This is a genomic window from Blastococcus sp. OS1-29 (assembly GCF_057628075.1).
Window position 1 is genome coordinate 1 of record NZ_JBXXJK010000001.1, and the last position, 228,786, is coordinate 228,786.

The 228,786-nt window shown below is 72.6% G+C and carries 213 protein-coding genes, 3 tRNA genes, 1 rRNA gene and 1 pseudogene (1 of these 218 only partly in view); 137 read left to right on the forward strand and 81 right to left on the reverse strand.

Features of this window, described 5'->3' with window-relative positions; translation table 11 throughout:
• Positions 1-114 (forward strand): 5S ribosomal RNA (rrf, locus tag AC2H4J_RS00005); the annotation flags it as partial.
• 122 nt (positions 115-236) lie between these two features.
• Here the strand turns inward: rrf and AC2H4J_RS00010 are convergent.
• Genes AC2H4J_RS00010 through AC2H4J_RS00020 form a run of 3 tightly spaced genes read right to left on the reverse strand, consistent with a single transcriptional unit; the run spans position 237 to position 2,199 of the window.
• Entirely contained in the window at positions 237-932 is a 696-nt protein-coding gene (locus AC2H4J_RS00010; protein WP_487462768.1) for a hypothetical protein, read from the reverse strand.
• A complete protein-coding gene (locus AC2H4J_RS00015; protein WP_487462769.1) occupies positions 929-1,840 on the reverse strand; it encodes an ATP-binding cassette domain-containing protein in 912 nt (303 codons plus the stop codon). The genes AC2H4J_RS00010 and AC2H4J_RS00015 overlap by 4 nt, the downstream gene beginning before the upstream one ends.
• Positions 1,837-2,199 carry a GntR family transcriptional regulator gene (locus AC2H4J_RS00020; protein ID WP_487462770.1) on the reverse strand — a complete coding sequence of 121 codons (363 nt, stop codon included), beginning with the start codon at positions 2,197-2,199 and terminating at the stop codon, positions 1,837-1,839. The genes AC2H4J_RS00015 and AC2H4J_RS00020 overlap by 4 nt, the downstream gene beginning before the upstream one ends.
• Before the next feature lie 50 nt (positions 2,200-2,249).
• Between AC2H4J_RS00020 and allB the strand changes: the two are divergent.
• Positions 2,250-3,557 (forward strand): annotated as a pseudogene (gene allB / locus AC2H4J_RS00025) (allantoinase AllB); the annotation flags it as partial.
• Positions 3,558-3,681: 124 nt separating this feature from the next.
• On the opposite strand, the gene AC2H4J_RS00030 reads toward allB, so the two are convergent.
• Entirely contained in the window at positions 3,682-3,852 is a 171-nt protein-coding gene (locus AC2H4J_RS00030; protein ID WP_487462771.1) for a hypothetical protein, read from the reverse strand.
• An 84-nt stretch (positions 3,853-3,936) separates the two neighbouring features.
• Between AC2H4J_RS00030 and alc the strand changes: the two genes are divergently transcribed.
• The 3 genes from alc (at position 3,937) to AC2H4J_RS00045 (ending at position 6,855) form a co-directional block, all read left to right on the forward strand.
• On the forward strand, positions 3,937-5,058 hold the full coding sequence (alc, locus tag AC2H4J_RS00035) for an allantoicase (protein WP_487462772.1): 1,122 nt from the start codon (positions 3,937-3,939) through the stop codon (positions 5,056-5,058).
• Between the two features lie 74 nt (positions 5,059-5,132).
• Positions 5,133-5,444, forward strand: a complete 312-nt coding sequence (locus AC2H4J_RS00040) for a DUF4333 domain-containing protein (RefSeq protein ID WP_487463684.1) — start codon at positions 5,133-5,135, stop codon at positions 5,442-5,444.
• A 22-nt stretch (positions 5,445-5,466) separates the two neighbouring features.
• Positions 5,467-6,855 (forward strand): 8-oxoguanine deaminase, encoded by a 1,389-nt coding sequence (locus tag AC2H4J_RS00045; RefSeq protein WP_487462773.1) that lies wholly within the window; start codon positions 5,467-5,469, stop codon positions 6,853-6,855.
• A 15-nt stretch (positions 6,856-6,870) separates the two neighbouring features.
• On the opposite strand, the gene egtE is transcribed toward AC2H4J_RS00045, so the two are convergent.
• Positions 6,871-7,983 carry an ergothioneine biosynthesis PLP-dependent enzyme EgtE gene (gene egtE / locus AC2H4J_RS00050; RefSeq protein ID WP_487462774.1) on the reverse strand — a complete coding sequence of 371 codons (1,113 nt, stop codon included), beginning with the start codon at positions 7,981-7,983 and terminating at the stop codon, positions 6,871-6,873.
• 32 nt (positions 7,984-8,015) lie between these two features.
• Between egtE and AC2H4J_RS00055 the strand changes: the two genes are divergently transcribed.
• From AC2H4J_RS00055 to AC2H4J_RS00075, 5 genes are all read left to right on the forward strand, one after another.
• Positions 8,016-8,501: a DUF309 domain-containing protein gene (locus tag AC2H4J_RS00055; RefSeq protein WP_487462775.1), complete on the forward strand. Its 486-nt coding sequence runs from the start codon at positions 8,016-8,018 to the stop codon at positions 8,499-8,501.
• Positions 8,498-8,938 carry an SRPBCC domain-containing protein gene (locus tag AC2H4J_RS00060; RefSeq protein ID WP_487462776.1) on the forward strand — a complete coding sequence of 147 codons (441 nt, stop codon included), beginning with the start codon at positions 8,498-8,500 and terminating at the stop codon, positions 8,936-8,938. Before AC2H4J_RS00055 ends, AC2H4J_RS00060 begins: the two co-directional genes overlap by 4 nt.
• Positions 8,939-8,961: 23 nt before the next feature.
• Positions 8,962-10,461 (forward strand): NAD-dependent malic enzyme, encoded by a 1,500-nt coding sequence (locus AC2H4J_RS00065; protein ID WP_487462777.1) that lies wholly within the window; start codon positions 8,962-8,964, stop codon positions 10,459-10,461.
• A 70-nt stretch (positions 10,462-10,531) separates the two neighbouring features.
• Positions 10,532-11,386, forward strand: coding sequence for an Fpg/Nei family DNA glycosylase (locus tag AC2H4J_RS00070; RefSeq protein WP_487462778.1), 855 nt, complete (start codon positions 10,532-10,534; stop codon positions 11,384-11,386).
• Entirely contained in the window at positions 11,383-12,042 is a 660-nt protein-coding gene (locus AC2H4J_RS00075) for an HAD family hydrolase (protein ID WP_487462779.1), read from the forward strand. Before AC2H4J_RS00070 ends, AC2H4J_RS00075 begins: the two co-directional genes overlap by 4 nt.
• Here the strand turns inward: AC2H4J_RS00075 and AC2H4J_RS00080 are convergent.
• Both AC2H4J_RS00080 and AC2H4J_RS00085 read right to left on the reverse strand, forming a co-directional pair.
• Positions 12,027-12,161: a hypothetical protein gene (locus AC2H4J_RS00080; RefSeq protein ID WP_487462780.1), complete on the reverse strand. Its 135-nt coding sequence runs from the start codon at positions 12,159-12,161 to the stop codon at positions 12,027-12,029. The genes AC2H4J_RS00075 and AC2H4J_RS00080 overlap by 16 nt on opposite strands.
• 121 nt (positions 12,162-12,282) lie before the next feature.
• Positions 12,283-13,488, reverse strand: a complete 1,206-nt coding sequence (locus tag AC2H4J_RS00085; RefSeq protein WP_487462781.1) for an MBL fold metallo-hydrolase — start codon at positions 13,486-13,488, stop codon at positions 12,283-12,285.
• Positions 13,489-13,659: 171 nt separating this feature from the next.
• Between AC2H4J_RS00085 and AC2H4J_RS00090 the strand changes: the two genes are divergently transcribed.
• Genes AC2H4J_RS00090 through AC2H4J_RS00100 form a run of 3 tightly spaced genes read left to right on the forward strand, consistent with a single transcriptional unit; the run spans position 13,660 to position 16,185 of the window.
• Positions 13,660-13,809, forward strand: coding sequence for a hypothetical protein (locus AC2H4J_RS00090; RefSeq protein WP_487462782.1), 150 nt, complete (start codon positions 13,660-13,662; stop codon positions 13,807-13,809).
• A gap of 46 nt (positions 13,810-13,855) precedes the next feature.
• A complete protein-coding gene (locus tag AC2H4J_RS00095; RefSeq protein WP_487462783.1) occupies positions 13,856-14,956 on the forward strand; it encodes a saccharopine dehydrogenase family protein in 1,101 nt (366 codons plus the stop codon).
• Entirely contained in the window at positions 14,953-16,185 is a 1,233-nt protein-coding gene (locus AC2H4J_RS00100) for a glutamate mutase L (protein WP_487462784.1), read from the forward strand. Before AC2H4J_RS00095 ends, AC2H4J_RS00100 begins: the two co-directional genes overlap by 4 nt.
• Here AC2H4J_RS00100 and AC2H4J_RS00105 read toward each other — a convergent pair.
• Together AC2H4J_RS00105 and AC2H4J_RS00110 are read right to left on the reverse strand one after the other, a co-directional pair.
• Positions 16,166-17,605: a PH domain-containing protein gene (locus tag AC2H4J_RS00105; protein ID WP_487462785.1), complete on the reverse strand. Its 1,440-nt coding sequence runs from the start codon at positions 17,603-17,605 to the stop codon at positions 16,166-16,168. The two genes, AC2H4J_RS00100 and AC2H4J_RS00105, sit on opposite strands and share 20 nt — an antisense overlap.
• The gene (locus tag AC2H4J_RS00110) at positions 17,602-18,114 is read right to left on the reverse strand and encodes a PH domain-containing protein (RefSeq protein WP_487462786.1); all 513 of its coding nucleotides are present in this window, start codon (positions 18,112-18,114) and stop codon (positions 17,602-17,604) included. The genes AC2H4J_RS00105 and AC2H4J_RS00110 overlap by 4 nt, the downstream gene beginning before the upstream one ends.
• 36 nt (positions 18,115-18,150) lie before the next feature.
• Between AC2H4J_RS00110 and AC2H4J_RS00115 the strand changes: the two genes are divergently transcribed.
• From AC2H4J_RS00115 to AC2H4J_RS00130, 4 genes are all read left to right on the forward strand, one after another.
• Positions 18,151-18,480, forward strand: a complete 330-nt coding sequence (locus tag AC2H4J_RS00115) for a rhodanese-like domain-containing protein (protein ID WP_487462787.1) — start codon at positions 18,151-18,153, stop codon at positions 18,478-18,480.
• A gap of 299 nt (positions 18,481-18,779) precedes the next feature.
• On the forward strand, positions 18,780-20,486 hold the full coding sequence (locus tag AC2H4J_RS00120) for a DUF4331 domain-containing protein (protein WP_487462788.1): 1,707 nt from the start codon (positions 18,780-18,782) through the stop codon (positions 20,484-20,486).
• 62 nt (positions 20,487-20,548) lie between these two features.
• Positions 20,549-21,910, forward strand: a complete 1,362-nt coding sequence (locus AC2H4J_RS00125) for a tetratricopeptide repeat protein (RefSeq protein ID WP_487462789.1) — start codon at positions 20,549-20,551, stop codon at positions 21,908-21,910.
• On the forward strand, positions 21,907-23,475 hold the full coding sequence (locus tag AC2H4J_RS00130) for a hypothetical protein (protein ID WP_487462790.1): 1,569 nt from the start codon (positions 21,907-21,909) through the stop codon (positions 23,473-23,475). Before AC2H4J_RS00125 ends, AC2H4J_RS00130 begins: the two co-directional genes overlap by 4 nt.
• A gap of 39 nt (positions 23,476-23,514) precedes the next feature.
• On the opposite strand, the gene AC2H4J_RS00135 is transcribed toward AC2H4J_RS00130, so the two are convergent.
• The 4 genes from AC2H4J_RS00135 to AC2H4J_RS00150 form a co-directional block, all read right to left on the reverse strand.
• A complete protein-coding gene (locus AC2H4J_RS00135; protein ID WP_487462791.1) occupies positions 23,515-25,131 on the reverse strand; it encodes a long-chain fatty acid--CoA ligase in 1,617 nt (538 codons plus the stop codon).
• Between the two features lie 52 nt (positions 25,132-25,183).
• A complete protein-coding gene (locus AC2H4J_RS00140) occupies positions 25,184-26,020 on the reverse strand; it encodes a hypothetical protein (protein ID WP_487462792.1) in 837 nt (278 codons plus the stop codon).
• Between the two features lie 78 nt (positions 26,021-26,098).
• Positions 26,099-26,539 carry a VOC family protein gene (locus AC2H4J_RS00145; RefSeq protein ID WP_487462793.1) on the reverse strand — a complete coding sequence of 147 codons (441 nt, stop codon included), beginning with the start codon at positions 26,537-26,539 and terminating at the stop codon, positions 26,099-26,101.
• A 238-nt stretch (positions 26,540-26,777) separates the two neighbouring features.
• The gene (locus tag AC2H4J_RS00150) at positions 26,778-27,971 is read right to left on the reverse strand and encodes a cytochrome P450 (RefSeq protein WP_487462794.1); all 1,194 of its coding nucleotides are present in this window, start codon (positions 27,969-27,971) and stop codon (positions 26,778-26,780) included.
• Positions 27,972-28,119: 148 nt separating this feature from the next.
• On the opposite strand from AC2H4J_RS00150, the gene AC2H4J_RS00155 reads away from it, so the two are divergent.
• The 8 genes from AC2H4J_RS00155 to araA all read left to right on the forward strand — a co-directional run bounded on the left by AC2H4J_RS00155 (position 28,120) and on the right by araA (position 38,298).
• Positions 28,120-29,049 (forward strand): DUF5926 family protein, encoded by a 930-nt coding sequence (locus tag AC2H4J_RS00155; protein WP_487462795.1) that lies wholly within the window; start codon positions 28,120-28,122, stop codon positions 29,047-29,049.
• A 177-nt stretch (positions 29,050-29,226) separates the two neighbouring features.
• Positions 29,227-30,384: a multiple monosaccharide ABC transporter substrate-binding protein gene (gene chvE, locus AC2H4J_RS00160; protein WP_487462796.1), complete on the forward strand. Its 1,158-nt coding sequence runs from the start codon at positions 29,227-29,229 to the stop codon at positions 30,382-30,384.
• Positions 30,385-30,548: 164 nt separating this feature from the next.
• Positions 30,549-32,072 (forward strand): multiple monosaccharide ABC transporter ATP-binding protein, encoded by a 1,524-nt coding sequence (gene mmsA, locus AC2H4J_RS00165; RefSeq protein WP_487463685.1) that lies wholly within the window; start codon positions 30,549-30,551, stop codon positions 32,070-32,072.
• Positions 32,069-33,319 (forward strand): multiple monosaccharide ABC transporter permease, encoded by a 1,251-nt coding sequence (gene mmsB, locus AC2H4J_RS00170; protein ID WP_487462797.1) that lies wholly within the window; start codon positions 32,069-32,071, stop codon positions 33,317-33,319. Before mmsA ends, mmsB begins: the two co-directional genes overlap by 4 nt.
• Positions 33,320-33,372: 53 nt before the next feature.
• A complete protein-coding gene (locus tag AC2H4J_RS00175; protein WP_487462798.1) occupies positions 33,373-34,374 on the forward strand; it encodes a LacI family DNA-binding transcriptional regulator in 1,002 nt (333 codons plus the stop codon).
• An 89-nt stretch (positions 34,375-34,463) separates the two neighbouring features.
• Positions 34,464-36,101, forward strand: a complete 1,638-nt coding sequence (locus tag AC2H4J_RS00180) for a xylulokinase (RefSeq protein WP_487462799.1) — start codon at positions 34,464-34,466, stop codon at positions 36,099-36,101.
• On the forward strand, positions 36,098-36,775 hold the full coding sequence (locus AC2H4J_RS00185; RefSeq protein ID WP_487462800.1) for an L-ribulose-5-phosphate 4-epimerase: 678 nt from the start codon (positions 36,098-36,100) through the stop codon (positions 36,773-36,775). Before AC2H4J_RS00180 ends, AC2H4J_RS00185 begins: the two co-directional genes overlap by 4 nt.
• Before the next feature lie 14 nt (positions 36,776-36,789).
• The gene (araA, locus tag AC2H4J_RS00190) at positions 36,790-38,298 is read left to right on the forward strand and encodes an L-arabinose isomerase (protein WP_487462801.1); all 1,509 of its coding nucleotides are present in this window, start codon (positions 36,790-36,792) and stop codon (positions 38,296-38,298) included.
• A 58-nt stretch (positions 38,299-38,356) separates the two neighbouring features.
• On the opposite strand, the gene AC2H4J_RS00195 is transcribed toward araA, so the two are convergent.
• Both AC2H4J_RS00195 and AC2H4J_RS00200 read right to left on the reverse strand, forming a co-directional pair.
• Entirely contained in the window at positions 38,357-39,361 is a 1,005-nt protein-coding gene (locus AC2H4J_RS00195) for an excalibur calcium-binding domain-containing protein (RefSeq protein ID WP_487462802.1), read from the reverse strand.
• A gap of 139 nt (positions 39,362-39,500) precedes the next feature.
• Positions 39,501-40,739 (reverse strand): arginine deiminase, encoded by a 1,239-nt coding sequence (locus AC2H4J_RS00200; protein WP_487462803.1) that lies wholly within the window; start codon positions 40,737-40,739, stop codon positions 39,501-39,503.
• A gap of 135 nt (positions 40,740-40,874) precedes the next feature.
• Between AC2H4J_RS00200 and AC2H4J_RS00205 the strand changes: the two genes are divergently transcribed.
• Positions 40,875-41,642 carry an SDR family oxidoreductase gene (locus tag AC2H4J_RS00205; RefSeq protein WP_487462804.1) on the forward strand — a complete coding sequence of 256 codons (768 nt, stop codon included), beginning with the start codon at positions 40,875-40,877 and terminating at the stop codon, positions 41,640-41,642.
• A gap of 239 nt (positions 41,643-41,881) precedes the next feature.
• Complete coding sequence (locus AC2H4J_RS00210) at positions 41,882-43,321, forward strand: FAD-binding oxidoreductase (protein WP_487462805.1); 1,440 nt, start codon at positions 41,882-41,884, stop codon at positions 43,319-43,321.
• Positions 43,322-43,424: 103 nt separating this feature from the next.
• On the opposite strand, the gene AC2H4J_RS00215 is transcribed toward AC2H4J_RS00210, so the two are convergent.
• A complete protein-coding gene (locus tag AC2H4J_RS00215) occupies positions 43,425-45,086 on the reverse strand; it encodes an FAD-binding oxidoreductase (protein WP_487462806.1) in 1,662 nt (553 codons plus the stop codon).
• A gap of 15 nt (positions 45,087-45,101) precedes the next feature.
• Here AC2H4J_RS00215 and AC2H4J_RS00220 point away from each other — a divergent pair, with 15 nt between their 5' ends.
• On the forward strand, positions 45,102-46,613 hold the full coding sequence (locus AC2H4J_RS00220; protein WP_487462807.1) for a glycerol-3-phosphate dehydrogenase/oxidase: 1,512 nt from the start codon (positions 45,102-45,104) through the stop codon (positions 46,611-46,613).
• On the opposite strand, the gene AC2H4J_RS00225 is transcribed toward AC2H4J_RS00220, so the two are convergent.
• Positions 46,610-47,425 (reverse strand): T3SS effector HopA1 family protein, encoded by an 816-nt coding sequence (locus AC2H4J_RS00225; protein ID WP_487462808.1) that lies wholly within the window; start codon positions 47,423-47,425, stop codon positions 46,610-46,612. The two genes, AC2H4J_RS00220 and AC2H4J_RS00225, sit on opposite strands and share 4 nt — an antisense overlap.
• A gap of 332 nt (positions 47,426-47,757) precedes the next feature.
• On the opposite strand from AC2H4J_RS00225, the gene AC2H4J_RS00230 reads away from it, so the two are divergent.
• On the forward strand, positions 47,758-48,411 hold the full coding sequence (locus tag AC2H4J_RS00230; protein ID WP_487462809.1) for a DUF2127 domain-containing protein: 654 nt from the start codon (positions 47,758-47,760) through the stop codon (positions 48,409-48,411).
• Between the two features lie 56 nt (positions 48,412-48,467).
• Complete coding sequence (locus AC2H4J_RS00235; protein ID WP_487462810.1) at positions 48,468-49,265, forward strand: methyltransferase domain-containing protein; 798 nt, start codon at positions 48,468-48,470, stop codon at positions 49,263-49,265.
• A gap of 55 nt (positions 49,266-49,320) precedes the next feature.
• Here AC2H4J_RS00235 and AC2H4J_RS00240 read toward each other — a convergent pair whose 3' ends face one another.
• Positions 49,321-50,073 (reverse strand): MerR family transcriptional regulator, encoded by a 753-nt coding sequence (locus AC2H4J_RS00240; RefSeq protein WP_487462811.1) that lies wholly within the window; start codon positions 50,071-50,073, stop codon positions 49,321-49,323.
• Positions 50,074-50,158: 85 nt separating this feature from the next.
• Between AC2H4J_RS00240 and AC2H4J_RS00245 the strand changes: the two genes are divergently transcribed.
• Complete coding sequence (locus AC2H4J_RS00245; protein ID WP_487462812.1) at positions 50,159-50,701, forward strand: hypothetical protein; 543 nt, start codon at positions 50,159-50,161, stop codon at positions 50,699-50,701.
• Position 50,702: 1 nt separating this feature from the next.
• On the opposite strand, the gene AC2H4J_RS00250 is transcribed toward AC2H4J_RS00245, so the two are convergent.
• Positions 50,703-51,302 (reverse strand): TMEM165/GDT1 family protein, encoded by a 600-nt coding sequence (locus AC2H4J_RS00250; protein ID WP_487462813.1) that lies wholly within the window; start codon positions 51,300-51,302, stop codon positions 50,703-50,705.
• A gap of 252 nt (positions 51,303-51,554) precedes the next feature.
• Between AC2H4J_RS00250 and AC2H4J_RS00255 the strand changes: the two genes are divergently transcribed.
• Together AC2H4J_RS00255 and AC2H4J_RS00260 are read left to right on the forward strand one after the other, a co-directional pair.
• Positions 51,555-52,142, forward strand: coding sequence for a TMEM165/GDT1 family protein (locus tag AC2H4J_RS00255; protein ID WP_487462814.1), 588 nt, complete (start codon positions 51,555-51,557; stop codon positions 52,140-52,142).
• A 110-nt stretch (positions 52,143-52,252) separates the two neighbouring features.
• The gene (locus tag AC2H4J_RS00260) at positions 52,253-53,353 is read left to right on the forward strand and encodes an MFS transporter (protein ID WP_487462815.1); all 1,101 of its coding nucleotides are present in this window, start codon (positions 52,253-52,255) and stop codon (positions 53,351-53,353) included.
• Here the strand turns inward: AC2H4J_RS00260 and larC are convergent.
• The 3 genes from larC to AC2H4J_RS00275 are packed head-to-tail and all read right to left on the reverse strand — an operon-like array spanning position 53,335 to position 58,956.
• A complete protein-coding gene (gene larC, locus AC2H4J_RS00265; RefSeq protein ID WP_487462816.1) occupies positions 53,335-54,513 on the reverse strand; it encodes a nickel pincer cofactor biosynthesis protein LarC in 1,179 nt (392 codons plus the stop codon). The two genes, AC2H4J_RS00260 and larC, sit on opposite strands and share 19 nt — an antisense overlap.
• A 31-nt stretch (positions 54,514-54,544) precedes the next feature.
• Positions 54,545-57,283, reverse strand: a complete 2,739-nt coding sequence (locus AC2H4J_RS00270; RefSeq protein ID WP_487462817.1) for a diguanylate cyclase domain-containing protein — start codon at positions 57,281-57,283, stop codon at positions 54,545-54,547.
• A complete protein-coding gene (locus AC2H4J_RS00275) occupies positions 57,280-58,956 on the reverse strand; it encodes a GGDEF domain-containing protein (RefSeq protein WP_487462818.1) in 1,677 nt (558 codons plus the stop codon). Before AC2H4J_RS00275 ends, AC2H4J_RS00270 begins: the two co-directional genes overlap by 4 nt.
• Positions 58,957-59,069: 113 nt before the next feature.
• Between AC2H4J_RS00275 and pheA the strand changes: the two genes are divergently transcribed.
• Positions 59,070-60,017 (forward strand): prephenate dehydratase, encoded by a 948-nt coding sequence (gene pheA, locus AC2H4J_RS00280; protein WP_487462819.1) that lies wholly within the window; start codon positions 59,070-59,072, stop codon positions 60,015-60,017.
• A 33-nt stretch (positions 60,018-60,050) separates the two neighbouring features.
• On the opposite strand, the gene AC2H4J_RS00285 is transcribed toward pheA, so the two are convergent.
• On the reverse strand, positions 60,051-62,174 hold the full coding sequence (locus tag AC2H4J_RS00285; RefSeq protein WP_487462820.1) for an MMPL family transporter: 2,124 nt from the start codon (positions 62,172-62,174) through the stop codon (positions 60,051-60,053).
• A 66-nt stretch (positions 62,175-62,240) separates the two neighbouring features.
• Here AC2H4J_RS00285 and AC2H4J_RS00290 point away from each other — a divergent pair, with 66 nt between their 5' ends.
• Positions 62,241-62,705: a MarR family winged helix-turn-helix transcriptional regulator gene (locus AC2H4J_RS00290; RefSeq protein ID WP_487462821.1), complete on the forward strand. Its 465-nt coding sequence runs from the start codon at positions 62,241-62,243 to the stop codon at positions 62,703-62,705.
• A 22-nt stretch (positions 62,706-62,727) separates the two neighbouring features.
• Here AC2H4J_RS00290 and AC2H4J_RS00295 read toward each other — a convergent pair whose 3' ends face one another.
• From AC2H4J_RS00295 to AC2H4J_RS00320, 6 genes are all read right to left on the reverse strand, one after another.
• Entirely contained in the window at positions 62,728-63,072 is a 345-nt protein-coding gene (locus AC2H4J_RS00295; protein WP_487462822.1) for a GroES family chaperonin, read from the reverse strand.
• 77 nt (positions 63,073-63,149) lie between these two features.
• Positions 63,150-63,647 (reverse strand): quercetin 2,3-dioxygenase, encoded by a 498-nt coding sequence (locus AC2H4J_RS00300; protein WP_487462823.1) that lies wholly within the window; start codon positions 63,645-63,647, stop codon positions 63,150-63,152.
• A 63-nt stretch (positions 63,648-63,710) separates the two neighbouring features.
• Entirely contained in the window at positions 63,711-64,058 is a 348-nt protein-coding gene (locus AC2H4J_RS00305) for a metallopeptidase family protein (RefSeq protein WP_487462824.1), read from the reverse strand.
• Positions 64,055-65,485, reverse strand: a complete 1,431-nt coding sequence (locus AC2H4J_RS00310) for a GuaB1 family IMP dehydrogenase-related protein (protein ID WP_487462825.1) — start codon at positions 65,483-65,485, stop codon at positions 64,055-64,057. Before AC2H4J_RS00310 ends, AC2H4J_RS00305 begins: the two co-directional genes overlap by 4 nt.
• A gap of 17 nt (positions 65,486-65,502) precedes the next feature.
• Positions 65,503-66,246 carry a maleylpyruvate isomerase family mycothiol-dependent enzyme gene (locus AC2H4J_RS00315; protein ID WP_487462826.1) on the reverse strand — a complete coding sequence of 248 codons (744 nt, stop codon included), beginning with the start codon at positions 66,244-66,246 and terminating at the stop codon, positions 65,503-65,505.
• Entirely contained in the window at positions 66,243-66,755 is a 513-nt protein-coding gene (locus tag AC2H4J_RS00320) for a cupin domain-containing protein (protein ID WP_487462827.1), read from the reverse strand. Before AC2H4J_RS00320 ends, AC2H4J_RS00315 begins: the two co-directional genes overlap by 4 nt.
• A gap of 99 nt (positions 66,756-66,854) precedes the next feature.
• Between AC2H4J_RS00320 and AC2H4J_RS00325 the strand changes: the two genes are divergently transcribed.
• The 5 genes from AC2H4J_RS00325 (at position 66,855) to AC2H4J_RS00345 (ending at position 72,261) form a co-directional block, all read left to right on the forward strand.
• Positions 66,855-67,481, forward strand: coding sequence for a TetR/AcrR family transcriptional regulator (locus tag AC2H4J_RS00325; RefSeq protein ID WP_487462828.1), 627 nt, complete (start codon positions 66,855-66,857; stop codon positions 67,479-67,481).
• Between the two features lie 22 nt (positions 67,482-67,503).
• Entirely contained in the window at positions 67,504-68,799 is a 1,296-nt protein-coding gene (serS, locus tag AC2H4J_RS00330) for a serine--tRNA ligase (protein WP_487462829.1), read from the forward strand.
• Complete coding sequence (locus AC2H4J_RS00335) at positions 68,796-69,719, forward strand: HAD family hydrolase (protein WP_487462830.1); 924 nt, start codon at positions 68,796-68,798, stop codon at positions 69,717-69,719. The genes serS and AC2H4J_RS00335 overlap by 4 nt, the downstream gene beginning before the upstream one ends.
• Entirely contained in the window at positions 69,712-70,515 is an 804-nt protein-coding gene (locus AC2H4J_RS00340) for an HAD family hydrolase (RefSeq protein WP_487462831.1), read from the forward strand. The genes AC2H4J_RS00335 and AC2H4J_RS00340 overlap by 8 nt, the downstream gene beginning before the upstream one ends.
• A gap of 99 nt (positions 70,516-70,614) precedes the next feature.
• Positions 70,615-72,261: a methyl-accepting chemotaxis protein gene (locus AC2H4J_RS00345; protein WP_487462832.1), complete on the forward strand. Its 1,647-nt coding sequence runs from the start codon at positions 70,615-70,617 to the stop codon at positions 72,259-72,261.
• Between the two features lie 113 nt (positions 72,262-72,374).
• Here the strand turns inward: AC2H4J_RS00345 and AC2H4J_RS00350 are convergent, their stop codons facing one another.
• Positions 72,375-72,911 carry a bacterial proteasome activator family protein gene (locus AC2H4J_RS00350; protein ID WP_487462833.1) on the reverse strand — a complete coding sequence of 179 codons (537 nt, stop codon included), beginning with the start codon at positions 72,909-72,911 and terminating at the stop codon, positions 72,375-72,377.
• 114 nt (positions 72,912-73,025) lie between these two features.
• On the opposite strand from AC2H4J_RS00350, the gene AC2H4J_RS00355 reads away from it, so the two are divergent.
• From AC2H4J_RS00355 to AC2H4J_RS00365, 3 genes are read left to right on the forward strand one after another with little or no spacing between them, the layout of a single operon-like run.
• The gene (locus AC2H4J_RS00355) at positions 73,026-73,562 is read left to right on the forward strand and encodes a COG4315 family predicted lipoprotein (protein WP_487462834.1); all 537 of its coding nucleotides are present in this window, start codon (positions 73,026-73,028) and stop codon (positions 73,560-73,562) included.
• Positions 73,562-74,092, forward strand: coding sequence for a sigma-70 family RNA polymerase sigma factor (locus AC2H4J_RS00360; protein ID WP_487462835.1), 531 nt, complete (start codon positions 73,562-73,564; stop codon positions 74,090-74,092). Before AC2H4J_RS00355 ends, AC2H4J_RS00360 begins: the two co-directional genes overlap by 1 nt.
• Positions 74,089-74,709 carry an anti-sigma factor family protein gene (locus tag AC2H4J_RS00365; protein ID WP_487462836.1) on the forward strand — a complete coding sequence of 207 codons (621 nt, stop codon included), beginning with the start codon at positions 74,089-74,091 and terminating at the stop codon, positions 74,707-74,709. Before AC2H4J_RS00360 ends, AC2H4J_RS00365 begins: the two co-directional genes overlap by 4 nt.
• Here the strand turns inward: AC2H4J_RS00365 and AC2H4J_RS00370 are convergent.
• The 5 genes from AC2H4J_RS00370 to folP all read right to left on the reverse strand — a co-directional run bounded on the left by AC2H4J_RS00370 (position 74,706) and on the right by folP (position 79,219).
• Complete coding sequence (locus AC2H4J_RS00370) at positions 74,706-75,698, reverse strand: NAD(P)H-quinone oxidoreductase (protein ID WP_487462837.1); 993 nt, start codon at positions 75,696-75,698, stop codon at positions 74,706-74,708. The two genes, AC2H4J_RS00365 and AC2H4J_RS00370, sit on opposite strands and share 4 nt — an antisense overlap.
• Before the next feature lie 10 nt (positions 75,699-75,708).
• Complete coding sequence (locus AC2H4J_RS00375; protein ID WP_487462838.1) at positions 75,709-77,307, reverse strand: 4-coumarate--CoA ligase family protein; 1,599 nt, start codon at positions 77,305-77,307, stop codon at positions 75,709-75,711.
• Positions 77,308-77,388: 81 nt separating this feature from the next.
• Positions 77,389-77,814 (reverse strand): PaaI family thioesterase, encoded by a 426-nt coding sequence (locus tag AC2H4J_RS00380; protein WP_487462839.1) that lies wholly within the window; start codon positions 77,812-77,814, stop codon positions 77,389-77,391.
• A 57-nt stretch (positions 77,815-77,871) separates the two neighbouring features.
• Complete coding sequence (locus AC2H4J_RS00385) at positions 77,872-78,258, reverse strand: VOC family protein (protein WP_487462840.1); 387 nt, start codon at positions 78,256-78,258, stop codon at positions 77,872-77,874.
• 100 nt (positions 78,259-78,358) lie between these two features.
• Positions 78,359-79,219: a dihydropteroate synthase gene (gene folP, locus AC2H4J_RS00390; protein WP_487462841.1), complete on the reverse strand. Its 861-nt coding sequence runs from the start codon at positions 79,217-79,219 to the stop codon at positions 78,359-78,361.
• Between the two features lie 68 nt (positions 79,220-79,287).
• Here folP and AC2H4J_RS00395 point away from each other — a divergent pair, with 68 nt between their 5' ends.
• On the forward strand, positions 79,288-79,749 hold the full coding sequence (locus tag AC2H4J_RS00395; protein ID WP_487462842.1) for a MaoC family dehydratase: 462 nt from the start codon (positions 79,288-79,290) through the stop codon (positions 79,747-79,749).
• A 60-nt stretch (positions 79,750-79,809) separates the two neighbouring features.
• Here AC2H4J_RS00395 and AC2H4J_RS00400 read toward each other — a convergent pair whose 3' ends face one another.
• Together AC2H4J_RS00400 and AC2H4J_RS00405 are read right to left on the reverse strand one after the other, a co-directional pair.
• Entirely contained in the window at positions 79,810-81,066 is a 1,257-nt protein-coding gene (locus AC2H4J_RS00400; protein ID WP_487462843.1) for a serine hydrolase domain-containing protein, read from the reverse strand.
• Positions 81,067-81,241: 175 nt separating this feature from the next.
• Positions 81,242-81,526, reverse strand: coding sequence for an HU family DNA-binding protein (locus AC2H4J_RS00405; RefSeq protein WP_487462844.1), 285 nt, complete (start codon positions 81,524-81,526; stop codon positions 81,242-81,244).
• A 295-nt stretch (positions 81,527-81,821) separates the two neighbouring features.
• Here AC2H4J_RS00405 and AC2H4J_RS00410 point away from each other — a divergent pair, with 295 nt between their 5' ends.
• On the forward strand, positions 81,822-82,751 hold the full coding sequence (locus tag AC2H4J_RS00410) for an aldo/keto reductase (protein ID WP_487462845.1): 930 nt from the start codon (positions 81,822-81,824) through the stop codon (positions 82,749-82,751).
• 42 nt (positions 82,752-82,793) lie between these two features.
• Here AC2H4J_RS00410 and AC2H4J_RS00415 read toward each other — a convergent pair whose 3' ends face one another.
• Together AC2H4J_RS00415 and AC2H4J_RS00420 are read right to left on the reverse strand one after the other, a co-directional pair.
• Positions 82,794-82,967, reverse strand: a complete 174-nt coding sequence (locus AC2H4J_RS00415; RefSeq protein ID WP_487462846.1) for a DUF1059 domain-containing protein — start codon at positions 82,965-82,967, stop codon at positions 82,794-82,796.
• 59 nt (positions 82,968-83,026) lie between these two features.
• Positions 83,027-84,124, reverse strand: coding sequence for an EAL domain-containing protein (locus tag AC2H4J_RS00420; protein WP_487462847.1), 1,098 nt, complete (start codon positions 84,122-84,124; stop codon positions 83,027-83,029).
• Between the two features lie 180 nt (positions 84,125-84,304).
• Between AC2H4J_RS00420 and AC2H4J_RS00425 the strand changes: the two genes are divergently transcribed.
• Positions 84,305-87,139, forward strand: a complete 2,835-nt coding sequence (locus tag AC2H4J_RS00425; protein ID WP_487462848.1) for a SpoIIE family protein phosphatase — start codon at positions 84,305-84,307, stop codon at positions 87,137-87,139.
• Between the two features lie 2 nt (positions 87,140-87,141).
• On the opposite strand, the gene AC2H4J_RS00430 is transcribed toward AC2H4J_RS00425, so the two are convergent.
• From AC2H4J_RS00430 to AC2H4J_RS00440, 3 genes are all read right to left on the reverse strand, one after another.
• Positions 87,142-87,834, reverse strand: coding sequence for a trimeric intracellular cation channel family protein (locus AC2H4J_RS00430; protein WP_487462849.1), 693 nt, complete (start codon positions 87,832-87,834; stop codon positions 87,142-87,144).
• Positions 87,835-87,936: 102 nt separating this feature from the next.
• The gene (locus tag AC2H4J_RS00435; RefSeq protein ID WP_487462850.1) at positions 87,937-89,976 is read right to left on the reverse strand and encodes an acyl-CoA dehydrogenase family protein; all 2,040 of its coding nucleotides are present in this window, start codon (positions 89,974-89,976) and stop codon (positions 87,937-87,939) included.
• Complete coding sequence (locus AC2H4J_RS00440; protein WP_487462851.1) at positions 89,973-90,662, reverse strand: TetR family transcriptional regulator; 690 nt, start codon at positions 90,660-90,662, stop codon at positions 89,973-89,975. Before AC2H4J_RS00440 ends, AC2H4J_RS00435 begins: the two co-directional genes overlap by 4 nt.
• A gap of 68 nt (positions 90,663-90,730) precedes the next feature.
• Between AC2H4J_RS00440 and AC2H4J_RS00445 the strand changes: the two genes are divergently transcribed.
• The 45 genes from AC2H4J_RS00445 to AC2H4J_RS00665 all read left to right on the forward strand — a co-directional run bounded on the left by AC2H4J_RS00445 (position 90,731) and on the right by AC2H4J_RS00665 (position 139,043).
• Positions 90,731-92,014 (forward strand): acetyl-CoA C-acetyltransferase, encoded by a 1,284-nt coding sequence (locus tag AC2H4J_RS00445; protein WP_487462852.1) that lies wholly within the window; start codon positions 90,731-90,733, stop codon positions 92,012-92,014.
• A gap of 56 nt (positions 92,015-92,070) precedes the next feature.
• Complete coding sequence (locus AC2H4J_RS00450; protein ID WP_487462853.1) at positions 92,071-93,426, forward strand: 3-oxoacyl-ACP reductase; 1,356 nt, start codon at positions 92,071-92,073, stop codon at positions 93,424-93,426.
• The gene (locus AC2H4J_RS00455) at positions 93,426-94,280 is read left to right on the forward strand and encodes a MaoC family dehydratase (RefSeq protein ID WP_487462854.1); all 855 of its coding nucleotides are present in this window, start codon (positions 93,426-93,428) and stop codon (positions 94,278-94,280) included. The genes AC2H4J_RS00450 and AC2H4J_RS00455 overlap by 1 nt, the downstream gene beginning before the upstream one ends.
• Before the next feature lie 235 nt (positions 94,281-94,515).
• Positions 94,516-95,709: a hypothetical protein gene (locus AC2H4J_RS00460; RefSeq protein ID WP_487462855.1), complete on the forward strand. Its 1,194-nt coding sequence runs from the start codon at positions 94,516-94,518 to the stop codon at positions 95,707-95,709.
• A 185-nt stretch (positions 95,710-95,894) separates the two neighbouring features.
• Complete coding sequence (locus tag AC2H4J_RS00465) at positions 95,895-96,656, forward strand: class E sortase (protein WP_487462856.1); 762 nt, start codon at positions 95,895-95,897, stop codon at positions 96,654-96,656.
• Positions 96,656-96,814, forward strand: coding sequence for a hypothetical protein (locus tag AC2H4J_RS00470; protein WP_487462857.1), 159 nt, complete (start codon positions 96,656-96,658; stop codon positions 96,812-96,814). Before AC2H4J_RS00465 ends, AC2H4J_RS00470 begins: the two co-directional genes overlap by 1 nt.
• Positions 96,815-96,986: 172 nt before the next feature.
• Entirely contained in the window at positions 96,987-97,820 is an 834-nt protein-coding gene (locus tag AC2H4J_RS00475) for a VOC family protein (RefSeq protein ID WP_487462858.1), read from the forward strand.
• A 216-nt stretch (positions 97,821-98,036) separates the two neighbouring features.
• Positions 98,037-99,602, forward strand: a complete 1,566-nt coding sequence (locus AC2H4J_RS00480) for a purine-cytosine permease family protein (protein ID WP_487462859.1) — start codon at positions 98,037-98,039, stop codon at positions 99,600-99,602.
• A gap of 129 nt (positions 99,603-99,731) precedes the next feature.
• Entirely contained in the window at positions 99,732-100,277 is a 546-nt protein-coding gene (locus AC2H4J_RS00485; RefSeq protein ID WP_487462860.1) for an aromatic-ring-hydroxylating dioxygenase subunit beta, read from the forward strand.
• 34 nt (positions 100,278-100,311) lie between these two features.
• Complete coding sequence (locus AC2H4J_RS00490) at positions 100,312-101,718, forward strand: aromatic ring-hydroxylating oxygenase subunit alpha (RefSeq protein ID WP_487462861.1); 1,407 nt, start codon at positions 100,312-100,314, stop codon at positions 101,716-101,718.
• A gap of 49 nt (positions 101,719-101,767) precedes the next feature.
• Positions 101,768-102,430, forward strand: a complete 663-nt coding sequence (locus AC2H4J_RS00495; RefSeq protein ID WP_487462862.1) for an isochorismatase family protein — start codon at positions 101,768-101,770, stop codon at positions 102,428-102,430.
• On the forward strand, positions 102,427-103,695 hold the full coding sequence (locus AC2H4J_RS00500) for an NADH-ubiquinone oxidoreductase-F iron-sulfur binding region domain-containing protein (protein WP_487462863.1): 1,269 nt from the start codon (positions 102,427-102,429) through the stop codon (positions 103,693-103,695). Before AC2H4J_RS00495 ends, AC2H4J_RS00500 begins: the two co-directional genes overlap by 4 nt.
• Positions 103,692-103,892 carry a ferredoxin gene (locus tag AC2H4J_RS00505; RefSeq protein WP_487462864.1) on the forward strand — a complete coding sequence of 67 codons (201 nt, stop codon included), beginning with the start codon at positions 103,692-103,694 and terminating at the stop codon, positions 103,890-103,892. The genes AC2H4J_RS00500 and AC2H4J_RS00505 overlap by 4 nt, the downstream gene beginning before the upstream one ends.
• Before the next feature lie 27 nt (positions 103,893-103,919).
• A complete protein-coding gene (locus AC2H4J_RS00510; RefSeq protein ID WP_487462865.1) occupies positions 103,920-104,693 on the forward strand; it encodes an SDR family oxidoreductase in 774 nt (257 codons plus the stop codon).
• 31 nt (positions 104,694-104,724) lie between these two features.
• Positions 104,725-105,738, forward strand: a complete 1,014-nt coding sequence (locus AC2H4J_RS00515) for a 2,5-dihydroxypyridine 5,6-dioxygenase NicX family protein (protein WP_487462866.1) — start codon at positions 104,725-104,727, stop codon at positions 105,736-105,738.
• 1 nt (position 105,739) lies between these two features.
• Entirely contained in the window at positions 105,740-106,882 is a 1,143-nt protein-coding gene (locus AC2H4J_RS00520; RefSeq protein WP_487462867.1) for a DODA-type extradiol aromatic ring-opening family dioxygenase, read from the forward strand.
• Between the two features lie 2 nt (positions 106,883-106,884).
• A complete protein-coding gene (locus tag AC2H4J_RS00525) occupies positions 106,885-107,766 on the forward strand; it encodes a carbon-nitrogen hydrolase family protein (RefSeq protein WP_487462868.1) in 882 nt (293 codons plus the stop codon).
• Complete coding sequence (locus AC2H4J_RS00530) at positions 107,763-108,074, forward strand: hypothetical protein (RefSeq protein WP_487462869.1); 312 nt, start codon at positions 107,763-107,765, stop codon at positions 108,072-108,074. Before AC2H4J_RS00525 ends, AC2H4J_RS00530 begins: the two co-directional genes overlap by 4 nt.
• On the forward strand, positions 108,071-108,880 hold the full coding sequence (locus tag AC2H4J_RS00535; RefSeq protein WP_487462870.1) for a GntR family transcriptional regulator: 810 nt from the start codon (positions 108,071-108,073) through the stop codon (positions 108,878-108,880). The genes AC2H4J_RS00530 and AC2H4J_RS00535 overlap by 4 nt, the downstream gene beginning before the upstream one ends.
• A gap of 110 nt (positions 108,881-108,990) precedes the next feature.
• Positions 108,991-109,743: a maleate cis-trans isomerase family protein gene (locus AC2H4J_RS00540; RefSeq protein ID WP_487462871.1), complete on the forward strand. Its 753-nt coding sequence runs from the start codon at positions 108,991-108,993 to the stop codon at positions 109,741-109,743.
• A 22-nt stretch (positions 109,744-109,765) separates the two neighbouring features.
• Complete coding sequence (locus AC2H4J_RS00545) at positions 109,766-110,554, forward strand: SDR family oxidoreductase (protein ID WP_487462872.1); 789 nt, start codon at positions 109,766-109,768, stop codon at positions 110,552-110,554.
• 1 nt (position 110,555) lies between these two features.
• On the forward strand, positions 110,556-111,308 hold the full coding sequence (locus AC2H4J_RS00550) for an SDR family NAD(P)-dependent oxidoreductase (protein WP_487462873.1): 753 nt from the start codon (positions 110,556-110,558) through the stop codon (positions 111,306-111,308).
• Positions 111,305-112,192, forward strand: a complete 888-nt coding sequence (locus AC2H4J_RS00555) for an SDR family oxidoreductase (protein WP_487462874.1) — start codon at positions 111,305-111,307, stop codon at positions 112,190-112,192. The genes AC2H4J_RS00550 and AC2H4J_RS00555 overlap by 4 nt, the downstream gene beginning before the upstream one ends.
• Positions 112,193-112,221: 29 nt before the next feature.
• A complete protein-coding gene (locus tag AC2H4J_RS00560; RefSeq protein ID WP_487462875.1) occupies positions 112,222-114,195 on the forward strand; it encodes an oxidoreductase in 1,974 nt (657 codons plus the stop codon).
• A 30-nt stretch (positions 114,196-114,225) separates the two neighbouring features.
• The gene (locus AC2H4J_RS00565) at positions 114,226-114,627 is read left to right on the forward strand and encodes a hypothetical protein (protein WP_487462876.1); all 402 of its coding nucleotides are present in this window, start codon (positions 114,226-114,228) and stop codon (positions 114,625-114,627) included.
• Between the two features lie 63 nt (positions 114,628-114,690).
• Positions 114,691-115,548 carry an FAD binding domain-containing protein gene (locus AC2H4J_RS00570; protein ID WP_487462877.1) on the forward strand — a complete coding sequence of 286 codons (858 nt, stop codon included), beginning with the start codon at positions 114,691-114,693 and terminating at the stop codon, positions 115,546-115,548.
• Complete coding sequence (locus AC2H4J_RS00575; RefSeq protein WP_487462878.1) at positions 115,545-116,021, forward strand: (2Fe-2S)-binding protein; 477 nt, start codon at positions 115,545-115,547, stop codon at positions 116,019-116,021. The genes AC2H4J_RS00570 and AC2H4J_RS00575 overlap by 4 nt, the downstream gene beginning before the upstream one ends.
• Positions 116,018-118,375, forward strand: coding sequence for a xanthine dehydrogenase family protein molybdopterin-binding subunit (locus AC2H4J_RS00580; RefSeq protein ID WP_487462879.1), 2,358 nt, complete (start codon positions 116,018-116,020; stop codon positions 118,373-118,375). The genes AC2H4J_RS00575 and AC2H4J_RS00580 overlap by 4 nt, the downstream gene beginning before the upstream one ends.
• 28 nt (positions 118,376-118,403) lie before the next feature.
• Positions 118,404-119,027 carry an SRPBCC family protein gene (locus AC2H4J_RS00585; protein WP_487462880.1) on the forward strand — a complete coding sequence of 208 codons (624 nt, stop codon included), beginning with the start codon at positions 118,404-118,406 and terminating at the stop codon, positions 119,025-119,027.
• Between the two features lie 281 nt (positions 119,028-119,308).
• Positions 119,309-119,395, forward strand: a tRNA-Ser gene (locus AC2H4J_RS00590).
• A 57-nt stretch (positions 119,396-119,452) separates the two neighbouring features.
• Positions 119,453-119,593 carry a hypothetical protein gene (locus tag AC2H4J_RS00595; RefSeq protein WP_487462881.1) on the forward strand — a complete coding sequence of 47 codons (141 nt, stop codon included), beginning with the start codon at positions 119,453-119,455 and terminating at the stop codon, positions 119,591-119,593.
• A gap of 70 nt (positions 119,594-119,663) precedes the next feature.
• Positions 119,664-119,903, forward strand: coding sequence for a hypothetical protein (locus tag AC2H4J_RS00600; protein ID WP_487462882.1), 240 nt, complete (start codon positions 119,664-119,666; stop codon positions 119,901-119,903).
• A gap of 233 nt (positions 119,904-120,136) precedes the next feature.
• Positions 120,137-120,952: a hypothetical protein gene (locus AC2H4J_RS00605; RefSeq protein WP_487463686.1), complete on the forward strand. Its 816-nt coding sequence runs from the start codon at positions 120,137-120,139 to the stop codon at positions 120,950-120,952.
• Positions 120,953-121,026: 74 nt separating this feature from the next.
• Positions 121,027-122,214 (forward strand): zinc-dependent alcohol dehydrogenase, encoded by a 1,188-nt coding sequence (locus tag AC2H4J_RS00610; RefSeq protein WP_487462883.1) that lies wholly within the window; start codon positions 121,027-121,029, stop codon positions 122,212-122,214.
• Positions 122,215-123,869: 1,655 nt separating this feature from the next.
• Entirely contained in the window at positions 123,870-124,724 is an 855-nt protein-coding gene (locus AC2H4J_RS00615; RefSeq protein ID WP_487462884.1) for a glycosyltransferase, read from the forward strand.
• Entirely contained in the window at positions 124,724-126,181 is a 1,458-nt protein-coding gene (locus tag AC2H4J_RS00620; RefSeq protein ID WP_487462885.1) for a glycosyltransferase family 4 protein, read from the forward strand. The genes AC2H4J_RS00615 and AC2H4J_RS00620 overlap by 1 nt, the downstream gene beginning before the upstream one ends.
• Positions 126,178-127,752 carry a phospholipid carrier-dependent glycosyltransferase gene (locus AC2H4J_RS00625; protein ID WP_487462886.1) on the forward strand — a complete coding sequence of 525 codons (1,575 nt, stop codon included), beginning with the start codon at positions 126,178-126,180 and terminating at the stop codon, positions 127,750-127,752. Before AC2H4J_RS00620 ends, AC2H4J_RS00625 begins: the two co-directional genes overlap by 4 nt.
• 65 nt (positions 127,753-127,817) lie before the next feature.
• The gene (locus AC2H4J_RS00630) at positions 127,818-129,230 is read left to right on the forward strand and encodes a hypothetical protein (RefSeq protein WP_487462887.1); all 1,413 of its coding nucleotides are present in this window, start codon (positions 127,818-127,820) and stop codon (positions 129,228-129,230) included.
• Positions 129,227-130,456, forward strand: a complete 1,230-nt coding sequence (locus AC2H4J_RS00635) for a glycosyltransferase family 4 protein (protein ID WP_487462888.1) — start codon at positions 129,227-129,229, stop codon at positions 130,454-130,456. The genes AC2H4J_RS00630 and AC2H4J_RS00635 overlap by 4 nt, the downstream gene beginning before the upstream one ends.
• Positions 130,453-131,532 carry a GNAT family N-acetyltransferase gene (locus AC2H4J_RS00640; RefSeq protein ID WP_487462889.1) on the forward strand — a complete coding sequence of 360 codons (1,080 nt, stop codon included), beginning with the start codon at positions 130,453-130,455 and terminating at the stop codon, positions 131,530-131,532. The genes AC2H4J_RS00635 and AC2H4J_RS00640 overlap by 4 nt, the downstream gene beginning before the upstream one ends.
• Entirely contained in the window at positions 131,529-132,950 is a 1,422-nt protein-coding gene (locus tag AC2H4J_RS00645) for a lipopolysaccharide biosynthesis protein (protein WP_487462890.1), read from the forward strand. Before AC2H4J_RS00640 ends, AC2H4J_RS00645 begins: the two co-directional genes overlap by 4 nt.
• Positions 132,947-133,756 carry a PIG-L deacetylase family protein gene (locus AC2H4J_RS00650; RefSeq protein ID WP_487462891.1) on the forward strand — a complete coding sequence of 270 codons (810 nt, stop codon included), beginning with the start codon at positions 132,947-132,949 and terminating at the stop codon, positions 133,754-133,756. The genes AC2H4J_RS00645 and AC2H4J_RS00650 overlap by 4 nt, the downstream gene beginning before the upstream one ends.
• A gap of 29 nt (positions 133,757-133,785) precedes the next feature.
• Positions 133,786-134,730 (forward strand): hypothetical protein, encoded by a 945-nt coding sequence (locus AC2H4J_RS00655; RefSeq protein WP_487462892.1) that lies wholly within the window; start codon positions 133,786-133,788, stop codon positions 134,728-134,730.
• The gene (locus tag AC2H4J_RS00660; protein ID WP_487462893.1) at positions 134,727-136,532 is read left to right on the forward strand and encodes a glycosyltransferase family 4 protein; all 1,806 of its coding nucleotides are present in this window, start codon (positions 134,727-134,729) and stop codon (positions 136,530-136,532) included. Before AC2H4J_RS00655 ends, AC2H4J_RS00660 begins: the two co-directional genes overlap by 4 nt.
• Before the next feature lie 129 nt (positions 136,533-136,661).
• Complete coding sequence (locus AC2H4J_RS00665) at positions 136,662-139,043, forward strand: lysylphosphatidylglycerol synthase domain-containing protein (RefSeq protein ID WP_487462894.1); 2,382 nt, start codon at positions 136,662-136,664, stop codon at positions 139,041-139,043.
• A 93-nt stretch (positions 139,044-139,136) separates the two neighbouring features.
• Here the strand turns inward: AC2H4J_RS00665 and AC2H4J_RS00670 are convergent, their stop codons facing one another.
• From AC2H4J_RS00670 to AC2H4J_RS00695, 6 genes are all read right to left on the reverse strand, one after another.
• Positions 139,137-140,021, reverse strand: coding sequence for an SHOCT domain-containing protein (locus AC2H4J_RS00670; protein ID WP_487462895.1), 885 nt, complete (start codon positions 140,019-140,021; stop codon positions 139,137-139,139).
• A gap of 81 nt (positions 140,022-140,102) precedes the next feature.
• Entirely contained in the window at positions 140,103-140,555 is a 453-nt protein-coding gene (locus tag AC2H4J_RS00675; protein ID WP_487462896.1) for a hypothetical protein, read from the reverse strand.
• A 70-nt stretch (positions 140,556-140,625) separates the two neighbouring features.
• Positions 140,626-142,461, reverse strand: a complete 1,836-nt coding sequence (locus AC2H4J_RS00680) for a helicase-related protein (RefSeq protein WP_487462897.1) — start codon at positions 142,459-142,461, stop codon at positions 140,626-140,628.
• A gap of 132 nt (positions 142,462-142,593) precedes the next feature.
• Positions 142,594-143,709, reverse strand: a complete 1,116-nt coding sequence (locus AC2H4J_RS00685) for an NAD(P)/FAD-dependent oxidoreductase (protein ID WP_487462898.1) — start codon at positions 143,707-143,709, stop codon at positions 142,594-142,596.
• A 17-nt stretch (positions 143,710-143,726) separates the two neighbouring features.
• Positions 143,727-144,653: an alpha/beta fold hydrolase gene (locus tag AC2H4J_RS00690; RefSeq protein WP_487462899.1), complete on the reverse strand. Its 927-nt coding sequence runs from the start codon at positions 144,651-144,653 to the stop codon at positions 143,727-143,729.
• Between the two features lie 55 nt (positions 144,654-144,708).
• On the reverse strand, positions 144,709-145,293 hold the full coding sequence (locus AC2H4J_RS00695) for an LOG family protein (protein WP_487462900.1): 585 nt from the start codon (positions 145,291-145,293) through the stop codon (positions 144,709-144,711).
• A 154-nt stretch (positions 145,294-145,447) separates the two neighbouring features.
• Between AC2H4J_RS00695 and AC2H4J_RS00700 the strand changes: the two genes are divergently transcribed.
• From AC2H4J_RS00700 to AC2H4J_RS00720, 5 genes are all read left to right on the forward strand, one after another.
• Positions 145,448-145,924, forward strand: a complete 477-nt coding sequence (locus AC2H4J_RS00700; protein WP_487462901.1) for an NUDIX domain-containing protein — start codon at positions 145,448-145,450, stop codon at positions 145,922-145,924.
• 75 nt (positions 145,925-145,999) lie between these two features.
• Positions 146,000-146,722 carry a hypothetical protein gene (locus AC2H4J_RS00705; protein ID WP_487462902.1) on the forward strand — a complete coding sequence of 241 codons (723 nt, stop codon included), beginning with the start codon at positions 146,000-146,002 and terminating at the stop codon, positions 146,720-146,722.
• 30 nt (positions 146,723-146,752) lie between these two features.
• On the forward strand, positions 146,753-147,640 hold the full coding sequence (locus AC2H4J_RS00710) for a 1,4-dihydroxy-2-naphthoyl-CoA synthase (protein ID WP_487462903.1): 888 nt from the start codon (positions 146,753-146,755) through the stop codon (positions 147,638-147,640).
• A 24-nt stretch (positions 147,641-147,664) separates the two neighbouring features.
• A complete protein-coding gene (locus AC2H4J_RS00715; protein ID WP_487462904.1) occupies positions 147,665-147,997 on the forward strand; it encodes a hypothetical protein in 333 nt (110 codons plus the stop codon).
• A gap of 163 nt (positions 147,998-148,160) precedes the next feature.
• Entirely contained in the window at positions 148,161-148,745 is a 585-nt protein-coding gene (locus AC2H4J_RS00720; protein ID WP_487462905.1) for a TetR-like C-terminal domain-containing protein, read from the forward strand.
• A gap of 5 nt (positions 148,746-148,750) precedes the next feature.
• On the opposite strand, the gene AC2H4J_RS00725 is transcribed toward AC2H4J_RS00720, so the two are convergent.
• Together AC2H4J_RS00725 and AC2H4J_RS00730 are read right to left on the reverse strand one after the other, a co-directional pair.
• Positions 148,751-149,461: a TetR/AcrR family transcriptional regulator gene (locus AC2H4J_RS00725; protein ID WP_487462906.1), complete on the reverse strand. Its 711-nt coding sequence runs from the start codon at positions 149,459-149,461 to the stop codon at positions 148,751-148,753.
• Between the two features lie 57 nt (positions 149,462-149,518).
• Positions 149,519-149,944 carry a DUF5946 family protein gene (locus AC2H4J_RS00730; RefSeq protein ID WP_487462907.1) on the reverse strand — a complete coding sequence of 142 codons (426 nt, stop codon included), beginning with the start codon at positions 149,942-149,944 and terminating at the stop codon, positions 149,519-149,521.
• Between the two features lie 92 nt (positions 149,945-150,036).
• Here AC2H4J_RS00730 and AC2H4J_RS00735 point away from each other — a divergent pair, with 92 nt between their 5' ends.
• On the forward strand, positions 150,037-150,702 hold the full coding sequence (locus tag AC2H4J_RS00735; RefSeq protein WP_487462908.1) for an HAD family hydrolase: 666 nt from the start codon (positions 150,037-150,039) through the stop codon (positions 150,700-150,702).
• A 15-nt stretch (positions 150,703-150,717) separates the two neighbouring features.
• On the opposite strand, the gene AC2H4J_RS00740 is transcribed toward AC2H4J_RS00735, so the two are convergent.
• A complete protein-coding gene (locus AC2H4J_RS00740) occupies positions 150,718-151,563 on the reverse strand; it encodes a glycerophosphodiester phosphodiesterase (RefSeq protein WP_487462909.1) in 846 nt (281 codons plus the stop codon).
• Between the two features lie 116 nt (positions 151,564-151,679).
• On the reverse strand, positions 151,680-152,651 hold the full coding sequence (locus AC2H4J_RS00745) for a glucosyl-3-phosphoglycerate synthase (RefSeq protein ID WP_487462910.1): 972 nt from the start codon (positions 152,649-152,651) through the stop codon (positions 151,680-151,682).
• Between the two features lie 196 nt (positions 152,652-152,847).
• Here AC2H4J_RS00745 and AC2H4J_RS00750 point away from each other — a divergent pair, with 196 nt between their 5' ends.
• Positions 152,848-153,042: a hypothetical protein gene (locus tag AC2H4J_RS00750; protein ID WP_487462911.1), complete on the forward strand. Its 195-nt coding sequence runs from the start codon at positions 152,848-152,850 to the stop codon at positions 153,040-153,042.
• An 85-nt stretch (positions 153,043-153,127) separates the two neighbouring features.
• On the opposite strand, the gene AC2H4J_RS00755 is transcribed toward AC2H4J_RS00750, so the two are convergent.
• The 5 genes from AC2H4J_RS00755 to AC2H4J_RS00775 form a co-directional block, all read right to left on the reverse strand.
• Positions 153,128-155,278 carry a phage holin family protein gene (locus tag AC2H4J_RS00755; protein WP_487462912.1) on the reverse strand — a complete coding sequence of 717 codons (2,151 nt, stop codon included), beginning with the start codon at positions 155,276-155,278 and terminating at the stop codon, positions 153,128-153,130.
• Positions 155,275-155,901 carry a DedA family protein gene (locus tag AC2H4J_RS00760; protein WP_487462913.1) on the reverse strand — a complete coding sequence of 209 codons (627 nt, stop codon included), beginning with the start codon at positions 155,899-155,901 and terminating at the stop codon, positions 155,275-155,277. Before AC2H4J_RS00760 ends, AC2H4J_RS00755 begins: the two co-directional genes overlap by 4 nt.
• Entirely contained in the window at positions 155,898-156,692 is a 795-nt protein-coding gene (locus AC2H4J_RS00765) for an MBL fold metallo-hydrolase (RefSeq protein WP_487462914.1), read from the reverse strand. Before AC2H4J_RS00765 ends, AC2H4J_RS00760 begins: the two co-directional genes overlap by 4 nt.
• 104 nt (positions 156,693-156,796) lie before the next feature.
• Positions 156,797-159,397 carry a diguanylate cyclase domain-containing protein gene (locus AC2H4J_RS00770; protein ID WP_487462915.1) on the reverse strand — a complete coding sequence of 867 codons (2,601 nt, stop codon included), beginning with the start codon at positions 159,395-159,397 and terminating at the stop codon, positions 156,797-156,799.
• On the reverse strand, positions 159,394-161,343 hold the full coding sequence (locus AC2H4J_RS00775) for a putative bifunctional diguanylate cyclase/phosphodiesterase (RefSeq protein ID WP_487462916.1): 1,950 nt from the start codon (positions 161,341-161,343) through the stop codon (positions 159,394-159,396). Before AC2H4J_RS00775 ends, AC2H4J_RS00770 begins: the two co-directional genes overlap by 4 nt.
• Positions 161,344-161,492: 149 nt before the next feature.
• Between AC2H4J_RS00775 and AC2H4J_RS00780 the strand changes: the two genes are divergently transcribed.
• From AC2H4J_RS00780 to nrfD, 7 genes are all read left to right on the forward strand, one after another.
• Positions 161,493-161,747, forward strand: a complete 255-nt coding sequence (locus AC2H4J_RS00780) for a hypothetical protein (protein WP_487462917.1) — start codon at positions 161,493-161,495, stop codon at positions 161,745-161,747.
• Between the two features lie 32 nt (positions 161,748-161,779).
• A complete protein-coding gene (locus AC2H4J_RS00785) occupies positions 161,780-161,965 on the forward strand; it encodes a hypothetical protein (RefSeq protein ID WP_487462918.1) in 186 nt (61 codons plus the stop codon).
• Positions 161,966-162,153: 188 nt separating this feature from the next.
• Positions 162,154-162,363 (forward strand): hypothetical protein, encoded by a 210-nt coding sequence (locus tag AC2H4J_RS00790; RefSeq protein WP_487462919.1) that lies wholly within the window; start codon positions 162,154-162,156, stop codon positions 162,361-162,363.
• A 63-nt stretch (positions 162,364-162,426) separates the two neighbouring features.
• Positions 162,427-162,990: a hypothetical protein gene (locus AC2H4J_RS00795; protein WP_487462920.1), complete on the forward strand. Its 564-nt coding sequence runs from the start codon at positions 162,427-162,429 to the stop codon at positions 162,988-162,990.
• A 12-nt stretch (positions 162,991-163,002) separates the two neighbouring features.
• On the forward strand, positions 163,003-165,750 hold the full coding sequence (fdh, locus tag AC2H4J_RS00800) for a formate dehydrogenase (RefSeq protein WP_487462921.1): 2,748 nt from the start codon (positions 163,003-163,005) through the stop codon (positions 165,748-165,750).
• Positions 165,747-166,805 (forward strand): 4Fe-4S dicluster domain-containing protein, encoded by a 1,059-nt coding sequence (locus tag AC2H4J_RS00805; RefSeq protein WP_487462922.1) that lies wholly within the window; start codon positions 165,747-165,749, stop codon positions 166,803-166,805. Before fdh ends, AC2H4J_RS00805 begins: the two co-directional genes overlap by 4 nt.
• Complete coding sequence (nrfD, locus tag AC2H4J_RS00810) at positions 166,805-167,887, forward strand: NrfD/PsrC family molybdoenzyme membrane anchor subunit (protein WP_487462923.1); 1,083 nt, start codon at positions 166,805-166,807, stop codon at positions 167,885-167,887. Before AC2H4J_RS00805 ends, nrfD begins: the two co-directional genes overlap by 1 nt.
• Positions 167,888-167,921: 34 nt before the next feature.
• Here the strand turns inward: nrfD and AC2H4J_RS00815 are convergent, their stop codons facing one another.
• Positions 167,922-168,569, reverse strand: a complete 648-nt coding sequence (locus tag AC2H4J_RS00815) for a class I SAM-dependent methyltransferase (protein ID WP_487462924.1) — start codon at positions 168,567-168,569, stop codon at positions 167,922-167,924.
• 208 nt (positions 168,570-168,777) lie between these two features.
• On the opposite strand from AC2H4J_RS00815, the gene AC2H4J_RS00820 reads away from it, so the two are divergent.
• On the forward strand, positions 168,778-169,914 hold the full coding sequence (locus tag AC2H4J_RS00820) for a glycosyltransferase (protein WP_487462925.1): 1,137 nt from the start codon (positions 168,778-168,780) through the stop codon (positions 169,912-169,914).
• A gap of 31 nt (positions 169,915-169,945) precedes the next feature.
• Here the strand turns inward: AC2H4J_RS00820 and AC2H4J_RS00825 are convergent, their stop codons facing one another.
• Positions 169,946-170,677 (reverse strand): class I SAM-dependent methyltransferase, encoded by a 732-nt coding sequence (locus AC2H4J_RS00825; RefSeq protein ID WP_487462926.1) that lies wholly within the window; start codon positions 170,675-170,677, stop codon positions 169,946-169,948.
• Between the two features lie 237 nt (positions 170,678-170,914).
• Between AC2H4J_RS00825 and AC2H4J_RS00830 the strand changes: the two genes are divergently transcribed.
• The 10 genes from AC2H4J_RS00830 (at position 170,915) to AC2H4J_RS00875 (ending at position 181,745) form a co-directional block, all read left to right on the forward strand.
• Entirely contained in the window at positions 170,915-172,021 is a 1,107-nt protein-coding gene (locus AC2H4J_RS00830; RefSeq protein WP_487462927.1) for a glycosyltransferase, read from the forward strand.
• Positions 172,018-173,463: a hypothetical protein gene (locus AC2H4J_RS00835; RefSeq protein WP_487462928.1), complete on the forward strand. Its 1,446-nt coding sequence runs from the start codon at positions 172,018-172,020 to the stop codon at positions 173,461-173,463. The genes AC2H4J_RS00830 and AC2H4J_RS00835 overlap by 4 nt, the downstream gene beginning before the upstream one ends.
• A complete protein-coding gene (locus tag AC2H4J_RS00840; RefSeq protein ID WP_487462929.1) occupies positions 173,460-174,374 on the forward strand; it encodes a glycosyltransferase family 2 protein in 915 nt (304 codons plus the stop codon). Before AC2H4J_RS00835 ends, AC2H4J_RS00840 begins: the two co-directional genes overlap by 4 nt.
• On the forward strand, positions 174,374-175,672 hold the full coding sequence (locus AC2H4J_RS00845; protein ID WP_487462930.1) for an MATE family efflux transporter: 1,299 nt from the start codon (positions 174,374-174,376) through the stop codon (positions 175,670-175,672). Before AC2H4J_RS00840 ends, AC2H4J_RS00845 begins: the two co-directional genes overlap by 1 nt.
• Positions 175,673-175,699: 27 nt before the next feature.
• Positions 175,700-177,085, forward strand: coding sequence for a tyrosine-protein kinase domain-containing protein (locus tag AC2H4J_RS00850; RefSeq protein WP_487462931.1), 1,386 nt, complete (start codon positions 175,700-175,702; stop codon positions 177,083-177,085).
• Between the two features lie 14 nt (positions 177,086-177,099).
• Positions 177,100-178,398: a glycosyltransferase family 4 protein gene (locus tag AC2H4J_RS00855; protein WP_487462932.1), complete on the forward strand. Its 1,299-nt coding sequence runs from the start codon at positions 177,100-177,102 to the stop codon at positions 178,396-178,398.
• 9 nt (positions 178,399-178,407) lie between these two features.
• Positions 178,408-178,956, forward strand: coding sequence for an LbetaH domain-containing protein (locus tag AC2H4J_RS00860; RefSeq protein ID WP_487462933.1), 549 nt, complete (start codon positions 178,408-178,410; stop codon positions 178,954-178,956).
• Positions 178,957-179,083: 127 nt separating this feature from the next.
• A complete protein-coding gene (locus AC2H4J_RS00865; protein WP_487462934.1) occupies positions 179,084-180,037 on the forward strand; it encodes an NAD-dependent epimerase/dehydratase family protein in 954 nt (317 codons plus the stop codon).
• 195 nt (positions 180,038-180,232) lie between these two features.
• A complete protein-coding gene (locus tag AC2H4J_RS00870) occupies positions 180,233-181,126 on the forward strand; it encodes a sugar transferase (protein WP_487463687.1) in 894 nt (297 codons plus the stop codon).
• A gap of 16 nt (positions 181,127-181,142) precedes the next feature.
• On the forward strand, positions 181,143-181,745 hold the full coding sequence (locus tag AC2H4J_RS00875; RefSeq protein ID WP_487462935.1) for an arsenate reductase/protein-tyrosine-phosphatase family protein: 603 nt from the start codon (positions 181,143-181,145) through the stop codon (positions 181,743-181,745).
• A 2-nt stretch (positions 181,746-181,747) separates the two neighbouring features.
• Here the strand turns inward: AC2H4J_RS00875 and AC2H4J_RS00880 are convergent, their stop codons facing one another.
• From AC2H4J_RS00880 to AC2H4J_RS00890, 3 genes are all read right to left on the reverse strand, one after another.
• Positions 181,748-182,830, reverse strand: coding sequence for an LCP family protein (locus tag AC2H4J_RS00880; protein WP_487462936.1), 1,083 nt, complete (start codon positions 182,828-182,830; stop codon positions 181,748-181,750).
• Between the two features lie 88 nt (positions 182,831-182,918).
• Positions 182,919-183,092: a hypothetical protein gene (locus AC2H4J_RS00885; protein WP_487462937.1), complete on the reverse strand. Its 174-nt coding sequence runs from the start codon at positions 183,090-183,092 to the stop codon at positions 182,919-182,921.
• 274 nt (positions 183,093-183,366) lie between these two features.
• On the reverse strand, positions 183,367-184,191 hold the full coding sequence (locus AC2H4J_RS00890; RefSeq protein WP_487462938.1) for a hypothetical protein: 825 nt from the start codon (positions 184,189-184,191) through the stop codon (positions 183,367-183,369).
• A 227-nt stretch (positions 184,192-184,418) separates the two neighbouring features.
• On the opposite strand from AC2H4J_RS00890, the gene rfbB reads away from it, so the two are divergent.
• The 5 genes from rfbB to AC2H4J_RS00915 all read left to right on the forward strand — a co-directional run bounded on the left by rfbB (position 184,419) and on the right by AC2H4J_RS00915 (position 188,636).
• The gene (gene rfbB, locus AC2H4J_RS00895; RefSeq protein WP_487462939.1) at positions 184,419-185,414 is read left to right on the forward strand and encodes a dTDP-glucose 4,6-dehydratase; all 996 of its coding nucleotides are present in this window, start codon (positions 184,419-184,421) and stop codon (positions 185,412-185,414) included.
• Entirely contained in the window at positions 185,411-186,250 is an 840-nt protein-coding gene (locus tag AC2H4J_RS00900) for an SDR family oxidoreductase (RefSeq protein WP_487462940.1), read from the forward strand. The genes rfbB and AC2H4J_RS00900 overlap by 4 nt, the downstream gene beginning before the upstream one ends.
• A 277-nt stretch (positions 186,251-186,527) precedes the next feature.
• Positions 186,528-186,731 carry a hypothetical protein gene (locus AC2H4J_RS00905; protein WP_487462941.1) on the forward strand — a complete coding sequence of 68 codons (204 nt, stop codon included), beginning with the start codon at positions 186,528-186,530 and terminating at the stop codon, positions 186,729-186,731.
• Between the two features lie 453 nt (positions 186,732-187,184).
• A complete protein-coding gene (locus AC2H4J_RS00910) occupies positions 187,185-188,048 on the forward strand; it encodes a hypothetical protein (RefSeq protein ID WP_487462942.1) in 864 nt (287 codons plus the stop codon).
• 345 nt (positions 188,049-188,393) lie between these two features.
• A complete protein-coding gene (locus AC2H4J_RS00915; protein WP_487462943.1) occupies positions 188,394-188,636 on the forward strand; it encodes a hypothetical protein in 243 nt (80 codons plus the stop codon).
• Positions 188,637-188,643: 7 nt separating this feature from the next.
• Here AC2H4J_RS00915 and cysN read toward each other — a convergent pair whose 3' ends face one another.
• From cysN to AC2H4J_RS00935, 4 genes are read right to left on the reverse strand one after another with little or no spacing between them, the layout of a single operon-like run.
• On the reverse strand, positions 188,644-190,545 hold the full coding sequence (gene cysN / locus AC2H4J_RS00920; protein WP_487462944.1) for a sulfate adenylyltransferase subunit CysN: 1,902 nt from the start codon (positions 190,543-190,545) through the stop codon (positions 188,644-188,646).
• On the reverse strand, positions 190,545-191,450 hold the full coding sequence (cysD, locus tag AC2H4J_RS00925; RefSeq protein WP_487462945.1) for a sulfate adenylyltransferase subunit CysD: 906 nt from the start codon (positions 191,448-191,450) through the stop codon (positions 190,545-190,547). The genes cysN and cysD overlap by 1 nt, the downstream gene beginning before the upstream one ends.
• Positions 191,447-192,256, reverse strand: coding sequence for a 3'(2'),5'-bisphosphate nucleotidase CysQ (locus AC2H4J_RS00930; protein ID WP_487462946.1), 810 nt, complete (start codon positions 192,254-192,256; stop codon positions 191,447-191,449). Before AC2H4J_RS00930 ends, cysD begins: the two co-directional genes overlap by 4 nt.
• Positions 192,257-192,298: 42 nt before the next feature.
• A complete protein-coding gene (locus tag AC2H4J_RS00935) occupies positions 192,299-193,297 on the reverse strand; it encodes a sulfite exporter TauE/SafE family protein (RefSeq protein WP_487462947.1) in 999 nt (332 codons plus the stop codon).
• 324 nt (positions 193,298-193,621) lie between these two features.
• On the opposite strand from AC2H4J_RS00935, the gene AC2H4J_RS00940 reads away from it, so the two are divergent.
• From AC2H4J_RS00940 to AC2H4J_RS00970, 7 genes are all read left to right on the forward strand, one after another.
• Complete coding sequence (locus AC2H4J_RS00940; RefSeq protein WP_487462948.1) at positions 193,622-194,293, forward strand: sensor histidine kinase; 672 nt, start codon at positions 193,622-193,624, stop codon at positions 194,291-194,293.
• A gap of 22 nt (positions 194,294-194,315) precedes the next feature.
• On the forward strand, positions 194,316-194,945 hold the full coding sequence (locus AC2H4J_RS00945) for a response regulator (RefSeq protein WP_487462949.1): 630 nt from the start codon (positions 194,316-194,318) through the stop codon (positions 194,943-194,945).
• Between the two features lie 58 nt (positions 194,946-195,003).
• Positions 195,004-195,648 (forward strand): LuxR C-terminal-related transcriptional regulator, encoded by a 645-nt coding sequence (locus tag AC2H4J_RS00950; protein ID WP_487462950.1) that lies wholly within the window; start codon positions 195,004-195,006, stop codon positions 195,646-195,648.
• Positions 195,649-195,983: 335 nt separating this feature from the next.
• Positions 195,984-197,411, forward strand: a complete 1,428-nt coding sequence (locus AC2H4J_RS00955; protein ID WP_487462951.1) for a sugar transferase — start codon at positions 195,984-195,986, stop codon at positions 197,409-197,411.
• A 286-nt stretch (positions 197,412-197,697) separates the two neighbouring features.
• Positions 197,698-199,179, forward strand: coding sequence for a tyrosine-protein kinase domain-containing protein (locus AC2H4J_RS00960; RefSeq protein WP_487462952.1), 1,482 nt, complete (start codon positions 197,698-197,700; stop codon positions 199,177-199,179).
• A 124-nt stretch (positions 199,180-199,303) separates the two neighbouring features.
• A complete protein-coding gene (locus AC2H4J_RS00965) occupies positions 199,304-200,701 on the forward strand; it encodes a hypothetical protein (protein ID WP_487462953.1) in 1,398 nt (465 codons plus the stop codon).
• 317 nt (positions 200,702-201,018) lie between these two features.
• Entirely contained in the window at positions 201,019-202,299 is a 1,281-nt protein-coding gene (locus tag AC2H4J_RS00970) for an O-antigen ligase family protein (RefSeq protein WP_487462954.1), read from the forward strand.
• 49 nt (positions 202,300-202,348) lie between these two features.
• On the opposite strand, the gene AC2H4J_RS00975 is transcribed toward AC2H4J_RS00970, so the two are convergent.
• The gene (locus tag AC2H4J_RS00975; RefSeq protein ID WP_487462955.1) at positions 202,349-203,254 is read right to left on the reverse strand and encodes a sulfotransferase family protein; all 906 of its coding nucleotides are present in this window, start codon (positions 203,252-203,254) and stop codon (positions 202,349-202,351) included.
• Positions 203,255-203,401: 147 nt separating this feature from the next.
• On the opposite strand from AC2H4J_RS00975, the gene AC2H4J_RS00980 reads away from it, so the two are divergent.
• Together AC2H4J_RS00980 and AC2H4J_RS00985 are read left to right on the forward strand one after the other, a co-directional pair.
• Positions 203,402-204,310 (forward strand): hypothetical protein, encoded by a 909-nt coding sequence (locus tag AC2H4J_RS00980; RefSeq protein ID WP_487462956.1) that lies wholly within the window; start codon positions 203,402-203,404, stop codon positions 204,308-204,310.
• A 190-nt stretch (positions 204,311-204,500) separates the two neighbouring features.
• Complete coding sequence (locus tag AC2H4J_RS00985) at positions 204,501-206,348, forward strand: hypothetical protein (RefSeq protein WP_487462957.1); 1,848 nt, start codon at positions 204,501-204,503, stop codon at positions 206,346-206,348.
• Positions 206,349-206,365: 17 nt separating this feature from the next.
• Here AC2H4J_RS00985 and AC2H4J_RS00990 read toward each other — a convergent pair whose 3' ends face one another.
• Genes AC2H4J_RS00990 through AC2H4J_RS01000 form a run of 3 tightly spaced genes read right to left on the reverse strand, consistent with a single transcriptional unit; the run spans position 206,366 to position 209,393 of the window.
• Positions 206,366-207,034: a hypothetical protein gene (locus AC2H4J_RS00990; RefSeq protein ID WP_487462958.1), complete on the reverse strand. Its 669-nt coding sequence runs from the start codon at positions 207,032-207,034 to the stop codon at positions 206,366-206,368.
• Positions 207,031-208,077 (reverse strand): phosphotransferase, encoded by a 1,047-nt coding sequence (locus AC2H4J_RS00995; protein WP_487462959.1) that lies wholly within the window; start codon positions 208,075-208,077, stop codon positions 207,031-207,033. Before AC2H4J_RS00995 ends, AC2H4J_RS00990 begins: the two co-directional genes overlap by 4 nt.
• Positions 208,074-209,393, reverse strand: coding sequence for a nucleoside/nucleotide kinase family protein (locus AC2H4J_RS01000; protein WP_487462960.1), 1,320 nt, complete (start codon positions 209,391-209,393; stop codon positions 208,074-208,076). The genes AC2H4J_RS00995 and AC2H4J_RS01000 overlap by 4 nt, the downstream gene beginning before the upstream one ends.
• A gap of 262 nt (positions 209,394-209,655) precedes the next feature.
• Between AC2H4J_RS01000 and AC2H4J_RS01005 the strand changes: the two genes are divergently transcribed.
• The 3 genes from AC2H4J_RS01005 (at position 209,656) to AC2H4J_RS01015 (ending at position 215,658) form a co-directional block, all read left to right on the forward strand.
• Positions 209,656-211,470: an ABC transporter ATP-binding protein gene (locus tag AC2H4J_RS01005; protein ID WP_487462961.1), complete on the forward strand. Its 1,815-nt coding sequence runs from the start codon at positions 209,656-209,658 to the stop codon at positions 211,468-211,470.
• A 268-nt stretch (positions 211,471-211,738) separates the two neighbouring features.
• Entirely contained in the window at positions 211,739-214,102 is a 2,364-nt protein-coding gene (locus tag AC2H4J_RS01010) for an Ig-like domain-containing protein (RefSeq protein ID WP_487462962.1), read from the forward strand.
• Positions 214,103-214,236: 134 nt separating this feature from the next.
• Positions 214,237-215,658 carry an SDR family NAD(P)-dependent oxidoreductase gene (locus AC2H4J_RS01015; protein WP_487462963.1) on the forward strand — a complete coding sequence of 474 codons (1,422 nt, stop codon included), beginning with the start codon at positions 214,237-214,239 and terminating at the stop codon, positions 215,656-215,658.
• A gap of 13 nt (positions 215,659-215,671) precedes the next feature.
• Here AC2H4J_RS01015 and AC2H4J_RS01020 read toward each other — a convergent pair whose 3' ends face one another.
• The 9 genes from AC2H4J_RS01020 to AC2H4J_RS01060 all read right to left on the reverse strand — a co-directional run bounded on the left by AC2H4J_RS01020 (position 215,672) and on the right by AC2H4J_RS01060 (position 225,472).
• Positions 215,672-216,865, reverse strand: a complete 1,194-nt coding sequence (locus tag AC2H4J_RS01020; RefSeq protein ID WP_487462964.1) for a CDP-glycerol glycerophosphotransferase family protein — start codon at positions 216,863-216,865, stop codon at positions 215,672-215,674.
• Entirely contained in the window at positions 216,862-218,100 is a 1,239-nt protein-coding gene (locus AC2H4J_RS01025) for a glycosyltransferase family 4 protein (protein ID WP_487462965.1), read from the reverse strand. The genes AC2H4J_RS01020 and AC2H4J_RS01025 overlap by 4 nt, the downstream gene beginning before the upstream one ends.
• Positions 218,097-219,017 (reverse strand): sulfotransferase, encoded by a 921-nt coding sequence (locus tag AC2H4J_RS01030; protein ID WP_487462966.1) that lies wholly within the window; start codon positions 219,015-219,017, stop codon positions 218,097-218,099. The genes AC2H4J_RS01025 and AC2H4J_RS01030 overlap by 4 nt, the downstream gene beginning before the upstream one ends.
• The gene (locus AC2H4J_RS01035; protein ID WP_487462967.1) at positions 219,014-220,183 is read right to left on the reverse strand and encodes a glycosyltransferase; all 1,170 of its coding nucleotides are present in this window, start codon (positions 220,181-220,183) and stop codon (positions 219,014-219,016) included. The genes AC2H4J_RS01030 and AC2H4J_RS01035 overlap by 4 nt, the downstream gene beginning before the upstream one ends.
• 246 nt (positions 220,184-220,429) lie before the next feature.
• Entirely contained in the window at positions 220,430-221,515 is a 1,086-nt protein-coding gene (locus AC2H4J_RS01040; protein WP_487463688.1) for a PHP domain-containing protein, read from the reverse strand.
• Complete coding sequence (locus tag AC2H4J_RS01045) at positions 221,512-222,051, reverse strand: DoxX family protein (RefSeq protein ID WP_487462968.1); 540 nt, start codon at positions 222,049-222,051, stop codon at positions 221,512-221,514. Before AC2H4J_RS01045 ends, AC2H4J_RS01040 begins: the two co-directional genes overlap by 4 nt.
• A 162-nt stretch (positions 222,052-222,213) precedes the next feature.
• Entirely contained in the window at positions 222,214-223,257 is a 1,044-nt protein-coding gene (locus AC2H4J_RS01050; RefSeq protein WP_487462969.1) for an acyltransferase family protein, read from the reverse strand.
• A 119-nt stretch (positions 223,258-223,376) separates the two neighbouring features.
• Entirely contained in the window at positions 223,377-224,813 is a 1,437-nt protein-coding gene (locus tag AC2H4J_RS01055) for a bifunctional phosphatase PAP2/diacylglycerol kinase family protein (protein WP_487462970.1), read from the reverse strand.
• Between the two features lie 128 nt (positions 224,814-224,941).
• Positions 224,942-225,472: a CGNR zinc finger domain-containing protein gene (locus AC2H4J_RS01060; protein WP_487462971.1), complete on the reverse strand. Its 531-nt coding sequence runs from the start codon at positions 225,470-225,472 to the stop codon at positions 224,942-224,944.
• Positions 225,473-225,575: 103 nt separating this feature from the next.
• On the opposite strand from AC2H4J_RS01060, the gene AC2H4J_RS01065 reads away from it, so the two are divergent.
• The 3 genes from AC2H4J_RS01065 (at position 225,576) to AC2H4J_RS01075 (ending at position 227,063) form a co-directional block, all read left to right on the forward strand.
• On the forward strand, positions 225,576-226,784 hold the full coding sequence (locus tag AC2H4J_RS01065) for an MFS transporter (protein ID WP_487462972.1): 1,209 nt from the start codon (positions 225,576-225,578) through the stop codon (positions 226,782-226,784).
• A gap of 97 nt (positions 226,785-226,881) precedes the next feature.
• A tRNA-Ser gene (locus AC2H4J_RS01070) sits at positions 226,882-226,970 on the forward strand.
• A 20-nt stretch (positions 226,971-226,990) separates the two neighbouring features.
• Positions 226,991-227,063: transfer RNA gene (locus AC2H4J_RS01075), tRNA-Arg, on the forward strand.
• An 83-nt stretch (positions 227,064-227,146) separates the two neighbouring features.
• On the opposite strand, the gene AC2H4J_RS01080 is transcribed toward AC2H4J_RS01075, so the two are convergent.
• Positions 227,147-227,611, reverse strand: a complete 465-nt coding sequence (locus AC2H4J_RS01080; protein WP_487462973.1) for a universal stress protein — start codon at positions 227,609-227,611, stop codon at positions 227,147-227,149.
• Between the two features lie 78 nt (positions 227,612-227,689).
• Entirely contained in the window at positions 227,690-228,328 is a 639-nt protein-coding gene (locus AC2H4J_RS01085) for a TetR/AcrR family transcriptional regulator C-terminal domain-containing protein (protein WP_487462974.1), read from the reverse strand.
• A gap of 140 nt (positions 228,329-228,468) precedes the next feature.
• Between AC2H4J_RS01085 and AC2H4J_RS01090 the strand changes: the two genes are divergently transcribed.
• A protein-coding gene (locus tag AC2H4J_RS01090; RefSeq protein ID WP_487462975.1) for an ABC transporter ATP-binding protein crosses the window boundary here: on the forward strand, positions 228,469-228,786 show its 5' end (the start). It continues 456 nt past the right edge of the window; the window shows 318 of its 774 coding nt (coding positions 1-318); the start codon lies at positions 228,469-228,471; the stop codon falls past the right edge of the window.

Below are 228,786 nucleotides of genomic sequence, written 5' to 3' on the forward strand. Positions count from 1 at the left end.
GGCGGCCATGGCGAGAGGGAAACGCCCGGTCTCATTCCGAACCCGGAAGCTAAGCCTCTCAGCGCCGATGGTACTGCCCTGGAGACGGGGTGGGAGAGTAGGACGCCGCCGGACAACCATTCCCGAAGGGGCCCCAGCCGACAGGCTGGGGCCCCTTCGTCGTCCCCGGAAACAACGGCGGACGGCGGTTTGTGCACTAACCGTCGCGGCGGTTAGTGCACAAGCCGCCGCCGCGGTCAGGGGACGACTCGGCGGATACCGCGGAATGTGGCCGCGGCGAGGACGAGGGCCAGGGCTACCGGTAAGCCGACGGCGAGCGTGGCGAGCGACTGGCCGGTCAGCCACGTCCCGATGCTGCCCCAGGCCCGCAGCCAGGTGATGAGCGAGACCAGCCCGCCCAGCGCCAGCATGGCCACGATGATGAAGCCCCACACGCCGGAGGGGCCCCAGCGCTTGGACACCACGCCGAAGCCGATACCGGCGAAGATGCAGGCCAGCATCGGGGCGCCGGACACCAGGACCTGCAACAAGACGTTGTCCGCCCGGATGGCAGGCGGCGTCCAGAAGTCCAGGCCCACACCCCATCCGCCGGTCGCCCTCTCCAGCCTGCTGAGGATCGTGAGGGCCACGCCGTATGCGAGCGCCGAGCCGACTCCGACCAGCGAGATGCTCAACCAGTAGGTACGGCGGCTCAGGCTCATCGCCATCGCGAACGGCAGCAACTGGGTGACCGCCTGGACGAACACCACGGCCACCGTGACGTAGAGCGAGGCCACCCCGCCGGTGAAGGCATCGGGTTGATCGCCGAGGCCGGCGAGCGACCAGACGCCCCAGTTGATGACGAAACTGGACGCCGCGATCGCCCACGGGATGCCGAGGATGGCGGCCGGATGGATCAGCTGCAGGCGCGCCGCAGCGAGCACGCGGTTCATCGGGGCATCTCCTCGAGGTCGTGAGCCCGGTGGTCGGACCGGGTGCGGTCGATGTGCAGGCTCATCGCCACGACGAGCTGCTGCAGGGTGGTGGGCTCGGTGTGCAGCCCGGCTTCGGCGACGCCGTCCACCGGTCCGAGCAGGCGGACGACCGCCCGGCTGTGGCCACCGAGTGTCTCGGTGTGCAACAGCTCGTGCCGGCCGGCGAAGACGGCCACGGCGTCGCGCGGCCCGGTCACCGTCAGGGCACTTCCGCGCAGCGCCTCCGCGTCGGTGTCGAGCAGCACCCGGCCCCGTTCGATGAGCAGGACGCGCTCCAGCAGGCCGGAGATCTCCTCGATCAGGTGGGTCGAGAGGACGACGGTGCGGGGGTCCTCCGCGTAGGCGGCCAGCAGCCGGTCGTAGAACAGCTGCCGCGCCACGGCGTCCAGGCCGAGATACGGCTCGTCGAAGAGGGTGACCGGTGCGCGCGACGCGAGCCCGATGACGATGCCGACCGCGGACGTCATGCCGCGCGACAGCTTCTTGATCGGACGCCCCAGCGGCAGGTCGAAGTCGCGCACCAGCGACCGTGCCAGGGCGCCGTCCCAGGCGGGGAACATGAGCGCCGCACTGTCCAGGGCGTCGCGGACCCGGAAGTGGTCGGGATAGCGCTGCCCCTCCTTGATGAAGCAGATGCGCCCCAGGACGGCATCGTTCTCGAACGGCCGGCCGCCGAACACCTCGACGCGGCCGCTGGTCGGCACCCGATGGCCCGCCAGCAGCTGCATCAGCGTGGTCTTCCCGGCGCCGTTGCGTCCGAGGAGCCCGGTGATCGCGTCCTGCTCGATGACGGTGCTCACGCGATCGAGGGCCGTGTGCTCGCGGAAGCGCATGGTGACGTCGTCCAGGGTGGCGGCGGCGGTCATCGGGGGTCCTCCCAGCGGTCGATCATGGTGGCGAGCTCCCGGGTGGAGATGCCGAGCTTGGTCGCCTCCGTCATCAGGGGGCGCAGGTACTGGTCGGCGAACTCGCTGCGCCGCCGCTTGAGCAGCTGCTCGCGAGCGCCGGTTGCCACGAACATCCCGACTCCTCGTCTCTTGTAGAGCACCCCGTCGGTGACCAGCTGGTTCAGGCCCTTCGCCGCGGTGGCGGGGTTGATGCGGTGGAAGGCGGCCAGCTCGTTCGACGACGGCGCCTGGCTCTCCTCGGCCAGGGATCCGTCGACGATCGCGTTCTCGATCTCTGCCGCCACCTGGCGGAAGATCGGTCCGGCGTCCTCGTTCATCGCCGGCTCCAGCCAGGGCGCGCATGGTCCCTGGGTTCGTTACTCATGTAATGAACCATAGAAGCGCGAGGGGTCCGGCGCAAGAGGCGCGTCGGTTGCCACCGGCGCCCCGACTGGCCTATGCATCCACCGTGGAGAACGAGGTCAGCGGCCGGCTCGTCGTCCGAGGCGGGCGTGTCGTGCTGCCGGACGGCGTCCGGCCGGCTGCGGTGCACACGGCAGGCGGCCGGATCATCGCCGTCACGGCGTACGACGACGCGCCCGCCCACGCCGTCACCCTGGCCGACGACGAGGCGCTGCTGCCCGGCCTGGTCGACAGCCATGTGCACGTCAACGAGCCCGGGCGCACCGCCTGGGAGGGCTTCGCCTCCGCGACCCGCGCCGCGATCGCCGGTGGCGTCACGACGATCGTCGACATGCCCCTGAACTCGATCCCCGCGACGACCTCCGTCGAGGCGTTGCACGTGAAACGGGACGCGGCGAAGGGCCAGGTCGCGGCCGACGTGGCCTTCTGGGGCGGCGCCGTACCCGGGAACGTCGACCAGCTGCGGCCACTCCTGGCCGCCGGCGTCGTCGGGTTCAAGTGCTTCCTGCTCGACTCCGGAGTGCCGGAGTTCCCCCCGCTGGACGACGCCGGACTGCGCGCGGCGCTCGCCGAGCTGGCCGCGGTCGAGGGGTTGCTCATCGCGCACGCCGAGGACGCCGCCGTCATCGAGGCCGCACCGGAACCCGAGGGCGCCAGCTATGCCGCCTTCCTCGCTTCACGGCCCGGTGCGGCCGAGGAGACGGCGATCGGCGGGCTGGTGGCGGCCGCCCGCGACACCGGGGCGCGCGTGCACGTCGTCCACCTCGCGGACGGCGACGCCCTGCCGCTGCTGCGGCAGGCCCGGGCGGACGGGGTGCGGATCAGCGTGGAGACCTGCCCCCACTACCTGACGTTCGCCGCCGAGGAGGTGCCCGACGGGGCGACGTCCTTCAAGTGTTGCCCGCCGATCCGCGAGCGGACCCACCGCGACGCGCTCTGGGCCGCCCTCGAAGACGGCGACATCGACCTGGTGGTCAGCGACCACTCCCCCTGCACCCCGGACCTCAAGCGGCTCGACGAGGGCGACTTCGGTGCCGCCTGGGGCGGGATCGCCTCGCTCCAGGTCGCCCTGCCGGTCGTGTGGACCGGCGCCCAGGCACGGGGAATCGGGCTCGACGCCGTCGCCGGCTGGATGGCCACGGCGCCGGCCCGGCTCGCCGGACTGTCCGGAAAGGGCGCGATCGCCGTCGGCAAGGACGCCGACCTGGTGGCCTTCGCTCCCGAGGAACGGTGGACGGTCGGCGATCTCGAGCACCGCAACCCGGTCACGCCCTACACCGGCCGGCCCCTGACGGGCGCCGTCCGCCGGACGTGGCTGCGGGGGCGGGCGGCCGCCGGGGGGGGCTGGGGGGGCGGCCGCCCGACGGGTCACCGATCGGCCGGCTGCTCGAGCGGGGCTAGGCCTCGCTGCCCTTCGTGCCGCTCTCGTCGAACTTCTTCGGGTCGGCGTCGCTGCCGCCCTCGGGGTCGGGGTTTCCGAGCGCGGTCTCCGCCGGCAGGTCTTCGACGTACTCCTTGGCGCGGGCTTCGAGGTCTGCTTTGGAGTCAGGGCGATCGGGCGTGGTCATGGCTGCTCCGGAAGAGTCGCAAGTGGGTGGGCCCCGCACGTGCCACAGTGATCCGCGCCGATCCCGACCGCAACAGGGAGTCCGATGACCGACTTCGCCCGTCTGCCCGACCTGGCGAGCCGCGCGCTGGGCGGGGCGGTGGTTGCCGCCAACGACGAGTTCTTCGCGGCCAAGGAGAACCTCGTGCTGCCCGAGCCACCCGCCGAACGGACGGCGTTCGGTCACAAGGGCAAGGAGTACGACGGGTGGGAGACCCGGCGCCGTCGCACACCCGGGCACGACTGGGCGATCGTCCGGCTCGGGGCGCCCGGCGTCGTGGCCGGGGTCGTCGTCGACACCGCGTTCTTCAGTGGCAACTACCCGTCGCGCGCCTCCGTCGACGGGGCCGCGATCGAAGGGCACTGCTCGGTCGACGAGCTGCTCCGGGCCGACTGGCAGCCGCTGCTGCCGCTGACCGACCTCGCCGGCAACAAGTCCAACTACTTCCCGGTCTACTCCGACCGCCGCATCACCCACGTGCGGCTCAACATCCATCCGGACGGCGGGGTCGCCCGGCTGCGGGTGCACGGCACGGTGCTGCCCGACCCGCGCCTGGTCGACACCGGCCCGTTCGACCTCGCCGCGCTCGAGAACGGCGGCCGGATCACGGCAGTCAGCAACGAGTTCTACGGCCGGCCCGCGCAGCTGATCGCCCGGGGGCTGGCCCGCTCGATGGGCGAGGGCTGGGAGACCGCCCGCCGTCGGGACTCGGGCAACGACTGGGTCGAGGTGGCGCTGGCGTGCGAGGGCGTCGTCACCCTCGCCGAACTGGACACCTCCTACTTCCTCGGCAACGCCCCGGGTACCGCCGCGCTGACCGGGCTCGGTTCCCACGGCGAGGTGCAGCTGCTGCCCCGCACCCGGCTGCAGCCCGACACCCGGCACCGGTTCGTCGTCGAGGGCGCGCCGGGCGTCACCCGGGTGCGACTCGATGTGTATCCGGACGGCGGCATGGCGCGGCTTCGGCTGTGGGGCCGTCCCACCCCGGCCGGACGCGCGGCACTCGGACGGCGGTGGTTCGACGCGCTGCCCGACGTCCAGGCGCTCGAGGTGCTCGGTGCCGTCGGACTGCCCCCGCAGGAGGCCGGCCGGCTGATCCGCTCGCGTCCGGTGTCCGGGGAGCTGCCCCCGGCGGTGGCGAGGCTGCTCGACGGGCCGGCCGGCTGAGCCCGCGCGGGAAACGGTGGGCGGCCACGGGTGCCGCGGCTAGGGTCGCGCACCACCGCCTCCGAGGAGCCGCCGTGCCCCGCCGCCTTCCCCTGATGGCCGCCGTCCCCGTCCTGCTCGCCGGCCTGTCGGCCTGCGGGGACACCGCCGTGCTGACCGCCGACGAGGTCGCCACCAAGGCGGAGGACGCGCTCGAGCACCAGATCGGCGTCCGGCCCTCCATCAGCTGCCCGGACGACGTCAAGGCCGAGGTCGGTGCGACGACCCGGTGCACGCTCACCGCCCCCGACGACCCGACCGAGTACGGCGTCTCGGTCAAGGTGAACGAGGTGAAGGGCACCAGCGCCACGTTCGACATCCACGTCGACGACCAGCCGTCCGGGTGAGAGGGACGGGCAGGATGCCCCCGTGGACACCCCGGAGCGCGCGGACCTGCTGATCACCGACGCCGAGCTCGTCGCGACCGTCGACGACGCCGGAACCGAGATCCCCGGCGGGTGGGTCGCGGTCACGGGCGGAGCGATCAGCGGGCTGGGCGGACCGGGTGACCCGCCGCCGGACGCCGTCCGCACGATCGACGCGCGCGGCTGCCTGGTGACGCCGGGCCTGGTCAACACCCACCACCACCTGTACCAGAACCTGACCCGGGCGTTCGCGCCGGCGCTGACCGGTGGCCTGTTCGACTGGCTCGTCACGCTCTACCCGCTCTGGTCGCGGCTGGACGAGGAGGCCGCGTACGTCTCGGCGTACGTCGGGCTGACCGAGCTGGCGCTCGGCGGCTGCACCACGTCCACCGACCACCTGTACGTGCACCCCCGCGGCGCCGGCGACCTGATCGCGGCCGAGATCGCGGCCGCCCGCGACCTGGGCATCCGGTTCTCCCCGACCCGCGGGTCGATGTCCCTGTCGGTCAAGGACGGCGGGCTGCCGCCGGACAGCGTCGTGCAGGACGACGACGAGATCCTGGCCGAGTCGCAGCGGCTGGTCGAGGCGCACCACGACCGTGACCCGCTCGCGATGACCCGGATCGCGCTCGCCCCCTGCTCGCCGTTCACCGTCTCGACGTCGCTGATGGTCCGGACGGCGGAGCTGGCCGAGCAGCTCGACGTCCGGCTGCACACCCACCTGTGCGAGACGCAGGACGAGGACGAGTTCTGCCTCGCCCGGTTCGGTCGCCGTCCGGTCGACTACCTGTCCGACGTCGGCTGGCTGAGCGACCGGGTGTGGCTGGCGCACGTGGTCTGGCCGAACCCCGAAGAGGTCACCCGGCTGGGCGCCGCGCGGGTCGGCGCGGCGCACTGCCCGTCGTCCAACATGATCCTGGGCAGCGGCCTGTCGCCGGTGGGCGAGCTGCGGGCCGCGGGCGCGCCGGTCGGCCTCGGGGTCGACGGCTCGGCGTCCGCGGACTCCGCCTCGCTCTGGCTCGAGGCCCGGACGGCGATGCTGCAGGGCAAGCTGCGCCTGGGGGCGGGGTCGATGTCGGCGCGCGATGCGCTCGAGATCGCCACCCGCGGCGGCGCGGCCTGCCTCGGGCGGTCCGGGGAGATCGGGCAGCTGTCGGTCGGGGCGTGCGGTGACCTAGTCGTCTGGGCCCTGGACGGCGCGCAGTTCGCCGGTGCGCTGTCGGACCCGGTCGAGGCGTGGCTGCGCTGCGGGCCGGTCGCGGCCCGGCACACGGTCGTCGGGGGGCGGCTCGTCGTCGAGGACGGCGTCCCGGTGCACGGCGGGCTCGAGGAGCAGCTCGCCGTGCACCGCCGCGTCTCCGAGCGCATCCAGGCGGCCGTCGGCGACGGTTAGTGCACTGACCGTCGTTCAGAGGGCGGCGGCGAGGGCCTCCAGGTCGTCGATCGTGGCGTCGAGGTGCGGGGAGACGCGCAGCACCGGGCCGGTCATCTCCCCCGGCGCCCGCTCCGGGCCGATCGCGCTGGTGACGATGCCGTGCTCGGTGAGCAGCCGGGTGCGGGCGCCGACGACGTCGACGCCGTCGGGCGGGATGAGCGTCGTGGTCGCCGTCGGCTCGTCGAACGGCTCGATGACCCGCCAGCCGTCGACGCCGTCGAGCACCTCGCGCGTCACGCGGCCGATCGCGCCCAGCCGCTCGCGCACCCGGTCGGGGATCCCGGCCAGGTGCTCGCCGACGGCGACCACCAGGCCCACGCGTCCGGCCACGTGTGCCTCCCCGGACTCGAACGCCCGCATCACCGGCACCCCCTCCGGCTCGGGCAGCACTGGGGTGAGCTGCGCGGCGAGCGCCGGGCGCACGCAGAGGACGCCGACCCCGCGCGGACCGGCCAGCCACTTGCGGGAGGTGCTGTAGACGACGTCCGCGCCGAGGTCGGTGTCGGCGTGGCCGAGCGACTGGGCCGCGTCGAGCACCAGGGGCACGCCGGCCGTGCGGCAGAGGGCGGCGACCTCGGCGGCCGGCTGGAGCAGACCGCGGTGACTCGGGATGTGGGTCAGGTGCACGAAGGACGGCGGGTCGTCGGCCAGCAGCCGCTCGACCCCGTCGAGGTCCGCCCGGCCGATGCCGTCGGCGGGCAGAGGCACCGGGCGCAGGCCGTGTGCGCGCAGTTGGGCGATGTTGGGGGCGTACTCGCCGGGCAGGCAGGCGACCCGCGACCCCGCCGGCAGCCGCCAGCCGGAGAGCAGCGCGACGAAGGCGGCCTGGGCCGACTCGACGAACGCGACGTCTGCGGCGGCCATCCCCGCCAGGCCGCCGATCACCGAGCGCCCCTGCTGGAGCAGGTCGTCGGACGCCGCCTCGGCCACGTAGCCGCCCAGCTCCGCCTCGTGCCGCGCGTGGTGCGCGGCGGCCTCGAGCGCGCGGTGGCTCTGCCGGCTGCAGGCGGCGCTGTCCAGATGCCGGCCGGCCGGGCGGGGGCGGGCCTTGCGCCAGGCGGCGCCGAGGTCCTCGTGGGGAAGCACGGCCTCACGGTAGTTGGGGGAGGATCGACCCCATGACCAGTGGCCGGGACCGGGACGCCCAGGGCCGCGCGCGCAACGCTCGACCGCGGGACGCCCTCGGCCGGCCCCTGCCCTACGGTGTCGAAGGAGAGGAGCGCGCCCCGGAGGGCGTCGTCCGCCCGCCCGACCAGGCGCTGGTCGAGGCGCAGGCCCTGCTCGACGCGGGCCGGCCCTTCCACGCGCACGAGGTGCTCGAGGATGCGTGGAAGTCCGCCCCGGAGGAGGAGCGCGAGCTGTGGCGCGGGCTCGCCCAGCTCGCCGTCGGGCTGACCCACGCGCTGCGCGGCAACCCGACCGGCGCGGCGACCCTGCTCGAGCGCGGCGCCGGCAACATCGCCGGCTACGCCGCGTCGCCGCCGCACGGGGTCGACGTCGAGGGGCTGATCCGCTGGGCCCGCTCCGGGGGCGCCGTTCCGCCGCGGCTCCGGCTCGGCATCCCTGGCCGGGGGCTCCCGGGCGGAGGAGACTCCCCGGCGTGAGGAGCTACGAGGCGGTCACCCGCATCGACGCGAGCCCCACGGACGTCTGGGCCCTGCTGACCGACGTCCGCGGCTGGCGGGACTGGGACTCCGGGGTCGACCGCGTGGAGGGCCGGGTCGCGCTCGGGGAGACGCTGACCATCGTCGCGACGATGATCCGCAGCAAGCCGTTCCAGGTCACCGTCACCGAGATCCGCCCGGAGGAGGCGATGCGCTGGCGGGCGGGGCTGCCGTTCGGGACGGCCACCATCGAGCGCACCTACGCCCTCGACGCGCAGGAGGACGGCGGCACGGTGCTCTCCGTCCGCGAGGACCACACCGGCCCGCTCGCCGTCCTGCTCGACCGCCGGACGCCGGACCTCAACCCGTCCTTCCGCCAGTTCTGCGCGGGCCTCAAGGCGCAGGCTGAGGGGAAGATCTCCCGTCCCGCGGGCTGAGCCGGGCGGTTCGCGGTGAGACGATGGCTGCTGTCATGAGCCACGACATCGCGCCCTCCGCCCTGCCCACCGCCGCCAGCACCCCCCGCGGCCCGGTCACCTCGGCCTCCTACTCGATCACCGTCCGGCTGACCGCCGACGGCGACCCGGCCAGCATCGGCCGCATCGCCACCGCCGTGGGGTCCGCCGGTGGCGCGGTCACCGCCATCGACGTAGTAGACAGCCGCTCGGACGGGCTCACCGTCGACGTCACCTGTTCCGCCGCCGACGCCGCCCACTCCGAGGAGATGGTCGAGGCGCTGCGCAACGTGCCCGGTGTCAAGGTCCGCAAGGTCAGCGACCGCACCTTCCTGCTGCACCTCGGCGGGAAGATCGAGGTCAACTCCCGGGTGCCGTTGAAGACCCGCGACGACCTGTCGATGGCCTACACGCCCGGTGTGGCGCGGGTCTGCCTGGCGCTGGCCGATCACCCGGAGGACGTCCGCCGCCTGACGATCAAGGGCAACACCGTCGCCGTCGTCACCGACGGGTCCGCCGTCCTCGGGCTGGGCAACATCGGGCCCGGCGCGGCGATGCCGGTGATGGAGGGCAAGGCGGCGCTGTTCAAGCGGTTCGGCGACATCGACGCGTGGCCGATCTGCCTGGACACCCAGGACGTCGACGAGATCGTGCGCACCGTGGAGCTGATCGCCCCCGGATTCGGCGGCATCAACCTCGAGGACATCGCCGCGCCGCGGTGCTTCGAGATCGAGGCCCGGCTGCGCGAGAAGCTCGACATCCCGGTGTTCCACGACGACCAGCACGGGACGGCGATCGTCGCGCTCGCGGCGCTGAAGAACGCCCTGCGCGTCGTGGACAAGCGCCTCGACGAGGTGAAGATCGTCGTCGCCGGCGGCGGTGCCGCCGGCTCGGCGATCGTGCACCTGCTGCTGGAGGCCGGCGCCGGCCAGGTGCGCGTGTGGGACCGCGAGGGCATCCTCGCCCCGGATGACGCCCGGCTGAACCCGGCGAAGAAGGACCTCGCGCAGCAGACCAACCCGGAGTGCGAGCACGGCGAGCTGCCCGACGCCCTGGCCGGCGCGGACGTCTTCATCGGGGTCAGCGCCGGCAACGTGCTCGCCGTCGAGGACCTCGCCCGCATGGCGCCGAAGGCGATCGTGTTCCCGATGGCCAACCCGACGCCGGAGGTCGACCCGGTGCGCGCCCGTGAGTACGCCACGATCGTCGCGTCCGGCCGGTCGGACCTGCCGAACCAGATCAACAACGTGCTCGCGTTCCCCGGGGTGTTCCGCGGACTGCTGGACGCCCGGGCCACCGAGATCAGCGACGGGATGCTGCTCGCCGCGGCCGACGCCCTGGCCGCCGTGGTCCGGGACGACCAGCTCAACGCGAACTACATCATCCCGAGCGTCTTCGACCCCGAGGTGACGGCCGCGGTGGCCCACGCCGTCGCCGAGCAGGCCCGGCAGGAGCCCGGCGCCACCGTTCACCTCCGCGCCGAGGACGACGCCACCTCCGCATGAGCGGCGGTTAGTGCACTAACCGCCGGATCGGGGGACGGCGGTCGGTGCCGGAACCGGGGATGATCGGCCCGTGCCCGAATTGCCCGAGGTGGAGGCGCTGGCCGCGTTCCTCCGCGAGAACGCCGTCGGCCATGTCCTCGCGCGCGCCGACCTGGCGTCGGTGCAGGCCATCAAGACCTTCGACCCGCCGCTGTCGGCGCTCGGCGGCCTGGAGATCACGGGCGCGGGCCGGCATGGCAAGTTCCTCGACCTCGACGTCTCGGGGCTGCACCTGATCGTCCACCTCGCGCGCGCGGGCTGGCTGCACTGGCGCACCGGGCTGCTGACGGCCCCGCCGAAGCCGGGCAAGGGCCCGCTGGCGCTGCGCGTGCACCTGGACGACGGCAACGGCTTCGACCTCACCGAGCAGGGCACGCGCAAGGGGCTGGCGGTGTACGTCGTCCGCTCGCCGTCCGAGGTCCCGGGCATCGCCCGCCTCGGCCCGGACGCCCTGGCCGTCGACCGCGAGCAGTTCGCCGCGCTGATGGCGAGCCGCAGCGGCCAGCTGAAGGGCGCCCTCACCGACCAGACGCTGCTCGCCGGCATCGGCAACGCCTACTCCGACGAGATCCTGCACGCCGCGAAGATCTCGCCGTTCAAGATGGCGAACAAGCTCGACGACGACGAACTGGTCCGTCTCTTCGACGCCGTGCAGGGCACGCTGCGCGACGCGCTCGCCCGCCAGCAGGGCCAGAAGGCGGCGACGATGAAGGGCGAGAAGCGGTCCGGGCTGATGGTGCACGCCCGCACGGGCCTGCCGTGCCCGGTCTGCGGCGACACCGTGCGCGAGGTGAGTTTCGCCGACACGTCGCTGCAGTACTGCCCGACGTGCCAGACCGGCGGCAAGCCCCTGGCCGACCGGCGGATGTCGAAGCTCCTGCGGTGAACCGGCTGGTCACGTTCGACCTGTTCAGCGCGCTGATCGACTCGCGCACGGGCGCCTCGCGCGTCCTCGGCGAGATTGCGGCGGCGCGGGGCTGGCACATCGACGGCGAGCGGCTCTACGAGGAGTGGGACCGCCGCAACAAGGCCTCGCAGCGCGACGAACCGCGGTGGATCCCGTTCGCCGAGCACTGCACGCGCGCGCTGGCCGCGACCTACGAGGATCTCGGGGTGGCCGGGAACCCGGAGGCGGACGCCGCCACTCTGCTGGGGTCGGTCGGCGACTGGCCGCTGTGGCCGGACGTGGCGGCGGGTCTGCCGTCCCTGGCGGAGCGGTACCGGATCGGCGTCCTGTCCAACGTCGACGACGACGTCTTCGCCCGCACCCGGGTCGCCGGGCTCGTGGCGGATGACGACGTCCTCACCTCCGAAAGGCTGCGGGCCTACAAGCCGCACCCGGACATCTACCGGCGGGCCCGGGGGCGGGCCGGCGGCGGGCTGCTGCACGTGGCGACGTCGGCGCGCGACGTCCGTGGTGCGATCGAGGCGGGCATCGACGTGGTGCGCCTGCGCCGGCCCGGCCACCGGTTGGACCCGAGCGGCCCGGCGCCGGCGCGCGAGGCGGCGGACCTGGGCGAGCTGGGTCAGCTCTTGCCGTAACCCCGGATCAGCCGCCCGGTGGAGAAGTCCTGGTCGCGGGTGTCGGCCAGCCAGTGGTGCCGCCGCGGCCGGTGGATCCAGCGAGAGGTCTTCGGGGTGCGGCTCGGCTCGGCGGTCATGGCGTCCTCCCTGGAGGAACTCGGTCGGCGGCGTCGGTGCCGCTGCACCCATGGTCGTCCGGGATGCGCCTCCGCACGAGTGGCAGGGATGACAGCGATGGCGTCATTCCTGCCATCGCGGTCAGTCCGGGAGCAGCGCGAGCAGGCGGGAGAGCGTGCGGGCCAGGACGGCGCTGCCGAGGCCGGCATCGCCGTGCGCTTCGGGTCCGGCCGAGCCGACCGCCGTCCACCAGTCCTCGGTCGGGGGCGGGTCGAGCAGGTCGATCCGCTGGCCGGGCATCGGGACGACGATCTGCGCGCCCACGCGGTCGGCGGCCGCCACCACCCGCTGCGCGGGCTCGGCCCAGCGGTGGAACGCGAGGTTGAACGTGGCCCAGTGGATGGGCAGGAAGACCTGGCCGCCGAGGTCGCCGTGCGCGCGCATGGCCTCCTCGGGGTCCATGTGGATCGCGTGCCACGCGTCGTTGTAGGCGCCGACCGGCAACAGGGTGAGGTCGAAGGGGCCCAGCCGCGCACCGATCTCGGCGAAGGCCGGCGTGTACCCGGTGTCGCCGCCGAAGAAGACCCGGTGCCGAGGGCCGGCGATCGACCACGAGGCCCACAGCGTCGTGTCGCGGTAGAAGTACCGCCCCGAGAAGTGCCGCGCCTCGGTGCAGGTCAGCGTCAGCTCGCCGACGGTCGTGGTGCCGTCCCAGTCGAGCTCCACGATGCGCTCGTCCGGCACGCCCCACTTGCGCAGGTGCGCACCGATCCCCAGCGGGACGACGAACGGCGCGGACTGGGTGGCCAGCAGCGCGCGGACGGTCGGCAGGTCGAGGTGGTCGTAGTGGTCGTGCGAGATGAGGACGGCGTCGACCTGCGGCAGTTGCCCCAGCGGGATCGGCGGTTCGTGCAGGCGGGTGGGGCCGAAGACCGGGGACGGTGACACCCGGAAGCCCCAGACCGGGTCGACCAGCACGCGGTGCCCGTCGACCTCCAGGAGGGCGCTGGCGTGGCCGAACCAGGTGACGGCGAGGTCGGCGGCGTCGGCCGGGAGCTCGGCGGACGCGAGCGGGATCGGGCCGCCGGGCAGACCGACGTGCCGCTCCTCGTGCCACTGCCGCAGCAGGCCGTCCCGGGTGTTCGCCGGGGGCAGCGCGGGGGTCTCCAGGGTGTTGTGGAACTTGCCCTCGGACCAGTGCGGTGAGCCGGCGACCAGGGGGCGGAGCCGGTGGCGGTGCGCACCGAGCGCGGTCGGCAGGCCCCAGGCGGCGCGGGTGACCCAGCCGACGGGGAAGGCGAGCGCTGCGGCGGTCAGCGCGGTGCTGCGGAGAGCGGAGCGGGACACGCGCCCAGTGTCCCAGCCGGAGCTGGACAACCGCTGCGCCCTGGGCGAGGGTCACACCCCCAGGGGGAGAGTGCGGGGAGGCGACATCGGGGGGCACGGGTGGCAGCACCGGGCCCTCGCGTCCATCGAGTGGCCAGCCCAGCGACTGCCCGTGAGTGGGAAGCTGGAGCCATGACCGAGTCCCGACAGGTACCGCCCGACGAGGAGGGCGGTGACCCCGCGTGCTGGATCCGGCGGGTCTGCCCGGCGTGCGGGCGGCTGGCCGACGAGGACCCGCCGACCCGCTGCCCGGCCTGCGGCGCCGAACTGCCCGACGACTGAGGGACGCCGGTGATCATGGCCGGCGGCCGTCGATAGGGTCGGCGGGGTGACCGCCCGCATCGTCCTGTTCGGCGCGACCGGCTACACCGGCGCGCGCACCGCCGAGGCGCTCGTCGCCCGGGGCGCCCGCCCCGTGCTCGCCGGCCGCGACCCCGCACGCCTCGAGCGCCTGGCCGCCCGCCTGGGTGGCGTCGAGACGGTGCGCGCCGACGTGACCGATCCCCGCTCCGTGCGCGGTCTGCTCGGGCACGGCGACGTGCTGGTCACGACCGTCGGACCCTTCCTGCAGCTCGGCCAGGCCGCGGTCGACGCCGCCGTCGCCGAGGGCGCCATCTACCTCGACTCGACCGGTGAGCCGCCGTTCGTCCGGCGGCTGTTCGAGCGGGACGCCGTCCGCGCGGCCGCCACCGGCGCGGCCCTCGTGCCGGCGTTCGGGCTGGACTACGTGCCGGGCAACCTCGCCGCGGCACTCGCGCTCGCCGAGGCCGGGAAGCTCGCCCACCGCCTCGACGTCGGCTATGCCATGGACGGCGCCTCCGGGCAGGCATTCTCCCGCGGCACGCTCGTCTCGCTGATGGGCGTCCTCTTCGAGCCGGGGTTCGCCTTCACCGGCGGCCGTCTGGGAACCGAGACGGCCGGACGGCGCATGTGGCGGTTCGAGGCCAACGGCCGACCTCGCCGCGGCCTGTCCGTCGGCGGCTCGGAGCACCTCACGATGCCCGGCCTGGCGCCGACGCTCCGGGAGGTCGGCGTCCACCTCGACTGGTTCGGGCCGCTCACCCCGTGGGCGCACCGCCTGGCCCCGCTGTCCGGGCTGACCGGCCGGCTGCCCGGCGCGGAGCGCGCCGCGCGGCGGCTGGCCGGCTTCATCGGCGGCCGGGTCGGCGAGGCGCCGTCGCAGGCCACCCTCGACCGGGCGCGGACCTACACCGTGGCCGAGGTGCGCAGCGGGTCCGGCGAGCTGGTCAGCCGGGTGGAGCTCAGCGGCCCGGAGGCCTACGGGTTCACCGCGCAGATGCTCGCCTGGGGCGCGACGACGGCGGCCGACACCGGGGTGCGCGGCACCGGCACGCTGGGCCCCGTGCAGGCGTTCGGACTCGACGAGCTCACCGCCGGCGCGGCCGAGGCCGGCCTCGGCCGCTCGTGACCGTCGTCTGCGTCGACATCGGCTCCACGTACACGAAGGCCGCCTCCGTCGACCTCGCCACCGGCGCGCTGATCGCCACCGCGCAGGCGCCGACCACCCCGGACGTCGTGGACGGCGTGCTGAGCGCCACGGCGGGCTTCGACGGCGAGATCGTGGCGTGCTCCTCCGCCGGCGGGGGACTGCGGCTGGCCGTCGTCGGCTACGAGGAACTGATCAGCGCCGAGGCGGGCCACCGCGCGGCGCTGTCCGCCGGCGCCCGGGTCGTGCACGTCGCCGCCGGACGGCTGGACGACGCCGCGCTCGCCACCCTGCGGGCCGTCGCCCCGGACGTGGTCCTGCTGGTCGGCGGCACGGACGGCGGCGAGGCCTCCGTGCTGCGGCACAACGCGGCCGCCCTGGCCCAGGCGGGCCGGCCGGTGCCGGTCGTGCTGGCCGGCAACTCCGCCGTCCGCGACGAGGTGGCCGGCGTCCTGAGGGACGGCGGGCTGCCGGTGCGCGAGGCCGCCAACGTGCTCCCCGACATCGGGTTGCTCGCCCCGGAGTCGGCCCGGACGGCGATCCGCGAGGTGTTCCTCGAGCACGTGATCGGCGGCGAGCGGCTGTCGTCGGATCCGCGGCTGAAGCAGTGGGTGCGGGCGGTGACGCCGGACGCCGTCCTGGAGGGGGTCTCGGTGCTGGCCGGCCTGCGCGCCGCGGCGGACGTGCCGGGCGTCGTCGTCCTCGACGTCGGCGGCGCCACGACCGACGTCTACTGCGTGCCAGATCCGGATGCCGAGCAGGCGACGCTGGGCCGGGAGGCCGTGGGCGTGCCCGCGCGGCGGCGGACGGTGGAGGGCGACCTCGGTGTGTCCAAGAGCGTCGACGACCTGCGGGCGGCCGCCGCGGCCGAGGGGCTCGCGGTGGGGGACGATCCGCTGTCGCTCGGCGAGGCGGCGGCGACCGTCGCGCTGCGGCGGCACCTGCGGGCGGAGGCCGCCTACGGCCCGGGGGGCGCGGGGGCCCGCGGAGTCGGCCTCGTCGTCCTCTCCGGGGGCGTGTTCCGCCACGCCGACCCCGCCGCGACCGACGGCGTGGTCGCCCGCCTGGCGGCCGACCGCGGCGGGGCGGGGAGCGTGCTGACCGGAACTCCGGTCGTCGTCGACCGGCGGTACGTGCTGGCCGCGGCCGGGCTGCTGGGCACCGAGCACCCGCAGGCCGCGGCCGGGCTGCTCACGGAGCTGGCCGGCTGAACGTCGCGGCCCACGGCTCCGACGCGGCCAGCGCGAACCCGGCGACGCCGTCCGCGGCCATGTCGACCGCCGCGTAGCCACCGCGCCCGGCGCCGACGCAGGCCACGACGGTGGCCAGCCCCGCGCGGCGCTGGAAGAACGACTGCCGCACCCGCCAGCCGACGACGGCCCGACGCTGCAGGATCGCGTGCTCGCGCGAGAACCAGCCACTGCGGACGCTGAACGAGCGCGGGCCCGCCGCGTGACCGAGCGAGGAGTACCGGCCCAGCCCGACCGGGACGCCGGCGACGACCAGCACGAGCCCGACGACGAGCAGCCACCAGGCGCCGGCGACAACCGTCGCGACCAGGCCGATGGCGGTGACCAGCAGTCCGGGGAGGACCGCGCGCACCACCCGCCGGCGGCGGGCGGCGGAGGGGTGGGCGACCAGGGGGCCGGGCTCCTCGACGATCCGGTGCGCCAGCAGCCACGCCGCGGAGCGCGGGCCGAGCGGCAGCAGCTGGCCGCGGCGGGCGGCGTCCCCCAGCCCGGTGACCAGGGCGTTCACCCGGGCCGCCCCGACCAGCCGCATGCCGGCGCCCTCGACGATCGTGGCGCCGCGGATCCGGTCGATCTCCAGCTCCGTGTGCCGGCGGGTGATCAGCCCGCGCACCGCGACGAGCGACCCGCCGCGGCGCACCAGGCGGAAGCCCCAGTTGACGACGGCCGCGCCCACGACGGACCCGACCACCAGGAGCAGCAGCGCGCCGACCGCCGTCAGCGCGATCGCCCGCATGGTCACCCGAGCCGCGTCGTCCAGGTGCGGCCGCAGGTCGTCGGGCAGTTCCTGGGCCAGGCGGAAGAGCGCGCCGAGCGCGGCCAGCGGGAGGGCGAGGTAGCTGCCCACCAGCGGTGCGTAGAGCAGCCACCGGTTGTCGAAGCGGCCGAACTCCTCCTCGGGGGGAGCGTCCGGCGCCACCACGGGCGCCTGGCGGTGGGTGAGGACGGCGGTGCGCAGCCGGTCGCCCTCGGCGCGGGAGACACCGTCGACGACCAGCTCCTCGTCCTTGTCCGTCGCCCCGGCCGCGGCGTCGATGCGCACCCGCACCAGCCCGAACACGCGGTGCAGCGGCGGCGTCTCCACCTCCACGCCACGGATCCGGTCGTTGGGCACGGTGCGGACCGAGCGCGACAGCAGCCCCTTCGTGACGATCACCGAGCCCGGGCCGTCGGCGTAGGTGAACCTCCACCACGTCAGGGCCGCGGTGCCCAGCGACAGCAGGGTCACGGCGACGACCAGCGCGACGACCGTCGTCCGCCCGCCGTTCAGGCCGGTCGCCGCGACGACCGGGATGACGGCCGGGACGAAGTTCCGCGCCTGCCGGAAGGTGACCGTGTGGACGGCCACGATCAACGGCGAGGTGTGCCGAGCACCGGTCATGTGGCGATGTCGCGGACCTGCTCGGCGCGGTGGGCCAGGTCGTCGGCGACCCGCTGGGCGACGTCGGCCTCCAGGTGCCAGACGCGGACGGTGCCCTGCGACGAGGCGGTCAGCACCGCGACGGTGGACAGCCCGAACAGCTGCTGGACGACGCCGCGGGTGACGTCGACGGTCTGGATGCGGGAGATCGGCACCAGCGTCCAGGTGCGGGTGAGCCAGCCGGTGAGCGTGTAGACCGCGTCGGGGGTGACCTCCCAGCGGTGCACGCGGAAGCGGAACCACGGCCGGACGCCGATGGTCGCCACGGCCCACACCACCGCGGCGACCGGCACCAGCCACCGCAGCAGCGGGAGCGGTCCACCGGCGTCGTCCGGCACGAAGACGGCGAACAGGGCCGCCGCGATGCCGATGCCGAGCGACGAGAGGACGCCCTCGGTCACCCAGAGGCCGATCGCGGACCGCGACAGCGACCAGGCCGGTTCGCGGACGGGGGTCGGGTAGGCGGACATCGGCTCCATCCTGGCAGTGCGACGATGGAGGACGTGATGCCGCAGCAGGTTCCCACCGTTCCCGCGTCCGAGCTCCCGGAGGACGCCGTCGTCCTCGACGTCCGTGAGGACGACGAATGGGCGCACGGCCACATCGACGGCGCGACCCACATCCCGATGGGCGACGTGCCGGCCCGGCTCGGCGACCTCCCCGAGGGCGACCCGGTCTACGTCACGTGCCGCGGCGGCGGCCGTTCGGCGCGGGTGACCGCCTGGCTCAACCAGAACGGCTACGACGCGGTGAACGTCGGCGGCGGGATGGGTGAGTGGGAGGCCGCCGGCCGGCCCATGGTGAGCGAGACCGGCGAGCCCCCCTTCGTCCGCTGAGGGACTGCCGCGCCAGCGGGCGGGTGCGCGGCGTGCCAGGCCGCGCGGTCCGGCGCCGCCGCGTCCCCGAGGTGTGACGCATCGCACGCGACAGACCGGCGAGCTGAACGGCCGCTGGCAAGACGCTGGGAGCTGCCCGACAGCGCCGCTACCTTCGCGGGGTCGCGGGAGAACACGTCTCGGCGAGCGCGCCACCGCTGCGAGCGGCAGATCTGCTCGGTGACCCCTTCTCACCGGATGACCGCGATGTCACGCCGGTGGTCGCCCACGCGCGTGGGCGCCGGGGGAAAGGGACGCAGATGCTCACTTCCGACCGCCTTCTCCGTCGCCGCGACAGGACGGCGACCGCTCTGCTCGCGGCGGGGGGATTGCTCGCGGGATCGGCCGTCATCGGTCTCCTGCCGACGATCGCAGGAGCCTCCAGTCACCGGGAGGCGCCCCTCATCGCCGCCGACCCCGCGGTCGACAACACCGACGTCTACGCGTTCTCCAGCCCGGAGAACAGCGACGACGTGGTGCTCGTCGCCAACTGGATCCCGTTCGAGGAACCCAACGGCGGGCCGAACTTCTACCCGTGGGCCGACGACGCCGAATACCTGATCAACATCGACAACAACGGCGACGCCCTGGCCGACATCATCTACCGGTGGCGGTTCACCACCGACGACCAGCGCGACTCGGAGACCTTCCTGTACAACACCGGACCGGTCGACTCGCTCACCGACCCGGATCTGAAGTTCCACCAGTCATTCACCCTGGACGTCAGCACCGACGGAGGCGCCAGCTATGGCGACCCGATCGCGACCGGTCCTGTCGTGCCGTCGTACACCGGTCAGGCGAGCATGGGCAGCGCCCAGGACTACGTCGACAACCTGCGCACCCCGGCGATCACCGACACCGTCGGTGGGGGCAGGACTCTGGCCACCCAGGCCGACGACTCCTTCTTCCTGGACCTGCGGGTCTTCGACCTGCTCTACGGCGGGAACCTCTCCGAGACCGGACACGACACCCTGGCCGGCTACAACGTCAACAGCATCGTGCTCGAGGTGCCCAAGGCCGAGGTGGCCGTCGGCCACGACCCGGCGGCGAACCCCGTGATCGGCGTCTGGAGCACGACGACGCGGCCCACGCTCCGCAACGCCGACGGCTCCTCCGCGGACTCCGGGTTCACGCAGGTCTCGCGACTCGGTCAGCCCCTGATCAACGAGGTCGTCGTCCCGACGGGGCTCAAGGACGCATTCAACGCGATCAGCCCCGACCAGGACGCCACTGCCGCAGGTGGCGCCGTGGTCGACAGGGTCCTCGACCCCGAGGTGGCGCGCCTGCTCAACAGCATCTACGGCATCCCGGTGCCCGCCCCGCCGCGGTACGACATCTTCGAGGTGTTCCTCACCGGCATCGTCTCCAATGCGAAGGTCGACGTGGACGGGGACCCGGCGACGGACAACCCGATCAACGTCGACCTGAACTCCCAGGCGCTGAATGCCGGTGCCGCGACGTTCCAGCCGTCGGAGATGCTGCGGCTCAACATGTCCCTCACCGGTCCGACCGGCCTGGACATGCAGCCGTTGCACAAGGCCAGCCGGCTCGGCGTCATCGGCGGAGACATCCAGGGCTTCCCGAACGGTCGCCGGCTGGGTGACGACGTCGTCGACATCGAACTGCTCGCCCTGGCCGGCGCCTACGACGCCAACAACCTCGGGACGGCGGCGCCGTTGGCGAACGGCGACGGCGTGGCGAGGAACGACCACGAGTTCAGCGACGAGTTCCCCTACCTGGCCGGTCCGAACACCAAGGCCGTGAACCAGGGTGGCGGGAGTGACGATGCCGCCGAGCACGGTGCCGCGATCGTCCCGGGCGGTTCGGGCAGTTCCGGTGGCGTGCCGGGGGCTCTCGTCCCGGCCCTCACCGGGGGAGCTGCACTCCTGCTCCTCGCGGCCGGCGCCGCCTCACTGGTCAGGTCGCGGTCGGGAACGCGTCGCGTGAACGCCGCTCCGGAGACATGACGGCGCGGGGTGCGGCGGCGTGCCGCCGCACCCCGGTAGTGGTGGCAGGAGAAGGAGGGCGCGTGGGCCAGACGCCCCCGGCGGATCTCTCCGCCGGACGACCGGCGGCGCGGGGTGGCGTTCGGCGCCGGACCGCGGTCTCCTCTCTGGCGGTCGGAGTTCTCCTGCTCGCCGCCTCCGCCGCCGGCTTCTACACGGTGGGATTCGACCGGCGCGCCGTCAGCGCGCAGGAGGACGTCGCCCACGCCAAGGTCGCGCCGCTCGACCAGGCGATCCGCACGGCGCAGGAGCGGCTGAAGCAGGTGCCGGGTGACTACGCGATCTGGGCGCAGCTCGGGTCCGCCTATGTCGAACAGGCACGCGTCACCGCGGACCCGAGCTACTACCAGAAGGCCGACGGGGCGCTGCAGCAGTCGCTGACCCTGCACCCGGACGGCAACGACGCGGCGCTGGCCGGGCAGGGCGCGCTGGCCAACGCCCGGCACGACTTCGCCGGAGGAGCCGACGCCGCCACCCGGTCGCTGGCCGTGAACCCGTACAGCGCAACGGCGTGGGGCGTGCTCACCGATGCCCGGACGCAACTCGGCGACTACGCCGGGGCGACCGAGGCGTTGCACCGGATGCTCGAGCTGAAGCCGGGCATCGCGTCCTTCACGCGCGCCTCCTACGACGCCGAACTGCACGGGGACGTCGCGACCGCCCGTTCCGCTCTCCTGCAGGCGCTGGCCCTCGCCGACGGAGCCGAGGCCTACTGCCGCACCTACCTCGGCGCGCTCGCGTTCTCCGTCGGCGACCTGGACGAGGCCGAAGCGCAGTACGCCGCCGGCCTGAAGAGCGCGCCCGACGATCCGACACTGGGGCTCGGCCAGGCGCGGGTCCTCGCCGCGCGGGGGGACGTCGACGCGGCGGTCGAGCGCTACCAGGCCGTCGTCGACGCGCGGCCACTCGTCGAGAACTTCGTGGAGTACGGGGAGTACCTGGAGTCGCTCGGCCGGGCGGCCGCCGCCGAACGGCAGTACGCGCTCGTGCAGACGGTGCGGCAGCTCTTCGTCGCCAACGGCGTGAACGATGACCTGTCGACCGCCCTGTTCGCGGCCGACCACGCCGACCCGGCGACCGCCGTGGCTGCCGCCCAGGCGGAGTTCGGGCGGCGACAGAACGTCGACGCGCAGGACGCCCTGGCCTGGGCGCTGCACAGCGCCGGCCGGGATGCGGAGGCGCTCCCCCTGGCCCGGCAGGCGACGTCGCTCGGTGGCCGCAACGCGTTGTTCCTCTACCACCGCGGCGCCATCGAGGCCGCGCTGGGGATGACGGAGCAGGCCCGGCAGACGTTGACCGACGCGCTGGACACCAACCCCTGGTTCTCGCCCCTCCTCGCACCCCGCGCCTCCGCGCTGCTCACCTCCCTCGGCGGCCCGCCGTGAACGGCCGGCGAGTGGCCACCGCCGCCCTCGGTGCGGCGGCGCTCTGGGCGGGCGCGCCCGGCACGGCGCAGGCCCACCCTCTCGGCAACTTCACGATCAACCACTATGACCACGTCCAGTTGCTGCCCGATCGCGTCGAGGTGACGTCGGTCCTCGACCGGGCCGAGATCCCCACCGCGCAACGGCTGCAGTCGGTCGCCCTCGACGGGTCCCCGACGGCTGACCAGCTCGCAGCAGCAGCCGCGAAGGATTGCGCGGACGTGGCCGCCGCGGTCCGGGTCACCGTCGACGGCCGGGCGCTGACGTGGACCGTGCAGGACACCGCGATGGAGACGGTGCCGGGCGCGGGCGGTCTGCCGACGCTCCGGCTGACGTGCCGGCTCGAGGCCGCCGCCCGTCTCGACGCGCCGGCGCAGGTCACGGCCAGCGACTCGCTGCTCGCCGACCGGGTCGGCTGGCGGGAGATGACGGCGGACGGCGACGGCGTCCGGCTGGTCGGCTCACCGGTGCCGACTGCGAGCGTGTCGGACGAACTCCGCCGATACCCGGTGGACCTCCTGGCCTCCCCCGTCGACGTCCGGTCCTTCACTGTGGCGACCGAGCCCGGCCCCAACATCGAATCCGGGGCGTCGGTCAGGCCCGGCTCGGGCGACCCGTTCACCACTGTCGTCGCCGGACTGGACCGACGGCTGGCCGATGTGATCGGAGATCGGGAACTGACGCCGCTGGTGGGCGCGTTCGCCGTACTGCTCGCGGTTCTGCTCGGCTGTGGACACGCCTTGCTCCCCGGGCACGGGAAGACCGTGATGGCGGCCTACCTCGCCGCTCGTCGCGGTCGGCGGAGGGACGCGGTCGTCGTCGGCGTGACGGTGACGGCCACCCACACGCTGGGTGTCCTGCTGCTCGGGCTGGCCCTCTCGCTGTCGAGCACGCTCGCGGGGGACCAGGTGCTCCGGTGGTCGGGGGTCGTCAGCGGGCTCCTCGTCGCGGGCATCGGCGCCTTCATGGTGCGCGCCGCGCTCTCCGCAACTCGGACGACCGGAAGGCCGGCCCCCGGACTGCCCCAGCCCGTGTTGACTGGAGCCGGCGTGGCCGTCGGCGGGGGCGACGCCGTGCACGCTGCGTCGGGTGTCCCTCACGAGCACATGCACCATGACCACGACCGCCACGTGCATTCGCCCGACCACACCCATGACCGCTGGTCGGGGGTCGGCCGCAGCCATGGTCCCGGTGCCGGCCGGGGCGGACTGATCGGCATGGGCGTGGCGGGCGGCCTCGTGCCGAGCCCGTCGGCACTGATCGTGCTGCTCGCGTCGGTCGGGCTGGGGCGCACGGCCTACGGGGTCGGCCTGGTCTTCGCCTACGGGTTGGGCATGGCGGCAACCCTCACCGCTGCGGGATTCCTGCTGGTCAGGCTTCAGGGTCGGCTGGAACGTCGGGCGTCGGGCAGGCGCGGTCGCCCCTGGCTCGCCCGCCTCGTGGACTGCGCCCCCGTGCTGACGGCGACCCTCGTGCTGCTCGTCGGCGTGGCGCTCGTCGTCCGAGGCCTCGTCCTGACCGCGTGACCGCGACCCGGCGCAGGTGCGAAACCTCGATGTCGGTTGTCAGCTCGGGAGCTCGTACTCGGCGAACTTCGAGCGCAGGTCCTTCTTCGAGAACTTGCCGACGCTCGTCTTGGGCACCTCGTCGATGAACTCGACGGCGTCGGGCAGCCACCACTTGGCGACCAGCGGCTTGAGGTGGTCGAGGATCTCCTGCTCGGTCGCGCTCTCGCCCTCCTTGAGGACGACGCAGGCCAGCGGGCGCTCGTCCCACTTCGGGTGCGGGATGCCGACGACCGCGGCCTCCTTCACCTTCGGGTGGCTCATGATCGCGTTCTCCAGGTCGACCGAGCTGATCCACTCGCCGCCGGACTTGATCAGGTCCTTGGTGCGGTCGGCGATCCGGATGGAGCCGAACTCGTCCATCGCCGCGACGTCGCCGGTCTTCATCCAGCCGTCCTCGGTCGTGAGCTGCACGCCCGCGTCGGGGTTGTAGTAGTCCTGCGCGCACCACGGGCCGCGCACCTGGAGCTCACCGGTGGCCGTGTCGTCCCACGGCTGCGGCTCGAGGGTGTCGGCGTCGACGATGCGGGCCTCGACGCCGAGGAACGGCAGACCGGCGCGGGCCCGCTGGGTGGCCTTCGTCTCGTCGTCGGCGTCCTGGTAGCGCTTGGGCAGGACGCCGGACGACGCGACCGGGTGGGTCTCGGTCATGCCCCAGGCCTGCAGGATCGGCAGCCCCACCTGTTCGCGGTAGGCCTCCGACAGTGCCTTGGGGACGGCCGAGCCGCCGCAGCCGATGTCGCGCAGCTTGTGCTCCCGTCCCTTGAGGTGGGGCAGCACGGCCTGCCAGATGGTCGGGACGCCGGCGGTGAACGTGACGCCCTCGTCCACGATGATGTCGGCCAGCGACTTCCCGTCCATCATCGAGCCGGGCATGACCAGCGAGGCGCCCGCCGCCGGGGCGGCCTGCGCGATGCCCCAGGCGTTGGCGTGGAACATCGGGACCACCGGCATCGCGACGTCCTGGATGCCCAGCCCGAACGCGTTCGGCGCCATCACGCCCATCGTGTGCAGGAACGTCGAGCGGTGCGAGTAGACGACGCCCTTCGGGTTGCCGGTGGTGCCGCTCGTGTAGCACATCGAGGCGGCGGAGTACTCGTCGCTGACGTGGAAGTCCTGCGGCTCCGCGGCGGCCAGCAGGGCCTCGTAGTCGGCCACCCGCGGGTCGTCGGGGATCTCGTTGTCGCCACCGTCGTCCATGACCACCACGTGCTTGACGGTCTTCATCGTGTCGATCAGCGGCCACAGCAGGGGCAGGACCGTCCGGTCGACGAAGATGACCTCGTCCTCGGCGTGGTTGGCGATGTAGGTCAGCTGCTCGGGGAACAGCCGGATGTTCAGCGTGTGCAGCACCCGCCCGGTCGACGGCGCCGCGAAGTACAGCTCCAGGTGGCGGGCGGTGTTCCACGCGAACGTGCCGACCCGGCCGTCGCCGCTGATGCCCAGGGTGTCGAGGACGCCGGCCAGCTTCCGGGTCCGCACCGCCCACTCGGCATAGGTCATCCGGGTGGGGCCGGTCGGGGTGTTGGTGACGATCGTGCCGTCGCCGTAGTGCTGCTCGACGTGCCGGAAGATCGCATCGACGGTGAGGGGGTAGTCCTGCATCAGCCCGCGCATGACCGGAGTTTGCCAGTGACCGGGCTCACCTTCCACAGCTGCCTGGTCACGCTCAGCTGAAGGCGGCGACCGCGCCCTGGATCAGCACCGGGAAGATCTGCGAGGCCGGAACCGCCGCCCGGTCCTTCACGTTCACGACCAGCGTCCAGACGCCGCCGGGCAGTCGGGTGTCCGGCAGCGCGAGCGTGTACTCGGTGGAGGCGCCGGCGTAGCACCGCACCATGACGGCGTCGTGTGCCGCCTCCGGCACCTCCCGCCACGGACACGGACCGGCCGTGGTCGCCGACTTCCCGGCAAGTCCCGACGGGGTCGTCCCGTCGGCGACGAATCCCACGCTGATCACGTAGTCGTAGTCCGGGGAGTCGTAGACCAGGGGCACCGGAGCCCAGGTGCAGCCGTACGGGCCGCCCGGCAGCGTGCCGCTCCAGTAGCTCACCTTCGTGCCGAGGACCCGCCCGAGACGGTCGGACAGCCGCGGGCAGGTGGACATCTCCTCTTCCGTGCTCGTGCCCGGGAACGGCTTGCCCTCGGGCAGCCACTGGTCCCAGCTCGCCGGTGACGTGAGTCCGAGCGGGGCCGACACCGTGGCGGCGATCGCGTCGAGGTCGGTTCGCGCGGCCGGGTCGGCGCCCAGCGTCGGCGTCGTCGGGGGTGCCGGCTGCTTCAGGCCGATCGCGGACGGCGTCGAGGACGCTGCTGCCGACGACATGGACGCCGCGGTGGGAGCCGGGGCGGCCGAGCGGTCCGGGGCATCCGTTCCGGTGGTGAGCGCGAGCGTGGCGGCGATCGCGACCGCCAGCGCCGCGGCGCCCATCCCGAGGCCGAGGCCGAGCCGCCGCCGTCGTCCGTCGAGGGGCTCGTCGAGCCGTCCGTCGTCCTCGTGGCTCATGCCGCCTCCGCCCAGCCGATCGTCGGCCGAGTCCTCGGCAGACGGAGACGGATTGTTGACCGCCCGGTCCCGTAACGGTCAGCCCAGTTCCTCGGCGAGCGCCACGATGATCCCGGCGGGGCCGCGCACGTAGCAGAGCCGGTAGACGTCCTGGTAGTTCTCGACCTGCCCGATGAGCTCCCCTCCGTGGGCGCGGAGGTCGGTGAGGGTGGCGTCGACGTCGTCGACCGCGAACATCACGCTCCGCAGGCCCAGCGTGTTGCCGAGCGCGTTCCGTGGCTCCGGCTCGACCACTGCCGGGGAGTGGAACCGGGTCAGTTCGAGGCGGCCGTGACCGTCGGGCGTCCGCATCATCGCGATGTCGATCCGCACGCCGTCCAGGGCGTTGACCCGGTCGACCCACGCCCCCTCGACCGGCGCCTCGCCCTCCAGCTCCATGCCCAGGGCGACGAAGAACTCCTTGGCCGCGTCGAGGTCGTCGACCACGACACTCACGTGGTCCATGCGCCTGATCGTCACGGGCTCCTCCTTCGTTCGCGGGCCTGTCGCGGCCACTCCTGCCGTGGAGCGGAGCCAGGACGACATTCTCGACATCGCCGGGATGCGGCGGCGAGGGTCAGCCGTTCGTCTGGAGTTCGGTGCCGACGGCGGCGCCGATCCGGTCGTCCCGCTCGCTCATGCACGCCTCTTCCCGGCCCGCCGTGTCCGAGTCCTCGGCAGCGCGCAGCGGCTTGCTGACCAGGTGGTCCAGTAACCCTCAGCGCAGGACGACGGGCAGTTCGGCGAGGCCCCGGATCACGAACTCCGGACGACGCCGCGGCTCCCCGCCGAGCTCGACCGACGCCGTCCGCTCGAGCAGGGCGCTGAACGACGCCTGCAGTTCCACCCGGGCCAGGGGCGCCCCGATGCAGAAGTGGATGCCCGCACCGAAGGTGATGTGCGGGTTGTCGCTGCGGCCGACGTCGAGGGTGTCGGCGTCGGCGAAGACCGCCGGGTCGCGGTTGGCCGACCCGAGCAGCGCGGCGATCTTCTGCCCACGGGGCACCGTGACGCCGCCGATCTCCACGTCCTCGGTCGCGGTGCGCTCGAACAGCTGGAGGGGCGAGTCGAAGCGCATGAGCTCCTCGATCGCCGTCGGCAGCAGGGACGGGTCGTCGCGCAGCCGTTGCAGCTGGTCCGGGTTCCGGAGCAGGGCCAGCAGACCGTTGCCGCTGACGTTCACCGTCGCCTCGTGGCCGGCGTTGAGCAGCAGGACGCAGGTCGTGACAAGCTCGTCCTCGGTGAGCTTGTCGCCGTCGGCGTCACGCACGCCGACCAGGTGGCTGAGCAGGTCGTCGCCCGGGTGCTGGCGGCGCTCGACGGCCAGCTCGCGCAGGTAGGCGACGAACTCCTCGGCAGCGCGCTCGGCAGCGGATTCGACGTCCGTCGTCCGCCCGTACTCGTACATCTTCACGATCGCGTTGGACCACGGCCGGAGCAGCGGCCGGTCGGCCTCGGGCACCCCGAGCAGTTCGGCGATGACGGCGACCGGCAGCTGATCGGCCATCCCCTGGAGGAAGTCGACCGGCTGGCTGCCGCCGGAGCGCTCCACCAGCCCGTCGACCAGCGTGGTCGCCAGCTCCTGCACCCACGGGCGCAGCCGCTCCACGTGACCGCGGGCGAAGGCGGCGCTGATCAGCCGGCGCAGCCGGGTGTGGTCCGGCGGCTCCATCTCCAGGATCGCGTTGCGGTGGATCAGGTTGAAGCTCTCGAACCGCTCGGCCGGCTCCTTGTCCCGCCAGATCCGGCCGAGCCGGCGGTCGCGGAGGACGGCGTTGGCCTCGGCGTGGGTGAACGCGAGCCACAGCCCCAGGCCCTCGTGCCACTGCACCGGCGCCTGCGCACGGGCCCGCGAGAACGACGGGTACGGGTCGGCTACGACGGCGGGGTCGGCGAGGTCCAGCGGGGTCACCGGAGCAGCCTAGGGGCGGTCCCGGATGCGGCTGCCGCCGAGTGCGACGTAGTGGTGGCCATCCGAAGCTGATGGCCCCCACTTCGTCGCACTCGACAGTTCGCGGGAGCATCCGGGCCGGCCTGATCGCCGTCCGTAGGCTCAGGGCATGGCCTCCCGCAAGCGCTCCTCTGCCCCCGCCGCCGCACCCGAGGGCATCAACCCGAAGGCGCCGTGCCCCTGCGGCTCGGGGCGCCGGTACAAGCACTGCCACGGCTCGGGCTACGCGCCGCCGGTCGCCCGGCCCTTCGAGGGCCTGCCGGGCGAGACCGACTGGGTCGCCATGCGCGAGCTCGTGCCCGCGGCCACGGCCACGCTGCGGACGACGGACGGCCGCGACGTCACCCTCGCCAGCGTGCTGCCCGGCGGCACCCCCGCACTGGTCCGCGCCAACGGCGAGATCGTGCTCGGCGTGCAGATGCAGACCTCGTCGGACGACGTCAGCCGCGACATCGGGACGGCGCTGGCGGCAGCCCTCGAGTCACCGGCGGGCACGCCCGTCGACCCGGGCCCGATCGGCGCCGCAGGCTCGGCGGGGCCGCGGCTGCAGGACCTGCTCGACCTCAGCGCGCCGTTCGAGGTCGTCGTCCACGACGACTTCGGCTTCTGGCTGGAGGGCACCGACCCGGGTGCGGCCGCGCTCGCGGGGCTCGAGCACGCGAACGAGGCGATCCTCCCCACGGTGCGGTTGGAGGGTCTCGAGGCCGCCTACTGGGTGCGGCCGGGCAACGAGCGCGCCCACCTGCGCTGGGTGCGGCCGGAGCCCGAGGAGAAGCTGCTCGACGCGCTGGCCCGCCTCTCGGCGTCCGAGCAGATCCTCCTCGGCGAGGGCACCCGGTACGCCGGCGCCTTCCGGGCCCTCGGCCTCGTCGTCCCGGTGTGGGACCTGCCGGCCGACACCCCGGCGGAGGACTGGATCGAGCCCGCCCGCTCCTTCCAGGACCGACTGGCGCAGGCACTCACCGTGACCGACCCGCTGACCTCCGACGAGCGGCGAGCCCGTGCCGGGCTGCTGTCCCGGCAGATCACCCTGCGCTGACCAGCCCGCGCGCTCGCGCGGATGTCGCCGCGGTTACGCGATCGTGACAACGAGCGGGCGACCAGGGGTTGACGGCGACGGTTGTTAACGCTCACATTGACTCCGCTCGCAGTTGCGCGAGCCTGCGCCGGGTCGACCGGGTCGAGTGGCGGCAGACATCTCGAAGAGGAGATCAACGTGAGCAGGAAGCTCGGCTTGACCGCCGCGAGCGCCGTTCTGGCGCTGTCGCTGGCGGCCTGTGGCGGCGGCGGCGCCGGAGGCAACTCGTCGTCCGGCGCATCGGAGGCGAAGCCCAGTGACACGACGATCGGCGTATCCATGCCGACCAAGGAGTCCGAGCGCTGGATCGCTGACGGCAACAACGTCAAGAAGCAGCTCGAGGACAAGGGCTACAAGGTCGACCTCCAGTACGCGAACAACGACATCCCGACCCAGCAGCAGCAGCTGGACCAGATGATCACCAAGGGCGACAAGCTCCTGGTCATCGCCGCCATCGACGGCACCGCGCTCTCCAGCCAGCTCCAGTCCGCAGCCGACGCGGGCACCAAGGTCATCTCCTACGACCGGCTGATCCGCGACTCGAAGAACGTCGACTTCTACGTCAGCTTCGACAACTACAAGGTCGGCGTCGCGCAGGCGACGGCCTTGCTCGCCGGCCTCGGCGTCACCGACAAGGACGGCAAGGCGACCGGCACCAAGGGCCCGTTCAACATCGAGGTCTTCGCCGGCTCGCTCGACGACAACAACGCCCACTTCTTCTTCAACGGGGCCATGGACACCCTGAAGAAGTACATCGACGACGGCACGCTGGTCGTCAAGTCGGGCCAGACCAAGATCGAGCAGGTCGCCATCCTGCGCTGGGACCAGGAGACGGCCCAGAAGCGCATGGAGGACCTGCTGACCTCCACCTACAACGGTGGTGACAAGGTCCAGGGCGTCCTGTCGCCCTACGACGGTCTCTCGCGCGGCATCATCACGGCCCTGCAGAACGCCGGCTACGGCCCGACCACCACGTCGCAGCCGACCCCGATGCCGATCGTGACCGGCCAGGACGCCGAGATCGCCTCGGTGAAGTTCATCGCCGACGGTGTCCAGAGCTCCACGATCTTCAAGGACACCCGTCTGCTGGCCGAGCAGGCCGTCAAGGCGTCGGTCGCGTTCCTCAAGGGCGACACCCCGAAGGCGAACGACACCAAGACCTACGACAACGGTCAGAAGGTCGTCCCCTCGTACCTGCTGCCCGTCGTGACGGTCTACAAGGACAACATCCAGAAGGAGCTCGTCGACTCCGGGTACTACACCGCCGACGAGGTCGCCAAGGGCCAGGCCAGCTGACCCTCGCTCGACCCGGCCGGGCCCGGTGGCGACGAACGTCGCCGGGCCCGGCCGCACCACCCGCCTCCGACCTGACCGAACGGTCGTCGAGGCCGCACACTCTCAGCACCCATCGCGGCATCAGCGAGCAGACGAGGACGACGTAGTCCATGGCCGAGAACCTCCTGGAGATGCGCTCCATCACCAAGACCTTCCCCGGCGTGAAGGCGCTGGCGGATGTGTCCCTCGCCGTCCGCCGCGGCGAGATCCACGCGATCTGCGGGGAGAACGGGGCGGGCAAGTCGACGCTGATGAAGGTGCTCTCCGGCGTCTATCCCACCGGTAGCTACGACGGCGAGATCGTGTTCGACGGCCGGCCGGTCCAGTTCTCCGGCATCCGCGACAGCGAGCACGTCGGCATCGTGATCATCCACCAGGAACTCGCGCTCGTGCCGTATCTCTCCATCGCCGAGAACCTGTTCCTGGGCAACGAGCGCCGCGGCCGCAGCAGGCTCATCGACTGGAACAAGGCCAACGCCGACGCGGCCAAGCTGCTCGCCGACGTGGGTCTCGACGAGAACCCCGTGACGCCGGTGGGTCAGCTCGGCGTCGGCAAGCAGCAGCTGGTCGAGATCGCCAAGGCGCTGTCCAAGGACGTCAAGCTGCTCATCCTGGACGAGCCGACGGCTGCGCTGAACGACAACGACTCCGCACACCTGCTCAACCTGCTGCGCCAGCTCAGGGACCGCGGGATCACCTCGATCATGATCTCGCACAAGCTCAACGAGATCACCGCGATCTCCGACAGCGTGACCGTCATCCGCGACGGCCGGACGGTCGAGACGCTCAGCCTGCACGCCGGCGAGGTGACGCAGGAGCGGATCATCCGCGGGATGGTCGGCCGCGACCTCGAGAGCTTCTACCCTCCCCGGGAGTCCCACCCCGGTGCGGAGGTCCTCCGGGTGGAGGACTGGACCGTGTGGCACCCCACCCAGGACCGCAAGGTGGTCGACGGCGCGAGCTTCAACGTCCGCGCCGGCGAGGTGGTCGGCATCGCCGGCCTGATGGGCGCCGGGCGCACCGAGCTGGCGATGAGCATCTTCGGCCGCTCGTACGGCCGGAACATCACCGGCCGGATCTTCGTGCACGGCAACGAGGTCAAGGCCCGCAGCGTCGCCGAGGCCATCGACCGGGGCATCGCCTACGCCACGGAGGACCGCAAGAAGTACGGCCTCAACCTCATCGAGGACATCCGGCGCAACATCTCCTCCGCCGCGCTGGGCAAGCTCTCCCGCAGCGGCTTCGTCAACGGCAACGAGGAGATCAAGGTCGCCGAGGACAGTCGCAGGAGCATGAACATCAAGGCGCCGAGCGTCATGTCCGTCGTCGGGAAGCTGTCGGGGGGCAACCAGCAGAAGGTCGTCCTGTCGAAGTGGCTTTTCACCGACCCGGACGTGCTCATCCTCGACGAGCCGACCCGGGGGATCGACGTCGGAGCGAAGTACGAGATCTACACGATCGTGAACCGCCTGGTGGCTGCGGGGAAGGCCGTCGTCATCATCTCGTCGGAGCTGCCCGAGCTGCTGGGCACCTGCGACCGCATCTACACGCTGTCCGCGGGTCGGATCACCGGTGAGCTGCCGGTCGAGAAGGCCACCCAGGAGAACCTGATGGCGCTCATGACCAAGGAGAAGGAGCTGGCCGCATGACCACCGCGCCCCCGAAGCTGGACCAGGGTCCGCCGGCCGACGAGGCCGCGACGACCGTCGCTCTCCACACCGGGACGAGCGACCTGCGGTCCTTGGTGAGCCGCAACCTGCGGCAGAGCGGCATCTACGTCGCGTTCGTCGTGATCGTCGCGCTCGTCGCGATCCTCACCGACGGGCTCTCGCTGAACCCGACGAACGTCACCAACATCGTCTTGCAGTACTCCTACATCCTGATCCTCGCGATCGGCATGGTCATCGTGATCATCGCCGGGCACATCGACCTGTCGGTCGGCTCGGTGGTCGCGCTGACCGGCGCCGTCTCCGCGACCCTGGTGATCAAGAACGGCGCGCCGTGGTGGGCCGGCATCCTCGCGGCGCTCGCCGTGGGCCTGCTGATCGGCGCCTGGCAGGGCTTCTGGGTGGCCTACGTCGGCATTCCGGCGTTCATCGTCACGCTCGCCGGCATGCTGCTGTTCCGCGGGCTCGCGCAGGAGGTGCTGCACAGCGTCTCGCTGTCGCCGTTCCCGCCCCAGTACGGCAAGGTCGCGACCGGCTTCCTCAACGGCCTCATCGGCGGGAACGGCTACGACGCGTTCACGCTGCTGATCTTCGCCCTCGCGGTCGCCGGGTACGCGGTCAGCCAGTACCGCACGCGCGTCGCCCGGGTCCGCTACCAGCAGCCGGTCGAGTCCTTCCCGCTGTTCGTCCTGCGGGTCGTCGTCGTCGCCGCCGTCGTCATGTGGTTCGCCTGGCAGCTGGCGCACGCCCGCGGCCTGCCCATCGTCCTGATCATCCTGGCCGTGCTGATCCTGGCCTACGGGGTCCTCACCAAGCGGACCGTGTTCGGTCGCCAGGTCTACGCGATCGGCGGCAACCTGGCCGCGGCGACGCTGTCCGGCGTCAAGGTGCGGGCCGTCAACTTCTGGATCTTCGTCAACATGGGCTTCCTGGCCGCGGTCGCGGGGGTCATCTTCTCGTCGCGCTCCAACGGAGCCCAGCCCGGCGCCGGCAACATGTTCGAGCTCGACGCCATCGCGGCCTGCTTCATCGGGGGCGCGGCCGTCACCGGTGGCGTCGGCACGGTCGTCGGTGCGGTGGTCGGTGGTCTGCTGGTCGCGGTGATGAGCAACGGCATGCAGCTCCTGGGCGTCGACCAGTCCATCCAGTCGGTGGTCAAGGGCCTCGTCCTGCTGCTGGCCGTCGCCTTCGACGTCTACAACAAGCGCCGCGCCGGCGCGTCCCGCTGACGCTGCGGCCGGCCCGCGCCATGGAACCGGAGGCGGCGCCACGACCACTGGTCATGGCCGACGTCGCGGCGCGGGCGGGGGTCTCCCACCAGACGGTGTCCCGGGTGATCAACGGGCATCCGAGCGTGGCGCCGCGGACGCGGGCGCGGGTGCAGCAGGTGATCGCCGATCTCGGCTACCGGCCGAACCTGGCGGCCCGGGCGCTCGTCACCGGGTCGACCCGCACGATCGGCCTGGTGACGGTCAAGATCAACCAGTACGGGCCCGCGCAGACGATGATCGGGCTCGAGCAGGCCGCCCGCGCGGCCGGCTACTCGGTGAGCGTCTCGATCCTGGACGACGCCACCGCCGACGCGATGCGGGAGGCCGTGGACCGGTTCGTCGCCCAGTCGGTCGACGCGATCGTCGCGCTGGCCACCTACGACGATGCCGCCGAGGCCATGCACTCCATCGACCCGCCGGTGCCGCTGGTCGCGGTGCAGGTGGGCGGGGCCGAGGACCACCCGGCCGTCGGCGTGGACCAGGAGAGCGGCGCCCGGCTGGCCACCCGCCACCTGCTCGATCTCGGCCACCGCACGGTGCACCACGTCGCCGGACCGGCCGACTCGCAGGAGGCTCGCGGCCGCATGGAGGGCTGGCGGTCGGAGCTGGTGGCCGCCGGTGCGCCGGTTCCGGAGATCGTGCGCGGGGACTGGACGCCGTCGTCCGGGCATGCCGCCGGCCGCACCCTGGCCGGACGCATCCGGGCGGGGGAGGACATCACCGCGGTGTTCCTCGCCAACGACCAGATGGCGCTGGGACTGCTGGCTGCCCTGCACGAGGAAGGGCTCGAGATCCCCGACGACCTCAGCGTCGTGGGGTTCGACGACCTCCCGGAGGCGCCCTACTTCACGCCGCCGCTGACCACGATCCGCCAGGACTTCGCCGAGCTGGGCCGTCGGGGCGTCCAGTTGGTGCTGGCCCGCCTGGCGGGGGAGTCGCCGCACGCCGACCCGGTGCCGGCGCCGCTGGTGGTGCGAGCGAGCACGGGCCCCGCCCGGCCGGTGCGGAACTGAGCCTTGACCCGGCCGATGTTAACGCTAACATCGGCGAGAAACCGAGGGTCGTGACAGAGCCGTCACCCCCGCCTGGACGAGGAGGATCCATGTCGGAGACCACCCTGGGCGAGGCGATCGCGGGTGGTCGCACGGCGCTGGGGATCGAACTCGGGTCGACCAGGATCAAGGCGGTGCTGATCGGTCCGGACTCCGCGCCACTGGCCGTCGGCACCTCCGACTGGGAGAACCAGTTCGTGGACCGCGTCTGGACCTACTCGCTGGAGGCCGTCTGGGCCGGGGTGCAGCAGGCCTACGCAGCCCTGGCCGACGACGTGCGGCGGCAGCACGGGGTCGAGCTGGACTCGATCGGCGCCCTCGGCGTCTCGGCGATGATGCACGGCTACCTGCCCTTCGACGCGGACGGCGAACTGCTCACGCCTTTCCGCACCTGGCGCAACACGCACACCGGGCGGGCCACCGAGCGGCTCAGCGCGGAGTTCGGGGTCAACATCCCGCACCGGTGGAGCGTCGCGCACCTCTACCAGGCGATCCTCGACGGCGAGGACCATGTCGGGCGGATCGACTTCCTCACCACGCTGGCCGGCTACGTGCACTGGCGGCTCACCGGCGAGAAGGTGCTGGGCATCGGCGACGCCAGCGGCATGTTCCCGATCGACTGCTCGACCGTCGACAGGGCCACCCGCGGCTACGACACCGCGATGCTGGCCCGGTTCGACCAGTTGGCGGCCGAGGCGGGAGTCGACCTGGCCCTCGCCGACCTGCTGCCCGCCATCGCGCTCGCCGGCCGTCGGGCCGGAACGCTAACCGCCGCGGGTGCCGCGCTGCTCGACCCGACCGGGCGGCTGCGGCCCGGCGCCCCGCTCTGCCCCCCGGAGGGCGACGCCGGCACGGGGATGGTCGCGACCAACTCGGTCGCGCCGCGCACCGGCAACGTCTCGGCCGGCACCTCGATCTTCGCGATGGTCGTGCTCGAGCAGGAGCTCGCCGGCGCGCACCGCGAACTGGACCTGGTCACGACGCCGGCCGGCGACCCGGTCGCCATGGTGCACTGCAACAACGGCGCCAGTGAGCTGGACGCCTGGGCCGCGATGTTCGCCGAGTTCGCCCGTGCGCTGGGCGTCGACGTCGAACCCTCGAAGGTCTTCGAGACGCTGTTCACCGCCGCGCTGGGCGGCGCGAGCGACGGTGGGGGCCTGCTCGCCTACAACTACCTCTCCGGCGAGCCGATCACCGGCCTCGAGGAGGGCCGCCCGCTCTTCGTGCGGTCCCCGGACAGCCGGCTGAGCTTGAGCACCTTCATGCGGACGCAGCTGTTCGCCTCCCTGGCCACCCTGCGGATCGGTACGGACGTGCTGCAGAAGGCCGAGGGCGTGCGGCTGGACCGGATGTTCGCCCACGGCGGCATGTTCAAGACCGCGGGCGTGGCCCAGCGCTTCCTGGCCGCCGCGATCGACACCCCGGTCTCGGTCGGCGAGGTCGCGGCGGAGGGGGGCGCCTGGGGCATCGCCGTCCTGGCCGCCTTCGCCGTCGACGGCTCGGGCCGCAGCCTGGCGGACTACCTGGACACCGCCGTCTTCCGTGCCACCGAGCTGGAGACCGTGGAGCCCGACCCGGACGACGTCGCCGGCTTCGACGCCTTCATGCAGCGGTACGTCGCCGGGCTCGCCGTCGAGCGGGCCGCGGCCGAGCACGTGAGCCCCGTCCAGCGAGGAGAGAGCGCATGACCGCCACCCTGACCGAGCGGGGCACGCACCGGGCGCAGCGCGAGCACGTCGCCGCTCTGCACGGCGAGCTCACCCGCTACCGGCTGGTCACCTGGACCGCCGGCAACGTGTCGGAGCGGGTGCCCGGCGAGGATCTGTTCGTCATCAAGGGCAGCGGCGTTTCCTACGACGAGCTGACCTGGGAGGGCATCACCGTCTGCACGCTCGACGGGACGGTCGTCGACGGGGTGAAGGCGCCGTCGTCGGACACCGCCGCGCACGCCTACGTCTACCGGAACCTGCCCGAGGTCAACGGCCAGGTGCACACGCACAGCCCCTACGCCGCGGCCTGGGCCGCGCGCGCGGAGGAGATCCCGTGCGTGCTGACGGCGATGGCCGACGAGTTCGGGGGTCCGATCCCGGTGGGGCCGTTCGCGCTGATCGGCGACGACTCGATCGGGCAGGGCATCGTCGCGACGTTGTCCGGTCACCGGTCTCCCGCCGTCCTCATGCAGAACCACGGCGTGTTCACGATCGGCCCGTCCGCGACGGCCGCCGTCAAGGCGGCCGTCATGACCGAGGACGTCGCCCGCACCGTGCACCTGTCGCGGCAGCTCGGGGAGCCCGTCCCCATCGCGCAGGCGGACATCGACTCGCTGTACGCGCGCTACCAGAACGTCTACGGCCAGAGATGAGTGAGGACACTTCCGTGACAGAGCCCTTCGCCGGATCCGAGGTCTGGTTCCTGACCGGCAGTCAGAACCTGTACGGCGAGGAGACCCTCCAGCAGGTCGCGTCGCAGTCGCAGCGGGTCGCCGCCGCCCTGGACGACGCCGGCGAGGTGCCGGTGCGCGTGGTCTGGAAGCCGGTGCTCAAGGACGCCGCCGCGATCCGCCGGGCGATGGGCGAGGCGAACGAGGACGCCGCCTGCATCGGCGTCATCACCTGGATGCACACCTTCTCGCCGGCGAAGATGTGGATCGCCGGCCTCGACGCGCTGCGCAAGCCGCTGCTGCACCTGCACACCCAGGCCGACGCCGACCTGCCCTGGTCCACGATCGACATGGACTTCATGAACCTCAACCAGGCCGCCCACGGCGACCGGGAGTACGGGTTCCTGCTCACCCGCCTGCGGGTGCCCCGGACGACGGTCTCCGGCCACGTGTCCAACCCCGCGGTGCGCGCCCGCGTCGGGTCCTGGGCCCGCGCGGCGGCCGGCGCCGCGGCCGCGCGCGGTCTGAAGCTCGCCCGGTTCGGCGACAACATGCGGAATGTCGCGGTGACCGAGGGCGACAAGGTCGAGGCCGAGATCCGCTTCGGGATGTCGGTGAACACGTGGGGGGTCAACGACCTGGTCGCCGTGGTGGACGCCGTCGAGGACAAGGCCCTCGACGCGCTGGTCGCGGAGTACGCCGACCTCTACGAGATGTCCGCCGACGTCCTGCCCGGCGGCGCCGAGCACGACGCGGTGCGGTACCAGGCGCGGATCGAGATCGCGCTGCGATCCTTCCTCGTCGACGGCGGCTTCGGCGCGTTCACCACGAACTTCGAGGACCTCGGCGGGCTGCGCCAGCTCCCCGGCCTCGCCGTCCAGCGGCTCATGGCCGACGGCTACGGGTTCGGCGGCGAGGGCGACTGGAAGACCTCCGCCCTGCTGCGCGTGCTCAAGGTCGCCGGCGCCGGACTGCCCGGCGGCACCTCGTTCATGGAGGACTACACCTACGACCTGGTGCCCGGGGACGAGCGGATCCTCGGCGCCCACATGCTCGAGGTGTGTCCCACGATCTCGGGCGAGCAGCCCTCGCTCGAGGTGCACCCGCTGGGCATCGGCGGCCGCGAGGACCCGGCCCGGCTGGTGTTCACCGCGGCCCCGGCGCCCGGCGTCGTCATCGGCTGGTCCGACCTCGGCGACCGCTTCCGCTGGGTCGCCAACGAGATCGACGTCGTCGAGCCCTCCGAGGCGCTGCCCAACCTGCCCGTGGCCCGTGCGGTCTGGCAGCCGCGGCCCGACTTCGCGACGGCGACCGAGGGCTGGCTCACCGCCGGCGGTCCGCACCACACGGTGCTCACCACCCAGCTCGGCGCCGACGAGCTCACCGACCTGGCCGAGGTGTTCTCGACCGAGCTGGTGCTGATCGACGCCGACACCACGCGGCGGTCGCTGGCGAAGGAGCTGCGCTGGAGCGCCGCTTACCACCGCCTGGCCCAGCGCCTCTAGGCCCCGTTCAGGGTTCCCGCCCTGAGCTTGCGAAGGGTGGGGGGAACGGGGTCCTTCCTCAGGCGCGGCGGCGGCCCAGGATCAGCAGGCCGGCGCCGAGCACCAGCAGGGTCCAGGTCACCTTCAGCTGCGGTGCGATGTCCGTGCCGGTGTATGCCAGCCGCCCGGTGGGCTGCTGCACGGCGGCCACGGGCTGGGCGTCGACCTCGCAGCCGATGCCGTCGTGGTCGCTGTCCAGCTCGGGCCGGTAGCCCGGGTCGGTGGAGTGGACCGGCGCCTTGCCCTGGGCCCGGGCGTCGTCGCAGTTCGCGTAGTAGGGCGCTTGTGGTTGCTGCGCCGCCGGCTGGGTCGGTGGCAGGTAGGTGCCCTTGCCCGGAGTCGTCGGGACCGGCTTCGCCGGGCATTCGTCGATCCCGATGGTCGTGAGTCCGTCGAAGAGCGGTTGCAGACCGGCCCTGGCCTGGGCGGGGAGCTGGGACGTGTCCATGCAGGGGATCTGGGAGCAGTTGCCGACGCCGAGCAGCTTCGCGAAGTCGTCGCAGTTCGTCGGCGGCTGCGGGCAGCCCTGCAGGTGGAACAGCTCGGCGAGGGCTGCGCAGCTCGGGGGACCGGCCGGGCAGGTGATGTGGAGCAGGTCGGCGAGGTCCTGGCAGGTGAGGCTGCTCGGGCATCCGCCGGTCTGGCCGAGCAGTTGCGCGAGGCCGTCACAGGTCAGGGGCACGGTGGGCGGATTCTCCCCCGCGCAGACCGGGGCCTGGGGGAACGTGGTGCAGAGGTCGGGCGGATCCGTGACCGCGTCGAGCCCGACGACGGGCCCCGCGGGGGCGGGGAGCTGGACGGAGGGGATGACCAGGCCGCCGGTGTCGCCCCCCGGCTGGTCCTGCTGACCCGTCGTCCCAGCGGGGTTCTCCTGCCCGGCCGCCGTCCCGCTGTCCGGCTGGGTGCACGCGGCCGGCAGGGGGTCCGTCGTGCAGTCCGGAGTGCCCCAGGCGATCCCGGGGAGGAAGAACAACGCGGCGAGTACCGCGAGCAGGGTCAGCGGCACCCGCAGAAGCTTGGACATGGATCCCCCGTTGCTCACAGCCGTCGTCCGATCGGCGTGTGAGCTGTACCATAAGTCACAGGAAACAGGGGAACCGGTCCGTCACGGAACCGCGTGCCGCGACAGACGGTAGGGACTGTCTGTACCGAAAGTTCCCAGGTCAGGGGAGGGGGTCGCGGGCGATCGGGCAGGACATGCACCGCGGGCCGCCGCGCCCGCTGCCCAGCTCCGACCCGGCGATGCGGATGACCTCGATGCCGGCGGCCTCGAGCGCCTCGTTGGTGACGGTGTTCCGCTCGTAGGCCACCGCCAGCCGCGGCGCCAGGGCGAGGGTGTTGTTGCCGTCGTCCCACTGCTCGCGTTCGGCCGTCACCGGGTCCAGCCCGGTGTCGATGACGCGCAGCCGGTCGATGCCCATGGCGGCGGCCGCCGCGACGACGAACGGCTGCGGTCCCGTGACACTGAGCTCGACGGGGTCGTCGTCGTCCTCCACCCCCTGCGGCGAGGTCACCGTCCAGGCCGTCAGCGAGTCGGCGACGGCCGGGTACATGACCATCGCGTCGACGTCGACCATGGTCGCGATCGTGTCCAGGTGCATGGTCGCCCGCTGCTGCGCGATGGGGACGACGAGCACCGTGTGGGCCAGCTCGCGGGCGAACACCCGCCGGGCCAGCCGCTCCGCGCCGCCGGGCGTCGTCCGTTCGCCGACCCCGACCGCCACCACCCCTTCGGCGAGCAGCAGGACGTCGCCGCCCTCGAGGTGCTCCAGCCGCGAGCTGTAGAGCTGCTCGACGCCGGCGAACCGCGGGTGGTGGGTGTAGACGGCGGCGGTGATCGTGCTCTCGCGGTGCCGGGCGGGCATCGCGAGCGAGGTCACGGCGACCTCGTCGCCGACCCAGACGGAGGAGTCGCGCGTGAACAGCAGGTTGGGCAGCGGCGGGACGACGAAGTCGCCGCGCCGCATCACCTCGTAGGCCAGGCCCTTGCCGCCCCGCAGCTCGTCGTGGGCGAGGCCGGCGATGAGCGTGGCGGCGAGGTCCTCGGGCGAGAGCCACGCGAGGTGCGACGTCGCCGCCCGTTGCAGGCTGGCGCCCAGGCGCGGGTCGTCGACCGCCGCGCCGATCAGCTCCGCGCGCGCGGACGGGAAGGAGAGGATCTCGGTGAGCAGCCGGTCGACGTAGAGCACCTCGACGTCGCGGGCGGCCAGCGCCTCGGCGAACGCGTCGTGCTCCTCCTGTGCCCGCGCCACCCAGGGGACGCCGTCGAAGAGCAACTGGTCGTTGTTGCGCGGCGTCAGGCGGCGCAGTTCGGGTCCGGGGCGATGCAGCAGGACCGTGCGCAGGCGGCCGACCTCGCTGGTGGCGCCCATGATCGGGGCGTCGGACTCGGACGGGATCATGCCCAGAGGCTGGCACAGTCGGTGCCGGCGGTGGCTGTCAGGTGGTCCCGGCCGTGCCGATGTCTGCCCGGCCGCGCCGCTAGGGTGCCGACGGCGGCGCGCGACGAGGCGGGCCGACGTCGCGGAGGTGTGCTCGTGGACCTGTTCGACCTCTCCGGCAAGGTGGCCGTGGTCACCGGTGGCACCCGCGGCATCGGGCTCATGGTGGCCCGCGGCCTGCTGCAGGCCGGCGTCCGCGTCTACGTCAGCTCGCGCAAGCCCGAGGCGGGCGTGGCGGCCGTCGCCGAGCTGTCGACCTTCGGCAAGGTCGTCTCCATCCCCGCCGACCTCTCCACCGAGGCCGAGTGCGTCCGGCTGGCCGCCGAGGTCGGTGCGCGCGAGGACGCGCTGCACATCCTGGTCAACAACGCCGGCGCCACCTGGGGCGAGCCGCTGGAGACCTTCCCCGAGTCCGCCTGGGACAAGGTGCTCGACCTCAACCTCAAGTCGCCGTTCTTCCTGACCCGGGCGTTCCTGCCGCTGCTGGAGGAGGCCGGTACCCACGACGACCCCGCGCGGGTCATCAACATCGGCAGCATCGACGGGCTGCACGTGCCGCCGATGAACACCTACTCGTACTCGTCGAGCAAGGCGGGGCTGCACCACCTGACGCGCGTGCTGGCCCGCGAGCTCGGCCCGCGGCACGTCACCGTGAACGCGGTGGCCCCCGGCCCGTTCGAGTCGAAGATGATGGCCGCCACCCTCGACGCGTTCGGCAAGGAGATCGCCGCGCGCTCGCCGCTGGGCCGGATCGGGCGCCCCGACGACATGGCCGGCGTCGCCGTCTTCCTGTCCAGCCGGGCCGGCTCCTACGTGACCGGGTCGGTCATCGCCGTGGACGGCGGTATCGCGACCACGCGGTAGCCCGCCCTCACGACCTGTCCGCCGGCCTCACGTTGTAGCGCGGGGTCGGCGGACATCCGGCGAGGTCGGCGGGCCGCGCCGCGCGCAAACGGGTGCCGCTCGGTCGGCCGAGCTGTCAGAGTCCGGCGTCGTCCGCCGGTCCTGACGCAGCTGTGTATCCGCGACGGGGCGCAGGCGACTCCTCAGCCTGACCGACCCACTCCGCGGCAGCGTTGCCGCGGCCGCTCAGAGGACCGTGCATGAGTCTCGCCGACGACGCCGACTTCAGCTCCATCGCCCTGGAGGACGACGTCCTCGACTCCCTGGCCCCCGGCTTCCCGGCGGCCGACGTCGACGACCTGCGCAGCCGCGTCCGCGGTCCGGTGTTCGCCGCCGGGGACGACGGGCTCGCCGCCGAGGTGGCCGCGTGGAACCTCGCGGTGCAGCACACCCCGGCGGTCGCGGTCGGCGCCACCTGCGCGGCCGACGTCGTGGCGGCCGTGTCCTGGGCGGTCGCCCACGACCTGCGGGTCGCCGTCCAGTCGACCGGCCACGGTCCGGTCCGCAACGCGTGCGGCTCGCTGATGGTCACCACCCGGCGGATGCAGGGCGTGCACATCGACCCCGAGCGCCGGGTCGCGCGGGTGCAGGCGGGCGTGCGGTGGGCCGCGGTGATGGCGGCCGCCGCCGAGCACGGGCTGGCGGGGCTCTGTGGGTCGTCGTCCGACGTCGGTGTCGTCGGCTACACCCTCGGCGGTGGCATGGGCCCCCTCGGCCGGCTGCACGGCTTCGCCGCCGACCACGTGACCGCCGTCGAGCTCGTCACCGCCGACGGCCGCCTGCGCCGGGTGACCGCGGACGAGGAGCCCGAGCTGTTCTGGGCCGTGCGCGGGGGCAAGGGCAACTTCGGCATCGTGACGGCGGTCGAGTTCGAGCTGGTGCCGGTGCCCTCGCTGTTCGGCGGTGGCATCTTCTTCTCCGGGGACGACGCCGCGACCCTCCTGCACCGGTTCCGCGAGTGGGCGCCGACGCTGCCGGAGGAGGTCGGCACCTCGATCGCGATCATGCGCCTGCCCGACCTCGAGGAACTGCCGCCGCCGCTGCGTGGGCAGACCGCCGTCCACCTGCGGTTCGCCTACGCCGGAACCGACCACGCGCTCGCCGAGCGGCTGCTGTCGCCGATGGAGGTCGCCGGCACGATCCTGCTCGGCTACGTCGGCCCGATGCGCACCGACGAGATGGACGCGATCCACATGGATCCGAAGGACCCGTTGCCCGGCTGGGAGAAGGGCATCGTGCTGCGCGAGCTGACCGCCGGGGCCGTCGACGCGCTGCTGGCCACGGCCGGGCCGCAGGTCCACATCCCGCTGATCATGGCCGAGCTCCGCCTGATGGGCGGTGCCCTCGGCCGCCCGGCCGCAGTGCCGGACGCGGTTCCCGGGCGCAGCGGGGCGTTCTCGCTGTTCGTCCTCGGGCCCGCGGTGCCCGAGCTGGCCCAGGTGGTGCCGGCCGTGGGTCGGGGCGTGCTCCAGGCGATGGCGCCCTGGCGGGCCGAGGAGTCGATGATCAACTTCCTGGGCGACGTCAGCGGTCCCGGGGAGGTGCTGGCGGCCTATCCGGAGGAGTACCGCGAACGGCTGGTGGCGGTGAAGCGCGCCGTCGACCCCACCGGCGTCTTCACCTTCGGCCACGCCATCTGAGGGGCTCCCTGTTGATCAGGGAACCTGATCATTTGGGGTCCTCCCTCACGGTCGACGGTGGGGGAGGACCCAGAACGATCAGGTCACCTGATCAACATGGCGGTTATTCGGGGAGCAGGACGCCGGGGTTGCAGATGCCCTGGGGGTCCAGCCGCTCCTTCACCGCGCGCAGCACCTCGACGCCCAGCGGACCGACCTCGCGCTCCATCCACGGGCGGTGGTCGGCGCCGACGGCGTGGTGGTGGGTGAGCGTGCCCCCGGCGGCCAGCAGCGCGTCGGTCGCCGCCCGCTTGGCGGTCAGCCACTGCTGGATCGGCAGGTCGTCGTCGCGGTCGGCCAGCACGGTGACGTACAGCGAGGCGCCGGTCGCGTAGCCGTGTGAGACGTGGCTCATGATCAGCGGCCGCCGTCCGTCCCGGGTCAGCGACTCCCGCAGCGCCCGGCGGACGGCGTCGTAGACCGTGGGCAGCGTCGACCAGGTGGCTGCGGTCTCCAGCGTCTCGACGAGCAGGCCGGCGTTCATCAGCTTGTCGCGCAGGTAGGGGCCGGAGAACCGGTGGCTCTTCCACGACTCGCCGACCCGGCGTCCCAGCCGGATGGCGCCGCCGTCGCGCAGCACCGAGGCGGCGGCCTTCGTGCGGGCGCGCACGAGCGTCGGCAGGCCCTCCCAGCCGAGCACGAGCAGGCACGCGTCGCCGTGCCCGCGGGTCTTCAGGCTGCCGCGCAGGGCCTTGGCGCCGGTTCCGGAGGCCATGAGCAGGTTGGCGCGCGTCTCGTCGGTGTCGGACAGCCGCACGATGTCGGGCAGCAACTCGTGCCGGGCCAGTTGCTGCAACGCGGCCAGACCGGCCGCCCACGAGCGGAACGACCAGCCCTCGTAGGAGCAGCTCGCCGGCTTGGGACGTACCCGCAGGGTCAGCTCGGTGATGACGCCGAGGGTGCCCTCCGAGCCGAGCGCGACGCCCAGCAGGTCGGGGCCGGCTGCGGTGGCCGGCGGATGGCCCACCTCCAGGACGCCGGACGGCGTCGCGAGGGTCAGCCCGGTCACCAGCTCGTCGAACCGGCCGACGCCGGTGGAGTTCTGCCCGGCCGAGCGGGTCGCGGCGTAGCCGCCGAGGGTGGCGAACTCCCAGCTCTGCGGCAGGTGCCCGAAGGTGAGCCCCTCGCGGGCCAGCTCCTCCTCCAGTGCCGGGCCGCGCATGCCGGGGCCGACGGTCACCAGGGACGACGGCAGGTCGAGCGAGTGCACCGAGGCCATCCGGCCCAGGTCGACCGCCACCGACGGCCGGTCGTCCGGGTCCACGCCGGCCAGCCCACCGACGACGCTGGTCCCGCCGCCGAACGGGATGACGACGACGCCGAGTTCGCCGCAGGCGGCCAGCAGCGCGGCGGTCTCCTCGGTCGTGCCCGGCAGGACCACGGCGTCGGGGGCGTCGGACGCATCACCCTCCCGCCGGCGCAGCAGGTCCAGGTAGCTCTTGCCGCCGGCCCGGCGCAGCCGCGACTCCCGGTCGGTGCGCACGTTGTCCTCGCCGAGCAGCTCCACGAGCCGGGCGCGGGCCTCCTCGGGCAACCGGGACGGGGCGACCGCGATGTCCGCGACCGCGACCGGCGGCGTCGGCCGCGGGGTCCAGCCCAGTTCCTTGGAGAGGTACCGGCGGGCGACCTTGGGCAGCGTGCTGCTGAGGTCCCCGTCCTGCTCGGGAGGGGTGCCGGGGCCGGCGGGGCCCCAGCCCTGGATCGTGAGTTCCGGCTGGTCGGGCACGGCTACAGTCTGCCGGTGCTCCCTGGGACTCTCTCCCCCGGACGGCGTGCCGACGACCTCGCGTCCCTCGCCGGGGCGGAGGTGGACGTGGTCGTGGTGGGCGGCGGCGTGACCGGTGCGGGTGTCGCGCTGGACGCCGCCAGCCGCGGTCTGTCGGTGGTGCTGCTCGAGCGCACCGATCTGGCGGCGGGCACGAGTCGCTGGTCGTCGAAGCTGGTGCACGGCGGGCTGCGCTACCTGGCGCACGGGGAGATCGGGCTGGCCCGGGAGAGCGCCCGCGAGCGCGCCGTCCTCATGGGGACGACGGCGCCGCACCTGGTGCGGAGGCTGCCGTTCCTCGTGCCGGACGAGGCCGGCCGGGACGTGACGGCGCTGGCCGCGGCGGGCGGGCGGCTCGGTGACGCCGTCCGGCTGTCGGTGCCCGGCGGCCGCGGATCGCTGCCGTCGACCCACCGCGTGACCGCCGACGACGTCGCGCGCCTGACGCCGGGGGTCCGGGGCGGCCGCGGCGGCGTCGTCTTCTGGGACGGGCAACTGGTGGACGACGCCCGGCTGGTCGTGGCGATCGCCCGCACCGCGGCGTCGTACGGGGCGCGGATCCTCACCGGCGCCGCGGTGACCGCCGTCGACGGGCGCGACGTGCACGCCGTCGTCGACGGTGCCGAGGCGGTGAGCCTGCGGGCGCGCGTCGTGGTCAACGCCGCCGGGGTCTGGGCGCAGCGGCTGGCGCCGGGCATCCGGCTGCAGCCGTCGCGGGGCTCGCACCTCGTCGTCCGCGGTGACCGGCTCGGGTCGCCGTCTGCCGCCCTGACCGTGCCCCTGCCCGGCTCGCGGTCGCGGTACGTGTTCGCGCTGCCGCAGGCCGACGGGCTGGTGTATCTCGGGCTGACCGACGAGCCGGTCGACGGGCCGGTGCCCGATGCCGATCCGGTGCCGAGCGACGGCGAGGTGCAGCAGCTGCTCGACACGGTGAACCAGGTGCTGGCTCATCCGCTGACCAGGGCCGATCTGGTCGGCGCCTATGCCGGGCTGCGGCCGCTGGTGCTGCCCGCGTCGGCGGGGGGCGGGCCCGGGGGAGCGACCGCGGACCTCTCGCGCAGGCACCTGCTCCACTGGGACGGACCGGTCCTGTCCGTGGTCGGCGGCAAGCTGACGACGTACCGCGCGATGGCGGAGGAGACGGTGGACGCGGTGGTGGGGCGCCTGGGCCGGGGCGCGCGGCGGTCGCTGACCGGCCGGCTGCCGCTGGTCGGGGCGGCGCCTCGGACGGCGCTGGCGCGGATCGGCGCGGCGTCGCGGCTGGTGGCCCGCTACGGAACCGAGGCGACGGTGGTGGAGGCGCTGGGGTCCGCCGCGGTGGTCGCCGGGCGGCTCGAGACGGAGGGGGAGCTGCGGTTCGCCGTCCGCCACGAGGGCGCGCGCACCGTCGCCGACCTGCTCGACCGGCGCACCAGGATCGGCCTGGTGCCGGCCGATCGCGAGCGCGCCATCGGGACGGCCGAGCGGGTACTGGCCGAGGAGCTCTAGACCGGGAACTCGGGATTGCCCGGGTTCAGGTGGAGCGCCGCGGGGTCGAGTCCCGCGCCGGTGACCGCGTCCAGCACCGCCACCCGCCGGGTGGCCGCCCCGGCGCCGTGACCGGCCGCGACCAGCCCGGTGGCGATCAGCCGGGACCGGTGCCGGCCGAACGACGCGCCCGGGCCGGGGTGGTCGGCCAGTCCGACGCCGGGGCCGATCTGCCGGGTGAACGCCGGCGCCGACGGCGCGAGCGCGAACGGGGCCCGCTCGCCGAGGCGCAGTGCGACCCGTGCGACGACCGGCACGTCGTCCCGGTGGACGGTGACGACGGCGGCGTCGGCCCGGAGGCACGCGTCCCCGTCGCCGGCGAGCTCCGCGCGGAACGCGAGACCGTAGCCGTCCAGGGTGGTGACGATGCGGGCGAAGACGTCGGGCGCCGTGCCCGGCTGGAGGTGCAGGAAGCAGGAGGCGGCCTGCCCGGTGACGGCGCCGCCGGCGGTGACCACGAACGAGGGGACGCCGTCGGTCGTCCGGTAGCTGAACCGCCAGGCGTCGCGCCGGAAGAGGTAGGGCTGCAGGGTGTCGGCCAGGCGGTGGCAGAAGTCACGTCCGCGCCGTCCCTGCCGGGGACTTTCGGTACCGAAAGTCCCCTCGGTTCGGCGGAAGTAGCGGGCGTGGATGGCCTCGGTGAGCGCGCTGGTGACCAGCCGGTCGTGGCAGGCGGTGATCGGGACCAGCTCGCCGGCGAGCCGGATGCCGTCGCCGAGGTCGGTCTCCTCGGCGATACGGCCCAGGACGTCGAGCGACGGCACCCGCGACATGGGTCCATGAGGGGCGGGGAACGCGAGCGCGGCGGACATGCCCGGATCGGCACCACGATCGGGATACCGAGGGATGCCCGTCCCTGGAAGTTGCCCGTGAATCTCGGCGGGCGGGCAGTGGAGCGCGCGCCAGGGGGTACTTCCGGGCGGTGAAGAGCAGGGAACTCAGGGCGTGTGGCCGACACGGTCATGTCACCTACCGGCCCACCGAGACGGAGCTGGCGTCGCGGCTGTGGGCGCGGACCGCGTTGGGCGAGGCGTGGCGGTGCCTGCGCTGCGGTGACTGGGTTCTCGGCCCTCCGCACGGCTCCGGTCCCGCCGAACAGGCGCCGGTGCCTCCCCGCGGCAAGGCGCTGCGGCAGCTGACGATCCTCCGGGTGCTCGCGGTCGAGCGGGTGATCCGCGCCCTGATCCTGATCGCCGCCGGCTACGGGGTGTACCGCTTCGAGAGCGCGCAGACGGCTCTGCGGGGGTCGTTCGGTCGGCTCCTGCCCTCGCTGCGTCCCCTCGCCGACCAGTTGGGCGTCGACCTCGACCACTCGTCGATCGTGTCGGCGGCCACGACAGCGCTGCACGCCCGTTCGGCCACGCTGAACCTCGTCGTCATCGGGCTCGTGGTCTACGGCCTGCTGGAGCTCGTCGAGGGCGTCGGCCTGTGGCTGGCCAAGCGGTGGGGCGAGTACCTGACGGTCGTCGCCACTGCGGCGTTCCTGCCGTACGAGGTGTCCGAGCTGCTCACGTCGGTGACGGTGACCAAGGTCGGCGCGTTCGTGATCAACGTGGTGGCCGTCGTATACCTGCTGCTGGCCAAGCGGTTGTTCGGGCTGCGCGGCGGGCGGAAGGCCTACGAGGCGGAGCTGCGCGGCGAGAGCCTGCTCGAGATCGAGGCGGCCGCTCAGGAGCGCAGTCTCGGCGGCCATGATTCGGGCCGTAGCGAGGGGATGTCCGACACGCGCTCCGGGGCGGCGGAGCTCCCTGCCCGCTGATCTCAGGATGTGAGAAGTGAATACCACGGTCTGAGACCATCGGGCACACTTCCCGCGTGGACACCTACACCCACGGGCACGCCGAGCCCGTCCTGCAGTCGCATCGCTGGCGCACGGCCGAGAACTCCGCCGGCTACCTGCTGCCGTCGCTGCGGCCCGGTCTGGATCTGCTGGACGTCGGCTGCGGCCCGGGCACGATCACGGTCGACCTCGCCGCGCTCGTCGCGCCCGGCCGGGTCGTCGGGCTCGACCTCTCCGCCGATCCGCTGGCGGAGGCCCGGGCGGCCGCGGGCGCAGCGGGCGTCGACGTCTCGTTCCAGGTCGGGGACGTCTACGCGCTCGAGGCCGACGACGACACCTTCGACGTCGTGCACGCCCACCAGGTCCTGCAGCACCTGACCGACCCGGTCGCGGCGCTGCGGGAGATGGCCCGGGTGTGCCGCCCGGGCGGGGTGATCGCCGTCCGCGACGTCGACTACGGCGCCTTCGTGACGTTCCCCGCCGACCCCGGCCTCGATCGGTGGCTCGAGGTCTACTACGCCGTCGCCCGCCGCAACGAGGCCGAGCCGGACGCCGGACGGCGGTTGCTGTCGTGGGCGCACGCGGCCGGGCTGCGCGACGTCACCGCGACGACGTCGTCCTGGTGCTACTCCTCACCGGCCGAGCGGGAGTGGTGGGGCACCTCGTGGGCCGGCCGGGCGACCGCGTCGTCCTTCGCCGAGCAGGCGGTCACCTACGGGGTGGGGACGCGCGCCGAGCTGGAGGAGATCGCGGCCGCCTGGCTCCGGTGGCGGGACTCGGACGACGGCTGGCTCGGCATGCTGCACGGCGAACTGCTCATCCGCGTCCCGTGACGACGGTTTGTGCACTAACCGCCGCGACGGTTGGTGCACAAACCGCCGGAACGGCTCAGCCCTGGCGGGCGGCGTTGGACTGGACGGCGGTGCTCACGTACTGCGCCAGCCCGGGCGCGATCTCCTCGTAGTGCGCGGTGAACCGCTCGTCCTCGACGTACATCCGGCCGAGGCCGGCGTGCATCTCGGGGGAGCAGTCGTAGTAGTTGCGGGTGATCGACTGCCGGTGCTCCTCGGCGAGGTCCATCGCGGGCTCGGCGTCGGCTGGGACGCCGTCCCGCATCGCCGCGGCGAAGCGGGCCTCCAGATCGGCGCCCTCGGCCTTGATGCGCACCCAGTCGTCCTTCGAGTAGGCGGCGGTCTTCCGCTTCGACTGCTTGTAGGCGTCGGTCTCGCCCCAGCGCTGCTCCACCTCGGCGTCGTACTGCGCCGGGTCGTTCTCGCCGAACACCTCGAACCGCTCCTCGGGGGTCAGGGAGATCCCCATGGCTCGTGCCTCCATCTCCTTCTCGACGGCCTCGACCATGGCCGACGTCCGCTCCAGCCGGTCCCGCAGCAGCCGGTGCTGGCGGCGCAGGTGCGCCTCGGGGTCGGCGGACGGGTCGTCGAGCAGCGTCGCGACCTCTTCCAGGGGGAACCCGAGCTCGCGGTAGAGCAGTACCCGGTGCAGCCGGTCCAGATCGGCCGGCGCGTACTGCCGGTAGCCGGCCGTCGTCCGTCCGGACGGCGACAGCAGCCCGATCCGGTCGTAGTGGTGCAACGTGCGCACCGTGACGCCGGCCAGCGCCGCGACCTCTCCCACGTTCATCGGGTCCTCCCTCCTGTGACGAGGACGAGAGTGCAGCCTGACGCAACGTCAGGGTCAAGCGGCGATTCTCGGCAAGAATCAGCGCATGCGTCATCCGATCGTCGCGGCAGGCCTGGGGCTCGCACTGCTCGGCGGCTGCAGCACGCCCGCGACGCCCGACGCGGACGCGCCCACGGCCCCGAGCACGTCGTCGCAGCCCGTGTCCCCGGACGTCATGACGCTCACGTGTGCGGGGGCCATCGACGGCGGCCCTCCGCCGTCGGGCTACGAGACGGTGCTCGACGTCGTCGCGCTGCCCACCGGCGAGGTCCTGGGCGCCTACGACAGCGGCGACCCGACCACGCCGGCCCTGTTCGCGAAGACCGGCCTGCTCGTGCGCGCCGGCACGTCGTTCGAGCTCGATGCCGCGGCGCAGCCGGACAACCGCGTCGCGATCGGCTGGACCAACGCGTCGTTCCAGCCCAGCCCGCGGTTCATCGTCCCGGGGTGTCCGGACACCTACGGCACCGGCTGGCTGGCCTATCCCGGCGGTTACTGGGCCGACCGGCCGCTGTGCCTGCCGGTCACGGTGCGCGCGGCCGGTCGCGAGCAGCAGGTGCGCATCGGGGTGGGCACGACGTGCCGCTGAGTCAGGCGGCGAGCAGCCGGATGGTCTCGACCGCCGCGATGACTGCGAACACCGAGAACAGGATCGCCGCCACCAGGCGGATCAGCGGGATCGGCAGCTTGTCGGCGGCCTTCTTGCCGAGGAACACGGCGAGCGCGGAGACGACGAGCAGCGCGGCCCACGATCCGACGAAGACCGAGACGGGGGCGTCGTAGCGGGCGGCGAGGCCGGCGGTCGCCAGCTGGGACAGGTCCCCCCACTCGGCGGCGAACAGCACGCCGAACGAGATCGACGCCGTCTTCAGGAACGACGGGTGCGGAGGTGCCTCGGCGATGTCCTCGTCCTCCTCGGCGCCGCTGCGGACGCTGCGCCACAGGATGATCGCTCCGACCAGGAAGAGCACGGCCACGATCGCGCTGACGACGGCGTCCGGGAGCAGGGTGAGCAGGCTGCCCGCGGTGACCGCGATCAGCGACTGGACGGCGAACGCCAGCCCGACACCGGTGAACACCGGCAGCGGCCTGAAGCGGGTGGCCAGCACGAGGGTGGCGAACAGCGTCTTGTCCGGCAGCTCCACGGGGAGCACCAGGATGAACGCGGCCGCGATGACCGACAGCGACACGGATCCCCCTCGATGACGGCGCCCGACCGTCGGCCCGCAGAAAAGGTACGCGCAGCCTCGTGTACTTTCTGGGGCAGCGAAGGGGAGTAGCCCCCAATGTCGCGGTCGACATACTGACGAACTCCGGTTTCCGGACGACGTCCGGCCGCGCGGCCTCGTCCGTCGAGGCGGGCGAGACCTTCGACCAGGCAATCAGTTGCCGGGTCGAGGTCTCGCGCCTTGGTCCGGCCGGACCAGAGAGGCCCATCCTTCGTGGACGCCGTCCTGTACAGCACGCTGCTCTCCTTCGGCGTCATCTTCGTCGCCGAGCTGGGTGACAAGTCCCAGCTCATGGCGCTGACCTTCGCCACCCGCTACCGGGTGTGGCCGGTCCTGCTCGGCATCACCGTCGCCACCGCCGTCGTCCACCTCGTGTCCGTCGGGATCGGCTTCGGCCTCGGTGCGGCCCTGCCGACGGGCTGGATCAACCTCGTCGCGGCGCTGGCGTTCATCGCGTTCGGGTTCTGGACGCTGCGCGGCGACACCCTCACCGACGAGGAGCGGGAGAAGGCCAACCGGGCGGTCAAGAACGTCGTCATCGCCGTCGGCACGGCGTTCTTCCTGGCGGAGCTGGGCGACAAGACCATGCTCGCCACGATCACGCTGGCCACCGACCACGGTTGGTTCGGTACCTGGATCGGCTCGACGTTGGGCATGGTGGCGGCCGATGCGCTCGCCATCGTCGTCGGCCGGGCCCTGGGCAAGCGGCTGCCCGAGAAGGTCATCGCCTACGGCGCCGCGGCGCTGTTCTTCCTGTTCGGCATCTGGCTGGCGGTCGAGGCCGTCGCGCAGCTGACGTAAAGCCGGTGCGCTCGCGGCATGGCGGGGCTACCGTCCCCGCCATGCCGTTCCGTTGACGCCCGTCCCCGAACGCACTCCCGCCCGCCGCCCGGCCGCTCGCCCGTCTGGCGGTGGGCTGGGCCGCGCTGTCGGAGCTGGTGCCGTACTACCCGCTCTACGCGCTGCTCTTCCTCGACACCGGACTGTCCGAGGCGCAGATCTCGCTGCTGTTCGCGCTCTGGTCGATCACCGCGTTCCTCGCCGAGGTGCCGACCGGCGCGCTGGCCGACCGCTGGTCCCGGCGCGGATCGCTCGTCCTCGCCGGGGCGCTGCAGGCCACGGCGTTCGCCATCTGGACGGTGGCGCCGACGTTCCCCACCTTCGCGGCGGGGTTCGTCGTGTGGGGTGTCGGCGGGGCGCTGATGTCGGGCACCTCGGAGGCGCTGGTCTACGACGGGCTGGCTGCTGTGGGAGCCGACGGCGCCTACGTCCGCGTGCACGGCTGGATGACCTCCGCCGAGCTCCTGGTGCAGGTGCCGACCGCGTTGCTGGCCAGCGGGCTGTTCGCCGTGGGCGGCTATCCGCTGGTCGGCTGGGTCAGCGTCGGCATCTGCGCAGGCGCCGGCCTGCTGGCACTCCGGTTCCCGGAGGCGCCACGGGTGGCCGACGACGACGGCGGCACCCTGAGGTCCGGGGTGACCGTCGCCCTGCGTCGTCCGGGCGTCCTGCTCGTCGTCGTCGCGGTAGCGCTGGTCGGCGGCCTGGACGCCGTCGAGGAGTACTTCCCGCTCCTGGCCGCCGACCGGGGTGTGGCCGTGACCGCCGTGCCGGTGGCGATCCTGGGGATCTCGCTCGCCGGCGCGGTCGGTGCCGCACTCGGGGGTCGCGCCGGTCGGCTGCCCGACCGCGCGCTTCCCGCTCTGCTCCTGCTGGCGGGCGCGCTGCTGGCCGGGGCGGCGTTCCTCCCGGCCGTCGCGTCCCTGGCCGCGGTGGCGGTGTTCTACGCGATCTACCTGGCGGTGCTCGTGGTGGCCGAGGCCCGGCTGCAGGACCGCATCACCGGCCCCTACCGCGCGACGCTCACCTCGGTGGCCGGGGTGGGGGTGGAGCTGGCGGCGCTGCTGGTGTTCGCGGCGTGGGCGGTCGGCGGTGCGATCGGTGTCGCCGTCCTCGTCGTCGCCGTCGTCCCGGTCGTCGCCGTGGGTCTGCGGTCCTACGCGACCACGGGGTAGGCGGCCGCGGCAGCGGCGGTCGCCGCCCGCAGGACCTCCTTCTCCGGCAGCCCCAGCTTCCGGGCCAGCGCGGCGACGTCCTCGTACTCGACGCTCACGTTGACCACCTGGCCGCCGTCCGTCGCGACCTTGACGCCGACCTGCGCGCCGAGCACGTCGACGGTCGCCTGGGTCCGGTCGAGCGCGACCTTGCCGACGGGCACGACGCGCATCCCGATGGACGACGTCGCCGCGAACACCGCCGCCTGCACGGCCGGCACCGCCTCGGGCCGGCAGAGGGCCGACAGCGTGTGCGCCGGACGCCCCTTCTTCATCAGGATCGGCGTCAGCCACGCGTCCGAGGCCCCCGCCGCGAACAGCGTGTCCAGCACGCCCGGCCACAGCCGCGGGTCGAGGTCGTCCACGTTGGTCTCCAGGACGACGGCGCCCCCGGGCGCCGGCTCCGCGGACGATCCCAGCACGAGCCGGACGACGTTCGGCAGCTCGACCGGGTCGCGCCCGCCCGCCCCCGTGCCGACGCGCTCCACCTGCATCGACGGCAGCGTCGTCCACTCGGACACGAGATGGGCGACCAGGGCCGCCCCGGTCGGCGTGCACATCTCCGCGGGCACCGGGCCGGCGACCACCGGGATGCCGCGCAGCAGTTCCAGGACGGCGGGTCCCGGCACCGGCACGACCCCGTGGGCACCGCGGGCCGAGCCGCTGCCGAGCGCCACCGGCGACGCGGTCAGCCGGGTCAGCCCGAGGTGCTCGAAGCCGGCGAGGACGCCCACGACGTCGGCCAGCGCGTCCAGGGCGCCGACCTCGTGGAAGTGCACCTGGTCGGGGGAGACGCGGTGCACCCGCCCCTCCGCCACCGCCAGCCGCTCGAACACCGCCAGCGCGCCGTCCCGCACCCCCGCGTCCAGCGCGGCCTCCGCCAGGATCGCGCGGACGTCGGGCCAGGTGCGGTGGTGCGGCGACTCCGGCGCGTGCACGTGCATCCGGGTGGCGCCCAGGCCGTGCCGGGTGACCGGCTCGGTCTCCAGCCGGATCTCCTCCACCGGCAGGGCGCCGACGGCCTGCGCGAGGACCTCCAGGGGCACCCCGGCGTCGACGAGCGCGCCGAGCAGCATGTCGCCCGAGGCGCCCGCGCTCAGGTCCAGCCAGCCGAGGGTCACGGAGTGATCATCACAGGCGCCGTCACGCGGGTCAGTGCTGTGCACTCCTGCGGGCGACGCGTGCCGCGAACACGCCCGCCGAGTAGCCGTTGTCGATGTTGCTGACGACGACGCCCGGCGCGGCCGAGTTGAGCATCGTCATGAGCGCCCCGAGCCCGCCGAACGCGCTGGGCTGGCCGGTCGAGGTGGGCACCGCGACCACCGGGACGTCGGTCATCGCGCCGATCATCGTGGCCAGCGAGGCGTCCAGGCCGGCAACGACCACCAGGCAGTCGACGTCACCGAGCAGCGTGCCGTCGGCGAGCAGGGTGCGGATCCGGCTGCCGCCGAGGTCATCGAGGCGCACGACCTCGGTGCCGGTCACCCGGGCGACGAACGCGGCCTCCGCCGCCACCGGGGTGTCGCCACCGCCGGCGCTCAGCACGCGGACCCGGCCCACCGGCTCGGGGATCGGTCCGACGGCGGCGGCCATGGCGGCGGCGTCCATGGTCGTGTACGCGTCGTGCTCACTGGCCAGCGCGACCAGGGTGTCGGCCGGGGCGCGCAGGACCAGCGCCGGCCGGTCCGGGTGCTCGCGGCGCGCCTCGCGCACGAGCGCCAGGATCTGCTCGGTCGTGCGGCCGGTGCCCCAGATGACGTCCGGCTCGACGGCGCCGGCCGCGGGAACGGGGCCGGCCGCGGGAACCGGGGTGGGCACGGGGCCCAGCAGCGGCTCGTCGGTGCTGCCGGTACCGAGGGGAGGGTCGACCAGAAGCGGAGCGAAACCACCGGTGCCGGTGCCGTCGTCCAGCGGGGAAGGCTGCACGTCCGCGACAGTAGCTTCCGGTGCGGCCTCCTCCGGGGAGGACTCGACGGTCGGCGGCGGCCCGAACAGCGCGTCCAGCGGGCTGCCGCCGGGCGCCCGGGTCTGGGTCACGCCCGAGAGGCGGACCACCCGGTCGCGGCCGCTGCGCTTGGCGTCGTAGAGCACGCCGTCGGCAGCGGCGAACAGGGTGCGCCGGTCGTCGCCGCGGGCCGCCGAGGCGATGCCCACGCTGATCGTCACCGGGAAGTCCAGGCCCAGGTCGGACCAGTCGTGCTTGGCGACCGAGCGGCGGATGCGCTCCAGCGCCCGCTCCCCCTGCTCGGCGGTGGTCTCGGGCAGCAGGATGACGAACTCGTCGCCGGCCCAGCGGCACACCTCGTCGTCGCCACGGACGCCGGCCACCAGCAGCTCGCCGACCGTCCGCAGGACGACGTCCCCGCCCGGGTGCCCGATCGCGTCGTTGATCGACTTGAACCGGTCGATGTCGACGACCGCCAGCGCGGGCGCGACGCCGGCCGCCAGCAGCCCGTCGAGCCGCGCCTCGGCGTACCGGCGGTTGGGCAGGTGGGTGAGCGGGTCCTCGTAGGCCTGGCGGCGCAGCTGGCCGGCCGCACGCTCGGTCTCCAGCAGGCTCTTGCGCCGGCCGAAGAGCTCGACCCAGCGGGTGCGCCGCTCGTCGACGCGGTCGAGCTCGTCGGAGAGGTAGGCCTGCAGGTAGGGCAGCGCGCTGCCGGCGTCGTCCAGCTCGGCGTGCAGGGTGCACAGCTCGCGCAGTGCGGCCCGGCGCAGGCGGGGCAGGCCGTGCTCGGTGGCGAGGGTGAGCGCGGCGACGAGGTGCTCGTCCGCGGCCGCCCCATCGCCCTGCCGGCGCAGCGCCCGGCCGAGGGCCAGCCGCGCCGAGGCCAGCTGGGCGCGGTCGGCGCTGGCCGACGTGATGCGGACGGCGGCCCGCAGCGGCCCGATCGCCGCGCCGTGCTCGCCCAGCCCGACCAGCGCCCACCCGTGCACGATCTGGGCGGGCACGACGCCGGGGGACTCCGGCGGCAGCAGGGCGAGCGCCTCCTCGGCGAACTGCCGGGCCTCGGCGAAGTAGGGCGCGGCGGACTCGGGGACGCCGTCGTCGAGCAGCCCCTCGCCCAGCTCCGCGCAGAGCTCCCCCAGGCAGGTGGCGGTGGAGGCGACCAGGACGTCGGGGTCGCCGTCGTCCGGCCCCAGCGAGCCAGGGTCGGCGGCGGCCGCCGCCGCGGACTCGTGGGCCCGGCGCTGGTAGTCCAGCGCCAGCGGCATCAGCTCGAGGTCGGCGAGGACGCCGGCCAGGGTGCCGAGCGTGTCGATCAGCAGCGCGCTCGGCGCCAGCAGCGGGTCGAGCAGGCTCGCGGCCTCGACCGCCTCGTCCATGGCGGCGTCGACCCGGCGGGAGAGCAGCTCGATGCGGGCGTGGCGGGCGAGGCCGGCGGCACGCTGGAGATCGTCGTCCGCGGCGTCGAAGGCGGCCTTGGCCGAGCGCACGAGGGCGATGGCCAGGGCCGCGCGGGTGGCCGACTCCTCCGGCCCGGCGCCGTCGATCAGCTTCTCCACGCCCTCGTGCAGGTCGAGCGCGGGCTGCGCCGAGGCGTCGGCGGTCATCGGCTCGCCGACGAGGGTGAACCCGGCGACCCGCAGCCGCCGCACGAGCAGCTCCGCGCGGAGCGTGTCGGCCCAGGCCTTGCCGAGGGATCCGGGGGCGCTCTCGTCCGCGCCGGCGGCCGGATCGGCGGCGACGTAGGGGGAGGGGTCCCGCTCGACGCCGGCGAGCAGTTCCTCGGCGTCGTCGAGCTGCCAGTTCGCCAGGGCCGCGGTCACCCGTTGGTGCAGGGCTCCGGGTGGCACGAGCGCACTGTGCACGTCGTCCCCGGTGCTGTCGAGCATCTGTTCGGGAACGCGCCGTCCCCTGTCCCACGCGTCCCACGCGTCCGGCGAGGTCACGTGTCGTTCCCGGTTTCGTCACCCTCGGGTTCCGCGGCAGGGCCGGCCTCCGGCGCGCGCAGCCGGTTGCGGCCCCCACGCTTCGCGGAGAACAGGTGCAGGTCGGCGGTGTCGAACAGCGCCCGCCAGCCGACCGGTCCGTCGTCCCCGGCCGGCGCGGTCGCGAGGCCGATGCTGACCGTCACCGGACCCCGGACCGGCAGATCGGACCAGTCGGCCGAGGCGACCGCGGACCGCAGGCGCTCCATCACGACGACGGCCTGGGCCTGCGTCGCCGTCGGCAGGACGACGAGGAACTCGTCGCCGGCCCAGCGGTAGACCTCGTCGCCGGTGCGGCTGTGCTCGCGCAGCAGGTCGGCCACCCGGCGCAGGACGGCGTCGCCGTCGCTGTGCGAGGCCCCGTCGTTGACCTCCTTGAACCGGTCGACGTCGACGACGGCGAGCGACAGCGGCTCGGCCCCCAGCCGGGTGGCGCCCAGCCGGCGCTCGGCGCTGCGCCGGTTGCCCAGCCCGGTGAGCGGGTCCTCCAGCGCGTGCCGCCGCAGCAGCGCCGCCTGACGCTGGGCCTCGCGCAGCCGGCTGCGGCGGACGAACATCTCCGCCCACATCTCCCGGCTGCGGGCGTGCGCGCGGCCGGTGTCGGACCGGTAGGCCTCCAGCCAGTGCAGCGCCTCGGCCGGGCGGCCCAGGTCGGCGCACTGCTGCCCGAGCTCCAGCAGGCACTGCCGGTAGCGGCGGCGGTCGCCCGCGGCGGCGAAGGCCCCGGCGGCGTCGACGAGCAGCTCGATGGCCTCCTCGCCGGCCGGGCCGTCGCCGTCCCGCTCGGCCAGGCGGGCGAGCAGCCGGCCGAGCGCCAGTCCGGTGTAGCCGCGCAGCCAGAGGCTGCCCTCGGCCTCGACGTGCCGGCGCACGCGGCGCAGCGGGCCGAGGGCGCTGTCGAGCTCGTCGGCGCAGGTCAGCGCCCACGCCTGGACGACGTCGAGCAGGTACGCCTCGTCGGCCTCGGGCTCCCACTCGATCTCCCGGGCGGCCGTCGCACCGGCGATCGCCTCGACGGCCAGCTCGCGCGAGCGGTCGAGCTCGCCGCGGCGGCGCAGCGTCTGCGCCAGTTCGGTGTGCTGCTGGGCCGACAGCAGCCGCATGCGCCACCGGTCGGCGGGCTCCCGGAGCGCGGCGGCGACGTGCTGCCCGCGCATCGCCGACGCGACCGCCGGCTCCTCGAGGTCGAGGCCCGAGAGGGCCAGCGACAGCCAGCGGTGGGCCTGCAGGAGGGCGCGGGAGGGCTCCGCGGCGGCCACGCCCTCCGTCAGCAGGCTGGCGTCGACCGCCAGCAGCATCGCGGCGTCGAAGTGGTCGGCCAGCACCTCGCCGTGGGCGAGGAACGCCATCAGCAGCGCGGTGTCGGCCGACGGCGCGCACTTGTCCACGGCCTCCCGGGCGCCGGCGACGTCTGCGGCCGCGCCCTCCGGGTCGTTCTCGATCAGCGACCGGCGGGCGGACAGCGCGTGCCGCCAGGCGATCCACTCCGGCTCGGTGCTCGCGGCCAGGGCGTCGTCGGCGTCGGCCAGCAGGGCGAGGAAGGCGGTCGCGTCCTCGCGGGCGGTGGCGGTGAGCAGCTCCCACAGGGCGGCGGTGAGGTCGGCGGGAGCAGTGCGTGCCGGCTGGCGGGTCACGCATCCCCTCCACTCACGCGTCGACCGGCCCTCGCGGGCCGGACCTGCCGGTGACGAGGCAGCTCCCCCCGGGTGAGGCACCTGCACCTACCCGCCCGCACTACCCTCGTCGGATGCCCGGGATGCCACCCAGAACGTCTCCGACGCGGTTCGCCTATCTCGGGCCCGAGGGTACCTTCGCCGAAGCGGCGCTCATCAGCGCACTTGCCTCCTCGGAGGGAGCCCGGTACCCCCAGCCGAGTGTCCCCGCGGCCCTGGCCGCCGTTCGATCGGGTGAGGCCGACGCGGCGCTGGTGCCGTTGGAGAATTCCGTCGAGGGTTCGGTGCCGGCCACGATGGACGGGCTGGCGGACGGCGACCCGCTCGTGATCACCCGCGAGGTGTTCCTCGACGTCCAGTTCGTGCTGGCCGTCCGGCCGGGCACGTCGCTCGCCGACGTCCGCTCGGTGGCCAGCCACCCGCACGCCCTGGCGCAGACGACCGGCCGGCTCACCGAGCTGCTCCCCGCGCTCACCCCGCTCCCGGTCAGCTCCACCGCGGGGGCGGCGGAGGCGGTGGCGGCCGGGACGTACGACGCCGCGGTGTGCGCGCCGATCGCCGCGTCGAACTACGGGCTGACCTCGCTGGTGTTGGACCTCGCCGACCGGCCGGGCGCCGTCACCCGGTTCGTGCTGGTCGCTCCCCCGGGGGAGCTCACCGAGCCCACCGGAAACGACAAGACCTCGCTGGTGGCCGTGGTCGGCGACCGCACCGGCGCGTTGCTGGAGCTGCTCAGCGAGTTCGCCGTCCGTGGCATCTCGCTGACCCGTATCGAGTCGCGGCCCACTCGCGAGCGGCTCGGGGTCTACTCGTTCTCCCTGGACTGCGAGGGCCACATCGCCGACGCGCGGGTGGGCGAGGCGCTGGCCGCGCTGCACCGGGTGTGCGACGACGTCCGCTTCCTCGGCTCCTACCCGCGCGGCGACGGCCGCGGCAACAAGCCGGTGCTGCCGGTGGCCGACGACGCCGCGTTCGCCGACGCCGCGGCGTGGCTGGAGCGCATCCGCGCGGGCTCGCGGTGATCCTTGTGCGCTCAGCGGGGTGATGCGGCCCTATCACCCCGCTGAGCGCACAACGACGGGTCGGTCAGACCGCTCGGGTTCCGGTGCCCGGCGGGACAGCCTGCTCGGCCACCAGACCTTGTCGCCGAGCAGCGCGACCGCGGCCGGCACCAGCAGCGAGCGGACGACGAACGTGTCCAGCAGCACCCCGAACCCGACCAGGAACGCCAACTCGGACAGCAGCACCAGTGGCAGCACGGCCAGCGCGCCGAACGTCGCCGCCAGCACGAGGCCGGCGCTGGTGATGACCCCGCCGGTCACCGACAGGGCGCGCAGGACGCCGTCCTTCGCGCCGTGCTCCGCGGACTCCTCGCGGGCCCGGGTCATCAGGAAGATGTTGTAGTCGATCCCGAGCGCGACGAGGAACACGAACCCGACCAGCAGGATGCCGGGATCGCTGCCGGGGAACGCGAACACGTTCTCGAACAGCAGCGCCGCGACGCCCACCGTGGCGCCGACGCTCAGCACGACGGTCGCGACCAGCAGCAGCGGCGCCACGATCGAGCGCAGCAGCAGGGCCAGCACGACCGTGATGACCAGCAGGACGCTGGGGACGATCACCCGCAGGTCGCGGGCGCCCGTCTCGCGGGTGTCGAGGTCGCTGGCCGTCGTCCCGCCGACCAGGGCCTTCGGGTCGGCCTCGCGGACCGCCGTCCGCAGGTCCTTCACGGTGTCCAGCGCCCGGTCGGAGTCCGGGGCCGCGGCCAGGGTGGCGTCGAGGCGCACCAGCCCGTCGACGACGACGGGGTCGCCCGGCTGCCCCGGGCGCTCGCTCCCCGGGAACGGGGCCACGGAGGCGACGCCGTCCACCCCGCCGGCCGCGTCCGCGACGGCCCGCCAGTCGCTCTCCGGCGTGATGATGACGGCCGGGCTGGCGCCGCCGGCGTCGAAGTGCCGCTCGAGCGCCTGCTGGCCGGTCGCCGACTCGGTGCCGCCGCGCACGGCCTGGCTCAGCGGGATGCCGTCCGCGGAGAAGCTCGGGGCGAAGGCGGCGGCCACGAACAGGCCGACCAGGGTCCAGACCAGCACCCGGCCCGGACGCCGTCCGACGACCTGCGCGACGCGCTCCCATCCGCGGCCGTGCCGGTGCTCGCTGCCGTACTGCGGCCGGAACGGCCAGAACGCCGCGCGGCCCAGGAGCACGAGCACGGCGGGGAGGAACGTGAGCGCCGCGACGACGGCGAGCGCGACGCTGACCGCCGAGATCGGGCCGAGCCCGCGGTTGGAGCCCAGGTCGGAGAACAGCAGGCAGAGGACGCCGAGGATCACCGTGGCGCCGCTGGCGACGATCGGGGCCCACGACTGGCGCAGCGCGATCCGCATGGCGGTGTACTTGGACTCCTCCTCGCGCAGCTCCTCGCGGTAGCGGGCGACCAGCAGCAGGCCGTAGTCGGTGGCCGCGCCGACGACGAGGATCGAGGAGATGCCCTGGCTCTGGCCGTTGACCGCGATCCAGCCGGCCTTCGCCAGCAGGTACGCGACGGCCATGGAGGCGGTGAGCGCGAGCCCCGCCGTCCCGATGACCAGGAACGGCAGGATCGGGCTGCGGTAGACGACGAGCAGGATCAGCAGGACGACGCCGAACGCGGCCAGCAGCAGCACGCCGTCGATGCCGGAGAACCCGTCGGCGAAGTCGCTGAACGAGGCGCCGGGGCCGGTGACGTACTCCGTCGTCCCCTCGAGGCCGTCGATGCCGCGCAGCTCGGCGATGACGTCGGGCAGCCGGTCGGTCACGTCGGGGCTGAACGGGAGGATCGCCTGCACGGCCCTGCCGTCCTCCGACGGGATCGGCGGGGAGGCGTCCCCGACCAGCGCGTCCCCGGCGATCCTCGTGGCCTGGTCCAGCCGGTCGCCGATCTGGCCCAGCTGCTGCGGACCGAGCTTCGCGTCGCCCTCCCACAGCAGGATCACCGGCAGGGCGCGGCTGGTCTGGAAGCCGCGCTGCAGCTCGGTCACCTGCGTGGATTCGGCACTGTCGGGCAGGAACGCGGCCGAGTCGTTCTCCTGCACCGAGCTCAGCCCGCCGCCCAGCGACCCGAGGGGGCCGGCGAGCCCGAACCACAGGAGGGCGATGATCGCGGGCAGCAACCAGCGGGGACCGGACGACAGGCGAGGCATGATTTCCCTTGATGGTCGATTATCTCGATCGTCGAGAGAATACCGGGCGGAACGGGCGGAGGCGACATGGACGAGCAGCGGCGTGAGCTCGCCCTGCTCCTGCGCCGGCTGACGGTCGAGTTGGACGCGGTGGGGCAGCGGTTCGCCGACCTGCACGCGCTGAACCGCACCGACGTCCGGGCGCTGGTCGCGATCATGGACGCCGCCCGGCGCGGCGAGTCGCTCACCGCGGGCGGCCTGGGCGACGCCGTCGACCTGCGCTCGGCCTCCATCACCGCGCTGGTCGACCGGCTCGAGCGGGTCGGGCACGTGCGGCGGGTGCGCGATCCCGAGGACCGCCGCCGGGTGGCCCTGCAGATGTCCGACTCCGCCATGGCGGCCGGGGCCGAGTTCTTCGGCGGGCTGCAGCGGGACCTGACCGCCGCGATGGCGGACTACTCCGACGAGGAGCTCGCCGTCGTCCGCCGGTTCCTGGAGGAGATGACGCAGGTCATCGAGCGCCACGCCCGGCCGCAGACCTCCGACGGTTAGTGCACGAACCGTCGGGTGCGGATCACAGGTAGAGGCCGGTCGATTCCTCGATGCGCTCGGCCGCGACGGCGTGCACGTCGCGCTCGCGCAGGATGATCAGGTCCTCGCCGTGCACCTCCACCTCGTGCTGATCCTCGGGGGAGAACAGCACCTGGTCGCCGACCTTGATCTGCCGGCAGTTGGGGCCGACGCCGCGCGCCTCGCCCCAGACCAGCCGCTTGGCCACCTGTGCCGTGGCGGGGATGAGGATGCCGCCGCTGGAGCGCCGGTCGCCGTCCTCCTTGCGCAACGCGACCAGCAGCCGGTCGTGCAGCATCTTGATCGGGAGTCCGCTCTTCCCCGCAGCGGAGGCGATGTTCTCGGGCACGTTGATCAACGCTACCCGTGGCCTTTCTGCACGGTCCCGCCCCGAGCCGGCCGGGGATGGGGGAGGAGGGACCTCCATCAGCCCCCGGCCACAGGGGGCGGCCCGAGGATCTCCACGCCGTGCAGCGGCGCCGCGTGGACCAGTGCTGCCGGGTCCACCGGTCCGGGATCGGGCAGCCGCCGGGCGCCGGCCGGGCTGCCGACGGCCGCGGCGAACTTCTCGAAGCCGCTGGGCGTGGTGATCTGGAGGGTCCGGAGCGGCACGTCGGGACCGACGAGGAACGTGTGCGCCAGCCCGGCGGGAAGCAGCACGAAATCGCCGGGACCGGCCGCCAGCTCGTCGCCGTCGCAGAGGAACGTCGCGCGCCCGTCGAGGATCAGGAACATCTCGTCCTCGACCGTGTGCCGGTGCAGCGGCGGTGCAAAGCCGGGCGGGTTGAGGAACTCCACGACCGTGGCCCGTCCCCCGGTGTCGGCACCGGTCGCCTTGACGGTGACCAGGTTGCCGAGGAACCAGACCGCCTCCCCCTCGTCGGCTCGCAGGAGGCGTGGCCGCGGCGTCGTGGGATCGGGCATGGGCGCACCCTTCGGCACGCAACCGCGCTGGTCAACAGCCGTTTCCGTACCGAATGGCCCGGCTCAGCCCCAGCCGAGCTCGTGGAGGCGCTCCTCCTCGATGCCGAAGTGGTGCGCGATCTCGTGGACGACGGTGATCGTCACCTCGTCGACCACGTCCTCCTCGGTGTCGCAGACGTCGCAGATCGCCTCGCGGTAGATCATGATCCGGTCGGGCAGCTCGCCGCCGTACTGCCAGCCGCGCTCGGTCAGGGCGAACCCCTCGTAGAGCCCCAGCAGCTCGGGTTCGTCGGGATTGCGGTCCTCCACGAGGACGACGACGTTGTCCAGCAGCGCCATCAGCTCGGCCGGCACCTCGTCGAGGGCGTCGGCGACCAGCTCCTCGAACTGCTGCGGCGGGAGAGGCTTCACCAGCTGGTCGGCAGCGGGCGGCCCTCCTCGTAGCCGGCCGCGCTCTGCACCCCCAGCAGCGCGCGCTCGTGCAGCTCCTCGACGGTGCGGGCGCCTGCGTAGGTGCAGGAGGAGCGGACGCCGGCGACGATCTGGTCGATGAGGTCCTCGACGCCGGACCGGACCGGGTCCAGGTACATGCGGGACGACGAGATGCCCTCCTCGAACAGCCCCGCCCGTGCCCGCTCGAAGCCCGACTGAGTGGCCGTCCGCGCCTTGACCGCCCGCGCCGAGGCCATGCCGAACGACTCCTTGTAGAGCCGGCCGCCGTCGTCGTGCATGTCGCCGGCGCTCTCGTACGTGCCGGCGAACCAGGAGCCGACCATCACGTTGGCGGCACCCGCGGCCAGGGCGAGCGCGACGTCGCGGGGGTGCCGCACACCGCCGTCCGCCCAGACCTGCTTGCCCAGCTCGCGGGCCGCCGCGGCGCAGTCCTCGACCGCGGAGAACTGCGGCCGCCCGACGCCGGTCATCATCCGGGTGGTGCACATGGCGCCCGGGCCGACGCCGACCTTGACGACGTCCGCACCCGCCTCGATCAGGTCCCGGGTGCCCTCGGCCGTGACCACGTTGCCCGCGACGACCGGCACCGAGCCGGCCACCGAGCGCACCGCCCGCAGCGCCTCGATCGCCTTCTCCTGGTGGCCGTGGGCGGTGTCCACCACGAGGACGTCGACGCCGGCCGCCAGCAAGGCGCTCGCCTTGCCCGCCACGTCGCCGTTGATGCCGACCGCGGCGGAGGTGAGCAGGTCGCCGTCGGCGTTGACGGCGGGGGTGTACAGCGCCGACCGCAGCGCGCCCTTGCGGGTGATCACGCCGACGAGCCGGTCGCCCTCGACCACCGGGGCCGCCGACACCCGGGCGTCGGCCAGGACGTCGAAGATCTTCGGCAGATCCGTGCCGGCCGGGATGGTCAGCGGGTCGGCCGCCATGACCTGCGAGAGCTGGGTGAAGCGGTCGACGCCCTGGCACATGCCGTCGGTGACGATGCCGGTCGGCACGCCGTCCTCGACCACCACGACGATCCCGTGCGCGCGTTTGGTCAGCAGCGCCAACGCCTCGCCGACCGTGGACGTCGGCGACAGGGTGATCGGGGTGTCGTAGACCGGGTGCCGGGCCTTGACCCAGGACAGCACCTCGCTGACGACGTCGACCGGGATGTCCTGCGGGATGACGGCGAGCCCGCCGCGGCGGGCCACCGTCTCGGCCATGCGACGTCCGGAGATCGCGGTCATGTTGGCCACGACGACCGGGATCGTCGTCCCCACCCGGTCCGGGGTCGTCAGGTCCACCTCCAGACGCGATCCCACGTCCGAGCGGTTGGGCACCATGAAGACGTCGGCGTAGGTCAGGTCGTGCTCAGGACGGCGGTCGCCGAGAAAGCGCATGCCCCCAGTGTCCCAGTTCAGAACGGCACGGCGTGTCCCAGCAACCCCGTTCCCGTCTGCCGGCCGGACAGGATGCGGGCGAACTGGACCGGGTCGAGGGTGAGTTCCTCGCCGCCGACCCCGCGCGACCACGTGCCGCCGGCCGGGCCGGTCAGGGTCAGGCGGTACGGCTGCCCGTGCAGGCGGGCCCATTCGTCCACCAGGTCGGCGACGATCCGGCCGTCGTGGTCGGCCGTGAGCTGCAGCGGCCGGCCGGTCGCGCGGGCGATGTCGATCCGGTGCATCCAGGCGTCGCGGGTGTAGATGCGGTCGGTCAGGTAGCCGAGGGCCTGCGTCCCCAGAGGCGGCCCGAACGGCATCCGGACGGCGCGCAGGGCCGCGGGCAGTCGCCGCCGCGCACGGACACCGCGGACACCGGCGTCGGCCAGGTCGCGGCGCAGCCGTTCGGGGGTGTGGTCCTGGCGCTCGGCGACCTGCACGTCGTTCATCCCGTCGACGAGCGGGCGGCCGCGGCGCAGCCGCTGGGCCCGGAGCGACTGGCGGGTCAGCTCACGCATCCGGGCGGTCGCCTCGGCCGCCCCGACGAGGTGGGCGACCATCTGGCGGACGTCCCATGCGGCGCAGTCCGTGGGCCGGCGCCAGTCCTCGGCGTCGAGTCCGGCGAGCAGCACGCCGAGCCGCCGGTACTCCTCCTCGGCCGCGCTCATCCAATCGAGGTGCCGCATGACCTGCCCCGTCGCCGCCGGGATCGTCGCGCTCATCGAAGTGCCAGTCCGTGGGCCTGCGCCAGCCGGGGGATCGAGTCGGGGTCGATGTCCAGCGCGAACCGCCGGGCCACCTCGAGGAGCCGCGTCAGGTCCGGCGGTCCCGCCACGTCGAGCACCTCCCGCAGTGCGGTGAAGTAGTCCTCGAAGCCGCCGGGGGTGATGACCTCGAGCAGCCGCGCGGAGTCGTCGCCGTCGTTCCAGAACGCGTGCGGCACGCCCCGGGGCTTCAGGACCAGGTCGCCCGGCTCGGCGACGGACGTCGAGTCGCCGATCTCCACGCCGACCCGGCCGGAGAGGACGAAGGACCACTCGTCCTCGTGCGCATGGGTGTGCACGGGGCTGCCCAGGGCTCGGGGAGCGAGGTCGTGGACGACGAACGCCGGCCCGCCACCCGTGTCGTGGCGCCCGGCCAGGAGCAGGGCGCCGAGCGGTCCCTCCAGCAGCGGGACGGCGTCACCGGCACGGATCACTCCGGTCCGGGCCGCCGTCGGGAGAGCTGTCATCGTCGCCTCCGGTTTCCTCGGTTCCTAACGTCGTTAGGAGAATGGTCCGGGCCACGAACGGCTGTCAAGAGGTCTGCCTAACGTTGTTAGGATGATGCCGTGACGGAGACGACCGAGCGCCCGACCAGCCGATCCGACCGGCACCTGGCAGCCCGTCGGGACATCGTCCGGGCCTCCTGGGCGCTCGCGCGCGAGCGCGGTCTGGCCGGGTGGGCGCTGCGGGACGTCGCCGGCGCCGTCGGCATGCGCGCGCCGTCCCTGTACGTCTACTTCGACAGCAAGCACGCGCTCTACGACGCGATGTTCGCGGAGGGCAATGCGGAGCTGCTCCGCCGGGTTCAGGCCGCCGTCACCGACGTCGAGACCCGCGAGCTCGGGGCCCGCGAGATCCTGCGCACCGGCGCCCGGCTGTTCTTCGACTTCTGCGTCGAGGACCCCGCCCGCTACGAGCTGCTCTTCCTGCGCACGATCCCCGGCTTCGTGCCCTCGGAGGCCTCGTACGCGCTGGCCCGCTCGACGCTGGACCAGCTGGCGGCGGTCCTGACGGCGGCCGGTGCCGGTGCGCCGGAGCAGGTCGACCTCTGGACGGCGCTGATCAGCGGGCTGGTCGCGCAGCAGGTCAGCAACGATCCCCAGGGCGACCGCTGGAGCAGGCTGGTCGACCCCGCCATCGACATGTTCGTCGCCGCGCAGCTGCCGCCGTCCCCGCAGGACGGGCACGGCTGAGACCGCCACCTACGATCGGGGGGTGATCGACCTCCGGCTCGTGCGTGAGAACCCCGACCTCGTCCGCGCCAGTCAGCGCGCCCGGGGTGCCGACGAGTCGCTGGTCGACGCACTGCTCGCCGCCGACGCCGCCCGCCGCGAGGCCGTCGGCCGCGCCGACAACCTGCGTGCCGAGCAGAAGGCCGCCTCCCAGGCGGTCAAGACGGCGAGCAAGGAGGAACGCCCCGTCGTCCTCGAGCGGGCCAAGGCCCTCGCCGCCGAGGTCAAGGAGACCGAGGAGGACGAGCGGACCGCCGACGCCGCGCTGCGCGAGGCGCACCTGAAGATCCCCAACGTCGTCGCCGACGAGGTCCCGCCCGGCGGTGAGGACGACGCGGTGACGATGCGCACCGTCGGCGAGGTGCCCGCCTACGACTTCCCGGTGCGCGACCACATCGAGATCGGCGAGGCGCTCGGCGCGATCGACATGGAGCGCGGCGCGAAGGTCTCCGGTGCCCGCTTCTACTTCCTCACCGGCCCCGGTGCCCTGCTCGAGTTCGCCCTCGCGCAGCTGGCCATCAGCCGGGCCGTCACCGCGGGGTTCACCCCGGTGATCGCGCCCGCGCTGGTCAAGCCCGAGGCGATGGAGGGCACCGGCTTCCTCGGCGAGCACGACGAGGAGGTCTACCGGGTCGAGCGCGACGACCTGTACCTCGTCGGCACGTCGGAGGTCGCGCTGGCCGGCATGCACGCCAAGGAGGTGCTCGACCTCCCGGACGGCCCGCGCCGCTACGCCGGCTGGTCGTCGTGCTTCCGCCGCGAGGCCGGCTCCTACGGCAAGGACACCCGCGGCATCATCCGCGTGCACTGGTTCGACAAGGTCGAGATGTTCAGCTTCTGCCGTCCCGAGGAGGCCGCGGCCGAGCACCTGCGACTGCTGCAGTGGGAGGAGGAGTTCCTCCAGGCGCTCGAGCTGCCCTACCGCGTCGTCGACATCGCCGCCGGCGACCTCGGCACCAGCGCGGCCCGCAAGTACGACATCGAGGCCTGGTTCCCCACGCAGGGCACCTACCGCGAGCTGACGTCGACGTCGGACTGCACCACCTTCCAGGCCCGGCGGCTGAACATCCGCTACCGGGACGACGACGGCAAGCCGCAGACCGCCGCCACCCTCAACGGCACCCTGTGCGCGATCGCCCGCACCATCGCGTGCCTGCTCGAGGTGCACCAGCGCGCCGACGGCTCCGTCCACGTGCCGAAGGCCCTGCGTCCGTGGCTGGGTGGCGTCGAGGAGCTGACCCCCGGCATGAGCCTGGCGGCGGCGGTGCCCCCCGCATGACGCCGCAACGCCCGAAGGCGCTCAAGGCCTACGGCGTGCTGCACGGTGCCGACTCGGTGGTCGAGCTCAGGAACCTCGGGCCGTGGCGGCCGAAGCTCGTGGCCACCGACCTCGACGGCACCCTGCTGGACTCCCAGGGCGAGGTCTCGCCGCGCACGCGGGCGTCGCTGGAGGCCTGCTGGGACGCCGGCATCCCGGTCGTCGGCGTCACCGGCCGAGGTCCCCGGCTGCTCGACAGCGTGCGGGTCGCGCTCGACGGCCGCGGCATCGCCGTCCTCGCGCAGGGCGGTTTCGTCGTGGACCTCGAACGCGACGAGGTGCTGCGCACCGTCGGCCTGCCCCGCGAGCAGGCCGCCGCGGTCATCGCGCGCATCGAGGACGTCGCCGGCGACCTGGTCGTCGCGGTCGAGGACGCCGCGGAGCAGGCCGAGGCCAGCGGAGGGACCCCGGGTCCGCTGCGCGTGCAGCACGGCTTCAACTGGCCCTACCCCGAACCCGCGCACCTGCTGCCGCGGCACGAGGTGCTGCCGCCGGGGCCGGTGCTGAAGGTCTTCCTCCGGTCGTCGTCCCTCGGTCAGGACGAGCTTCTCGCCCGTGCCCAGAGCGTCGTGGACCCGGTCGACGCCGAGGTCACGCACGCCGGACTGGGGTTCATCGAGGTGCTGCCGCCAGGCATCACCAAGGCCACCGGCCTGGCGATCGCGCTCGAGCGCTACGGCGTCGGGTTCGACGACGTGCTCGTCTTCGGCGACATGCCCAACGACCTGCCGATGATCGCCGCCGTGGCCCGCGCCGGTGGGCGCGCGGTCGCCGTCGCCAACGCGCACCCCGCCGTGCGGGCGGCGACGCAGGACCTCACCAGCGGTCATGACGCGGACGGCGTCGCCCGCTACCTCGAGGCGGTGCTCCGCGATGTCTGACTGGCGCCCGCGGCTGATCGCCAGCGACATGGACGGCACGCTGCTGCGCTGGGACGACACGGTCAGCGAGGCGACCGTGGCCGAGCTGGAGCGCTGGCGGGCCGACGGCGTCCCGATCGTGCTGGCCACCGGCCGGCCGCCGCGCTGGATGCACCGGATCCGCGAGGTCCTCCGGCACGGGACGGCGGTCTGCTGCAACGGCGCCGTGCTGCTGGACCTGGAGTCCTTTCAGGTGATCGACGAGGTGGCGCTGCACCCCGAACTCCTCGAGTCGATCAGCAGCGAGCTGCGCCGCCGGCAGCCCGGCACCTGGTTCGCCGTCGAGTACGGGTTCGAGTTCCGGCACGAGCCGATCTACAAGCCGCGCTGGGACGTGGACGCTCCCGGGGTCGCCGAGGCCAGCCTCGCGGAGATGGTCGCGACACCGGTGGCCAAGCTCCTGGCCCGCCACGAGGAGCTGGGCCCGGACGACTTCGTCGCCCTGGTGGAGGACGTGATCGGCGGCCGCGCGACCGTCACCCACTCCTCCGGCGATGCCCTCGCCGAGATCTCCGCGCTCGGCGTGACCAAGGCCTCCGGCCTGGCCCGGGTGGCCGAGCAGCACGGCGTCGGGCCCGAGGACGTCGTCGTCTTCGGGGACATGCCCAACGACATCGCCGCGTTCGAATGGGTCCGGGCGGCGGGCGGCCGGGCGGTCGCCATGGCCCATGCTCACCCCGACCTGATGGCCGTCGCCACCGACGTCACCGGCACCAACGACGAGGACGGCGTCGCGGAGTTCCTCGCCTCGCTATGAGTTCCGCCGTCCGGCACGGGTCGGGTCGATTGCGGCCGACGACTGCCGATGGTCTGGGTAGCCGGCCGAACGTGTCGAACCCTCGAGGAGCGCAGGTAGATGGATCAGATCCAGGCGTACGACGACCCCGTGACCGAGACGGCCGCCGATGCGCAGCGGGCGGGTCGGGGTCGCATTTGGGGCCTCCGGTCGCGGGTTCTGGGCGCCATCCTGGTCGTCGCCCTGACGACTCTTGCCGTCGGCGGGTTCGGCATCCAGCGGATGTCGGTGCTCAGCGACCAGGCCACCCAGGTCTACGCCCGGGGGACCGTCCCGCTGGAGAGCATGCAGCGGCTCCAGTCGACCTGGTGGGAGCTGTCGGCGCACACCGCGCGGGGGAACATCGTCACGCTGCCGCCGGCGACCATCGCCGCGGAGCAGAAGCTGACCGGGACGACGATGGAGGCCTTCGCCCAGCGCACCGAGGCCGCGGCCGAGCTGCCGCTGTCCCGCGACGCGCGGAAGGCGTTCGACAGCTTCGCCACGGCGAAGGACAGCTACCTGAAGTCGCTCGCCGAGCTGCAGGCCGCGGGTCTGCACGCAAGTCCTGCGGTGATGGGCCCGATCATCGCGAACCTGAACGCCCAGGAAGCCATCATCACGACGTCGCTCGAGCAGGCCACGGCCGCGGCGTCGCTCACGGCGCAGCAGACCGCGACCGACGCAGCGGACGCCTACGCCACGGGCCGCGCGCTGACCCTGGTCATGATCGCCGTCGGGCTCGCGATCTCCGTCGTCCTGGCGCTGCTCGTGGCCGGTGGGATCACCCGGCCGGTGCGACGCATCCGCGAGGTCCTCGCCCAGGTCGCCGACGGTGACCTCACCGTCCGGGCGGGACGCACCGGGGGTGCCGAGCTGGGCGAGATGGCCGCGTCGCTGGACCACACGCTGGACGCGATCGGCGGAGTGCTCACGCTGGTCAGCGACTCGTCGGCCCGCCTCGCGACGGCATCCCAGCAGCTCGACGGTGCCGCCGAAGGCATGCGGGCGAACGCCGAGATCGCGGCCGGGCAGGCCGACGAGGTGGTCGCTTCGGCCAGTTCGGTGGCAGCCAGCGTGGACACGGTCGCCACCGGCTCCTCGCAGATGGAGTCGGCGATCCGCGAGATCGCGCACAACGCCACCGAGGCGGCGCGCGTGGCCGGTCAGGCGGTCGCCGTCGCCGAGAACACCACCCGGACGGTCGGCAAGCTGGGCGACTCCTCCGAGGAGATCGCCACCGTCATCAAGCTGATCAACGGCATCGCCGAGCAGACGAACCTGCTGGCGCTGAACGCCACGATCGAGGCCGCACGGGCCGGGGAGGCCGGGAAGGGCTTCGCGGTCGTGGCCAGCGAGGTCAAGGAGCTGGCGCAGGAGACGGCCCGGGCGACCGAGGACATCTCCCAGCGAGTCCAGGCCATCCAGGCCGACACCGCCGGCGCCGTGGAGGCGATCAGCCGGATCAGCACGGTCATCGGCGAGATCAACGACTTCCAGGCGACCATCGCCACGGCGGTCGAGGAGCAGACGGCGACCACCAACGAGATGAACCGCAACGTCGCCGAGGCGGCCAACGGCACGCAGGGGATCGCCGCGGCCATCTCGGGACTTGCCGCCGGCACGCAGGAGACCAATCAGCGGGTCGCCGACGCCCAGCGGGCGGCCGGGGAGCTGGCCCGGATGAGCGGCGAGCTCCAGGACGCGGTCGGCAGGTTCCGGGTGTAGCTCGAGGTGGACCCGGTGTGGGGCCCGGAGGGTCCCCGCCGGGGACACGGGGACACGCTCAGCTCATCCGGGGGACGGCTCCTGGCCGCGGTGTCGTCCGGAGGACGACGATGTCACAGGTACTGGCCGCCGCCGGGGCGCTCGGGCTGTGCCACCGGCTGGCCCCCGGGCAGGGCCCGGCGGCGCACGTCCTCGAGCTGGGCGCGCGCGGCCATCTGCTGGGCGAACAGCGCGGTCTGGATGCCGTGGAAGACCCCCTCGAGCCAGCCCACGAGCTGGGCCTGCACGATGCGCAGCTCGGCGTCCGACGGCGTCTCGCCCTCGGCGAACGGCAGCGTGATCCGCTCCAGCTCCTCGCGCAGCTCGGGGGAGAGGCCCTCCTCGAGCTCGCGGATCGACGCCGCGTGGATGTCGCGCAGCCGGTTGCGGCTGGCGTCGTCCAGCGGTGCCGCGCGCACCTCCTCAAGCAACTGCTTGATCATCGTGCCGATCCGCATCACCTTCGCCGGCTGCTCGACCATGTCGCCGATCGACGGCGGCTGCTCGCCGTCCTCACCCTGTGGCAGGGCCAGGGCGCCGACCGGCTGACCGTCGGGGCCGACCACGACGACCTGCTGGGGGCGCTCGCTGGCGGGTCCGGGTGCACTCATGCCCACCATCCTGCCCCGAGGCTCCGACACACCGCCGGGCCCCCGGCTGAACCGATCGGCCGGGCGGTACGTGCTGGAGGTGTCGGTCGAGCGCAGGACCCGAGGAGGCGCAGGATGAGCACGACGTCGATCCGCAGGGCCGCGGTGGCCCTGGCACTGCTGGCACTGGCCGGATGCGGTTCCTCCACGTACGGCGGTGGTTCGGCGACCGCCACCGGCTCGTCGTCCGCGGCCTCGTCCGCCGCGTCGTCGAAGGCCGAGCTCACGACGGCGAAGACCAGCCTCGGCACGGTCGTCGTCGACGCCCAGGGGCGCACCGTCTACGTGTTCGACAAGGACACCGCCGGCTCGGGCGCCAGCGCCTGCAGCGGCGACTGCCTGGCCAAGTGGCCGCCGGTGCAGGCGGCCTCGGGCACGCCCACGGTGTCCGGCGTGACCGGGCAACTGGGCACGATCACCCGCGACGACGGCACGAAGCAGGTCACCCTCGCGGGGATGCCCCTGTACTTGTTCGCCGGCGACTCGCACGCTGGTGACGTGACGGGACAGGGTGTCGGCGGCGTGTGGTGGGCGGTGTCGCCGGCCGGCGCGAAGATCACCGGCTCCGCGGCCGCACCGTCGTCCGCGGCGCCGCCGATGACCGGGTACTGATGCCGATGTGGGCCCGGGGAGCCGCCGCGCGCGAGGAGAGCCTCCGTGCGCTGTACGACGGGCACGCGCCGGTGCTGCTCGCCTACGCGCTGCGGCTCACCGACGGCGACCGGGCCCGCGCCGAGGACATCGTGCAGGAGACGCTGCTGCGGGCCTGGCGGAATCTCGACCGGCTGGACGAGGACGCCGGACCGGTGCGGCCGTGGCTGTTCACGGTGGCGCAGCGGCTGGCGATCGACGCCCACCGCGCGCGCCGGGCGCGGCCGACGGAGGTGGGGGACGCGGCGCTGGCCTCGATGCCCGCACTGGACCAGGTCGATGGGACGCTGGACCGGATCATCATCGCCGACGCTCTGAACGCGCTGACCCCGGAGCACCGGGCGGTCATCGTGGAGACCTACTACCGCGGCCGCTCGGTGGCCGAGGCGGCGTCGGTCCTGGGTATCCCCGCCGGGACGGTGAAGTCCCGCTGCTACTACGGACTCAGGGCCCTCAAGCTGGCCCTCGCGGAACGAGGAGTGACGACGTGACCTGCCCGGATGTCGCGACCGACCTGGGCGCCTACGTGCTCGGCGCGCTCGAGCCGGGCGAGGCGCGGCGGGTCGAGGAGCATGTGGCGCGCTGCCCGGCGTGCGCCGCGGAGCTGGCCGAGTTCGCGGCGCTGCCCGGCCTGCTCCAGCGCGTCGACCCGGCGGACCTCAGCCCCGTCGCGGTCACGCCGTCGCCGGAGCTGTTCGCCCGCATGTCCGCGGCCGCGGCGCCGCCCTCGCGCTTTCGGGTCCGGGCGGTCGCGCTGGCGGCCGCCGCCCTCCTGGCGGTGCTCGGCATCGGCGTCACGGTCTGGGCCACCGGCTCCCCCGACCAGACGGTCACGGCGACGGCCGGGGCGGTCCGGGCGACGATCACCGTGACCGAGGTGGACCGGGGCAGCGCGCTGGACGTCACGGTGGCCGGGATGCACCCGAACGAGACCTGCTCCATGGTTGCCGTCGGCCGCGACGGCGCCCGGCACCCGGCCGGCACGTGGCCGGCCTCGCCGGCCGGCGACGGCACCTGGCGGGGATGGGCGGACGTCGACAGGGACCAACTGGCCGCGGTCGTGCTCGTGGGCGACGGCGGCCGGGAGCTCGTCCGGGCGGTCTTCTAGTCCTCCGGCAGCAGCAGGACCTTGCCGATGTGCTCGCTGGCCTCGATCAGCCGGTGCGCCTCGGCGGCCCGGGACATCGGCAGCCGCCGGTCGACGATCGGGCGGATCACGCCGCGTTCGACGTCCGGCCAGACGTCGTGCAGCACCGCCGCGACGATCTCGGCCTTGCCCCCGTGCCCGGTGGCCGGCCGTCCCCGCAGGGTGGCCGCGTGCACCGACGCCCGCTTGGCCATGAGCTTCGCGAGGTCGAGCTCGGCCTTGGTGCCGCCCTGCATGCCGATCGTGACCAGCCGGCCGCCGACGGCGAGGGCATCGAGGTTGCGGGCCAGGTACTTGGCGCCCATGTTGTCGAGGATGACGTCGACGCCCGCGCCGTCGGTCTCCTCCTTCACCCGCTCGACGAAGTCCTCGTCGCGGTAGTTGATCCCGACCTCGGCGCCCAGTTCGCGGCAGACGTCGAGCTTGGCGGCCGTGCCGGCCGTGGTGAACACGCGCGCGCCGGCGCGGGCCGCGAGCTGGATCGCCATCGTGCCGATGCCGCTGGACCCGCCGTGCACCAGGAAGCAGTCGCCGCGCCGCAGCCCGGCCAGCATGAACACGTTCGCCCAGACGGTGCAGGCGACCTCGGGCAGCGCCGCGGCGGTGGCCAGCTCCACGCCCGCGGGCCGGGGCAGCAGCTGCCCCACCGGGACGGCGACCCGCTCGGCGTACCCGCCGCCGGAGAGCAACGCGCACACCTCGTCGCCGACCGACCAGCCGGTCACGCCCTCGCCGACCTCGCTGATGACCCCGCTGCACTCCAGGCCGAGGATCTCGCTGGCGCCCTTCGGCGGTGGGTAGAAACCCTGCCGCTGCATGATGTCGGCGCGGTTCACCGCGGTGGCGGCGACGTCGACGATCACCTCACCCGGCCCGCACACCGGATCGGGCACCTCACCCCAGCCGAGGACCTCGGGACCGCCGGGTCCGGACACCGTCACCGCGTGCATGGGTGGGACCCTACGACCGGGTCTTGAGGTCCTTGCGCAGGATCTTCCCCGCCGCCGACTTGGGCACCGCGTCGATGAACTCGACGAACCGGATCTTCTTGTGCGGCGCCACCTTGGCGGCCATGAAGTCCATGACCGACTCCTCGGACAGCTCCGACCCCGGCGCCCGGACGACGAACGCCTTCGGCAGCTCCTCGCCGGTCTCCTTCTCGGGCACCCCGATGACCGCTGCGTCGACGATCTCCGGGTGGTTGAGCAGCACGGCCTCGAGCTCGGCGGGGGCGACCTGGTAGCCCTTGTACTTGATCAGCTCCTTGACCCGGTCGACGACGGTGTAGCAGCCGTTCTCGTCGACGACGGCCACGTCGCCGGTGTGCAGCCAGCCCTCGCCGTCGACGGTGGAGGCCGTCGCGTCGGCGTTGTTCAGGTAGCCCTTCATGACCTGCGGCCCGCGGATCCACAGCTCGCCGGGCTGACCGGGGGCGGCGTCCTCACCGGTGCCCGGGTCGACCAGGCGGCACTCGGTGTTGGGGATCGCGTAGCCCACCGAGCCCTTCGGCACGCCGCCGGCGACGCCGGGCGGCTCCAGGCCGGGGTCGGGGGTGGTGTGCGAGACGGGCGAGAGCTCGGTCATCCCGTACCCCTGCGCCACGGTGACGCCGGTGTCGGCGCCCTTGCGGAGCCGCTGCTCGACCGCGAGCGCCAGCGACTCGTCCAGGGGCGCGGCGCCGGAGAGGATCGACACCAGCGAGGAGAGGTCGTAGTTGTCGACGACGGGGTGCTTGGCCAGCGCGACCAGGATCGGCGGGGCGACGAACGCCCGGGTGATCTTGTGATCCTGGATGGTGCGGAGGAAGTCCTCCAGGTCGAACCGGGGGAGCGTGACGACGGTGCCGCCCCACTGCAGGCCCTGGTTCATCAGCACGGTCAGCCCGTAGATGTGGAAGAACGGCAGGACGGCGATGATCCGCTCGCCCTCCTGCAGGTCGATCAGCGGGCGCGTCTGGCTCACGTTGGCCACCAGGTTGCGGTGGGTCAGCATGACGCCCTTGGGCAGCCCCGTCGTCCCGCTGGAGTAGGGGAGCGTGACCAGGTCGTTCGCCGGGTCGAAGTCGACCTGCGCGGTCGGCGCGTCGCTGCCCAGCAGGTCGAGCAGGTTGGTGTGCCCCTCGGCGCCGTCGAGGACGACGATCTCGTCGACCGGCGTCTTCTCGGTCGCCTCCTTGGCGCGGTCCAGGAACAGGCCGATCGTGATCAGGATCTTGGCGCCGGAGTCCTTCAGCTGGAAGGCGATCTCGTCGGCGGTGTAGAGGGAGTTGATCGGGCTCATCACGCAGCCCGCCGCGGCGATGCCGTGGAAGACCACCGGGTACCAGGGCGTGTTGGGGCAGAGGACGGCGACGACGTCGCCCTTGCGCAGGCCCTTCGCGTGCAGCGCGGCGGCGACCCGGTCGACGTAGCCGGCGAGCTGGCCGTGGGTGATCACGTCACCCTTGAGGCCGTCGACCAGGGCGGGCGCGTCCGGGATCTTCTTGCCGGCGGCCAGGACGAACTCGGGCACCGACAGGTTCGGGATCTCGACGTCGGGATACGGACTGCTCAGGGCCACGGGCGCGTTCCTCCTCGAAGCTGATGTGGCGCCAGTCTCACATCCGGCGCGGTCCGGGCGGTACCGGGGGTTACCAGCGGGTCACTTGGGCCACAGCACGGACTGCGTGCAGCGGAACAGCGCGATGGTCTTCCCCGTCTCGTGATTGGTGACGACGGCGTCCCAGACCTGGGTGGTGCGACCGGCGTGCACGTTGGTGGCGACGGCGTCGATCCGGCCCTCGCGCGCCGTGCTGAGGTGGTTGCTCTTCAGCTCGAGCGTGGTGAAGCCGGTCGATCCCTCGGGCAGCAGCGCGCGGGTGGGCAGCCCGCAGCTGGTGTCGGCGAGCCCCACCACGGTCGCCGCGTGCAGGTAGCCGTTGGGGGCCAGCAGCTCGGGGCGGATGTCGAGGTGCGACGTCAGGCGGCCGGGCTCGTGGGTGTCGATCACGATGCCGAGCAGGCCCGGCAGCGTCCCGGGCAGCATCGCGTTGAGCTGGTCGGCGGTGAGGAAACCGGTGGCGGCCATGGGCAGGAACCTAGACGTTCGCGCCGGCCGCCCTCGCGTCCGGACCGTGCGCGAGGGTCAGCCGCGCGGTGCGGTCTCCCAGAGGCCGACGACGTTGCCCTCGGTGTCCTTCACGTAGGCGGTGAACCCCATGTCGCCGACCGGCTGCTTGGGGACGACGGTGCTGCCCCCGAGCCGCTGCACCGTCGCGAGGGCCTCGTCGATGCTTGGCACGTCCATGACGACGACCGGGCCCGACGAGGCGCTCTCCTCCCGCGCGAGCATCCCGCCGTTGATGAACCCGGCCTCGCTCGGGCCGGTGTCGCTGCTCGGCCCGGAGACGACCAGCGTGTAGTCCATGCCGGGCATCTCCTGGAGCTGCCAGTCGAAGGCTTCCTGGTAGAAGCGACGGGCGCGGTCACCGTCGTCGTAGGGGATCTCGAAGTGCACGACCTTGCCGCTCATCCGGCGCCTCCTCGCTGGGCTGACGCCGGGCAGGCTAGGACCGCGGACGCTCGGCGGACAGGGTCTTCGCCCTGCGGGACTTCTGTACAGAAAGTCCCTCTCAGGCGAGGCCGCGGACGGTGCGCACCGGCGGACGGTCGCCGCGGATCGACGCGACCGTGTCCAGCGTCTGCCGGGTCGGGGCGACGTCGTGCGCGCGGAAGACGCGGGCACCGAGCCAGGCGCTGACCGCGGTCGCGGCGAGGGTGCCGGTGAGCCGCTCCTCCAGTGGGACGTCGAGGGTCTCGCCGACGAAGTCCTTGTTCGACAGCGCCATCAGGACCGGCCACCCCGTCGCGACCAACTCGCCCAGCCGGCGGGTGGCCTCCAGGGAGTGCCGGGTGTTCTTGCCGAAGTCGTGACCGGGGTCGACCAGCACGCGGTCGCGCTGCACGCCGGCCGCGACGGCGGCCTCGGCGAGCGCCGTCGTCCGCTCGATGATGTCGGCGACCACGTCGTCGTAGGTGACCCGGTGCGGCCGGGTGCGCGGCGGCAGCCCGCCGGCGTGCGTGCAGACGATCCCGGCGCCCGCCTCCGCGGCCACCGCGGCCAGATCGGGGTCGACTCCGCCCCAGGCGTCGTTGACGACGTCCGCGCCGGCGGCCAGCGCCTCCCGCGCCACCGACGCCCGCCAGGTGTCGATCGAGAGGGGCAGCGCCGGGTGGGCGGCGCGGATGGCCGCGACCAGGTCGACGGTGCGGCGGATCTCCTCGGCGGCGTCGACCTCGTCGCCGGGCGCGGCCTTGACCCCGCCGATGTCCACCATGTCGGCACCCTCGGCGACCACCCGGTCGACGCGTGCGACCGCGGCGTCCATGGCGTAGGTGGCCCCGCGGTCGTAGAACGAGTCGGGTGTCCGGTTCACGATCGCCATCAGCACGAACGCGCCGTCTGGCACGTCGAGTGCACCGATCCGGAGCAACCCGTTCCTCCCTCGCCGATCCCGCCGTGGTGGAGTCAGCCAACCAGATCGAGCGGGAGGGGACTTCGATGGCGCAGACCACGGTGGACGGTGTCGAGGGCGTGCTGGGCCTCGTCGGGCAGCACCTGGGCCACAGCGACTGGGTGACGATCACCCAGGAGCAGGTGAACCGGTTCGCCGACGCGACCGGCGACCACCAGTGGATCCACGTGGATCCCGAGCGGGCGGCGAAGGAGAGCCCGTTCGGCGGCCCGATCGCGCACGGCTACCTGACGCTGTCGCTGCTGCCCATGCTCGTGCCGCAGATCGTGGAGATCACCGGCTTCCGGATGGGCGTCAACTACGGCACCGACAAGGTGCGCTTCCCCTCGCCGGTGCCGGTCGGCAGCCGCGTGCGCGCCGGCGCGACGCTGGACAGCGCCGAGCCGATCGAGGGCGGCATCGCGATGGCCGTGACCGTCACCGTCGAGGTCGAGGGCGGCAGCAAGCCCGCGATGGTCGCGACCAGCCTCTCCCGCCGCTACCTCTAAGGCCCCGCTGCAGGGACCCGCGCCGAGCGTGCGAGGCGTGGGGGGCAGCGGGGTCCTCTTTCAGTCCACGAGGGCCTGGTTGACCAGGGCGCGCAGGTAGTTGCGGATCGGCAGCGTGCTCGAGGGCAGCAGCTGCGTGTAGAAGGTGACGGTCAGGTCCTCGACGGGGTCGACGTAGAAGGCCGTGGAGGCCGCCCCGCCCCAGCTGTAGTCGCCGAGGCTGGCGACGACGCCGTAGCGCGCCGGGTCGATCACCATCGAGAACCCGAGCCCGAAGCCCACCCCGCGCAGCGGCGTCTCGGCGAACAGCGGCCGGCCGAATGTCTCGAGGTCCTGGTTGCCGGGCAGGTGGTTCTTCACCATGTGCGCGATCGTCCGGGGCCCGAGCAGGCGGCCGCCGTCGTAGGAGCCGCCGCGGCGCAGCAGTTCGACGAAGCGCAGGTAGTCACCCGCCGTCGACACCAGGCCTCCGCCGCCGGACAGGAACGCCGGCTTGGAGTGCGCCGCGGCGTCGAACGCCTCGCTGAACATCATCCCGGACGACGGCCCGCCGGGCTGCCCCGGCGTGGCCAGGTACAGCCGGGCCAGCGAGTCGACGTCGTCCTCCGGGCGGAGCCCGAACGAGGTGTCCCGCATGCCGAGCGGCGCGAAGATCCGCCGCTCGAAGAACTCGTCCAGCGGCCGGCCGGAGATCACCTCGACGAGCCGGCCCAGGACGTCGGTGGAGACGCCGTAGTTCCAGCTGCTGCCCGGCTGGAAGACCAGCGGGGTCGACGCCCACTGCTGGCAGACCGCCGCGGAGTCCGCGCCGGGCGGCGTGCCCCATTCGTGGCCCATCGCCCGGTACGCCGCGTCGACCGGGTGGGCGTGGTGGAAGCCGTACGTGAGCCCGGACATGTGGGTCAGCAGGTGCCACACCCGGATCGGCTCGATCTGCGGCTGGGTGACCGGCTTCATCGCCGAGCCGGCCACGTAGACGGGGGTGTCGGCGAACTCGGGCAGCCACTTCGAGATCGGGTCGTTCAGCTCGAACGCGCCCTCCTCGTACAGCATCATCGCCGCGACCGAGGTGACCGGCTTGGTCATCGAGTAGATCCGCCAGCGGGTGTCGTCCTCGACCGGCAGGCCGTCCTCGACGTTGCGCAGGCCGCTCTTGCCGACGTGCACGAGCTTCCCGTGACGGGCGACGGTGACCAGGAAGCCCGGCAGCTGCCCGGAATCCACCCACTGGGCCAGCCGCCGGTCCAGCCGCTCGAGGCGGGCGGCGTCGACGCCGACCTCGGCCGGGTCCGTGCTGATCGTCAGGTTGCTGGTCACGTGCGCCCTCCCGTAACGCCGTCCGCCGCCGGACGGCCCCTGACCCGCATCCTGACCCACGGCACTGTGGGCCGGACCACACGGGGTCTGGCAGCCGCCCGACGGCGGAGGAGTCGGCTCCCTTGCAGGGGCCCGCCGCGAGCTAGCGAGCGGTGGGGGGCAAGGGGGTCCTTACTCAGACCGGAACGGAGCTCGCGGCCTTCTTCAGGTTCGAGCCGGCCGTGACCTTGACGGTGTTGGCGGCGGGGATGTCGATCGACTCACCGGTCTGCGGGTTGCGGCCGGTGCGCGCGGAGCGCTGCGTGCGCTCGACGGTCAGGAGGCCGGAGACGGCGACCTTCTCGCCGCGGGTGATCGCCTCGACGAGCTCCTCCTGGAGACCGGCGATGACCGAGTCGACGGTCGAGGCCGGGACGTCGGCGCGCTTGGCGATGGCGGAGACCAGTTCGGCCTTGTTCATGAGGTTCCTCTCGTGTGTGTGCGGTGGCAGGTGCCAGGGCTCGGCACGCAGCCGGCTCCATCCCTCGGTGGGGACCGCGCCGTCCGCATGCGGGCGGCGCTCGACCCGGCCGTTTTCGAAGCCGGACCTCGGGCACCGTGCCATGTCCGCCCAGGATCTGGCCAGCGGGGGGTCCTTTCGGCCCCTGCAGACGACCCGTGCACCCCACCCGCCACAACAGAAGGACCCTCCTGCCCCCCATCGCTCGCCAGCTCGCGACGGGCCCCTGCAGGAGGGCCGGGTTAGCGTGGAGGCCATGCCCCGGCTGCCCGGAACGAATTTCGACGTCAGCGCGCTGTGCCTGGGCGGCAACGTCTTCGGCTGGACGGCGGACGCGGCGACGTCCTTCGCGATGCTCGACCGGTACGTCGACGCGACGCCGAGCACCGAACGGCCGTTCGTCGACACCGCCGAGAACTACACCAAGGGCGAGTCCGAGCGGATACTCGGCGACTGGATGGCCGCGCGCGGCAACCGGGACGGCATCGTCGTCGCCACCAAGGCGTCACGCACCGGCAAGGAGCACCCGCTGGCGGCCGGCGAGATCCACGCCGCGGCCGAGCGGTCGCTGCGCAACCTGCAGACCGACCGGATCGACCTCTACTACGCGCACTACGACGACGAGACGACTCCCCTGGAGGAAACCCTCACCGCGTTCGACGAGCTCGTGCAGGCCGGGAAGGTGCGGTACGTGGCGGCGTCGAACTACTCGGCGCAGCGGCTGACCGAGGCGCTGGAGACCTCCGGCCGGCTGGGTGTGGCGCGCTATGCGGCACTGCAGACGCACTACAACTTGATGGAGCGCGATGCCTTCGAGCCCGAGCTCCAGCCGCTCGCACAGGAGCAGCAGCTCGGTGTCCTGCCGTACTACAGCCTGGCGAAGGGATTCCTGACCGGGAAATACCGGCCGGGAACGCAGATCGACTCGCCGCGGGCGGAGGGCGCGTCGGTCTACGTGGGGGAGCGGGGTGACCGCGTGCTCACCGTGCTTGCCGACGTCGCCCGGGCGCACGACGTGCCGATGCCGGCGGTGGCGCTGCGCTGGCTGGCCGAGCAGCCGACCGTGGTCGCGCCGATCGCGAGCGCGCGGAACCTGGACCAGCTGGCCGACCTGCTCCCGATGCAGGACCTGGTGCTCGCCGACGACGAACTCCAGGCCCTGACCGAGGCGTCGAGCAGCAGTTAGTGCACTAACCGTCGCGTCGGTTAGTGCACTAACTGCCGGATGTCAGACGGAGACGATGCGGTCGCGGACCGCCTGCACCAGTTCCGGGGTGATGTCGGTGACGCCGTGGTCGGCGGCCGCGTGGCCGGCGACCTGGGCGAAGATCCCGTCCTCGTCGGCGGCCGAGAAGCGCGCGCCGCAGCCGGGGATCACGTCTCCGCAGGCGAAGGTCTTCATGGGGGTCTCCTAGGGGTCGGTGGGGCGACCGGTCGCGGGGGCGCGCCGGGGTCTGGGGGTCAGCGGGCCTTCGGCGCGGCGGACGCGAGGTCCTCGACGCGCAGCAGACCGACGACGTCGCCGTGGGCGTCGGTGCACAGCACCGGGTCGAAGCGGACGGCGGGGACGCGGGTGAGCGCCCGCTGCAACGCCTCGGTGATGCCGGTCGTCGGATGCACCCGCAGCGACACCGGCGCGGTGTACGCCTCACCGGTGCGTGCGTCGTGCAGGAGCAGGCCGGTCGGCTCCCCCTGGCTGCCGAGCAGGACGACCGGCGGGACGGCGGGCATGTCCTCGTCCGGCGACTGCTGGCGCACCGGGCGCACCAGACCGGCGACGCTGTCGGTGATCCGGGCGCGCGCGACGTGGGTGCGCACCATCTCGGTGGCCTCGGGGGACAGCGCGGCGAAGCCGGGAGTGGGGCGGCCCAGCAGCCAGCCCTGCGCCAGCGGGACGCCGAGCTGGGCGAACGCGGCGAGCTCGGCGGGGGTCTCGATGCCCTCGGCGAGCAGCCAGGCGTCGATCCGGCCGGCGAACTCACCGAGCATCTCGGCCAGGGCCACCCGCACCGGATCGGTGTCGGCGTCGCTGACCAGAGCGCGGTCGAGCTTCACCACCTGGGGGCGCAGGGCCGCGAGCTGCTGCAGGCCGGAGTAGCCGCTGCCCGCGTCGTCGAGGGCGATGAGCGCTCCGCGCATGCGCAGCTCGTCGCACTGGCGGCGCAGCGCGGCGAGATCGGGCACGGGTGTGTGCTCGGTCAGCTCGACCACGACCCGGCGGAGGTCGTCCCGGGTGGCGAGGGCGGTCTGGACGGGTGTGGAGCCGAGGATGTGCGGGCTGACGTTGACCGTCAGGAAGGTGTCCGGCGGCAGGGCGGGGACGGCGGCCAGCGCCTTGTGGATCGCCAGCGCCTCGAGTTCCGCGGCGATCCCCGCCTCGGCCGCGGCGGCGAACCAGACATCGGGGCCGGCCGAGCCCGGGAACCGGGCCAGCGCCTCGTAGCCGGCCACGGTGGCCGCGGCCAGGTCGACGATCGGCTGGAAGACGAGAGTCAGGTCGTCGGGGTCGGCCAGCAGGGGACGGCAGTCGGGCAGCCGCCCCGTTCGCGTGCCGAGCATGGGGGAACCATCGGTCCCCGCCGCGCGGTGCTTGATCCGTGGTCGGCCCGCTCACCCCACAGGGGGAGAGAGCATGATCGGTTTCCGGGCGCTGCTCCGGCGTCCTGCGCTGGGCGTGCCAGCATGGGGCCCGACATGCGCCCGCCGGGCGCTCGCGACGGGCACGGAGGGGGGTCCGGCATGGCGTTACCCGACGACCCCGACGCGACCGAGACCGACCCGCTGCAGGACCAGCACCGCATCGCCGCCGCCCGCCGCCTCTTCGTCGAGGTCGGCGGTCCGGCTGCCTACGACCGCCTCTCCGCCCTGGCCGCCCGCCTGCTCGGGGTCGGCCACGCGAAGGTCACCCTGTTCACCGACCAGGACACCGTCGTCGGAGGGTTCGGTCTGCCGCCGGGCGTCGTCGGCGGGCCGGCGCTCCTGACCGGTGCGCTCTCGGCCATCACCGTGCGCCAGCGGAAGTCGCTGCCGATCGCCGATGCCGCCCTCGACGAGCGGGTGGCGAACCTGCCGGCGGTCACGTCAGGGCAGGTCCGGGCCTACTGCGGTGCCCCGCTGATCGCCGACTCCGGACACGTCGTCGGCGTCCTGACGGCCTACGACCCCGCGCCTCGCGACTGGTCACCGGACGAGGTCAAGCTGCTCGAGCAGCTCGCCGCCTCGGTGGTCGCCGAGCTGGAGCTCGCGGCGGCCCGGACCGCGGTGGGCACGTCGCTGGCCCGGCTGGACGTCGCCATGGAGGCCGCCTCGATCGGCATCTGGGAGGTCGACCTCCTCCGCGGGGTCATCGACTGGGACCAGCGGTGTGCGGCGATCTTCGGCCTCGAGGGTGCGCGGACCATCCCGATGGACCGGCTGTTCGCCGAGCACGTGCACCCCGACGACCAGGAGTCCGCCCAGGAGGCGATGCAGGCCGCGATCGACGCCCGGGCCCAGTACACCGTCGAGCTGCGCACGCTGCACGCCCGCAGCGGCGAGTGGCGCTGGACGGTGTCGCGTGGCCGGGTCCTGGTCAACGCCGACGACGAGCCGGTGCGCATCCTGGGCACCGTCCTCGACGTCACCGACGCCCGCCGCGAGGCCGAGGCCCGGCTGAACGCCTTCCACCGCGCGACGGCGCTCGCCGAGGTCGCCGCGGAGCTCAGCAACGCGGCCCGGCTGGAGGACCTGCCGGAGATCGTGCAGCGCGGGGCCCAGGTGCTCGGCGCGCAGAGCAGCGCCCTGGCCATCTTCGACTCCGCCGGCGGTCCGCTGCGGCTGCACATGACCAACCGGCTCGAGGACGAGATCCAGGTGCACGTCGACTACACCGTCGCCGGCGTCGAGATCGAGCTGGACGACACCCAGCCCACGCAGTACGCCGCGATGCACGGCCGACGGGTCCTGCTGGCCGACCGTCAGGAGGCGCTTGCGCGGTTCCCGGCGGTGCGGGAAGGCCTGGACGTGCTGGGCATCGGCGCGCTCGCCGCCCTGCCGTTGCGGGTGGAGGGGCAGGTGCTCGGGGCGTTCGTGCCGCTCTGGTCCACCGAGCACCCGTTCCCCGCCGACGACGTCGAGGTGCTGGAGGCGCTCGCCGCCCAGATCGCGCTGAGCGTCTCCCGGTTGCAGGCCGACCGGGCGCGGGCGAGCGCGGTCACGGCGATGACCGAGGCGAACCAGCGGCTGCAGCTGCTCGCGGAGGCCGGCCGGATCCTCTCCGGCACGCTCGACATCGACCAGCAGGTGGAGGAGCTCGCCGAGCTGGTGGTGCCGGATCTGGGCGACTGGTGCTGGCTCGTGGTCACCGACGAGCAGGGCCGGCTGCACGAGATGGCCAGCGCGCACCGCAACCCGGCCCGCAAGGCGGAGGTGGCGGCGTACGTGCGCGCCATGGTCAGCGTCATGACCGACGAGGCCGGGGCGCGCCAGGTCACCCGTACCGGGCGGCCGATCGTCGTGGACAGGATCGAGTGGGACGAGGTCGAGAGGGCGCTGCCCGACCTCGCGGCCCGCGAGGCGCTGGCCCGCCTGGGCGCGGGGTCCGCGGTCGTCGTCCCGCTCGTCGCCCGTGGCCAGACCCTGGGCGCCCTGGGCCTGTTCAACCGCGAGGAGCGCGGCGCGCTCAGCGCCGCCCAGGTCGACACCGCGATCGAGATCGGGCTGCGGGCGGGCCTGGCGCTGCACCACGCACGGCTGTTCAGCCAGCAGCGGGATCTCGCCGAGACGCTGCAGCGCAGCATGCTCACCGATCCGCCGGAGCCGGACCACTCGCACATCGTCGTCCGCTACCGGCCCGCTGCGGCGGGGGCCGAGATCGGCGGCGACTGGTACGACGCGTTCCTCCAGCCGGACGGCGCCACGGTGATCGCGATCGGCGACGTCGTCGGCCACGACACCCGTGCCGCCGCGGCGATGGGCCAGGTGCGCGGCCTGCTGCGCGGCATCGGATTCTCCAGCGGAGGATCCCCCGCCGAGGTGCTGACCGAGCTCGACCGGGCAATCGAGGGCCTGGCCCTGGACACGATGGCCACCGCGCTCGTCGCCCGGCTGGAGCAGGACACCGACGACCTGCACGGCGGCCGGGTCCGGCTGCGCTGGTCCAGTGCCGGTCATCCCCCCGCCGCCGTGCTGAGCCCCGACGGCACCGCCCGGCTGCTCGACGACGAGGCGCCCGAGCTGCTGCTCGGGGTCGACCCCGCGAGCGTCCGGAGCGAACACGTGACCGTCCTCGAGGCCGGGTCGACCGTGCTGCTCTACACCGACGGACTCGTCGAGCGCCGCGACCGCGACCTCGACGCCGGGGCCAAGGAGCTGTGCGCGGTGCTCCAGGGCTGCGCCGACCTCCCGCTGGACCGGCTGTGCGACGAGGTGCTCGAGCGGCTGTTCCTGCCCGACGCCCAGGACGACGTCGCCATGCTCGCGCTGCGGCTGCACCCCCAGGACGAGCCGCGCCCCGCGGAGGCGGGCCCGCAGCGCGTGCCGCCGAACATCGAGCCCGCGCCCGACGTGCTGCCCGAGGCCGGCAGCCGGGCCTGACCTCAGGGCCGGTCGCGGTCCCGGCGCCGGCCGAGCCGGTTGCGGGCGTGCAGCGGCAGGTCGACCGCCACCGGGGCCTCCCAACCGCGCCACACCGACAGCAGCCGCAGTCCGGTGACCAGCACGATGACGACGGCCGCGACCGGCAGCGGGGCGAGGCCGAGCGGCCCGGCCAGCACGGTGAGGACGGCGGCCCCGATGAGCGCGGCGACGGCGTTGTACGGGCCCGGCTGCACGATGTCGGCGCGCTGGGCCAGCAGCACGTCGCGGATGACGGCCCCCCCGACCGCCGTGAGCGTGCCGATGAAGACCACCGAGGCGCTGGGCAGGCCGGCGAGCTGGGCCTTCTGCGCCCCGATCACCGTGAACAGGCCCAGCGTGGCGGCGTCCAGGACGACCAGCAGCCCGGTCAGCCGGGACAGCCAGCCGGAGAAGAAGAAGGTGACCGTGGCGGTGATCGCGACGGCCGGCAGGTAGGCCCGGTTGGTCAGTGCGACCGGTGGCCCGTCGGCCAGCAGGACGTCGCGGATCAAGCCGCCGCCGAGCCCACCGCTGACCGCCAGCAGCAGGACGCCGGAGACGGCGAACCCCTCCCGTGCGGCGAGGAGACCACCGGTGAGTGCGCCGACGACGATGGCCGCGAGGTCGATCGCGGCCGGCACCCGCAGCGCCTCCACGACGGCGAGGATCTCCACGGGCGGTCATTCTCCGGCCTGGTGCCGGGCCGGACCGACCTGCCCCGCGGACAGTTGAGCTCTGCTGACACGGGCGGAGCAGAGCTCAACTGCCCGGGACACTTACTGGGCGGGCGCCACCTCGAGGTCGGTGGCGCTGTCCGTGGACGCCTGCCGGCCCTCGGCCTCGGTGCGCACCTCGGCGTCGCGGGCGGCCATGGCCTCCTGGCGGTCGGCCTCCTCCTCGAGGATCTGCGCCTTCTTCCACGCCGCGGGGATCGCGAACGCGTCGACGAGGGTGGTCATGTGCGGCCGCAGCTCCTTGTGCAGCTGGTTCACCGTCGACGTGAGCAGCTTGGCGCGGGCCGGGGTGAGCTGGCCGTGCTCGAGGAACCAGGCCTTGTCCGCCTCGATCGCCGAGAGTGCGTAGAGGTCGCACAGCTTGTCCAGCAGCGCCTTGGCGTCGGTGTCCGGCGTCCGGTCGACGCCGGCGACGAAGGCCTCCAGGACGACGCGCTCGATGTGCGTCTGCGCTGTCTTGAGGACGTGGTCCTGCACGTCGTTGAACATGTCGAACGGCGCCATGCCCTCGGTGGTCGAGTTCTTGCGCAGCCGCCGGATCGCGCCCTCGAGCGAGTGCTTCTCGCGGAACTCGAACATCTTCAGCTGCCAGCCGCGGTCGAGCATCGGCACCTCGTCGTCCCGCCCGGGGACCGAGTCGATGAGCCGGGCGATGAGCGCGCGGGCCGCCGTCCGCTCCAGGACGGTCTCCCGGACCATGTCGGCGATGAAGCCGACCTTCCCCCAGCCCTCCAGCGAGCCGAACGCGTCGCGGTAGCCGGTCAGCAGGCCCTTGGCGACCAGCTGGAGCAGGACGGTGTTGTCGCCCTCGAACGTGGTGAAGACGTCGGTGTCGGCCTTGAGGTGCGGCAGCCGGTTCTCCTGCAGATAACCCGCACCACCGCACGCCTCGCGGCACATCTGGATCGTCCTGGTCGCGTGCCAGGTCTGCGCCACCTTGAGCCCCGCGGCGCGGGACTCCAGCTCGCGCTGCGCCTCCTCGTCGAGGTCCTCGGCGCTCTGGACGTCGTGCATGGTCTCCACCAGCTCGCTCTGCGCGAAGTGCAGCGCGTAGGTGGTGGCCAGCGCGGGCAGCAGCTTGCGCTGGTGCACCAGGTAGTCGTTGATGACGATCTCGCGGTCCTCGCCGGGTGCGGCGAACTGGCGGCGCACGTTGCCGTAGCGGACGGCGATGTCGAGGGCCAGCTTGGTGGCCGACGACGCGGAGCCGCCGACGCTGACGCGGCCGCGCACCAGCGTGCCGAGCATGGTGAAGAACCGTCGGGTCTCGTTCTCGATGCTCGACGTGTACGTGCCGTCGGCGGCGACCTGGCCGTAACGGTTGAGCAGCATGTCACGCGGGACCGTCACGTGATCGAACGTCAGCCGCCCGTTGTCCACGCCGTTGAGGCCGGCCTTGGCGCCGTCGTCCTCGATCGTGACGCCGGGGCAGGGCGTGCCGTCCGCGTTGCGGATCGGCACCAGCCAGGCGTGCACGCCGTGGTTCTTGCCCTGCGTGATCAGCTGCGCGAAGACGACCGCCATGCGGCCGTCCTTGGCGGCGTTGCCGATGTAGTCCTTGCGGGCGGCCTGGTGCGGCGTGTGCAGGTCGAAGGTCTCGGTGTCGGGGTCGTAGGTGCACGTCGTCCGCAGCTGCTGGACGTCGGACCCGTGCCCGGTCTCGGTCATCGCGAAGGAGCCCGGCAGGTCGAAGCTCATGACGTCGCGCAGGTACCGGTCGTGCTGCTCCCTGGTGCCGAGCAGCTGCAGTGCGCCGCCGAACAGGCCCCACTGGACGCCGGCCTTGACCATGAGCGACAGGTCGCCGAACGCGAGCATCTCGATCGAGGTGACCGAGCCGCCGGAGTCGTCCTCGCCGCCGTACTCCTTGGGGAACCCGAAGCCCACCCGGCCGGAGTCGGCGAGCTTCTTCGCCGCGCGAGTGACCCGCTCGCGCGCCTCGGTGACGTTCTCGCCGTAGGTCGGCAGGAAGTCCGGGTCGTCGAGGTTCTCGCGGGCGTCCTTGCGCACGTGGGCCCATCGCCCGTCCAGGACCTCCTGGATCGCCGTGGGGTCGACGGTGGTCGGCACTGTGCTGGTCACTTTCCCTCCATGCGGATCGGGGCTTCGGGGGTCACGACGCCGGACAGGCCGGCCCAGGCGAGATCGGTCAGGTGAGCTGCGAGTTCCGTGCGGAGCATGGGGCGATCGGCCCGAAGCCACCAGTCGGCGGCGGCTCGGACAAGGCCGACGACGCCGTGGCCCCAGGGCGCCGCGGCGGCCGGATCGTGCCCGGCCTGCTGCAGCGCCACCGAGATCGCGGCCGCCGCCTGCTGCGCCACGAGGTCGGAGAGGTTGTCGATCGGGTCGGTCGTCGGCCGGTCGAGCGTCTGCTGGTGGACGACGAACCGGTAGAGCTGCGGATCGGTCTCGATGAACGCGAGGTAGGTGTCGATCGCCGCGGCCACCATCGTGCGCGGATGGCTGCTGCCGCCCTCGATCGCGGTGCGCAGCTTGGGCAGCAGCTGCGAGGCGACCCGGTTGCAGACCGCGACGTACAGCTCCGACCGGTCGGCGAAGTGCCGGTAGACGACGGTCTTGCTGGTGCCGGCCTCGGCCGCGATCTCCTCCATGCCGACACCGGCGCCGTGCCGTCCGACGGCCGCCAGGGTCGCCTCGACGAGTTGTTCCCGGCGCAGGCGCCGGTGTTCGTCCCATCTCGAGTCGCGGCGATCACGTGCATCAGCGATCTTGTCCTGCGACGGAGGTCTCACCACCTCGGCTTTCATGTGACGGACAGTACCGCGTACTCTCAGTACCGGCCAACTCGGCCGCTCCACCGACCCCGGAGGTTCCGATGGCAGCCCCGACCCGCAAGGCCGCGATCGTCGGCGGGAACCGGATCCCGTTCGCCCGCTCCAACTCCGCGTACGCGCAGGCGTCGAACCAGGACATGCTCACCGCGACGCTGGACGGGCTGGTCGCCCGCTTCGGCCTGCAGGGCAAGCAGCTGGGCGAGGTCGTCGCCGGCGCCGTCCTCAAGCACTCCCGCGACTTCAACCTCACCCGCGAGAGCGTCCTGGGCTCGAAGCTGTCGGCGACGACGCCGGCCTACGACGTGCAGCAGGCGTGCGGCACCGGCCTCGAGGCCGCGATCCTGGTCGCGAACAAGATCGCGCTGGGGCAGATCGAGTCCGGCATCGCCGGTGGCGTCGACACCACGTCCGACGCCCCGCTCGCCGTGGGTGACGACCTGCGCCGCGTGCTGATCAGCCTGAACAACGCCAAGACCCTGCAGGACCGGCTCAAGGCGCTCGCGCGGATCCGTCCCGGCCAGCTCGTGCCGGAGATCCCGCGCAACGCCGAGCCGCGCACCGGCCTGGCGATGGGTGACCACGCCGCGATCACCGCGAAGGAGTGGGAGATCGGCCGCGAGGAGCAGGACGAGCTCGCCGTCCGCTCGCACCACAACATGGCCGCCGCCTACGACCGTGGGTTCTTCGACGACCTGGTGACGCCGTACCTGGGTCTCAGCCGCGACAACAACCTGCGGCCGGATTCGAGCGTCGAGAAGCTGGCCACGCTCAAGCCGGTGTTCGGCAAGGGCGAGGGCGCGACGATGACGGCAGCGAACTCGACCCCGCTGACCGACGGCGCCTCCGCCGTCCTGCTGGCGTCCGACGAGTGGGCCGCCGACCAGGGCCTGCCAGTGCTGGCCCACCTGATCGATGCCCAGACCGCCGCCGTCGACTACGTGCACGGTGGCGAGGGCCTGCTGATGGCGCCGGTCTACGCGATGCCGGTGATGCTCGCCCGCAACGGTCTGAGCCTGCAGGACTTCGACTTCTACGAGATCCACGAGGCATTCGCCTCCACGGTGCTCTCGACGCTGAAGGCGTGGGAGGACCCGGCGTTCTGCAAGGGCAAGCTCGGCCTGGACGCCCCGCTGGGCTCGATCGACCGGTCGAAGCTGAACGTCAACGGTTCGTCCCTGGCGGCGGGGCACCCGTTCGCCGCGACCGGTGGGCGGATCGTCGCCCAGCTGGCCAAGCAGATGCACGAGGCGGGCCCCGGCAAGCGCGGCCTGATCTCGATCTGCGCAGCCGGCGGCCAGGGCGTCGTCGCCATCCTCGAGTCCTGACCCCTCCCGACGGTTTGTGCACTAACCGTCGGAATTTCGGAAGGAAGAACTCCCCAGTGACCGACTGGTACCGCAACTTCGCCAACTCCGGCGTCGGCACGACCATCACCAAGCAGCTCGGCCTGCCGCGGCCCGCCGTCCTCCGGCGGTACGAGCCGGGGCAGCCGCTGCTGCCCGGCCCGGCGGTCATCGGCTCGGCGGGGGAGGGCCGGCTGCGCGACGCGCTGACCTCGCTGCTGCGCGCCGAGGGCGTGCACGTGCAGTCGCCGGTCACCGCCGACGGGGCCACGGACGGCGAGAAGCCCGCCGCGGTGATCCTCGACGCGACGGGCCTGCGGACGCCGGCCGACCTGGCGAGCGCGCACGACTTCCTGTCCCCGGCGATCAAGCGGCTGCGGGCCACCGGGCGGGTGCTGATCCTGGCCGACCCGCCGTCGGAGGCCGATTCGCCGGCCCAGGCGGCCGCACGCCAGGCGCTGGACGGACTGGTCCGCTCCATCGGCAAGGAGCTGCTGAACGGCTCGACGGCGAACCTGCTGTACGTGCCCGAGGGTGCCGAGGGCTCGATCGCGTCCCCGGTGACGTTCTTCCTGTCCGGCCGGTCGGCCTACGTCGACGGCCAGGCGGTGACGCTCTCGGCGTCGGACCTCCCGGCCGACGAGGACGCCGCGAAGCCGTTGGCCGGCAAGGTTGCCGTGGTCACGGGGGCCGCGCGGGGCATCGGTGCGGCGATCGCCGAGGTCATGGCCCGGGACGGCGCCCACGTGGTCGCCGTCGACATCCCGGCCGCCGGTGACTCGCTGGCCGGCGTCGCCAACGAGGTCGGCGGGACGGCGCTCCAGCTCGACATCACCGCCGACGACGCCCCGCAGCGGCTCGTCGAGCACCTGAAGGAGCGCCATGGCGGCGTCGACATCGTCGTCCACAACGCCGGCATCACCCGCGACAAGCTGCTGGTGAACATGGACCCGGCCCGCTGGAACTCGGTCATGGCCGTGAACCTGCAGGCGCAGCTGGACATCACCCAGGCCCTGCTCGACGCCGACGGCGTGCTGAAGCCGGACGCGCGCGTCGTCTGCGTCTCCTCGCAGTCGGGCATCGCGGGCAACCGCGGCCAGACGAACTACGCCGCGTCGAAGGCGGGCGTCATCGGCATGGTGCGGGCGTGGGCGCCGCAGTTCGCCGAGCGCAAGGCGACCATCAACGCCGTCGCGCCGGGCTTCATCGTCACCGAGATGACGGCGAAGATGCCGCTCGTCACCCGGGAGGTCGGGTCGCGGCTGAACTCGCTGCAGCAGGGCGGCCTGCCGGTGGACGTGGCCGAGACCATCGCCTGGCTGTCGCAGCCGGGCAGCGGCGGGGTCAACGGCCAGACCGTGCGGGTGTGCGGTCAGTCGCTGCTGGGGGCGTGATGACCACGACCGTCCTCGACAGCGCCCCGAACCTCGGCAAGCTGTATGCGCTGGCCGCCGTCACCGCGTTCGGTCGCGGCGGCGGCCTGCCGGACGACCACCTCGCGCGCAACGGGGTCACCGTCGACCCGGCGCACCTGGCCGAGTACGCCCGGGTCTGCCGGCTTCCGCTGAACGACGTCCTTCCGGCGACGTACCCGCACATGCTCACGTTCCCGCTGCAGATGCAGCTGATGACCGACCGGTCGTTCCCGCTGGCGCTGCCGGGGCTCGTGCACGTGCGCAACCGGATCGAGGTGCTGCGCGCCATCGGCGCTGCTGAGCCGCTGGATCTGGAGGTCTGGGCGGACAACTACGCCCGGCACCGCAGTGGCGCCGCGGTCGACCTCCGCGCGACCGTGACGGCCGGTGGGGAGGAGGTCTGGCGGTCGACGTCGACGTACCTGTCCCGCGGGGCGAAGGCCCCCGACGGTGCTCCGGAGGCCGAGATCGAGGTGCCCGTCAGCGATCTCGAGCGGGTGTCGGCCACGTGGCGCATCCCGGACGACGCCGGCCGCCGCTACGCGAAGGTCTCCGGCGACGTGAACCCGATCCACCTGTCGGGGCTGACCGCGAAGGCGTTCGGATTCAAGCGGGCGATCGCGCACGGCATGTGGGTGAAGGCCCGCGTGCTCGGAGCGCTCTCCGGCCGGCTGCCCGACGAGCTGAGCCTGGACGTCAGCTTCCGCAAGCCGCTGTTCCTCCCCAGCACGGTCACCCTGTCGACCGCGCAGGCCGGCGGCGGGTGGGACTTCGCCGTCCGTAGTGCCACGAGCGGGACCGAGCACGTCGTGGGGACGATCCGCCCCCTCTGATCGGGGGGCGGGGCGCTTTCCCACAAGCGGGCCGCCCGGTTTCGTCGGATCTCCACTGGATCGGGCGCGCGCCTGACCAGCGATTTCCCCAGTTCATAACGATCGGGTCACGCGGAGCACCAAGATTCCTGTGAGGCGTGGCGACACCGGGCGGTCCCGTTCCGGCGTGGTCTTGTGCCCCGTCCGGAATCCCGGGCGACGCCCCGGCGCATCCGGGACGATCAAGGGAGTCGACGTGCGTCTCACGTCTCCGTCCCGACGCGTGTTCGGCTTCCTCGCCGCGGGCACGATCGGACTGTCCACCGCACTTCTCGGCGTCACCGGGGTGGCGCACGCCGACCCGGCCGAGCCGGCCGCCGCTGCCGACGGCGGGGTCCTCGCCGTCAACGCCGCACCCAACGCGCCCACGATCGTGGACGTCCAGGGCGACGACGCGACGCTCTACGTCTGGTTCGACCAGAACGACCCGGCCGACACCGACCCGATCGACTGGGCCGACGACTGGGAGTACAACCTCGACGGCGGCAGCTGGCTCCCCGCCACGGTCGACGAGTCCAGTGGGTACGGCAGCTTCGAGATCGCGAGCGGTCTCACCAACGGCACGACGTACGCCGTCCGCGTGCGCGGGGTCAGTGGCACCTCCGGCCCCGGCGCCCCGTCCGACCCGATGAGCGGCACGCCCTACAAGCCGATCGGGGCACCTGGGGCACCGACCGTCGTCGTCGGCCCGTCGTCGCTGAAGATCACCTGGACCGGATCCGCGGCGGGCACCTACCCGATCGCCAGTTACGAGGTGCAGGCCGACATTCCCGCAGCCCCGGGCGCCCAGAGCTGGAGCCCGACGACCATCTGCAAGACGGGCCCGGCGGCGACCTCCTGCACCGCGCCCATCCAGGCCGGGCGGCCCTACACGATCGACGTGTATGCAGTCGACTCCAAGGGAAACGACGGCGAGGCGGCGACGGTCAAGAGCGACGTCGTCCCGAACCCGTCGGTCCCGGCCACGGTCCCGACCAAGAACGGTGACCTCACCCTGCCCGCCGGCGCCAAGAGCACCGTCGCCCCCGGCAAGACCATCACCGTGAGCGGCAGCGGCTACGCCCCGAACACCACGATCACGCTGGCCATCTACTCCACGCCGCAGGTGCTGACCACCACCGTCACCGACGCGTCGGGCAACTTCACCGCGACCGTCACCGTGCCCGCGGGCCTCGCGGCCGGCAACCACACGCTGGTCGCCTCCGGCGTCGACAGCTCCGGGAACGTCCGCTACGTCAACCTGGCCGTGACGGTCAGCAGCTCCGGCAAGGCGCAGCTGGCCTACACCGGGGCCGACGTCGCACTCCCGTCGATCGTCGGGCTGGTCGGGGTGTCACTCGGCGCCGGCCTGATCATCGTCCGGCGTCGGGCGGCCCGTTCCGCCGCCTGATCCCACCGCTCCACCCGGAACCCGAGTTCCGCCCGAGACGGGCGGGGCTCGGGTTCCGGCATTTCCGGGAGCCACGACCGACGAGCGCCTTCGCCTGCCCGGATGTGCCCGGACGCCGACCTACGATCGACCGCAGGACCACCAGCCGGAACCGCCGGCGCATTCCGCCGACCTCCGGGAGTTCCGTGGCGCACGCACGTCCGGGCCGCACGCGCGTCCCCCGGTGGGCCTCCGTCGCCGGGGTGGCCGGCGAGCTGCTGCTCACCGCCGGGCTCGTCGTCCTGCTGTTCGTCGTCTACGAGCTGTTCGTCACCGACCTGCTCAACGAGGGCAAGCAGAGTGACCTGAGCCAGTCGCTGCACGCGCAGTGGGAGCGCACGCCCGCCACGCCGGCGACGCCGCGCGCCGATCTGACCGGCGGCAACGCGTTCGCCGTCCTGTACATCCCGCGGCTGGGCCGCGACTACCAGCGGGTCGTGCTCGAGGGCACGGCCGAGAAGGAGCTCAGTCAGGGCCCCGGGCACTACGAGGGGACGGCGCTGCCCGGCCAGCCGGGCAACATGGGCGTGGCCGGCCACCGCGTCGGCAAGGGGTCGCCCTTCCTGGACCTCGACCGGCTGCGCCCCGGCGATGCGATCGTGGTCGAGACGGTGGACAGCTGGTTCGTGTACCGCGTGCTCGGCAACATCGTCACCGGCGACCTGAACGCCGACCCCTCGGGCATCCCCGGGCAGGAGATCGTCGCGCCGGACGACGTCGAGGTGTTGTCGCCGACCCCGGGCGGCCGGGAGGACGCGGCCCCCACCGGCTCGTACCTGACGCTGACGACCTGCCATCCGAAGTACTCCGCTCGCAAGCGACTGGTGATCCACGCGGCGCTCGACGGTGGCGCCATCGCCAAGGCCACCACGCCCGCCGGGCCACCGGCGCTGAACGAGGGGACCTGATGTACGGCTGGATCTGGCGGCACCTGCCCGGGAACACGGCGAGCCGGACCGCGATCGCGGTGGTGCTCGTCCTGGCGATCTGCGCGCTGCTGCTGTTCGTCGTCTTCCCGTGGGTCGAGCCGCAGCTGCCGTTCGCCGACGTGACCGTCGACCAGTAGGGCTCTGACACCTGCGCCCACCCGTCGGGGAGGCGCGGCCACCAGGCCGACGGCTAGTACGCCGAGCAGCAGGACGACGCCGGGGAAGCGGGCGGTTTGCCGGGACCCTTGACGTGGTACTGCTGAATCGCGACGATGAGTACATGCACAACTGTATGCAAATGATTCGCCGATGAGAGTCCTGGGATTGGGGTGGCTCGGCTCCAGCAGTCCCCGCTTGGACGCGATGACCCACCTCTTGGCCGACCAGTTGGGCTTGCCGCTCGAGCGGGAGCAGGCTGGGGCACGGGTGTTCCGGTTCCCGGACGGCAGCGCGTTCGAGATCTTCAAGCCGTCCGACAGCGAGCACGACTTCTTCGAGCACCCGGTCGCCGGGATCGTCGTCGACGACGTCCGGGAGGTCCGGACACATCTCGAGGCCGGCGGCATCGAGTTCGTCGGGGAGGTCCACGACGGCGTGGCCGACTCGTGGGCCACCGCGTGGTCGCACTTCCGGGCGCCGGACGGTTACCTCTATGTGCTGGTCAGTAGGCCGGAGCTCGAGCCTGTCGCGCATCCCGCACCCTTCGACGAGTTGCGCATCTGTCTGAAAGTGTCCGATCTCGACTCGGCCGTCCGCCTGTACCGGGACGGGCTGGGGATGCGGGTCGTCGACGAGTGGACCCATCCGGGCGGCCAGCGCGGCATCCTCTTCGGGGCCGTCTTCGCTGCGGTGGAACTGTTCGACCAGGCCCAGTGGGAACTGGTCGACGAGTCGGAGACCGGCGCCACGCTCGGCCGGGACCACGGCCTGCGGGTCGAGGTCTCGGACGTAGCCCGCCTCCGGGGCCTGTCCGAACGGCTGGAGGCGGCCGGGGCAGAGGTCGTCGGCGAGATCACCGCCACGCCCTGGGAACAGACGTGCCTGCGCATGGCCGACGCCGACGGCGAGCAGCTCACGCTCTTCGTGCTGCCGGAGGAGGAGAAGCGGGTGCGTGCCGAAACGCGTTCCCGACTGAGGGCCTGACGGTCCCGCCTGCCCGACCGAGCGTCCCTCCCGGATCCGGATCCCCCCGGAGCCAGGAGGGTCTCAGGCCTGCGCCCGAGTGGGATGAAACGTGCACAAGTGGCGCCCCACTTGTCGGACGGAGGGCGTTGACACCGATGGTCCGGATGGTGTTAGTTCCCACACACAAATTTGCATCCACTTGTGTGTGCAAACACTCTCGAACCAGGAGCAGGCATGGCCATCGCCCCCGATCTCTCGGCTCCACCGCTGGTCACCCGTACCACCGACGATCCAGACGTCGTCGCCAAGCAACTGGCTGACGACTACAGCACCCACGTCGTTCCGCTCACGGCGCGCGTGGGCCGCTGGCAGCTGAACATGTCTTTCTGGTCGCTGCTCAGTGCCATGGTCTGGCTGTTCTACGGTGCGCTGGCCTCGACCCTGTACGGCACTCGCGACGCGTTGATCGCCATCGGCATCTCCGTCGTCAGCTACTCGCTGATGAACGGGCTGTACAGCCGCTGGGCCGCGACCAGCGGGCTCAACAGCACCCTGCTGTCGCGCCGGATGTTCGGCGTGGTCGGGGCGTCGCTGACCGCACTGCTGATCGCCGCGAACACCACGTACTACGCGGTCTTCGAGAGCAGCACCCTGGCTGTGGCGTTCAAGCACTACACGCCGAGCTGGGACATCCGGCTCTGGTACGGGATCATCGCGCTGGTCATGCTGCCCCTGATGCTCGGCAGTGTGCAGACGTGGATGGCCAAGCTGAACGGCGTCCTCCTGCCGTTCTACACGGTGGGCATCGTCGCCGCGGTCATCGCGGCCGCCATCCAGTTCCCCAGCGCCGACTGGCTCGGCTTCGAAGGTGTCGTGCCGCCGGAGGCGCGCGCCATCCCCGGCTGGCTGCTCGGTGCCGTGCTCTACATGGGCATCTGGCTCACGATGCCGACGACGGTCGACTTCGCCCGCTTCGCGAAGGTGGAGGACGCCGGCTTCCACAAGAACGTCACCTTCGGCTGGGTGTTCTACACGTGGCTGTTCGCCCTCAACGGCCTCGCCGGCATCTTCCTGGTGCAGTCCGTGCTCCCCGACAACCCGACCGCCGAGACCGGTGTGGTCCAGGCGATCATCGGCGTGCTCGGGGTCGGCGGCCTGCTCGTCATCGTGATCTCGCAGGCGCGCATCAACACCCTGAACTACTACCAGTCCTCGTCCAACTTCGAGCGACTGCTCGGCTTCCTGTTCGGGGTCAAGGTCCGACGGCAGGTGCTCGTGGTCGCCACGACGCTCGTTGTCTTCCTGCTGATGCTCACGGACGTGTTCAGCTACCTCCAGCAGGCACTCATCTGGCAGGGCGTGTTCTTCGTCGGCTGGGTCGGGATCACCCTCACCCACTACGCGCTCGTCCCCGCCGACCGTCGCCCCGGTCCGGAGTTCCGGGCCCAGCGGCTCCCGGCCGTGACCGGAGGCCTGGTCATCTGGCTGGTGTCGTCGGCCGTCGGCATCTTCCTCGCCGAGTCCTCGTCGGTCGCGCCGGTGTGGAACCAGACCGCGCCGCTGTCGGCCCTCGTCATCAGTGTCGTGCTCTATGCCGCGCTGGTGACGCTGCGGCCCTCGCCCGTCCGCGGCGGCCCTGATCCGCGCAGCGAGGTCGAGGACCCGCAGCGGACCTGGATCGAGTGTCACGTCTGCCACGACTCGTACGTGGCCGTGGAGATGGACCGGGATCCGACGGCCGGTCACGCCCCCGTCTGCAATGCCGACGCCACCGCGCGCCGGACCAAGCACGCCCGCTGACGCCCCGTCCTGCCGGCGGCGCCGTTGCGCCGCCGGCAGGACCAAATATCTCGGTCCCACCACTTGTCCTCCGCCCGGGTGTGGGTCAGACTATTTACATACAAATTTGCATGCAGAAGGGATGTCCCGATGACTGCGTCCGCCTCAGCGCTGGCCACCGTGCCGCTGTCGATCGCCAGCCCGGAGCACGTCGAGGCCACGGACTTCCTCACCCTGGAGGCCGAACTGCTCGACGACCTCCGCGAGCGCGAGTGGCTCGAGACCATGGTGAGCCGGGACATCGTCTACCAGCTGCCGCTCCGCGAGACCGTGGAGCGGGCCCGGGGCCGGGGCTTCGTGCCGGGCACCTACCACCTCAACGAGAACTACGGCTCGCTGAGCAGCAAGGTCGCCCGCAACGAGACGAAGTACGCGTGGGCCGAGGACCCGCCCTCGCGAGTCCGGCACTTCATCACCAACGTGCGGGTGCGCCACCACGCCGACGGCGACAAGCTCGCCGTCCGCAGCAATCTGCTGATCTACCGCACCCGCCAGGACCACACCGTGCCCCAGATCCTCTCCGGTGAGCGGCACGACGTCCTCCGTCGCGAGGCCGAGGGCCTGCGGCTGCTCGAGCGGGTCGTCTACCTCGACCTGACGGTCATCGGCACGCACAACCTGTCCATCTTCTTCTGACCTCGTCCCGACCGGCGCCACCCCAGGAGACACCATGACCGAGATCGTCGACCGCCCGGCCACGCCGGCGGAGAACGGCCTGCACCCCCAGGTCGGCCACCTGCTCGACCAGCTGGACCAGGGACTGCCCCAAGGTCAGGTCCCGGTGGGGCTCTTCGGGAACCCGCACGTGTACCAGGAGGAACTGCGCAAGGTCTTCGGGCGCTGCTGGGTGTTCATGGCCCACGAGTCCGAGGTCGAGGCCAACGGCGACTACGTCGTCCGCAAGATCGGCGAGGACAACTTCATCGTCTCCCGGGATGAGAAGGGCGAACTGCACGTCCTGTTCGACGCCTGCCGGCACCGTGGCGTGCAGGTCTGCCGCGCGGACTCGGGGAACACGTCCCACTTCCGGTGCCCCTACCACGGCTGGACCTACTCGACCGACGGCTCCCTGGTCGGTGCGCCGCTTTGGCGCAACGCGTTCGGCGGCATGGACAAGGGCAAGAACGGGCTGGTCCCCGCGGCGCAGGTGTCGAGCTACCTGGGACTGGTCTTCGCCACGCTGGACCCGACCGCACCGCCGCTGGAGGAATACCTGGGCGGCATGTCCTGGTACCTGGACCTGCTCTTCGGCCTGGACGCCGAGGGCCTCGAGGTGCTCGGCGCTCCCCAGCGGTTCGTCGTCGACGCGAACTGGAAGTCCGGCGCGGACAACTTCTCCGGTGACGACTACCACCTCGGCACGCTGCACCGGTCGGTCTGGGAGATCGGTGCCTTCCCGGTGCCGTTCCGCGAGAACATGATGGGCTACCACATCCAGGCCGCCCCCGGTCACTCGCTGTCCTTCTCGATGGCACCCGACGAGGACGAGCCCGGACCCAAGTTCTTCGGCTTCCCCGACGACCTGGCGGAGAACTTCGACACCAGCCGGATCAGCCAGCACCAACTCGACATCGCCCGCCGGTCCAGGGTGTTCGTGGGCAACGTCTTCCCGAACTTCTCCATCCTCGCCCTGCCCATGACCGAGGACGGCGGCGCCCACCCGCCGACCGGGATCATCACGATCCGCACCTGGCAGCCGAAGGGCCCCGGGCAGATCGAGATCTGGAACTGGTTCCTCGGCTACAAGCGCATGACGCCCGAGCAGAAGGACCGGGCCTACCGCGCCGGCCTGGGCACGTTCTCCGTCGGCGGCGCCTTCGAGATGGACGACACCGAGCCGTGGATCACCGTCGGCCGGACCGGCCGATCGGTCGCCGCGGAGGTCCTGGACTTCCAGCTCAACTACGAGATGGGCATGCCCGGCATCGGCATCTCTACCCGGGTGACCGACTGGCCCGGCCCCGGTGTCGCGTACTGGACCCGCTACGAGGAGGGCGTCCAGCGCAACCTCTACCGCTACTACTCGGCCGTCATGCGGGCCGAACGAGGCGAGTGGCCGCAGACCTCCGTCGAGTGAACCGGCACCAGCCGCACCGCAGCCACCGATCAGCGCAGGGGAGGGACGCATGAGCACCACGGACTGGACCGCAGGGGTCCTGGACCGCTACCGGTCCGGCGGCCTGGCCGGCCGCCTGGACCCCGGAGCGGCGCCCGTGGTGGTCGTCGTGGACCTGCAGAGGGGCTTCACCGATCCCGCCTGCGGGCCCGGCTTCGATCTCGACGACGTCGTCGCCGCGACGCGGCGGCTGGTCGACGCGGCACGGGCCGCCCGCGTGCCCGTGGTCTTCACCACGATCGCCTTCCCGGCCGGCGCCGATACGACCTGGCTGCGCAAGATGCCGGTCCTCGCCGAGCTCGTCGAGGGCAGCGACCGCCAGCCGATCGAACCGCGGCTGGCCCCGCGGGCGGGAGAGACCGTCCTGGTCAAGCAGAACGCGTCCGCCTTCGCCGGCACCGGCCTCCGGGCCGAGCTGGCCCGGCTCGGCGCGGACAGCCTGATCGTCTGCGGCGCGACCACGTCGGGGTGCGTGCGGGCCACGGTCGTGGACGCGTGCGCTGCCGATCTGCCGACTTTCGTGGTGCGCGACTGCGTCGGCGACCGCGAGCGCGGCCCCCACGACGCCGCGCTCCTCGACGTGGACGCCAAGTACGCCGACGTCGTGGGGCTGGACGAGGCACTGGCGCTGATCGCCGCCGTGCCCACCCCCGCCGAGGGGGCGGTCCGGTGAGCGCGCCGACCGTGAGCGCGGGCCTCTACCGCGCGCCGGCGCTGATCGCCCCCGCCCGCCCGGTGCCCGGGAGCCCCGCGCGCTTGGTGCTCCCCGACGTCGAGTCGCCGGACTGGGGGCTGGACGACGAGCGTGCCCTCGGGTTCTTCGCCGATCTTCCGGTCGAGGGCATCGTCGGAGAGCTGGCCGCGGCGGGGTTGCGCGGCCGCGGCGGCGCCGGCTTCCCCACGCACGTCAAGTGGCGCACCGTCGCCGACGCCCCCGGGCCGAAGGTCGTCGTCGCCAATGGGCACGAGGGGGAGCCGGCCTCGGCCAAGGACCGTTGGTTGCTGACCCGGCGGCCGCACCTCGTCCTTGATGGGCTCCTCTTGGCCGCCCGCGTCGTCGGAGCGGATCGCGCTGTTGTGTACGTCTCCTCCGCGGACGCTGCGTCGGCCGCCGAACGCGCGATCGCCGACGTGGTCGCGGCGGGGCTGGTGCCCGCGGGGATCGAGGTCGAGGTCTTCCGGACGTCGGGCGGCTACGTGGCCGGCGAGGAGAGCGCCGTGTGCCGCGCCATCAACGGCGGGCCCCCACTGCCGCTGGCCAAGCCGCCGCGCGTCTTCGAGAGCGGGGTCGACGGCCGGCCCACGCTGGTCAACAACGTCGAGACGCTGGCGCACGCCGCGTGGATCGTGCGCTCGGGCGCGGCCGCGTTCCGCGCCGCGGGTACCGCCGACTCCACCGGGACCGCGCTCTTCACGCTCACCGGCGCGCACGCGGACGGCGCCGTCGTCGAGGCACCGCTGGGCACCACGGTCGGGGCGCTGTTCGCCGCGGCCGGGGCACCGCTCCAGAAGCCGACCGGTCTGCTCATGGGCGGGTGGTTCGGGGGCGTCCTGCGCGGTGACCTGGCCGGCCTGCCCTGCTCCCACGCCGCGGTGTCCGCGCTCGGCAGCGGCCTCGGCTGCGCCGCGATCACCGTTCTCGGGCCGGCCGACGACGTCGTCGCCGTCGCTGCGGAGCTCGCGGGCTGGTACGCCGGTGAATCCGCCCGCCAGTGCGGTGTCTGCCGCAACGGGACGAAGTCCATCGCGACCACGCTCGCCGCGGTCCGCGACGGCGATCCCGACCCGGACCACCGGGAGAAGCTCGCCCGCTGGGGGACGACGCTGCCCGGCCGCGGCGCCTGCGCGTTCCTCGACGGCGCAGCCACCCTCGCCCGCACCGTCACCGCCGACCTGATTGCCGCACCGCACCAGCACGGAACGGAGAACCAGTCATGAGGGTCACCCTCGACGCAACCAAGTGCGAGGCCTACGGGGCCTGCGCCGAACACTGCCCGAGCGTCTTCGAGCTCGATGAGTGGGGCTACGCCTCGGTCATCGGAGACGGCTCGGTACCCGAGGGGGAGGAGCAGAACGCCCGGGCCGCGGTCCACGCCTGCCCCGAGAACGCGATCTCCCTCCTCGACCCGGCCTGAGCGCACGAGACACGGAAGGACGCGCACGTGGACCTGGAACTCATCGGCGGGACGGCCCTGGTCACCGCCGCTTCGCGCGGGATCGGCCGCGCGGTCAGCGAGCGGCTGGCCGAGGAGGGGATGACGGTCGTCTCCGGCGCCCGGTCGGCCGCCCGGGAGACCGAGAAGCTCGGCGCGGGGCGCATCGTGCCCGTGCACAGCGACCTGGCCGACGCGGAGCAGACCGGTTCGCTGGTCGACGCGGTCGTCGCCGACCACGGGCGGCTCGACGTGCTGGTGCTCAACACCCCGGGGCCGCGCATCGTGCCCGCGCTGGACACCACCTGGGCCGACTGGCAGGCCGCACACGATCTGCTGCTCCGACCCGTCGTCCAGCTCGCGATCGCCGGCGGTCGGCAGATGCGCGAGCAGGGCAGCGGCACGATCGTCCTGCTCAGCTCGACCTGGGTGCGCCAGCCGGCGCCCGGTGGCGTCCTGTCGGCCTCCTACCGCTCGGCGGCCGCGGCCTTCGTGAAGACCCTCGCCGGGGAGCTCGCGCCGCACGGCGTCCGCGTCGTGCACGTGATGCCGGGGGCAACCGGCACCGACCGGATGCAGGCCATCGTCGCGTCGAAGGCCGAGAAGAACGGCACCACCGAGGACGACGAGATCGCCGCGGTGGTGAAGGACATCCCGCTCGGCCGCTGGGCGCAGGCCCACGAGATCGCCGACGTCGTCGCGTTCGCCGCGTCCCCGAGGGCCGGCTTCATGACCGGTTCGTCCCTCGTCGTCGACGGCGGCGCGGTCCGCGCCACCTACTGACCACCCCGATAGCAGCAGGAGAGGACATCCCATGCCCAGGACACTGACCGAGAACTTCGTGGAGCAGTTCCGGCTCTGCAAGGTGCAGCCGAGCGAGACCGTCGGCATCATCGCCGAGCTGGGCCAGAAGGAGGAGTACGTCGCAGCAGCGGTCGCGGCGGCCCGCCAGCTGGGGGCCAGCGCGCTGGTCCTGCACGCCTCCAGCCTCTCCAACCCGATGCTGCCGCCCTATGCCCCCGACGGGCGCGAGGTGCCGGCGTTGCTGGCCGCCGCCGGGGAGTGCGACTTCGTCGTCGACGTGACCGTCGGCGGGCTGATCCACTCCGACGTGCGCACCCGGATCACCGGCAACGGCAAGCGGATGCTCTTCGTGGCCGAGCCCAACGACGTCCTCGAGCGGCTCATGGGCGGACCGGAGCTCCGCTCCGTCGTCGAGGCCGGCGGCCGCAAGCTCAAGGCCGGCAGCACGCTGCACGTCACCAGCGACGCCGGCACCGACCTCACGGCCGACGTCTCCGGCGAGGACCTGCCCATCACGCACCAGTGGGGGTACGTGGACGAGCCCGGCCGGTGGGACCACTGGCCGAGCGGCTTCGTCGCGTGCTTCCCCCGGGACCGCAGCGCCGAGGGCCAGATCGTCCTGCAGCCCGGTGACGCGCTCATCCCCTGGCAGCGCTACGTCCGCGAGACCGTGACCGTCGAGGTGAGCAAGGGCTTCATCACGGGTGTCACCGGCGACGGCGCCGACGCCCACCTGCTGCGCGACTACTTCGACAGCTGGGAGGACCCGGAGGTCTGGGCGCTCTCCCACATGGGTTGGGGCCTGCTGCCGCGCGCCCGCTGGTCGGCCTTCGACGTCTACGACCCGCGCAGCCTCTACGGCCAGGAGTTGCGCTCCACCGCGGGCAACTTCATGTGGTCGACCGGATCCAACCGGTTCGCCGACCGGGAGACCCCGGCGCACCTCGACGTACCGATGCGCAACTGCACGGTCGAGATCGACGGCCAGGCCGTGGTGCGCGACGGCAAGCTGGTGGAGGGCTGACATGGACCGGGCGACCCTCGAGAACGCGATCCTGAGCCTGGCCAGGGACCCCGAGCTGCTCGAGCGCGTGCGCAACGACCCCGACGAGGCGGCCGCTGCGCTGGGCCTGGACGCGTCGTGGGCGCGGTCGATCCTCGACGCCGACCGGGACCGGCTGCGCTCGGCGGGCGTGAACGACGGCATCACCATCCTGGTCAGCCGCTGGTTCAAGGACGACCTGGGCGACTCGGCCAGCCGCGGCGCCTTCGTCGTCGACGACTCCGCGCCGCTGCCCCCGGCCGACGTCCCGGACGGGCTGGTCTTCGCCGGCGGCTGTTCGCACGTCCCCGACCTGCTAGCCCGTCCGGAGATCGACCCCGCGGAGAACGTGGACCGTCTGCTGGCCGGGTACCGCCGGCTGGCGGCCGACCTGGCGGCGGCGGAGCCGGACGTCGTCCTCGTGACGGCGGACTGCCACTTCCAGAGTTTCGCGACGCAGCACTTCGTGATCGGCACCAGCTCCGTGCACCGCGGGTCCATGGAGTTCTTCCAGCGTCCCGACCTGGACCTGCAGCTGACCGGGCACCCCGGGCTGGCCGCAGCCATGGCCGACGCCGTCCGTGCGGCCGGCCAGGAAGTCGAGCTGGCCGACCGGGTGGACCTGGACCACGGGCTGATCGTGCCGCTGCGGCTGCTGCTGCCGCGGCCGGACCTCCCGGTCATCCCGATCATCACCCAGCCGGCCCGCAGCTTCTCGCCCTACGGGGCGCGGGTGTTCGGGCAGGCGCTCCGGACGGCGATCAGCGATTCGGGGCTGCGCGTGGCGATGCTCGCCACCGGCGGGCTGTCGCACTGGCTGGACCCGGGCAAGTTCGGCGGTGTCGACGTCGAGTTCGACACCTACCTGCTGCAGATGCTGCAGGCCGGACGCGGCCTCGACGTGTCCGCCCTGGAGCCTTACCCGCTCCTCGACCACGGCCAGTACGAGTTCCTCAACTGGCTGATCATGCTGGGCATCGCCGGGCCCTCGGTGCACGGCGAGGTCTACGCGTACGAGCCGATGCAGGCATCGGGCGGCGGCTGGACGGTCGTGCACATGGACCTCGAAGCAGCGCGCAGCAGCCGGGCCGACCGGGCCCGCGACGCCGTTCCGGTCGGGGGCTGACCGTGGGCGGGACGGCCGACTCGCTGCGCGTCGGGGTGACGCAGTGGCACGCCACCACGGATGTGGCGGCCAATCTCGAGGTCGCCCTCGACCTCGTGCGGCGCGCCGCGGACGACGGGGCACAGGTGGTCGTCCTGCCCGAGAACGGGCTGATGCTCGGCACGAATGCTCAGATGCGGGCGAAGCTGCTGGCCCAGGACGGGCCGGAGGTCGCCGCACTGGCCGCCGAAGCCGTCGAGCACGGGGTGACCGTGGTCCTCGGCGGCATGAAGAACGCCACCGCGGACGGGGTGTTCAACTCTGCCGTCGTGATCGGGCCGGACGGCGCGATGGCCGGGCGGTACGACAAGATCCACCTGTTCGACGCGCGCGTCGGCGGCCGGTCGTTCGAGGCGAGCAGCGTGGAGCAGGCGGGCAGCCGGCCGGTGCTGCTCGACGTCGACGGCGCACTGGTGGGCCTGACGATCTGCTACGACGTGCGGTTCCCGGAGCTGTACCGGGCGCTGGCCCTGGCGGGCGCCGAGGTGCTGCTCGTGCCGGCCGCGTTCACCTATCCGACCGGCCGGGCGCACTGGCACACCCTGCTGCGTGCCCGGGCGATCGAGAACGGCTGCTTCGTGGTGGCTCCCGCGACGGTCCGCTCACCGGACGGCCCGGGGCACGACCCGTTCGAGACCTACGGGCACGCCCTGGTGGTCTCCCCGTGGGGCGAGGTGCTGCTCGACCTGGAGGAGCGAACCCCGGCCTTCGGCGTGGTCGACCTCGACCTGACCGGCGTCCGGAAGACTCGGGCGGCCATGCCGGTGCTGGCCGGTACCAAGCCCCGTGCCTACGGCACGACCCCGAGCACGATCGCCGTCCCGATCCTGGAGGAGCAACGATGAACCACGACGGTCAGCAGCCCGGGACCGAGCCGCGCGACCGGGCCTCCGACCAGCGCCCGGACGACCTGGCCGAGGGGATCGTCGAGGCGGGGGAGTGGTTCGGCATCGGCAACGAGTTCACCGGCGTGCAGATCCGCAAGGTGCGCACGCGGAACGGCGAGCGGCTGGAACTGCACGTGCCGACGCGGCACTACCGCATCCTGCTCGACGCCATGCAGCTGGAGATCATCGCGGCCCAGGACTCGGCGGCCTTCACCACGCTGTTCCAGCGCCAGCTGGGCTCCGACGAGGACGGCGGTCTGTCGTGACGGGAGCCAAGCGGCCGGGCACGGCGGTCGACGACATCGTCGCCGCCCTGCGTGAGCGCATCATCTCCGGGGAGCTGCCCCCGGGCCTGCGCCTGTCCCAGCAGCAGCTCGCCGAGGACATGCAGATCTCCCGCACTCCGCTGCGGGAGGCCCTGCAGCGGCTGGCGACCGAAGGCCTGGTGGTCAGCCAGGTCAACCGGGGGATGGTGGTCGCGCCGGCGCCGCTCAGCGATGTCGAGGGCTCCTACGCTCTGCGCCTGCTCGTCGAGCCGGCGATCGTGTCCGCCGTCGTCGGTACGGTCACCGAGGACGACATCGAGGCGATGGCACGCGCGCTCGCCGCGATGGAGCGCCCGGGGGTGTCCACCCGTGACTTCCAGCTGGCCCACCTGGAGTACCACCAGGTGCTGCTGAGCCGGTATCCGAAGCCGGCGGCGGACCTCATCCAGCACCTGCACACCCGGATCCACCGGCATCAGCGGCTCTACTTCTCCCGCCCCCCGGCGGTCGCGGACTTCACCTGGCTGGACCGGATCTTCCTGGACGCCGTGCGCGAGCGGAACGGCGAGCTGGCCCGACACCTGCTGGAGTTCCACCTGCTCGACGCCGCGATCGGGCTGGTCGCCGAGGTCGAGCCGGACCACCGGTTCGACTCGCTGCTCGTGACCCTCGCCGGCATGGGCGTCGAGGTCAGTGGGCTGGACGCCGAGAACCTGCGCCGACCGGCCACCTTTGGATGGCGCCGGGAGACCCCGCCGGGACTTCCGGAGCTCAAGACGTCGAACCTCGAGTACTCGCCGGACTGACCGGCTCAGCACGCCCCGGTTCCCACAGCACTGCCCAGCGCCCCCGTCGGGGCGCCCCCAGCCGTACCCACGAACACGCGAGGACCGACCGGTCCCCGGAACGGAGCAGCATGACCAGCCGTCGCGTCGGCCTGATCGTCCCCAGCTCGAACACCACGATGGAGACCGAGATCCCCGCGATCCTGCGGGCTCGTGGTGAGCTGCGCCCGGACGAGGAGTTCACCTTCCACTCCTCCCGGATGCGCATGAAGCACGTGACTCCCGCGGAGCTGACCGCGATGGACGCCGACTCGCTCCGCTGCGCGGCCGAGCTCGCCGACGCGCGGGTCGACGTCATGGCCTACGCCTGCCTGGTCGCGATCATGGCGCAGGGGCTGGGCTATCACCGTGAGTCCCAGGAGAAGCTCGCCGCCCGGGCCGAGGCCGAGAGCGGCGAGTCGGTGCCGGTCGTCTCCTCCGCCGGTGCGCTGGTCGAAGGGCTGCGTCACCTGGGCGCGAAGAAGGTGGCGGTCATCGCTCCCTACATGAAGCCCCTGACGGCGACGGTGTGCGGCTACATCGAGCACGAGGGCGTGGAGGTCGTCGACTCGATCAGTCTCGAGGTGCCCGACAACCTCGCCGTCGGCCGGCTCGACCCCGCGCAGTTGGTGGACCTGGCGCAGCGGCTGGACACGTCCGGCGCCGACGCTCTGGTGCTCAGTGCCTGCGTCCAGATGCCCTCGCTGGCCGTGCTGGACGCAGTCCAGCAGAAGTCCGACATCCCGGTCGTCTCCGCTGCCGCGGCGACGGTCTGGCGGATCCTGACCGACCTCGGCCTGGACCCGGTCGCCCCCCGCGCCGGTGCCCTGCTGGCCGACCGCTGACCCGACATCGAGGAGAACTGACATGGGCGCTCTCGACGACAAGGTCGTCGTCTTCACCGGAGCAGGGGCAGGCATCGGCGCGGCCGTGGTCCGCCGGTACGTCGCGGAGGGGGCGCGCATCGTCGCCGTCGACGTATCGCCGGGCGTGAAGGAACTGGCTGGTGAGCTCGGAGACGCGGTGGTCCCGCTCGTCAGCGACGTCCGTTCGTGGGAGGGGAACGTCGCGGCGGCGACCGCCGCGGTCGACCGGTGGGGCCGGATCGACGTGTTCGTCGGAAACGCGGGCATCACCGACGGCGCCACCCCGCTGGAGCAGATCCCCGGCGAGCAGTTGACCGCGGCCTTCGGCGAGCTGATGGGGGTCAACGTGCTGGCGCCCATGCTCGGCGTGCGGGCCTGCCTGGAGCAGCTCATCGCCACGCGCGGCGCGGTCATCCTCACCGGCTCGTTCGCCAGCACCAACGCCGCCGGCGGCGGGGCCCTCTACACGGCCTCGAAGCACGCGGTGCACGGGCTGATCCGGCAGCTGGCCTACGAACTGGCGCCCGACGTGCGGGTCAACGGCGTCGCCCCCGGGGTGGCGCCGACCCGGCTGCGCGGCACCGCGGCCCTGGGGCAGGAGGCGAGCGACTCGGTGCTCGACGGCACGGAGCGGGCCCTGCCCCTGCAGGCGGTGTCGCCGGTCGAGGCGTACAACGGCGCGTTCACCCTCCTGGCCTCGGCCGACGCGGCGGCGATGACCGGGACCCTCGTCACGGTGGACAGCGGGCTGTCGATCCGCGGCATCGCGCGGCCCGGCGGCCGGGTCTGACATGGCGTCACAGGAGGGCCGGACGGCGGTGGTCACCGGAGCCCGTCGGGGCATCGGCGCGGCCATTGCCGAGGCGCTGCTCGAGACCGGGGCCCGGGTGCTCGTCTGCGGCCGCGAGCCCGGCTCGGTCGAAGCGGCCGTCGCGGGTTTCCGGGCGCGCGGGTTCTCCCGTGCGGAGGGGTTCGCCGGCGACCTCGATGCCGAGGAGGGGCGCGCCGCGCTGATGGAGGCGGCCGGCCAGGTCGACGTCCTGGTCAACAACGCCGGCGGCTTCCTGCGGGCCACGACCACCGTCGACTCCACCGAGGCGGAGTGGGAGGAGCAGCTGCGGGCCAACCTCACGCTTCCGTTCCTGCTCTGCCGCGCGGTGCTGCCCGGCATGGTGAACCGCGGTTGGGGCCGCATCGTCAACATCGGGTCAGTGACCGCGGCGGCGTCCCAGCTGGGCAACGCCATCGGGTACGTCGCGGCCAAGTCGGGCCTGGTCGGGTTCACGCGGCAGCTGGCAGCGGAGGTGGCGGGCACGGGTGTGACGGCGAACGTCGTCAACCCCGGCACGGTCGCCACCGAGCACCTCGCCGAGTACTTCGACGCGTCCCAGGTTGCCGAGAGCGACCTGGCCGAGCGCATCCCGGTGGGCCGGCTGGGGCGCCCCCGGGAGATCGGCGCGCTCATCCCCTACATCACGTCCGACGACGCCGGGTTCCTGACCGGTGCCGTGATCGACATCAACGGAGGAGCGGTCACCGCATGACCGCCGTCATCGCGAGCGGAGAGGAGTGCGCCGTGGGTGCACTGGATGGGAAGGTCGCTCTCGTCACCGGGGGCGCAGCCGGGATCGGCCGCGCCGTCGTCGAGGCCTACGTCGAGGCCGGTGCGCGGGTGGGCGTGCTCGACCGCGACGAACAGCGGCTCACCGAGCTCACCAAGGAGCTCGGGCCCGACGTGGTCGGCACGGTGGGCTCGGTCGAATTCCTCGCCGACAACCAGCGGGCGGTCGCCGATGTGCTCGCCGCCTTCGGACAGCTCGACGTGTTCGTGGGCAACGCCGGGGTCGGCGCGGGCAATCTCAGCCTGGCGCAGGTGCCACTGGACAAGCTCGAGGTCGCCATCGACGAGATCTACGACATCAACGTCAAGGGGTACCTCCTGGGTGCGCGGGCCGCGCTCGCCCCGCTGCTGCGCTCGCCGGAGCCCGCCGTGATCTTCAGCTGCTCCCTCGCCGGCTACCGGGCAGTCGACGACGGCGTCCTCTACGTCTCCACGAAGCACGCCAACGTCGGCATCGTCCGCCAGCTCGCGTGGGAGTTCGCCCCTCGGATCCGGGTCAACGGTGTGGCGATCGGCGTGGCCCGCACCCGCATGGAAGGGCTGCGCTCGCTGGACCAGGACCCGATCGACGCCGTGCTCCCGGGCGCCGAGGACGTCATCCCGCTGGGCGCCATCCCGGAGCCGCACGACCACGCGGGCGCCTTCGTGTACCTGGCGTCGTCCGCTTCCGGTCTCACCACCGGTGAGTGTCTCTGGACCGACAGCGGCTTCGGTGTCCGCGGCATCGGCAGCCCCGCCGGCGGCCGGTCGCTCGACCCCGCGGACATCGAGGCGGCCGATCGGGCCGTTCAGGCGTCGTTCGCGTGACCGTCGCCAACCCTGCCGGAGGTCTCTCCATGGCACTCGACAGCGCCGGTCGAACCGGCACCGCGTTCCCGGGGCTGCTCCGTCCGGGCACCATCTCCGGCCTGCGGCTGCGCAACAGGGTGGTCAAGTCGCCCAACACCACGGCGACGTGCAACCCCGACGGGACGGTCACCCAGCGGACCGTCAACCACTACCGCCGGCTCGGCGAGGGCGGCGTCGGACTCGTGCTGGTCGAGTACACCTACGTCGACGACGACGCCAGCAAGTCGATCCACGGCCAGACCGGGATCAGCCGCCAGGACCACGTCGCGGGCATGGGCTGGCTGGTCGACGAGGTGCACTCGACCGGGGCGGCCATCGGGCTCCAGCTGGTGCACTCCGGGCGGCAGCGGTTCCTCGGCACCGCCCCGATGAAGTCGGCGTCGACCTCCTCGTGGGACGTGGCGGAGATGGCTTTCGGGGTCGTGCCGACGCCGATGAGCGTCGAGGAGATCCAGGGGGTCGTCCGCAGCTTCGGCGAGGCTGCAGCCCGGGCCCACGCGGCGCGCTTCGACCTCGTGGAGGTGCACGCCGGCCACGGCTACATGATCACCAACTTCCTCTCCCCGCACACCAACGACCGCACCGACGAGTACGGCGGGTCCTTCGACAACCGCGCGCGCATCCTGCTGGAGATCGTCGACAGCATCCGGGCACACGTCCCGTCGTCCTTCCCGCTGAGCGTCCGGTTGTCGGTCACCGACTACGAGCCCGACGGCATCCGGATCGAGGAGACCGTCGAACTGTGCCGGTTGCTCGAGCAGCACGGCGTCGACGTGATCCACGCCTCCGGAGGCCACCACGCCCTCCAGGAGTGGGAGGCCAGCTCGTGGTTCATGCCTCGACAACTGCACCGCTGGGGCTGGGAGAAGATCAAGCCGGCGGTCTCGATCCCGGTGATGGCGTCCGGCTCGTTGGTCTCACCCGAGGTCGCCGACGAGATCCTGACGTCCGGGAGCGCCGACTTCGTCTCGCTCGGCCGCGCGATGCTGGCCGATCCGGACTGGACGATCAAGGCGCAGACCGGCCGCGCGCTGGAAATCGTGCCCTGCATCCGGTGCAACGACGGCTGCCTGGAACGGGGCCTGGACCAGAAGCGCAGCGTCGGCTGCACCGTCAATCCGGAGGTAGCCGAGGAGGGGCGGTTCCCGCTCGGCGCGGCGACCACGACCAAGCGAGTCGCCGTGGCCGGGGGAGGTCCGGCGGGCCTGCGGATCGCTGCGGCCCTGCATGACCGCGGTCATTCGGTGGTGCTCTTCGAGCCGGCCGAGCTCGGCGGTGCCCTCCTCCACGCGCGCGGCTTCACGGTCAAGCAGGACCTCGCCGGACTCGTCGAGCACCTGGTGCACGAGGTCACCCGGCGCGGCATCGAGGTGAGGCCGGTCGCAGCGACCGCCGCGAGCCTCGCGGGCTTCGAGCAGGTCGTGGTCGCCACCGGCGCTCCGCAACGCTCCTTCGACGGTCCCATCCACGCGACCGAGCGCCTGCTGACGCCGGCGGACCTCGGACCGCGTCGCGACCAGATCCGAGGCCGCGTGGCCGTCGTCGGCGGCGGCTTCCAGGGCGCCGATGCCGCTCTGCGGCTGTGCGAGCTGCCGGATGTCTCGGTGATCCTCTTCGACCGGGGCGAGGAGTTGCTGCGCGGTCCCGAGGTCAAGTACGACGCGATGGTCATGCCCAAACGGCTCGCCGAGAGGGACGTCGAGATCCGGCTCGGCACCGAGGTGGTCGCCGTCGAGGCCAAGGGCGTGCGCATCCGAGGCATTGATGACGCCGTCGGCAGCGACGTGCTCGTCGAGGCCGACTGGGTGGTCCTGGCGCTCGGCCGGGAGCCTTCGCCGTCCGCACTTGCAGGGGAGTTGTCCGACGCCGGCGTGCCGGTCGTGACGATCGGCTCCGCCGAGACACCGGGGCGGGTCTACGACGCCCTCCACTCCGCGTACTTCACCGCTCGGCACATCTGATCCGGGGGACGGGAAAAGGTGATGATCAGCATGGCCGCCGCCGAGCTCACCGGTGTTCGCAGCGTGGTCGCGGCCGGACTTCCCCCGGGCCTCCTAGGGCGCACCCGCGCGGTGGCGACGGACGCCGTCATGATCGACGGGTCGGTCCACGACTCCGTGACCGAACTGCGGAACGCCGTCGCCAGCGGCGTTCTTCCCACGGCGCCGGATGTGCTGGTCATCGGATACGCGCCGAGTCAGGCCTGGTCGGTGAGGGTCCTGCTGAGCCTCGTCCTGGCGCTCCCGGGCGGCCAGGGCACCCGCGTCCTGCTCGTGACCGAGGGGCCGCGGTCCGTCCTGCCGGTCTGGCTCACGGATGAGTCGCGCCTCGATGTCGTCGCGCCTTCCGATGTCGAAGCACGGTTGCGCGCACTCCTGGGCGAGGTGCCCTGAACGTCCGACCGATCCCGTCGACCGGCAGCAGTTCCGCCGGTTCCAACCTGCCAGAGGAGCCCGATGAAACCACCGTCCTTCACCTATGAGGATCCGCGCACCGTCGATGCCGCGCTCGCGCTGCTCGCAGAGCACCAGGACGACGCCACCCTGCTGGCCGGGGGGCAGAGCCTGCTGCCGCTGCTGAACATGCGGCTGGCCCGGCCCGAGGTCGTCGTCGATCTCAACCGGGTCGCCGGCCTGGACGGGATCACCGTCACTGCCGACCAGGTCACGCTGGGTGCGACCGTCCGCGTGGCCACCCTGGAAACCGAGCCGCAGATCGCTGCTGCGCTGCCGGTGCTCGCCGAGGCCGCGAGCCTGGTTGCCCATCCGCAGATCCGCGTCCGGACGACGGTCGGCGGCAGCCTCTGCCACGCTGACCCGGCCGCCGAGCTGCCGACCGTGGCCGTCGCTGTAGGCGCCCGCATCGACTTGCGCTCGGCGACCGGCTCGCGGACGGTCGAGGCCGAGGACTTCTTCGAGTCGGTATTCCTGACCGCGAAGCGGCCCGACGAACTGCTCGAGGCGGTGCACTTCCCGCGCCGATCCGAGATGACCTTCGTCTACAACGAGATCTCCCGCCGGCACGGGGACTTCCCGTTCGTCGGGCTGTGCCTGGGCGTGGCCCGGGAGGGCGGCGTCGTCATCGCCGCCCGTGCCGCAGCCGCCGGCGTGAGTGACCGCCCGGTCCGGCTGGCAGCCCTGGAGGACGCCCTCGTCGGCCGCTCGCTGGCCGAGGTCGCCCAGAACGCTGCCGCGACCGCCGCAGGCGCAGTCGATCCGCCGTCGGACGTCCATGGTTCGGCATCGTTCAGGCGGGGCTTGCTCCGCACCCTGGTACGGCGCGCCTGCGCCCGACTCGAGGAGGAGGCCCGATGACCGGGTCGGACCGCTCCGTCACCGTGACGGTCAACGGCGACGTCCGCACCGCCGAGGTGCCGGTACGCACGCTGCTCAGTGATTTCCTGCGCCATCAGCTCCGCCTCACCGGCACCCATGTCGGCTGCGAGCAGGGCGTGTGCGGGGCCTGCACCGTGCTGGTCGACGGGCAGGCGGTCCGCTCCTGCCTGATGCTAGCCGTCCAGGTCGACGGCTGCGCCGTCGAGACCGTCGAGTCGGTCGCGGTGGACGACGAGCTGTCCACCTTCCAGGCGGCGATGAAGGAGCACCACGGGCTGCAGTGCGGGTTCTGCACGCCCGGCATCGTCATGAGCATGGCCGGCGCGGAGCGCGCCGGCGACAGCGTCGAGCGAGCGGAAGAGGTCGTGCTCGGCGGTCACGTCTGCCGTTGCACCGGCTACCAGGGCATCCGCGCCGCCGTCCGGGCGGCCTGGCAGGAGGAGTCAGCATGAGCGCGCAGAACGATCCGCAGGCGGCGTCCGGACTGATCGGTGCCGCCGTACCCCGGGTCCAGGACGACCGGATGCTGCGCGGCGACGGCTGGTATGTCGACGACCTCGACGACGCGGGCACGTTGCATGCCGCGCTGGTGCGCAGCCCTGTGGCGCACGGCCGGGTCACCGGCTACGACGCCTCATCGGCCCTCGCCGTCCAGGGTGTGAGCCTGGTGCTCGGCCCGAAGGAGCTGGCGGAGATGCTGGCTCCGCTCCCGCATCCGTGGCTCATCCCCGGGCAACAGCTCACCGAGGTGACGTTGGTCGACACGACCATCCGGTACGTCGGGCAGCCCCTGGCCGTCGTGGTGGCGGAGTCCCGGGCGGTGGCGGAGGACGCCGCCGAGCTGGTGGAGCTCGACATCGACGAGTTCGACGCGGTCCCTTCGCTCGCGGACGCCCGCCGGGACGGCGCGCCGCTGCTCTATCCCGAGTTCGGCAGCAATCAGGTAGGCAGCATCCACTTCGGCGACCCCGCGCCGGAGCTCGAGGAGGCGATCGCCGGGGCGGCGCTGGTGGTGGATCGGGAGTTCACCGTTCCCCGCGTGGCCCACAACCCGATCGAGCCGCGGGGGATCGTGGCCGAGTACCTCCGGGCGACCGGCCGGCTGGAGGTCGTGAGCAGCACGCAGGTACCCCACCTGGTCCGCCAGGAGCTCGGCCGGACGCTGGGCATGCGGGTCGACCACATCCGTGTCGTAGCACCCGACGTGGGCGGCGCCTTCGGGCAGAAGACGTCGCTGTTCCCGGACGAGGCGATGGTCTGCGCGGCCGCCAGGACCCTGGGCCGACGGGTCAAGTGGACTGAGGACCGCGCGGAAAGTCTCACGGTGGCCTATCAAGGGCGCGGACAGACGACCCGTGGCCGGCTCGCGCTGGCCGAGGACGGCACGTTCCTCGCGCTGCACGTCGACCTCCACGGCGACATCGGGGCGTTCCCCAGCACCGGGACCGGCGGGGCCGGCCCGTTCATGGTGTCGGGGCTGATGGTCGAGGGCCCGTACCGGTTCGGTCGCGCCGGCAGCACCGTGACGGCGTGGTACACCAACGCCACGCCCACCGGCGCCTTCCGCGGCTACGGGATGCAGGAGGCCACCTTCGTCCGGGAGAGGCTGGTCGACGAGGCAGCGCGGCTGCTGGACGTCGATGCGGTCGAGTTGCGGCGCCGCAACATGCTCACGTCGGGGGAGCTGCCCTACGTCACCCGGCTGCAGATGCCCTACGACAACGGCGACTACCCGCGCGCGTTGGAGCGGGCCGCTGCCCTGGGCGCGGAGCGGGTCAGGCCGTCGGGCGACCGCGTGCGCCGCGGGGTCGGGTTGGCGTCCATGACGGAGATCACCGGCTTCGCCCCGACGGCACTGATGGAGATGTTCGGCATCCACTGGACGACGTGGGACTCCGCGCGCATCCGGGTCAACGAGGACGGCACGGTCACGGTGCACTCCGGCGTGACGTCGATCGGGCAGGGCATCGAGACCTCGCTCGCCCAGATTGCCGCCCAGTGTCTGGGGGTGCCCATGGAGTGGGTCACCGTCCAGCTCGGGGACACCGCCACCGCCATGTACAACAACTTCGCGTCCCAGGCCAGCCGGGCGCTGGCCCTCGCCGGCTCGGCTCTGTACCAGGCGGCATCGCGCCTGCGTGAGCGGATGGACGCGCTGGCGGCCACCTTCCTCCAGGTCGACCCGGCTCAGTTGCGGCTCGACGGCGACACCTACGTCGGCCCGGGCGGTGAGCGTGCCACCTGGCAGGAGATCGCCCACCGGGGATGGATGGGCTGGGGCCGCCGGCCCGACGATCCCATCGCGCTCGAGGAGAACGTCGAGTACGACCCGCCGAGCATCACCTACGGCTATGCCACCCACGGCGCCCAGGTGGCGGTCGACCTCGACACCGGGCGGGTGACGGTCGAGGACTACTGGTTGGTCCACGACGCCGGCCGCGTCGTCAACCCCCTGATCGTCAGCGGGCAGATGACCGGAGGCGTCGCGATGGGCATCGGAGCCACGCTGCTCGAGGAGGTGGCCTACTCCGAGACCGGGCAGCCGGTCACCACGACCTACCTCGACTATCTGCTGCCGGTGTCCGAGGACGTCCCCGACATCGTCCAGGAGCACTTCGAGACGCCCAGCCCGATCACCCCGGGCGGTTTCAAGGGCGCCGGTGAGAGCGGTCTGATCCCGCCGCCGGCGGCGATCGTCAACGCGATCGCCCGCGCCGTCCCGGAGATCGCCGACCGGCTGGTGACCCTCCCGGTGTCCCCCTCGCGGTTGTGGGACCTCCTCGAGGACGCCGGACTGACCCGATGACCACCGATTGCCGACCCGAGGGCCTGCTGTGCAACTGACCAATTCCTTCAGCGTCCCGGCCCCGCTCGAGGTGTCCTGGGGCCTGCTCAACGACGTGGAACGGATCGCCCCGTGCCTGCCGGGTGCGACTCTGGACTCCATCGAGGGCGACACCTTCACCGGCCGGGTGAAGGTCAAGCTGGGTGCCATCCAGCTGACCTACCGCGGGACCGGCCGGTTCCTCGAGCGCGACGGGAGCGGGTATCGGCTGGTCATGGAGGCCTCCGGCAGGGAGGCGCGGGGTGGCGGGTCTGCCTCGGCGACGGTCACCGCCAGTCTGTCCGGTGACGCGGAGAGCACGACCGTGACCGTGGTGACGGACCTGGACGTGACCGGCAAACCCGCGCAGTTCGGACGGGGCATCATGCAGGACGTCGGCGGCCGCATCCTGGGTCAGTTCGCCGACCGGCTTGCGGCGGAGATCCAGCCGGCTGCCGAGGCTCCGGTCGACCGACCGGGGGAGGCGGTCGCGGAGACGAAGCCGGTGCACCGGGACGCCGACGCGATCGATCTGCTCGCCGTCGCCGGTGTTCCTCGCTCTGCGCTCGCGCTGGCCGGGGTGACGGTCGTGTTCCTGGGACTGCTCGCCGTCCTCGGGCGTCGCCGCCGCTGATCAGGACATCGGCGCCGGGGCGTCCGCGCTGACGCGGGGACGCCCCGGCGCCAGCGTGGCCTAACCATCGGCGGCGCGGCCGAGCCGCCCTCTGGGGGTGACCGATGCCCGGCGTTCCTGCAGCGATACTCCGTGGAGCGAACCTGCGCTGCGCTCGTCGGCCAGGAACCTGCCTTGCTTGCGGGGTCGGCGCGACAGTCCGTTCGATGACCCGATCACCCGTCCGTAGCATGACCGGCTGCGGAAGCGTTCGGTGCGGATCCTCGCATCGACGTGACCCAGGAGGGCTCGCCTAGTGGCCGATGGCGGCGGTCTTGAAAACCGCTATGGGGTAACACCCATCGTGGGTTCGAATCCCACGCCCTCCGCTCGTGACCTGCGGTTTCGTGGTCCAGTCCGGAAGTGTCGCGTCAGGAAATGAACCGGTGGGTCGCCACCTGCGGGGCGCCGTCAGCTTTCTGTCGCTGTCCCGGGCGAGCAACCTCGTGCTCCAGCAGGACGCCGATAAGGCCGGTGCTCGCGAGTTGTTGACCCGCGGACTGTCCCTCGAGGGGCGCCCGGAGTGAGCGCGCAGGGTGGCGGCCCAGGGGATACCCGGTGAGCGCCGGAGCAATGTGCGCTGAGGGCTACTTTTCCGTGCCAGAAGTACCCCTCAGCGCACATTGCTTCCGTTCGCAGACCCGGTGGACCCCGGTCGACCTCCCGTGGCAGGAGGCGCTGGCCTTCGGGGCGCTCGACGAGCTGATCATCGACCTCGCCGACGTCGGCCTCAGCCAGCTCGAGGTCGCGGAGTCACCGCACGCGACCCGCATCCGGCACCGGTTCCGGTCCAGCACGCCGTCCGACACGCCGCGCCGGACCCTGCCACCGGGATGACCAGGGGGTCGGTCACCGTGTTTGCGCAGGTGAACACGCCGCATGTCGACAAGGCGGTGCACCGTGAGCGAGGTCACCGACCGGTGTGGAGGGTCGCCGCAACGATCCGGTGACGGGCCGGTCCGGGCCGTGTCCGGACGTGTCGCCCGCGCCGATCGCCGCCGTAGGTTCTGCCTTGTCCGCGACACGTCCACGTCGCGGCCAGGGGAAGCCGAAGGAGTCCACGCGTGACCATGGGCGCGACGATGGGATGGCCGGCGGTCGCCGTGCTCGGCTTCGTCATGCTGATCGGCGTCGTGGTCGTCCTCGGCATCAGCTCGACCGCGCGGTACGAGTTCGAGCACAACGGCGCCCGCGAACGGCAGCGCTCGGCCGCGCAGGGCCAGCGCTCCCACCCGGCCGGCAGTCGGCAGGTGCGCCGGTCGGTGCGCGCCGCCCACGGGCGCGGCCGGTCGGTCGACGTCGCCGTCCGCACCGCGCCGCCGACGGTCACCGGAACGCCCGCCTGGTGGCTGCTCGACCACACCGAGCGAGTCGTGGCCGGCCCCTTCCACGACCAGCTCGACGCCGACTGGGCGGCGCTGTCCACCGGGCTCGAGGCGGTGTCGGTCCACGGGGCACGGCGTGCGGACGGCGGTGTCGCGCGGCGCCCCTCCCCGGAGCAGCGGGCGTGGCTCGCCGAGCTCGGCGACCAGCTCGACCGGCTGCCGCACGAGTGGGACGAGCTGCTGTCGGACGAGGACCCGCTGACCACGCTCGTCGTCGAGGTGACCGCCGCCCTGGTCGAGGCGGGACTGCCGCTGCACGACGCGCCGTCCGCGAACCCGGCCGGAGGTGTGGTCCTGATGCCGGAGCTGGCGTCCGGCGGAGTGGTGGTGAGCTGGCGGGCCCACGACCGGATGAGCCTGCACCAGTCGCGCGGGGCGGCGGCCCACGCGACTGTGCAGCAGTCGATGAGCGCCGTCATCGGCGACGTCCTCTGGAACCTGGGCTTCGTCGTCGAACCGTTCGGGGAGTCGGGCAGCTCGCTCGTGACCGCCCTTCGTTGAGGCCGACTCAGTTTCGTCCGCCCAGGCACGGGCACCCCGATCGCAGACATCCGTTCGCGATCGGAGAAACCCTGATGAAGGCAGTGACCTGGCACGGGCAGCGCGACGTACGCGTCGAGGACGTGCCCGACCCGTTCGTGCAGGAGCCCACCGACGCGGTCATCCGGGTGACGACGACGAACATCTGCGGCTCGGACCTGCATCTGTACGAGCCGCTCTCGCCGTTCATGGGCGTCGGCGACATCCTCGGCCACGAGAACATGGGCCAGGTGGTGGAGGTCGGGTCCGAGGTGACAGAGCTGAAGGTGGGCGACCGCGTCGCCATCCCCTTCCAGATCTCCTGCGGGCACTGCTGGATGTGCGACCAGCAGCTCTACACCCAGTGCGAGACGACCCAGGTGCGCGAGCAGGGCACCGGCGCGGCGCTGTTCGGCTTCTCCAAGCTCTACGGCGAGGTGCCCGGCGGTCAGGCCGAGTACCTGCGGGTGCCGCAGGCGCAGTTCACCCACATCAAGTTGCCCGAGGGGCCGGCCGACGACCGGTTCGCCTACCTGTCGGACATCCTGCCGACGGCGTGGCAGGGCGTGGAGTACGCGAACGTGCCGGACGGGGGGACGCTCGTCGTCCTCGGACTGGGGCCGGTCGGCGACTTCGCCTGCCGGATCGCCCAGCACAAGGGCTACCGGGTGATCGGCGTGGACCTCGTGCCCGAGCGGCTGGAGCGGGTGCGTGCCCGGGGCATCGAGGTGGTCGACCTGAACGAGCACGAGAGCGACCTGGGCGACGCGATCCGCGACATGACCGGGGGCCGGGGACCGGACTCGGTGCTCGACGCCGTCGGCATGGAGGCGCACGGCTCACCGGCCACCACGTTCATCCAGAAGGTCGCCGGGCTGCTGCCCAAGGCGCTCTCCGCCCCGATCATGGAGACCGCGGGCGTCGACCGGCTCAACGCCCTGTACTCCGCGATCGACATCGTGCGACGCGGCGGCACGATCTCGCTGTCGGGCGTCTACGGCGGTGCGGCCGACCCGATCCCGATGCTCACCCTGTTCGACAAGCAGATCCAGCTGCACATGGGGCAGTGCAACGTGAAGCGCTGGATCCCCGACATCATGCCGCTGCTCACCGACGGCGACCCCCTGGGCTGCGACGACTTCGCCACGCACCGGGTGCCGCTGGCCGATGCGCCGGAGATGTACCGCAAGTTCCAGGAGAAGGCCGACGGCGTGGTGAAGGTGCAGCTCAAGCCGGAGCTCTGAGGGCACCGGCGCCCTGACCGGCTCGGCATCGCGGCGGTGCTGACGGGCTGCTCGAGAGCGGGATCGTCGAGGAGATTGACCGCCTCCTCACAGCCGACGGCAGGGGGACACACAGCGACCGGGAAGGAACGTTCAGCAGCCGCCACGGCACACGCTCACCAAGGGTCAGGACGCACCGGCGCGTCGATCGAGCTCCTCAGGGGCGGTTGACGCCCGCTGCTGTTCCGTTTCAGGGTGCGATCCGCGTGTTGACACAGTTCCGGTCGCCAGTCCGGCCGGATCCGATCACCGGACGTGCTGGGGGATCTGTGCTGCTGGCCGGCAGTTCGACGAGGTCGCGGAGTGGTCCCGCGGTGCTCGCAGCGAACCGCCTCGGCGCCTCGCACCCCTGGCTGCGGCTCCTCCTGCTCGTTCTCTTCTTCCTGCTCGGCGGGCTCGTGCTGCTCGCACTGACGACGACGCCGGCACGCGCCGACGTGCCGGCCTCCCTACGGGGGCCAGGGTCGCCACCCCGGTCGGCCGCCACGGCACCGGTCGCCACAGCGCGCGGCACCCGCTCGGCTCCCGGCTGGTCGTCCGCGCCGGGCGCCCCGGGGACGGCGACCCCCCTGGTGGTGCCGGCTCCTGTCGGCCCGGCGGCCGCGGCTGCCGTCCCCGAGGCTCCGAGCGGGCCGTCGGGCACGCCGCCCCCGGTGGCGTCCGCGGGCCAGGGCGGTGGAACGCCGGCCACCGCGACGGGCGCCGACCCTGCCGCCACGCAGGAGCCGGCACCGGTTCCGGCCGGCGCGCCCGTGCCCCCCTCCGTGCCGCCGCCGGGAGACCACGCCCGAACGGAGACCTCCCCGGCCCCACCACCACCCGACTCGGGCCGGCCTGATCCGGCACCGGCATCGGATGACCCATCCGGTGCCGGCACGACGTCGAGCGCGGCCACGACGTCGAGCGCGGCAACGGCCGACCCGGCAACGGCCGACCCGGCAACGGCCGACCCTTCAACGGCCGACCCGGCCACGACCCCCGGCACCCCCGCGTCGACCGGGGACACCGACTCGACCGCCACCCCGGCGACCGTCGCCGGCTCCGGCGCGCCGGTCTGGTCCGGTGCACTCCCCCAGGGAGGAACCGGCGTCGGCAGATCACAGTCCGCCGACGGGGGCCGTGGGGGGATCGGAACCGCCGGCCGGCACGTCCTTCGGTGGCGCCCCGCAACCGCGCGCGGCGCGACGTCGGCGTCCGGCGGGAACGCGACGGACCGTGCTACGGCTGCGTCCGCGGCGCCGGTCCTGACCGCCCCCGTCCAGCATCCGCCGACTGCCCCGGCGCCCCGGCCCGGAGGCTGCGCCTCGACCGTCGCGGCCGGAGGCAGCGCACGGGGCAGCGGTGGGAACGCCGGTCACCGCTTGCCCCTCGCCGTCCAGGCCCTGCCCGTCGACCCGAGCGCTCCGACGTCCGGCGCCTCGGCCAGGAACGCGCCAGGCGGCAACCGCACCGAGGCATTCCTGGGGCTGGGCTCGCGGCCGGACTGACTCAGGCGTCGTCCACGAAGCCGGACCTCACGCTCACCACGTCCGCTGCCCGGCGCAGCCGAACCGCAGAGGCGGTTCCCTGCGCTCTCCCGGTCCCGCGTGGTTTCCCACGTCCTCAAGGAAAGCCTCATGAACCAAGCACGGCTCACCCTCGCGACCCTCCCGTCCCCCACCTCCCCACCCCGCGGCCCGCTCCTCCCGCCCGCCGAGGCCCTGTCCTCCCGGGCGTTCCCTGCCGGATCCACCAGACCTGGCCGGCGACCCGCCGCCGACCTCGAGGTGGCCATACCGGCGTACAACGAGGCAGAGCGGCTGCCGCGGACCCTCCAGCGGACCATCGAGTTCCTCTCGGAGCAGCCGTGGTCGTCCCGCGTCGTCGTCGTCGACAACGGCAGTTGTGACGAGACGCCGGAGGTCACGCGGGCCATCGCCCGCACCGCCGATCCCCGGGTGCCCGTCGATCTCGTCGGCTGCTGCCGGCCCGGCAAGGGGGCGGCCGTCCGCCGGGCCCTGCTGAGCAGCGGATCGCGGTTCGTCGGCTTCTTCGACGCCGACCTCGCCACGCCGGTCGAGACGCTCGCCGTCGTGATGAACCATCTCCAGAGCGGTGCCGCGGCGGTCATCGGGTCGCGGCACACGACGGGTTCGGTCCTGGTGGCGGCGCAGCCGGCACGCCGTCGGCTCGGCGGCGCCCTCTTCCGGCTGGCCGCCCGCGGCGTGGTGAAGGGTGTCCGGGACACCCAGTGCGGGTTCAAGTTCTTCGAGCGCTCCGCCGTCACCCAGGCCCTCGTGGCCTGCCGCACCAGCGGCTTCGCCTTCGACGTGGAGCTCCTCCACCAGGTGCAGCGCAACGGCGAGCGGATAGTCGAGGTCCCCGTCGCCTGGAGCCATGCGGGCGCGTCGTCCTTTCGCATCTGGCAGGACGGGGTCGCCAGCTTCGGCGCCGTCCTGCAGATCCAGCGCTCACCACTGCTGGGGTCGTGATGAGCACCGTCGAGGAACTCCGGGGTGCCGGCGTCCTGGTGCTCAACTGGCGGGACGTCGGACACCCGCTGGCCGGCGGCGCCGAGCAGTACATGCACGAGATCGCCACCCGCTGGGTGGCGGCCGGCGCCCACGTCACCTGGCTCACCGCGCGGGGCGCCGGGCAGGCGGCCCGGGACCGGATCGACGGCATCCACGTCTTGCGCGCGGGCGGCGAGCTGTCGGTGTACGCCCGGACGGCCGCCCGGTTGCTGCGGGTCCGCGGACACTTCGACGCGGTGGTGGACTGTCAGAACGGCGTGCCGTTCTTTGCACCGCTGTTCGTGGACCGCCGGACCCCGGTGGTCCAGGTGATCCACCACGTCCACCAGGCACAGTTCGCCACCCGGTTCCCGCGGCCCCTCGCCGCGATGGGCCGGTTCCTGGAGGGGCCGGTGGCCCGACGCGTGTACGAGGGGCGGGCCATCGCGGCGGTGTCGCCCTCGACGAGAACGGAGCTGCGGCGTCAGCTCGGCTTCTCCGGTCCCGTCTTCATCGTGCCCAACGGGACACGCGCCGTCCCGGAGACCAGCGGTGAGCGCGCGGACCGGCCGACCGTCGTCGTCGTCAGCCGGCTGGTGCCGCACAAGCGCGTGGACGTGCTGCTGGGTCAGTTGCCCGCGGTCGTCGCGCAGGTCCCGGACCTCCGCGTGGAGATCGTCGGGGACGGTCCGGAGCGCTCCCGGCTCCAGGGGCTGGTGGCCGATCTCGGCCTGCAGGGCGCCGTCCGCCTGCACGGGCGGGTGCCCGCTGACCGCCGTGACGCGCTGCTCTCCCGCGCCTGGCTGACGACGTCGACCTCGGCGGCGGAAGGGTGGGGCTGCACGATCGTCGAGGCCGCCGCCTGGGGCGTGCCCTGCGTGGCGCTGCGGGTCCCGGGGGTCCGCGACTCCGTGCTGGACGGAGAGACCGGATGGCTGGTCGACCGCCCTCCCGACCTGGGTGCGGCCATCCTCGCCGCCATCGACGACCTCCGTCACCCGGCGCGGGCCGCCGTGGTGGGGCGGGCCTGCCGGGCGTGGGCCTCGTGCCTGTCGTGGGACCGCAGCGCGGACCTGCTCGCCGGCGTCGTACTCGCGGAGGTTCGGGCCTGCGCCGCCCGCGGGGCCGGGCAGATCTGCAACCGCCGCACGGACCGTTCGGACATCGCTGTGCTGGTCAGCTTCCCCGGCCGGGACAGCGCGGCCGTACGGCGGTCGCTGCGCGCCACCGACGAGGTCGTCGCCCACGGCGCGGTGGCCACCGTGCTGCTCAGCGGCTGCGATGAGTTCGATGCCGCATCGGTGCTGGACCGCCTGGGGGCGGACCACGCCGCCGTGCGGCCGGTCGACCGGCGGTTGATCCTGGCCGGTCCCGCGTCATCGCCCCCCGTCGAGCAGTACGGGACCCCGGACCGCGCCGTGGGTTGGTCGTCATGACCGTCGCGCCTCCGGCTCCGGCATCCGTGGACGTCGGGAGCAGCGAGCGGAAGCGTCCCCTCGCGGGGGCCGGGTCCCCGGTGGTGCTCGCCGCTGTCCTGGCCGGTGCGGGCCTCGCGGTCCGAGCCATCGGGCTCGAGCGGGGCTTCGAGCTGTGGGTCGACGAGATGCTCTACGCCGACCTGGGCGCCTCGATGGGCCGCGGTGAGATGCCGAGACTGGCCGACGGGCCGTTCTTCCTCCACCCTCCCGGGTTCTTCCTGCTCGAAGGCGCGGTCATCCGGCTGTTCCACCTCCCGACCCGGGACAGCATGAATCTGGTCTACGACCTCCGGTGGCTGACCGCGGTCCTGGGAGCTCTCACCGTCGGCCTCGTGGTCCTCCTGGTCCGCCGCGTCGCCGGAACCTGGCCGGCGGCCTGGGCCGCGGCGGTGCTGGCCCTGGAGCCCTTCGTACTGCGGATCAACAGCCGGGTCTTCCTGGAGACGCTGGCCGGGCTGGCGGTCGTGGCGGGGACTCTCGTCCTGGTCCGGCACCTGCAGCTCGGGCCGGACCGGCTCCGTCGGGGGGCGACGGCCCGCCTGCTCGCCGCCGGGCTGCTGCTCGGGTACGCGGTCTTCACCAAGGACGTGTTCGCGTTCTTCGGGCTCGCGCCGATCCTGCTGGCCGTGGTCTGGCGGCGGACGCTCCTGCCGCGCGAGGCCGGCATCGTCCTCGCCGGCGCTGTGATCCCGTACGCCGTCTACCTGACCGTCGTCGGCGCGACCGGCTACCTCGGCGAGCTGACGCGGGCGAAGGTCGCCGGGCTGCTGAGACTGATCGGCGCCGAGCGAAGCACCGGGTTCAACGCGCCGGGCGCGCCCAGCCTGCTCGAACGGCTCGTCGACCAGGGGGAGCACTACGGCACGAGCTACGTGATCCTGCTGCTGTGCCCGCTGGCGGGGGTGGTGTGCTGCACCAGCGCCCACCCGGAACGCCGCCTGGTCGGGCTGGCCGCCGTGACCGCCGGGGTCTACGGCGGCTACATGGTGGCCTTCGGCGCCGCCGAGGAGCAGTACGCCTACCCGATCATGATCGCGGGCGTCATCGCGATAGCGGTGATGGCGCGAATGGTGCTGGACCGCACGTGGACGTTGCGGGCAGCGACCGCCCCTCTGCTCGTCCTGTTCCTCGTCGGTGAGCTGACGCTCGGCCTCCTGCAGGAGACACGCCGCGACGACAGCCTGCTCACGTTCCGGCAGTGGGCCGCCGAGCACCTCCCGGCCACCGCGCGGGTGGGCGCGACCAACGACACGTCCGGCTACGCCCTCGCCGACGATCCGCGGTTCGGTCCGTGGGCCACCGCCGCCCTGCTGCAGGCCCACCACGCCCAGTACGTGCTCACCTTCGACCTGCCGACCCGTCAGGGCTACACCATCGCCAGACCGGAGTTCCTGGACTGGCTGGCCGCTCACGCCATCCCGATCTTCCGCAGCACCGGGCCGACGAACGGGAACACGGTCCTGTGGTACATCGACGCCCGGGAGCTGGCCGTGGCGGCGGCCACCGGCGTGGGCGGACCGTCCCGATGACCCCCGGGCGAGCCGGTCTCCCCGCCATGCGCCCGCGTCCTCGGCGAGTACTGCTCGCAGTCGGGGTGGCGTTGGTCTGCATCGGCGTGGCGGCCGCCGTCCTGCCTCTGCGCAGCTTCGCGGAGCCGTCCGGCAACCCGCCGTCCGGAACGCGGAGTCCGAGCGCCGCGGCGGGTCCGGCGCCGATGGCCTTCGGCGTCCTGGGCTCGGACTGCGACCCGGACCGCGCGGCCGCCCTGCACCACGCCGGGGTGCGCTACGCCGAGATGGGCGTCGACTGGAGTGCCTTCGAGCCCCGCCAGGGCTCCTTCGACGAGGACTACCGGTCCACGGTCCGGCGGACGGTCCAGGCGTGCCGGCACGCCGGGCTCGGCGTCGTCCTGTCCCTCGGGCTGAACTCCGCGCCCTCCTGGGTGTCCGGCCTGGCGAACGGTGCCTACGTGGATCAGGACGGCGTCCTCGGCTCCACGGACGTGCCGAACGTCGTCTTCAGCGCCGCGGTCCGTGCGGCCGCCGGCGAATACCTCGCCGAGCTGGACCGGACCGTCGGCCTGAACTCGGTGGCCGCCGTCCGCGTGGGGACCGGCGTCAACGGCGAACTGGGCTACCCCGACGGGTCCACCCCCACGACCAACCCCTACTGGGCGTTCGACGCGGCAGCACAGCAGGGGCGCGGGCTGGCCGACGGCATGTCGGTCAGCCCGATGCCGGGATGGACGCCCGGTTCGGCGACCTGGCGTGGCGCGGCGGTGTCCACCGGCGACGTGCAGACCTGGTTCCGCTGGTACTCCACCTCTCTCGCGGACGCCGTCGTCTGGGTGGTCCGGCAGCTGCGGACCCTCGGCTTCACCCACGCCGTCCACCTGCCGCTGGCCGGTCGCGGGGCGCTCCCCGCCGATCTGGACGCCGCCCTGGCCGCTCACCTCGATGGCACCGATGAACGGGACGGCAGCCTCCGGGCCGGCCTGTACTACCCGGACCAGCTGCAGCGGATCGCACAGGAGCTCGCGCGGACCGAGCGGCCCGGCTGGGGGACCGTCTCCGTGGACACCAGCAGCGTGGACGACTCCACGGCCGTCTCGGCGCGGCGACTCGACCCGCCGCAGGACCGCTGCCAGGCCGGAGACGCCTCCGCCGACGTCCGCTCCGATCCCGACGTCGAGCGCTGGTCGAGCTTCCGCTGGACCGTCGCCAACGCGCGCGCGGCCGGCTTGGCAGTGGTGGGGGAGAACCCCGGCTCGCCCGACCTTCCGAACACCGGAGGCGACGCCGACACCGACTCCTCCCGACAGCAGATGGTCCACGCACCGAAGTACGCCCAGGAGTGCGGCATGACGTTGTTCCAGTGGGCATTCGAGGACGACCTGTTCAGCGAGGACGGCGCCGGCCTGCGGGCCTACGCGCAGCAGCAGCAGGCGCTCGCGGCCCGGCCCCCGGAGGAGGCGGCCGGACCCGGCGGGACAGGGGACGGCGGATGACCGGCCTCCCCGCAGCCGGCGGCGCACCGCAGATGGGCACCCGGACCGGGACGGCGGCACGGGCGCTGCGTGTGCTGCACCTGGGCTTCGAGGATCCGCGCATGCCCGGCTCGGGCGGTGGCTCGCTGCGCACGCTGGAGATCAACCGCCGGCTGGCGGCCGACGGGCTGGCGGTCACCGTGCTCACCACCCGCTTTCCCGGCTGCGCCGATCGCGTCGAGGAGGGGGTGCGCTACGAGCACGTCGGCATCGGCCGGGGGAGCAATAGGCTCACCCGGCTGCTCGGCTACATCGCCGCCCTGCCCGTAGCCGTGCGCGCCCACCGGGACGCCGACCTCGTCGTCGAGGACTTCCTGCCGCCGTTCTCGAGCATGGCCGTCCCGCTGTGGACCCGGCGGCCGGTGATCGGCATGGTGCAATGGCTGCACGCGCGGGAGAAGGCACGGCAGTACAAGCTGCCCTTCCACCTCGTGGAACGCGCCGCCGTGCGCACCCACCGGTCGCTGATCGCGGTGTCCCAGGGGACCGCCGAGCGTCTCTCCGTCATGAACCCGCCCGCGGCGGTCACGGTCATCGGCAACGGCATCGACCGGCAGCTGCTGCAACAGCCCGCGCGGCTCGGCCGCGACGTCCTGTGCATCGGCCGTCTGGAACTGGAGGGCAAGGGTCTCGACCTGCTCCTCCCGGCGTGGGCACGGGCCAGCCGGCAGGTCGACGGGGACCTGATCATCGCCGGCCGCGGGCCGGACGAGACCCGCGTCCTGCGGTTGGTCGAGAAACTCGGCATCGCCTCCCGGGTGCGGTTCACCGGCTGGGTGAGTGGCGAGGAGAAGTCCCGGCTGCTCGCCGGCAGTCGGCTGGTGGTGCTGCCGTCGCGGGCGGAGACGTTCGGCCTCGTGGCGGTGGAGGCGTTGGCCGCCGCGACGCCGGTGATCGCCTTCGACATCCCCTGCGTCCGTGAGGTCGTGTCCGCGACCCGCGGTCGCCTGGTCCCACCGTTCGACGTCGACGCGCTGACGGCGGCGATCGTCGACCTGTACCCCCGCGACCGGCACCTGCTCGACCTCGGCTCGGCGGGCCGCGCTTTCGCCTCCGCGTACGACTGGGACGTCCTCGCCCGTCAGCAGGCCGCGCTCTACCGATCGGTGGCCGCGGATGCGGCTGCGGCGCGTCCGGCCTCACCGCCGTCGTCCCCACGCCGGTCAGGACAGGAGAACCGACCATGAGCGAGACCCTGCCGGGTGTCCACGTCGTCTCACCGGCCCCACGCGACGCCTGGAACGACCTGCTCGACGCCGATCCGCTGGCGGTGCCCACGCAGACTCCCGGCTGGACGGACCTCGTGTGCCGGGCCCTGGGCGCGGTGGACACCAGCCGGCTGTACGAGTACGAGGACGGGCGGCGGCTGGTGCTCCCCATGGTCGCCCGGCGTCGGGCGGGGCTGCCGATCACCCAGGAGTCGCTGCCGTACGGGTTCGGTTACGGCGGCCCGGTCGTTCCCGGCGGGAAGCCCACGGAGCGGGACCGGCGGACCGTCCTGGCCGACCTGGCGCAGCGGCCGGTCGCCCGCGGCACCATGGCGCCGAATCCCCTGCTCTCCGAGCGCTGGTCGTCCAGCGCTCCGGAGAGGGGAGTCCGCATCGGCCGGCTGAGCCACGTGCTGGACCTCGAAGGTGGCTTCCACGCCGCGTTCGCCCGATACCGCTCGGACACCCGCCGCAAGATCCGGAAGGCGCAGCAGCAACCCCTCGACGTGCGGGTGGTGCGCGACGAGAGCCTGGTCGACGTCTTCGCCGGTCTCAACGCCCGGTCGGTGGACCGATGGGCGCACCAGCGGGGGCAGCCGCTGTGGCTGGCGCGACTGGCGGAGCGGCATCGCGACCGCGTGGGCCGGCTGCGGCTGGCCATGGCCGGCAATGGCTCGCAGTGCGTCGGCTGGACGGCCCATCTGGACGGCGTGCCGGTCGCCGTCTACATCGCGGTTCTCGACCGGCGCAGCGCCTGGTGCTGGATGTCGGCGATGGACAAGGAGCTCTCCGACCGCACCAGGGCCGGCGCGTTGCTCCAGTCCCTGGCCATCGAGCACGCCTGCGCGGCCGGGGCTCGGTGGTTTCACCTGGGCGAGTCCGACCCAGGGTCGGGCGTCGCCAGGTTCAAGGAGAGCTTCGGCGCGGTGCCCGTGCCGCAGGCGGTGTTCCGGTTCGAGCGGCTGCCGCTGACCGCCGTCGAAGGAACACTGCGCACCGCTGCCGGGCGGCTGTTCCGTCGCGGGTCCGTGTCCGGCGGCCCGGAGCCGTCATGAGCGCCGTTCCGGAGATCGTCCCGCCCGGCGGTTCCGAGCCGGCCACGGACGGCCGGCTCGTGTCGTCCCGGGGCCCTCTGGTGTCGGCATCCATGGGCCTGGTCGCCGTGGTGAGTTACGGCGGCACGCTCCTGCTGGCGCACCTGCTCGATGCGCCGTCCTACAGCGTCTACGCCGCGGCCGCGACGATGCTCGGCACCGTCGGGGTGTTCGCCGCGGCCCTGATCCCCCTCCCGCTCACCGCCGTGATCCGCAGTCACCCGAGCCGGTCCGAGGAGCGGCGTCGCGGAGTGACCTTCGCCTGGGTGGTCGCGGCGGGGGCGGGGCTGCTGGCGGCCGTGATCACCGGCCTCGTCACGGCGTTGTTCGCGCCGCTGACGGTGGCGGCAGCGGTCGCCGCCTCTGCTCTGGTGCTGTTCCTGTGCAGCCCGGTCTGGGGCTGGCTGTACGGCGACCTGCTGTTCGTCCGCAAGGCCGTGATGACGGTGGCCGAGGTGTGCGTCCGTGTCCTGGTCAGCGCGGGGGTGGTGCTCCTCGGGTGGGGCGCCGGCGCGGCGCTGACCGGGTTCATGGCCGGGTCGGCGATCGTGCTGCTGAGCGCGCCACGCGTTCTGGCGCGGGACCTGGCGTGGCGTCCGGGCGTCCTCCGCGAACGGGACCGCTGGGTGGAGACGGGGGACCTCGCGGTGGCCCAGCTGATCGTCTACTCGCTCGTCGGGGCGGACGTCGTGCTGGTCGCCGTCCTGGCCGCTCACGACGTCGAGAGCGCGGGTTACCAGGCGCTGTCGACGCTGGCGAAGGCACCGGTCTTCGTGGCCGCCGGCGGGGTGTCGGTCGCGTTCCCGCTGCTGCGCGGCCGGCACCCCGACACCGGTCACATCCTCACCGTGGCCCTGCGCTCGTTCGCTCTGCTCGCGCTGTCTTCCGCCGCGGTGATCGCGACCGCGCCTCCCGCGGTGGTTCTTCTCGTCTTCCCGGATCGTTACGCCCGTTCGCTGTGGTTGCTGCCGGTGCTCGCCGCCGCCGGTGTGGGCTATGCCGTCCTCACGATGCTCACCACCGTGATGCTCGGACTGCGCGCCTACCGGCGCTGCCAGGTGGGCCTGGTGGCCGCAGCCGTGCTCGTGGCGACCGGCCTGGTGTCGGGCTGGCGGATCCACGCGGTGCCGGGGCTGGCCGTCGGGGCGGCCGTGGGCTCGCTGTCGGCCGCCGCTGCGCTGTGGGTCGCCGCAGCCCCACTGCTGCCCGCGCGTACGACCCGTCGAGCCGCATACGCCCTGTTCCTCGCGGGCGCGCTGGCGGCGCTGCTCGCTCTCGCCGGCCGGGTCCCGGTCCTGTGGGTGTGCTGCGTGCTGGTGCTCGGCGTCGTCGTACTCCGGCTCGCCGCCCAGGAGTCCCCAGCGAGCGTTCCATGGTGACCAGCCTCCTGACCCGGCGCCTGGAGGACGCGGTTGCAGCGGGACGCGGGGTGCTGGTGCTGTCCGCCCACCTGGACGACGCCGTGCTGTCGTGCGGCGCGCTGCTCAGTGGGCTGGCCGGACGGACGCCGGTCGCCGTGGTCACCGTGTTCACGCAGGCCGGACCACCGCCGCACACGCGCGCCGCACGCCTGTACCTGGAGCAGTGCGCCGTCGGGGACGCGGCGGCGCTGTACGCCGACCGGCGGCGGGAGGACGTCCAGGTGCTCACCGCCCTGGGCGTGGAGCCCGTCCACCTCGGCCTTCCCGACGCCCTGTTCCGGCGCAGGACCGTGCCCCCGTCCGTGGGCCGGCTCGGCCGGGTCGTGCCCGAGGTGGTGCATCGCTATCCGACATACCGCTTCGACATCGCGCAGGGCCGGGTCTCCCGCGGCGACCGGATGCTCGTCGACAAGCTGGCGGCAGACGTGCGGTCCCTGGCCGACCGCATGGATGCGGCGCTGGTGCTGGGCCCGATCGGGGTGGGCCGGCACGTCGACCACCTCATCACCCGGGCGGTCGTGCAGCGGCAGGCGGAGCGAGCGGTCTTCTACTCCGACTTCCCCTACGACCGGTGGGACTCCCCGCCCGCCCGCTACCTCGCGACGCACCGGCTGACACCGGTCCCGTGGAGCCGGGACCTCGCCGCCAGAGAAGCCCTGATCGCGGGGTACCGCACCCAGGTCGACGCCCTCTTCCCGAGAGGGATCCCGTCCGCCGGTCCGGAGACCTACTTCATGCCGGCCGAACGGATGAGAGAGCAATGATGCGCGAACGACGGACCGGCCACGCTGTCATGGACGGCGTCCCCGTGCAGGTGACGTCCCGGCAGGACGGCGCGGCCGCGGGCGCGCTGGAACAGGTGCTGGGCGCGGCCTGGCCCGGTCGAGCGGTGCCGGCGCCCACCGGCGAACTCGGACCGGCGCTCCGGCTGGCTCGGGCGAACCAGGTCCAGGGCGCGCTCGCCCGCCGGTACCCGGAACTCCTCGCTGAGGAGTTGCACCGCGTCGAGCGCGCGACGGCTGCCTTCGACCGTGCGCTGGGCGAGGCAGGAGGCATCCTCCGCAGGCACGGCGTCGATCCGGTGCTGATCAAGTGCGTTTCGGGGGCGGACCACGTGTACAGCAATTTCGACCTCGTCGTCGGCGAGCAGCTGGCGGAGGCCGTCACCGCCCTCGCCGGGTGGGGGGTGCGGGCGTCGGGCCATCCGCTGGAGAGAACCAAGATCTTCGTCCAGCCGCCGGAGGGACCGTCCGCTCATCTCCATCAGGAGGCGTCGTGGTGGGACGTCCCGGTGGTCGACGGCGCGGGGCTGCACGCCCGCGCCACCGACTGCGGCGACTGGCTCGCCCCGGCACCGGTCGATCAGCTGCGCATCTGGATCGCTCATGCGCTGTTCCAGAACCTGTCGGTCGACCTGTCCGAACTGATCGCTCTGCGCTCTCTCCTGGGTACCGACCTCGTCGACGAGGCGGCTGCCGCCTGCCGGGAGGAGGGCTGGGAGCGCAGCTTCCGCAGGGTCGTCGCAGCCGTGACCGCCGCCGTCGACGCGCTCGATGCCGGAGCGTCGGTCCCCGTGCCCGTTCGGCTGCCGGTCCGCTCATCGGTCGAGCTGCGCGACCACGTCGTCCACCTGGCCCGCACCGGGCGTGCGCCGGCGGCGCTGCGCGAGGCCGCCCTGCGGGGGCCGCTGCTGCTGGCGAAGGCCCGTCGCGTCCGCCGGTCCAGGGCCGGGCTGTGAAGCCGGCGGTGGACCTCACCGTCGTCGGGTTCTCCGGGCCCGACGGGTCGGGGAAGTCGAGTCTCGTCGAGGCGGTGGCCGAGGCGGCCGCGGGGCGCGGCGTGCCCGTGCACACCGTCTACCTCTACGGATGCGTCGTCTGTCGGAACCTACGCCTGGACGGCTCGCTCAGGGCTTTCCATGCCAGCCCGGGAACGGCCGCCCTCGAGTACCCGGACGCTCCGCGCGGGGTGCGGACCTCCTGGCACCGGGTGCACGCCGCCGTCGACACCGCGGAGCTCGCGCTCCGGCTGCGCCTCGCCTGCCGCCGTGCCCGCCGCACCGCCCGCCGGACGGGGCACGGTGTCCTGCTGCTCACCGACCGCACCCCGCTCGACACCGTCGTCAAGCACGATCCGCCGGAAGGCGGCTTCCCCACGCGGTGGCTGCGTTCGCTCGGGCGTCGCTACGCAAGCATCACTCTGCTGGACGCGAGGAGTGACGTGCTCGCGGCGCGCGACGGCGAGCACGGCGTCGCGGGCCTGGAGCGGGCGCAGGACGGCTACCGCCAGTGGGCGGGGCGGATGCCCGGCGTCCGAACGCTGTGCACTCAGCAAGCGCCGCCCGAGGGCCTGGCCCGCAAGGTGCTGGACCACGTCCTCGCGGGGGACGCCGGATCGGCAGTCGCCGGTCCGGGGGCCGCGGGCCCGTCACCCCGATCAGGCCCGGCCCGGCGGGTCCTGCTCGTGACGAGTCATCCGGTCGACGGGCGGGACGGCGCGGACACCGAGATCGCCATCGGGCTCGCGGAGAACCTGCCGGAGGTCGCCTTCACCTTCTTCGGGCGCCTCGGCCGGCAACCCGCGGTCCCCGGGCGCATGGTCCCGCTGGCGTCGTGGACCGGCTGGCCCGGGTTGCTCGAGGGTGCTCAGGTCGCCACCTGGGTTCCGATGCTCACCCGGTCGGTCGACCTCGTCCACGCGGTGATGACGATCGGGCCCCGGTATGCCGCCTGGTCCAACTCGAGACTCGCCCCCCGCGGCAGACCGACGATCATCACCGTTCCCGGCATCGTGTCGCCCGAGTGCCTCCTCGGCGCCCGGCCGCTGGGCGTGACCGTCGCCCTGTCCGAGGCGACGGCCGACATGCTGCGCCGGGCCGGCCATCCTGATGTGCGCGTCATCCCGCCCGGCATCGACCTGACCCGCTGGCCGTCCAGACCCCGGCAGTCCAAGCCTCGGCCGGTCCTGTTCTTCGCCGGTCACACGGACCCGTGCGGGGGAACCCGGGAAGCGATCGAGGTGGCGGCCCGCGTGCAGCGCGCCGGACTGCCCGTGCGGCTGGTCCTGGGGCTGCGCGTCCGTCCCGGGCAGTCGGAGGTCCAGGAGCTCGGGGAGGCGCGGTCCGCGGCACGGCGGGCCGGGCTGGACGAGGTGGAGGTCCACGGCCACGTCCCGCACATGGGGTCGGCAGTCGCCGACGCCGACGTCGTGCTGTTCACGCCCGGGCGGTTGGCGGGCGGAAAGGCCGACATCCCCTTCGTCGTGCTGGAGGCGGTCGCCACGGGGCGCCCCGCCGTGGTGACGCGCCTGCCGCAGATGGACGGCCTCACCGGCATCGTGGAGCAGGTCCCGGTCGGTGCGCTCGACGATGCCGCCGCGGCCGTCCATCGGCTGTTGTCCCTCCCGGCGCTCTGGGACGCGCGGGCGCAGGCCGGCCGCGCGGCTGTCGAACAGCGCTTCGGCGCGGCTCGGATGTGCGTGAGCTACGCGCAGCTCTACGAGGAGCTCCTCGCCGGCAGCACCCTGTCCAGGGCCCGTTGAGGAACCTGCGGACTCGGGCATGATGTCCGTGAACTTCGACGCCAGGCGCACCGTCCAGCTCTGACGGTGTGGGTCCTCGGGGCCGTCCGACGACCGCGGCGGTGACGAGACGGGACGGGACGGCCAGTGATGACTCGACCGTCTGCGGCGCCACCGGGCGCCGGCGCCGTCGAGATCGTGGAATCCCGGCAGACCCGGCTGCACCGGCCGGTGGACCTGGTCCGCCTGACCACCCGCCTCGGCATCCTGGTGGTGCTCGCAGCCCTGGCCGTCCTCGCCCGCGAGGCGAGCGCCGGAGCGGCTGCAGACCTGGCGCGGCTGCTCTCCCACGTGCCGGACGTCATGGTCTCGGCCCTGCGCGGGATCTCCGCGTTCGGCGCCCTGGCCGCGCCGCTGGCCATGATCGGGCGGGAGGTCGCCCGCGGCTACCGGCGGCGGCTCATCGCAGCCGTGCTCACCGGCCTGCTGGCGATCGGCATCGCCGAGGGCCTCGATCTTCTCCTGTCCGCCTTCCCGGGGAGCGCGCTGTTCGAGGCGCTGACCCGGGTGCCCCGCGGTGCGGCCGGCCAGCCGCTGGACACCTATCTGACCGCGTTGTTCGCGTTCGCGGCGGCGCTGAGCATCGGGGACACCCCGGGCTGGCGCCGGCTGCTGCCCGCGGTCACCGCGGTGTACGTGCTCTCGGCCTTCACCTCGGGTCACGCCTCCCTGGAGTCGCTGGTGCTGAGCCCGGTCCTGGGCCTGGTGATCGGCACCGCCGTCCGCTACCTGGCGGGCAGCGTCAACGAGCGCCCGGACGGACGGCGGATCGCGGGCGAGCTCGGCCGCCGCGGCATCGACGTCGTCCGGCTGGAGCAGCGCACCCCGGGACCGGAAGGCCGCCGGGACTACCGGGCGACGACGGCGGACGGCGGCCGGCTCACCGTGCGGGTCTTCGACCGCGACCTGATCGCCTCGGGCGCGGCGTACAACCTCTACCGCATCCTCCGGCTGCGGGCGGAGCTCGCGCCGTCCCCGCGGCTCTCCCTCGAGCGGGTGACCGAGCACAGCTCGCTGCTGTCGATGGCGGTGACGGCGGCCGGCGTCCGGACGCCGCGGCTCGTCGTGGGCCTGCCGTGCGGGCCCGACGCGGTGCTCCTGGTCTACGAGTGGGTGGCCGGCGCGCCGCTGCGGGAACCCACCGACGACCAGCTCGACGACCTGTGGCGCAGCGTCGGCCGGCTGCACGCCCGCAGCGTCACCCACCGCGGCCTCACCGCCGACGCGATGCTCGCCGACCCCGACGGGCAGGTGGTGCTGCCCATCCCGTCCAGCGGCGCGATGTTCTCCGGCGATCTCCGGGTGAGCCTCGACCGCGCGCAGCTGCTGATCACCACGGCCCAGCTGGCCGGCCCCGAGCGGGCGGTCGGCGCGGCACGCAGGCAGCTGACGGACGACGAGCTCGCCGCCGTCCTGCCCGTGCTGCAGCCGCTGGCGCTGCCCAGCGCGACCCGGCGGGCGGTCCGGCGGGAGGCGGGCCTGCTCGACGCGCTGCGCACCGAGATCGAGCGGCAGACCGAGCTGCGGCCGCCCGAGCCGGTCAACGTCGAGCGGTTCCGGCCGCGGGTGGTGCTGTCGATCGTCGCGGTCCTCGTCGCGGCCTACCTCATCGTCAGCCAGCTGACCTCGGTGGACCTCGCGACGGTGTTCGCCCACGCGGCGTGGGGGTGGGTGCCGTTCGTCGTCCTCGCGTCGGCGCTGACCTACGTGGCCGCGGCGGTGTCGCTCGCCGGGTACGTGAAGGAGAAGCTCTCCTTGCCCCGCACGGTCCTGGCGCAGGTTGCGGCCTCGTTCGCCGGGTTCGTGACGCCCCCGGCCGTCGGCGGGCTGGCACTCAACGCCCGGTACCTGCAGAAGGCGGGCGTGCCCCCGGCGGGCATCGCCACCGGTCTCGGGCTCTCCCAGGCGATGAACGCCGCCTCGCACGTCGTCCTGCTGGTCGCGTTCGCCGCGGCCACCGGGGTCTCGACGAACGAGGGGCTGCCGGTGCCCGGCTGGGCGTTCGCCGTCCTCGCGGCCGTGGCCGGGCTGCTCCTGCTGGCGCTGGCGGTGCCCGGGGTGCGGCACTGGACCGCCGCGCGCGTGCTGCCTCCCCTGCGCCAGGCCCTGACGCGGCTGCTCGACCTGCTCACCACGCCCAGCAAGCTCGCCCAGGCGCTGCTCGGCGTGCTGGCGCTGAACGCCGCGTACATCGCCGCCCTCTGGTTCGCCGTGCGCGCGTTCGACGACTCGATCGGCATCGCCGCGGCGGCCGTGGTCTACCTGGCCGGAGCCGCGGTCGGGTCGGCCGCGCCGACACCCGGCGGGCTGGGCGCCGTCGAACTCGCCCTGTCCACCGGCCTGGCCGCCGTCGGGGTGCCCAGCACGGCGGCGGTCAGCGGCGTCCTGCTGTTCCGGCTGGCCACGTTCTGGCTGCCGGTGCCGCTGGGCGCGCTGGCGCTGCGCCGGCTGCGCAGCCGGCACGCGGTCTGACTCCGGCCCCCTCCTTCGCCCACCTACCTGGAGGAACCTCGAGCTCTGCTGACGTATGGGGAGCAGAGCTCAAGGTTCCGCGAAGCGATCCCGTCAGCCGAGCAGTTTGGCCTTCTGCGCGGCGAACTCGTCCTCGGTGAGGATCCCGGCGTCGCGCAGCTCGCCGAGCTTGCGCAGCTGGTCGACCAGGTCCACCTGGGGAGCGGCGGCCGGCGGGGGAGCGGCCGGAGCCAGAGGTGCCCCGTACGGCGCACCCGGCGTCATGTTGTGCACGTAGCTCGACTGCCGCTCGATGGTCTTCTTCGTCCGCGCCTCGCTGATCAGCGGCGACAGGAGGTCGAGCAGGGCGTAGGGACTCTCGATGTTGTCGAGCACCACCTGCCCGCTCGTCGTCCCCTCGATGTTCCCGCTCACGTTGAACATGTCCTGTCCGGCCCCGTAGGCCGGGTCCTCCAGGTTGAGGACGACGTCGCCGACGTCCTTGCCCTGCTGCCAGACGGCGATCCGCACGTCCATGTCCTTGATCGCCCACAGCGGCACGCTCTCGGTGCGGCTGCCGAGCAGGCCGCTCTCGATCCAGACCCGGTCCTTGGTGACGCGGTAACGGGCCTTCGAGACCCCGACCGCGCTGGTGGCGGCGTTCTTGCTCTCGCCGAACCACAGCGTGGTCGGGTCATTGGCCCACTGCTCGGTGCGCTTGGCCTGCTGCTCGGCGAGCTTCTGCTTGCCCTGGTCGGCCATCGCCTTGCCCTGGTCGGCGACCTGCTTGAGGCGGTCCTTCCAGCTGGGCTTCGCGCCGGCCGCGGGGGGCGGGCCGGGCGGCGGGGGGAAGGCGGCGGGCGGCGGCGGCAGCTCGGTGGTCAGCGGGTCCTGGCCCGTCGCCCCCTGATCGGACACGTGCTCGGTCCAGCTCGTGCCGTTCCAGTAGCGCAGCTCGTGCGCCCCGGTGGGGTCGGCCAGCCAGCTCGCCTCGGCCATCGATGTTCTCCTCCGTGTCGGGTGCGATTTCGGCAGGAGGATGGCAGCGGCCAGGGGGTTACGGGAGGCCTTCGGTCGCGGTCAGGCGCCGAGCGTGGGCAGGCAGTGCACCTCAACGACCAGTCCGCGCATGGCCACGATCTCCGCCGTGCGGTGCGGCACCTCGTGCGACGAGAGCTGCCGGCCCTCGACCCGGTAGCGGACGGCGACCGGGCAGACGACGTCGCCGTCGTCCGTGGCGCCCCGGAACGCGGTCGCCACCGCAAGGTCGCCCAGCCGGCCGACGTGGTCGCTGATCACGTACCGGCCGGTGCGCGGCCAGGGGACCGCGGGCGGGAAAACCTGCACGCGCACACCGAGGGCGGTCAGGGTGTCGGCGGCGCCGCACACCTGGAGACGCACGCGGCGGCGTTCACCGGCCGGGAGCAGCTTGCTGCGGACGGAGGAGCCGACCAGCGTGCGGGCCAGCCGCAGCCGGCGGCGGCGTCGGGTCGCGGGGGAGGCCAGGGGAAGAGACTTCAGGGCGACGGTCACGCCGACAGGGTCGGGGGCCCGCGTTACGGATCCATGACCCCGACCTGACGGGACGCTGACAATCCGTCGGTCAGTGAGGGCGGGCCGGGCGGCCGCGCCGGCCGTTCCCCGCCGGTCGGCCCCGGCGTCCCGGCTCGGTCCCGGTGCGGGCCGGACGACCGGCGGACGACGACGCCGGGCGCTGGTGCCGGCGGTGACCGTCGGACGGCGCACCCCGGCCCGGTCCGCGGCCCGCCATGCCCACCGAGCAGTCGCGGCACGTGGTGAACCACGGTGCGATGTGCGCCCCGCAGTCCGAGCAGCGGCCGGACGCGGTCAGCGAGATGGCGTCGGGCAGCAGCTCGGTGATCCGGGTGGCGCAGGCCTCCTCGACCTCGGCGGCGTCCTCGCTGGTCAGCCCGGCGACGTCGGGGAACGACCGGAGCAGGGTCTGGGCGTCGCGCGCGGCGGCGGCGGCCTGCTCGTAGTCCTCGACCATGCCCTTCGCCGGCATCGGCTCCAGCACGGTCTCCGCGTCGACCGGCAGCCCGGCCGCCGACTGGAGGGCCGCCTTGGCCAGCACCAGCCAGCGGGTGCGGCGCGGCGGGTTGTAGTCGATCGGCAGGTTGATCAGCCGCCAGACGGTCCACAGGTCGCCGACCGCGCCGAGCGGGCCGCGCAGCAGCGGCAGCAGCGCGTGCACGCGGACGATCAGGCTCGTCACGTCGTCCGCCGTCATGGCCTGGTCACGGGTCGCGGCGCGCGCCCACGCCATCCAGCGGGTGAGCGCCTCCGGCAGGTCGACGGGCTCGAACGCGCCGAGGTCGTCGAGTTCCGGGCGCAGCCGGGGGGCGCGCTTGGGCAGGTCGCTCATCGCGTCGCCGCGCGCGACCTCGGCGCCGGCGACGAGCAGTCCGGCGTCCGGCTTGAGGCCCGCGATCCCGGCGAGTACGCCGGCCGTGCCGTGCCCGGTGAGGCCGTAGCGTCCGGCGCGGCCGGCGATCTGGGCGGTCTCCCAGGTGCGCAGCGGACGGCGCTCGACGCCGTCGAACTTGGTCGTCTCGGCGAACAGCACGGTGGTGGCGGGCACGTTGATGCCGTGCCCGATGACGTCGGTGGTGACCAGCACCTCGAGCTCGCCGCGGGTGAAGCGGTCGATCACCTCGCGGCGGGTGGCCGGCGGCAGCGCGCCGTACAGGACGCCCACCTTGCCGGGCCGGTGCGGGTCGAGTGCCGCGGCGACGGCGTAGACGGCCTTGCGGGAGAACGCCACGACCAGCGTCTGCGGCCGCACCCCCTCGGCGCGGACGGGCGCGCGCAGCACGTCCAGGCGGGAGAGCCGCTTGTGGTTGACGACCGTCAGCTTCTTGGTGTCGGCGACGAGCGGCTTGAGCAGCAGGTACGCCTCGGCGGCCGAGATCAGGTGCATCTCGCGGTACTCGCCGGTGAGCACGAGCCGGGCCCAGTGGTGGCCGCGGTCGGGGTCGGCGACCCAGTGCGACTCGTCGAGCACCAGGAGATCGCCGCGCATCGGCGCCTTCTCCACGGTGCAGCAGACGATCGGCGCGTCCGGATCGATCTCCTCCTCGCCGGTCGACAGGCCGACGGTGCCCGGCGGCAGCTCCGCGGACAGCCGCTCGTACGCCTCGTGCGCGAGCTGCCGCAGCGGCGCGGCGTAGACCCCGCGGCCGTTCTTCTGCAGCGCCAGCAGCGACTCGTAGGTCTTGCCGGAGTTCGTCGGGCCCAGGTGGAAGACCACGTTCTCGGGCCGGGTGGTGCGCACCGGCAGTTCGGGCTCGGCGCCCTCCACCCAGCTCTGCTGGGCGAGGCGCTCGATGCGTGCGGCGGCGCGGTCGTCGTCCCGCGCGCGGCCCTGACGCGCGGTCGTGCGCTCACGGCGGATCTTGTTGTGCGGGGAATCGCTCACAGGTTCAGTAGTTGCCTTCGATAGGGAGAAGTCGGGCGGGTCGACGCGAGCTGTGCTGCGGACCCTACGGAGGGCAACACCCGAACAGCCGCGAACATGCCCGACCAGGGACTTTCTGTACACAAAGTCCCCTCAGGGGAGGCGGCGGACGGCGGCGGCGAGGGTGCGGGCGGTGAGGCGGCCGTCGGCCAGGCCCAGGCGCACGACGTCGTCGAACACCCGCTGGTCGTCGGCGGCCGCCCGGAACACGGCGTCCATCAGCCTCGGCGACCGGCTGGCCCGCGAGGCGGTGGAGGAGTGCAGGAAATGGCGGCCCAGCCGCCGCCGCAACGCCCGCCGGTAGGCCGCTCCCGCGTCGCCGCCACCGACCGCGGCAGCACCGGCCAGCGCACCCGAGAGCACCGCGTAGAAGATGCCCTCCCCGGTCAGCGGGTTGATCAGCGAGGCGGCGTCCCCCGCGAGCAGCACCCGGCCGTCGGGTTGCCGCGGCCGTCCCGTCGACAGCGGCAGCCGGTGCGCCCGCAACCCGACCGGCGCGACCCCGGGCAGCAGCCGCTCGAGACCGGCCAGCAGGCCGCCGCGGGTGACCCGGGAGGAGACCAGCTCGCCGTAGCCGACGTTGGCCCGCCCGTCGCCGAGCGGGAAGGACCACGCGTAGGCCGGCCAGCGCTGCTCGGTCGTCGTGATCACCTGGACGCCGTCCGTACCGGGCAGAACCGGTGCGTAGCCGCGGATGGCGATGGCGGTGTGCTGCGCCCGGTTCGGCCCGACGCCGACCATCCGGCGCACCACGGACTCCGCGCCGTCCGCCCCGACCACCACCGACGCGCGCAGCACGCCCTCGACCTCGACGTGCGTCGCGCGGACGTCGATCCGGCGGACGGCGAGCCGGCGGAACTCCGCCCCGGTGGCCAGGGCGGCGGTGAGCAGCCGGTCGTCGAACACGGCACGGGGGACGACGGACGCCGGCCGGTGCATCGCCCGCTCGGCCTCCGCGCCGCCGGGCGAGCGCAGCCGCAACCGGGGCACGGCGGCGTATCCGGTGGTGAGCGGCGCCGGGTCGATGCCGAGGCCCGCGAGCACGTCGAGGGCCTCGGGTGCGATGCCGTCGCCGCACACCTTGTCGCGCGGGAACTCGGACCGGTCGACCACGAGCACCCGGGCCGACGGGGAGGCCCGGCGCGCGGCCGCGGCGCACGCGGCACCGGCCGGCCCGCCGCCCACGACGACGACGTCCCAGTGCTCCACGCGTTGCACGCTAGGCGCTACCGGGCCGCGGCGACCTCCCCGCGCTCGGCCAGCAACTGCCGCCACGAGTCCAGGTCGTGCTGCGCGGGCTCGGTGCTGGAGACGAAGTCCAGCAGCAGGTCGCTGAACCGGGCCGGGTCGTCGAGGTGCGGCCAGTGACCGGCTCCCCGGAAGACCTCCACCCGGGCGGTCGGCACCAGCGCGCGCACGGTCTCGGCGTGCAGCGCGGGCACGATCGGGTCGCGGCTGCCCCAGACGACCAGCATCGGCACGGCGTTGGCGAGGTAGAGCCGGTCGAGCGCGGAGACCGCCTGGCCGCGGGCGTCGGCCACCCCGCGCAGGGTGCGCAGGAAGGCCCGCCGTGCCTCGACGTCCTCGAGCGCCAGCAGCGCGTCGCCGGCCTCGGCCAGGTCCCGCAGGCGCTGCACTCGCGTCACGCGCCCCAGCCGGCTGACACCCCGGAGGCCGAGTCGCAGCGGGCCGGAGACCCCGGTCAGCGCGCCGAGCACGAGCTCGGACCCCGGCAGCGTCGCCGCGCGCAGCCCGGCGGAGAGCTCCGGGCCCAGCCCGCCGCTGCCGACCAGCGCGAGCCGCTCGCAGCGCTCCGGGAACTGGTAGGCGAACTGCAGGGCGATGCCGCCGCCGAGGGAGTGGCCGACGACGGTCGCCCGCTCGATGTCGAGCACGGTGGTGAGGTCGCGCAGGCCGTTGGCGTAGGCGGCGACCGAGTAGTCGCCGCGCGGCTTGTCGGACTCGCCGTGCCCGAGCAGGTCCGGGGCGATGACGGTGTGCGACTCGGCGAGGCGGGGGATGACGTCGGCCCAGGTCTGGCAGTTGTTCGCGATGCCGTGCAGCAGGAGCAGCGGCGGCCCGCTACCGGCGCGCAGGTAGGACAGCCGGTGGCCGTGGACGACGAGGGACTCGCGCGTCAGGGACGGGCTCATCGCCCCAGTGGACCACGGCGCCGCCCCGAATATGTGACCGGCCGATACGGGTAGCTCAGGCCGGGGGCGGGTCGTGCGGGGTCGCCGTCCACTTGCGCGGGGGGTGCGTGTAGTTCTGGACGAAGTCGAGCAGGCCGTCGGCCGAGCGGACGACGCCCAGCGCGTCCAGCCGGACGCCGTCGAGGTAGCCGTCGTCGACCATCCGCCGCAGCTGGAGGAGCAGCGGCTGCCAGAACCCGTCGACGTCGAACAGCGCCGTCGGCTTGGCGTGCAGCCCGAGCATTCCCCACGTCCAGGCCTCGAACAGCTCCTCGAGCGTGCCGGCGGCGCCCGGCAGCGCGACGAACGCGTCGGCGAGGTCGGCCATCACCGCCTTGCGCTCGTGCATCGACCCGACGACCTCCAGGCGCGGCAGCCCGGGGTGGGCCACCTCGTCGTCGACCAGGTGCTGCGGGATCACCCCGACGACCTCGCCGCCCGCGGCCAGCGCGGCGTCGGCGATCACGCCCATCAGCCCGACCTTCCCGCCGCCGTAGACGATGCCGACGCCCGCCTTGGCCAGTTCGGTGGCGAACGTGGCGGCCGCGTCGGCGTGGGAGGGCGGCCCGTCGTGCGACCCGGTGAAGACGGCGATGCGCACGACGAGCAACCTAACCCGGCGCCGGGGGAGCCCGTGGAGCCGGCCGCCGCCGGCGAGTGTGACGAAGTGGTGGCCATCGGCCGCTGACGGCCCCCACTTCGTCACAGTCGGCGCTGCTGTGCGGGAGCTTGCGCGGACCGGGTTCACTGGCAGGGTGCTCACCTCGACCGACGGCTGGACGACGTGCGCTCTGGGTCACCGCCACTGGGGCCGGGCGGGCGCGGCCGGCCTCTTCCTGCACCGCCCCGCCGCGACCGGGCTCGAGGTGCTGCTGCAGCACCGCGCCGAGTGGTCGCACCACGGCGGCACCTGGGGCACGCCGGGCGGAGCGCTGCACCACGGCGAGACCCCGGACGCCGGCGCGCTGCGCGAGGTGCAGGAGGAGCTCGGCCTGCGGCCGGACGACGTCGTCCTAGGGGCGTGCTCGGTCGACGACCACGGCGGCTGGGCCTACACGACGGTCCTGGCGCGCCCGGCCCGCTCCATCGAACCCTCGGACCTGCGGCTGGACGGCGAGAGCAACGGCGCCGCGTGGCTGCCGCTCGACGGGCTGGACGCCGTGCCGCTGCATCCCGGCCTCGCCGCCTCGCTGGACGCGCTGCGGTCGCTGCTGCGACACGCCGGGAGTTAGTACACCCGTCACGTTCAGGCATGACACGCGTGCGCATGGGTAGGCGGCACACGGTCGCCGCCCCCGTCTGAACCCGTGAGGAGCTCGGTCCTGCCCCGCCACCTCGCCTCCGAGCCCGATCGCGAGCCTCGCCACCTCGCCCCCGACGCGGAGCCGGACGACGTCGTACCCCGGCCGGCGGCCGCACCCCCGCCCCCATCGGAATCCGCGCCCGCTCCGGAACCGGCTCCCCGCGGGCGCCGGGCCCTGCTCCTCGCGCTCGCGCTGCTCTGCGCCGGGCTGCTCCTCGCGGTTCCGTTGGCTCTGATCATCGGGGGGCGGCCGGACGGCGGCAGCGGCGGCGGCGGCAGCGGCGTCTACTCCGACCAGACCGACGGGACCGCCCGGGGCGGCGCCGGCAGCGGCACGCCGCCCACTCCGACGTCCTCCTCGGCGTCCGTGCCGGTCGAGGGTGTGACCTCCGGGGGCGGCTCGGCCGGCAGCGGCGGCTCGGCGGTCGGCGGCACCGGCGGGCAGGGAGGCTCCGGTGGGCCGGGGGGAACCGGCGGCACCGGTGGCACGGGCGGCGCCGGCGGAACGGGCACGCCGGGAACACCGGGCACCCCGGGTCTGCCGGGCCAACCCGGTCAGCCGGCGGACCCGGCACCGGCACCGGCACCCGCTCCAGCGCCGGCCCCGGCGCCCGCGCCCGCCCCCGGCCCCGCCCCTGCGCCGGCCCCCGCCCCGTTGCCCGTCGTCTGCGATGTGCCGCTGGTGAACGGGCTGTGCCCGGTCCTGCCGAAGCTCCCGGGCCTGTGACGCCGCCCGAGCCCCGTTAGGTTCCAGGGCATGAGTGCCCGCGACGACGTCTCCGAGATCTTCGACAGCTCCGCCTGGGCGCCCGTCGACGGCTTCGATTTCTCCGACATCACCTATCACCGGGCGGTGGACGCCGGCGTCGTCCGCATCGCCTTCGACCGCCCGGAGGTGCGCAACGCCTTCCGGCCGCAGACGGTCGACGAGCTGATCACCGCGCTGGAGCACGCGCGGCTGTCCACCGACGTCGGCTGCGTGATCCTCACCGGCAACGGGCCGAGCCCGAAGGACGGCGGCTGGGCCTTCTGCTCCGGCGGCGACCAGCGGGTGCGCGGGAAGTACGGCTACGAGCACGCGGCGGGGAGCTCGGGGCGGCTGCACATCCTCGAGGCGCAGCGGCTGATCCGGTTCATGCCGAAGGTCGTCCTCTGCGTCGTCCCGGGGTGGGCGGCCGGCGGCGGACACAGCCTGCACGTCGTCGCCGACCTGACCCTGGCCAGCGCCGAGCACGCGCGCTTCAAGCAGACCGACGCCGACGTCGGCAGCTTCGACGGCGGCTTCGGGTCCGCGTACCTCGCCCGGCAGGTAGGCCAGAAGTTCGCGCGCGAGATCTTCTTCCTCGGCGAGGAGTACACCGCGGCCGACGCGCACGGCATGGGCATGGTCAACCGCGTCGTCCCCCATGCCGAGCTGGAGGCCACCGCGCTCGACTGGGGCAAGAAGATCGTGGCCAAGAGCCCCACCGCCCAGCGGATGCTCAAGTACTCGTTCAACCTGATCGACGACGGGCTGGTCGGCCAGCAGCTCTTCGCGGGCGAGACCACGCGGCTCGCGTACATGGCCGAGGAGGCCGTCGAGGGGCGCGACGCGTTCCTGGAGAAGCGCGACCCGGATTTTTCCCGTTTCCCCTGGCATGTTTAGAGACCCCACGAGGAGGAGGACGCCGTGATCGTCGAGGTGATCGGGGGTGCCGACGAGCACCCGCAGGCACGGGTGGTCGACGTCGACGACCTCGGCCGGCTGCACCTGGCGCTGGGTGAGGTGACCGACGAGGAGGCCGCCGAGGTGCTGCAGTCCTCCGGCTTGGGCAGATTGCAGGACGCCGAGATCGCGTTCCTCGACGCCGCCGCGCTCCGGGCCGCGGCCGAACCCCGGGCCACGGCCGCGGACTGGGCGGTGCGCTGGGACGCGATGATCGCCTTCGCCCGCAGCAAGGGCTGGGTGTCGGACGACGGGGCGAGCATCCAGGTGCACGTGGAGAGCGCCGCCGGGGCCTGACCAGGGGCATCACTCGTGGTCCTACCAGGGATTACGGAACTGGGTCTTGCATGGAATGTTCGGCGCAGGTCATTGTGGTCACTCCACTTAACCGCCAGGATGTCGCGGTGCGTATGACCTCACGTCACGGATTTCTGTTATGACCGGTACGCCCGGAAGACCGTTGAGCGCCGAGCTCTCGGAACAACTGCTCTCCGTCGCCGTCGACATCCTCGCCGAGGAGGGCTGGGGGCGGCTCAACAGCGACCGGATCGCCGCCCGCGCGCGGGCCGGCAAGGCCGGTATCTACCGGCGATGGCCCACCATGGCGGCCTTGGCCCGGTCCGCGGTGAGCCGCTTCGACCTGGTCGACACGCCCCCGGCCGGCGAATCCTTGCGGGAGGATCTCGGTGGGCTCGTCGCTCGCTGGTCCCGTCCGCTGGACCGCCAGGAGCGCGCGGTGGCCAGCCTCGTCGGCGCGGCCCGCCACGAGGAGGACCTGCGGGCAGGTCTGGACGACGCCCTGGTGCGCCCGCTCATGCGCGCCGTGACCGAACTCGGCCGGCGGGCGGCCGAGCGGGGTGAGGACATCGACACCGACCGCCTGGCGCTGCTCGGCTCGGTGCTCGAGGCGTTCTGGTGGCAGCGCTACACGGCTGCCGGCGACGGCTCGATGACGCCGGAGCAGCTGGAGCACGTGGTCGACGAGGTGCTCCTGCCGATCGCCGAGCCGAACGGCGCCGCGCGGCCGGAGCCCGCTCGGGTCTGAACGGGTCAGCCGGCCCGCAGAACCGGCTGCGGCCAGCCGGTGTCCACGGCCGCGGTCAGCGGCGTCCGGCCGTGCACCGCGTTCGCGCCGACCTCCAGCTGGGCGAGCACGCGCGCCGCCATGTCCGTGACGGCGGCCGCGGCGACGTCGGGGTCGGCCCCCGCGCCGAGCAGCGGCCGCTGGCTGACCGCGAGCGTGCGCGTCGCGGCCACCCAGATGGCGGCGATCACCGGCGCGGCCGACGCCGGGTCCGCGGGTGCGACGTCCTCGTCCGCCGCCCAGGCGTCGAGCAGTGCGTCGCGGAGCTTCAGCTCGGCCGCGTGGATGAGCTCGCGCTCGTAGGTGCGCAGGGCCTCCGAGGCCTCCAGCGCGGCGAGGTACCGACGGCGTTCGGGGCACCCGTCCGAGCGGACGACCTCGGGGAGAAGGGCCAGCAGGTGATTGCGCAGCGCGGTCAGCGGCGCGAGGGACGGCGTCCGCGTCCGGACCGCCTCGGCCAGGCTGTCGGCCCGTGGCGTCCGGCCGTCGAAGAAGAGCTCTTCCTTGGTGGCGAAGTGGTTGAACACCGTCTGGACGGCGACGTCGCACTCGCGCGCGATGTCCGCGATCGTCACGGCCTCGAAGCCGTCCTGGTCGAAACGGCGCTGCGCCACCGAGCGGATCAGCTCACGGGTCTGCGCCTTCTTCCGCGCGCGGCGGTCCAGTAGTTCACCCACAGTGGCAGCATAACCACGCAACGTGGTGGTCGCTCGTCGGCGGACGGAGGTGACTCGTTACTCGGGAGTAGTGCGGACGGCGGTCCGGTCCTCGGCCACCGTACGAGCCCAGGCGTCCACCAGCACGGTCAGATCGATGACGTCGAGGTCAGCGGCGACATCGGCGATCGTCGTCCGCCATGCGTGCGGCGCCGTGTCGACGTCCGGCGGCACCCCGAGCACCTCGAGTGCGTCCCGCAGCCGGGCCGGATCCTGCGGATCAGGGTGTTGCGCGTCATACGCGGCGTCGGCGCGCCGCACGGCCGCGGTCGCCGCTGGATCGGCCGCGGCCTCCTCGCGCAGGCCGCGGAGGGTCACCTCGAACAGCCGCGCGCAGGACGCCGACGCCCCGGGGTGCGGCGCCGCCGTCCCGCTCGGCCGCACCAGCACCGCGCCGCACCCGGGACAGACCTCGGTCGGCTCGGGCAGGGCGGTGGAGATCACCCGCCGATGGTGCCGCACCCCACGCCCCGGCGCGGCCCGCGGGGGGTGGGGGACTTTGTGTACAGAAAGTCCCGGCGGGGCAGGGACGGCCGGTGAGTGAGAAGCGCATCGCCGTCCTCGACGTCGACGGGACCCTGGTCGACTCCAACTACCAGCACGCCATGGCGTGGTACCGGGCGCTGCGCTCGCTCGACGAGACGTTCCCGGTCTGGCGCATCCACCGGCTGATCGGGATGGGCGGCGACAAGCTGGTCGTCGCGCTCGGCGGGCCGGAGCTGGAGGCCCGCATCGGCGAGGAGGCGCGCGAGCGGCAGGGCAAGGAGGTCGACGCGCTGCTCGACGAGATCGCCCCGCTGCCCGGGGCGCGCGACCTGCTCGTCGCGATCAAGGAGCGCGGTCACCCGCTGGTGCTCGCCAGCTCGGGGCAGCAGCGGCACGTCGACTTCGCGCTCGACCTGCTGGAGGCGCGTGATCTCGCCGACGCCTGGACCTCCAGTGCCGACGCCGAGGAGACCAAACCCGCGCCGGACCTCCTGCAGGTGGCGCTGAAGAAGCTCGGCGCCTCCCAGGACGCGCCCAGCGTGCTGGTCGGCGACACCCCCTTCGACGTGGAGGCGGCGAAGCGGGCGGGGATGCCGGCGATCGTCGTCCGGTCCGGCGGGTTCGGGGACGACGAACTGCGCCACGCCGGCGCGGTCGCGATCTTCGACACCCCGGCCGACCTCACCGCCGACCTGGACGACACCGACCTCGCCTGAGCGACGGTTAGTGCACTAACTGCCGGGGGTGGGGGTGGCGCGCCCCAGCCGCCGCAGCATCTCGTCCGGCTGGTCGGTGATGATCACGTCGACGCCGAGGTCGCGCACCAGGTCCATGTCCGCCGGCCTGTTGACCGTCCAGACGTGCACCTCCTTGCCGGCGGCGTGCGCCTCGGCGACGAACTCGGGGTCGGAACGGATGATCGAGATGCCGGGGCCGACGGCGGTCGCGCTGCCGGCGAGCACCTCCTTGCGCAGCGGCCGCAGCCGCTTGCCGATCAGCTGCACGGTCGGGATGCCGGGCGCGAGGTCGGCCATCCGCCGCACCGCGAGCTGCGAGAAGCTCATCATCCGGACGGCGGGGCGGCCGGCCCACTCGACCGGCGAACCCTCCCGCAGCAGGCCGAACCGCTCGAGGGTGGCGACGAGCTCCTCCTCGACCTTGCGGGTGTGCCGGGTCGGGTGCTTGGTCTCGATCGCCAGCCGCACCGTGCCGGGCGTGGCGGTGATGTAGTCGAGCAGCCGCTCGAGGGTGAGCACTAGCCCGTTCTCGACGTCGGGCTCGTCGTTCACCGCGGTGATCTCGTCGTCGGCCCAGCGGCTGCGCCGGGTGGACTTGCGGGGGCCGAAGTGGAACTGCTCGAGCTCGTCGAGCTGGAGCGCCGACACGACGCCGCGGCCGTTGGACGTGCTGGCGATCTGGCGGTCGTGCACGCAGACCAGGACGCCGTCCCGGGTCATCCGGACGTCGCACTCCACGGCGTCCGCACCGAGATCGGCGGCGCGCCGGTAGGCCGACAAGGTGTGCTCGGGCGCCTCCGCCGACGCCCCGCGGTGGGCGACGACCTCCGGGCCGGTCAACGGAGCGCGGGGCGGGATGCGTGCGGCACGCGGCGATCTTGCCCTGCGTGGCTGAGGGACCGCGACGGGGTCCCTCACCGTCGTCCCACCCGCCCCGGAGGACCCATGAGGCCTGGTCAGCCCACCACGCCGGCCCGCAGCGACCGGTACTCGGCGATCGAGGCCATCGGCGGGCGCTCGTCGACGGCGACCGCGCTGCTCCGCGGCACGAACCGGGAGCCGTCGCGCCGGAACTGGGTCAGCAGCCCGCTGGCGTCGAGCCCGTCGTGCCGCGCGAGCAGCGCCGACACCACCTGCCCGGCCATGGCACCGAGCGCCTCCTCGCTCTGCGAGGTGTGCCGGCGGACGCCGAGGTCGACCTGGGCGAGCGAGCCGAGGCCGCCCAGCTCCAGCAGGTCGATCAGCAGCCCGACCTCCACGCCGTACCCCGACACGAAGGGCACCTGCTCCAGCGCCGAGCGCCGTCCGGCGTACTCCCCACCCAGGGGCTGGACGACGCCGGCGAGCTCCGGCCACAGCGCGTTCAGCAGCGGGCGGGCGGTCAGCTCGGTGACTCGACCCCCGCCGGCCGGCTGCTCCCGGCCGGCGATCTCCAGCGGCCGCGTGTAGCAGCCCTTCACGTAGGCCACCTGCGGGTCGGTCAGCAGCGGTCCGAGCAGCCCGGGGACGAAGTGGACGACGTCGCCGAGCAGGTCGGCGTCGAGGAAGACGATCAGGTCGCCGGTGGTCGCCGCCAGGGACTTCCACAGCGCCTCGCCCTTGCCGGGCCGGGTGCCGTGCGCGGGCAGCACGTCGGCGGTCGCGACGACGTCGGCACCGGCCGCGCGCGCGACCTGCGCCGTCGCGTCGGTGGAGTCGGAGTCCATGACCAGCAGCTCGTCGACCAGCGGTACCCGCCGCACCCAGTGCGCGTGCAGGTCGGCGACCAGCCGGCCGACGGTGGTCGCCTCGTCGCGGGCCGGGAGGACGACGCTGACGCGGTGGCCGCCGCGCCGCTTGGCCCGCAGGAGCGCGTCGAGGTCCAGCTCCGCCAGCCCGGCGGCGGACGTCGTCCGGTGCTCGAACCAGGCGCGGGCGTCGGGTCTCACCGCCCCACTGTCGACCAGGAATCGCGAACTGGCCAGGACCGCGTCCGAAAAAAACATACGAGTTCATGCTTTAGACACCCGGCGCATCCATCGTGCGGATTCCTTGCGGTTGCGTGGGGACGGGCATGCGGTTGGCCGGTCAGAGTGGTTCGTGCAAGGCCAAGGGGGAACGCCCGCCCAGCACCGAGGAGATCTCGTGACGATCCGCAGCGACGCAGCTCTGACCGGCCGCGTCACAGGGGGACGGCTCGTCGTGACGCTCGCGGTGCTGGGCGGCACCCTCGGCCTCGCCGGACTCGGGATCGTCGGCGATCTGTCCGCCGGCCCCGCGGACCTCGGCTCGCCCGCGCTCGTGACCGTCGAGCTGTCGCAGGGCGCCGCGCACCAGTAGGAACCAGCCTCTGCAGGCCGACGGTGTGCGCAGATGCGCAGTTCGGGGCCCGGGAACTGCGCACGAGCGCACAGCGTCGCCCGACCTAGCTCCGAGCGGCCTCCCGCAGCGCCGTCGGGCTCTGCTCGCCCACCGCGGCGCCCTCACCGGTCGGCTCGGGATGACCCAGGTCGGTCAGCCAGCCGCGCAGCACCAGGTGCAGGGCCTCGGCGCCGACGATCTCGCCCGGCGGCTGCCACGACCGGGGGTGCACCAGGAACCCGTACTGCTGCGGCCCGCCCAGGCCGCCGTGTGATCCGACGTGCGGCTCGAAGGCCGAGGCCTCGTCCGTGGAGGGGTCGTAGCGGCTGTTGATGACGACGTCCGCGCAGTGCGGGAAGTCCGACACCCGCGCGACCAGCGCGGCCGCGTGCGAGCCGTAGGGGAACAGTGGGTCGGCGCCGATGACCACGCCCGACGCCAGCCGGTGCACGCCCGAGCGGCCGAGCACGACCGGCCCGTACTCCTCGGAGTGCACCAGGAGGAAGCCGACGCCGTCGTGGTCGACGAGCCCGGGCAGCAGGCCGGGCCAGTGCCGCTCGATCTCCTCGATCGACACCCGGCCGGGCAGGTCGGCGAACGACACCATCGCCGTGTGGCCGGACACCACGCACACCACGCCGGGGGCCACACGCGGCACCGCGCCGGTCTCGCCGGGCGCCACCGCGTGGTCGTGCCGGGAGTCCTGGGCGCGTTCGGCCCGTTCGCGCAGCCGCCGCGCGATGGGTCCACCGCTCTCGCCGAGGGCCGCGGTCACCTGCCAGCCCTCCGTCGTCCGTCGGCTGTCCTTCGGGCCGGTCAGATGGCCGGTCCGCGACGACGCCGGAGCCCCGCACAGCCGCCCGACGAGCTCCTCGATGGACTCCCCGAACCGCTGGGTGAACGCCTCGCCCTGGGTCTGCCCGTGGTCGGAGAGGACGACGAGGCAGTACCGGCGCGGTGCCAGGGCGCTGGCCCGGTGCAGCCGGCCGAGCTGCTGGTCGATGCTGTGCAGCACGGCGAGGCTGTCGGCCCGCTCGAGCCCGCCGTGGTGCGCGGCCTCGTCGTAGCCGAGGAAGTCGGCGTAGGCCACCGACCGCCCGGCCAGCATGTCCTCCAGCAGCGCGTGGACGACGACGTCGCGGGAGATGACCGTGACCCCCGGCCGGGCCAGCGGGTAGAGGCCGCCGCGTGACACCCGCGGGCGGACGTCGTCCCGCCGCTCCCGGGCCGCCGCCGCCAGCTCGCGGAAGATGTCGACGATCGAGACGCCGATCGTGCGGACGGCGTTGACCGGGTTGGCGAAGTAGGCGTAGTAGCCCGCGCCGACGCGGTCCTGCATGCGCCGCTCCCGCCGCGACGAGGCCGGCACCACGTGCGCCAGCGAGCTCATCGTGAGGCTGATGTGGTCGGCGTCGCCGGTGAACAGGTTGCCGCGGCTGGCGCCGTCGACGGCGAGCAGGCCGCGGCCGTCGGAGTGCCGGCGCTCCACCTCCACCGCGTCGACGGGGTGCGAGACGCGCGTGATGTGGTCGCGGTCCTTCTCGTACCAGCGGAACCCGAGGATGTCGTGGTTGGAGCCGTGCAGGATGCCGCTGACCGCGGCACCGGTCTGCGAGCTCCAGTCGGTGTGCCAGGAGGTCATCGTGTGGCTGCCCGCCCGCAGCCAGGCGGCCAGATGCGGCATGGACCCGTCGCGGACGGCCCGGCGCGCGGTGTCGTAGGCCAGCGCGTCGATCTGCAGGAACAGGACGCCGGGGGGCCGGTCGTCGGCGCCGTCGGTGCGGTGCGCCCGGCGGCGGGCCCGCCGGAAGAACAGCTCGTCGCTGTCGACGGCGAGCAGGCTGCTGACCACGGCGGCGACCACGGCGATCACCAGGCCGACGACGGTGCCGACGCCGATGCCCCGCACGTACACCCCGGGCACGGCGAACGACAGCCCGAGCACCGCCGCGCCGAACAGCACGAAGCTGCCCAGCCCCAGGGTGAAGACCGCCAGCGGCAGGGCCACCCGCATCACCAGCGGCCAGGCCACGGCGCTGAGCAGGCCGAGCAGCAGGGCCATCACCGGCGCCTGCCACCACGACGGCAGCGTGAAGCCGGTCAGCCGGCCGTCGAGGAGGACCAGGGCCCACGTGACGGCGGCCCAGGTGACCACCACGCGGGCGACGGTGCGGCCGGTGCGCAGCAGGCGGCCGCGCTCAGGAGCAGCGGTCACGACGACTCGGAGTGCTCGGGGGTGGACGCGGCGGCCTTCCGGCGGCGGCGGCGCGAGCTGACCAGGTTGAGCACGCCGCCCAGCACGAGGATCAGCACCGTGGCCAGGAGGGTGGCCAGCAGCGGGGAGTCGAAGATGCCGCCGCTGAGCACGCCGAGCGCGGCGTAGGCGAGCGCCCAGATCAGGCACGCGGCGGTCGACGCCGGCAGCAGCCGCCGCCACGGGTAGGCGAGCGCGCCCGCCGCGACGAGCACCGGGATGCGCCCGGCGGGCAGCAGCCGGCCGACGACGACGATCTGCCAGCCGTGCCGCCGGAACTGCCCGCGCACCTCCTCGATGCGGTCGGTGTGCTGGCCGCGGGCGACCCAGCGCACCGCCGACGGGCCGCCGAAGCGGCAGACGGCGAAGGTGACGACGTCGCCGGTGAGCGCCGCCGCGGCGGAGACGAGCACGACGAGGGTCAGCGAGAGGTGGTCGGTGGTGGTCGCGACGGCGGCACCCGCGCCGACGACGGCCCCGGTGGGCACGACCGGCACGACCGAGCCGAGCAGCACCAGCCCGAAGATCAGCGGGTAGCCGAGCTCCGACCCGTCGGACCAGCCGCCGAGCAGGTCGGGGATCACCGCAGGTCCACGGCGGTGCCGGGCCGGGTGACGGCGACCTGTGCGTCCAGGCCGCGGGCGGTGATCTCGGCGGCGAAGGAGTGCGGCGGGTCGACCAGCAGCCGGCGCATGCGGCCGCGCAGCGGGCTGGGCACCGAGGGCATGCCCGCGACGGCGAGGGTGCCCCAGTGCACGGGGACGACGGTCCGCGGCCGGATCAGCGCGACGGCGTCCGCGGCGCTCACCGGGTCGAGGTGCCCGGGCCCGAGGTTCGGACCCCAGCCCCACACCGGCAGCAGGGCGACGTCGATCTCCCGCTCGGCCAGCGCGGCCATGCCCTCGAACAGGCCGGTGTCGCCGCTGGCGTAGACGGAGCCGCCGCCGCCCTCGATCAGGTAGCCGAGCGACTCGGTGGCGGGCCCGTGGGTGAGCCGGGGACCCCAGCGGTGGCCGCTGTGCTCGGCGCGGACCGCGGTGACGGTCAGCGGGCCGTCGCGCAGCGATTCGCCGGCCGACAGCTCGTCGACGTTCGGGAAGCCGCGGCCGCGCAGCCAGGCGCCGGCGCCGCGGGGGACGACGATCCGCACCCGCGGGCCGATCGTGCGCAGCGAGGGGATGTGCAGGTGGTCGCCGTGCAGGTGGCTGATCAGCACGAGGTCGACGCCGGACCAGGTGGCCGGGTCGGGGAGGGGGACGACGCGGCGCAGCGGCCCGACGGTGCCGGCGAGCAGGGGATCGGTGAGCACGGTGCGCCCGGCCAGCTCGACGCGCACCGTCGAGTGGCCCAGGAAGTGCAGGTCAGGGCGCGCCACACGGCCAGTATCGCCGTCCCCACCCGGCAGTTTGTGCACTAACCGTCGCGGCGCTTTGTGCACTGACCGTCGGGGGGGTGTGGGGCGCGGCACGGGGGAATGGGTCACCCGGCGGGGACGGCGTCGCCGCCGACCAGCACGGCAAGCTCCTCGACGGTGAGGTCGTGCGGCTCGCTGCGGCCGTGCATCAGGTCGGCGCCGGTCGCGGAGACGCGGGCGCGCAGGTCGGGCGTGGAGACGCCGCCGGCCACGCTGACCAGGCCGAGGGCCCGGATGGTCCCGATGATCATGTCGAGCACGTGCAGCGCCCGGCTGAGCTCGTCGCGGGGGGCGAGCGCGGTCAGGTCCACGCGGACGACGTCCAGCGGCACCCGGGCCAGCAGCGCGAAGATGCTGTGGCCCATGCCGTAGTTGTCCAGGCACAGCCGGACGCCGGAGGCGCGCGTGGCCTCCAGCTCGGGGAGCAGGGCCGCCGAGGAGGTCAGCAGGGTCTCCTCGGTGAAGGACAGGATCAGCCGGGACGCCGCCAGCCCGGACGTCGCGATCGCCGTCGCGACCTCCGCGGCGAGGCCCTCGGGGGTGACCATCCCGGCGGGCAGGCTGATCACCACGTCGATGCGGTGGTCGTCGAGGCCCGCGATCTCCAGACAGGTCTGGTTGAGCAGCCAGCGCTGCAGGGCGGCGGTGCGACCCTGCCGCTCGGCGGCCGACCACAGCTCCATGCCGCGCACGGTGCCGTGCTCGGCGTGCTGCCACACCGGGACGGCGTGGACCAGCCCGATCCGCCCGTCGGCGTCGCAGGCGGCGTCCAGCCGCACCTGCAGGACGCCCTCGTCGACGACGGCGGCGAGGTCGGCGTCCGGGACGACGAGGTGCGAGAGGACCTCGCGGTCGGCCACGCGGACGCAGCCCTTGCCGGCGGACTTGGCCGCGAGCAGCGCCTCGTCGGCCTCGCGGAAGGCGAGCTGGCCGCCGCCCCGGCCGAGCTCGGCGACGCCGACGCTGGCGCCGACGGCGAACGTCCACTCGCTCACCCGGTGCGGCACGCCGAGGACGTCGACGACGCGCTGGGCGACCTCCTCGGCCTCGGGCAGCGATCCGGTGACGAGGACGGCGAACTCGTCGCCGCCGAGCCGGGCGACCAGGTCGTCGTCGCGGACGACGGTGTTGAGCCGCCGGGCCACCTCGACCAGCAGCTGGTCGCCGGCCTCGTGCCCGGCGGCGTCGTTGACGGCCTTGAACCCGTCGAGGTCGAGCACCAGCAGGCAGCGCTGGTCCAGCGACGCCGACAGAGAGGTAGTGGCCATCTCCTGGAACAGCATCGCGCGGTTGGGCAGCGCGGTGAGGTGGTCGGTGTAGGCCATGCGCTCGAGCTCGCGCTCGCGGCGGCGGCGCTTGGTGACGTCGCGCAGGTACAGCACGCGGCGGTCGCTGCCGGGGCGCTCGGTGGAGGTCGCCTCGACCTCGCGGGGTGAGCCGTCGCCCTGGCGCACCCGGAAGTGCAGCGCCGGCCCGTCGCCGGCCGGGTGGTCGAGGGTGGTCGTGCGCACCAGGTCGCGGTCGGCGGGGTCGACGAGGTCGAGCAGGCTGACGTCGTCGTCGTCCGCACTGGCCGCGAGCCCCAGCAGCGTGCGGGCGGCCGGGGACGTGAACAGCAGCCGGAAGTCGCCGTCCATGATCGCGATGCCGTCGGAGCTGGACTCGACGAGCCCGCGGAAGTCCTCCTCGCTGCGCACGAGGTCCTCGGTGACCCGGCCGTCCTCGCGGATGCGGAGCACGAGGCGCGCGGCCATGAGCGAGAAGACGACGGCGAAGCCGATGTCGGCGGCGAGCGAGTGGTGCTGCCCCCGCCACTCCATGAACCCGATGGCCAGCGGCAGGCTGAGCATCGAGCAGACGACCAGCACCATGCCGAGCGGGCTGACCTGGGGCACGCCGGCGCGGGCGGACCGGTCGGCGTCGCGGGTCGGGGCGAAGCCGGCCGCCACCACGCAGGTCTGCAGGCCCAGGGCGACGGCGATGTCGGAGCCCGCGGTCCAGGCCCAGGACGGCGAGATGATCGCGGCCGCCTCGAAGACGGCGGCCGCGGCCTGCCAGGCGACCGCGCCCAGCATGATGCTGACCGACCGGCGCAGGGCGCTCGTGGAGACGGTGCACAGGGCGCCGGCGCCACCGAGCATGACGGCGGCGTACCCGCCGTAGGCGAGCACGAGCGAGCGGAGGTCGTCGGGCGCGCCGACCGGGTTGACCAGCGGCGCGCGGAGCACCTCGGTGACGGTGAGCAGGGCGGCGGTGACGATCAGGCCGTCGACGACGAGGGCCGGCCACCGGGTGCGGGTCACCCGCCGGGCGAGCATGCCGCAGGTGACCAGCGGCGTGCAGGCACCGATGAACAGCAGGGCGTCGTCGGCGCCCAGGCCTTCGAACTGGTCGCCGGGGAACGAGCCGGCCAGCAGCTGGGCGACCATGAACGCCAGCGCGCCGCCGACCAGGACCACCCACGGACGGCGGGCGGCGGCGTCCATGCCGCGCACCAACCGGAACAGGGCCCAGGCGGCACTGGCCGCGACGCCGCCGAGGACGAGCTCGTCCCACTGCATGCCGGAGCCGTCGGGCGCGCTGAACGGCACGGTCAGGGCGAGGCCGAGCAGCGCGAGGGGCACGGTCCACCGCACCTCGCGCGGAATCGTTCGCAAGGCGGTCATGTCGGCATCCCCGCCGATTGTGCAGGCGAATCGGCCGGCGTGGCCGATTCCGGCCCAGGAAGTTCCACCCAGGCCTCCCAGGCGCCGTCGGCGAGCTGGTCGGCCTCGAGCGGCCGGGAGAAGACGTAGCCCTGCAGGTAGCGGTGGCCCATGTCGCGCAGGAGCTGGAAGACGGCGGGGTTGGTGACGCCCTCGACGATGACCGGCAGGCCGAGGCTGGACCCGAGCTGCAGCACCGCCCGGCACATGGCGCGGCGGGCGGGGTCGTGCTCGACGTTGGCGAGGAAGTACTGGTCCATCTTGAGGACGTCGACCGGCATGCCCACGAGGTAGGCCAGCGACGACCAGCCGGTGCCGAAGTCGTCGATGGCGATGCGGACGCCGAGCTTGCGCAGCACGGTGAGGTCCTCGAGCACGTGCGAGTCGTCGAGCAGCACCGACTCGGTGATCTCGACGATCAGCCGGGACGACGGCAGCCCGCTGGTCTCCAGGGCGCTGATCACGTCGGGCACGAGCTCACCGCTGCGCACCTGGCGCGCGGAGACGTTGACGGCGACGCCGATGTCGGCGCCGTCGAGGGCGGCGATGGTCGCGCACGCCTCGCGCAGCACCCAGCGGCCGAGCTCGGTGATCAGCGGCGATTCCTCGGCCAGCGGCACGAACTCCGTGGGGGAGACGTCGCCGAACAGCGGGTGCCGCCAGCGCAGCAGCGCCTCGACCGAGACGGTGCGGTGCAGAACCACGTCGACCACGGGCTGGAAGACCAGGCGCAGCTCGCCGCGGTCGAGCGCGCCGTCGAGGTCGGTGCGCAGGGCCTCGCGCCGGTCCTGCTCCTTGCGCAGGGCGTCGTCGTAGCGGTGGACCGCGCCGGGACCGGCGTTGCGGGCGCTGCGCAGGGCGAGGTCGCCGCGGCGCAGCGCCTCGCCGGTGTCGACGTCCGCGAGCAGGGTGGTGATGCCGGCGACGGCGGTCAGGTGCAGCATCCCGCCGGGGATGGGCAGCGCGCCGACGGCGGCGACCAGGCGGCCGGCGACGGTCTCGGCGTCGGCGATCGTGCCGTCGACGAGGACGACGAAGTCGCCGTCCTTGCCGCGGGCCAGCCAGTCCTCGCCGCGCAGCGCGCGGGTGAGCCGAGCGGTGAGCGAGCGGAGGGCGGCGGTCTCGGCGTCGGGCGTGAGCGCCTCGGTGGAAAGCCCCTCGACGCCGATGAGGGCGAGGGCGTACGGCCGCCCGCCCTCGCGCTGCACCGCCCCCAGGCGGCGGACCAGCGCCGCCCGGTTGGGCAGGCCGGTGACCGGGTCGGTGAGCGAGAGCTCGGCCAGCTCGGGATCGAAGCCGGGGGCGGGCACGCGGGCGGTGACGTCGCGGCAGTACAGGACGAGCGCACCGACGTCGGGGTCGGTGCGCAGGTCGCGGACGGTGGCCTGGATCAGCAGCCAGCGGCCGTCGGCGTGCCGCACCCGGGCGGTGCGGACCGCGACCTCGGCGCCGTCGCCGGCGGGGCTGCTCAGGCCGGTGAACAGGGTCAGGCGGTCGTCGGGGTGCACCGGGGCGGTGACCGGCCGGCCGACCAGCATGGCCGGCTCGTAGCCGACCAGGTCGCAGAAGGCCTCGGAGGCGTAGGTGATCGTCAGCTGGTCGTCGAGGATGACGACCGGGTCGACGCTGCTCCGCACGAGCGTGCGGAACGACGACTGGCTGCGGTGCAGGTCGCCGGTGAGGCGGCACTGGCGCAGGTAGAGCGCGGTCTGGGCGGTCACCGGAACGGCGAGTCCGACCAGGGCGAAGCACAGGCGCGCGGTGGTGCTGTCGGAGAGCACGACGCCGACGACGGCGCAGACGGCGACCACGCCGAGGACGGGGACGGCGAAGAGCCCGGCGCGCCCGTTCCTGGGCGCGGCGGGATGCGCAGCCGCGGGCTGCCCCAGCAGGGGGGCGGTGGTCACGGGTTCCAGATCGGGATCTTGGATCGGTAGCTGCAGCATCGTTATCGATCCGTCACTCGTCGGGGTGAACGGCGTCCAGCGGCTCGATTGCCAGCGTTCCCGTAGGACTTCCCGGTTCTGTTGCCACGTTTCTGGGCGAGGATGCGCGGGTGCTCGCCGCTCTCGTGCTCACCGCGCTCGTGCTCGCCGCCGGTCTGAGCGGGCGCTTCGGCGTGCGCGGTGCACTGGGGCTGGCCGCCGTCTCCGTCCTGTGGCTCGTGGTGAACGGACCGATGGAGGGGCCGGTGATCGTGGTGCTGACGCGCGGCCACGGCCTGACCGGTGGCGACCTGGCCGGGCTGGCGGGCCTCGGTCTGGCGGTGTGGCGGGTCGTCCGGGGTCGCCGGTCACTGGCGGAGGTCTGACCCGGGCGGCCGCACCTGGCAAGCTGCGGGGCGTGGGCAAGCTGCTGGCCGTCCTGCTGGCCGTCGTCGTGGTCGTGGAGGTCCTGGTCGTGATCGGCGTGGCCGGGGCGCTGTTCTGGGTCGGCGGCCGGGGCACCGTCGTCGTCGGCGTCTCGATGCTGGTCGTCACGCTCGTGGCCGGCGTCCTGGCGCTGCGCTCCGCCCGGCCGCGGCGCTGATCTCGGCCGGCGGAGTCGAGGCCGGCGAGTGCACAAGATGTGCCGCGGGCCGAGCGTGTGCGCCCAGGCCCCGTTCTCGCCGCCGAAACGGGGCGTCGGCGCACACGCTGTTCGGTGACGGGGGCATGGTGACGTGGGCAACACGGCCTTGCCTGGTACGGAACGGTCCGTACTGACAGAATCACCTTGTGCAACGCCGACAGCGCCGTGACCTGTTCACCCTCCCCGGCATCTCGTGCGGCCTGTGCGGCCACGGGGAGGCGCTCATCAGCGAGGTGCGCACGGTGCGTCAGGGCCTGGCATGGGTGAATCCCGTGTGGACGCCGGAGGTCGAGCTGTTCGAGGTCTGCACGTCCTGCGGGGCGCGCCGCCAGCTCGAGGACACGCGCGCGGCCTGACCGGGTCAACGCCCGCGCGCCCTCGACCTGCCGTTCGGCTTTCCGGGTGGCAGAGTTCCGGGGGTGAAGACGTGGCTCGACTCGTGGCCGGTGTTCCGGCAGCTGACCGGCTCTGATCCGCTCGGCCGCGGCACGGCCGCGCGCAGCAAGGCGACCGAGAACGTGGTGGCCCGCACGGTCACCGCCGACCGCGTCGTCCAGAGCGTGTGCCCCTACTGCGCCGTGGGCTGCGGACAGAAGGTGTACGTCAAGGACGAGAAGGTCGTCCAGATCGAGGGCGATCCGGATTCGCCGATCAGCCGTGGCCGCCTGTGCCCCAAGGGCAGTGCGAGCAAGTCGCTGGTCACCAGCCCCACCCGGGTCACGACGGTCAAGTACCGCCGTCCGTACGGGACGGAGTGGGAGGACCTCGACCTGGACACGGCGATGGAGATGATCGCCGACCGGGTGCTCGACGCGCGCCGCAAGGGCTGGCAGGACACCGACAAGGACGGCAAGAAGCTCAACCGCACGATGGGGATAGCGAGCCTCGGAGGGGCGACCCTCGACAACGAGGAGAACTACCTCATGAAGAAGCTCTACAGCGCCATGGGCGCGATCCAGATCGAGAACCAGGCCCGGATATAGCACTCCTCCACGGTGCCCGGTCTGGGTACCTCGTTCGGTCGTGGCGGCGCCACGAACTACCAGCAGGACCTCGCCAACGCTGACTGCATCGTCATCGAGGGCTCGAACATGGCCGAGTGCCACCCGGTGGGCTTCCAGTGGGTGATGGAGGCCAAGGCGCGGGGCGCGAAGGTCGTGCACGTCGACCCGCGGTTCACCCGCACCAGCGCGGTGGCCGACCTGCACGTGCCGCTGCGCGCGGGCAGCGACATCGTCTTCCTCGGCGGCCTGATCAAGTACGTGCTGGACAACGAGCTGTACTTCAAGGAGTACGTCGTCGCGTACACGAACGCGGCCTCGATGCTGCGCGAGGACTTCCAGGACACCGAGGACCTCGACGGCCTGTTCTCCGGGTTCAACCCGGAGACCAACCACTACGACGAGTCGTCCTGGGAGTACGAGGGCGCTCCGGTGGGGGCGGCGGCGGGCCAGCGGGCGCCGGACGAGCCGGGCGGCGCGGCGGCACAGGAGGCCGCGCACGGCAAGCAGGCCGGCGAGCACGGGGCCGACGTGAAGGAGTCCGGGCAGCACGAGGCGGCCGGCAGCGGCGGCCCCGCCGTCCGGGTGCGGGCCGACCGCGACGAGACCCTGCAGGACCCGCGCTGCGTCTTCCAGGTGCTCAAGCGGCACTTCTCCCGCTACACGCCGGAGATGGTCGCCGAGGTCTGCGGCATCGAGCCGGAGGCCTTCGCGCAGGTGGCCGAGTGGATCACCGCCAACAGCGGCCGCGATCGGACGACGGCGTTCGTCTACTCGGTCGGCTGGACCCAGCACACCGTCGGCGCCCAGTACATCCGGACGGCGGGCATCCTGCAGGCGCTGCTGGGCAACATGGGCCGCCCCGGCGGCGGCATCATGGCGCTGCGCGGGCACGCCAGCATCCAGGGGTCGACGGACATCCCCACGCTGTTCAACCTGCTGCCCGGCTACCTGGTGATGCCGCACGCGACGCAGCACCAGTCGCTCGAGGAGTACGTCAAGCAGAGCAAGGACACCGCGGGCTACTGGGGCAACATGTCCGCCTACATGGTGAGCCTGCTCAAGGCGTACTGGGGCGACGCGGCGCAGCCGGAGAACGACTTCTGCTTCGACTACCTGCCACGGGTCGACGGCGACCACAGCTCGTACCAGACGGTCGCGGACATGATCGCGGGCAACGTCTACGGCTACTTCCTGGTCGGTGAGAACCCGGCCGTCGGGCACTCGAACGGCCGGATGCAGCGGCTGGGGCTGGCCAACCTCGAGTGGCTCGTCGTCCGCGATCTGCAGATGATCGAGTCGGCCACCTTCTGGAAGAACGCACCCGAGATCGAGACCGGCGAGCTGGTCACCGACCAGATCGCCACCGAGGTCTTCTTCGTGCCGGCGGCGACGCACGTGGAGAAGGCGGGCACCTTCACCCAGACGCAGCGGCTGCTGCAGTGGCGGCACAAGGCGGTCGAGCCGCCGGCGGACGCCCGCAGCGACCTGTGGTTCTACTTCCACCTCGGCCGGAAGCTCAAGGAGCGGCTGGCCGGGTCGACCGACCCGCGCGACCGCCCGCTGCTGGACCTCGCCTGGGACTACCCGACCGAGGGCGAGACGGCCGACCCGAAGCCCGAGTCGGTGCTGCGGGAGATCAACGGCTGGGGCGCCGACGGCAAGGCGCTGTCGTCCTACACCGAGATGAAGGACGACGGGTCGACCACCGGCGGCTGCTGGATCTACACCGGCGTCTACGCCGACGAGGTGAACCAGGCCGCGCGCCGCAAGCCCGGCCGCGAGCAGCCCTCGACGGCGCTGGAGTGGGGTTGGGCGTGGCCGGCCAACCGGCGGATCCTCTACAACCGCGCGTCCGCCGATCCCGACGGCAAGCCGTGGAGCGAGCGCAAGAAGTACGTGTGGTGGGACGAGTCGGCCGGCAAGTGGACGGGCGTCGACGTGCCCGACTTCCAGGGCACCAAGAGGCCGGACTACGTGCCCCCGGACGACGCCCGGGCGGAGGACGCGATCGCGGGCACCGATCCGTTCATCATGCAGAGCGACGGGAAGGCCTGGCTCTTCGCGCCGGCCGGGCTGGCCGACGGCCCGCTGCCGACGCACTACGAGCCGGCGGAGTCGCCGGCCCGCAACGCGCTCTACGGGCAGCAGTCGAACCCGACGCGGGAAGAGATCGAGGCGGCGTACAACCGCACCAACACCGCGACCGACGACGTCTACCCGTACGTGTTCACCACCTACCGGCTGACCGAGCACCACACGGCCGGCGGGATGAGCCGCACGCTGCCGTACCTGGCGGAACTGCAGCCGGAGTTCTTCATCGAGGTCTCACCCGCGCTCGCCGCGGAGCGGGGGCTGGAGAACGGTGGCTGGGCCACGGTCGTCACCGCGCGGGCGGCGGTGGAGGCGCGGGTGCTGGTGACCGAGCGCATGCGGCCGCTGAAGGTGGCCGGCCGGATCATCCACCAGGTCGGCGTCCCGTATCACTGGGGTGGTGAGGGCATCTCCACCGGCGACTCCGGCAACGACCTGACCGGCGTCGTCATGGACCCGAACGTGCACATCCAGGAGTCGAAGGCGGCCACCTGCGACGTCCGGCCCGGACGCCGGCCCCGCGGGTCGGCGCTGGTCGACTACGTCGAGGGCTACCGGCTGCGTGCCGGGGTCAAGTCCGGCATCGTCCCGGTCGGCGGGCGGATGGGCGTGGACGACGCCAGCGGCAACGAGAAGGTGGGCTCATGACCGTCAGCTCGGCGAGCCCGGCGTTCACCGGCAACGATCCGCAGAACCGGCTGTTCGGACCGCTGCCCGACGTGACGGCCGACGCCGGCTACGACGCGGGCCATCCGAAGCGGGTGGGCTTCTTCACCGACACGTCGGTGTGCATCGGCTGCAAGGCCTGCGAGGTGGCCTGCAAGGAGTGGAACACGCTCCCGATGGACGACTCGCACGGCAACCGCGACGCCATCGGCCTGTCCGGCATGTCCTACGACAACACCGGCCAGCTCGGCGCCAACACCTGGCGGCACGTCGCGTTCGTCGAGCAGTCGCGGCCGGTCGACCTGCCGATGCCCGGGGTCGGGCTGCCCGGCGCGACGGCCCGCCAGGGCACCGCGCCGTCGCCGGCCGACCATGCGACGCCGGAGGAGCAGGGGCTCGCGCACTCGAGCGTCCTGAACGCCGAGGCGCTGAGCGAGTTCGACCCGCAGACGGCGCAGTCGGGCGACCGGGAGGTCCGCTGGCTGATGTCGTCGGACGTGTGCAAGCACTGCACGCACGCCGGCTGCCTCGACGTCTGCCCGACCGGCGCGCTGTTCCGCACCGAGTTCGGCACCGTCGTCGTGCAGGGCGACATCTGCAACGGCTGCGGCTACTGCGTGCCGGCCTGCCCGTACGGGGTGATCGACCAGCGCAAGGACGACGGCCGGGTCTTCAAGTGCACGATGTGCTACGACCGGCTGACCGACGGGCTGATGCCGGCGTGCGCCACGGCGTGCCCCACGCAGTCGATCCAGTTCGGCGACCTGGACGAGCTGCAGGCGCGGGCCGACGCCCGGCTGGAGACGCTGAAGTCGCAGGGTGTGGAGACCGCACGGCTGTACGGGCGGGACGAGGACGACGGCGTCGGGGGAGCGGGCGCCTTCTTCCTGCTGCTCGACGAGCCGGAGGTCTACGGGCTGCCGCCGGACCCGGTGGTCACGACGCGTGACCTGCCGTCGATGTGGCGGGCCGCCGCGGCCGGTGCGGCGATGGTGGTCGGCGTCGTTCTGTCGTCGTTCGTGGGACGGAGGCGCTGATGACCGCGCAGGCGGGACCCGGAGCCGGCTGGCGCCGGGCGGGCGGCTCGGACGTGACGCCGCAGTCGCGCAAGCGGCGACGCAAGGGTGGCGGCGGCTGGGGCGGTGGTGGCCGCGAGGCCGCGATGGTGCCGGAGGCCGAGTTCACCTCCTACTACGGCCGCAACATCGTCAAGCCGGCGACGTGGAAGAACCCCGAGGTGCCGCTGTACCTGTTCCTCGGCGGCATGGCGGGTACCTCGTCGGTCATCGGGGCGCTCGGTGAGTTCACCCGGCGTCCCGGGCTGGCGAAGGCCGCGCACTTCACCGCGGCCGGCGGGGCGCTCGCCTCGGTCGGGCTGCTGATCGTCGACCTCGGGCGGCCGATGCGGTTCCTGCACATGCTGCGGGTGTTCAAGCCGACGTCGCCGCTGTCGGTGGGCTCCTACATCCTGTCGCCGTTCAGTGCGCTGACGGTGGCCACCGCGGGCCTGCACGCGCTGCCGTGGTTCCCGGCGGTGCGGGCTCTCCGAGTGGCTCGGTGGATCCCGGGCCTGCGCAAGGGCGCCGCGGTGGGTGCCTCGGTGTTCGGCGGGCCGATGACCACGTACACGGCGGTGCTGCTGGCCAACACCGCGTCGCCGAGCTGGCACGAGCCGGGCGACCAGTTGCCGTTCCTGTTCGCCGGGTCGGCGTTGGCCGCCGGCGGCGGGGTGACCATGGCGCTGGCGCCGGTCGCGGAGTCGGGCCCCTCCCGGAAGGTCGCGGTCGCCGGTGCGCTGGTCGAGCTGGCCGCCGCGCACCGGATCGAGCACGGGCACGGGATCGTCAGCGAGCCGTACAGGATCGGCCGGGCCGGGGTGCTGCTGCGGGCGGCGAAGGCGTGCACGGTGTCGGGCGCCGGGTTGACGGTCGTGGCCGGGCGCTCCCGGCTCGGGGCCGTTGCGTCAGGAGCGCTGTTGGCGGCGGGCTCGCTGCTGACCCGATTCGGGGTGTTCGATGCGGGCATGGCCAGCGCGAAGGACCCGAAGTACACCGTGATCCCACAGCGCGAGCGGATGGCCGCACGGCAGAACGGCCACGCTCCGACCGTCACCCGCTGATCCGCCCGTCGCGGGCCCGTCCGCGGGGGTCGTGTCAGAGCGTGCGGGCTACCCGTAGTTCGGGTATCCGGACGTCAGCGAGCGCAGGGGACAGCAGCACGCAACTGCCGCGCCGCTGTCCGGTCTCCAGCTCCGAGGGGGCCGACGGGTAGCAGAGCGTCCAGCCCTCCATCGGCGGAAGGCACTCTTCCGTCAGTGCCTTGCCCGGGCCGTAGTCGTCGTAGCCGTAGCCGGGGTCGTCGGGCACGGCGAAGTCGTCGATCATCACCGCAGCAGTCGGCAGGCCTGCGGCGATGATCTGCAGTTCCTCGGGGAGCGGGAGGTCGTCCTCCCAGTGAGCATCGAGATAGACGAAGACCGACTCATCGGAATGACGGCGGACCTGCTCTCGGAGGAAGGCGCGGGAGTCGCCTCGGGTCACGGTTATCCGTGGGTCGCGGCCCAGGCGGGAGGCGCTGTACGTGTAGAAGCGAAGGTTCTGTTCCACCGTGTGGACCGGTGTTCCGAAGATGGCGCCGAACGCCTCGGTCGACGTCCCGCGGTAGGTCCCGGTCTCGAGAACGAGATCGAAATGGATGGATCGCGCCAGGCTCCGAACGAGGGCTTGCCGATGCTCCTGGCCGTTGAGCGGACCACCCCAGGTCGTGCGCAGCGACGGACGCAGGAGGTCGAGGCGCCCCACGACTCCTGGCGGTAGATGGCGGGCCACGCTGCGGCGAATACCGGCCGGCGACAAGGACACGGGTTCATCCCTTCGTGGCGCGGGCCCGACGGTCCCGACGATGCTGTGCCGGGCCCGGGGCGGGAGCGGTGAAGCCTAGACTGCCGAGCCCGGCTTTCCGCCCGTTGCGTTCGTCGGGCCGGCTCCGGTCCGCGGAAGGGGTGCGCGCATGAGAGTGGCCTTCGTGCGGGGCTTCCACGATCCCGCACGTGACGCGCCTTCTCGATCTCTGGAGCAGTTGATCGATGCGCTGTCCGGCGATGGATCGACGGTGCAGCGCATCTCCTACGACGCGATGAGCCCGCTGTGGAGACGGTTGCCGGGGCCGGTGCTGCGGGCCGCCTTCGTGCTGGGCACCGCGTGGTCGCTGTTCCGGCTGCCGGAGCGATGTGTCGTCGTGACGCTGGAGGAGCCGACGGGGGTAGGCCTGACGGTCCGGCTGGCCAACGCGCTCCGACGGCCTTCTGGACGACCCCCGCACGGCCACGTGTCCTGGCTCATGGACCTCTTCACGCTTCAACGCCTGCAGTTGAGTGCCCTGGGGAAGGCGCGGGGGCGGGCGCTGGACCGGGTCCGGCTGGTCGTCGACCGGATCTCCCTCGCCCGTGCTGACCGCATCGTCGTGCTCGGGGAGTGCATGCGCGATGTCGCGCAGAGCCTCTACCGCGGCAATCAGGTGGACGTCGTGCCGATCTGGCAGCCGGCCTCCGAGTTCACCGGAGGCGACGGGGCGAGCATGCGCGCGGAGTGGGGCATCGCACCGACGGCGACGGTGGTCCTCTACAGCGGGCATCTGAACTACCGGCACTCGGTCGACAGCGTTCCGCTCGCCGCTCGCCGTCTGGAGGGCGAGGACATCGAGTTCGTCTTCATCGGGGACGGCGACAAGTTCGAGGCGCTGGCGGCGGCCGAGCAACGGCCGGCGAACCTCCAGTTCCGGCGGAAGTCGCCGCGGCGCCCGATCAGGGACGTGCTCGCCGCCGGCGACATCCACCTGGTCGCCCTCGACGAGGACGCCACGGGCACGTGTGTCCCGTCGAAGGTCTATGCCGCCATGGCGGCGTCGAAGCCCGTCATCTATCTCGGGTCCGCGGAGGGGCAGGGGGCCCGTGACGTCCTGGAGGCTCAGGCCGGTTTCGTCGTGGCAACCGACGACGTCGACGCGTTGACCCGGTGCATCAAGAGCCTGCACGACAGCTCCGCGGCGAGATCGGCTCTGGGATCGGACGGGCACGCGTTCTTCGCCGCGAGCCGGGACCTGCCGGTCGTGGCGGCCCGATGGCGCGACCTGCTGCACAGGGTCTGAGAACGCCACACCCGAGGAACCCGCCGGCCGGTCAGGCCGGGATCGATCTCGGCCGCAGTCGGGCGTACCGCAGCCCGCGGCTCAACGCGCGCGGGGGCTCCGGCTCACGGCCCGCCCATGCCTGTCCCAGGACGCACCCGTAGACGGTCAGTCCCGCGTCCGCGCACCCGTCGTTGACGGCTCGATGTACATCGGCGTAGGTGAGGTAGTCGTCGAAGCACACCAGGCCGCGCTCGGTGAGAAACGGCACCCAGTGCGCGATGTCGCTGCGGACGGCGTCGTAGGAGTGCCACCCGTCCACGAACAGCAGGTCTATCTCGTCCCTCCAGTCGAGGGCGGCGTCGTCCGACGTGGCGACCCGGATGTCGATGCGGTCCTGGAGTCCGGCGGCCGAGACGATGAAGCGGAACAGGTCCAGCGTTGATGTGCTCCCGAAGCCCAGGCCCTCCAGCTGTTGCCGGTCGCCGGTGTGCGGGTCGATGGAGACGACTCTGGCATCGGAGGGACCGAATCGCTTGACGGTGTGGGCGAGGAAGACCGTGCTGCGGCCGAGATAGGACCCGATCTCCACGACGGTCTGCGGTGTCTGCTCGGCCATCACTGCCCAGAAGGCGCTCGCATTCGTCTCGTCGAACCAGCCGGGAATGTGCTGGATGTCGCGGATGGCCAGCCGGAAGTCCTCGTCCGTGGTGAACGCGCGGCTGATCATCGTCCGGAGGCCGGCCGCCATTCCCGCTCGGGCCGCATGGAACAGATTGCTCACGAGGCACTCCGTGGATCGCCGACGTTCGTTCGCGGAGGCTAACGGCATGAACGCTGCTCCGGCGCCCTGAGAATCTTCGCTCCGTCTGCTGGACCGCGTTCGACCGGCCCCTGACCCGGCCTCCCGCCTCGTACCCTGTGCCGATGCCCGAACGCCGTCGTCTTTTCCGGTGGCCGAACCCGACGGAGGCCGATGGTCGGTCCGCGTCAGGGTCCTGACCGCCTGCGGATCCTCTCCGTGGCCGCGTACGTGAGCGCCGACGGCGCGTACGGCGGACCGGTGGCGGTCGCGCTCGACCAGGCGGCTGCCCTGCGGGACGGCGGGCATCAGGTGACCGTCGCCGCGGGGTGGGACGGGAACGATGTCGCGGCCGGCCGGACGGACCTGCGGCTGTTCCGTGCGTGGAAGCCTCTCCGGTCGAGCTTCGTGGGGCTGATGGCCCCGGGTCTGCTGATCTGGCTCGCCCGGCATGTGCGGGAGTTCGACGTGGTCCACGTCCACGTGACACGTGACCTGCTGACCTTGCCGGGGGCGGCACTTGCCGTTCTGCGCGGCGTTCCGGTGGTGCTTCAGCCCCACGGTCAGATCCGCGCCCGGCGGTCGTCGGCGCAGGCGCTGGTGGACCGGCTGCTCGGGCGCCGGGTCTTCCGGGGGGCGGCCGCCTTCCTGGCGCTGACGCCGCAGGAGGATCAGGACCTCGAAGCGCTCGGCGTCCCGTCCGCCAGGGTGCACCGAGTGGAGAACGGCGTCCCGCTCGCGCAGTGTCGCGCCGAGCCTCCGACCGAGGCGCCGCTCGTCCTGTACAGCTCGCGCCTGGCGGAGCGGAAGCGTCCCCGCGCCTTCGTGGCCGCGGCGGAGATCATCGCCCGGCATCGACCGGAGGTCCGGTTCGAGTTGTGGGGTGCGGACGGCGGGGAGGGCGCCTCGACACTTCAGGACATCGAGCGCAGGGGATTGACCCCGCGATGCGTCTACCGCGGCGCCACGACGATCGAACGCGCGCGGGCACGGCTTTCCGAGGCGGCGGTGCTCGTCCTGCCCAGTCGCGCTGAGCCGTTTCCCATGGTGCTTCTCGAGGCCTTCGCCTGCGGGCTGCCGGCCGTGATCACCGACGAGACCGGGTTGTCACGCACTGCGCACGAGGCCGGCGCCGCGGTCGTCACCGACGGCTCGCCCGATCAGCTGGCGGAAGCGGTCATGCGGCTGCTGTCGGATCGCGATCTCTGGACGAGGACCGCCGGGTCGGCGCGCACGCTGGCTGAGCAGCGGTTCACGCTGGACCGCGTCGCCGAACGGCTGACGGCCATCTATCGGCAGGCGGCGGAGCGAGGCGCCGCCTCATGACAGCTCCTCAGGGGCTCGGCGCTGCGCCGGCGAGCGCGGACCCCTCGAGCGCCCCGACGGGGTCCTTCACCGCACCGATCTTCATCGTGTCGGCTCTCTGCCTGGCCGTGGTCGTGCCGCTCTACCTCATCGATGCGACGTCGGGCCCGCACGTGGCGGCCTGGACGGGAGCCTGGGTTCTCACCTCGGTCACGGGGCTGCGCTACGCGTGGCTGGTGGCCGACGGGCGACAGCGGCTGGTCGAGATGACGCTGTGGCTGTTCAGTTACGTCTTTCTCGGGCTGGCGCCGCTGGCGCAGCTCCGCCAGGGCGTCTCCCCGGAGACGACGCCGGAGACCATCGCCTCGGCCACGCTGGAGCCCGTTCTCATCGTGGCCGTCGGGTCCGCGGCTGTGCTGCTCGCCGCATACCTCCGCGGGGCCTCGGGACGGCGCCCGGAGGCCGCTGCCGTCGGTGATCAGACCCCGAGGCGAGCGGGGCCGGACATCGGTCCCCAGCCGCGCGCCGTCTACGTGCTGACGGCGCTGGCCCTGGCGTGCACGGGCTACTACCTGCTCAATGTCGGGCCGGCGCTGTTCACCGACCAGCTGGCGGTGGGCCGCCGAGCTGCGGCGTTGTGGCCCAATACAGCAACTCTCGGCGTCGTCTCGGCCCTGGCCACGATGCCGCTGGTGGTCAGTTTCGTGTCCCTGACCCGGCTGCGGGCACGACGGCCCGACTCGCGCACCCGAGGGAAGTCCCTGCTGTACCTCGTCGTCGTCCTGGTGCTCGTCGTCCATGCGAACCCGATCAACAGCCCCCGCTACATCGTCGGAACCGTGTGGCTCTCGATCGCCGCCTCGCTCGGCATGTTCGCGACGCGTCGGCGCTTCCGTCTCGTTGCGGTGGCTGCGGTCGTCGGTCTGGTTCTCGTCTTCCCGATCGCCGACGCCTTTCGCGGCGATGACAACGGCCCCCTGCATGCGGTGGGACCGGAGCAATCGTTGCTCAGCGGTGACTACGACGCCTTTGCCCAGATCGAGAACACCGTCCTGTTCGTGCAGCGGCGGGGCCTCTCCGACGGGAACCAGGCCCTCGGGGTGGCGCTGTTCTGGGTGCCGCGTCAGCTGTGGGACGCCAAGCCCCGGGACACCGGGATCGTCCTGGCGGACTTCCGCGGTTACCGGTTCACCAACCTGTCGGCACCGCTGTGGGCGGAGCTCTACATCAACGCCGGCTGGCTCGCCGTCGCCACCGGCGGTGCGCTGCTCGGGTGGTGGGCGAGGGGCCGCGACGACCGGACGGTCGAGCTGCTGCGGAGGGAGCGGTCGCCCGACGTCCTGGGCTGCATCCTGCCCTTCTATCTGATCTTCCTGCTGCGCGGTTCCCTGCTGCAGGCCATGGCGAACCTGCTCGTGCTCCTGGGGGCCTGCTGGTGGGTCGAGCACCGGAGAGCCGCATGAGCGTCCCCGTCCCGCCGGGCCCGCCCGAAGAGCCGGCGAAGGCAGGCGTTCGTCTCGCCGTTGCCATTGCCAGCAAGGGACGGCCGGACGTACTGGGGGACAGCCTGGCGTCGCTCGTCGGCCAGTCGAGGACGCCCGATTCGGTGTGGGTGGGTGTGCCGTCACCCGAGGACCTCCCGGCGGACCTCGGGCCCCTGCCGGTCACGGTGGTCCACTCGCCGGCGGGGCTCACGATTCAGCGCAACGCCCTGATCGACGCCGTGGGCTCCGGAGCGGACTACCTCGTGTTCCTGGACGACGACACCGAGCTGCACCCGAGTTTCCTCGCGCGCGCCGACGCGCTGGTGACCCGCCATCCCGACGTCGTGCTGTTCTCGGGTCTCGTCGTCGCAGACGGGGTCCGGAGTGGGCCGATCGAGCGATCGACGGCCAGGGCGCTGCTCGAGGGTCGCGAGCCGGCTGGCGACATCGAGGAAGCCGCTCACGTCTACGGCTGCTGCATGGTCGTCCGGGCCGAGACGGCGCGAGCTGTGCGTTTCGACGAGGCGCTGAAGCTCTACGGCTGGCTGGAGGACCGGGACTTCAGTACGCGGGTCGCGCGCGTGGGTCGGGTCGTGAACTTCGCGGGATGTGAGCTCGTGCATCTGGGCGTGCCATCGGGCCGGCAGAGCGGCGTGCGGCTGGGCTACCAGCAGGTCGTGCACCCCGCCTACCTGCGCCGGCGTCGGGTCCTGAGCCGTACGGAGACGCTGTACCTGACCATGCGTCCGGTTCTCGCCAACCTGCTGGGGGCGGTCGCACCGATGCGCAGCGCCGTCGACCGTCGCGGCCGGCTGCGCGGCAACCGGATCGGCGTGCGCAGTCTCCTGCGCGGGGAGCCCCGTCCGGACGAAGCCCTGCAGCTCCCGTGATGACCAGGACGACGTCGACAGGGTTCCTCGGGCGGAGGCTCTCGCTCCCCTCGGGGCGGCTCGCCGCCCTGGCGGACCAGGCACTGTCCGGGCTGTCCAACTTCTTGACCGTCGCGCTGATGGCCAGATCGGCCGACCCCACCACGTTCGGCCGCTTCGCCGTCGTCTACGCGCTCTTCAGCGCATTCCTCGGTCTGTCCCGGCAGTTGTGGGGCACGCAGATCGCGCTGACGACGTCGGCCGATCACGCACTGTCCCAGGCCCGACAGCTCACCGGGGCCGCACTGTGCGTGGCGCCGGTGGCCGCCGTCGCGATGGCGCTTCCGTCGCTGGCGATCACCGGCCTGGAGACGCTGCCGGTCATCGCCCTGCTCGTCGTTGCCCTCCCGGTCGTGGTGGCTCAGGACCTGTGCCGCTACGCGAGCATCGCCTCCGGCCGCCCCGCCGTGGCGCTGGTCTCCGACGGGGTCTGGGTGGCGACGGTCGCGGTCGCCTACGCGTTCCGGCCGCCCCTTCTGGTGTCCCTGTCGGTCTGGCTCGCCGGGGCCGTCGCGGCGCTTCTCGTGGCCCTGGCCGGACTGCGGCTGTTGCCGTCCATCGCTCAGGGCTGGGCCGCCCTGCGTCAGCGGCATGCCACGGGGGAGGTGACGGCGCTGGGCTACGTCGGCGCGTCACTGGCCACGTACGTGACGCTCGGCCTGGCGACGCTCACGGTCGGGGCCGCGGCCGCAGGAGCACTGCGGGGCGCGTCCACCGTGATGGCGCCGGTCAACACGCTCTTCGCCTTCGCCGGGATGGCCATGCTTCCGGTCATCTTCCGCACCCCGGCCGAGTCGAAGCTACGGCCGATGGGACGTGTCTCCGGCGGCCTGGCCTGCGCCGCCGTCCTGTGGGGGACAGTGCTCCTGCTTCTGCCGGCAGCTGCCGGCGACCTGATGCTGGGTGACTCCTGGGCAGGGGCACGTTCAGTGCTGGCGTGGATCGTGCTCGAGTACGTCGCCCTGGGGACGGCGGCGGGCGCCGTGCTCGGTCTGCAGACCCTGAGCCGGGCTCGTCACCTGGCCGTCGTGCTCCTGTCCGGCTCCGGATTCGTGTTCTCCGGAGCGCTCCTGGCCGCGTTACTGGGCAACTCGGCCGTGGCTTTCGCCGCGGCACTTGCGGGCGCGGCCGTGCTCTACGCGCTCGTCGCGTGGCTCACCTACCTGCGGCAGCGGCGACGGGGCGGCCGTGCGCCGCGCGCGCAGACCTCCTCGCCGGGCATCGCCCGACCTATCGTTCCGGGACCGGGCGCTCACTGAAGCACCCGGAGAACAGACAGGAACCGTATGGGTTTGCAAGATCTGGCGACGGCGCTGCGCCGGTCGTGGTGGCTGCTGCTCCTTGGCCTGATCCTCGGTGGGGGAGCCGCGACAGCGTTCGTCCTGGCGGCGACGCCGCAATACACGTCACAGACCAGGCTGTTCGTCTCCACGACGGAGTCGACGTCCACCAGCGACGTCTTCCAGGGCAGCCAGTTCTCGCAGCAGCGCGTGGCTTCCTACGCACAACTGCTCACGGGCAAGCACCTGGCCTCGCGGGTGATCGACCGGCTGCACCTCGACCTCTCACCCGCGCAGCTGGCTCAGGAGATCGACGCGAAGGCGGTGCCGGACACGGTGCTGCTCGACGTCACGGTGTCCGACACCTCGCCCGATCGTGCCCGGGCCATCGCGCAGGCCGTCGGCGACGAATTCACCCAGATGGTCACGACGCTGGAGACCCCGGACGGCGCCACCGGCTCCCCGGTGAAGATCACGGTCGTCGAGCCGCCCGAGCGGTCGACCGCCCCGGCCGAACCGCGGCCGGTGCGTGATCTGGCGCTCGGCCTTGCGCTCGGTCTCCTGCTCGGGGCCGGGGCGGCAGTCGCACGCTCGCATCTGGACCGGAGTATTCGAGACGCCGAGGTCGCCGCGGCAATTGCCGGAGCTCCGGCGCTGGGCACGGTGACCCGCGACGAAAGACTGGCCAAGAAGCACGTCTTCGAGCGTGACGCGGAGACCCGTATCGCCGAGGATTTCCGGCGCCTGCGTACGAGCCTGCAGTTCATCAACATCGACGACCCACCCAAGGTGATCATGGTCTCCAGCGGGGTGCCCGCGGAGGGGAAGACCACGCTGACCATCAACCTCGGCGTGGCACTGGCCGAGGGCGGACACCGCGTGACCATCCTCGAAGCGGACCTCAGGCGCCCACGGGTGACCCAGTATCTCGGCCTGGTGGGCGGCGTGGGGTTGACCAACGTGCTGGCCGGCACCGCCGACCTCGAAGAGGTCACCCAGCAGTACGGCCAGTCGACACTGTTCGTTCTCGGCGCGGGACCCAAGCCCCCGAACCCAGGTGAGTTGCTGGCATCGGCGCACATGGCCGCCCTGCTCGACAAGGTGCGTGGCATGAACGACTTCGTGCTCATCGATGCCCCCCCATTGCTCCCCGTGGCGGATTCGACCGGTCTGGCGACGCTGGTGGACGGCGTGCTGCTGTCGGTGCTCTACGGCCGGGCGACGAAGGAGCACCTGCGGCTGACGGCCGCCGCGCTGGATGCGGTCCACGCCCGGACGCTGGGTGTGGTCCTCAACATCGTGCCGCCGAGCGCCGCGACGGCTTCCGGATACGGCTACGGCTACGAAGCGGACGTGACGACGGGCCACAAACACTCCCGCCGCGCCTCCTGACAGCAGAGGCGATCATGACCCCGGATGGCAGCCACGCACCGGCTCGACCGCGCGTCGTCGTGCATGACTTCGCCGGGCACCCCTTCCAGGTGCAGCTGAGCAGGGAACTGGCCCGCCGGGGCTACCGCATCGATCACCAGTACAGCCCGACGAACGTCACCGGGCACGGCGACATGCAACTCCGGCCGGACGATCCGCCGGGCCTGTCGATCACCGAGGTCAACCTGCGGCGGGCGTTCGCTCGCTACAGGCCCGTTCTGCGGCTCGTCCAGGAAGTCGAGTACGCGTGGAAGGCCGCTCGGGCCGTTCGACGGTTCCGGCCCGACCTCGTCCTGCTGTGCAACATGTCGCTGCTGTCCAACGTCCTCCTGGTTCAGCTGCTGCGCCTCCGTCGGACGCCCTACGTGTTCTGGCACCAGGACGTGTACTCCCACGGGGTCCGGGCAACCGCTGATCGGCTGTTCCCACGCAGGGTCGCCGCCACGGTCGGCGCCATCGCGGAGGCTGGGGAGAAAACGGTGGCGAAGAATGCGCGTCACATCGTCGCCATCGCTGACGCCTTCACCGACGTCTATGAGCGCTGGGACGTCGACGAGCGCAGATTCACGGTGATCCCCAACTGGGCGGTACTCGACGACCTCCCGGTCGTGGAGCCGGACCGGCCATCCGCCGGCGACGGTGCACGACACCGACTGCTCTACGCGGGGACCCTCGGGCTCAAGCACGATCCGCAGTTGCTGCTCGACGTGGCCGCCGCACCCGAGCTCGACGACACGACGGTCGTCGTGGTCTCCGAGGGCAAGGGCCGGGACTGGCTCGAGCGACGCGCAGAAGAGGTCGCGGCCGGGCGGCTGGAGCTCCGCGATTACGTGCCATTCGCGGAGATGCCGACGCTGCTGGGGTCCGCCGACGTCCTGCTGTGCATCCTGGAGCCGGCAGCGAGTCGCTTCTCCGTGCCGTCCAAGGTCTTGACCTACCTCTGCGCCGGCCGGCCCGTCGTGGCGGTGATGGATCCCGCGAACGCCGTGGCCGCGATGCTGCGAACGCACGACGCCGGAGTCGTCGTCGCCCACGCCGATGCCGCCACCCTCCCCGGAGTGCTGCGGTCGCTTCTCGACGACGAGCCACGCCGGACGTCGCTGGGCACGCAGGCAAGGCAGCTTGCGGAGGACACATTCGACAGCGCGGCCGTGGCCGACCGCTTCGAGGCGGTTCTCGATGACGCGTTGTCGGCAGTGAGGGGTGCCCGGAGGCATCGCCCATGGCTGTCCGGGGCCCGGAACACGGCCGATCTGCTCTACGTCCGACGTTAGGCTCTCCCGATGCCACGCATCGTCGATCTGTCGGCCGCACCCGGTCGGCGCGAGACGTGGGACGCGCCGGCCTGGAAGGTCTACGCGTGGGCCGTCGTCGAGCTTCTGCTGGTCACCAACCCATGGCAGATCAGCACGCGCGTCCGGCGGGCAGCGCTGACGGCCTTCGGTGCGCGGATCGGCTCGGGCGTGATCCTTCGTCCGCGACTGCGGGTCCGCTTTCCGTGGAAGCTGTCCATCGGCGACCGGTCGTGGATCGGTGAGGACGTGTGGCTGCACAACCAGGACCGGCTCACCATCGGCTCGGACGCGGTCATCTCCCAGGGCACGTTCATCACCACGGGTTCGCACGCGTTCCGGACCGACATGGCTCTGACCACGTCGCCTGTGGTGGTGGAGGACGGCGCGTGGATCACCGCCCACTGCATCGTGCTGGGCGGGAGCCACATCGGTCGCTCTGCAGTCGTCACGCCCGGCACCGTCGTTCGCGGGGACGTGCCAGAAGGAATGATCTTCGGGCAGGAGGCCGGCAAGGTCATCGGTCCGCGGTTCCGCTGATTTTTCCTGGCCAAATGTGCTCCCGGAGTTCCGGAAACATACCCATGTGCTGACGCGCCCCCTACTGTCCCGCCTGAACCGATCGCTACTCGCGGATCCTGGGTGAGACGACATGGCAGATGTCCTTGTGACCGGTGCCGGCGGCTTCATCGGTGGCGCGCTGACAGCTGTGCTTGCGGATGAGGGGCACTCGATCCGGTGTGTCGACCGCAAGCCGCTGAGTGAATGGCACCAGGTGATCCCATCGGCGGACAACCGCATCGGCGACCTGCAGGATCTGGACGAGTGCAGGTCCGCCGTGCGAGGGGTGGCAACGGTCTTCAACCTGGCCGCTGACATGGGTGGCATGGGGTTCATCGAGGCCAACAAGGCTCTGTGCATGTTGTCGGTGCTGACCAGCACCCACATGCTGGTGGCCGCCCGGGACGAGGGCGTGGAGCGGTTCTTCTACTCGTCGTCCGCGTGCGTGTACGCCGCGGACAAGCAGACCGAGACCGACGTGACAGCCCTCCAGGAAGACGATGCCTACCCGGCGATGGCCGAGGACGGCTACGGCTGGGAGAAGCTCTTCACCGAGCGCATGTGCCGTCATTTCCACGAGGACTTCGGACTCGGCACGCGGGTTGCCCGCTACCACAACGTCTACGGTCCGCTCGGCACCTTCGAGGGTGGGCGCGAGAAGGCGCCGGCCGCGCTCTCCCGGAAGATCGCGCTGGCAGTCCTCACCGGTGAAGCCACCATCGACATCTGGGGCGACGGCAAACAGACCCGGAGCTTCATGTACATCGACGACTGCGTGCGGGGCACCCGCATGGTTACTGACGGCCCGTACGGCTCGCCGGTGAACCTCGGCTCCAGCGAACTCGTCTCCATCAACCAGATGGTGGATCTCATCGAGGAGATCGCGGGGACCAAGGTCGAGCGCAAGTACGACCTGACCGCCCCGCAGGGGGTACGCGGACGGAACAGCGACAACAGTCTCATCCGCCAGCGCTACGGCTGGGAGCCGTCCGTCGCGCTGAGGGACGGGCTGGAGAAGACCTACCGGTGGATCTACGACCAACTCGCTCAGAGGCTGTAAGCGCCGAAGGCAGTTGGCACTAACTCCCTGTCTCCGGACCCGCAGCGCACTCAGCGGGCGCTGCGCGCCGACCGAACCGGAACACCGCGTCGCCGAGCTGGCACGAGCAACTGCCGTTCCTCTTCGCCGGGTGGTCGATGGCCGCCGGCGGCGGGTGACCATGGCGCTGGCGCCGGTCGCGGAGTCGGGCCCCTCCTGGAAGGTCGCCGTCGCCGTCGCCGGCGCGCTGGTCGAGCTGGCCGCGGCGCACCGGGCGGCCTCGACGAAGTCGCCGATGTGGTCTCCCGCTACGAGGTCGACACGGTCGCCGTGCTGCCCTGCCCCGAGCTGGACGGCCCCACGCTGCGCCGGCTCGGGTGGGATCTGGAGAAGACCCGGGCCGAGCTGCTGCTCGCGCCGGCCGTTACCGAGATCGTCGGCACGCGCGTGCGCATCAGGCCGGTCTGCGGCCTGCCGCTCATGCACATGGAACGGCCTGAGCTGACCGGCATCCGCCGGATCGGCAAGGACCTCTTCGACAAGACCGCCGCTGGACTCGGCCTCTTCTTCCTGCTTCCGGTGCTGGTCGGGATCTCGCTTGCCATCAAGGTCACCAGCCGCGGGCCGGTGTTCTTCCGGCAGGAGCGCGTGGGCCGCGACGGCCAGGTCTTCAACATGCTCAAGTTCCGCAGCATGGTCCCCGGCGCCGATCGGATGGTCGAGGTGCTGGAAGAGGAGAGCGACGGCAACGGCGTCCTCTTCAAGAAGAAGGACGACCCGCGAGTCACCCGCGTGGGCAAGTTCATTCGGCGCTACTCCCTGGACGAGCTGCCGCAGTTGTTCAACGTGCTCCGCGGCGAGATGTCGCTCGTCGGGCCTCGCCCTCCGCTCTCGACCGAGGTGGAGAAGTACGGCTTCGACATGCACCGGCGCTTCCTCGTGAAGCCCGGCCTGACCGGTCTGTGGCAGGTCAGCGGACGCTCCGACCTGTCCTGGGACGACTCTGTGCGCATGGACGTCCGCTACGTCGAGAACTGGTCGCTCATGTTCGACTTCACGATGCTCTGGAAGACGGTCGGAGCCGTGTTGCGCGGCTCGGGGGCGTACTGATCCGCACAATGTGCAGGTGAGCCGCCCGACCCCCGAGCCAGGAACGTTCAGCGTTCTCTTGGTGTGCACCGGCAACATCTGCCGCTCGGCGATGGCTGAGCGGCTCGGGCGTGCGTTCGTCGACGAAGTCATGGGTCACGACGCTGCACTGATCCGGATCGACAGCGCCGGTACCCGGGCCGTCGTGGACTCGGCGATGCACCCCGACAGCGCTCTCGTGCTCCGCGGCTTCGGTGCCGAGGCCGGCGACTTCCGCGCCCGACAGCTCTTCGACGACATGCCGGCCGGCGCCGATCTCACCCTGACGATGACGCGCGAGCACCGCCGTCACGTCCTCGAGCGGGCGCCAAGAGCACTCGCCCGCACCTTCACCTTGCGTGAGGCCGCGGACCTGCTCGGGCGGATAGGCGACGAGCCAGTCGAGGGCGCGACCCTTCCCGATCGGGCGCGGAACCTGGTGACGGCCATGTCCGCGGCCCGCTCCGGACGCCAGGCCGGAGCGGACGACGATGTCCGTGACCCCATCGGTCAACCCCTCGAGGTGCACGAGGAGGTGGCGACGATGATCGTCGACGCGCTGCTGCCCATCCTGCGCCGGATCGCGGACCTGCAGCGATAGGCCTAGCGCGGAACGTCGGTGAGCGCCTGGTCCGAGAACTCCGCGGTGTTGGCCGCCAATGAGTCGCTGCGTAGGTACTTCCACATCCGGTCGCCGGTGACCGTGTCGAGGTACACCACGCTGGCCGCCCCCTCCATACCGGTGCCCAGCACGGGTGCGGTGAAGAAGGCAACGTTGCCCGGCGTCACATCACGCATCGAGTACGCCAGCGCCAGCAGGTCGCCGTTGCCGAGGGTGTCGTCGACCTTGACCGCGCTCGTCACCGCGAGCAGCGCGGTGTCGAGCCGCCCCGGGTCGGTGAACGTGTGCGCGCTGAACAGCTTGCTGAACATCGACTTCAGGTACTGCTGCTGGCGCTTCACCCGGTCGAAGTCGCCGGCGGCGAGGCCGTACCGCTGGCCCAGGTACCAGCGCGCCTGGTCGCCGTTCAGGTGGTTCGTGCCCGCGGGGAAGGTGTAGGGCCCGTTGCTCGTCGTCTCGGCCACGGCGACGTCGACGCCGCCCAGGTCGTCGGTCACCTTGATGAGCCCGTCGAAGTCGATCGCCAGGTAGTGGTCGATACGGACCTTCGTCAGCTGCTCGACCGTCTGGATCAGGAGGGACGGGCCGCCCCATGAGTAGCTGGCGTTGATCTTGTTCTTGCCGTGGCCCGGGATGTCGACCCAGGAGTCGCGGGGGATGGAGATCAGCTGTGCGTGCTTCCGGTCGCCGGAGAAGCGGGCGACGATGATCGCGTCCGACCGCCCGTCCGGCGTCTCACCCGCCGCGGGGTGGGCGCGCGTGTCCGACCCCACCAGCAGGAAGGTCACCGGATCGGCGCCCGCCGGCTGGGCCGGTGCCGCCGGCGCGGGGCGGGTCTTCTCGTCGAGGCCGCTGAACACATTCGCGACCCGGTCGATATTCCCGGCGTAGCGGTTCGTGAGGAACCACAGCCCGCCGCCGATGACCAGCGCCAGCACCAGTCCGAGGACGCCCAGGCTGATGAGGACGCGCTTCAGGGTGCGATGCGGCGAGGGATCGACCTCGCCGTCCGGGGTTGCCTCAGGTGCCCGTCCACCGGGTGCGCTGGACACGTCGGCGCTCATCAGGACCCCCGTCAACAGTGCGAGCGTCCGAGACTACCGGCGTCAGGCCTCGTCTTTCGGCTCTCTCACTCCGTAGAGGGGGACGGGATCAGCGCGAACCGGCGGCGGGCGTGGCCCACTCGGCGGGGAAGAAGTCGGGCACGAGCGGCTGTGCCTGGCGGGAATCAAGCACCTCGGCGACGCGGATCGAGCGGCCGATGAGCATTCCCAGCCCGACGGAGAGAGCCGCCCAGACGGCGACGGCGATCAGCAACCAGCTCATGTGTACTTCCTAGAGGGAGCAGGCACTGTCTTCTTGATCCGACTCGGGCAACACCTGCTGAACGTTCGGGGTCGACCTGTTGACCGAGGCCCTCGACGGCGCAGCCTGGAACGCGGCCGGATGGACCTACCGAGCGCTGGGCCGCCGGGCCGGCTGAGGTCGGCCTGTTAACTCACTGTGTCGGGGCCGTCGCATTTCCGAAACGACACGGCTCGATTTACCTGTGACGGCGGTTCCGGGTTGCTGCGAGGCCCCCGCGGGGATCACCGCTCACCTAGCTTCCGCCCATGCAGGTACGCGGGACGCCGCAGGCTCCGCTCTGGGCGTGGGTGATGATGGCGGTCGGCCTCGTGACGGTCGCCCTCCTGTTGCCGAGCGCGATGAACCACGGCGTGATCGACCAGTCGACGATCGGCGCTGGGCCGAACCTCGTACCGGCTCTCGGCGGCGCCTCTTCCAACGCCGAGCAGGGCTCGGCGAGTGCGGCACCGGCTGAGGCGGCTGCGACAAAGTCACCCGCGACGCACGGGCCGCGGACCCCGGCATCGAGCCGCGTGTTCGCGGGCGCGCACACGGCCGCAACCGCGAGGAAAGCCAGCCCGTCGGTTCGGGTGCAGGCGCGACTCACAGCGACCGCTGACCCTGTGGCCGGCTCAGCACCGGCCCTCGTCGGCTCCGGGCCCGTTGGGCCGATTGCTGCTGCGGACGGGACCGGGACGTCCACGAAGACGTCACCGACCACGGGCACCATTCCGACCGGGACAACGACGCCGCCGACGGTGACGACGCCGCCGACGGTGACGCCGCCGCCCACGGGGACGACCCCACCGCCGCCCACGGGGACGACCCCACCGCCGCCCACGGGGACGACGCCGCCGCCGACGGGGACGACCCCACCGCCGCCCACCGAGACCACGCCGCCGCCCACGGAGACCACCCCGCCGCCCCCGACGGAGACGACCCCGCCCCCGACGGAGACGACCCCGCCACCCACCGAGACGACCCCGCCACCGACGGAGACCACCCCACCGCCCACCGAGACGACCCCGCCACCGACGGAGACCACCCCACCGCCCACGGAGACGACCCCACCGCCCACGGATCCCGTGATTCCGTGATTCCGATCGGATGACCTTCTCCAGGTAGCGACGACCTCTCGGCTACCGGCCCGGATCGCCGCTCTCAGCGCGGCGTCGATCAGCGGGCGTCACCGGGTCGTGTCGCTCGTTCGGCTACCGTCGTGCCGCGACACCGCGCGAACGAGCGTCCGCGGGAGCCGGCCGGGCAGTCTGCGCCGGCCACGAGACCCTGGAGGTTGCAGCGGCGATGCGACTGCTCGTCACGGGAGGCGCCGGCTTCATCGGCGCGAACTTCGTCCACTACACGCTGCGCGAGCACCCCGAGCACCAGATCACCGTGCTCGACGCGCTCACCTACGCGGGCAACGAGGCCTCGCTTGCTCCGGTGCGCGACGACATCGAGTTCGTGCACGGCTCGGTCGCTGACGCCGCCCTGGTCGACGAGCTGGTGGGACGCTCCGACGTCGTCGTCCATTTCGCCGCCGAGAGCCACAACGACAACTCGCTGAACGACCCGTCGCCGTTCCTGCAGACGAACATCATCGGCACCTACACGATCCTCGAGGCGGTCCGGAAGCACGGCGTCCGGCTGCACCACATCTCCACCGACGAGGTCTACGGCGACCTGGAGCTCGACGACCCGGCCAAGTTCACCCCCGAGACGCCGTACAACCCGTCGAGCCCGTACTCCTCGACGAAGGCCGGCTCGGACCTGCTGGTGCGCGCCTGGGTGCGGTCGTTCGGGATCACCGCCACGATCTCCAACTGCTCCAACAACTACGGGCCCTATCAGCACATCGAGAAGTTCATCCCGCGCCAGATCACCAACGTGCTCGCCGGCCTGCGCCCCAAGCTGTACGGCAAGGGCGAGAACGTGCGCGACTGGATCCACGTCGACGACCACAACTCGGCGGTGCACGCGATCCTCGACAAGGGCCGCTCCGGCGAGACCTACCTGATCGGTGCCGACGGCGAGAAGAACAACCGCGAGGTGCTCGAGCTGATCCTCGAGCTGCTGGGCCAGCCCCGCGACGCCTTCGACCACGTCACCGACCGCGCCGGCCACGACCTGCGCTACGCCATCGACGCCGGCAAGCTCCGCGACGAGCTGGGCTGGACGCCGCAGTACACCGACTTCCGCGACGGCCTGTCCGCCACCGTCGACTGGTACCGCGCCAACGAGGCCTGGTGGGGTCCGCTGAAGCAGCAGGTCGAGGCCAAGTACGCGGCCCAGGGCCAGTGACCGCCGTCATCGTCGGGGCGAACGGTCAGCTGGGCCGGGCGCTGCAGCAGCAGTTCCCCGACGCCGTCGCGCTGGACCGTGCGGCCCTCGACGTCACCGACGCCGCCGCCGTCGCCGGGTACGACTGGTCCGGCGTCGACGTCATCCTCAACGCCGCCGCGTGGACCGCCGTGGACGCCGCCGAGGACCCGGCCAACCACGAGGCGGTCCGCGCCGCCAACGTCGAGGCGGTCGGCCACCTGGCCCGCGCCGCGGAGGCTGCCGGCGCGACGCTGGTGCACATCTCCAGCGAGTACGTGTTCGACGGCACCTACGACGGGCCGATCCCCGAGGACGCCGCGCCGCACCCGCTGAGCGTCTACGGGCAGAGCAAGGCCGACGGCGACGCGCAGGCGGCCGCCGTGACCAGGCACTACCTGGTGCGCACCACCTGGGTGGTGGGGGAGGGCGGCAACTTCGTGCGCACCATGGCCGGCCTGGCCGACCGGAGCATCTCGCCGACGGTCGTCGACGACCAGATCGGCCGGTTGACCTTCACCACCGATCTCGCCGCCGGCATCGCCCACCTGCTGCGCACCGGCGCCCCGTACGGCACCTACAACCTCACGAACTCCGGCGAGCCCGTCTCGTGGGCGGACGCCGCCGCCGCGGTGTTCGCGGCCCGGGGCCGGTCCGCCGACGACGTGGGTCGCACCAGCACCGAGAAGTACTTCGCCGACAAGCCGCAGGCCGCCGTCCGTCCGCTCAACAGCGTGCTGGACCTCGCGAAGATCACCGCGACCGGCTTCACCCCGCGCGACTGGCGCACGGCCTTGGCGGACTACCTCTCCGACTGAAGCAAGTCGGGGCTGTCGTGTGCAGGTGCTCCACTGACCGGACCCTGCTGGCCACCCGGGCGTATGTGATCCGAGTCACAACGGGTGCGCCGAGGATGGACTACCGACTGGTAGGCCCTACGTTCCGTGCGGGCGGCGCCGCCACCAGGGGCAGTGATGTCGGCGCCGCCCTCGCCAGTTGTACTGCAACGTCCACCCGTCAGCGATGACTCTCGTCGCGGCAACACGATATGTGTTGCCGACGACTTTCTGCCCGTGAGCGGTCAGGGGGACCGCTGTGTCGATCTACCGAGTTCTCACCGGTCCGGGCCAGGTCACCTACGTGTTCGAGGCGGATGACGACGAGGATGCCGAGCGGTACGCCCGGCAGCTCTCGCTGCACTCCCGGCCGGCCGAGAGTGCGTGTGTACGGGTCGAGAACCTGTCCGGGGATGACTGGCGGCGGGTGTGCTCATGGAGAGCCGGGGAGTTCCCGCCCTGAGCGGTCCCCTCCGGGGCAGTGGCAGCCGGAGCAGCCGCGAGTAGCTTCGGCCCTCCTCCCGGGGCGGAAGGCGCGTCATGGGCGACCAACCGGTGACGAGTGCTGAGCAGTTTCCTCGGGGCCCTTCGACTCTGCCGCCGAGCGGTGGCGGGGCGGACCGTCGAGTTGTGCCATGGGCATGGCTCTTGATCGGGTGGGCGGTCGTCGCGACCGCCTGCGCGTTGTGGTGGGGCCGAGCAATGGCGAACGCTGACACGCAGGATGCCGCCCGGCGCATCGTCGAGGAGACCCGGACCGGCGAGGACTCCCAGGCCAGTTAGGCCCCCCACCGGACCTGCCCGTTCGCCGGGGCGTGATGGGCGGGTGGGTGCCGTGAGTCGCGTGGGGCGCGACACGGGTGAACTCCGTGACGGGACGGTCACGTTCAGCCGGTGACCTGCCGATGATCACCATGTGTGGTGGGTCTGGGTCCTCGGCGTGCTCGTCGCGTGGACCGTCGTCGGGGCTGCGTTCGGGGTGCTCGTCGGCCGCAGCATCCGCATCGCCGACCGCCGCTCGTCCGGTACCGGAGTGGGTCTGACCACCGCCGACCTGCCGGCGTCGTTCGTGCCGGTCAGCCCCCCGGTCCGCCGTCGTCCGGTGCCGCTGCCCCCGATCGGCATCTCGCTGGCCGCGGTCGCCGTGGCCCTGGAGACCACGGGCTACCTGCTGCGTCTCAACGGCGTCACCGGACCGGCCGCCCGGTTGCTCTCCATGGACGCACCGTTCTCCCTGCCGCGGCTGTTCGTCGCCGTGCTGTTCGCCGCGGGCGCGCTCGCCGCCGTCACGCTCGGGGGCAGCATCCCGGGCCGCCGTTCCTGGTGGCTGTCCGTCGCCCTGGTCGGTGGCGGCATCGCGACCGTCAAGGCCGGCGGCACCGTGCACGCCCGGGCGATGCACGCGCTGACCGAGAGCATCGGCTCCCGCGGTGCGCTGCTGGTGAGCGTCGTCCTCGCCGTCGCCGTCATGGCAGCCCTGTGGTTCCTCAGCCGCACCGAGCGCCGCGACCGCCGGCGCGTGCTCGGCACGCTCGCCGGCTACGGCGTCGCGTCGGTGGGACTCTCGGCCGTCTCCGCCGCGGCCTCGGCCTCCTGGGTGGTGACGGCGACCTTCATCGAGGAGTCCGGCGAGGCACTGGCCGGTGTCGCGTTCTTCATCGCCGTCCTCGTGGGCGTCGCACCGCGCGTGGTGCTTCCGGCCGCGTGGGGCCTGCGCCGCGCCCAGGATGCCCGCGGCCTCGAGTCGTCCGCGGCGCCGATCCGCGACGTCCGCTCCTGACCGTCGGGGCAACGTGACACCCGGCCCCAGCAGCGCGAACGGGTGCGCCCACCCACGGACCGTGACCGCCCACGGGGTCATCGCAGCGACGTCGCGCTTCCACTTGTCGGAGGCGCAGGTCGGTAGGACCCTGCGCTCCATGACCGGTGACACTGCGGTGTTGGACCGGACCCGGGCGGACGCCGACCGGGTCGCTCTCTGTCGGTGCGGCGGCTTCGGCCGCGTCGTCCATACGGCGATCAACCAGCCGGGTGAGCCGGAACGATTCGTGCGCAGCTCCTTCACGTGCACGTGGCAGCGTCCGGGGCCGCACGAGCCGCTTCTTCCGCCCCGCGAGGTCTAGGAGTGCGCGGTGCACCGCCCCCCGGCGGGGTCGGGGGGCGGCGCTACCGCGAGATCCGCTCGGCCCGCTATCCGCACGGGCTGCCCGACCGCAGCGACGAGACCGTGCTCGAGGCGTTCGACGGTCTGTGGCTGCTCATCGACCACTCACCCGAGGGCGTCGAGCTGGTCGGGATGGCCGACGACTACGAGGCGGCGCGAGCATGGCTGGACGAGGGCCGGCCCCCTGCCCCTGACCACCCCTGACGGGTAATCAGCGCAACACCCCCATGGCCCGCAGCCGGTCGACGACGCTCTCCGCCGCCTCCTCGGGCCCCGTCACGGTCGTATCGAGGCGGATCTCGGGGTCCTCCGGCGGCTCGTACGGCGAGTCGATGCCGGTGAAGTTGGTCAGCTCCCCCCGTCGGGCCTTGCCGTAGAGGCCCTTCACGTCGCGGGCCTCGGCGACGTGCAGCGGGGTGTCGACGAAAACCTCGCAGAACTCGTCCTCGGCGACCAGTTCGCGGGCCATCGCCCGCTCGGCCCGGAACGGGGAGATGAACGAGACGAGTACGACCAGGCCGGCGTTGACCATCAGCCGCGACACCTCGGCGACCCGGCGGATGTTCTCCACCCGGTCGGCCTCGGTGAACCCCAGATCCTTGTTCAGCCCGTGTCGGACGTTGTCGCCGTCCAGGGTGGTGGTGTGCACGCCGAGGGCGTGCAGCCGCTTCTCCACCATGTTCGCGATGCTCGACTTGCCCGCCCCGGAGAGCCCGGTGAACCAGACGACGCACGGCCGGTGGCCCTTGAGCTCGGCCTGCGCCGGCTTGTCGACCTCCAGCGCCTGCCAGTGGATGTTCTGCGACCGCCGCAGCGCGAAGTGGATCATCCCCGCGCCGACGGTCGCGTCGGTCAGCCGGTCGATGAGCACGAAGCCGCCCATGTCGCGGTTCTCGGCGTAGGGGTCGAACGCCACCGGCTTGTCGAGGTTGAGGTTGCACACCCCGATCTGGTTGAGCGCGAGCGTGGTGGCGGCCGCGTGCTCGAGGGTGTTCACGTCGACCCGGAACTTGGGCCGGCCCAGCGAGGCGTTGACCGTCTGCGTGCCCAGACGCAGCAGGTAGGGCCGGCCGGGCAGCATCTCCTGCTCGGCCATCCAGACGACGTGCGCCTCGAACTGGTCGGCCGAACCCGCGGGGGAGTCGGCGGCGCAGAGCACGTCCCCGCGGCTGACGTCGATCTCGTCGGTCAGCGTGAGCGTCACCGACTGCTCCGCCACCGCCTCGGTCAGGTCGCCGTCCATCGTGGCGATCTGCGCGACCCGGCTCGTCTGGCCGGACGGGACGACGCGCACCCGGTCGCCCACCTGGACCCGGCCGCCGACGATCAGCCCCGAGAAGCCGCGGAACCCCGAGTGCGGGCGGTTCACCCACTGCACGGGCATGCGGAACGGCCCGTCGACGGGCCCGTCGTCGACCTCCACGGTCTCCAGGTGCCCGACGAGCGTGGGGCCCGTGTACCAGGGGGTGTTCGCGCTCGGTTCGGTGATGTTGTCACCGCGCAGCGCCGACATCGGAATGCAGAGGATGTCGGTCAGCCCGATCTGGGCGGCGAACGCCCGGTAGTCGGCCTCGATTGCGTCGAAGACCTCCTGCGAGTAGCCGACCAGGTCCAGCTTGTTCACCGCCACGACCACCTTGCGGATGCCCAGCAGCGAGACCAGGTAGCTGTGCCGGCGGGTCTGCGTCAGCACGCCCTTCCGGGCGTCGATCAGGATCACCGCGAGCTCCGCGGTCGACGCCCCGGTCACCATGTTGCGCGTGTACTGCTCGTGTCCCGGGGTGTCGGCGACGATGAACTTGCGCTTCTCGGTCGAGAAGAACCGGTAGGCGACGTCGATCGTGATGCCCTGCTCCCGCTCGGCGGCCAGGCCGTCGACGAGCAGCGCGAAGTCCAGCTCCCCGTTCTGGGTGCCGACCTTGCGCGAGTCCGCCTCCAGCGCCGCCAGGTGGTCCTCGAACACCAGGTGCGACTCGTAGAGCAGCCGGCCGATCAGGGTGGACTTGCCGTCGTCCACGCTGCCGCAGGTGATGAACCGCAGCATCGTCTTGTGCTCGTGCTCGCGCAGGTAGGACTCGATGTCCTCGGCGATGAGGTGCGAGGGCTGGGTCATCAGAAGTAGCCCTCCTGCTTCTTCTTCTCCATCGACCCGGTCGAGTCGTGGTCGATCACCCGGCCCTGCCGCTCCGACGTCGTCGTCAGCAGCATCTCCTGGATGATCGCGGGAAGGGTGTCGGCCGTGCTCTCGATCGCGCCGCTCAGCGGGTAGCAGCCGAGGGTGCGGAACCGGACGCTGCGCAGCTGCGGTTGCTCTCCCGGGTGCAGCTGCATGCGGTCGTCGTCGACCATGATCAGCGTGCCGTCGCGCTCGACGACCGGGCGCTGGGCGCCGAAGTAGAGCGGCACGATCGGGATGTCCTCGAGGTAGATGTACTGCCAGACGTCGAGCTCGGTCCAGTTCGACAGGGGGAACACCCGCACGCTGTCGCCACCGCTGTGCCGCGCGTTGTAGGTGCGCCACAGCTCCGGCCGCTGCTTCTTCGGGTCCCACCGGTGCTGGGCCGAGCGGATGGAGAAGACGCGCTCCTTGGCCCGCGCCTTCTCCTCGTCGCGCCGTGCACCGCCGAACGCCAGGTCGAAGTGCCACTTCTCGATGGCCTGCTTGAGGCCCTGGGTCTTCCACATGTCCGTGTGGACGGCGGACCCGTGCGTGAACGGGTTGATGCCCAGCGCGACGCACTCGGGGTTCTGGTGCACCAGCAGCTCCAGCCCGAGCTCGGCGGCGGTCTTGTCGCGGAACTCGTACATCTGCTTGAACTTCCACGTGGTGTCCACGTGCAGCAGCGGGAACGGCGGGGGAGACGGATAGAACGCCTTCCGGGCCAGGTGCAGCATCACCGAGCTGTCCTTGCCGACGGAGTACAGCATCACCGGGCGCTCGCTCTCGGAGACCGCCTCCCGCAGGATGTGGATGCTCTCGGCCTCCAGCTGCTGCAGATGGGTCAGCGTGCGGCTCATCGGGAACTCCCGCTCTCGTCGTCGGTCAGGGCGCGGAGCGCCCCCAGCACGTCGTCGGCCAGCTCCGGCCGGCACACCACCAGGTCGGGCAGGTACGGATCGGGCCGGTTGTAGCGCAGCGGCGAGCCGTCCAGTCGGGAGGTGTGCAGCCCCGCGGCGTTCGCGACCGCCACCGGCGCGGCGGAGTCCCACTCGTACTGGCCGCCGCCGTGCACGTAGAGATCGACCTCTCCGCGGATCACCGCCGCGGCCTTGAACCCCGCCGATCCTATCTCGACGAGTTCGGCGCCCAGCGCAGCTGCCACCGCGCCGGCGACGGCCGGCGGCCGGCTGCGGCTGACCGCCATGCGCAGCCGAGAGCTGCGGCGCGGGGGGAGGACGGGCGGAGGATCGGAGGTGAGGACCTCGTCCAGACCGGGCAGCGCGACGGCGCCGGCGACCAGGCCGCCGTCCTGCCAGAGCGCCACGTGCACGGCCCAGTCGTGGCGTCCCTCGGAGAACTCCCGTGTCCCGTCGAGCGGATCGATGATCCACACCCGGGACGCCGAGAGCCGGGCGGGGTCGTCGACCGCCTCCTCCGAGAGGATCGCGTCCCGCGGGCGGGTCGCCGCCAGTCCCCGGGCCAGCGCTCGCTGCCCCTCGCCGTCGCCCCGTTCCTTGAGTTCGGCGGGGAGTGCGTCGCGCAGGGCTTCCCGCAGCGCGAGCAGGCGGTCCCCGGCCGTCTTCGCCAGCAGAGCCGCGAGGTCGGCATCGGACAACATGGCCGCGGTGTCGGGCGACACCGTCGTGTTCCAGTCGGAGAGCATTCGGTTCCTCGCTGCTGAGGGCCTCCACCGTGGAGGCGTCGGTCACGGTCGCTCGGTCACGGCTCCTCCGAGACCACGGTCGACGGGTGGCACCTGCGGTGCGCGGACGCTGCGGGGCCGGCGCCGCTGCTGCGACGCGAGCGGCGCCTCGCCGTGGCGGACCCGCACCCAGGCCCAGACGCCCGCCCCGCCGACGAGGGCGGCCACCACGAGCGCGAGCACCATCCCGGTCGAGAAGCCGAGCAACTTCGCGCCGGAAGCGAACAGGACGACGGCCAGGGCCCGTCGCACCAGACCGCCGGGAGAGTGCGACGACACCCGCGCCCCGAGCCAGACACCCGGGATCGCGCCCGCCAGCACGCTGCCCGTCAGGCCCACGGTGAAGTCGCCGAAGAGGATGTGACCCAGGGACGCCGACGCCACCAACGGCACCGCCTGGACGAGGTCGGTGCCCACCAGCTGGCCCGCCTTGATCGACGGGTGGAGCAGCATGAGCGCCACGATCATGAGCGAGCCGGCGCCCACAGAGGTCATCCCGACCACCAGGCCGCCGCCGAAGCCGATGAGCACCGTGGCGACCCGGTGCACGCGCACCGTCTGCAGCGGCGCCTCCCTGGAAGCGCCGCCTCTGGCGCGACGGCGCTCGCGAGCCAGTAGCCGCAGGTAGGCCTTGGCGGCCATCGCCAACGAGGCGAGGACGAGGACCCCGCCGAGCGCGATCAGCAGGATCTCCTGCAGGTGCTCGCCCGAGCCGATCACGCGCAGCAGGAGGACGCCCCCGAAGGCGCCCGGCACCGAGCCCAGGCACAGCCACTTCACCAGGCCGAGGTGGACGGTGCCCTTCCGCAGGTGGACCAGGCCGCCGATCGGCTTCATGAAGAAGCTCGCGACGACGTCGCTGGAGACCGCTGCGAGCGGCTGGACGCCGAAGAAGAAGACGAGTACCGGCGTCATCAGGGCGCCGCCGCCCATCCCCGTCAGGCCGACGACGATGCCGACGAGCAGTCCGGCAACGGCGATCGCCGGGTTCCACCAGTCCATCCGCGCCCCCGTGTCCTGCCGGCGTACCGGTGCCGATGCCGGTCGCCGGGTCCACCGCTGCTGGGTGGGCGCCGACCCTAAGACGGCTGCCGGGACGGGGAGTAGGGGTCCGCGCGCCGCCGGCCGCCAAAGCAGCAGGCCCGCGACCGCCGGGGCGCGCCTTTGCACAGAGCGTCATCGATCGAGAGCCGAGTGAAGTTTCTCTCGGCGGTGTTCACAGATGGTGCACAGTGACGTTGCAGTTCTTTCACGGCCGGTTCACTGTCTCTCCGGGTCCGCATTTGTGGCCATGGGCGTCGAGCCGGCCGGTGACGGGGGACTGAGATGACGATTGCGGAAACCAGCAGGGGCCCGCTGCACGACCGGCTCCTGGTCGTCCTGCACGAGATCCGGCAGCCGGTGTCGGTGGTGCTGGCACTGGCGGAGGCCGCGCGGGAGACAGCAGGGGTCACCCCGGAGGTGCGCGACTACCTCGACCGCATCATCGATCAGGCGCAAGAGCTCGCCGGTGTCACGCGGAGCATCGCCGAGCCGCGTGCCGATGGGGATCCGCAGCGCAGGGGCGTGGCCGACGCCGACGAAGTGGTCACGTCCGTGCTGGACGCCTTCGCCCTCACCTGGACCGGCTCGCTCGACCGGAGCGGCCGGCGGGGCGAGCTGCCGGTGGCCGGCGACCGCTCGTTGCTGCGCCGCTGCCTGGTCAACGTCCTCGACAACGCGGTCCGCGCCGCCGGGCCGGACGGACGGGTCGTGGTGACGACCCGGCGCACGCCCACGACGGTGGAGATCCTGGTGGAGGACGACGGACCCGGTTTCGGCAAGGTGCCCGCACACACCGGGCTGGGTCTCGAGGTCACGCGGCAGGGGCTCGCCGACATGGGCGGTGAATTGGTCGTGGGTCTGCCGGCCCGGAAGGGCGGCGGATCCGTCGCACTGGTCCTGCGGGCCGCGGCGCCCGAGCTGCAGCGCGCCGCCCGGCAGATGCGGGTCGTCTGATCCGCTGATGGGGGGAGCGGGCGTGCGAGTGCTGCTGTGCGATGACCATCGCCTCTTCGTCGAGCCGTTGTCCGCCGTCCTGCTCGCGCACGGGTACGAGCCGCGCATCGTGACCACGCTGGCCGGAGCCCGGGAGGCGATCGACGACTTCGAGCCGGATCTGTGCGTCATGGATCTGTCCCTGCCGGACGGGAGCGGCCTCGACGGAGTGGCCGAGATCCGCCGGCATCGCCCTGCGTGCCGCGTCGTCGTCCTCTCCGGGTCCGTCGACCGCCGTGACGAGGCGGCGGCCGTGGCGGCCGGGGCGGAGGGCTTCCTGAGCAAGGCGCAGCCGATGGCTGCGATCCTCACCGCGCTGCAGCGGACGCAAGCCGGCCACCGGCCGGCTCCGCCGTCGTGGTCGGTTCCCGCAGCCGAACCGGACGGACATCGTCGGGTACGGGAACTCGTCGCGCGCCTGACGCAGCGGGAACGTGAGGTGCTGGACCGGCTCGTCGAAGCAGCAGACACCCGGGAGATCGCCAAGGCCCTCGGCGTGGCGCCGAGCACCGCGCGCTCCCACCTGCAGAACGTGCTGGTGAAACTCGGGGTGCACAACCGTCTGCAAGCGGTCTCGCTGGTCGTCGAGGCCGGCATGGGCCGGGAATGGTGAGCCGACGGCGGCCGCTCCGTCAGCTCCTGACGGGCGGTATCTGGCCCTCGGTCGTCCGGTGAACCGGCTGCTGCTGGGCGACGACCACCGGTCGTTCGTGGAGGGGCTGGCGCAGCTGCTCGACGTCGAGCCGGACGTGCAAGTCGTGGCGGCAGTCAGCCGGCCCGCCGACGCCGTGCGCGCGTGCCGCTCCGGGGCGGTCGACGTCGCGATGCTGACGGTGGACGGCGGTGGCAACGACTACCTGACGACCGGCACGCGGCTCGTGGCGGCGCATCCCGGCCTGCGGCTCGTGGCCGTGGCCGAGCACGACGACGTGCCGACGCTGGCCCGGGCTCTGCGGGCGGGGTTCCGGGCATGGGTGCCCAAGACCGATGGTGTCGCGGCGCTGGTCCGCGCCGTGTCGGCCGTCGTCCGTGGTGAGACGTACGTTCCTCCGCTGCTGCTCACCGACGTGCTGACCCACCTGTTCCGGCAGGAGGACGAGGTGCGCGCCGCCCAGGGATGCCTGTCCGCTCTCACCGCCCGGGAACGAGAGGTGCTGGCGGCGATGGTGGAAGGGTGGAGCAGCGCGGAGATCGCCGCGGAGCTCTCCGTCTCCGTCAACACCGTGCGGACGCACACGCAGAACATCTTCACCAAGCTGGACGTGCACACCTCCCTGGCCGCGGTGACCCTGGCCCGCCGCGGGGGCGTGGCGTGACCCTGGACGGGCAGCAGGTCAGCTCCCCCGTAATACGTATGTGGAGTCATCCCCGTAGCGGATCCCGTGACGTGCGGTTGCTTCTAGCGTCGGAGTCGGGCCGCACCTCCAGCTCGACGGGCTCGGTACGTGGGAGAAGACCATGACGACCGCCTCAGCCGCTTGTTGCACGAACCAGCACCGCCCCCGCTCCGCGGCGACGACGATCTGCTCGTAGCGGACCCATGCTGAACTTCGAGGCGCAGGCGGAACGAGCCGAGGGGTCTGTCCCCGCCACGGGCCGCGTGCGTCGCCCGTGGCGGCGATCGGGGCTCGTGCTCGCGACCGACGTCAGGGTGCGAACGGAGCCGTCGCCCGCGCGGCGGATCCTCATCTTCGGTAATACCGCAGCGCTCCCAGACGTCGCGGGGCCCGCGGATTCGCCGTCCCGCCGGCGCTCGCGCGCCCGCGCGCTCTGGATCCCGGTCAGCCTCGTGGCGGGCGACCTCGCCGCCTTCGCCGCAGCGGTCGCCCTGACGTCGAGACCGTCGGTCAAGAACCTGATCATGCTGGTCCTCGTCCTGGCGGTGTTCCAGGCCGGCGGGCTCTACCGGCCGCGGCTCAACCTCTCGGCGCTCGACGACGCCCCCGCCGTCGTCGGACGGGCCCTGGCTGCCGGTGCCGCGATGATGGTGCTCGGCGGACTCAACGACGGGGTGGCGGGCACGGCACGCCTGGTGACCTCGGCGCTCTTCGGCGTCGTCAGCCTCGGGGTGCGGGCGGTGATCTACGGCGGCATCCGGACCGCTCGCCGTCGGCACCATCTGCGCCAGCGAACGCTCCTCGTCGGGGCCGGCACGGTGGCCGGGCGGCTGGCCGAGACCCTGGCCGAGCATCCGGAGTACGGCCTGGACCCCGTCGGCATGCTGGACGACGATCCGCTGCTCGGAGACGAGGAGCGCTCGGTGCCGCTGCTGGGCGGCTCCGACGACCTGTGCCGGGTCGTGCTGGCGAACTCCGTCAACGTCGTGATCGTCACCTACGGCTCCCTGCGCGAGCCCTTCATGGTCCCACTGCTGCGCGCCTGCGACCGCCTGGCCTGCGAGATCTACTTCGTGCCGCGCCTCTTCGAGGTGCACACGGTCACGCGTGACACCGAGGTCCTCTGGGGCATGCCGCTGCTCCGCATGCGGCGGGCTCCTTTCCGCTCGGGCACGTGGACGATCAAACGGCTCAGCGACATGGTCCTCACGTCGGCCATCCTGCTGCCCCTCGCGCCCGTGCTGCTGATCTGCGCGCTGGCCAGCCGCTGGGAGACGGGATCGGTGCTCTACCGGCAGACGCGCATCGGGCTCGACGGCAAGCCCTTCACGCTCCTGAAGTTCTGCTCCCTGCGGCCGACCGAGTCGGAGGCCGCCACCCTGTGGAACATCGGCGAGGACCTGCGCGTCGGGCCTCTGGGGCGCGTGATGCGGCGGCTGTCCCTGGACGAACTCCCGCAGCTGTGGAACGTCCTCCGGGGTGACATGAGCCTGGTCGGCCCCCGGCCCGAGCGCCCCTTCTTCGTCGACGAGTTCAGCCAGCAGTACCCGTGGTACCGGGCGCGGCACCGGGTCCCGGTGGGTCTCACCGGCTGGGCCCAGGTCCACGGCCTGCGGGGCGACACGTCGATCGCCGACCGCGCGCACTTCGACAACTTCTACATCGAGAACTGGTCGATGTGGGGAGACATCAAGATCCTGGTACGGACCGTCAGTCAGGTGGTGAAGGCGGCCGGCCGGTAGGGCGCCGTCCCACCGACGTCAGGTTCCGTGCAGCCATGTCATTCGGACTCGAGCGATTCCGGGGCCTCCGTGGTGGGCAGTGGCCCGTGGTGGTAGCCCTCCTACGCCTCGCCGACCAGGCAACCGAGGCCGTGCGCAGATATCCGTCGAGGTCATGCGCCGAGAGGTCCTCCGCCCGTGATTCGTGGGTTAGCTTGGCCCCTCGTCGGGAGATGTCTGCGTGGAGAGGGCGCAGCCTGGCCATTCTTGCGGGGGGCCTCGTGATGAGGTGTGGTGAGGGAGATTGATGAGCGACGATCTCATTCAGCTGCGTGATCAGGTCGGCGTGATCCGCCGGCGCTGGTACATCGTCGTCCTGACAGTGCTCGTGTGCGTCGGGCTCGGACTGCTCTACATCAGCCGGGCGACGCCGACCTACGTCGCGACCGCTGAGGTGCTGCTCGGGGCGCCCACCGGTCACGACGGCAAGGCGCTGACCGCAGGACAGGTGGCGACCGAGGCTCGGGTGGTCACTGGCGTCGACGCCGCGTCCGCGGTCATCGCGTCCCTCAAACTCGACGAGACGCCTGGCGGCCTGGTCCACTCCGTGGCCGCGGAGCCGGATCCCGGTGGGGCCTCGGTCCTCCGGATCACCGCGACGCGCGGTGACCCGTCCCAGGCCGCCGCCATCGCCAACGCCCTGGCCCAGGAGTACCTGAGCGTCCGGGTACCCAGCGCGGTCGCGAGCGCCAAGGTCCTCGACCCGGCGACGCCTCCGGCACACCCGGCCTCTCCACGAAAGGTCCCGACGCTCCTTCTCGCCGGCGCGCTCGGGCTCCTGCTCGGCCTCGGACTGGCCTTCCTGCGCCAGTACTTCGACGACTCGGTGCACGGCGAGGACGACGCCACATCAGCTACCCGGCGGCCTGTCCTCGGGCGGATCCCGCACAGCGGGCGGTCGATCCGCAAGAGCCCGGTGACGCTGAGCAAACCGGACTCGAGAGCCGGCGAGGCGTACCGGGCGCTGGCGGTCACGCTCCGGTACCGGCTGTCCCAGCTCACGCCGGGAACGGGCCGGGATGATCGCGGCCGAGTCGTGCTGGTGACGTCCGCGGCCGCCGGGGAGGGCAAGACCCAGACGGCGGTCAACACGGCTGTCGCCGCAGCCTCGGCCGGGCTCGACGTCGTACTGGTGGACGCAGACCTTCGCAACGGCGGCGTCGGCCCACTGCTCGGGTTGCCTCCGGGCCCCGGTGTCGGCGACATCCTGAGCGACAGCTCCGACCTGCGGGTGCGACTGAAGAGCGCTCTCGCCGACACGGAACTGGAGCGACTGCGCGTCCTGCCGTCCGGAGAGTCCACCGCTCCGTCCGCGGAACTCCTGGCCGCGCCCGGCTGGGCGGCGATGCTGGCCGAGCTGTGCGCCACCGCCGATCTCGTGGTGATCGACAGCCCTCCGGTCCTTCCGGTCGTCGACACCCTCGAGATCGTTCGCAGCGCCGATCTGACCCTGCTGGTGGTGCGCCGCGACGTCTCGCGGAGGCGGCGACTGGTGGCCGCGATCGAGCGCATCGAGCAGGTGGGAGGCTCGGTCGACGGTGTCGTGTTCTGCGACGTCGTCCGGAGGGCGAGCGCACGGACGGCGGGAAAGGTGTCCGCCCCACGGCGCCGGCTGCCGGCCGTCCCTGCCGGTGACGTCCAGGAGCAGATGGGCCGCGACCCCGACGGCGGTGCAGGTGCCGGTCCCCATGACGCGGAGGAGCTCGCGACGCCTCGGCAGGCTCCGTAGGACGGCGGCCGTCGTGCGGGATGCCGGTCGCAGTGGGTGGCCTCAGCGCCGCGTGCGGTGCCCCTCCGACCGCCTGCCCCGACGATAGGATGACGCCCCGGCAACCAGCCACGGCGGGGTGTGCATGACCGAGGACGGGTCGACGGCGTCCAGGTGGTCCCGCCGCGCCGTCCTGGCCGCCGGCCTCGCCGCAACCGCTGCGGTCGTCACGGGCAGCGCGCCCATCCGTCGTGCGTCGTCCCTCGGCATGACTGCGCACTGGTCCGACGAGTTGTGCGAGAACTACGCCCTCAACACCAGGTCGTTCTTCGCCACGTCGGTGTACCGGTACTCCGACGCGGTCTTCGAACTCCTCAGCGACCTGGGGGTCCGCATCGTCCGGGAACGCGTGGCGACCGGCTCGTCGCCCGGAGCCCAGCTGCAGCGGGCGATGCAGGTCAGACTCGCGAAGTCCGGTGTGCGGTGGCACGCGACGATTGCGACCCTGGCCGACTGGCCGCACCCCCAGCAGGCGACGGACGCTGCGTTGAAGGTGCTCACTCAGTTCTACGGTCGGGAGCTCGGCGGACTGGGGTCGTTGCTGCACTCCCTCGGCGGGTGCAACGAGATCGACGGTTCGGTGGTCAACGGCCAGGTGGACCCGCAGTGGGCTGCCCACGGACGGCTGATGCAGCGGACGCTGTGGGACCGCGTTCGCGCCGACCGGGCCTTCGACGGCGTGCCGGTGGTGGGCCCGTCGACCCGCACCGACGTCACCCCGGAGCGCGCGCGGCTATTGGGCGACCTGTCCGCGTGGAGCGACTGGGGCAACGCCCACATGTACAACGGCGGGGTAAGCCCGTCCAAGAACATCGACCGCCATATCGAGATCCTGCGCCCGTGCTTTCCGCACGTGAACCGCTGGTTCTTCACCGAGACCGGGTACAACGATTCGCCGGCCACCAACGCCGGAGCCACGGTCAGCGAGGACGTGGCCGCGACCTACGCCGTCCGCGGCATCTGCGACTTCTTCCAGCGTGGCAGCATCTACGGCCGATTCGAACTGCTGGACGACCCGGATCCGATGGAGACCACGACACAAGAGCGGATCAACGCCACGAGTGAGCCCAAAGCCCACTTCGGTCTGGTGGCGGTGGACGGGTCCTCGTCGAACGACGACCCCAGCACGTGGCGGCGCAAGCCCGAGTTCTTCGCGACGCAGCGCTTCTTGCGACTCATGGACGATCGTGGGCCGCGACCTCGGATACAGCCCCTCGAGGCGGACATCGCGTCTCGCGAGCCGTTGCAGAGTCTCGTCGCGCAGAAGCGCGACGGGCGCCACTACCTCCTGCTGTGGCGAGATGTGGAGGTACAGGACGGCGTCGTCCTTCCGCCGGCATCGGCCACGATCACGTTGCGCGCGCCACGAGCGTCGGCCGTGTACGTACCCCGCTCCGGCGACGCCCCGATCCGAACTCAACCACCGCGAACCGAGATCTCCGTCGATGTCGCCGGAGATCTCGTCGTCGTCGAGATCGGCTGAGCCGACCGCGGTCGTGGCCGGCGAGGCTGCGCGCACTCGGGGGCATCACCGACGATCCGGAGTGCGCAGGGCACCGGCCTGAACAGGACGAACGATCGGGCCTATGAACTGCACCGCCTGTGGCACTATCGGCCGATGGGGTTCCATGCCTCTGGGGTGCGGGCGCTGCAGGACGAGTTCGGCCGCGGTTACGTCCGCGGAGGGACCCGGCACTCGCCCCTGCCCGGGGTGGCCGTGCTACCCGCGATCGAGGATGCGCACCTCTCGGCTGACGTCCCCACCTGGCTGTCGACGGCTCGACCCCGCGGGGCGCACCGGTGAGCGGCGCACTGCTCCTGTTGTTCGCGCTGCTGCCGCTGCAGTGGATCCTCGTGCCGGGGGTGCCGTTCGGCATGGATTCCCTGCACGAACTGGCCATCTTCTGTTTCACCGTGTTTCTCCTGCTCCGCCTCCGAGCCCGTGCGTACGCCCCCGTGCTGAGAACAGGGGCTGCTTTCGTGGTGGCCAACCTGTACATGCTCGGAGCGCTCGCGGCCACGCAGCTATATCTGCGTCTCCCGCTCGTCCCCGCCGCCAGGCACCTCTTGTACCTGGCGAGCGCTCTGGTCATCGCGGCGTGTTTCTGCCGGGCTCTGCGAGTGGGCGATTCGGCCGTGATCTCGGCTGCCCGGATGGCGTCGGTCGTCGTGTGCGTGAGTCTGGTGATCGGCCTGGGTCTGGCCATGGCGGTCAACGGAGTCAATCCGGTGACCGTGCTGGGCAGGACCGTGGCCGCCGGCGACCCGGAAATCTTCCAGAAGCAGCTGTTCGAGACGGCGTTCGCGGGTTTCGGGCGAGTGAAGGGCAACCTCTCGGGCAACCTCCGGCACGAGATGTTCGGCGCCCTCCTGGTCTCCATGGCGGTCTCCACCTGGGCCATGCGTGTGGGCCTCGCTCCCGGCCGGTGGCAGACGCGTCTGTACCGCGCCTCGATGGTGCTCGGCGTCGCGCTGCTCGTGCTGTCGATGAGCCGCGCGGTGCTGCTTGCCGCGATCGCGTGGCCGCTGTTGGCGGCCTGGCGCAGTCTGCGTCGCCAACAGATGTCCGGCAGGCAACTGGCAATCATGGCCGCCGCCGTCGTCGCCGTGGCTGGGCTGGCGGTGTCCGGCCTCGGCGTGGTGATCTACAACCGCTTCTTCGTCGACACGGCCAGCTACGAAGGACGGGCAGGTCACTACAGCGCCGGCCTGCAGGCCGTCGCCGACCACTGGGTCACCGGGGGATACGACACGGTGGGCCACTCGACGCACAACCTCGTGCTCGACACCCTGCTCCGCAACGGAATCTTCGCTGCACTGCCGGCCCTGGTCCTGCTGTGCATCGTGGCGGGAACGATGGTGTGGCTCGCTCTCCGACTCGACCGGCTGCCGTCCGCCATGGTGCCGGTGACGGCGGCGCTGGCCCTGCCGCTGGTGCGGATGCTCACCATCGGTGGCGGCGCGATATCGCCGGTGAGCTGGGTGGCCCTGGGCTTCGTCCTCGGCGTGCTGGCTGCGCGACGTGCTGCCCCTGCACCCCGGTCCGCACCGCGCGGCACCGTGGAGTACGCCGGCGTCTAAGTCCTGGCCGGCGCGATCGAAGGCGTCTCCTTCGGTCGGCCGCGGTCAGCTAGGCCGTCGCCGCGGCGAAGGACAGCGGCGCCCAGTGCAGCCCCAGACGCTCGTCCTGCTCTTCGAGGTATCGGCGCGTCGCCTCTCCGGCCCGGTCGTCGAGTGCCTTCAGCTGAGACAGCACGTGGGCTGAGCACGACTGCATGGACTCGGCTGTCGTCGGGAGAGTAGGCGGCTGCGTGATCAGTCCTCGAGCCTTGCGCAGCCGATCAGCGCCCACCAACGATCGCACCGCGGGATACGCCCGGCTGTGGCGGAATCTGCCGGCCCATCGGCGGATGCGTTCGCTGCGGTATTCCACCACTGCGTTGCGGTGGACCTCCCCCTCCTCTGTGGCGTCAGGGGGAGGCTCGATGCCCAGGCGCCGACAGATCTCCCCGGTGGCCTCCTGGGGCTGCGCGGTGATCAGTTCGAAGGGCACCACCAACAAGCGTTGCGGGCCGAACGTGTCGCGCAGCAGAGGCAGCCAATGGCTGTAGTCACCCTGGTCGACGTACAGGGAGGTGGTTTCGAGCGCTTCGCCGAAGGTCGACGCATCGTCGATGTGGAAATAGTGCCGACGCAGCAAATAGTGCGACAGTGCGCGCTGAGTGGGCTGCCGGACGCAATAGATGACGTACGCCTCCGGCGAAGCGGCCGCCAGGTGTTCCAGTGCGTGCGGATACAACGGCGACGTGTAGGACGTGCTCCCGTCGAGCCGGAGCAGGCCGTCGCTGCGGCTGCGGAAATTGCTCTCGTACCACTGCTCACCGCGGTCCAATTGCCGGCTGAAGTAGTTCGGTTCCTTGACTTTCCCGGCGTCGATCCGGGGGTGTGCGCCGAGTTGGGCTGCCAGCGCGGAGGTGCCACTGCGGGCGGCGCCGGCGATGACCACCTCGGGTCCGAACGACGTGACAGTGACCATCGAGCACTCCCGTGGGGCGGCCGGCAAGGGCAGTCGGCGGGACATGTTACGGCCGAGGGACTGCGACGTGGCGCTGTTCGAGCGCCCCGGTTTCCCGGACGGCGTACCTGGCCGGGCGCGAGCACCCATCGCGAACGGACTCCCGTCGTGACCTTCCGTAGCCACCACACCGACGGTGCCGTGTTCCGGCGCAGGCGCCCGCTCCGGCGTGGCCGAGCGCATTCCGAGCCGGCGCTCGGAATGCCCTATTCGCCGCGCCCCGACGGTAATCTGCGCCTCCGCCGATTCCCGGAGGGGCATGCAGACATGGTGATTGGCCCGCATCGCAGCCGAGCTGCGCTGGGCAGGGTTCGCCGACGGTCATTGCCGGTGGCTCTCGTGAACAAGCTTCGGCGTTTCCGCCAACCGCCGGCTGTGCCGGGCAAGCGCCGCCGCCGCGCCCGTCGATACATACCGCCGGAAATCGGGCTCGACCAATTCTTCTCGACCCTCAGCGAGCGCGGGATCCGTTATGTCGTGCTGCGCTGGTTCGACGAACTGTCGGACATCCGGCCAGGGGGCGATGTCGACCTGCTCATCGACGACCGGGACGTGGATTCGATCTCCGACCTGTTCACGGGCGAGATGCGCGGGACGGCGTGCGACCTGTTCTCGGTCAGCGGCCTTCGCGGCAGTTCCTACCGCGGTATCCCGTACCTCCCGCCCGACAAGGCGGCCGAGGTGCTCGCCCGGGCAATCGTGTTCCGGGACCTCATCAAGGTTCCGAGCCCGGAGGACTACTTCCTCAGCCTCGCGTATCACGCCGTTTACCAGAAGGGGCTGCGGTCGGGCCTGCCCACCTCCACCCCGGGTCTGACGCCCGAGACCGAGCCGCGCCACGACTACACCGGCGACCTCGGACGTCTCGCCGCGGCCGTGGACATCGATGTCCCCATCCGCATGGAGGAACTCGACGAGTACCTCGCCGGCCGCGGCTGGCGGCCGTCCCCGGCGATGCGGGTGGAGCTCGGCCGACGGAATCCCTGGGTGCGAGCGCGGTTCGCCGCTGAGCCCTAGTCGGCGGTCCTGGAGTTCGGCAGTCGACAGCACTTCGCAATGCGCACGGCAGTGACCATCCGGCACATCACAGCGGCATCTTGGGGGCAGACCAATGCAGCAGACCTCGGCCAGGCTTCTCTATCCCCTGCGCAATCACGTGCCGCGGCGGGTCGGGGCAGCCTTGCCGCGCTTGTGGAACCAGGGCGGGATGTTCCACCTCCCCCCAGACCTCTCGCTCGCCGACTTCGCTGCGCGACTGAACCAGCGGGACGTCGACCACGTGGTGCTCGACTTCGGCGTCCGCCGAGGCCAGGAGATGGAGCTGCTGGTCCGGGGGGATGCGGACATGGACAAGCTGCACGATCTCCTGACCGAGTGGCCGCTCGGCGCGCCGGTGCGCATCTACACGGTCTCCCCCCGCCAGAACACGGCCTACTACTCGCCTCTCGTGCCACGGATCTCCGCCCACCGGATTGCCGTTTTCCCGCCGTACGTCAGCGAGCAGCTGCTGGCTCGCGCGGTGCCCGGCGAGGACGGGTTCAGGGTGCTGACGCCCCAGGACGCGTTCCTCGGGTGCGCTTACCGCGCGGCCTACATGGAGGCCGTCTGCTGCAGCTGGAGCGACACCGCCGGGCGCTGCGACACCTGCACCGACTACCAGGTGCACCTCGCGCGGCTCTCCGCCGCCGCCGGCATCCCGCTGCCCGATCCGCTCACTCCGCAATCCCTCGACCAGATGTTGAACGCGCACGGCTGGCGTCCGCCGCTCGACCTGCTCGACAGGGCGGTGAAGTGGGCGCCCTGGCTCCTCGAGGCGTTTCCGGAACTGGAGTCGGACGAAGAGTCGCGCGAGCCCGGGCTGGCCGTCATGTTCCTGCGGGACCTGGCGTTCCGGAACGGATGGAAGCAACGGATCCTGACGACCCTGGCGGAGCACGGGTTGGAGCTGGTCCTGGTCAAGGACCTCGACGAGGAGAGCCGCGAGCGGGCTGCCCGGACCTTCCGCGGCGGGGACTGGGGCGCGGTCAACCTCAAGGTCAGCGGCGGTCCGCCGGCCTGCGTCATCGTCGCCTTCGACCCCCACCCGCAGCCGGTGGTCGGGAAGGTGCGGGTCAGCCATCCCTTGTCCGACAACCTGAACTTCATCACCGCCAAGGAGATGACGAGAAGGCTGCTCAAGGCGACCCTGCCCAAGGAGGAGGCGTACAACCCGCTCCATTCGACGGACAACAGCCACCAGGCGTGGACGGCGATCCGGCTGCTCCTGCCGGACGAGGAGTCGAAGCTCCGGGCCAAGGTCGCCGAGCTGCGCCGGAGTTCGGCTGCGGCGGAGGACGCCGCGGCCGTGCAGCACCTGACCCCCTACGGCTCGATCGGCAGCGCCGAGTTGGTCGACCGGAAGGGTCGCACCGCGGTGCGCAAGACCTTCGGGCCGGACGCGACCGAGGCGATGGAGCAGACGATCGCCGTGCTGCGGGAGCTGGGGCCGGCCTGCCCCGAGATCCCGGAGCTGCTGGAGCTCGGGCCGGACTGCGTCGTTCTCGAGTACGTCGAGGGTGACGTGCCCGACCCGAAGTGGCCCCGGCCGCTGCCGTTCTCGGCGATCCGGCAGCTCTCGGCCTTCGTCAAGACCTGCGTCGCGATGGGGTTCGACCCGGTCGGTCTGAGGCCGCGCGACAACGTGATCCTGACCCGTTCGGGCATCCGGGTGGTCGGTTTCGACACGTGGCAGCGCTGCGATCCCGCCACCCCGCCCGAACGATGCCGCGGGCTGGCCGGCGCGGCCGGCGACGGCGACGACGTCCGTACCGGCCCCTTCGTCTACGACCCCTGGCCGATGCAGTGGTTCCCCAGCACAGCGCTGGACCTGCGCAGCTTCCTGTACGACCCGCCGGCGCTGCAGCGGGTCAAGCAGGCGATGCACCTGGCGCCGCGCTACGCCCGGTGGGTCGGGCAGGACGTGGCCCGCCGCCTGCTACCGCCGGCCCGACGCATCGGCCGGCGCGCGCTGCCCAAGCGGGTGCGGTCCGTCCTGCGGGGGGCCTACGGACGCTGAGGCACCCGTCCCGCGCCTCACGAGCCGTACAACCGCCGGCGCTGCGCGGCGAACGAGGCGCGGATCGGGGCAGCAGGAGTCAGGCCCGCCTCGCCCAGGTAGCGGTCCAGGCCGTCGAGTGACAGCTCCAGGTCCACGGACAACTCGCGCGCCAGCCGGTCGACGGTCGCCCCGATCCTGCCGGCCGGTGCCGCTCCGGCCGTCGGCAGCCCCGACGCCTCGCCCTTGTGGTGGACGGCGTGGAAGGCCAGGGAATCGAGATGGTCGCGCGGCGAGGGCACCTTGTAGCGGCCGTGCAGTGCCACCGCCCGGTCGAGCAGCCGGGTGGCGAGCTCCTCCGGGAAGTAGGGCACCCCGCCGAAGTGGGTGTACCCCTGGCCGGTCACCGAGTAGAGATCCACCTTCTGGGTGAGCCGGAAGGGCCGGTACGGCGTGAGCAGGGATTCGACGACCGGCAGATCCTCGTCGGCGACGAGCACGTCGATGTCGTTGTCCGGCTCGACCGCCGGAAGTGTCTCGAACCACCGGAGGACGGCGTACCGCACCCCGGCCGCCGTCAGCCGGCAGAGGAACTCGTCCACGGAGATGCCCCGGCGCAGGTAGCGACGGGCGTTCGTCGGCGGTCGCCGGAGCAGGCGGCGGACCGCGTGCTTGACCGGCAGAGGGACCCGGGAGCGCAGCCTCACGGGGCGCACTCACCCGAGTCGAGGAATCCGGACAGGCGGTGGGCGCTCTCGGTCATCAGCAGCCGCATGTGCCGGTCGATGGCCCGCTCGCGGGCGTGCATCAGCTGTGGCCACCGCGTCAGCCGCGAGAAGCTGCGACGCCGCCGCCAGCGCAGCGCCTGCTGCTTGAGCAGGCGCAGCTCCATGACCGCCGTGTCCGTCTCCGGCGCGCCGTAGCCCGACCGGAACGCCCGCTCGAGCTCCCGCCGGATCCGGCGCACGGGTCGCACGACCGACCCGGGCACGAAGACCGAGTACGCGGACAGGATCGCCAGGAAGCGGCCCAGATCGTCCTCGGGCAGCCCGACGTCCACCAGCGACGGGTCGATGATGGTCACCTCGTCGGCGGCGGTGAGGATCAGGTTGACCGGCGCGAAATCGCCGTGCTGCACCACCCGGACCCGGGGAATCTTCCTGCTCGGGACGCCGGCCAAGGTGCGGACGACGTCCTGGGGCAACCGGAGCCCGACGGGGTGCAGCACCGACGCCTCGGTCTCGCGGATCTCATCGGCGAGGTCGGCGAGGTCGACCACGGCTTCGTCCACCCGCGCGTGCTCGTGGAGTCGTCGGAGGGCCTCGCCGGCCGCGCCGGCGGCCTGGAGCGCGGGAGCCGGCTGCAGGACGCCGCGCTGCACCGTCGGGCGGAAGGGTCGCCCGTGCACGTAGTCCATGACGACGGCATCGAGTTCTTCGTCGTAGAACAGGGGCCGGACGGCGGCGTGCCGGTCCTCCTCCTCGAACCAGCCATGGGCGAGCTCCATCGCCCGGAACTGCTCGGCGCTGGTCAGTGCCGGCGTGGCGTCGATGGCGGTGTCGCCGAGCCGGGCCGTCTTGACCACGTACCGCGGCTGCCCACCGGCCTCGCCGAAGACGTAGAGCGTCGAGCGTCCCCTCGTGATCGGCTCGGCGGCCGGCTCCAGGTGATCCGGGGCCGTCGTCCCGAGCGCCCGGACGAGTGCTTCCCGGGCCCGATCGATCTCGTCGACCCCGACCTGCCGCTTCACGGCAGGCGCGTCCAGACCGTCTCGGCGACGTCCCGCGCGACGTCCGCGACGGGGCGCTCCGCATCGACGGTCGCGGCTCCGAGGTCGCGGGCCGTGTCGGCATAGATCTTGTGGAACGAACGGAACGCCGCGAGGTGCCACTCGTCGGGACGTCGGGCGACGTTCGTCTCGGGGTCGACCGCGAGCAGGACCGACGCGTCGACCTTCGGGCAGACCGCGCGGAACAGGCGGCGCTCCATGGTGATGTCGGCACCCCGGCGGTGGCCGTACCAGTAGGTCAGCTTCACGTCCGCGTCGAGGACGAACCGGTCGAGCACCAGGACGTCGTTCCCGCGGCCGCGCCAGACCGCGGCCCAGATCTTGGCCGCGTTGGAGACGGCGGCCGACGTGATCCAGAGGTGCTCGACCATTCGCACGTGAGCGGGGGCCGAACGGTGCCCGACCGGGCGGTTCCCACCGCCGCTCGGCCGGCCGGCGCGGCCGGCCGCGTCGTCGGCCGGGGGACGGCGCCAGCCCGCGGCCCACGCCCTGATCGAGGTGGGCAGCATCGGGCGCTTCGTGGTGGGCACCCAGGCCGTTCCGGTAAGTATCCCCAGGGAGCGGAGCGTGCCGGCCAGCTCCGTGACCTGGGTGGACTTGCCGCTGCCGTCGGGGCCGGAGAGCGAGACCAGCAGTGGCCGCCGGCGCCGGAGGACCAGCCGACGGGCGAGGGCGCCCCGGCCGGTGGACGGGCCGGTCGCGAGGGCCCGGATCAGTTCCCGGGGTCGTCGTCCGTCCGTCCACGGCCCCGGCCGCGCCAGGGCGTGGCGGAGCAGTTCGAGCGCGGCGGACTGCCTCAGACGCGCGGCGAGGGCCGCGGCGTCGTCCCAGACCCCCTCACCGGATCCCGCCGCCGCTGCCGCCCGCTCCCGCTCGTCGGCGGGCAGGTGCCCGCGCGCCAGCACGAGTTCATGGGCGGCGAGGAGCAGGACGACGTGCGGCGCCGGCAGAGCCAGGTGGGTGCAGCCGGGGAGGGGGCGACTGCCGATGAACAGCTCCTCGGCGCCCTGCCCACCCCCTGGCGCGAGGCCCCAGGCCTCGGCGGTCAGCAGCTCCGCCCCCTGGACGAGGCCCGGACCGAACCGGGCCCACCGGCTGTGCCAGCGGAGGAACCCGTCGGCCCCCAGCCGCTCGGCGATGACGGGCGCCTCGGTCGCCCGCACGAGCAGGCGCAGGGAGGACGGGGCGGCCGGCCAGGAGCCGATGACCAGCACCGGTCCCTGCGCCGCCGCATCGATCGCGGCCGCCACGTCGACGATCACGCCGCTCGAGCTCATGTAAATGCCCCCCGTCCGCCTCCGCCGGAGTACCCCGGGGCCGGCGGGCGGCCAGTGCCTCACAGCCGACGACGCCCTGTCAAGGAGTCCTGGCAGCGGAGCGGGAAAGGATTGGTGTGCGTCGCAGGGCAATTTTCGGACCGCGATCGGACGAGGCCCTCAGCCCGGTAACGCTGGGTAGAGTTCGGCGCCCTGGAGTCACCGGAATCGGGTGTAGCGCCTGGACCGACCGGGAATGTCGTCTCCCGCCCGAGGAGTGTCCTTGTTCCGTCAGCTGCAGCGTGCATCGCCCCTCAAGAAGGTGCGCCGTTACGCGGCGGCCTGGAAGCAGTACCAGCCATTCATGGGCGGCGGCCGGAGTCGGCTGGGCCTTCTTACCGGGGTCTCCGTCGTCGCCGGCATGATCGAGGCGGCCCTCCTGGCCCTGGTCGCCGCGATCGCGCATGCGCTCTCCCAGGGGTCGTCCCACGTCCACACGACGATCGCCAGCATCACGATCAACGCGGCGATGCCCGTGCTGTTCACCGTGGGCATCGTCCTGGCTCTCGTGCGCGGACTCGTCCAGCTCTGGATCGCCTACCTTCCCGCGAAGGCCAGTGCCGAGGTGATGGTGGACCTGCGCCGGACGCTCTTCGAGAAGTTCATCGGCACGTCCTGGGCGGTGCAGGCCTCCGAGCGGGACGGGCACTTTCAGGCGCTCATCACCGAGCACGTCATGCACGCCTCCCAGACCATCGCCGCGCTCGCCCAGGGCCTCACGGCCGGCCTGATGTTCTTCACGCTGCTCGCGTCGGCGGTGGCGCTGAGCGTGGTGACCGCCCTGATCGTGCTCGCCGCGTCGGCTGCGCTGTTCCTGGTCCTCGGCCCGCTCGTGCGCCGGCTGCGACGCCAGGCCCGCACGCTCGGGCGGGAGAGCATCGAGCACGCGAAGGGAGTGGACGAGGTCGTCCTCATGGCCGAGGAGATCCAGGTCTTCGGCGCATCGCCCGAATACCGGCAGACCGTGAACGAGCTCAACGGCGAGGTCTACCGGCCGATGATGGTGACCCGTTTCCTCACCCGGGCGGTGCCCGGCATGTACCAGAGCCTGGCGTACCTGCTGCTGATCCTCGCCCTGGCCGCCGTCTACCTATCCGGCGCCCACACCGTCGCCGCACTGGGCGCCGTCGTCCTCATCCTCGTCCGGTCGCTGGCCTACGGCCAGCAGATCCAGCACTCCCTGCGGCGGATCGACGAGCTGGTGCCGTTCATGAACAGCCTCCGCAAGGCGCTGGAGAACTACGGATCCCATCCCCGGCAGGACGGCGACCAGCCGCTGTCCCGGATCGCGACCCTGGGGATGCGGGACGTGCACTACGCGTACGTGCCGGAGGAGGAGGTGCTCCGCGGCATCTCGTTCGAGGCGCGCGGCGGCGAGGCGATCGGCATCGTCGGGCCCTCGGGAGCCGGCAAGTCGACGCTGGTGCAGATCCTGCTCCGGCTCAGGCAGCCCACGAGCGGAACGCTCGAGGTGAACGGCGACGACGCCCGGGCGTTCCGGCGCAGCGACTGGCAGCAGCGGGTGTCCTACGTACCGCAGTCCCCGCAGCTCATCTGGGGCACCGTCGCCGAGAACATCCGCTTCTACCGTCCTGAGCTGAACGAGGAGCAGGTGGAGCGGGCGGCCCGGCTGGCCCACATCCACGACGAGATCATGTCGTGGCCGCAGGGGTACCAGACCGTGATCGGGCAGCGGGCGTCGGCCATCTCCGGGGGCCAGCGGCAACGGCTCTGCCTGGCCAGGGCGCTGGCCGGCTCGCCCGACGTGCTCATCCTGGACGAGCCGACCAGTGCTCTCGACGTCCGGTCGGAGCTCGCGGTGCAGGAGTCGCTGGAGGAGATCAAGGACGACGTGCTGCTGTTCCTGGTGGCGCACCGGCTGTCGACCCTGTCGATCTGCGATCGCGTCATCGTCGTGGTCGAGGGGCGGCTGCAGGCGATGGACCAGCCGGCGGCCCTGCTGGAGAGCAACGACTTCTATCGTGAGGTCACCGAGATCACCCAGCGGCAGGCCGTGACGCAGGACGCGGTGCAGTAGACGCCAGCGAGCCCGATCCCGCCGGTCGACCGACGCCGGCCGCCCGGTTCGATCGCGACCAGGCAGGACGGCGGCGTACTTCCCCGTCGGGGCGGTCACGTGGACAGTCGGTTTCGTTCCTGTCACCCGCCGTGAGTGGGGGACGAGAAGGTCTCAGGAAACCGCGAGGAATCCCGCAGGAAACTCTGGTGTCACCCGTTCGGGTCACCTACCGTTCCGCAGCAACTCGGGGCCCGCGGCGGTCTCGGCCGTTCGACGGGAGACAGCGATGCGGACGAACGAGAACCCGCGGATAGGTCATGACCTCGCCCTGCGCCGTCCCTCCCGCTCGATACGGCTGCTCGCCGTCGTGGGAACGGCACTGGCGCTCGTAGCCGGGACGGTGGCTGCCTCGCCTCCGGCCAAGGCCGCCGTCGGGGTGCCGATCGACTACGTCGACCACACCTACACCTCGACCGCGTCCCCGACCGCGGACAAGCCGCAGAGCAAGTTGTGGTTCCTCGACGGCTCCTGGTGGGCCCTGATGGTGGGCGCCGGCACGAGCACGACCTACATCCACGAGCTCATGCCGGACCACACGTGGCGCAACACCGGTGTCGTGGTCGACAGCCGGCCCAACAGCACCGGCGACGCCCTGTGGAGCAGCCGCGACAGCAAGCTCTACGTCGCCAGCCGGGTGCTCACCGGCGCCAACCTGCAGGTGGGCACCTTCACCTACAACGCAGCGAGCCGCACCTGGGCGGGGACGACGCAGCCCATCGCCAGCGGCGGGGGATCGGAGTCGGCGACGATCGACCAGGACTCCCTCGGCCGGCTCTGGGTCACCTACACCCGGGGCTCCCGACTGTACGTCGCGCACTCCGACACCAGCCGCGCCACCTGGGGGACGCCGTTCCAGCCGCCCGGCGTGGACACGCTGATCGGCTCCGACGACATCTCCGCGCTCATCGCCTTCGGCGCGGGCATCGACACGAGCATCGGGGTGCTGTACTCCGACCAGCAGTCCGGCGGGTTCCACTTCGCCATCCACAAGGACGCCGACCCGGACACCGTGTGGCGCGTCGAGGACAAGCTCACGCTCCCCGGCGTTCCGGACGGCTACGTGGCCGACGACCACATCAACCTCAAGCAGCTCGTCGGCGATTCGCAGGGGCGGATCTTCGCCGCCATCAAGACGTCGGCCAACAACTCGCCGAATTCGACCCCCACGGATCCGCTGAACGGCGTGCTGGTCCGGTATGCGGACGGCACGTGGGACTTCGCGGTGACCGGCACGGTGCAGTACGACATGACCCGGGCGCTCATCATGATCGATGCGACCAATCAGCAGCTGTACTGGTTCGCCACGGGGTCCACCAACGGCGGCAACATCTGGTACAAGAAGGCGCCGCTGTCGAACATCAAGGCCTTCGAGAGCCAGCCGGGTCAGGGCACCGCGTTCATCGACGTCGCACCGGCGGTCAACAATGCCTCGGGGTCCAAGGACCCGGTGACGGGCGCAACCGGCCTGGTGGTCATCGCCAGCGGACAGACCGTGCAGCAGTACTTCCACGGTGAGATGGCTCTCTCGCCCGGCGGGATGTTCGATCAGCAGCCCGCCGATCCCGCGCCGACGGTGATCTCGACGGTCCCGACCAATGGTGCGACCAACGTCGCGGTCGGGTCCCCGGTGACGGCGACGTTCAGCGAGGACGTCCAGGGGGTGAGCAACTCGACCTTCACGCTCAAGGACAGCAGCGGCGCATCCGTGACCGGAACATCGGTCTCGTACGACCCGCCCTCCCGGACCGGGACCCTGACCCGGACGGGGGGCCTTGCCGCCAACACGACGTACACCGCGACGCTGACGGGGGGCGCGGCAGCCATCCGTGACAGCGCGAACCAGCCGTTGCAGAACTACAGCTGGAGCTTCACGACGGCGTCGGCCTCCGGTGGTGACGTCACAGCGCCGACGGTGAGCGGCCGGACCCCGGCGGTCAACGCCACCGGGGTGGCGGTGGGGGCAAACACCAGCGCGACCTTCAGCGAGGCGGTACAGGGTGTCGACACGAGCACCTTCCAGCTGACGAACCCGGCCGGGCAGGTCATCACGGCCACCGTCACCAACGTGGCGGGCACCAACCGGTGGGTGCTCAACCCGACCGCCAACCTGGTCGCCGGGACGCGCTACACGGCCACGCTGATCGGCGGAACCACGGCGATCCGGGACCTGGCGAACAATGCGCTGGTCGGCACCAGTGCACGACCGTTGACTTGGTCGTTCACCACCGCGGGCACCGCTCCCGGCCCTGACACGACGGCGCCGACGGTGACCGCGCGGGCACCTGCGAACAACGCCACCGGTGTCGCGGTGGGGGTGAACGTCTCCGCCACCTTCAGCGAGGCCGTCACCGGCGTCGGCACGGCGACCTTCCAGCTGACGAACCCGGCCGGGCAGGTCATCACGGCCACCGTCACCAACGTGGCCGGCACCAACCGGTGGGTGCTCAACCCGACCGCCAACCTGGCTCGCAACACCGTGTACACGGCGACCCTGACCGGCGGGGCGACGGCGATCCGGGACGCGGCGGGCAACGCGCTGGTGGGCACGACCGCTCAGCCGCTCACGTGGACCTTCCGGACGGCCGTCTGACCGGCCGGGGAGGGACCTCCGAGGGTGAGCGGACCGGCCCGGGGCGGCGAGTCTTCCCAGCGCTGTCGGACCGTGAGAATCTCCGGGCTCATCCCACCTTCCACAGGAGTTCCGATGCCCCAGGAAGTGCGTCCGTGAGTGGTCTCCGTACGGTCGCCGTAGTACTGGCGGGTGGCACGGGCGAGCGCGTCGGTCTCAACGTCCCGAAGCAGCTCATCCGGGTGGCCGGCAAACCGATCATCGAGCACACGATCGCCGCTTTCCAGGCGTCGGACCTGATCGACGAGATCATCATCATGATGACCCCCGGTCACCTGGACCCCATCCGGGCGGTGCTCCGGTCGGGCGCCTATCCGAAGGTGACCCAGCTCCTCGAGGGCGGGGAGACGCGCAACTCGACCACCAGCCGGGCGCTGGACGCGCTCGGAGCGGAGGAGTGCAACGTCCTGCTGCACGACGCCGTCCGGCCCCTGCTCAGTCAGCAGATCATCACCGACTGCGTCCGTGCCCTGGAGACGTACGAGGCCGTCGACACCGTCATCCCGTCGGCGGACACGATCGTCGAGGTGGACGGTCCCGACGGGCGGGTCATCAAGGACGTGCCACCGCGTGCGGTGCTGCGGCGGGGGCAGACCCCCCAGGGGTTCCGCCTCTCCGTGATCCGGGAGGCGTACCGCCGGGCGGCCGCGGACAGCACGTACTCCAGCGCCACGGACGACTGCACGCTGGTGCTGCGCTACTGCCCGGGCGTGCCGATCGCCGCCGTCCCGGGCGACGAGTGCAACCTCAAGGTCACGCAGCCCATCGACGTCTTCCTGGCCGACCGGCTGTTCCAGCTGCACACGACCGCGTCCCCCCAGCCGCGGTCCGCGGAGGAGCTGCGGGCGGCACTGACCGACCGGTGCATGGTGGTCTTCGGGGGCGCGTACGGCATCGGCGCCGAGATCGCCGAGCTCGCCGCGGCGCACGGAGCCGCGGTGATGTCGTTCAGCCGGTCCACCACGGGCACCCACGTCGAGCGCAAGGAGGACATCGAGCGGGCGTTCAAACAGGCCATGCAGGAGCTCGGCGCGGTCGACTACGTGGTCAACGCGGCCGGCATGCTGCCCACCGGGCCGCTCGCCACCACCAGTGAGGAGACGGTGTACCTGGCCACCGAGGTCAACTACCTCGCCCCGATCAGCATCGCGCAGGTCTTCTACCCGGCGCTCCGCGAGTCGCGAGGCTCGCTGCTGCTGTTCACCTCCAGCTCGCACACGCGCGGGCGCAGCGGATACAGCCTCTACTCCTCGGCCAAGGCGGCCACCGTGAACCTGACCCAGGCGCTGGCCGACGAGTGGGCGCCGGACCGGGTGCGGGTCAACTGCATCAACCCCGAACGCACCGCGACGCCCATGCGGACCCGCGCGTTCGGTGTCGAGGCCCCCGACAGCCTGCTCGACCCGCGCACGGTGGCGCTGGCCTCCATCGGGGTGCTCTCGTCGTCGCTGACCGGGCACGTCGTCGACGTCCGGCAGGGCACGGCGATGGACCTCAGCGGCGCACTCGACAGCTAGCAGCCGAGGAACGTCAGCGGCCCCGGCGAGCGGCCAGTTCCTGCAGCAGCGCATCCGTGAGGACGGTCCGGTCCACCTTCAGCCCGTCGAGCCCCAGTGCCGTTCGCGCAACGGCTCGCGCCTCCGGTCGCCAGTCCTGGCCCGCGCCGACCCGTTCCAGGAAGGACCTCAGAACCGCCGGGTCCGCGGTGATCAGGTCCGCCGCCACGTCGGTCATGTACGGCGGGTTGAGCCCGCGGCCCTCCAGGTACTCCTCGATGTCGGGGCAGTACAGGAGCAGCGGACGGTCGAGGTCGAGGTACTCCACCCACACGCTGGAGTAGTCGCTGATCATCGCCGCGGAGGAGCCGATGAACTGGTAGAGGCTCATCCCGGCCGCGAAGATCTCGTCGGTCCCGAGCACCCGCAGGCCGCTGCGCTCGAAGCGGTCGGCGTCGGACGGATGAGGCTTGACGATGACCTCCACGCCCGCGTCCCGGGCGGTCCTCGCCAGCGTCTCCGCGGCGTCGGAGGACCCGCCCTCGGGGTCTCGGCCCGACAGCGTGGGCGCGTCCTGCCAGCTCCGCCCGGCCGCCGACGTCGACGCCCGGAAGGTCGGCATCCAGAGAACGTACGAACGGGGCCGCAGCCCCAGGCGCTCGAACGCCGACGGGTCCGGCACCGTGTCGCACGCCACCTGCCGTGGATTCCCCGTCCGGACCAGCTTCGTGTCCGGCGAGCCGAGTTCCTGTGTCGCGGCGGCGGCCCAGACCGGTGAGTTGCAGGTCATGAGGGAGGCGACCACCGGTCTGCGCAGGGACGTCGATGCGCGGGTCGCCTTGGGGCCGAAGCCGTGCCACATGTTGACGACCAGCTTGCGGTCGGTGAGGTCGGGCGATCCGTAGAGCCCGTGGGTGAACAGGAGCATCCCGGCCCTGCTGGCCCGCAGCACACCGCGCAGCGACTGCTTGTCGACGATCTCGATCGGCGCCCCGCTGCGGTTCAGCACCCCGAGATACCGCCGGGCGTCCGGCGGGCTCTCGGCCAGGAGCGTCACCTCGAGCGAGCCGGTCTCCGCGAGCAGGATCGCGGCCATCAGGCTGTTCTCCTCGAAGTCGGGATGCCCGCTGACGCAGACCTTGCGCGGTGATGCGGGGGCGAGGCTCAGGAGCCGGTGCAGCGGCTGGACGATCGAGGTCCAGAGCCGGGTGGCCGCGCTGACCGTCACGACTCCTCCTCCCCTTCTGTGCTGACCGCTTCCGGTACCCGCTCGGAACCGCCCCCCGTGACGCAGCGGTACACGTCCTCCAGCCGGGCCAGGTTCACCGAGGGGGAGAAGCGGCGCTCGTAGGAGGCCCGTGCGCGGGGCCGCCGCTCCGAGGTGAGCCGGGGATCCGCGACGAGAGTGGCCAGCGTTTCCGCGAGGGCTGCGGGGTTCCCTACCGGGAAGACCCAGCCGACGTCGTCGGCGACGACGTCGGCGCAGATGTTCTCCAGGTCGGGAACCACCACGGGCGTACCGACCGACAGGCTGCGCAGCGCGACCAGGGGCAGTCCGCCCTCGTACCACTCGGACGGCACGAGCACGGCCTCCGCCCCGGCCATGAGCTCGAACACCTCCGCCTCGGCGACCCAGCCGACGTACTCGATGGACGGGTCGCTGCCGGCGTGCTGCTCGACCAGGGGTCGCATCGGTCCGTCCCCGGCGATCACCAGTCTCATGCCGCGCGGTACCTGCCGCCACGCCTCCAGCAGCGTGGCGACGCCCTTGACGTCGACCAGTCGTCCGGCGAAGACGAGCCGGCGCTCGTCGCTGCGGGGCTCGGCGCGGAAGCCCAGGTCCGGCACGGAGTTGGGCTTGACGACGACGCGGTCCGCGGGGAACCCGTCGCGGATGAGCAGGCGTCGGGAGAAATCGGCGAGGGCCAGGTAGCGGGCGACGTGCCGGTGGAAGGTGCCGACGGCATGGTGCGCCACCAAGCCGAGCGTCAGTGCCGCGCTGCCGCCGACGCTGTCGTGGTAGCAGCGGTGCCGCACTCCGGGCAGCTTCAGGCGTTTGCCGACGCAGTCCTCGCAGATGTGCCCGTCCCGCCAGCACGTTCCCGCCACACAGGAGTACCGATGGCTGTGCAGCGTCGTCACCGCCGGTACGCCCTCCGCCGCGGCGGCACGGAAGACCGCCGGTGACATCAGCGGGAACGGTGTGTGCACGTGCACGACGTCCGGCCGGAAGGATCGAATCCTGGCTCGCACCCCGCGCGCGGCCTCGACGTTCCAGACGGCCTTCGCACCGGCGCGTGCGGCCGAGAGCCCGAGCTGCTCGGTCGGGGCGAGCGTGAACTGGTCGACGTCGTGCCCGGCGGCCCGGAGCAGCTCGGCCTCGTGGGCCAGCACCTCCATCGCTCCGCCCAGGCCGGCGTGGTGGTTGTGCAGCTGGAGGACGCGCATCGGTCCGGTCGTCATGCCGCGGCGAGCCACGCCGGGTGCGGCTCCGGCAGGAGCTTGCGCAGGCGCGCCAGGTCGTCGGCGAACAGGGGCTGGAGCTCGGTGAACGCCTCCTGCGGCGGACCGTCCCGCCGCAGGGTCATCCGCCGGACGCGCTCCCGGAACCGGAACGTGGTGACGTGCTTGACGCCGCTGCGCAGGACCTCGTGCCGGGTCGCCCACCACACCGCATGCTGCAGCCGCTCGAAGCGGGGCTTCCCCGATGCGTTGACCCGGGGGATCTGCTCACCCTCTCCCGGGACCGGCGGAACGCCGAGGAACCTCAGCACCGCGGACACGGTGCCGACGAAGTCGCGTTCGAGGTCGTCGTAGAACCAGACCCCGAGGTGTCCGGGTGCCAGGGCGGCCTGCATGGCGGCGATCGCGTCGCTGTACAGGCTCATCCCGGTGTAGTGCCACAGGTGGTGCCAGTTCTCGGCCCGCCGGCGTGGCTCGTCGGCGACGGCGGTGAGGAAGTCCTCGAGCGGCTCGAACCCGCGGGCACGCAGGTACTGGTGGCTCGAGTAGGCGCGGGCGACCGGTTCCCGCAGCAGCACGACCATGCGCAGGTCGGGGTTGACGGCGAGGGCCTCCGGCAACGCCCGCTCGTGGTAGTACAGCGTGGAGACCGACGCGTCGCCCAGGACCCGATGGTCGGACGCGGTCGGGTAGAGGTCGAGGTAGGCCTGCCGGTCGGTCACCGACACGCGGTTGATGGTCTGGGCGTCCCCCGGGCCCTGGAAGTCCGGCGTCCGGCCGTGCAGGGCGAAGTAGTGCGGTTCCTTCGGCGCAGTGACGAAGACATCGGGGTGGGACCGCAGGCCCTCGACCAGGCCGGTCGTTCCCGACCGGGCGGCTCCGGCGATCAGGAACGTGGGTACCGTGCGGTCGCTCATGCGATGGTCTCCCTCTCGCGGGCTCGTCCGTGCGCGCGGATGGCCCCGCGGTAGGCATCCTCCAGGCGGGTCGCGACGCGGTCGGTGCGGAACTCGTGCTCCGCACGCATGCGTCCGGAGACGGCCTCCGTCCGACGCAGTGCCGGGTCGGCGAGCCGCGTGGCCGCCTCGTCGAGCAGCGCCTCCATGTCACCGACCGGCACGACCGCTCCGGCCGCACCGAGGGGGCCCTCCACGACGGCCTCCCGGACCCCGTTGACGGCCGTGGCGACGACGGGCACGCCGCAGGCCATCGCCTCGGCCACGACCAGTCCGACCGTCTCGTAGCGGGAGGGCAGCACCAGCAGGTCGCTGGCCCACAGCCACGGGCGGACGTCGTCCTGCCGGCCGACCGCCAGCACGGTGTTCCCCCACTGGGACGGCGCGAGCTGTCGCAGCGGTGCCGGATCGCCGGGGCCGAGGAGCACGAGCACGGTGTCGGTCGGGGGCCGGCGCTCCCAGACGCGGAGCAGCAGGTCCTGACCCTTCTGCCGGGCCAGCCGTCCCATGCAGACGACGACGTTCTTGCCGGTCAGCCCGAGACGCCGCCGGGCCTCGGTGCGCGCATCGTCCGGCACGGGGCGGAACGCGTCCAGGTCGACGGCCACGCCCAGCACCCGGGCGGGGGTCTCGACGCCGGCGGCGCGCCCCTCCCGGACCTCGTCGGAGCAGTTGGCCACCAGGACGTCGGTCCTCCGCGACGACCACCGCTCCCAGGCGCGCATCGCGCCGGCCGCGGAGCGGAGGCCGAAGACATCGAAGGACCAGGCGTGTGGCTGGTACACGATCGGCAGGTCCATCCCGAACAGCACCCGTCCGGGCAACCGGCCGAGGACACCGGCCCCGAACGAGTGCAGGTGGACGACATCGGGCGCGTGCTCCAGTACGGCTCGTCGCAGCGCCAGGAGGGCCGGGCCGGCCGACGTGGGCCGACTCCGCCGCGGTGCCCACGTCGTCCGCTCCGCCCCCGCTACCTCCGCCATGCCGGGCGGCACCAGGAGGCGGACCGCATGGCCGCGGGCCACCTGCTCCCCGGCGAACTGGCGTACCAGCGTCTCGACGCCACCGCCGTAGGTCTCGCTGACGTGCAGGATGCGGAGGCTCTCCCGCTCCACGGTTGCGGTCACAGCGCAGCCCGGGACTTCGGGGCGGCACACGGGCACCCGCTGCGAGTGAGTCGATCCATGTCACCCCCCGTGATGCGCGCCGGCCGATCGTGCACGCTGGTTCCTCCGGACAGGCGATCACCGTAACCATGCGGACGGTCTCGTGGCGGTACTCGCGACGCCAGTCCGGGCACCCGCTCAGATCGCCGCTCGCGGCGTACGGCGCAGCGCGACGCGCACGCGTGTCGGTCACCGTCAGTGGCGGAGTCAACCCTCGGCTGGAGGCCTGGTCGGCGGCGTGACCCGTCCGTCGGTCCAGGCCAGCAACTCGTCGGCGGTGCGGGTGTTGATGACCCGCTCGACCGGCACCCCGGTCTCGATCGCGCGCTCGCATCCGTTGCTCTGCCAGTCCAGCTGGCCGGGCGCGTGCGCGTCGGTGTCGATGGCGAACTCGCAGCCGAGGTCGACGGCCAGCGAGAGCAGCCGCTTCGGCGGGTCCAGCCGCTCCGGCCGGGAGTTGATCTCCACCGCCGTCCCGAACTCGACGCACGCGCCGAACACGGCCTCGGCGTCGAACTGGCTCTCCGGCCGCGGCCTCTGCGTGCCGTCTCGCTGGCGGCGGCCGATCACCAGCCGGCCCGTGCAGTGCCCGAGGACGTCGGTGTGCGGATTGGCGACCGCGGTGAGCATGCGGGCGGTCATGGCCTTCGAGTCGGCGCGCAGGTCGGAGTGCACGCTCGCGACGACGACGTCGAGCCGGCCGAGCAACTCGTCGGTCTGGTCGAGGCTGCCGTCGACGTTGATGTCGCACTCGATGCCGGTGAGGATCCGGAACGGCGCGAGCTCCTCGTTCAGCGCCGCGACGACGTCGAGCTGCTTCTCCAGCCGCTCCGGCGACAGACCGTTGGCCACGGTCAGCCGGGGGGAGTGGTCGGTGAGCGCCATGTACTCGTGCCCGATCGCCATGGCCGCCTCGGCCATCTCGCGGATCGGGCTGCCGCCGTCGGACCAGTCCGAGTGCAGGTGCAGGTCACCGCGCAGGGCGGCCCGGAACTCGGCGACGTCGTCGGCCATCGGCACGAGCTCGGCGTGCGCCTGCTCGAGCGTGGCCAGGTACTCCGGGACCTGGCCCTTGTGCGCCTCGACGACGACGGCGGCCGTCTTCGGCCCGACGCCCTTGAGGTCCTTGAGGGTGTTGGTGGCGATCTTCAGGTCCAGCTGTTCGGCGGTCAGGCCGTCGACCACCGCCGCGGCCGTGCGGAACGCCTGCACCCGGTACGTGGGCTCGCGGGCGCGCTCCAGGAGGAAGGCGATCCTCCGGAGCGCGGCCGCGGGCGGGAGCGGTGACGTCAGCTCTTGACCTTCTTCGCGGCCTTCTTCTGGGCCTTGGCGGCACGCTTCTGGGCCTTCTCGAAGCTCTTCTCGGTGTTGGCCGCGGCCTTGCTCGCGGCCCGGCGAGCCCGGTAGCCGACCGACGGCTTGCCCTCCGTGTCGACCGCGGCGAGCAGCAGCCCGCCGAGCAGGCCGGCGTTCTTCAGGAAGTTCGACAGCTGCCCGAACCGCTCGGTGGGATCGGTGTGCTCCCAGAACCGGTGCCCCGCCAGCGTCGTGGGCACGATCGAGGCCGACAGCGCGAGCGCGGTGAGCCGGGGCAGCCGGCCGAGCCCGAACAGCGCACCCGCGACCACCTTGACGGCGGCGTCGGCCTTGACCCACTGCTCGACGTCCCTGGGCACCTCGACCGGCAGCTGCTTGTCGGCCGTCGCGGCGATCTTCTCGACCACGGGACGGGCGCCGGGGACGCGATCCTGCGGTTTGCGCAACGTGCTGATGCCGCCGTAGACGAACGGGGCTGCCAGGAGTGGCCGGGCGATCCGGCGGACCAACATGGTGTCCTCTTTCCCTCTGTACCGCGGTGGACGTCGGGACGTGCCCTGCCCGGAAGATCGTTCCGGTAATCCCTGCAGCCGACCGTAGCGACCTGCACGGACATCCGCCCGGCCGACGGCCGCGCTGCCCGGCGTCAGCGCTGCCCGGCGTCCGCGGCCGCGTTACGCCGTCGCCGGGGCGGGCACCGGTCGCCGGGGGCTGCCCCGCCGCCGTCCGATCAGCTGGGCCGGCCGCTCCACCGCGAACCAGCTGGCCGCGGCGAGCGGCACGGTCGCGGCGATGCTCAGCGCGATGTAGGGGACGACGCCCCACGCCGTCGCTCCCGCGAGGACCAGCAGCTGCTGTACCGGGAACGCGTAGATGTAGACGCCGTAGGAGATGTCGTTGACCCGGCCGACGCGGGCGAGCGGCACGACCGCGCCGAGCCAGAGCATCAGGTAGGCCAGCGGGAGCGCGGCGAGCACTAGGGGACCGCCCAGCGCGAGGACGGCGACCAGCCAGCCTGTCGCACCGGCGGCGACCCTCCCGTCGAGCGGGATCCGCTCGCGGAGCACGTACAGCGTGGCACCGGCGAAGAAGTAGGGCGCCAGGCCGACGAAGAGGCCCGCGGAGCCGCCGACGCCGGTCGACGTCGCCAGACCGGTGGTGACGAACCAGCACGTCACGACGAACGGGGCGAGGCCGCGGCGACCGACGACGGTGACCGCGACGCCGACGACCAGGTAGCAGAGGGCCTCGAAGAACAGCGTCCAGAGCGAGCCGTTCCACGCGCCCGGGTACGGCACGTGCGACGGCGTGGCCCCGACGTCGTACTCCCGCATCAGCAGCCCGGCATTGACCACGACGTGCCGGACGGCTGCGCCCAGCCGCCAGTCACCCGCGCCGAGCGCCGCGCCGACGGGTGCGACGACGAACGCCACCGCCAGCAGCGAGACCAGGAAGCCGGGATAGATCCGCAGGAACCTCCGGCGCAGATAGCCGGTGAGCCCGGTGCGCAGGCGGCTCTGCGTGATGAGCCAGCCCGAGATGGCGAAGAACCCGGCGACCGCGAGCTGGCCGAGCGCCGCCCGCCCCACCTGCGGCTCGTTCCCGAAGCCGCCGATCGGCCAAGCGTGGGACACGATGACCAGCGTCGCCAGCAGCAGCCGGATGGCGTTGAGGCTGTTGACCCGAGTGGGGAAGTCGCGCAGCGTCGCCGTGGCCACTCGACTGCCCCCTCTGCTGTCGCGGTCGGTCGCAGGCACTGTGCGGGCCGGAAACCGCCACGACAAGGAGCTGCGGGGGGTCTGCAGCCCAGAAGGATGATGCCTGCACCCGTCCGGTGTCAGTCGGTGCGGCAGCAGTAGACGGTGAGCTGAGCGCGCTTGCCGAACCGGAACTCGGTCGCCTTCTCGCCCATCTCGCCGTCGTAGGCGATCTGCCGGAGGCCGGAGCGGGAGACGACGGTGACCTGCTCGGCCTCGAAGTGGCCGTAGCTGCGGGTGTGCTCGCTGACCCCGAGCAGCGTGGCCAGCACCGCGCGGGTGCGCCCGAACCGGAGATCGGCCCGCAGGTACTGCACGTCGAGCCGGCCGTCCTCGAGACTCGGGCGCCAGGCGGGGGACAGGCCGCGCGGGGTGTAGCGGCAGTTGCCGATGAAGATGATCCACACCGTCAGGGGCCGCCCGTTCACGACCAGGTCCACCGGCGACTGGCGGCGCAGCACCTGGGCCGCGGCGACGGTCAGCGCCAGCCACTTGCCCATCCGGGCGGAGAGGTGGTCGCGGCGGCGCACCATCTCCGGGTACGCGCCGATGCTGGAGGTGTTGAGGAACGGCGTCCCGTTGACCTCGGCGACGTCGACGCGCACGGCCTGCCCCGCGACGACGGCGTCCGCCGTGTCCTGCGGGGTCTCCAGGCCCACGTCCCGGGCGAAGTGGTTCAGCGTGCCGGCCGCGATCACGGCCAGCGGCAGCCCGTGCTCGAGGGCGACCGCCGCCGCGGCCGCGACGCTGCCGTCTCCACCGGCCACCCCGAGCGCCTTCGCCCGGCCGGACCGGGCGGCCTCGCCGAGCAGTTCCTCGACGCCGACCCCCTCGCTCATCTCCAGCACCTCGGCGCGCGGGAGGAGGCGGGCGATGTCGGCCGCGGGGTCGTAGTCGTCGGGGCCCGACCGCGGGTTGACGGCCACGACCAGGCCCTCGCCCTCGGGCAGCGCGGGCGCCTCGTGCGCCGTCCGCACCCGGGCCGGGTCCTTGGGGCGCACGCGCCACCAGTGCTGGGTGGCCGCCGCGACCGCGCCGCCGACGGCGAGCCCGGCGACGACGTCCCCCGGGTAGTGGACGCCGACGTGCACCCGCGAGTACCCGACGCCCAGCGCCACCGGCGCGAGCGCGGCGCCCGCCAGCGGGCTCTCCATGGCCACGCCGGTGACGAACGCCGCCGCCGAGCTGGAGTGGCCGCTCGGGAACGACAGGCTGCCCGGTTCGCGGCGCAGCCGGCGGTGTGACTGCAGGTTCTCCAGGTCGGGGCGCACCCGGCCGGCGAGCCGCTTGAGGACGACGTTGACGATCCCGCTGGACAGCGCCAGCGAGCCCAGCCCGCGGATCGCGCCCCGCCGCGTCGGCCCCTTGCGCAGGCTCAGCAGGACGCCGAGGACCAGCCAGATGCGGCCGTGATTGGCGGCGGTGGAGAGGCGGCGCAGCCAGCGGTCGGCGGGTGACTGGGGGAGGCGGCTGATGAACCCGTGCAGGCGGGCATCCCAGAGCCGGGGTGAGGACACATCCGGACGCTAGTCGCCCGAGCCCGATGTTGATCAGCGTCCCTGATCATTAGGGGTCCTACCCCACCGTCGACCGCGGGGGAGGACCCGATTCGATCAGGGACCCTGATCATCAGGGGCGGTGCGGGTCAGGTCTTCTGGCGGGCGCGGTACGCGGCGACGGTCGAGCGGCTGGCACACGTGTTGGAGCAGTACCGGCGGCTGGCGTTGCGCGAGGTGTCGATGTAGACGTTGTCGCAGCCCTCGGCCGAGCAGACGCCCAGCCGCTGCCAGCCGTGCTCGATCACCACCTGCGACAGCCCCATCGCGACCGTCGTCGTCAGCTGCTCGAGCAGCGGGGCGTCGGGCCGTGCGTAGTGCAGGTGCAGCTCGCCGTCGTGGTCGGTCGCGTAGGGACGAGGGTGCGCCCGGGCGAGCAGTTGGTTGAGGCCCCGGATGACGTCGTCCTGGGTCTCGGCGACGGCGACAGCGCGGATCAGCTCGGCGGTGGTGGCCGCCTTGTGCGTCTCGCCGGGGGAGAGCTCGAAGGACGTGCCGGGCGTGAACCAGTCGGCGTGGGAGGTCACGAAGGCCCGCGCCCACTCCCCATCGGTGCGGTCGGCGTTCGCGAGCTCGATGGCCAGCTCTATCGCGGTCGACCCGTAGGTGTCGTAATCCACAACACTCCCTACCGTCGGGTGATGCGTCCGGGACTATGTAGGGGGTTAACTGTCGTTGACCCCCTACAGATTCCCTTCCTCAGCAAGTGAAACGAGTTCAGTCGTGCGTGCGTACCTCACCGTCTGGCGGCTTCCCTCCGCCCCGGTGCTCCTCCTGGCCGGCTTCGCCGGTCGGCTCCCCTCCGCCATGGTTCCGCTGGCGCTGCTGCTCATGGTGCAGCAGCAGACCGGTTCCTACGCGGTCGCCGGGCTGGCCTCAGCCGTTCTGGGGATCGCCTCCGCGGTGATGGCACCCGTGCTCGGCCGGCTCGCCGACCGGCGCGGCCCGCGCCCCGTCCTGTTCGGCCAGGCCGCTCTCTACCCCGTGCTGCTCGCGCTGCTCGTCGCCGTCGTCCTCGGGGGTGCGCCGACGTGGGCCGTCGTGGCCGCGTCCGGCGCCGCCGGCATGGCGACGCCGCTGGTGTCGGGCACCGTGCGAGCGCTGTGGTCGCGGGTCGACGTCCGGGTGCGCGGCACCGCCTACGCCCTCGACGCGACGGCCACCGAGCTCGTCTTCGTCGTCGGCCCGACGCTCGTGGCGCTGCTGGCCGTGCTGGTGAACCCGGCGCTGGCCGTGGGATTGGCCGGAGCGCTGGCGGTGACCGGCGCGCTCGGCATCGCGATGTCGGCGCCGACGCGCGCCTACGTGCCCGTCGTCGGCCACCGGGGCGGGCTGTTCTCCACCGTCCGGGCGCCCGGCATGCCGCGGCTGCTCGTCAGCGGCTCCGCACTGATGCTCGGCTTCGGCGCGCTCGAGGTGGCGATCCCGGCCTTCGCCGACGGCATCGGGTCGCCGGGCCTGTCCGGCGTGCTGCTCGCGCTGTGGGCGCTCGGCTCCACCGCAGGCGGCCTGTGGTTCGGCGCGCGGGTGATCAGCACGTCGCTGCCCCGGCAGTACCGCCTGCTCCTGCTCGGCGTGACGATCGGCCTCGCCCCGCTGGCCTGGATCTCCAGCCCGTGGGCGCTCGGCGTGCTGCTGTTCCTCGGCGGGACGGCGATCGCGCCGACCCTCACCGTGCAGAGCACGCTGGTCGGCTCGATGGCGCCGCTGCACGCGACCACCGAGGCCTTCACCTGGCTGTCGACGACGACCGTGGGCGCCTCCGCTGTAGGGGCGGCCGTCGGTGGCGCGCTGATCGAGGGCCCCCTCGGGGTCAGCGGCAGCCTGTCGCTCGCGGCGCTGGGTGCGGCAGGTGCCGTCGTCCTCACGCTCGTGCCGGGACGCCGTCCGTTCGTGCCGTCGGCGGACCGCCGCCAGCCGGTCGCGGTCTGAGCCGCACCTCCCGGCCTGGGTCGCCCCCGGGCTGGGAGGGCGCTCGGCGCCGCTGGTAGTCTCTCTCCTCGGTGGTTACGAGGTGACTCGGACCCCGGGAGGCTTCGCCTAGTCCGGTCTATGGCGCCGCACTGCTAATGCGGTTTGGGTTAATCCCCATCCCGGGTTCAAATCCCGGAGCCTCCGCGCACGACAACTGAACACAGGCACCCGTAGCTCAACGGATAGAGCATCTGACTACGGATCAGAAGGTTAGGGGTTCGAATCCCTTCGGGTGCACGTCTGGTTGAGACACCGATCTGCCGCGCCGCCCCGACGGGGGAGGCGCGGCAGATTCGTCTCCGGACCGGACGAGAACGGCGTCACGAGGACGCCGCAGCCCCCTCGTGCACGACCACGACGGGGCACGCGGCGTGCGCGATGACGTGCTGGCTGACCGAGCCGAGCAGCATCCCGGTGAAGCCGCCGTGGCCGCGGGAACCCACGACCAGCAGGTCCGCGCCGGCGGCCGCGTCGATCAGGGCCTGCGCCGGATGCTCCCGCACCACGTGCCGCTGGACCGCGGGGGCGTCGTCCGGGGCCAACGCCTCCGTGATCGACTGCTCGAGCCCGGCCGCGCAGTCCTGCGACCAGTCGACCTCCTCGGCGATGACCGGGCTCCACGCGGAGACCGTCGGCGGGGTCCAGGCGGCGATCGCGTGCACCTCCGCGCCGGTGAGCCGGGCCTGCTGCACCGCCCACCGCAGCGCCCGTGCCGACGACGGGGAGCCGTCCACGCCGACGACGATCCGTCCGGGCCCCGCGCCGGTCGTTGCGTCGCTGCTCATCAGTTCATCAGCCCTTCGTGATTCGAGGTCCCGCTCGGCACGGCGCCCGCCACTCGTGCCGCGGACGGTGTCGTGGGGTCAGTTGACGCCCATCGTGGCCGCGAAACCGGTCAGCAGCAGGTTCAGCCCGTACTCGAACTCCGCCTCGTCGTCCTGGTCGGCCAGCGCCGGCGCCACCCGGGCGAGATTCGGCATGTGCCGGTCGGTCTGCGGCTCGGACAGGGAGTCGGTGCGGGGACGCGCGGCCGGGTGCCCGCCGAAGTAGTGACCGAGCTCGACGTCGAACGTGCCCATCGAGTAGGCGGCCAGCGCGCGGTAGCACCGGGCCGTGCTCCGGTCGTCGAAACCGGCCGTGCGCAAGGTGCGGACGCCGGCCTCCACGAAGGCGAGCGCGTCCAGGGTGCGCGGCGGATAGCGGTTCATCAGCGGTGCGACGTTCGGGTGCCGCAGCCCCACCCGCCGGACCGATCGCATGATCCCGGTGAGCTCCTCCTGCCACCCCTGATTCCCCTCCGGCAGCTCGATCTCGGCGAGCACCAGCTGGGTGAGGGCCTCGAGGACGGCGTCCCGGTCGGGGAAGTACGTGTAGAGCGACATCGGAGCGACGCCGACGGACTGGGCGAGCTTGCGCATGCTCAGCCCCTCGACCCCCTCGGCGTCCACCAGCTCCAGGGCTGCCTCGGCGATCCGGCGCTCCGTCGTCCCTCGGTTGGGCATGTCCTCGCCCTCCAGTTCCGGGTGTCGTCACGAGGTCGTCGGCGGCCGTCTGTACGGTGTACGGGAAAACCGTACGACGTACGCCGAGTTGACGCATCCGGAACGGGAGCCGTTCCGCCGATCAGGAGTTGAGAGCAGCCATGACGGCCCCCAGCACCACCCCGGACCTCAGCGGGCCGGTGGCCCGGCAGACCCCGGCCGCCGAGACCGTCGACGCGGTCAAGTCCTACGGCACCGGGGAGGCCGAGGTCCGCGCGCTCGACGGCGTCTCGGTCACCTTCGAGCGCGGCCGTTTCACCGCGATCATGGGCCCCTCCGGCTCGGGCAAGTCCACGCTGCTGCACTGCCTGGCCGGTCTGGACACCCTGACGTCGGGTGTCGTGCGGCTGGGCGGGGACGCCCTCGGGGGTCTCTCGGACAAGCGGCTCACGGTGCTCCGCCGGGACCGCATGGGCTTC

Excerpts from the sequence above, each read along its gene's own strand:
- AC2H4J_RS00440 (WP_487462851.1), bottom strand. The coding sequence starts at position 90,662 with ATGAAAGCCGAGGTGGTGAGACCTCCGTCGCAGGACAAGATCGCTGAT.
- AC2H4J_RS00010 (WP_487462768.1), bottom strand. The coding sequence starts at position 932 with ATGAACCGCGTGCTCGCTGCGGCGCGCCTGCAGCTGATCCATCCGGCC.
- AC2H4J_RS00300 (WP_487462823.1), bottom strand. The coding sequence starts at position 63,647 with ATGCCCGATCCCACGACGCCGCGGCCACGCCTCCTGCGAGCCGACGAG.
- AC2H4J_RS00655 (WP_487462892.1), top strand. The coding sequence starts at position 133,786 with ATGGACGGCGTCCCCGTGCAGGTGACGTCCCGGCAGGACGGCGCGGCC.
- AC2H4J_RS00380 (WP_487462839.1), bottom strand. The coding sequence starts at position 77,814 with ATGGCCGCCACCGGTTTCCTCACCGCCGACCAGCTCAACGCGATGCTG.
- AC2H4J_RS00315 (WP_487462826.1), bottom strand. The coding sequence starts at position 66,246 with ATGAGCGCGACGATCCCGGCGGCGACGGGGCAGGTCATGCGGCACCTC.
- AC2H4J_RS00565 (WP_487462876.1), top strand. The coding sequence starts at position 114,226 with ATGGCCGCCGCCGAGCTCACCGGTGTTCGCAGCGTGGTCGCGGCCGGA.
- AC2H4J_RS00425 (WP_487462848.1), top strand. The coding sequence starts at position 84,305 with ATGGCGTTACCCGACGACCCCGACGCGACCGAGACCGACCCGCTGCAG.
- AC2H4J_RS00560 (WP_487462875.1), top strand. The coding sequence starts at position 112,222 with ATGGCACTCGACAGCGCCGGTCGAACCGGCACCGCGTTCCCGGGGCTG.
- AC2H4J_RS00540 (WP_487462871.1), top strand. The coding sequence starts at position 108,991 with ATGACCAGCCGTCGCGTCGGCCTGATCGTCCCCAGCTCGAACACCACG.
- AC2H4J_RS00545 (WP_487462872.1), top strand. The coding sequence starts at position 109,766 with ATGGGCGCTCTCGACGACAAGGTCGTCGTCTTCACCGGAGCAGGGGCA.
- AC2H4J_RS00155 (WP_487462795.1), top strand. The coding sequence starts at position 28,120 with ATGGCCTCCCGCAAGCGCTCCTCTGCCCCCGCCGCCGCACCCGAGGGC.
- AC2H4J_RS00850 (WP_487462931.1), top strand. The coding sequence starts at position 175,700 with ATGGGTTTGCAAGATCTGGCGACGGCGCTGCGCCGGTCGTGGTGGCTG.
- AC2H4J_RS00580 (WP_487462879.1), top strand. The coding sequence starts at position 116,018 with ATGAGCGCGCAGAACGATCCGCAGGCGGCGTCCGGACTGATCGGTGCC.
- AC2H4J_RS00350 (WP_487462833.1), bottom strand. The coding sequence starts at position 72,911 with ATGAGTGCACCCGGACCCGCCAGCGAGCGCCCCCAGCAGGTCGTCGTG.
- AC2H4J_RS00395 (WP_487462842.1), top strand. The coding sequence starts at position 79,288 with ATGGCGCAGACCACGGTGGACGGTGTCGAGGGCGTGCTGGGCCTCGTC.
- AC2H4J_RS00410 (WP_487462845.1), top strand. The coding sequence starts at position 81,822 with ATGCCCCGGCTGCCCGGAACGAATTTCGACGTCAGCGCGCTGTGCCTG.
- AC2H4J_RS01085 (WP_487462974.1), bottom strand. The coding sequence starts at position 228,328 with ATGCCCAACCGAGGGACGACGGAGCGCCGGATCGCCGAGGCAGCCCTG.
- AC2H4J_RS00530 (WP_487462869.1), top strand. The coding sequence starts at position 107,763 with ATGAACCACGACGGTCAGCAGCCCGGGACCGAGCCGCGCGACCGGGCC.
- AC2H4J_RS00245 (WP_487462812.1), top strand. The coding sequence starts at position 50,159 with ATGCGTCATCCGATCGTCGCGGCAGGCCTGGGGCTCGCACTGCTCGGC.
- AC2H4J_RS00960 (WP_487462952.1), top strand. The coding sequence starts at position 197,698 with ATGAGCGACGATCTCATTCAGCTGCGTGATCAGGTCGGCGTGATCCGC.
- AC2H4J_RS00820 (WP_487462925.1), top strand. The coding sequence starts at position 168,778 with ATGAGAGTGGCCTTCGTGCGGGGCTTCCACGATCCCGCACGTGACGCG.
- AC2H4J_RS00090 (WP_487462782.1), top strand. The coding sequence starts at position 13,660 with ATGACCGAGTCCCGACAGGTACCGCCCGACGAGGAGGGCGGTGACCCC.
- AC2H4J_RS00835 (WP_487462928.1), top strand. The coding sequence starts at position 172,018 with ATGACAGCTCCTCAGGGGCTCGGCGCTGCGCCGGCGAGCGCGGACCCC.
- AC2H4J_RS00610 (WP_487462883.1), top strand. The coding sequence starts at position 121,027 with ATGAAGGCAGTGACCTGGCACGGGCAGCGCGACGTACGCGTCGAGGAC.
- AC2H4J_RS00860 (WP_487462933.1), top strand. The coding sequence starts at position 178,408 with ATGCCACGCATCGTCGATCTGTCGGCCGCACCCGGTCGGCGCGAGACG.
- AC2H4J_RS00490 (WP_487462861.1), top strand. The coding sequence starts at position 100,312 with ATGACCGAGATCGTCGACCGCCCGGCCACGCCGGCGGAGAACGGCCTG.
- AC2H4J_RS00210 (WP_487462805.1), top strand. The coding sequence starts at position 41,882 with ATGAGTCTCGCCGACGACGCCGACTTCAGCTCCATCGCCCTGGAGGAC.
- AC2H4J_RS00285 (WP_487462820.1), bottom strand. The coding sequence starts at position 62,174 with ATGCCTCGCCTGTCGTCCGGTCCCCGCTGGTTGCTGCCCGCGATCATC.
- AC2H4J_RS00455 (WP_487462854.1), top strand. The coding sequence starts at position 93,426 with ATGACCACGACCGTCCTCGACAGCGCCCCGAACCTCGGCAAGCTGTAT.
- AC2H4J_RS00880 (WP_487462936.1), bottom strand. The coding sequence starts at position 182,830 with ATGAGCGCCGACGTGTCCAGCGCACCCGGTGGACGGGCACCTGAGGCA.
- AC2H4J_RS00485 (WP_487462860.1), top strand. The coding sequence starts at position 99,732 with ATGACTGCGTCCGCCTCAGCGCTGGCCACCGTGCCGCTGTCGATCGCC.
- AC2H4J_RS00140 (WP_487462792.1), bottom strand. The coding sequence starts at position 26,020 with ATGAGCCACGAGGACGACGGACGGCTCGACGAGCCCCTCGACGGACGA.
- AC2H4J_RS00055 (WP_487462775.1), top strand. The coding sequence starts at position 8,016 with ATGACCAGTGGCCGGGACCGGGACGCCCAGGGCCGCGCGCGCAACGCT.
- AC2H4J_RS00115 (WP_487462787.1), top strand. The coding sequence starts at position 18,151 with ATGCCGCAGCAGGTTCCCACCGTTCCCGCGTCCGAGCTCCCGGAGGAC.
- AC2H4J_RS00320 (WP_487462827.1), bottom strand. The coding sequence starts at position 66,755 with ATGACAGCTCTCCCGACGGCGGCCCGGACCGGAGTGATCCGTGCCGGT.
- cysD (WP_487462945.1), bottom strand. The coding sequence starts at position 191,450 with ATGAGCCGCACGCTGACCCATCTGCAGCAGCTGGAGGCCGAGAGCATC.
- AC2H4J_RS00575 (WP_487462878.1), top strand. The coding sequence starts at position 115,545 with ATGACCGGGTCGGACCGCTCCGTCACCGTGACGGTCAACGGCGACGTC.
- AC2H4J_RS01010 (WP_487462962.1), top strand. The coding sequence starts at position 211,739 with ATGCGGACGAACGAGAACCCGCGGATAGGTCATGACCTCGCCCTGCGC.
- AC2H4J_RS00020 (WP_487462770.1), bottom strand. The coding sequence starts at position 2,199 with ATGAACGAGGACGCCGGACCGATCTTCCGCCAGGTGGCGGCAGAGATC.
- AC2H4J_RS00080 (WP_487462780.1), bottom strand. The coding sequence starts at position 12,161 with ATGACCGCCGAGCCGAGCCGCACCCCGAAGACCTCTCGCTGGATCCAC.
- AC2H4J_RS01025 (WP_487462965.1), bottom strand. The coding sequence starts at position 218,100 with ATGACGACCGGACCGATGCGCGTCCTCCAGCTGCACAACCACCACGCC.
- AC2H4J_RS00030 (WP_487462771.1), bottom strand. The coding sequence starts at position 3,852 with ATGACCACGCCCGATCGCCCTGACTCCAAAGCAGACCTCGAAGCCCGC.
- cysN (WP_487462944.1), bottom strand. The coding sequence starts at position 190,545 with ATGACCCAGCCCTCGCACCTCATCGCCGAGGACATCGAGTCCTACCTG.
- mmsB (WP_487462797.1), top strand. The coding sequence starts at position 32,069 with ATGACCACCGCGCCCCCGAAGCTGGACCAGGGTCCGCCGGCCGACGAG.
- AC2H4J_RS00185 (WP_487462800.1), top strand. The coding sequence starts at position 36,098 with ATGACCGCCACCCTGACCGAGCGGGGCACGCACCGGGCGCAGCGCGAG.
- AC2H4J_RS00940 (WP_487462948.1), top strand. The coding sequence starts at position 193,622 with ATGACGATTGCGGAAACCAGCAGGGGCCCGCTGCACGACCGGCTCCTG.
- AC2H4J_RS00505 (WP_487462864.1), top strand. The coding sequence starts at position 103,692 with ATGAGGGTCACCCTCGACGCAACCAAGTGCGAGGCCTACGGGGCCTGC.
- AC2H4J_RS01000 (WP_487462960.1), bottom strand. The coding sequence starts at position 209,393 with ATGAGCTCGAGCGGCGTGATCGTCGACGTGGCGGCCGCGATCGATGCG.
- AC2H4J_RS00845 (WP_487462930.1), top strand. The coding sequence starts at position 174,374 with ATGACCAGGACGACGTCGACAGGGTTCCTCGGGCGGAGGCTCTCGCTC.
- AC2H4J_RS00550 (WP_487462873.1), top strand. The coding sequence starts at position 110,556 with ATGGCGTCACAGGAGGGCCGGACGGCGGTGGTCACCGGAGCCCGTCGG.
- AC2H4J_RS00640 (WP_487462889.1), top strand. The coding sequence starts at position 130,453 with ATGAGCGAGACCCTGCCGGGTGTCCACGTCGTCTCACCGGCCCCACGC.
- AC2H4J_RS00635 (WP_487462888.1), top strand. The coding sequence starts at position 129,227 with ATGACCGGCCTCCCCGCAGCCGGCGGCGCACCGCAGATGGGCACCCGG.
- alc (WP_487462772.1), top strand. The coding sequence starts at position 3,937 with ATGACCGACTTCGCCCGTCTGCCCGACCTGGCGAGCCGCGCGCTGGGC.
- AC2H4J_RS00690 (WP_487462899.1), bottom strand. The coding sequence starts at position 144,653 with ATGAGCCCGTCCCTGACGCGCGAGTCCCTCGTCGTCCACGGCCACCGG.
- AC2H4J_RS00355 (WP_487462834.1), top strand. The coding sequence starts at position 73,026 with ATGAGCACGACGTCGATCCGCAGGGCCGCGGTGGCCCTGGCACTGCTG.
- AC2H4J_RS01030 (WP_487462966.1), bottom strand. The coding sequence starts at position 219,017 with ATGAGCGACCGCACGGTACCCACGTTCCTGATCGCCGGAGCCGCCCGG.
- AC2H4J_RS00975 (WP_487462955.1), bottom strand. The coding sequence starts at position 203,254 with ATGGTCACTGTCACGTCGTTCGGACCCGAGGTGGTCATCGCCGGCGCC.
- AC2H4J_RS00470 (WP_487462857.1), top strand. The coding sequence starts at position 96,656 with ATGTACGGCTGGATCTGGCGGCACCTGCCCGGGAACACGGCGAGCCGG.
- AC2H4J_RS00370 (WP_487462837.1), bottom strand. The coding sequence starts at position 75,698 with ATGCACGCGGTGACGGTGTCCGGACCCGGCGGTCCCGAGGTCCTCGGC.
- AC2H4J_RS00200 (WP_487462803.1), bottom strand. The coding sequence starts at position 40,739 with ATGATCCCGTCCGAGTCCGACGCCCCGATCATGGGCGCCACCAGCGAG.
- AC2H4J_RS00985 (WP_487462957.1), top strand. The coding sequence starts at position 204,501 with ATGTTCCACCTCCCCCCAGACCTCTCGCTCGCCGACTTCGCTGCGCGA.
- AC2H4J_RS00445 (WP_487462852.1), top strand. The coding sequence starts at position 90,731 with ATGGCAGCCCCGACCCGCAAGGCCGCGATCGTCGGCGGGAACCGGATC.
- AC2H4J_RS00770 (WP_487462915.1), bottom strand. The coding sequence starts at position 159,397 with ATGACCGCCTTGCGAACGATTCCGCGCGAGGTGCGGTGGACCGTGCCC.
- AC2H4J_RS00415 (WP_487462846.1), bottom strand. The coding sequence starts at position 82,967 with ATGAAGACCTTCGCCTGCGGAGACGTGATCCCCGGCTGCGGCGCGCGC.
- AC2H4J_RS00885 (WP_487462937.1), bottom strand. The coding sequence starts at position 183,092 with ATGAGCTGGTTGCTGATCGCCGTCGCCGTCTGGGCGGCTCTCTCCGTC.
- AC2H4J_RS00385 (WP_487462840.1), bottom strand. The coding sequence starts at position 78,258 with ATGAGCGGCAAGGTCGTGCACTTCGAGATCCCCTACGACGACGGTGAC.
- AC2H4J_RS00620 (WP_487462885.1), top strand. The coding sequence starts at position 124,724 with ATGAGCACCGTCGAGGAACTCCGGGGTGCCGGCGTCCTGGTGCTCAAC.
- AC2H4J_RS00645 (WP_487462890.1), top strand. The coding sequence starts at position 131,529 with ATGAGCGCCGTTCCGGAGATCGTCCCGCCCGGCGGTTCCGAGCCGGCC.
- AC2H4J_RS00625 (WP_487462886.1), top strand. The coding sequence starts at position 126,178 with ATGACCGTCGCGCCTCCGGCTCCGGCATCCGTGGACGTCGGGAGCAGC.
- AC2H4J_RS00105 (WP_487462785.1), bottom strand. The coding sequence starts at position 17,605 with ATGACCGGTGCTCGGCACACCTCGCCGTTGATCGTGGCCGTCCACACG.
- AC2H4J_RS00335 (WP_487462830.1), top strand. The coding sequence starts at position 68,796 with ATGACGCCGCAACGCCCGAAGGCGCTCAAGGCCTACGGCGTGCTGCAC.
- AC2H4J_RS01045 (WP_487462968.1), bottom strand. The coding sequence starts at position 222,051 with ATGTTGGTCCGCCGGATCGCCCGGCCACTCCTGGCAGCCCCGTTCGTC.
- AC2H4J_RS00555 (WP_487462874.1), top strand. The coding sequence starts at position 111,305 with ATGACCGCCGTCATCGCGAGCGGAGAGGAGTGCGCCGTGGGTGCACTG.
- AC2H4J_RS00855 (WP_487462932.1), top strand. The coding sequence starts at position 177,100 with ATGACCCCGGATGGCAGCCACGCACCGGCTCGACCGCGCGTCGTCGTG.
- AC2H4J_RS00340 (WP_487462831.1), top strand. The coding sequence starts at position 69,712 with ATGTCTGACTGGCGCCCGCGGCTGATCGCCAGCGACATGGACGGCACG.
- nrfD (WP_487462923.1), top strand. The coding sequence starts at position 166,805 with ATGACCGCGCAGGCGGGACCCGGAGCCGGCTGGCGCCGGGCGGGCGGC.
- AC2H4J_RS00360 (WP_487462835.1), top strand. The coding sequence starts at position 73,562 with ATGCCGATGTGGGCCCGGGGAGCCGCCGCGCGCGAGGAGAGCCTCCGT.
- AC2H4J_RS00570 (WP_487462877.1), top strand. The coding sequence starts at position 114,691 with ATGAAACCACCGTCCTTCACCTATGAGGATCCGCGCACCGTCGATGCC.
- AC2H4J_RS00110 (WP_487462786.1), bottom strand. The coding sequence starts at position 18,114 with ATGTCCGCCTACCCGACCCCCGTCCGCGAACCGGCCTGGTCGCTGTCG.
- AC2H4J_RS00480 (WP_487462859.1), top strand. The coding sequence starts at position 98,037 with ATGGCCATCGCCCCCGATCTCTCGGCTCCACCGCTGGTCACCCGTACC.
- AC2H4J_RS00405 (WP_487462844.1), bottom strand. The coding sequence starts at position 81,526 with ATGAACAAGGCCGAACTGGTCTCCGCCATCGCCAAGCGCGCCGACGTC.
- AC2H4J_RS00420 (WP_487462847.1), bottom strand. The coding sequence starts at position 84,124 with ATGCTCGGCACGCGAACGGGGCGGCTGCCCGACTGCCGTCCCCTGCTG.
- rfbB (WP_487462939.1), top strand. The coding sequence starts at position 184,419 with ATGCGACTGCTCGTCACGGGAGGCGCCGGCTTCATCGGCGCGAACTTC.
- AC2H4J_RS00840 (WP_487462929.1), top strand. The coding sequence starts at position 173,460 with ATGAGCGTCCCCGTCCCGCCGGGCCCGCCCGAAGAGCCGGCGAAGGCA.
- AC2H4J_RS00615 (WP_487462884.1), top strand. The coding sequence starts at position 123,870 with ATGAACCAAGCACGGCTCACCCTCGCGACCCTCCCGTCCCCCACCTCC.
- AC2H4J_RS00135 (WP_487462791.1), bottom strand. The coding sequence starts at position 25,131 with ATGCGCGGGCTGATGCAGGACTACCCCCTCACCGTCGATGCGATCTTC.
- AC2H4J_RS00520 (WP_487462867.1), top strand. The coding sequence starts at position 105,740 with ATGGACCGGGCGACCCTCGAGAACGCGATCCTGAGCCTGGCCAGGGAC.
- pheA (WP_487462819.1), top strand. The coding sequence starts at position 59,070 with ATGCCCGGGATGCCACCCAGAACGTCTCCGACGCGGTTCGCCTATCTC.
- AC2H4J_RS00120 (WP_487462788.1), top strand. The coding sequence starts at position 18,780 with ATGCTCACTTCCGACCGCCTTCTCCGTCGCCGCGACAGGACGGCGACC.
- AC2H4J_RS00805 (WP_487462922.1), top strand. The coding sequence starts at position 165,747 with ATGACCGTCAGCTCGGCGAGCCCGGCGTTCACCGGCAACGATCCGCAG.
- AC2H4J_RS00515 (WP_487462866.1), top strand. The coding sequence starts at position 104,725 with ATGCCCAGGACACTGACCGAGAACTTCGTGGAGCAGTTCCGGCTCTGC.
- AC2H4J_RS00015 (WP_487462769.1), bottom strand. The coding sequence starts at position 1,840 with ATGACCGCCGCCGCCACCCTGGACGACGTCACCATGCGCTTCCGCGAG.
- AC2H4J_RS00240 (WP_487462811.1), bottom strand. The coding sequence starts at position 50,073 with ATGAACGTGGGAGAGGTCGCGGCGCTGGCCGGCGTCACGGTGCGCACG.
- AC2H4J_RS00310 (WP_487462825.1), bottom strand. The coding sequence starts at position 65,485 with ATGCGCTTTCTCGGCGACCGCCGTCCTGAGCACGACCTGACCTACGCC.
- AC2H4J_RS00935 (WP_487462947.1), bottom strand. The coding sequence starts at position 193,297 with ATGGACTGGTGGAACCCGGCGATCGCCGTTGCCGGACTGCTCGTCGGC.
- AC2H4J_RS00065 (WP_487462777.1), top strand. The coding sequence starts at position 8,962 with ATGGCTGCTGTCATGAGCCACGACATCGCGCCCTCCGCCCTGCCCACC.
- AC2H4J_RS00345 (WP_487462832.1), top strand. The coding sequence starts at position 70,615 with ATGGATCAGATCCAGGCGTACGACGACCCCGTGACCGAGACGGCCGCC.
- AC2H4J_RS00225 (WP_487462808.1), bottom strand. The coding sequence starts at position 47,425 with ATGTCGCGGGTGCCGTCGCTCGACGTCCTGGGCCGTATCGCCGAGGAG.
- AC2H4J_RS00175 (WP_487462798.1), top strand. The coding sequence starts at position 33,373 with ATGGCCGACGTCGCGGCGCGGGCGGGGGTCTCCCACCAGACGGTGTCC.
- AC2H4J_RS00290 (WP_487462821.1), top strand. The coding sequence starts at position 62,241 with ATGGACGAGCAGCGGCGTGAGCTCGCCCTGCTCCTGCGCCGGCTGACG.
- AC2H4J_RS00710 (WP_487462903.1), top strand. The coding sequence starts at position 146,753 with ATGAGTGCCCGCGACGACGTCTCCGAGATCTTCGACAGCTCCGCCTGG.
- AC2H4J_RS00495 (WP_487462862.1), top strand. The coding sequence starts at position 101,768 with ATGAGCACCACGGACTGGACCGCAGGGGTCCTGGACCGCTACCGGTCC.
- AC2H4J_RS00475 (WP_487462858.1), top strand. The coding sequence starts at position 96,987 with ATGAGAGTCCTGGGATTGGGGTGGCTCGGCTCCAGCAGTCCCCGCTTG.
- AC2H4J_RS00665 (WP_487462894.1), top strand. The coding sequence starts at position 136,662 with ATGACTCGACCGTCTGCGGCGCCACCGGGCGCCGGCGCCGTCGAGATC.
- AC2H4J_RS00930 (WP_487462946.1), bottom strand. The coding sequence starts at position 192,256 with ATGCTCTCCGACTGGAACACGACGGTGTCGCCCGACACCGCGGCCATG.
- AC2H4J_RS00965 (WP_487462953.1), top strand. The coding sequence starts at position 199,304 with ATGACCGAGGACGGGTCGACGGCGTCCAGGTGGTCCCGCCGCGCCGTC.
- AC2H4J_RS01080 (WP_487462973.1), bottom strand. The coding sequence starts at position 227,611 with ATGAGCAGCGACGCAACGACCGGCGCGGGGCCCGGACGGATCGTCGTC.
- AC2H4J_RS00195 (WP_487462802.1), bottom strand. The coding sequence starts at position 39,361 with ATGTCCAAGCTTCTGCGGGTGCCGCTGACCCTGCTCGCGGTACTCGCC.
- AC2H4J_RS00605 (WP_487463686.1), top strand. The coding sequence starts at position 120,137 with ATGGGCGCGACGATGGGATGGCCGGCGGTCGCCGTGCTCGGCTTCGTC.
- AC2H4J_RS00670 (WP_487462895.1), bottom strand. The coding sequence starts at position 140,021 with ATGGCCGAGGCGAGCTGGCTGGCCGACCCCACCGGGGCGCACGAGCTG.
- AC2H4J_RS00180 (WP_487462799.1), top strand. The coding sequence starts at position 34,464 with ATGTCGGAGACCACCCTGGGCGAGGCGATCGCGGGTGGTCGCACGGCG.